Genomic DNA, 228,523 nt, shown 5'->3' on the forward strand with positions numbered 1-228,523 from the left:
CTTCCAGCGCCAGCTGGGCCAGGCGCAGGGCCGACAACGGCGACTGCTCGGCGGGCTTGAGCACCACGCTGTTGCCGGCCGCCAGGGCCGGGGCCAGCTTCCAGGCGGCCATGTCCAGCGGGAAGTTCCACGGCACCACCGCCGCCACCACGCCAATGGCCTCGCGGGTGATGGTGGCCACGGCGTTGCGCGCGGTGGGTGCCACCTGGTCGTAGAGTTTGTCCAGCGCCTCGGCATACCAGGCGAACACATGGGCCGCACCCGGTACATCGATGTTCAGCGCGTCCATCACCGGCTTGCCCATGTTCAGCGATTCCAGCAGTGCCAGCTCTTCGCGGTGGGCCAGCATCAGCTCGGCCAGGCGCAACAGCACGCGCTTGCGCTCGACCGGCGCCATGCGCGCCCAGGGGCCTTGCTCGAAGGCTTGCCGGGCGCTGGCCACGGCGCGGTCGACGTCGGTTTCGGCGCAACTGGCGACCTTGGCCAGCAACTGCTGGTTGGCCGGGTTGATGGCATCGAAGGTGGCGCCGCTGGCGGCGGGCACCAGGCAACCGCCGATCATGGCATGGGCGGGGAAGCTCAGCTCGGCGGCCTTGCGCTGCCAATAATTCAGGTCGTACACATCAGGCTCCAGGCGACCGCCAGGCGGTCGCGGGTATCCAGGGAGGGGTGCGTTACAGCTTGCCGACCAAGCGCGCGGTACGGTCGACGGCCTTGCGGGTCTTGTCCACCAGCTCGTCCAGTTCGGCGTGGTTGGCCACCAGCGCCGGCGCCATGATCATGCGGCCCAGGGTGGAGCGGATGATCACCCCCTCCTCGAAGCCGAAGGTGCGGCATTGCCAGGCCAGGTCGTTCTCGTTGGCGAAGCGCTTGCGGCTGGGCCTGTGCTCGGCGAACTGCAGCGCCGCCACCAGGCCGGCACCTTGCACCTGGCCGATCAGCGGGTGGTCGGCGAACACCTCGCGCAGGATGCGTTGCAGGTAAGGGCCGGTGTCTTCCTTGACCTGGCGCACGATGCCTTCGTCGCGCAGGGCCTTGAGGTTGGCAATCGCCACCGCTGCCGCCACCGGGTGGCCGGAATAGGTCAGGCCGTGGGCGAATACCCCGCCGCGTTCCACCAGCGCCTCGGCGATGCGCTTGCTCAGCACCAGGCCGCCCATGGGCACGTAGCCGCTGGTCAGGCCTTTGGCGATGGACAGGGTGTCGGGCTGGAAGCCGAAGTACTCGTGGGCGAACCATTCGCCGGTACGGCCAAACCCACCGATCACCTCGTCGGCGCACAACAGCACGTCGTACTGGCGGCAGATACGCTGGATCTCGGGCCAGTAGCTTTCTGGCGGGAAGATCATGCCGCCGGCGCCCTGGAACGGCTCGGCAATGAAGCCTGCGACGTTTTCGGCGCCCAACTCCAGAATTTTCTCTTCCAGCTGCAGCGCGCAGCGCCGGCCGAACTCGGCCGGGCTCAGCTCACCGCCCTCGGCGTACCAGTAGGGCTCGTCGATGTGCGCCACATCCGGGATCAGCCCGCCCATTTCGTGCATGAACTTCATGCCGCCCAGCGCGGTGGCTGCCAGGGTCGAGCCGTGGTAGCCGTTCCAGCGGCCGATCATGATTTTCTTGTTCGGCTGGCCGGCCACCTGCCAGTAGCGGCGCACGGTGCGGATCAGCACTTCGTTGGCCTCGGAGCCGGAGTTGGTGTAGATGGCGTGGCTGTAGTGCCCCGGCAGCAGGCTGAACAGCAGCTCGGACAGCTCGATCACCGCCGGGTGGGTGGTGTGGAAGAACATGTTGTAGTAGGCCAGCTGGTCCATCTGCGTGGCGGCGGCGGCGGTCAGGTCGCGGCGCCCGTAGCCCAGCTGGGTGCACCACAGGCCGGACATGCCGTCCAGGTAGCGCTTGCCCTCGCTGTCCCACAGGTGCAGGCGCTCACCCCCGACGATCACCCGCGGGCCTTCGGCGTTGAGCGCCTTCTGGTCGAGGAAGGCGTGGATGTGGTGGGCGGCGTCGCTGGCCTGGTAATCGCGGGTTTGGCGTTGGGGGGCAAAAGGCGCATTCATGGCGGTGTTCTCTTGTTGGAATGGGGGTATTGCGGGCCGCTGCGCTCAGCGCAGCTTGCCCATGTAGCTTTCCAGCGGGTCGCGGCCGAGCACGCCCTGGGCGTTGGCCAGGGCGTCGATGAACAGGCTGAACAGCTCTGACTGGGTTCCGATGTCGAGCTTGGCGTAGACGTTCTTGCGGTGGGACTTGATGGTGTCTTCCGACACGCCGAGGCGCCCGGCGAGTGACCGGGTGGAGTGCCCGCGCAGGATCAGCTGGGCGATGCGGCATTCACGCTCGGTCAACAGCGAGCTGCCGAAGTTGTTCAGCGCGGTGTGGATGCGCTGCTCCAGCAGGTTCTCGAAGCGCCCGCCCCGGTTGTCGAGGCCGGCAAAGTGCTTGCCGAGCACGGCCAGCACCCACGGGGTGATGCGCCCGAACAGTGCGCGGGTGCGGGCATCAAGCCGGTCGGTGAAGGCCAGCGATACCGCCAGGCTTTGCCCGGGGGCCAGTTGCAGCAGGTAGTTGAGCTCATCGGCCAGGTGCGAATGGCGGTAGAACGACTGGTAGTACTCGCTTTGCTCGAACTGGTCGGGGGCCACCTCGAACAGGCCGTAGCAGCCGCTGGCGACCTGCTCCATGCAGGCGCCGTAGAACGGGTCGAGCAGGTAGAAGCCGGACAGGTAACGGGCAACGTTGCCCTCGGGCTGCCAGGGGGCCTTGGCGTCCTGCTCGAACAGCGCGCAGGGCATGCCGTCGTGGGGGTAGAGGTAGACGGTGGTGGCCTGGATCGGCCTGACCACCGCCAGCGCCCCGAACAACGCGGCGGCAAAGCCCGGGCGGCCAATGGCCTCGGTGACCTGGGCCTGGTGTTCGAACCACGTAGTCGAGAGAAGCGGATCGTCAGTCACAGTGCACCTGCCGGTTACTGGAGGTTGTTGTTCCAGATACTCCCATGGCGCCGGGGATACCGAAATCACCCGTTGGGGTGAGGTACCCGCCGGCAGATGTGATCTGTTGCAGGAGATCACCCAGCCCTTTCTAGCTGCGCTGTCGCGCAGAGAACTGGTCTCGCATATGCACTGCGGCCCCTGTGGGAAGCGGCCTTGTGTCGCGATGGGGCGCGAAGCGGCCCCAAGGCCTCTGCCTCATGCAAAATTGCCGGGGTTGCTGCGCAGCCCATCGCGACACAAGGCCGCTTCCCACAGGGGGTACAGCTCATCTGCGATAGCAGTTCTCTACGCGACAGCCCCGCCCTCACCCCATCGGGTGATTACGCCCCCTGCCGAACTGTGTGAGCATCAACCCGTCCCACCCAGCCTCTCCTTCCAAGACACCTTCGACGGCAGCGAGCCCACTCGCATGCTGCGGCACTTTGCTGCCGTCTTCAGGAGCCAGCGATGCATACAACAACAAGTACAGCTGAACATCTTGCACCCCATTCACCCGCCCAGCCCGGGCGCTTGCGCAAATCCATGGGCATGGCCGCCCTGGTGCTGTTCGGCCTGGCCTACATGGTCCCGCTGGCGGTGTTCTCCGCCTATGGCCTGGTGGCGCAAACCACCAAGGGCCACCTGCCCGCCGCCTACCTGCTGACCCTCGGCGCCATGCTGTTCACCGCCTACAGCTACGGGCGCATGGTCAAGGCCCACCCCTATTCCGGCTCGGTGTACACCTACACCCGCAAGACCTTCGGCGCCTGCGCAGGCTTCATGACCGGCTGGACGCTGCTGCTGGACTACATCTTCCTGCCGCTGCTCAGCTACCTGCTGATCGGCATCTACCTGTCGGAGTGGTTCCCTGCCGTGCACCCCTGGGTGTGGGTGCTGGGTTCGATCGCCCTGGTGACCTTCCTCAACCTGATCGGCATCGAGTCGATCACTCGGGTCAACTGGGTGCTGGTGGCGGCGCAGCTGGTGTTCATCGTGGTGTTCGTCGGCCTGGCCATCTACAGCCTGGCCGGCCAGGCGCAGCCGGTGGCGCTGCTGGCGCCGTTCCACCACGAAGGCTTCAGCGTGCCGCTGATCATGGCCGGGGCGGCGGTGCTGTGCCTGTCGTTCGTGGGCTTTGATGCGGTATCGACCATGGCTGAGGAAACCACCGAACCGACGGTGCGCATTCCGCGGGCGATCATGGCGGTGTCGCTGATCGGCGGGCTGCTGTTTTTGCTGGTGTCGTACTTCGCCCAGCTGGCCCACCCGGCCTGGGACAGCTTCGCCAACCCGGACTCGGCGCCGGTGGAGGTGATGCGCAGCGTTGGCGGCCAGTTGCTGGCCAGTGCCTTCACCGCCACCTATGTGGCTGCCTGCTTTGCCTCGGCCATGGTGTCCCAGGCCAGCGTGTCGCGGGTGCTGTTCGCCATGGGCCGTGACGGCGCCATGCCGCGGGTACTGGGCACGCTGGCAACGCGCAAGCGTGTACCGGCCATGGCCATCCTGCTGGTGGGGCTGGTGTCGCTGGTGGCGCTGGTGATCTCGCTGGACACGGTGGCCAACATGATCAGCTTCGGGGCGCTGTTCGCCTTCTCGGCGGTCAACCTGGCGGTGGTCAAGCACTACCTGGTGGATCGGAAGCTGCGAGGTGCGCGCAATGTGCTGATGTATGGCGCCATTCCGGCGCTGGGGTTTCTCAGTACGCTGTGGCTGTGGAGCAGCCTGTCGCAGATGTCGTTCACCATCGGTCTGTGCTGGATGACGGCGGGGTTTGTCTGCCTGCTGGGGCTGACCCGGGGGTTTCGGGTGAAGTTGCCGGAGTTGCAGATGGCGGATTAAGTCGGGCTTGGGCTCGGGGATTTAGGGTGATTGCTTTGGGAGATGTATGCGCATTCGTTGACGATATACGCTTTTCGTCACCTTTCCGCCCTTACGGCGGGTTACTTTGGTCGCGGCTCGGCGCCCCCGGCCAAAGTAACCAAAGCCGCCCTGCTCCCATCATCTGGCCCCCTACGCTGCGCTTCGGGGGTTCCCTCGCTCCGGGCTTGCTCCGGAGGTACGCGCCGACGGGCCGTCCCTGGCCCGATCGGCGCTCGACCGGCATCCATGCCGGTCGCCCTCCTACGCAATCCCTACGCTCGGCCTCCTGAAGTCGCGATTTGTGTTGCCTGAACTATTGCGCGCTTAGAAGCAAGATCAACAGCCAGATCAAGAGCCAGATCAACAGCGGGGATGTTGGTTTGATTGTTATTGATGTGTTGTTTGTTCTGGCCCTATCGCCGGCTTGCCGGCGATTGCAATCCTGAGTTCCCACAAATGCAACTAGCGGTTAGCTGCGCACTCACAGGCGCCGCCCCTAACTTCGCGACTTCAGGAGGCCAAACGCAGGGATTGCGTAGGGGGGCGACCGGCATGGATGCCGGTCGAGCGCCGATCGGGCCAGGGACGGCCCGTCGGCGCGTACCCCCGGAGCAAGCCCGGAGTGAGGGTACCCCGGAGCGAAGCGCAGGGGCCGGATGAATGGAGCGATGTACGGGTCACCCACATGGGTTACACAAAAGTTCGCTCACATAGGTGACAACACCTGAAGTGTTACATAACCATCATCGGCATCTCGCTCATCGATCCTGCCGAGAATGATTGGGCCGAAAATAACATCCCACACCCCATCCCCGACTTGCTCCAGCCCAATGGTCTGATGCTTGAGCACGTAACCTACATAGATCCTCAAACCCCGGCGGTTGACGATGCCACTGCGATCAGCTGGCAGGCTCTCGATATGACTGGGGTAAGTCATTTCAGGTAGTTTTTCCGGGAACGGGCGTGGCGAAGGCTGGTAGCAGGACGCTGGTGTTTTCTGCTTCAGTGCTTCGTGGAGCCGCTCGTAATTGTAGTGTTGCCGGAAGCGGTCGAAGTGCCGTTGTTGAGCCTCCCAAGCCACTGCGGGCGGTGACGGAAGCGTACTTTTGAGTGTTCGGTGCATACGCTCGTGCCGACCATTTTGCTCCGGTCTGCCAGGCGCAATACGTTCAGGAATGATGCCTAGGCGCAGCCACCAGATGGACAGCTGGGAGAGCCCTGCACGCCCTTTACTGGCAAACGGCACGCCGTTATCGGTCCGGATACGTTCAGGTAGCCCGTTTTCACGAAAGACCTCAGTGAACACAGCCTGTGTCTCCAGAAAGTTCGTATTGGCCATGCTGTGGCACGCGAGCAAGAAGCGACTGGCGTGATCCATGATCGTCAACGGATAGCACCAGACCCCAGCTCCTGTCAGAAACTGGCCTTTGTAGTCCGCAGTGAAGAGCTGATTGGGCGACTCCGCCTTTTCAAGCGGCTTGGGATAGACCGCTACGCGCTGACGCAGGCGCCGCGGCTTGATCAGCTCGGCTTTCTTGAGGATGTTGTAGATCGTTGTCTTGGAGGGAGGCGCCTGGTCAGGAAAACGTTCCTGCAATGCGGCCTGGATCTTCTTGGGCCCAGGCTCCGTCTGGCCCTTGCCGCGTAATTCGATAATGGCCTCGCGAACGGCGACGGGTACAACCCAATCTTGCGTCAGCCGGCGACGGCTACGTTCCTCTAGGCCTGCTGGGCCAGCTTTCTCGAAACGCTCGACCCATTTGTAACCGGTCTTTCGACTGATCTCGTAGGCCTCGCAAAGGGCGCTGAAGCTAGGCGCCCCCTGGAGATAGTCAGCGATGAAAAGCACTTTCATGTCCATAGGTTTCAGCTCTCGCCAAGGCATGGTCAGATCCTCGAAAAACCGACCATGCCAGTTAAAAACTGTTACCTATGTGCGTGAACTGATTTGTAACCCATGTGGGTGAGTCATACCGCGAGGATTTTTTGGTGACTTTTTGATCCCTCAAAAAGTTACCCGCCGTAAAGGCGGAAAGGTGAATAAGGAGGGTGTCAGAAATTTTGTGTTCGGGCATAACATGAGTAAGAGGTGCATGTATGCCAACCAAAAAGAAACCCCTGCGTGACCTGCCCCAAATCCCCAAAGAGCTGCTAGAGCAGTTCGGTGAGGGCCTGATGACTGCCGAAGCTATCGAGGATGCCTCTGCGGCGTTCAAGAAGGCCCTGATCGAACGCGCCCTGAGTGCCGAGCTGGGCCATCACCTGGGTTATCCGCCGGGCGCGCAGCGCCCAGAGGATGAAACCAATCAACGTAACGGCAAGAGTGGCAAGACTGTTTTAACCGGGGACGGCCCATTGCGGCTGGATATCCCCCGTGACCGAGACGGCAGTTTTGCGCCCATTCTGATTCCCAAGCATGAGCGGCGTTACACCGGTTTCGATGACAAGATCATCGCCATGTATGCACGTGGGATGACGGTCAGAGAGATCCGCGCCTTTTTGTCCGAGCAGTACGGGACGGATGTTTCACCCGATTTCATCAGCTCTGTGACCGCCGAGGTCATGGAAGAAATCGGCGCGTGGCAGCAGCGGCCGCTTGAGCCTATGTACCCGGTCATTTTCTTTGATGCATTGCGGGTGAAGATCCGTGAGGAAGGCCTGGTGCGCAACAAGGCCATTTACCTGGCGCTGGGCGTTCTGCCGGACGGGACGCGCGATATCTTGGGCATCTGGATTGAGAACACCGAGGGTGCGAAGTTCTGGATGAAGGTGTTCAACGACCTCAAGACGCGAGGTGTCGACGATGTCCTTATTGCCGTGACCGATGGTCTTAAAGGCATGCCAGAGGCCCTCAGCGCAGTGTTTCCAGAGACGACGCTACAGACGTGCATCGTCCACCTGATCCGCAACAGCCTGGACTTTGCAGCCTGGGACAAGCGGCGGGCACTGGCCAAGGCGCTCAAGCCGATCTACCAGGCCATCAATGCCGAAGCGGCTGAGCAGGCGCTCGATGAGTTTGAAAGTGGGCCTTGGGGCAAGCAATATCCAACGGTCGTTGCGGCCTGGAGACGCGCTTGGGATCGAGTGATCCCCTTCTTTGTCTTCCCGCCGGCCATCCGGAAAGTGATTTACACCACCAATGCCATCGAAAGCATCAATGCCCAGCTGCGCAAGATCATCAAGACCCGGGGTCATTTCCCGAACGATGAAGCAGCCACCAAGCTGATCTGGCTGGGTCTGAGAAACATCACGGCGAACTGGGGCTCAGCGGCGCATGATTGGAAAAGTGCGATGAATCAATTCGCGATTTTGTACGGGGATCGATTCATCAGGCCAACCTGGTGAAAATCAGGGCCTGCTTGACGGCAGGCCGCTACCGGCCCGCACACAAAAAAACTGACACTCCCTGAATAAGCGTCACTACAAATAATGAATGCACATACAACTTTCAAAACCAACCAAACCAACTAAACCATATCAACAGGCAATAGCCTCAGCCCTCAGAAATGCGCCGCCCGCAAGGGCCTCACCACGCCCCCACAGGAATACACCCTCAATCCGCGTCAGCGAAAGCCCGCTCGGCATCCCACCCCCCACCCAAAGCAGCAATCAACTGCACACTGGCCAACAACCGCCCCTGCAACAGCGTCAGCACACTGCGCTCATTGCTCAAAGCCGTAGTCTGCACATTGACCACATCCAGATACCCGATCAACCCCGCCTTGTACTGGTTCTCGGTCAAGCGCAGCGACTCACGGGCCGCCTCCAGGGCCTCCTGGCGAACCACCGCCTCATCGCCATACACCTTCAACTGCACCAGGTAATTCTCGACCTCCTTGAAGCCATCCAGCACCGTCTGCCGATACTGCGCCACGGTCTGGTCATAAGCTGCAACCGTGCGGTCCACCTCAGCGCTGCGCTTGCCAGCGTCAAACAAGGTCAACGCCAACTGCGGCCCCACCGACCAGTAACGGTTCGGCAACTCGATCCAGTTGTTGAAGCTGCTGCTCGAATAGCCACCGCTCATGCTAAGCGACAAGTCCGGGAAGTACGCCGCGCGGGACACGCCGATATTGGCGTTGGCGGCCATGACATTGCGCTCGGCCGCCGCGATGTCAGGGCGGCGCTCCAACAGTTGCGAGGGCAGCGATACAGGAACGTCCGGCAAGGTCGGGATGCTGTCGCTTGCAGCCAGTGCGAAATCAGCCGGGGCCTTGCCCATCAGCACGGCAATCGCGTTCTCGTACTGGGCGCGCTGCCAGGCAAGGTCGATCAGGTCGGCCTGGGTGCTCTTGAGCTGGGTGCGCGCCTGGGCCACCGCATCAGGGCCGGAAACACCGGCGCGATACTGGTTTTCGGTCATTTTCAGCGAGCGCTCATAGGCCGCCACGGTGGCCTCCAGCAAACGCTTCTGCTCATCGATCACCCGCAACTGCAGGTAGTTCTGCACCAGCTCCGACTGCTGGCTCAGGCGGATCGAGGCCATGTCGGCCAGGCTCGCCTGGGCGCTGGCCTCGTTGGCATTGAGGGTTTCGCGCAGCTTGCCCCACAGGTCGATCTCCCAGCTCACGCCCAACTGGGCGTTGTAGGTGTCACGGATGCCGCTGCTGTTGTTCGAAAGGCTCGAGCTCGAGCTGCCGGTGCCCTGGGCCGAACGGGTCTTGCCGGCGGTCAGGTCAAGCGACGGGAACAGCGAGGCGCGGCTGCTGCGCACCAACGCCTGGGCCTGGCGGTACTGGGCCTCGGCTTGCGCAACGGTCTGGTTGCTGCGGTTCAGTTCCTCGACCAGGCCATTGAGCTGCGCGTCACCGTACAGCTCCCACCAGGCGCCTCGGGCGATGGCGTCGGACGGCTTGGCCTGGGTCCAGCCTTCGGCCTGCTTGAACTGCGCCGCGGTGCTCAGCTCCGGGCGGTGGTAGTCGGGGCTCAGGGTACAGGCGCTGAGCATCGCCACGCACAGGCCGGCGCCGAGCAGGCGCGAGCCGCGGCCCTGGGTCAGCACCTTGAGGGCGCGGTGAATGCAGGTGTGGGCAAAGGTCATAGCGGGGTATCCAGGGCAGCGTCGGTGCGCACGCCGCGCCAACGGTTGAAACGGTGGCGCAGGCGGTCGAGGTACAGGTAAACCACAGGCGTTGTGTACAGCGTAAGCACCTGGCTGAACACCAGGCCGCCAAGAATGGTCAGGCCCAGCGGCTTGCGCATCTCGGCGCCCTCGGCGCTGCTCAGCAGCAGCGGCAGTGCGCCAAGCATGGCGGCCAGGGTGGTCATCAGGATCGGCCGCAGGCGCAGCAGGCAGGCGCGGCGGATCGACTCCTCCGGCGACAGGCCATCGTTGCGTTCCAGCTGCAAGGCCAAATCGATCATCAGGATGGCGTTCTTCTTCACCACGCCAATCAACAGGAACAACCCCAGCAACGAGATCAGGCTGAACTCGCCGCCGGTCAGGTACAACGCCAGCAAGGCGCCGACCCCGGCCGAAGGCAGGGTGCTGAGGATGGTCAGCGGGTGGATGTAGCTTTCGTAGAGGATGCCCAGCACCAGGTACACCAGCAGCAGCGCGCCGAGGATCATCAGCGGCTGGCCTGAGGTGGTCTTGCTGAAGGCGTCGGCGGTACCGCCCAGTTTGGCGATCACCGATTCCGGCAGGCCGACCTTGGCCACGGTGCGCTCCAGCGCAGCCATGGCCTGGTCGGGGCTGTAGCCTTCGGCGACATCGAAGTTGATGTCTTCGGAGGCGAACTGGCCTTCGTGGCTGACGCGGTCGCTGGCCAGGCTGTTCTCGTAGCGGGCAAAGCTCGACAGCGGCACCCGTGCACCGTCGGCGGTGATCACCTGCACCTGCTCCAGTGTGCTTGGGTCCCAGGCGTACTTCGGGTTGATCTCCAGCACCACCTGGTACTGGTTGAGGCTGTCGTAGATGGTCGAGATCTGCCGCTGGCTGTAGGCGTTGTTGAGCACCGCGGTGACCATGTCCATGTCGATGCCCAGGCGCTTGGCCTGGTCGCGGTCGACCACCAGGGTCACCTGCTGGGTGCCGGCGCCGTCGCGGGCGTCGATGGCGGTCAGCTCAGGCAGCTTGCGCAGCTCGGCGACCACCTTCGGGAACCACTCGCGCAATGCGGCCAGGTCACCGCTTTGCAGGGTGTAGAGGTACTGCGAGGTGCTCTGGTCACGGCCACCGCCGCCCAGTTGCAGGTCCTGGTCGGCCATCAGGAACAACCGCCCGCCGGGCACCTTGGGCATTTCCTTGCGCAGCCGCTCGATGACCTGCTGCGCGCTTTGCTTGCGCTCGGCGATGGGCTTGAGGCGTACCAGCATGAAGGCGTTGTTGGTGCCGCTGTTGCCGCCGATGAAGCCGGCCACGCTCTGCACCGCCGGGTCCTTGAGCAGCGCGCGGCGGTAGGTTTCCATTTTCGGTTGCATGACGCTGAACGACAGGCCGTCGTCGCCGCGCACAAAGCCTTGCAGCTGGCCGGTGTCCTGCTGCGGCATCAGGGTCTTGGGCACCACCACGTACAGCACGACGTTGAGCACGATGGTCGCCAACAGGCTGAGCAGGGTCAGCCGGCGATGGCGCAGGGCCCAGCCCAGGCTCTTGTCGTAGCCTGCGACCATGCGCTGGTGAATACCCTCGCTGAAGCGTTGCAGGCGGGTCTGCTCATGGGCACCGTGCACCTTGAGCCAGCGCGAGCAGAGCATCGGCGTCAAGGTGAGCGACACTACCAGCGAAACAATGATCGCCGCCGCCAGGGTGATCGAGAACTCCATGAACAGCCCGCGCACGATGCCGCCCATGAACAGGATCGAGACGAACACCGCCACCAGCGACACGTTCATCGAAAGCAGCGTGAAACCCACCTCTTTGGCGCCCTTGAACGCTGCGCTGAGCGGGTTTTCGCCGTTCTCGATATGCCGCGAGATGTTCTCCAGCACCACGATGGCATCGTCCACCACCAGGCCTGTGGCCAAAATCAGCGCCATCAGCGACAGGTTGTTCAGCGAGAACCCGCACAGGTACATGACCGCAAAAGTACCCACCAGTGACACCGGCACGGCAAGGCTTGGGATCAAGGATGCGCGGAAGTTGCCAAGGAACAGGTAGACCACCAGGATCACCAGCACCACGGCGATCAGCAGGGTGTGTTCGGCCTCCTTGAGGGTGGCCTTGATCACCGGCGAGCGGTCCATGGCGATGTCCAGCTTGACGCTGGCCGGCAGCAGCGACTGCAGGGCCGGCAGCTGTGCCTTGATCTGCTCGACGGTCTGGATGATGTTGGCGCCGGACTGGCGGTTGACCACCAGCAGCACGGCCGCTTCGTCGTTGAAGAAGCCGCTGTTGTAGCGGTTCTCGACGCCATCGCTGACCTTGGCCACATCGCTCAGGCGCAGGATGGCGCCGTTCTGCTGGCGGATCACCAGCGGCTTGTAGTCCTCGGCCTTTTCCAGCTGGTCGTTGGCGCGCACCTGCCAGTTGCGCTCGTGGTCCTCGACAAAGCCCATGGGCCGGCGCTGGTTGGCGTTGGCCACCGCCGTGCGCACGTCGTCCAGGGCCAGGCCGTACTGGTTGAGCAACTGGGGCTCCAGCTCGATGCGCACTGCCGGCAGCGAACTGCCGCCGATCTGCACCTCGCCTACCCCGCTGACCTGGGCCAGGCTCTGCGAGAGGATGGTGTCGGCCAGGTCGTACAGCTGCCCCTTGGCCAGCACGTCGCTGGTCAGCGACAGCACCATGATCGGCGCCTGGGACGGGTTGATCTTCTTGTAGGTGGGCATGCTGCGCATGCCGCTGGGCAACAGGTTGCGCGAAGCATTGATGGCCGCCTGCACCTCGCGGGCGGCGCCGTCGATGTCGCGGCCCAGCTCGAAGCCGATGATCACCCGGGTGGAGCCCTGGTTGGAGCTGCTGGTCAGCGTGGTGACCCCGGCGATACTGCCCAGCTTGCGCTCCAGCGGCGTAGCCACGGTGGAGGCCATTACCTCGGGGCTGGCCCCGGCCAGGTTGGCGCTGACCACGATCACCGGGAAGTCCATCTGCGGCAGCGGCGACACCGGCAACAGGTTGAAGCTGACCCCGCCCAGCAGCATGATCGCCAGGCTCAGCAGCATGGTGGCTACCGGCCGGCGAATGAATGGTCCGGACAGGTTCATGCGTCAGCCTGCTGCGTACCACCTGCTGGCCGCCAGCGGCGTGCCAGGCGGTCGAAGTACAGGTAGATCACCGGGGTGGTGAACAGGGTCAGCACCTGGCTCACCAGCAAGCCGCCGACCATCACCAGGCCCAGCGGCTGGCGCAGTTCGGCGCCGGAGCCGGTGGCCAGCATCAGCGGCACGGCGCCGAACAGCGCGGCCAGGGTGGTCATGAGGATCGGCCGGAAGCGCAGCAGCGCTGCCTGGTAGATGGCGTCCTGCGGGCTCATGCCCTGGTGCCGTTCGGCCTCGAGGGCAAAGTCGATCATCATGATCGCGTTCTTCTTGACGATGCCGATAAGCAGGATGATGCCGATGATGGCGATCATGCCTAAGTCATTGCCGCTGAGCAGCAACGCCAGCAAGGCGCCGACTGCCGCCGAGGGCAGCGTCGAGAGGATGGTCACCGGGTGGATGTAGCTCTCGTACAGCACCCCCAGCACGATGTACATGGTCACCACCGCCGCCAGCACCAACAGCAAGGTGCTCGACAGCGACGCCTGGAACGCCTCGGCGGCGCCTTGGAAGCGGGTTTGCACACCGATCGGCATGCCGATGTCCTGCTGCACCTGCTCGATCACCTTGACCGCCTCGCCCAGGGAGGCGCCGGAGCCCAGGTTGAACGACAGGGTCACCGCCGGGAACTGGCCGAGGTGCGAAATGGCCAGCTGCGCCTGGCGCTGCTCGATGCGCGCCAGCGCCGACAGGCGTACCTGGCCGCCGTCGGTGGCCTTGACGTGGATCGACTCCAGCGCCTTGGGCCCAAGCGATGCGGCGGTCTGCGACTGCAGCACCACGCGGTACTGGCTGGCCTGGGTGTAGATGGTGGAAATCTGCCGCTGGCCGAAGGCGTCGTACAGCGCGTTGGTGATCTGCGACACGCTGATGCCTAGACGGCTTGCCATGTCGCGATCGATCACCAGGTACACCTGCAGGCCCTTGTCCTGCAGGTCGCTGGCAACATCCTGCAGCTCCGGGCGCTGCTGCAGTGCCTGCACCAGCTTGGCGCTCCACTCGGCGAGCATGTCGGCGTCGGGGGAGCTGAGGCTGAACTGGTACTGGGTGCGGCTGACCCGGTCCTCGATGCTCAGGTCCTGCACCGGCTGCATGAACAGGCGAATGCCCACCAGGCGGTCGAGCTGCGGTTGCAGGCGTGCAATCACTTGCTCGGCGGTCAGGTCGCGCTCGCCGTGGGGCTTGAGGTTGATCAGCAGGCGGCCGCTGTTGAGGGTGGCGTTGTCGCCGTCCACACCAATGTAAGAGGACAGGCTCTGCACCGCCGGGTCTTTCAGGATGACTTCGGCCATGGACTGCTGGCGCTGGCTCATGGCGGCGAACGAGGTGGCCTGGGGCGCCTCGGAAATACCCTGGATGACCCCGGTGTCCTGCACCGGGAAGAAGCCCTTGGGCACGATCAGGTAAAGCACCACGGTCAGCGCCAGGGTGGCCACGGCCACCAGCAGGGTCAGCGGCTGGCGCTTGAGTACCCAGGTCAGGGCGCTGGCGTAGTGCTTGATCAGCCAGTCGATCCAGGCGCCGCTGGCGCGGTAGAAGCGCCCCTGCTCTTCTTCCTTGGGTTCGCGCTTGAGCAGCCGCGCGCACATCATCGGGGTCAGGGTCAGCGACACCACCAGCGAAATGAGAATGGCCACCGCCAGGGTGATGGCGAACTCGCGGAACAGCCGCCCCACCACATCGGCCATGAACAGCAGCGGGATCAGCACCGCGATCAGCGAGAAGGTCAGCGAAACCAGGGTGAAGCCGATCTGCCGCGCGCCCTTGAGCGCCGCCTGCAGCGGGGTTTGGCCTTCTTCGATGTGGCGGGAGATGTTCTCCAGCATGACGATGGCGTCGTCCACCACAAAACCGGTGGCGATGGTCAGGGCCATCAAGGTCAGGTTGTTGATCGAAAAACCTGCCAGGTACATCACGCCAAAGGTGCCGATCAGCGACAGCGGCACGGCGATAGACGGAATGATGGTTGCGCTGACCCGGCGCAGGAACAGGAAGGTCACCATCACCACCAGGGCGATGGCGAACAGCAGTTCGTGCTGCACATCACGCACGGCGGCGCGGATGGTCTGGGTGCGGTCGGTGAGCACGCTGACGTCCAGGCCCGCCGGCAGGTTGTCGGTGATCGATGGCAGCAGTTCCTTGATGCGGTCGACCACCTCTATGACGTTGGCCCCGGGTTGGCGCTGGATGTTCAGCAGCACCGCTTCGTTCTGGTTGGCCCAGGCGGCCAGGCGCTCGTTCTCGGCGCCGTCGACGATTTCGGCGACGTCCTTCAGGCGCAGTGGTGCACCGTTGTTGTACTTGAGGATGAGGTTGGCGTATTCCTCGGGCGAGCGCAGCTGGTCGTTGGCATCGAGCATCGACACCCGGGTGGGGCCGTCGAAGTTGCCCTTGGGCTGGTTGACGTTGGAGGCGCCGATGAGCGTGCGCACGTCGTCCAGGTTCAGGCCGTTGGCGGCCAGGGCGTCGACGTTGACCTTGATGCGCACGGCCTGGCGCTGGCCACCGGCGATGCTGACCATGCCCACGCCGCTGATCTGGGCGATCTTCTGCGCCACGCGGGTGTCGACCAGGTCGTTGAGCTTGGGCAACGGCATGGTCTTGGACGAAATGGCCAGGGTCAGCACCGGGGTGTCGGCCGGGTTGACCTTGTTGTACACCGGCGGTGCCGGCAGGTCGCTGGGCAGCAGGTTGCTGGCGGCGTTGATGGCGGCCTGCACCTGTTGCTCGGCAACGTCCATGTTCATGTCGAGGCTGAAGCGCAGGGTCAGCACCGAGGCGCCGCCGGAGCTGGTCGAGGCCATCTGTTCAAGGCCGGGCATTTGCCCGAACTGGCGCTCCAGCGGGGCGGTGACGGCGCTGGTCATGACCTGCGGGCTAGCGCCGGGGTACAGGGTCATGACCCGGATGGTCGGGTAGTCGACCTGGGGCAAGGCTGCCACCGGCAGCATTTTATAGGCGATCAGGCCGGCCAGGACGATGGCCAGCATGCTCAGCGTGGTGGCGACCGGGCGGAGGATGAACAGGCGCGAGAGGTTCATGCGCCCGCCTTGATGCCCGATTCACCGGCCTGGGCCGAACCCTTGGCGTCCTGGCCCTGCAGGTGCTGGCCCGGGGTGGTCGGCACTTGCGAGCTGTCTTCGACCACTTCGACCTTGGTGCCTTCGCGCAGCCGGTCGGTGCCTTCGAGCACAAGCCGGTCGCCGGCGGCCAGGCCCTCGACGATCACGCTGTTCTGGCCATCGCTGGCGCCCACCTTGAGCTTGCGGATATTCACCGTGTTCTCTTGGTTGACCACATAGGCGAAGGTGCCGTCGTTGCCGAACTGGATGGCCGCAGCCGGAGCCAGCACCACCTGCTTGAGGGTGTCGGCAAGCAGGCGCACGTTGACGAACTGGTTGGGGAACAAGGCGTTGTCCTTATTCTGGAAGGTGCCCTTGAACTTCAGGGTGCCGGTGGTGGTGTCGATCTGGTTGTCCAGGCTGCCCAGCACGCCGGTCGCCTGCAGCTTGCGATCGCCACGGTCCCAGGCTTCGACTGGCAGGCTGGCGCCACTGCGGTAGCGCTCGAGCACGGTGTCCAGCTCGGTTTCCGGCAGGGTGAAGGCCACGCTGATCGGCTCGGTCTGGGTGATCACCACCAGCGCAGTGGTGTCATTGGCCGCCACCAGGTTGCCCAGGTCAAGCTGGCGCAGGCCCAGGCGGCCGGTGAGCGGTGCGCGGATCTGGGTGAAATCGAGGTTCAGGCGCGCGTCGTTGACTGCTGCCTGGTTGGTTTTCACCAGGCCCTGGAACTGCGCCACCTGCGCTTCGGCGGTATCGAGGGTCTGCTTGGCGATGCTGTCTTCGGCGTACAGGCCTTTATAGCGGGCCAGGTCAACCTGGGCGTTTTTCAACTGTGCCTGGTTCTGCGCCAGGGTGCCTTCGGCCTGCTGCAGGGCGATGCGGTACGGGCGCGGGTCGATTTCAGCGAGCAGGTCGCCGGCCTTGACCTGCTGGCCTTCCTTGAAGTGGATTTTTACCAGCTCGCCGGCTACCCGGCTGCGCACATTGACCGTGTTGGTGGCGGTGACGGTGCCCAGGGCCTTGTAGTACAGCGGGAAGTCGCCGACCTTGACCGGTTCCACACGTACCGGCACCGGGTCGGACGATGCGCCGAAGCCCGGCCGCCCTCGCCCGCCCAGGCCCATGGCCGCGCCCTTGCCCGGGCGCCCGCCGCTTGCGGCTTGCTCGTGCACGGTCTTTGCGGGCCACAGCCACCAGGCCAGCAGGGCCACCAGCAGCAGGATCAGCAGGCCGAACAGCCAGCGACGGGGGGAACGGGAATTGGACACTTGCATGGGTCGAACGAACCTTGTTCAAGGAAGACGGGCGTGGAGAGCGTGAACGATAAGCACTGGCACCGTTTTAGCAAAGCGGCTTTACCAGTGTTTTACCTTTGGCTGACGTTGGTCGGCGGGCAGACTTTAAATGAAAACGGCCTGGTGTGGGGGCCAGGCCGTTTCAACAGATGACAGGGGTAACAACGTGGGAGCGGGCTTGCCCCGCGATAGCGTTAGAACGGGCAAAACGCAATCGCGGGGCAAGCCCGCTCCCACGGGCCCCTGGCGTGCGTGTTACTTCAGTACCGCCAGCGCGGCGTCGTAGTTCGGCTCGTCGGCGATTTCAGCAACCAGCTCGCTGTGCAGCACCTTGTCGTTTTCGTCCAGTACCACGACAGCACGGGCGGCCAGGCCGGCCAGCGGGCCGTCGGCGATGGCAACGCCGTAGTTCTGCAGGAACTCGGCACCACGCAGGGTGGACAGATTCTGGACGTTTTCCAGGCCTTCGGCGCCGCAGAAGCGTGCCTGGGCGAACGGCAGGTCGGCCGAGATGCACAGCACCACGGTGTTGGCCACGGCGTTGGCCTGGGCGTTGAACTTGCGTACCGAGGTGGCGCAGGTCGGGGTATCGACGCTTGGGAAGATGTTCAGCACCTTGCGCTTGCCGGCGAAGTCGGCCAGCGACTTGTTCGACAGGTCACCAGCGACCAGGGAGAAGGCAGGAGCCTGGGCGCCGGCCTGTGGCAGGTTGCCGCTGACCTGAACCGGGCCGCCTTTGAGAGTCACTTGAGCCATGGGAAATCATCCTTAGTACGGGTTGGAAAAAGACCCCGAGTTAAGCATGAAGCGGCGCAAGTGCCTATAAGCAAAGCCGAAATTGTTTTATTGCCGGACAATTTCTGTGGACAAAAAAATGTCCGGGTGGCTACAGCCGACCCGGACATTTCCTATAGCAGCACTGCAATCAGCCCAGCAGGCCGTACACCACCGAGGTCAGCGCCACCAGGCCGATGACCACCACGAACAGGTTGGACAGCGCGCCGCTGTACTTGCGCATCGACGGCACGCGACGGATGGCGTACATCGGCATCAGGAACAACAGCACCGCGATGATCGGCCCGCCGAGGGACTCGATCATGCCGAGGATGCTCGGGTTGAGGGTGGCGACGATCCAGCACACCACCAGCATGATCGCGGCAACCACACGGTCCATGGCCTTGGCGCCCGGGCGCATGCCGGCCTTGACGATCATGCCCTTGAGGCCCTCGCTGGCACCGATGTAGTGGCCCAGGAACGACTTGGCAATGGCGATGAAGGCGATCAGCGGTGCGGCGAAGGCGATAGTCGGCTGGTCGAAGTGGTTGGCCAGGTACGACAGGATCGACAGGTTCTGCGCCTTGGCTTCGGCCAGCTGGGCGCTGCTCAGGGTGAGCACGCAGCTGAACACGAAGAACAGCACCATCAACACCATCAGCAGGTGGGCGCGGCGCAGGATCTGCCCGCTGCGCTCATCGGCGTGCTCGCCGTAGCGGCGCTTCTGGTCGACGGCAAAGGCCGAGATGATCGGCGAGTGGTTGAACGAGAACACCATCACCGGGATGGCCAGCCACACGGTGTGCAGGAAGGCCGAACCCGACGGCACCTGGCTTGCGGTGTCGAGAATGCCACCGGTCCAGTGCGGCACCAGGTACAGGGCCAGCAGCGCCAGGGCGACGATGAACGGGTAGACCAGCAGGCTCATGACCTTGACCGTGGCCTGCTCGCCGCAGCGCACGATGGCCAGCAGGCCGAGAATCAGCACGAACGACAAGATCGCCCGCGGAGGCGGGGCGATGTGCAGCTGGTGCTCCATGAAGCTGCTGACGGTGTTGGTCAGCGCCACGCTATAGATAAGCAGGATGGGGAAGATGGCGAAGAAGTACAGCACGGTGATCAGCGCACCGGCGGTGATGCCGAAATGCTCCTCGACCACGTCGGTGATGTCGCCGCCCTTCTGCCCGGAGAGCACGAAGCGGGTCAGGCCGCGGTGGGCGAAGTAGGTCATGGGGAAGGCCAGCGCGGCGAGGATCAACAGCGGCCAGAAGCCGCCCAGGCCTGCGTTGATCGGCAGGAACAGGGTGCCTGCGCCGATGGCTGTGCCGAACAGGCCCAGCATCCAGGTGGTGTCGTGACGCGACCAGCTGCCGAGGGTGGCGGGGGTCGATTCTGCAAAGCGTTGTTCAACGCTTGGGGCCTGCTCATTCATTCCGGGTGAAGCTCCACTCGCAAGACTGCAACAGGCTGAGAATGGCGAAATAGACGTTTCGCCCAACTCAACCGGATAAAGAGGGGCGCGATTGTGCATGCAAAGGTTGCACTTGGGGAAGCCCCGTCCGAGGGACGGTTGCACTTGTCTGTACAAGAAAGGGGGGGTGCCGGACTGGCCCAATTGCCGACAAGCCGGCTCCTACACTGGTTTGTGCAGGAGCCGGCTTGCCGGCGATTGGCCTTTATGCAGGCTTACTTCTGAACGGCCGCAAAGGCCTCGGCCACCTGGCGCAGGTTGGCGGGGCGCAGGCCGGACATGCACACCCGGCCACTATCGATCAGGTACACGCCAAACTCGTCACGCAGGCGGCGAACCTGCTCGACGCTAAAGCCTGTGTAGCTGAACATGCCGCGCTGGCGCAGGAAGAACTGGAAGTCCTGGCCCGGCAGCAGTTCGCCGAGCAGGTCGACCAGGCCCTGGCGCATGTCGAGGATACGCTTGCGCATCACCTCCACCTCAGCCGCCCACTGGGCGTTGAGGGTGGCATCGCCGAGCACGCCGGCCACCAGCTGCGCGCCGAACGCGGGGGGGCTTGAATAGTTGCGGCGCACGGTGGCCTTGAGCTGGCCGAGCACGCTGACGGCGGTGGCGGCGTCATCGCAGACCACCGACAGGCCCCCTACCCGCTCGCCGTACAGCGAGAAGATTTTCGAGAACGAGTTGCTGACCAGGCACGGTACGCCGGCACGGGCCATTTCGCGGATGGCGAAGGCGTCTTCGACCAGGCCTTCACCGAAGCCCTGGTAGGCGATATCGAGGAACGGGATCAGCTGGCGTGCCTTGACCACCTCGACCACCTGCTGCCACTGGTTCTGGCTGAGGTCGACACCAGTGGGGTTGTGGCAGCACGGGTGCAGCAGCACGATGCTGTTGGCCGGCAGGGTGTTCAGGGTCGCGAGCATGCCGGCAAAGTCGACACCGCGGGTGGCGTCGTCGAAATACGGGTAGCTGTGCACCTTGAAGCCTGCGCCTTCGAAGATGGCGCGATGGTTGTCCCAGGTCGGGTTGCTGACCCAGACTTCGGAGCCTGCAAAGTAGCGCTTGAGGAAGTCGGCACCGACTTTCAGCGCGCCGGAGCCGCCGACGGTTTGCACGGTGGCCACGCGGCCATCGGCCACAGCCGGGTGGTCGCTGCCGAACAGCAGCGCCTGGATAGCCTGGCGGTAGGCGGCCAGGCCCTCCATCGGCAGGTACAGCGAAGCTTCGTGGGGCTGGCCGGCGATGCGTTTTTCCACCGCATCGACCGCTGCCAGCTGCGGCACCACGCCGGCTTCGTCGTAATACAGGCCGATACTCAGGTTGACCTTGTCGGCGCGCGGGTCGGCCTTGAAGGTTTCCATCAGCGAAAGGATCGGGTCGCCGGCATAGGCATCGACATGTTTGAACACAGCGTGCAGCTCCTTGGAAATCAGGACAGTTCGGGAAAGCGTGCCCAGAGAATACCCGCAGTGACGGCGCAGGAACATCATTGAATGTGCAAGGTGCCGGATGCGCGGCTGCAATCCCCTGTAGGAGCGGCCTTGTGCCTCGAAAGGGCTGCGAAGCGGCCCCAGGATCTTGGCCTCATGCAAATTGCCAGGGCCGCTGCGCGCCCCTTTCGCGGCACAAGGCCGCTCCTACAGGGATCGAGTCAACCAGCCAGTTCTTTTAAATCCGCCAGTTCCTGCACGCTCAAGGCCACACCCTCACGCAACGCCACTTCGCGCTCGCGGTAACGCCGCTCGCCCGGCATACGGCTAAGCCCCGCCGCCTGCATCTGCTCCACAAGCTCCCGGCTGCGCTGGGCGAAACGCTGGCCCTCGGCCTTGCCCGGGTCGATGACGATGATCAGTTGCCCGGTCCACGGGGTCTTGGCCCCAGGGTGGCTGGCCCAGTCGAACTCCCAAGAGAAATTGCCGCCGGTCAGCGCCGCCGCCAGCAGCTCGACCATCATCGACAGCGCCGAGCCCTTGTGCCCGCCGAACGGTAACAGCGCCCCGCCCTGCAGAATGGCCTGCGGGTCGGTAGTCGGCAGGCCCTGGGCATCCACGCCCATGCCTTCGGGCAAGCGCTGCCCGGCACGCGCGGCAATCTGCACGTCGCCATGGGCCATGGCGCTGGTGGCCATGTCGAAGACGATGGGGGCATGCCCGGCGCAAGGCGCGGCGAAGGCGATGGGGTTAGTGCCGAACAGCGGCTGACGCGCGCCATGCGGCACCACGCAGGTCATGCTGTTGACCACGCTCAGGGCCACCAGGCCCTCGTCGGCGAAAGGCTCGACATCCGGCCACAGCGCGGCGAAGTGGTGCGAGTTGTGAATCGCCAGCACGGCGATACCCGCCTGGCGCGCCTTGTGCACCAGTTGCTCGCGTGCCGCCGCCAGGGCTGGCTGGGCGAAGCCGCCGGCGGCATCCACCCGCACATAGCCCGACGCCACATCGCTGACCTGCGGCGCAGCCTTGCCATCCACCCAGCCACTGGCCAGGGTCGATACGTAACCGGGGATGCGGAACACGCCATGGCTGTGGGCACCGTCACGCTGGGCGCTGGCGCAGTTGTGGGCGAGCACGGCGGCCACCCCTTCACTGCACCCATGGCGTTGCAAGATTACCTGCAACAGCCCCTGCAACTCGGCGAACGGTACGCGCACAAGGGGGCTGGCGGAAGGTGCGGACATCTGGAGCTCCTTTTATTGGTATTGGGTCGGCTACAGCGCAACGCACAGGAATGTCCCGCGAATGCCTGCCATCTGTCAAAGTGTCCACGGGCCAGGCCCTGCCTCTTGGAACAATCACAACGTGCGCCATGCAGCCATGCTCGTCATTGAGCAGCCAGCACCGTCCCTGCGGGAGCGGGTTTCCCCGCGAATCAAGTGACGCAGTGCATGGCACCGGCTTCATTGCAGCCACGCAAAGACCCGACTGCGTCGTTAAATATTATTGACCCAAGCCCCTGTCAAACCCTTGTCGGCAAAGGCGCCGAACGCCCCAATCCCCCGAAAACCGGCGCCCAACCCCACTGCCACTCGTTTGACATATCGAACGGCTCTGGCAATCTAGAGCCAAGGCCCCGACCGGAATCGCCGCGAAGGCGGGCCGGCAGTGCTCGGGGCTCCAGGCTGCACCCATGGCCCCGGCCGTGCGCCTGCACAACAACGACAGGCATGACCTGTCCCAAGGTGACATATGTCCAACAGCAACATTGGCAGCAAACAACCCACCCTGCGCAAACCCGTCGTCCTGATGACCATGGGCAGCCAGGAGCGCAAAGGCCATGACTATCAGGTCATGACCCACAAATACATCACCCCGCTGGTCGAGTTCTCCGATTGCGTTCCGGTGCTGGTGCCCACCTGCTGCGGCACTGACGACCTGGAAACCTACCTGGACATGGCCGACGGCGTGTACCTGACCGGCGCTGGCAGCAATATCGACCCGGCCCTGTATGGCCAGGAAAACCAGACCCCCGGCAAAGGCCAGGACCAGAACCGCGACCTGTTCGACATCCCGCTGGTCAAGGCTGCCCTCAAGCGTGGCCTGCCGATCTTCGGCATCTGCCGCGGCATGCAGGAAATCAACGTGGCCCTGGGCGGTGACATCTACCAGAAGGTCTACGCCGAGCCTGGTTTCAACGACCACCGCGAAAACCCAGAAGACCCGGTCGAGGTGCAGTACGCCCAGGTGCACGGGGTGAAGATCAAGCCAGGCAGCTGGCTGCGCGACACTCTGGGTACCGACGAAATCCGCGTCAATTCGCTGCACGGCCAGGGCCTGCGCAAGCTGGGTGCCGGCATCGAGGCGATCGCCCACGCCGAAGACGGCCTGGTCGAGGCGATCCACGCCCCGAGCATTTCGCCCTTCCTGTTCGCGGTGCAGTGGCACCCGGAGTGGCAGGCGGCGAAGAACCCCGACTCGATCAAGATGTTCCAGGCCTTCGGCGACGCCTGCCGCGCCCAGGTTCGCAAGTCCCAGGTCAAGCGCCATCAGGCTGCTTGATCGTCTGAAGCTTCGTTAGCTTTGATCGCGGGGCGGCGCAAGGTCGCCCCCGTTACCACGGTCACCCTCTGCTGGTCCCAGAACACCTCCCGTGGCTGCGGGCGGCGGGCTTGTGCCTGTCTTCGCGATCTTTTTTTCCGCTTCAAGTCATCATTTTTCGTTGCCTGCGCCGACCCTATCGCCGGCAAGCCGGCTACAACCGTCCTCCCCACCCACCAAGAGATACGATGACTTAACCGGTCGTCATTTCTTGCGCCTGCTCCGGCCCTATCGCCGGCAAGCCTGCCCCTACAAGGGCTGCGCTTATCCTGTAGGAGCCGGCTTGCCGGCGATGAGGTCTGCCCTGCCCACCCACCTGCAAAAATTTCTGCTCACAGGGGCTAGTCATCGTACAAGTTGTACGATAACTTACCTCCAACGCAGAACAACACCCTTCACCCAAGCGCCACAGGATGCCAACAACAATGACTCCACAAGAACTGAAATCCATCCTCTCCCACGGCCTGCTGTCCTTCCCGGTCACCGACTTCAATGCCCAGGGCGACTTCAACCAGGCTGGCTACATCAAGCGCCTGGAATGGCTCGCCCCTTACGGCGCCAGCGCCCTGTTCGCCGCCGGCGGCACCGGTGAGTTCTTCTCCCTGGCCGCCAGCGAGTACAGCCAGGTAATCAAGACTGCTGTCGACACCTGCGCCACCTCGGTACCGATCCTCGCCGGCGTCGGCGGCTCTACCCGCCAGGCCATCGAGTACGCACAAGAAGCCGAGCGCCTGGGTGCCAAGGGCCTGCTGCTGCTGCCGCACTACCTGACCGAAGCCAGCCAGGACGGCGTTGCCGCCCACGTTGAAGCGGTGTGCAAGTCGGTCAACATCGGCGTGGTGGTGTACAACCGCAACGTCTGCCGCCTGAACGCCGACCTGCTGGAAAAACTCGCCGAGCGCTGCCCGAACCTGATCGGCTACAAGGATGGCCTGGGCGACATCGAGCTGATGGTGTCGATCCGTCGCCGCCTGGGTGATCGTTTCAGCTACCTGGGTGGCCTGCCTACCGCCGAGGTGTATGCTGCCGCCTACAAAGCCCTCGGTGTACCGGTGTACTCCTCGGCGGTGTTCAACTTCGTACCCAAGACCGCGATGGACTTCTACCACGCCATCGCCCGTGACGATCACGCAACCGTTGGCAAGCTGATCGACGATTTCTTCCTGCCGTACCTGGACATCCGCAACCGCAAGGCCGGCTATGCCGTGAGCATCGTCAAGGCCGGCGCCAAGATTGCCGGTTACGACGCAGGCCCGGTGCGTACCCCGCTGACCGACCTGACCGCACAAGAGTACGAGATGCTCGCCGCGCTGATGGACAAAATGGGCCCGCAAGGCCTGTAACACCCAGGACCCGCCAAGCGGCCCATCGCAGCCAGGGATGGCGCGCCACCTTCATGTGTGGTCGCAGATACCTGCCTGCAATGGGCCGCGAAGCGGTTCCCGCGCCCTGCCCTGGCGCTGACAATACAAAGCAAGCCCGCAAAAAAAATAACTAGTGGGAGTTACCAGCATGCAAGCGAAAAAAACGCATGTGCGCTACCTGATTCTGTTGATGCTGTTCCTGGTGACCACCATCAACTACGCAGACCGCGCCACCATCGCCATTGCCGGCTCCAGCCTGCAAAAAGACCTTGGCATCGACGCCGTCACCCTCGGCTACATCTTCTCCGCATTCGGCTGGGCCTACGTGGCCGGGCAAATCCCCGGCGGCTGGCTGCTCGACCGTTTCGGCTCGAAAAACGTCTACGCCTTCAGCATCTTCACCTGGTCGCTGTTCACCCTGCTGCAAGGTTTCGTCGGCGGCCTGCCGGTGGCCTGGGCAGTCGTCACCCTGTTCACCCTGCGCTTTCTGGTCGGTTTCGCCGAAGCCCCGTCGTTCCCCGGCAATGCCCGGATCGTCGCGGCCTGGTTCCCCACGCAAGAGCGCGGCACCGCCTCGGCGATCTTCAACTCGGCGCAATACTTCGCCACTGCCCTGTTCGCCCCGATCATGGGCTGGATCGTGTTCACCTTCGGCTGGGAGCACGTGTTCGTGGTGATGGGCGCGCTGGGCATCGTGTTCTCGGCGGTGTGGATGAAGACCATCTACAACCCGCGCCAGCACCCGCGCATCAGCGCCGATGAACTGCAGCACATCGAGCAGAACGGCGGCCTGGTGGACATGGACCAGAAGCGCGGCAACGATGGCCCGAAATGGGGTTACATCAAGCAACTGCTGACCAGCCGCATGCTGCTGGGCGTGTACCTGGGCCAGTACTGCATCAACGCCATCACCTACTTCTTCCTCACCTGGTTCCCGGTATACCTGGTGCAGGAACGCGGCATGACCATCCTCAAAGCCGGCTTCATCGCCTCGCTGCCGGCCATTTGCGGCTTCATCGGCGGCGTGCTGGGCGGGGTGATCTCCGACTGGCTGCTGCGCCGCGGCAACTCGCTGACCTTCTCGCGCAAGCTGCCGATCGTCTGCGGCCTGTTGCTGTCCACCACCATGGTGTTCTGCAACTATGTCGATGCTGAATGGATGGTTGTGGGCTTCATGACCCTGGCATTCTTCGGCAAGGGCATCGGCGCCCTCGGCTGGGCCGTGGTGGCCGACACCTCGCCCAAGCAGATCGCCGGCCTGTCGGGTGGCCTGTTCAACACCTTCGGCAACATCGCCTCGATCACCACGCCAATCGTCATCGGCTACATCATCAGCGCCACCGGTTCGTTCAAGTGGGCCCTGGTGTATGTAGGCGCCAACGCACTGGTGGCGGTGTTCAGCTACCTGGTGATCGTCGGCCCGATCAAACGTATCGAGCTTAAAGACGACCCAAAGCAGGACGCTGCCCCAAACGCTGAACTGGCAGGTTCGCGCCAGTAACCGAAATACCCCGGCGCCGCTCACCCCGGCGCCGGTGGCCGTATAAAAGCCTGAAAGAAATGACAAGAAGGGCCTGACCATGCAGTTGATCGAACATTCCGAGTCGCCCCGCTACGTCCGCCTGCACGATGACGACAATGTCGTGGTGGTGGTCAACGATGGCGGCCTGGGCGAAGGCGCCCGTTTCGCCGACGGCCTGACCCTGGTCGAAGGCGTACCACAAAGCCACAAGGTGGCCACTGTCGACATTCAACCCGGGGCCCCGGTGCGCCGTTACGGCCAGGTTATCGGCTACGCCCGCGAACTGCTGCGCCAGGGCAGCTGGGTCAAGGAAGATCAGCTGGACATGCCAGCCGCCCCCGAGCTCGACAGCCTGCCGCGCTGCGACGCCGTGCCCGCCGCCCTGCCACCACTCGAAGGCTTCACCTTCGAGGGTTACCGCAACGCCGACGGCACCGTGGGTACCCGCAACATCCTCGGCATCACCACCACCGTGCAATGCGTCACCGGCGTGCTCGACCACGCGGTCAAGCGCATCCGCAGCGAACTGCTGCCCAAATACCCCAACGTCGATGACGTGGTCGCCCTGACCCACAGCTACGGCTGCGGCGTGGCGATCAACGCCCGCGACGCGTACATCCCGATCCGTACCGTGCGCAACCTGGCGCGCAACCCCAACCTGGGCGGCGAAGCGCTGGTGATCAGCCTGGGCTGCGAAAAGCTTCAGGCCGGCCAGGTGATGCACGAGGGCGACCTGTCGGTCGACCTCAGCGAGCCCTGGCTGTACCGCCTGCAGGACGCCTCGCTGGGCTTCGTCGAGATGATCGAGCAGATCATGCAACTGGCCGAAACCCGGCTGAAGAAGCTCGACCAGCGCCGCCGTGAAACCGTGCCGGCCAGCGAGCTGATCCTGGGCATGCAGTGCGGCGGCAGTGACGCCTTCAGCGGCATCACCGCCAACCCGGCCCTGGGCTATGCCGCCGACCTGCTGGTGCGCGCCGGCGCCACCGTCTTGTTCTCGGAAGTGACCGAGGTGCGCGACGCCATCTACATGCTCACCTCCCGCGCCGAAACCCCGGAAGTGGCCGAGGCGCTGGTGCGCGAGATGGACTGGTACGACCGCTACCTGCAACAGGGCGCCGCCGACCGCAGCGCCAACACCACCCCCGGCAACAAGAAGGGCGGCTTGTCGAACATCGTCGAAAAATCCCTGGGGTCGATCGTCAAGTCCGGCAGCGGCGCCATCCAGGGCGTGGTCGGCCCAGGCGAGCGGGTCAGCCACAAGGGCCTGATTTTCTGCGCAACGCCGGCCAGCGACTTCGTCTGCGGCACCCTGCAGCTGGCGGCCGGCATGAACCTGCACGTGTTCACCACCGGCCGCGGCACCCCGTATGGCCTGGCCATGGCGCCGGTGGTCAAGGTGTGCACCCGTACCGAGCTGGCCCAGCGCTGGCCCGACCTGATCGACATCGACGCCGGGCGCATCGCCAGCGGCCGTTCGAGCATCGAGGAGCTGGGCTGGGAGCTGTTCCACTACTACCTGGACGTGGCCAGCGGCCGCAAGCAGACCTGGGCCGAAAAGCACGGGCTGCACAACGACATCACCCTGTTCAACCCGGCACCCATTACCTGATGACGATTTCCCAGTGTGTCGCGATCCCTGTGGGAGCGAGTTCGCTCGCGAACACCGGCAGAGCCGGTGCCACGCACCGAGTCGCCTGTTTCGCGGGTGAACCCGCTCCCACACGGGCCAAGCGAACCTGCCCAGACAGCATTCTTCCTTCAGTGACTACAGGAGCACCCCATGCCTGACATCCTCGGCCACAACTTCATCGCCGGCCAGCGCAGCGCCGCCGGCCCGCAGCGCCTGCAGAGCCTGGACGCCACCACTGGCGAGGCCCTGCCCTACAGCTTCGTGCAAGCCACCGAGCAGGAAGTCGACCAGGCTGCCAAGGCCGCTGCCGGCGCCTTCGCCGAATTCCGCCAGCTGGCCCCGGCGCGCCGCGCCGAATTCCTCGAAGCCATCGCCGCCGAACTGGACGAGCTGGACGACAGCTTCGTCGCCATCGTCTGCCGCGAAACCGCCCTGCCTGCTGCGCGCATCCAGGGCGAGCGCGGCCGCACCAGCGGCCAGATGCGCCTGTTCGCCCAGGTACTGCGCCGCGGCGACTACCTCGGTGCGCGCATCGACCTGGCCCTGCCGGATCGCCAGCCACTGCCACGTGTAGACCTGCGCCAGATGCGCATCGGCGTCGGCCCGGTGGCCGTGTTCGGTGCCAGCAACTTCCCGCTGGCCTTCTCCACCGCTGGCGGTGACACCGCCGCCGCACTGGCCGCCGGTTGCCCGGTGGTGTTCAAGGCCCACAGCGGCCACATGGCCACCGCCGACCTGGTGGGCTGCGCCATCGTGCGCGCCGCCGAGCGTACCGGCATGCCCAAGGGCGTGTTCAACATGGTGTTCGGCGGTGGCGTAGGCGAGTGGCTGGTCAAGCACCCGGCCATCCAGGCCGTAGGCTTCACTGGTTCGCTCAAAGGTGGCGACGCCCTGTGCCGCATGGCCGCCGAGCGCCCGCAGCCGATCCCGGTGTTCGCCGAGATGTCCAGCATCAACCCGGTGATCGTGCTGCCAGGCGCCCTGGCCAAGCGCGGCGAAGCCATCGCCCGTGAATTGGCAGGTTCCGTGTGCATGGGTGCCGGGCAGTTCTGCACCAACCCGGGCATGGTCATCGGCCTGCAGTCGCCGGCCTTTACTCAACTGCTGGGCGAACTGGGCCAGCACCTCGACCAGCAGGCCGGGCAAACCATGCTCAACGCCGGCGGCCTGCGCAGCTACGTTGGCGGCCTGGAGCACCTGGGCGCCCACGCTGGCATCCAGCACCTGGCCGGCCAGGCTCAGGAAGGCAGCCAGGCCCGCGCCCAGCTGTTCAAGGCCGATGCCAGCCTGCTGGTGAACGCCGACCCGCTGCTGCAGGAAGAAGTGTTCGGCCCGGCCACCGTGGCCGTTGAAGTGAAGGACAACGCGCAACTGCGTGATGCCCTCCTGGGCCTGCGCGGCCAGCTGACCGCCACGCTGATCGGCGAGGCCGAGGACTTCGAAGCCTTCGCCTGGCTGGTGCCGCTGCTGGAGGAAAAAGTCGGGCGCATTCTGGTCAACGGCTACCCGACCGGTGTCGAGGTGTGCGAGGCGATGGTCCACGGCGGCCCGTACCCGGCCACCTCCGATGCCCGCGGTACCTCTGTGGGCACCCTGGCCATCGACCGCTTCCTGCGCCCGGTGTGCTACCAGAACTACCCGCAGGCGCTGCTGCCTGAAGCCCTGCGCGACGGCAACCCCCTGGGGCTGCGCCGCCTGGTGAACGGCCACTGGAGCGACAAGGCGCTCTGAGTGCCTTGATATGAGAAAGCCCCGCATATGCGGGGCTTTTTTGTGCCTGTACCGGCCTCTTCGCGGGTAAACCTGCTCCCACAGGGGTCACCCGTTGCCTGATGTGGGAGCGGGTTTACCCGCGAAGAGGCCGGCGCAGGCGTCAGACGCCTTGCGCCTCGGCCTCTTCATGGGCCTGGCGCAGGCGCTCGCGGCTGTTGCTCAGGTGCAGGCGCATGGCCATTTTCGCCCCTTCGCTGTCACGCCGGGCAATGGCTTCGAAGATCGCTTCATGCTCGTGCATCAGACGGCCCATGTAGTGGGCCTGGTCATCATGCGCCAGGCGCGCCGAATTGAGCCGGGTGCGCGGGATGATGCTGGTGCCCAGGTGGTGGATGATGTCGGCGAAGTAGTGGTTGCCGCTGGCCTGGGCGATACGCAGGTGGAACTGGAAGTCCGCCGACACCGCATCCGAAGCATGCGCCGCGCCCTCGTTGAGCTCATCCAGCGCGGCGCGCATGCCGGCCAGCTGCTCGTCGTCGCGGCGCAGTGCGGCAAGGCCTGCGGATTCGATTTCCAGGGCGATGCGCAGCTCCAGCACCGACAACACTTCGCGCAGGGTGACGATGGTCGCCGGGTCGATACGAAAACCGCCGGTGGCTGGCGCATCCAGCACGAAGGTGCCGATGCCGTGACGGGTCTCGACCTGGCCTGCGGCCTGCAGGCGCGAAATAGCCTCGCGCACCACCGTGCGGCTGACGCCCTCCTCGACCATGATCTGCGATTCGGTCGGGAGCTTGTCGCCGCGCTTGAGCTGGCCGCTGCGGATGCGTTCGGTCAGCACCGTGACCAGTTCCTGCGCCAGGCTGCGGGGTTTGCGGCGGGTGCGTGGCTGTGCCTGCTGCTCTGTCATGCCCTGTACATTTGGTAGTGATAGACAGGCGTCATCATAGCGCATGCGGTTGTACGATCACATATGCAGTGTGGGCTTTTCATCATGCGCAGGCCCAACAACATCGCCCTGCGACAATCCACCACACCAGCCCCCGACGTGGCCGAATGCTAGATTCCCCGGCCATGAAACCCAACCGCCAAACCCGCACGCTGACCGCCTGGGCGCTATACGCCAGCGTGCTGTTCAGCCTGATGCTGTGCGGCCTGCACCACGGCCAGATGTCCGGCCTGAGCCTGTCTGGCCTGCAAGGCGGTTTCTGCGCACTGGACAGCAGCCACGGGCCGAGCGCAATCGACCTGGCCCCCAGCGGCAGCGACCAGCACATGGCCCAGCTCGACTGCCCGGTGTGCTCCTCGTTCGCCCTGGCCGTGCCCCTTGCCAGCCACGGCTGGACGCCCCTGCCGGCCCACGGCAAAGCCCCTGGCCCGATCGTCGCGCGCAGCCGGGCGCAACCCCCGCCACGCTACCTGCGCCACAGCATCATCCCCCGCGCTCCACCCCTGCGGTTCCCAGCAGCACACACCCTGGCCTGACCCCGGCAGGTGCCTCTGCGCGCCAGGGCCAGGCTTGCCCTAACCCTTGCGTGGAACCCGCACGATGATCCGCAACACCTCCCTGGTGCTCATGATGAGCGCCACCTGCAGCTGTGCCTGGGCGCAAAGCGCCCCAGTCGAACTGACCGCCACCACCGTCGACGGTGAACGCGAAGCGCCCTCCGGCGTGCAACTGGACACACCGATAGAAACCGGCTCGCGCCTGGGCCTGAGCGCCCGCCAGACACCCGCTTCGGTCAGCGTCTCGGACCGCCGCGTGATCGAGCAGCGCGATGCCAAGGACACCCAGGACATCATCAACGCCATGACCGGCGTCAACGCCTCGGCCAACCCCGGCTACGGCGGCTTCGTCACCTACCGTGGCTTCACCCAGAACCAGGTGACCCAGCTGTACAACGGCATCAACCTTGGCTACAGCAGCGCCACCCGGCCGGTGGACGCCTGGGTGATCGACCGCGTCGAGCTGCTGGGCGGGCCGTCGTCGTTCCTGCACGGCGCCGGTGCCGTCGGCGGCTCGATCAACTACATCAGCAAGCTCGCCAGCCGCGACACGCAAACCGTCGACGCACGCCTGCGCTACGCCAGCTACGACGACAGTGAATACGCCTTCGGCATCAACCAGGCACTGGCCAGCAACCCCGCCGATGCGCGCCATTTCGCCCGCCTGGACTTCAGCCACAACCAGGGCGACGGTTATATCGACCGCAACCGGCGCGAAAGCGACACCCTGGCCTTCTCGCTGCTCAGCGACCTCACCCCGGCGCTCACCCACACCCTGGCCATCGAGTATCAGCAGGACCGGGAAGACAGCCCCTACTGGGGCTCTCCCATCCTGCCCGGGCGCAGCACCATGAAGATCGACAAAAGCCGGCGCTTCGAGAACTACAACGTCGCCGACGGGCGCTATGAGCAGCGCGTGCGCTGGCTGCGCTCGATGCTCGACTACCAGGTCAGCGACAGCACCAGCCTGCACAGCACGCTGTACCAGTACGAGGCCCAGCGCGACTACCGCAACCTCGAACGCTACCGCTACAACGGCGCAGGCGACGTGGTGCGCTCCGGCCCCTACCTGCAACGCCACCAGCAGAGCGTGCTGGGCGAGCGCATCGAGCTGCGCCACGACAACCAGCTGTTCGGCCTGGCCAGCCAGTGGTCGCTGGGGCTGGACTGGTCGCACATGCGCCAGAGCCTCTACCCCACCTCCGGCAGCTGGAGCGACACGGTGGACCCCGAGCACTTCGACCCCGGCAGCTTCGACGACATCCCCGGGGTGAACGGCGGCCTGAAGAAACAGCGCCGCCACCAAACCACCAACCGCGCACTGTTCGCCGAGAACCGCCTGGAGCTGACCGACCGTCTGGCCCTGCTTACCGCGCTGCGCTACGACTACCTGGACATGCAGGTGACCAACTACGGCCCCGTCAGCGCCACGGCGCCGGCCTACTTCGAACGGCGCTGGGAGCCGCTGTCCGGGCGCGCGGGCCTGACTTACGCGCTCACCCCGTCGGCCAGCCTGTATGTGCAGTACAGCACCGCCGCCGACCTGCCCGCCGGCTCCCTGGCGGCGGCCACCTACTCCAACGTCGGCTTGTTCGATTTGTCCAAGGGCGAGCAATGGGAGGCCGGCAGCAAGTTCGACTTCCTCGACGGCCGGGGCGCGGGCACCGTCGCGGTGTACCACATCGTGCGCAAGGACTTTGCCGTGGCCGACTCCAACAACCCCAACCAGAGCGTGCAAGCCGGCCAGCAGACCTCGCGCGGTATCGAACTGGCCGGGCGTCTGCAGGTGACGCCAAAGCTGCTGGCCGAGGCCAACTACGCCTACGTTCAAGCCCGCTACGATGCCTTCAACGAAGCGGTCAACGGCGTGTCGGTGTCGCGCAAGGGCAATGCACCGGTGAACGTGCCGGCCAACGTCGGCAACCTGTGGCTGACCTATAGCTTCACGACCAACTGGGCGGCAGGGGTCGATGCGCGCTACGTCGACTCGGTTTACGCCGACAACGCCAACACCTTGAAAGCCCCGGCCTACACCCTGTTCGGCGCCTTTGCCCGCTATCGCCTGGACAACCACACCACGCTCACCGCGCGGGTGCGCAATCTGACCGACCAGGTGTATGCCAAGCAGGCCTACAACACCCAGTACTACATGGGTGCACCGCGGACCTTCGAAGTGGCGATGGACCTGCGGTTCTGAGCAGCCCATTGGTTTAGCGCTTGACGCGGTGTATGGCACCGGCTGTGCCGGTGATCGCCGGCAAGCCGGCTCCTACAGCTACCGTGCCGGGTTTGGGCTTGGCGCGATCCCTGTAGGAGATTACCCAGCCCTTTCGGGCTGCGCTGTCGCGCAGGGAACTGGTCTCGCAGATGCGCCGCGCCCTGTGGGAAGCGGCCTTGCCGGGGCGCCGTCCGGTCGAGATGGGCTGCGCAGCAGCCCCGGCAATTTTGCATGAAGTCGAGATCTTGGGGCCGCTTCGCGCCCCATCGCGACCGGACGGCGCCCCGGCAAGGCCGCTTCCCACAGGAACCGTGTTAAATCAATGAGTTGTAGTTTGTTCTATGAGAGCGGGCTTGCCCGCGAACACGGGCGAAGCCCGTGCCACGCCGCGCGGCGTTCAGTCAAAGGTTCACGTCGGCCTGCACATTCGTTCCAGACCTGCCCGCCAAGCTGGGTTAAGGTAATCACTTTCCACCTACGACACCCGCCCCCATGAGCCACTGGATCGACCTCAGACAAGACGCCGACACCGGCATCGAGTCGGTCCGTGCGCATTTCACCGGCCACGCCTACGACCCGCACTGGCACGACAGCTTCCTGGTCGGTGTCACCGAACAAGGCGTGCAACAGTTCAACTGCCGCCGGGTACGCCATCAGAGCACGCCCGGCCAGGTGTTCCTGCTCGAGCCTGGCGACCTGCACGACGGCCTGGCACCCACCGACGAGGGCTTCACCTACTCCACCCTGTACCTCGACGCCCTGTGGCTGGAAGCCGAACTGCGCACGCTGTTCGAGCACGCCCCCTCAGGCGCGTTGCCCAGCTTCGCCGCCACCCTGCACTGCGATGCAAGGCTGGCCGGGGCGACGGTGCGCGCCTTCCAGTCGGTGCACCAGCAGGAGCTGCGTATCGTCCGCCAGACCGCACTGGACGACCTGCTGGCCTGCCTGACCGGCCACCTGCAGTGGCGCAAACGCCTGGACCCCGACCCGCGCCTGCCGCTGACCGCTCAGGTGGCCCGCGACTACCTGCATGCGCACCTGGACCAGGACATCGGCCTGGAAGAGCTGGCGCGGGTGTGCGGCGTGGACCGCTTTCGCCTGACCCGGGCTTTCAAAGCTGCGTTCGGGCTGGCGCCGCACGCCTACCTGATCCAGCTGCGCCTGGCCCGGGCGCGGCAGTTGCTGGCCCGCGGCCAGACGCCGTCGCAGGTGGCCATGGCCCTGGGCTTTGCCGACCAGAGCCACCTGGGGCGCTGGTTCCGCCGGGCGTTCCGGCTGACCCCGGCGGACTACCGCAGGCGCTGCTCAAACCTTCCAGACTGAACCGGCGGCACCGGCCAACATGGCGCTTCGATCCATCGGAGCCTTGATCATGTCGCACACCTTGCTGCCCTTCTTGCTGTTCGCCCTTGCCTCGAGCATCAGCCCCGGGCCGACCAACCTGCTGATCCTCGCCCAGGGCGCCCACCACGGCCTGCGTGCCAGCCTGGCGCCGATGCTGGCCGCCTGCGGCGCTGCGGCGGCCATCGTGCTGCTGGTGGGCTTGGGCCTGGGCGAAGTGCTGCTGCGCCATCCGCTGGCCCAGCAACTGATGAGTTGGGGCGGGGTACTGTGGCTCAGCTGGCTGGCCTGGCGCATGCTGCGCGCTGCCGGCGAGCCGCTGCAGGCTGGCAATGCCGGTGGCTTCAGCGCCTGGAGCGCGGCCACCTTGCAACTGGTCAACCCCAAGGTGTGGCTGATGGCGGTGGCGGTGATCGGCGTGTTCGCCACCCCGCTGCTGCCGGTGTGGCATTTGGCGCTGGTATTCCTGCTGGTGGCAGTGCCGTGCATGGCGGTGTGGGCCTTGCTGGGGGCCGGCAGCGCCCGCTGGCTGCGCTCGTCCAGGGCGCTGCGGCTGTTCAACCAGAGCCTGGCGGGGGTGCTGCTGGTGTCGGCGTGGTCGGCGCTGCTGGTGTAGCGCGGGCCTCGTCGTGCAACCACTGGCGGAACGCCTTGACCCTGGCCAGTGCCGCGCATTCCGGGCGATACACCACGTAGTAGGCCTGGGTCAGCGGGCAGTCCAGGCCCTTGTCGGCGAACGGGCGGATCAGCCATCGACAAGTCGTGGATCAAGGTGCTCGCGGCCAGCGCCTCAGGGCTTTGTCTATCAAGTTGAGCCAGTGGCTTGGCGCTTGCAGTACACTCCCCGACCTGAACCGTGCCCAAGGCCCCTACCCCATGCTTGTTCTGCGCAAACACCTGCTGCCCCTGCTGCTGCTCACCGCCCTGACCGCCTGCGACCAGAAACCCAGCCGCGAACAACAGATCGTCGCCAGCCTGCCGTTGCAGGAAGCCTACGACCACAACATCGAACGCATGGCCAAGCTGCTGGCCATGACCCACCGCCAGGTGCCGGAAGAGCAGATTCGCGAAGTGCTGCGCAAGCACCTCACCGTCGAGGACCAGCGCCAGGACCTGTACCGCCTGTACAGCGAGAAGAACTTCAATGACCAGGAGTTCGCCCTGATCATCGAGGCCACCCGCGACCCGGCCAAGGCCAAAGCTCTGGAAGACACCGAAGAAGGCAAACGCCTGGGCGAAAAGCTCACCGGGCTGATGCGCGAAAGCGCCAACGACCCGAAGGTGCAGGCCATCGTCGAGCAGCGCATGCGTGAAGTGAACATCGAGCTTGAGAACATGGAACAACCGCGCTGACCCAGCCTGCCGCCCGTCGCGGCGCGGGCACCCCGGTTCAGGGTGACTTGCCACAACTTAGGTAATCAGCTGAACCGGAGAACATCATGAAACGCCATCACCTTCACAGCTTGTGCCTGGCTCTGTGCCTGGGTGCCAGCGCCCCGCTCGCCCTGGCGGCGACCGACATGAACGACAGCAACCGCGTGCCCGGCCAGCAACTGCCCGGCACCGGCACCATCGACCGCAATGGCCCCAGCGGCTCAGGCGTGCCGGGTGACGGCATGGGCAGCGGCGATGGCAGCCGCAACGGCGTTGGCAACCCGGGCACCGGGCGCACCACGCCCGACGTCGGCAACCCGGGCGGCAGCCGCAGCGCACCCGATGCCGGCAACCCCGGTACCGGGCGCGGCACACCTTCTACACCCGGCTCGTCCGGCGGCACGGGTGGCAGCGGTGGCAGCTCGGGCGGAGCCGGCGGCGGCAGTTGAACGGTCAGTCTGCCGACCACACCGCCAACTCGTAGCCATCCGGGTCGATGAAGTGAAAGCGCCGCCCGCCAGGGAAGGCGAACACGGCCCGGCTGATGCGCGCCCCTGCCGCTTCGACGCGGCGCTGGGTTGCAGCCAGGTCGTCGGCATACACAATGACCAGCGGCCCGCCTGGCCGCACTGGCTCGCCGGTGGTGAACCCGCCGGTGAGGCGGCCGTCGCTGAATTCGCTGTAGGTGGGCCCGTAGTCGGTGAAGGCCCAACCGAATACCTGGCCGTAAAACGCCTTGCTACGGGCGATGTCAGCCACGTTGAACTCGATGTTGTCGACCTGGCGGTCCTTGCCTCGCATGCCCATGACGGCCTCCTTGCACTCAATGAAACCACGAGCATAGAGCAAAACCGCTCTGGCACGGCACCTCACCGGCTTCACCGGTGAAGCGATACCGTCCGGTATTGCCGACTTCTTCCGCCAGACCCTGGCCCCCAACCCGGCCACCGGCAAGAAACACCGCGTGGCGATTACCGAAACCCGCTACGCCAACCTGCACCTGATCACCGCCAGCCCCGACCTTGCCGACCTGCAGGGCAAGCTGCAAAGCAAGTTCAAGATCAACAAGCTGCGCAAGCTGCTGGTGGAGCTGTCGGCGGACTACGAGCGGATCTACATCGACACCCCGCCGGCGCTGAACTTCTACACCTTCAGCGCACTGGTGGCGGCCGAGCGGCTGCTGATTCCCTACGACTGCGACAGCTTCTCGCGCCAGGCGCTGCACGCGGTGATGGCCGAGGTGCAAGAGCTGCGCCAGGACCACAACGCGGCATTGCAGGTTGAGGGGGTGGTAGTGAACCAGTTCGCCGGCCGCACCGCCCTGCACCAAACCCTGGTGGAGCAGTTGCGTGGCGAGGGGCTGCCGGTGTACCTGAGCAGTTCGATCAAGATGCGCGAGTCGCACGAGGCGGCGGTGCCGCTGGTGCACCTGGCACCGAAGCACCGGCTGGCGCAAGAGTTCGTCGAGTTGCTGGATGTGCTGGAGCGGGTGGCGTAGCTGCCAGCGTTTGGCGCAGGCATTGCGCAATCCTGTAGCCGGCTCTCATAGAACAAACTGCAACTCATTGATTTAACAAGGCTCCCGTGGGAAGCGGCCTTGCCGGGGCGCCGTCCGGTCGAGATGGGGCGCGAAGCGGCCCCAAGGCTCAGCCTCATGCAAAATTGCCGGGGCTGCTGCGCAGCCCATCGCGACACAAGGCCGCTTCCCACAGGGGCCGCGGTACATCTGCGAGACTAGTTCTCTGCGCGACAGCGCAGCCCAAAGGGCTGGGTGGCCTCCTACAGGGGGCGCGTTGCGGATCGCTTTCCTGTTACGAAAAAAAATTTCACAAACCGCTGGACCCCACCCCGTCACTTCGCCTATAAATCCGCAAAAGGAAATTTATATTCCTACCAAGAAAACACTCAGCACCACCTCCTTTCGCCCTTGTGCCAGCCCTGCCCCACTCTCCCCGTCACGAGGACACTTTCATGCACCCCGCTCCCGACCATTTCATCCTGCGCGTCAGCTGCCCGGCCGTGTCCGGCATCGTCGCCGCGGTGACCACCTACCTGGCCGAGCAAGGTTGCTACATCAGCGAAATGGCGCAGTTCGACGATGAGGACAACGGCCGCTTCTTCATGCGTGCGGTGTTCCGCTACAACACCGGCGTAAGCGGTGACACCGCGCAACTGGAAGCGGGCTTTGCCGACGTGGCCGGGCGCTTTGACATGGACTGGAGCCTGCACAGCAGCGCCAAACCGATGCGCGTGCTGCTGATGGTGAGCAAGTTCGACCACTGCCTGAGCGACCTGTTGTACCGCCACGCCAAGGGCGAGCTGGACATGACCATCACCGCCGTGGTGTCCAACCACCTCGACCTGCGCGCCATGGCCGAGCGCCAGGGCATCCGCTTCGTCTACCTGCCGGTGAGCAAAGAGACCAAGGCCGAGCAGGAAGCCGCGCTGATGCGCATCGTCGAGGAAACCGGCACCGAGCTGGTGGTGCTGGCGCGCTACATGCAGATCTTGTCCGACGACCTGTGCCGCCAGCTCAGCGGCAAGGCGATCAACATCCACCACTCGTTCCTGCCCGGCTTCAAGGGCGCCAAGCCCTACCACCAGGCCTACCAGCGTGGCGTGAAGCTGATCGGCGCCACCGCCCACTACGTCACCAGCGACCTCGACGAAGGCCCGATCATCGAACAGGAAGTACAACGCGTGGACCACGCCTACGCCCCTGACGACCTGGTGGCCATCGGCCGCGACACCGAAACCATCGCCCTGTCCCGTGCGGTCAAGTACCACCTCGAGCACCGCGTGTTCCTCAATCACGACCGCACGGTGATCTTCAAATGAACGCCATCCCCAGCGTCAAGCTGATCGACGGCAAGGCCACCGCGGCGCGGGTGCTGGCCGAGGTACGCGAGCAAGTCAGCAGCCTGCGCGACAACGGCCTGCAACCGGGCCTGGCCGTGGTGCTGGTGGGCATGGATGCGGCCAGCCAGGTGTATGTGCGCAACAAGGTGCTGCGCGCCGAGGAGGTGGGCATTCGCTCGCTGGAACACCGCCTGCCGCCAGACACCACCCAGGCCCAACTGCTGACCCTGATCGAGCGCCTGAACCGCGACCCAGGCGTCAACGGCATCCTCGTGCAACTGCCACTGCCGGCGCACATCGACGAACACTGCGTGCTGCAAGCCATCGACCCACTGAAGGACGTGGACGGCTTCCACAGCCAGAACGTCGGCGGCCTGGCCCAGGGCCGCGACGTGCTCACCCCCTGCACCCCCAGCGGCTGCATGCGTCTGTTGCGCGACGCTTGTGGCGAGCTGCGCGGCAAGCACGCGGTGGTGGTGGGCCGCTCGAACATCGTCGGCAAACCCATGGCCGCCCTGCTGCTGCAGGCCGACTGCACGGTGACCGTGGTGCATTCGCGCAGCCGCGACTTGCAGGCGCTGTGCCGCCAGGCCGATATCGTGGTGGCAGCAGTCGGCAAGCCACGGCTGATCGACGCCACCTGGCTCAAGCCTGGCGCGGTGGTGATCGATGTCGGCATCAACCGCATCGAGGAGCACGGGCGCAGCCGCCTGGTTGGCGACGTCGACTTTGCCGCCGCCCTGCCCCTGGTCAGCGCCATCACCCCGGTACCCGGCGGGGTCGGCCCGATGACCATCGCCTACCTGATGAAAAACACCCTGCTCGCCCTCGACCTGCAGCAACAGGCCGCCCACCAGGAGCGCACCCCATGCCCTTCGCCCTGCTGAAACACGGCCTGAGCGCCGACTACCCGGTGGAAGTCGACCTGCCACCGCCCTGCGACCTCAAGCCACGCTACGATGTGGTGATCATCGGCGGCGGCGGCCACGGCGTGGCCATTGCCTACTACCTGGCCAAGTACCACGGCATCACCAATGTCGCCGTGCTGGAAAAGGCCTATTTAGGTGGCGGCAACACCGCACGCAACACCGCGGTGATCCGCTCCAACTACCTCACCAGCGAGGGCGTGCGCTTTTACGCCGAATCCGTGCGGATGTTCCAGAACCTGTCCAACGAGTTCGACTTCAACATCATGTATTCCGAGCGCGGCCAACTGACCCTGGCCCACACCGACGCAACCGTGCGCGCCTTCCGCCAGCGCGCCGAGGTGAACAAGCACTTTGGCGGGCGCACCGAGATGATCGACCGCCAGCAGATCCGCGAGCTGGTGCCCAGCCTGAACCTGGACCCCGGCCACCTGCCGGTGCTGGCCGGCCTGTGGCACATCGACGGCGCCACCGCCCGCCACGACGCCGTGGCCTGGGGCTACGCCAAGCAGGCGGCCAAGCGCGGGGTGGAAATTCACCAACTGACCGAAGTGCAGGACCTGCTGATTCGCAATGGCCGCATCGAGGCGGTGAAGACCAACCGCGGCACCGTGCAGTGCGGCTGCGTGGTGCAGGCGGTGGCCGGAGCCAGCTCGCTGCTGCTGGCCAAGGCCGGCATCCGCGCGCCGATCCACACCTACCCGCTGCAAGCCATGGTCACCCAGCCGTTCAAGCCGTTCCTCGACCCGCTGGTGAGCTCTTCGGCGCTGCACTGCTACGTGCAGCAGACCAGCCGCGGCGAGATCGTCTTCGGCGGCGGCTCCGACCCCTACCCGCTGTACAACACCCGCTCCACCCTGGACTTGAAAGAGAGCCTGCTGGCCCACGCCATCGAGATGTTCCCGTTCATGGCCAACGCCAAGCTGATGCGCCAGTGGGCCGGCAGCACCGACATGACCCCCGACTACAGCCCGATCATGGGCCTGTCGCCGGTGGACAACTACTACCTCGACGCCGGCTGGGGCACCTGGGGCTTCAAGGCCACGCCGATCTGCGGCAAGACCATGGCCGAGCTGGTCTCCAGCGGCGGCAAGGTGCCGGAACTGATCGCCCCGTTTGCCCTGGAACGCTTCAGCCGCTTCCAGCAGGTCAACGAAATGGGCGCCACTGCGGCCAGCCACTAAGGAGCACACCGATGAAGATCCTCACCTGCCCCTTGAACGGCCCGCGCAACATCAGCGAATTCACCTACGGCGGCGAGTTCAAGCCAATGCCCGACCCGGCCAGCTGCAGCGACAGCGAGTGGGCCGACTACGTGTTCAACAGCGACAACCTGGCCGGCGTGGTCACCGAGTGGTGGCTGCACAACGCCTCCAGCTACTGGTTCCTGGCCGAGCGCCACACCGTCAGCGACCAGGTGCTGCGCACCTTCGACCCCAAAGAAGTGTTCGACCGCCGCGTCGACTTTACCCCCGCCGCCAGCCCGGAGATTGCCGGATGAACAGCCACACTCGCCTCCCCGCGCCCATGGGCCTGCTGATCGACCGCGAGCGGCCCTTGAGTTTCAGTTTCGATGGCAACCGCTACCAGGGTTTTGCCGGCGACAGCATCGCCAGCGCCCTGCTGGGTAACGGCCGCTGGCTGCTGTCGCGCTCGTTCAAGTACCACCGCCCGCGCGGCCCGCTGAGCCTGGCCGGGCAGGACGCCAACACCCTGGTGCAGCTGCCCGAGGAGCCCAACGTGCTGGCCGACCTGCACGCCGTCGAAGACGGCCAGGTGGTGGAGGGGCAGAACTTCAACGGCAGCCTGGACAACGACCGCGACGCTTATCTGGGCAAGTTTTCGCGCTTCATGCCGGTGGGCTTCTACTACCGCTCGTTCTACAAGCCCAAGGGCATGTGGAAGGTGTGGGAGCCGCTGATCCGCAAGAAGGCCGGCCTGGGCGTGCTGAACCTGGGCTTCAAGCCGCAGTACTACGACAAGGCCTACCTGTTCGTCGATGTGGCGGTGATCGGCGCCGGCCCCGCCGGCCTGCGCGCCGCGCTGGATGCCGCCAACGCCGGGGCCAAGGTGCTGCTGGTCGAACAACAGCCGGTGCTGGGTGGTTCGCTGAACTACGCCCGCTTCGACATTGCCGGCAGCCGCGCCGCCAGCCTGCGCCACGAGCTGCTGGCCGCCGTCGACGGCCACCCGAACATCCAGGTGCTGTGCCAGGCCACCTGCAACGGCTGGTTCACCGACAACTACCTGCCGGTGATCCAGCACCAACGCATGTACAAGGTGCGCGCCACCCGCTGCCTGGTGGCGGCGGGCTCGTTCGACCAACCGGTGGTGTTTCGCAACAACGACCTGCCCGGGGTGATGCTGACCAGCGCCGCCCAGCGCCTGATGAAGCTCTATGCGGTCAAGCCCGGCCAGCGCGCCGTGTTGCTGACCGGCCACGACGACGGCTACCTGGCCGCCCTCGACCTGCAGGAGCAAGGCGTCACCGTCGCCGCCGTGGTAGACATGCGCGCCGCCAGCGCCGACCCGGCACTGGCCGCCGAGCTCAAGCGCCGCGACATCCCCGTGCACCTGGGCAGCACCGTGTACGAGGCCCTGCACGAAAACGGCATGCGCCATGTGAGCGGCGCCGACATTCGCCCGATCACAGGCCAGGGCAAGGTCGGCCCGCAGGGTCTTCGGGTCAGCTGCGACTTGTTGTGCATGTCGGCCGGCTACATGCCGGTGTACCAGTTGCCGTGCCAAGCTGGTGGCAAGCTGGCCTACGAGGTGAACCGCGACGAGTTCGCCATCAGCGGCCTGCCCGCCGGGCTGGATATCGCAGGCTCCGTCAACGGCCGCCACCTGCTCGATAACGTGCTCACCGACGCCACCCGTGCGGCCGCCGAAGCCTTGGCTGCGCTGGGCCTGGCCACCCCGGCCCTGGGCACCTTCGGCCCCGAGGCCAAGGTCAACTTCCCGTGGCCGATTTTCCCCCACCCCAAGGGCAAGGACTTCGTCGACTTCGATGAAGACCTGCAGGTGCGCGATATCGTCAACGCCACCCGCAGCGGCTACCGCGACATACAGCTGGTCAAGCGTTTCTCCACCGTCGGCATGGGCCCGTCGCAAGGCCGCCACTCGGCGCTGCCCACCGCGCGCCTGGTGGCCCAGGCCACCGGCCGCAGCATTAGCGAAACCGGCGTGACCACCGCGCGCCCGCCGTTTCAGGCCGAGAAACTGGCCCATGTGGCCGGCCGCGCCTTCGACCCGTACCGGCAAACACCGATGCACCGGCGCCATGTGCAGGCCGGCGCGAAGATGATGCCGGCCGGTATCTGGCAGCGCCCGGCCTACTATGGCAAGCCCGGCGAACGCGACGCCTGCATGCAGGCCGAGGCGCGCCAGGTGCGCGAGAAAGTCGGCCTGATCGACGTGTCCACCCTCGGTGGCCTGGACGTGCGCGGCGCGGATGCCGCCGAGCTGCTGGAGCGGCTGTACACCTTCGGTTTTGCCAAGCTGGCGGTCGGCCGCACGCGCTACGCGCTGATGACCAACGAGCATGGCGTGGTGATCGATGATGGGGTGTGCGCACGCTTGGGCGCGCAGCATTTCTACGTCACCGCCACCACCAGCGGCGTCGAGCGTATCTACCAGCAGATGCTCAAGTGGAACGCCCAGTGGCGCCTGGACGTGGACATCACCAACGTCACCGCCGCCCTGGCTGCGGTGAACCTGGCCGGCCCCCTGTCGCGCCAGGTGCTGGCCAAGGTGTGCGACGACGTCGAGCTGTCGGCTGCGGCCTTCCCCTACCTGGGCGCGCGCCTGGGCACGGTGGCCGGCATCCCGGCGCGCATCCTGCGTGTGGGCTTTGTCGGTGAACTGGGTTACGAGGTGCATGTGCCGGCGCGTTACGCCGAGCAACTGTGGGACGCGTTGATGCAGGCCGGTGCCGGCGAAGGCATCCGCCCGTTCGGCGTCGAGACCCAGCGCCTGCTGCGCCTGGAGAAAGGCCACGTGATCATCAGCCAGGACACCGACGGCATGACCCACCCCGGCGAAATCGACATGCAGTGGGCGATCGGCCGCAAGAAGCCGTTCTTCGTCGGCAAGCGCACCCTCGAGGTGCTCGAGGCCCAGCCACTAAAGCGCAAACTGGTCGGCTTCACCCTGCCCAAGGGCGCCAGCCTGCCGCTGGAGGGCCACTTGGTGCTGGACGGGGCGGATATCAGCGGCAACGTCACCTCGTGCGAGTACTCGCAAACCCTCGGCCGCATCATCGGCCTGGCCTACGCAGGCGCAAGCCAGGCCACCCCCGGCATGCACATCCCGATTCGCGTGGAGGGCGGCGAGATCGTCCAGGCGCAGGTGGTGCAGTTGCCGTTCTACGACCCCGAAAATACCCGTCAGGAGGTGTGAGTGATGACCAGTCTGTTAAAAGCCGATGGCTTTGCTGAACGCAGCCCGCGAGCCGTGCTGATGCAGCCCTGCACCCTCACCGACCTGACCGCCGTGGCCCGGGCAGGGTTTCGCGGCGCCGACAGCGCCGTTTACTTGCAGGCCCGCGGCTACCACCTGCCGGCGCAGCCCAACCAGGCCGAGCGCCAGGGCGACGGCGCCTGGGTGGCGCGGTTGTCGCAGACCGAGTACCTGCTGCTCGGCGCCCTCGCCGACCACGGCGCGCCGGTAGCGGCGCTGGAAGCGCAATGGGTGTTGGATGACAAAACGCGCAACTACCTGCTGCCGCGCCAGGACAGCCACGCCTGGCTGCAACTGGCCGGCGAGCAGGCCAGTGCGGTGATGGCCAAGCTGTGCGGGGTGGACTTGCGCGAAGGCGCGTTCGCCGTGGGCAGCGTGGCGCAAACCTCGGCGGCGCGGATCAATGTGATCGTGGTGAATACCGGTGGGGCGTTGCAGTTGCTGTTCGATCGGCCGTCGCTGGACTACTTCATGGGGGCTGTCGAGGATGCGATGGCCGAGTTCGAGGGGGTGGTCGAAGTGCTCTCGCTGTAGGGGATAACCCAGCCCTTTCGGGCTGCGCTGTCGCGCAGAGAACTGGTCTCGCAGATGTACCGCGGTCTCTGTGGGAAGCGGGCTTGTCGGGGTGCCGAACCACCGCGAAGCAGGCGACGCGGTGTCTGGCACCGGCTTCGCCGGTGTTCGCGGGCAAGCCCGCTCCCACAGGGGCCGCGACGGGTTCGTGCCCAGTTCTCTGCGCGACAGCGCAGTCCAAAGGGCTGGGTGATCTCCTACACGTACAGCGCCAGCCCCTGCTCCTCATTTTCCCGCAGCGATCTCATTCCACATAACGCACCCACAGATGCTGCCACCCATCGATAGCCCCGGCAAACACCGCAGTCAGCGCCTCGCGTTGCTCATCGGCAACGTTGTACAGCGCGCACAAATCCTGCGCCACTGCTTGCGCCACCTGCGCACTTGCAGGCTCCGCCCGCAAAAAGCCCAGATACGCCGCGCCCACTCCGATCAGCTCGTAACCCTGTGCCAGCGCCAGGTGCCGCGCAACGGCGTAGTTCTGCGCAGGGTCAAGGTCGCTGGTGAAGTAACCATTGGGGAACGCCGCCAACGCATCACGGCCCTGGGTAACCGGCACTATCAGCGCGGACATGGGCTGGTCGAGCAGGGCCAGCGGGCGCGCCTGATAGCCCACCCACTCCTGCAACGCCGGCTCATCCAGCACCAGCCCGTGGGCGCAGGCGTCTGCAAACGTAACCGGCGCTACCAACGCCAGGAAGTTGCGCAGGCAAATGCCGAACTCGGGTTTGGTGTTCAGGTATCCGAGGTATTCGCCGTCCTCGAAGCACTCAGCCGGCAAGCTGGCGATTTCGTCGTCGGTGGCGGTATCCAGGGCGAGATTGTTGCGTGCGTGGCCCGAGGTGTAGCGGGCCTGGTGGCGGTCATCGAGGGTGAACAATGGCCGGCAGCCAGGGTGCTTGGCGGCGAGGGTGTGATAGGCGTCGTTCAGCTCGGTGAAGCTGGCGATGGCGCTGACCTGGTACTCATCGCACAGGCCGCCGCTGGGGTTGTCATGTTGGTCGTTGCCGCGAAACTCGATATCCATAGGGCTTGGCTGTCCTTGTTCGGTACTTGATCAATGCTCGGGAGCGGCGGTCACGCCGATTTCATCCATGAACCCATCCAGAAATACCTGCAACCGCCCATGCCGTTGCGCCGCCAGGCGCGCACCTTCGCAGGTTGTGAAGCCTTCGGCCAGTTTCAGCAGCTTGGTGTGGAAGTGTTCGATAGCAAAGGTGTCGTCTTGGTACGCCCGGCCCTCGGCAGCAGGGTTTTCGGCGTCGTACAGCGCCCGCGCCATGCGCCCGGACACATAGAAACAGCGGGCTACGCCAACCATGCCGATGGCGTCCAGGCGGTCGCTGTCTTGAAGAATTTTCGCCTCCAGCGTCAGCGGCTCGATGCCGGCAGAAAAGCTGTGGGCCTGTACGGCGTGGGCCACCTGTTCGATGCGTGCCGTCGGCCAGCCCAGCCCGGACAGGATCACCCTCGCCCGCTCAGCCGACAGCGTCGAAGCCTGGGCGCGCAGGGGCGAGTCTTTTTCCACGGCCACGCAGTCGTGCAGTACGGTGGCCGCCAGCAGCACTTCGAGGTCGCCGCCTTCCACGGCCTGGATGCGCCGGGCATTGGCCCAGACCCGCTGGATGTGGGACAGGTCGTGAGAGCCGTCCGTATTGCCTGCAGGCAAGCAGGCCAGCAGTTCACCGGCCAACTGCGCGAAAGGCTGGAACGGTGCGCTGGTCATGGCTTCATCCTTCAGCAGGCGCGGTTACCTGGGCGGCGGCTTCGTCAGCCAGGCGCTGGCGCTCGGCCTTGCAGATGTACTTGTCCTTGCTCTTGGGCGCCAGCTTGGCGCTGGCCTTCTTGGCGTGAGCCTTGAGCAGCTGGTTGATCTTCTTGCGGCGGTTCATGGGTGCGGGGTTCTTTCGGGCAGGTCGGGGCGCACGATACAGCAAGCACGGGCGCGTTGCATGGCGCCAGCCGCGCCGCTGATCGCCTGTAGGAGATTACCCAGCCCTTTCGGGCTGCGCTGTCGCGCAGAGAACTGGGCACGAGCCCGCCGCGGCCCCTGTGGGAGCGGGCTTGCCCGCGAAGCAGACGACGCGGTGTCTGGCACCGGCTTCGCCGGTGTTCGCGGGCAAGCCCGCTCCCACAGGGTATGTGGCGCCCTTACGAATTCTGTTCTCTGCGCGACAGCGCAGCCCAAAGGGCTGGGTGATCTCCTACAGATGACCCTGCAGCGTTTTCAATAGAAGTCGTAGTAGATCGCCCACTGCCCCGTACCCGGGTGCTTCCAGAACATCAGGCTGCCGCCGTGCACCACATTGAGATTGATCTTGGGGTCCGAGGAAATCTGCAAGACGAACTCGAAACCGTCACCGACATGCACGCCCGCCTGGCAATAAGACGGGTAGCCACCAATCTTGTGCTCATGGCAATGGGTGATCAGGTCGTGGTAACTGTCCAGGCTGCCTGCCTTTTCCAAGGCATGCACGGCCTCCTCCACGTCCAACGGAATACCGCCGTCCTCCCACAAGGGGTAGTCCTCGGCCAGCACCTCGGCCTTGAGCGGGAATGGCTTCAAGAACGAGCCAGGCACCGCCAGCTCCTTACGTACAAGCACCTCATTCAAGCCGTACTCGCGAATCAGCCAGTTGTCGCCCATGGGTTCGAACTCGTCAGGTAACTCCCGGCTGATGAACAGGGTCAGCACGCGGGTGCCTGCCAGCGCGGAGCTGGTATGGGACAGGCCCGGCAGGAAGAGCTGGGCATAGGGCAGCATATGCTCGCCTGCGCTGTTTAGCGGGATGCCTTCATCGGGCCGAAACAGGAACACCCGCCCCAGCCAGCTTTCGTCGTCGGTGTGGGCGGGGCGAAAGCCGCCAGCGATCAGGCGGGTGGCCGGGCGGGCCAGGCGCTGTTTGATGGTTTCGGTATCCATGCGGGTACGGCATTCCTTACAGATGGGGGGGCGGATGTTCAATGATTGGCTGACGGCCTCATCGCCGGCAAGCTGGCTCCTACAGGGGGGGTCGTTCAGTCGACAGGCACCTGCATCCCGGTCTTCACATTGCTCATCGATACCAGCGTCTTGAAGCGCTTCACATTGTTGCTTTCAAAGAACAGCTCGCGGGTCAGCTCGGTGTACTGCCCCATGTCGCGCACCAGCATGATCAGCACGAAGTCGCACTCGCCGGCCACGTAGTAGCACTGCTGCACCTGCGGGCAGGCCATGAAGGTGCGCTTCATGGCGTCGAGCAAATCCAGGCGCTCGCTCTCCACCTCCACCTCGGTGATGACGGTGAGGGTGTAGCCCAGCGGCACCGGGTCGAGCTGGGCCACGGTGCGCTGGATCACGCCGTCGCTGGCGAGCTTTTTCAGGCGACGGTTGACGGCGGCGCTGGACAGGTTCACCTCGGCGCCAAGGTCGATCTGCGAGGTGGTGGCATCGCGTTGCACGGCGTCGAGCAGGGCGCGGTCGAAGGGGTCGAGGGGCATGGGGTGGGCTCTTGGGTTGGGTGTGGGGCCAATCGCCGGCAAGCCGGCTCCTGCAGAGGCTGCATGAAAGCGGTGGCTAGTGAAATCAAATTACGCTTTCACCCCAAAAATCAAGATTCCAATACGCGACAGGGGAATACCATTTCTCTCGATCGCCCCTTTGCCCCGGAGAATCCCCATGCCACCACTGCACCTCAACGGCCCCAAGCTGCTGGAGCAGATACATACCCTGGGCCAGATCGGCGCCGACCCGGTCAACGGTGGCCGCACCCGCATCGCCCTCACCAACGCCGAAAAAGCCGGCCGCGATCAGCTGGTGGCCTGGATGCACGAGCTTGAGCTGGAGGTGCAGGTCGACCGTATCGGCAACATTTTCGGCATCCTGCGCGTGCCCGGTGAGGCCGCGCCATTGATGATGGGCTCGCACATCGACAGCGTCACCAACGCCGGCGCCCTCGATGGCTGCTACGGCGTGCTGGCGGGCCTGGCCGTGCAGCGCGCCTACCGCGAAGCAGGCGTGCTGCCTGCGCGCTCGATCTGTGTGGCGGCGTTCACCAACGAGGAAGGCGTGCGCTACCAGCCGGACATGATGGGCTCGCTGGTGCATGCCGGCGGCCTCGATGTGCAGCAGGCACTGGATACGCTCGGCACCGACGGTACCCGCCTGGGTGACGAACTGCGCCGGATCGGCTATGCCGGTGAGCTTGAGCCGGGCGCCATCGTGCCCCATGAATACCTGGAGCTGCATATCGAGCAGGGCCCGATCCTCGAGGCCGAAGGCGTGCAGATTGGCGTGGTGGAAAACCTGCAGGGTATTTCCTGGCAGCAGGTGACGGTCAAGGGCAACGCCAACCATGCCGGCACCACCCCTACCCGCCTGCGCCATGACGCAGGCTACGTGGCCAGCGCCGTGGTCAGCGAGCTGCGCCGCTTCGCCAAGGCCAGCGGCAGCACTCTGGCCACAGTCGGCTGCATGAGCTTCGAGCCCAATGTGATCAACGTGATCCCGCGCCGCGCCAGCTTCACCGTCGATTTGCGCGACCCCAGCGAGCACAAGCTGCAACAGGCCGAAGCGCATTTGGCACAATTGCTGCGCCAGCTGGCGCAAGAGGAAGGCGTCAGTGTCGACACCGAACAGCTGGTGCGCTTCGAGCCGGTGCAATTCGATGCAACGCTGGCCGATCAGATCCAGGCCTGCGCCGAGCGCCGGGGCCTCAGTTACCGGCGCATGACCTCCGGCGCCGGCCACGACGCGCAGATGATCGCGCGCATCGCCCCGGCGGCGATGATCTTCGTGCCCAGCCGTGGCGGCATCAGCCACAACCCCCGCGAGCATACCGATGACGGGCAGTTGCTCGAGGGTGCGCAGGTGCTGCTGGAGGTGGTGGCGCGGCGGTTGGATAAACACCGCTAGCCGGCGCTGTAGGAGCGGCCTTGTGCCGCGAATGGGCTGTGTAGCAGCCCCGGCAATCTTGCGGGATACCGAGATACTGGGGCTGCTACGCAGCCCATTCGCGGCACAAGGCCGCTCCTACACAGGACCATTGAATCAAACACATTGGCGCCCGCCCTCCCCGGCGGCACGCCCGCGCTTTGCCTTCGAAAAAGGAGCCACCCCATGCTGTACGCCAACCCCAACGCCACCCGCCAGCCCTACCCCGCGGCACTGCGCGAGGTGATGAGCATCGCCAGCGCCGCTGAAAGCCGCCAGTGGCTGGCGCACTGGCCACAACTGCGCGCCGCCGGCACCCCGCTGTACAGCCTGCCCGACCTGGCCGCCGAGCTGGGCATCGGCCAGTTGCTGGTCAAGGACGAGTCGGTGCGCTCGCCGCTGGGCAGCTTCAAGGCCCTGGGTGCGCCCATCGCCCTGGTACGCCTGATCCTGCGCAGCTTCCCTGAACACAGCTTCTGCGCCGCCGGGCTGTTCGCCGGCCAGCACGCTGCGCAACTGGCCGGCTTCAGCGTGATCAGCGCCACCGACGGCAACCACGGCAAGGCCCTGGCCGCCGCCGCGCAAAGCATCGGCTGCCGCTGCGTGATCGTGTTGCACGCCAACGTCAGCCTCGAACGCGAGCAGGCTATCGCCGCCTATGGCGCACAGATCGTGCGCATTCGCGGCAACTACGACGAGTCGGTGGCCCACGCCGCCGCCCTGGCCGAGGCCAATGACTGGCTGGTGGTGTCCGACACCTCCTACGACGGTTACGAAACCATCCCCCGCGATGTGATGCAGGGCTACGGCACCATTGCCGCCGAAGTGCTCGAGGCCAATGCCCAGCCATTCACCCATGTGTTCCTGCAAGGCGGCGTGGGCGGCCTGGCGGCGGGTATCGCCAGCTACCTGTGGGAGCAGTCTGGCGAGCAGCGCCCGGTGTTGGTCATGGTTGAGCCCGAGCAAGCCGACTGTTTGTACCAGAGCGCCATCGCCGGCAAGGCGGCCACCGCCACCGGTTCGGTGGACTCCGTGATGGCCGGGCTTGCCTGCGGTGAAACCTCGCCGCTGGCCTGGCGCTTTTTGCAGCCGAGCGTGGACTTTTTCATGACCATTCACGACTACGAGGCGGTCGATGCCATGCGCCGGCTGGCTCGCGGCAGCGAGCGGGATATTCCGATGGTGGCCGGTGAGTCGGCGGTGGCCGGGCTGGCGGGGCTGGCACGGCTGGTGGGTTCGCCGGAACTGGCAGCGCAGGTCGGGCTGGATGGCCAGTCGCGGGTGCTGCTGATCAGCACCGAAGGGGCCACGGCGCCGGGGGTGTATGCCGAGCTGGTGGATGAGAGCGCCGAGTCGGTGCTGCAGCGCCAGCAGGCCTGGGGGTGATGCGGCGCATTGACCGATTGAGGTGATTTCGTGGGAGCGAGCTTGCCCCGCGATCGATGGCACCGGCTGCGCCGGTATCGCGGGGCAAGCCCGCTCACACGCACCGTTATCTGCACGAAAGCGCGGGCCGACAAGGCCCTCGCTCCACACAACAAGAACAACGGAGACACCCCATGCAGACAACCCAACGCAGCATCGGCCCCTGGTCGCTGATGCTCACCGGCCTCGGCTCGATCATCGGGTCCGGCTGGCTGTTCGGCGCCTGGCACGCCTCGGCGATTGCCGGGCCTGCGGCCATTCTGGCCTGGATCATCGGCGCCGTGGTGGTGCTGGCCATGCCGGCGATGGCGCTGCTGTCGTACCTGGGTAGCCAGGCGTTCGGCGGTATCGGCGTGCTCGGTGAGGGCTGGGACATGCTGGCCGTGGCGCTGGTGGCGCTGGGGTTCTACCACTTCGGCGTGCGCAGTGGGTATCGCACCCGGTACCTGGCCGAGAGCGTGGTGTGGCGGCAGGAAACAAGCCAGCACGACAGCACCGAACCCATGCCGGCAACGCCTGCCCAGAGCTGAAACACAAAACCTGTGGGAGCGGGTTCACCCGCGAAGGCGATGCCGGCCTCACTGCCGCCTTCGCGGTAAACCCGCTCCCACAGGGTACGCATTCCAATCTGCAAGCCCACAGGAACCACTGGCATGTCCACACCTTCTCTGCAACAGCAACTCACCACCTGGCGCCGCAACTTCCACCGCCACCCGGAAACCGGTTTCGAGGAGTTCAACACTGCCGCCGAGGTGGCGCGCATCCTGCGCAGCCTGGGCCTTGAAGTGCACGAAGGCATCGGCGGCACGGGCCTAGTGGCCAGCCTCACGGTAGGCGACGGCCCCGGCTGCATCGGCCTGCGCGCCGACATGGACGCGCTGAACATCCACGAGCAGGCCGGGCAGCGTGCCCATGCCTCCTGCACCCCGGGCAAGATGCACGCCTGCGGCCACGACGGCCATATGGCCATGGTGCTGGGCGCGGCCAAACTGCTGTGCGAGCGGCGCGACTTCAACGGCACCGTGCGTTTTATCTTCCAGCCCGCCGAAGAACATGGTCGCGGCGCCAAGGCGATGATGGCCGACGGTCTGTTCCAGCGCTTCCCGGTGGATGCGCTGTACGGCGCCCATAACATGCCCGGCATGCCCGCCGGGCATATCGCCACCCGCAGCGGCGGCATCATGGCCAGCGAGGACAACTTCGTCATCCATATCCAAGGCCGTGGCACCCATGCAGCACGCCCGCACATGGGCATAGACCCGCTGGTGATCGGCGCCCAGATCGTGCTGGCCCTGCAAACCGTGGTGGCGCGCAATGTCGACCCGAGCCTGCCGGCGGTGGTGTCGTGCACCGAGTTCCTCACCGACGGCATCCGCAACGCCATCCCTACCCACGTCACCCTCAAGGGCGACACCCGCAGCTACCACCCGGCAGTCCAGCAGTTGCTGGCGCAACGCATGCAGCAGATCTGCCAGGGCATCTGCGCAGCCCATGGCGCTAGCTGCAGCTTCAAGTACAGCCACGAGTTCGCCCCCACGGTGAACTGGCCGGCGAACACTGCCACTGCCGTGCAGGCGGCGCGCAACGTGGTGGGCGAGGCGGCAGTGGATGCCGAGGTGCAGCCGATGATGATCTCCGAGGACTTCGGCGCGTTCCTGCAGCAGGTGCCGGGCAACTTCGTGTTCATCGGCAACGGCGCCGCCGGCGAGGACGGCTCGGTGCCGCTGCACAACGCCAGCTACGACTTCAACGACCGCATTCTGGAAACCGGTGCGCGTTACTTCGCTGAACTGGCGCGGGTTTCGCTGCCACGCTGAGCCCCTTGGCTGCGCGGTGCAACGCCGCGCAGCCTGCTTGCTGTGAACGCTCGTCATACCTGCTGTGCCGCGCTGCCCCCTAATCCCCCTCGACGTTGCCGCTTAACGTAGTCAACCAAGGCCCGTAGATGGCCCATGACAACAACAAGCGTGCAACCGAGGTGCAAGCCGATGCGTGGCGATCAAGACAAGACAAACAACAAGCTGGGGACTGGCTTGAAGGGCAGGCAGGTCACGATGATCTCGATTGGCGGGGTGATCGGCGCCGGCCTGTTCGTGGGGTCGAGCAATGCCATCGCCGCCGCAGGGCCGGCGGTGCTGGTGGCCTATGTGATCGCGGCGGCGATCGTGGTGCTGGTGATGCAGATGCTCGGTGAAATGGCCACGGCGCGGCCGGACACCGGCTCGTTCTCCTCCTACGCCGACCAGGCCATCGGCCGTTGGGCCGGGTTTTCCATCGGCTGGCTGTACTGGTGGTTCTACGTGCTGGTGATCGCCATCGAGGCGATCGTGGCCGGCAACATCCTCGGCGACTGGCTGGGCCTGCCCCACGCGCTCACGGCGTTCGCCATCACCCTGGTGCTGATTGGCTGCAACAGCTTGAGCGTCGGCTCGTTCGGTACCCTGGAGTACTGGCTGTCGCTGTTCAAGGTGCTGGCCATCGTCAGCTTCATCGTGCTGGGGGTGCTGGCCATTTTCGGCCTGATGCCCGGCTCGTCGGTCAGCGGTGTAGCCAACCTGTGGGCCAACGGCGGCTTTGCCCCCAAGGGCAACGTGGCCATTGTCGCTGCGTTGCTGACGGCGATGTTCAGCTTCCAGGGCAGCGAGGTGGTGACCATCGCTGCGGCCGAATCGCGCAACCCCAAGGCCAACATCAAGAAGGCGATTCGCGCGGTGGTGTGGCGCCTGGGCCTGTTCTACCTTGGCTCGATGTTCGTGGTCGTGTGCCTGATCCCGTGGAACGCCCCGGGGCTGGCGCAGGGTTCGTACCAGGCGGTGCTGAACGCGATGAACATCCCCTGGGCGCCGGGCATCATGAGCATCGTGGTACTGGTGGCGGTGACCAGTTGCCTGAACTCGGCGATCTACACCGCCTCGCGCATGGCCTGGTCGCTGGCCCGGCGTGGCGATGCGCCGGCGGCGGTGGCGCGCACAACCGGCCAGGGTGTGCCGGTGCTGGCGGTCGCCCTCACCTCGCTGGCCGCCCTGGCGGCACTGGCAGCCAACTACCTGCTGCCGGCCCAGGTGTTCCAGTTTCTGCTGGCCACCAGCGGCGCGCTGGCCCTGCTGATGTACCTGGTGATCGCCGTCACCCAGCTGTGCATGCGCCGCAAGCTGGTGGCGCTGGGCCGGCCGCTGGAGGTGCGCATGTGGCTGTTCCCCTGGCTGACCCTGCTGACCATCGCCTTCATTGCCGGGGTGTTCGTGGTGATGGCGGCCTTCCCCGGGCAACGTGCCGAGTTGCTCAGCACTCTGGGGCTGACCGCCGTGCTAGTGGCCATCGGCAGCTACCTGCAAATACGCCAGCCGGCGCTGTCGGCCCGGCGCAGCGCGCTGCACTTCGATGACCTGCCCGCGCCCAACGCCTGAGCCCTTTGCCCGCCCATTGTGCCGTGACCGCAGGTCACAGCCACTGTGCCGGACGTGCTCTTTTTTACCCGATTTCGCAGCCCTAACCTGACTGCACCCCGGCCCTCACAGGCCGGGCAATCCAAGAAACCAATGTGGAAGCTCCCATGACCGTAGCCGCTAACGTAGCCCCCAAGCCTGACGAACTGGCCATCCCTTACCAACTGCCGCAAGTGCCGTTCATGTCGCCCGACATGGTCCACCCGGGCGTGCTCGACAAATGGCTCGAAGACGACCAGCTGTGGGTCCCGGTGACCGCCTCGGTGTCGTTCAAGCCGCTGCTGCTGAGCGTGTCCGGCGGCTACTACATCAACCTGCTGCGGGTACGCCAGAGCGGCGTGCTGTCGCGCCACCGCCATACCGGCGGGGTGCATGCACTGGTGCTCAAGGGCCGCTGGTACTACCTGGAGCACGACTGGATCGCCGAGCAAGGCTCGTTCGCCTACGAGCCGCCAGGCGAAACCCACACCCTGTTCGTGCCCGAAGACGTCGAAGAGATGATCACCTGGTTCCACGTGCAGGGCGGCTATACCTACGTTGACCCGCAAGGGGTGGCGGTGGGTTACGAGGACGTGTTCACCAAGCTGGAAACCGCCCGCGCCCACTACAAGGCGCTGGGCCTGCCGGACGACTACATCGAGCAGTTCATCCGCTGACTGAACCTGCCCGGCGCGCCTGCGGGCCGCGGGTTGCCAGCCCCACGCCGCACTGCCAGCATGCTGCTGAACAACGGAGGCCTGCCATGGACAACTACTCGCAACTGCTGGCCTTTCTCGGCGCCGCCGAGCACGGCAATTTTTCTGCCGCAGCACGCGCCTGCGGCCTGACCCCGTCGGCCATCAGCAAGCTGATCTCGCGCCTTGAGGACCGCCTGCAGGTGCGCCTGTTCCAGCGCGGCACCCGCAGCCTGACCCTGACCGAAGAAGGCGCTGCCTACCTGGTCAGCGCCCGCGCGGTGAGCGATGCCATGGCCGAGGCCGACTCGCTGGCCGAAGCCTTCCCCACCCGGGTCAGCGGCACCTTGCGGGTGCACACCATGACCACCTTCGCCAAGCACCAGATCATCCCCTGGCTGCCGGAGTTCCTGGCCGCCTACCCGGGGCTGACCGTGGACATTCAGGTGGGCGCGCAGTTTATCGACCAGTTCGACCAGGGGCTGGATGTGGCCATCCACAGCGGCGTGCTGCCCGACTCCTCGCGCATCGCCCGCAAGATCGGCCAGAGCCGCTGGGTGATCTGCGCGTCGCCCGCGTACCTGGCGCGCTGCGGCACGCCCACGCGACCGGCGCAGCTGCTGGAGCACACCTGCTTTTCGTTCGGTTTCAGCAGCGTGTGGAACACCTGGGGCTTTCGCGTCGAGGGCCAGGCCATCACCGTGCCGGTGGTGCCCAAGGCCACCTTCGCCCAGGGCGACCTGCTGCGCGACCTGGCCCTGGGCGGGGCCGGCATCGTGCGCCTGGCCGAGTTCCATGTTGGCCAGGACATCCAGGAAGGCCGCCTGGTGCCGCTGCTCGAAGCCCAGGCGCAGGACAGCACCGAACCGATCTACATGATCTACACCAATCGCAAGCACCTCAGCCCACGAATCCGTGCGTTTCGCGACTTCCTCGAACAGAAGCTCGCAGGCAGCCCATGGAACACCCGCTGAGGCACCACGACACAGAGGTCCATATGCGCAACCTTGTAGGCGACGTTTCCAGCGCCGCCCGTATTCTGCCTCCGCTCGACGGCCAGGCCCTGTTCATCCGCAACGGCAAGGGCGCCCATCTTTGGGACGACCACGGCCAGCGCTACATCGACACGGCTCTGGGCTTTGGCGCGGTGCTGCTGGGCCATGCCGATGGCCAAGTCAACGCCCGGGTCGCCGAAGCCCTGGGCGACTCCGCCTCGCCCTCCTGGGCCCACGTGCGCGAGCATGCCGCCGCCAGTGCGCTGGCCGCCCACACCGGCGCCATGAGCAAGGTGATCTTCACCAATTCGGGCAGCGAAGCAGTGCACCTGGCCTGCCGCGCCGCCCGCGCCTACACCGGGCGCGGGCGCATCGCCAAGATGGCCGCAGGCTTCGACGGCTGGTTCGACGATGTCAGCTTTGGCAATGTCGGCTCGCCCCAGGCCGCCTTCGCCGACGGCCAGCGCCCGGCCACCGCGCGCACCACCTTGCTGCGCTTCAATGACTTCGCGGATGTCGAGCGCTTGTTCGCCGAAGACGCCGACATTGCTGCGGTGATCCTCGAGCCGATGCTGGCCAACGCCGGCTGCATCATGGCCGCACCGAGTTACCTTGAGCATGTGCAGGCCGTGGCCCGTCGCCATGGCGCGTTGCTGATCGCCGACGAGGTGCTGATGGGCTTTCGCCTGTACCCGGGGCTTGCCAGCCTGCAGGCCGGGCTGGACCCGGACATCGCCAGCGTCGGCAAGGCCATCGGCAACGGCGTGCCGGTGTCGGCCATCGTCGGCAAGCCCCATGTGCTGGCAGGCTTCGAGGAGGGCCGGGTACTGCGTGGCGGCACCTTCAGCGGCAACCCGCTGGCTTGCGCTGCGGTGCTGGCGACGCTGGAACAGCTGGACCAGGCCGACTACGGTGCGCTGATCGCCCGTGGCGACGAGCTGCGCCGGGCGCTGCAGGCGGCCTTCCACGCCCAGGGCATTGCCGTCAGTACCAGTGGCTATGGCAACGTGTTCGCCATCTGGCCGTCGCAGCGTGCGCCCGCCACTTACGCCGAAGCCCTGGCGTTCGGCGATGCCGCGTTCAGCCAGGCGCTGCACCTGGCGCTGCGCGCTGCGGGGGTGCTGGTGATGCCGTCGCAGTATGGGCGGCTGTATCTGTCGTTCGAGCATGATGATGCGGTGGTCGAGCAGATGAAGCAGGCGTTCGAGCAAGTGGCGCGGGCGATGGCCCGGCCATAGCGCCCCCTTTCGGGCTGCGCTGTCGCGCAGGGAACTCCGGCCGCAAGCGCGCCCCGGCACCTGTGGGAGCGGCTTTAGCCGCGAAGCAGACACCGCGCTAGATGGCACCGGCTTCGCCGGTGTTCGCGGCTAAAGCCGCTCCCACAGGTATGGCGCCTGGTTCGGGCTTCGCGCGATCCTGTAGGAGCCGGCTTGCCGGCGATCACCGGCACAGCCGGTGCCAGCATTCGCCTGTGCCGGCGATCCGGCGCAGCCGGCCAGGCCTTGTGCTGACCGTTCTGGCCTCATCGCCGGCAAGCCGGCTCCTACAGGGTGCGGGCAAAATGCTACCCTGCCCGCCTCTCAAAGAAGGAAGCCACGCCTCATGGACCGACCCTACAACGCCCCGTCAGCCGCCGCCCCGCAACGCAGCTACATCGCTCGCCACTGGCGCGGCGAGCTGTCCCTGGCGCGCACCTTCCTGCTCAACGGCGTTGCCCTCTGCCTGTTGTTCATCGTCGCGACCAGCCCGCTGCAGGCGCTCATCTTCGATGCCTCGGCCGACCCCATGACGGCAGGCCTGATCGGGCTGCTGATCATCTGCGCAGGCCTGGTGCTGGTCACCTGGCAACTGGTCGGCCTGTGGCGCTCTGCCAGGCGTCAGGGCGGGCTTGTCGGGGTGGTAGTACCGTTGCTGATCGTCGCGGTACTGGCGCATTTCGCCTACCCCTTCGCCAAGGGCTTCGTCAGCGGGTTCTCCAAGAGCTTCAGCGAGCAGTTCGAGCGCAGCTCGGCAGATTGATTCTCGCCCTGGCCGGCGCTATCGCACGCGGCGCGCAGCTCTGCGATCATGGGCGGCCAACGCCGCCCAACGAGAACTAGCGCCATGCTCACGGTCCAGGACCTTATCGCCATCGACCTGCTCAAGCTGCAGCCGGTGGCCGGCCTTTGCGGCACCGGCCGGCTGATTACCTGGGCCCACGCCGTCGACCTGCCCGACCCGTGGCGCTGGGTGTCACCGGGCGACCTGGTGATGACCACCGGTGTGGGCTTGCCGGCTGACCCGCTTGAACAGGTGGCGTGGCTGGAGCAACTGGTGCAGAGCAACCCCAGCGCGTTGGTGGTGGCCCCGCGCCCTGATGCCCCGGCGCTGTCCCAGGCCCTGCTGGACGCGGCCGAGCGCCTGATGTTCCCAGTGTTGCAGGCGAGCTTTGAGCTTGAGTTCGTCAAGCTGTCGCACTATGTGATCGAGAGCGTGCTGCAGGCCCAGCGCGAGCGCTTCAATGCCAGCGAGCGGTTGTTCCAGACCTACGCCGATGCGCTGCGCAAGGCGCCGGACATGGCCGGCCGGCTGGCGATCCTGGCCGACACCCTTGGGCTGGAGCTGGCCATCGAGGACGCCGTCAGTGGCGCGCCGATGGTTGCCAGCCACCCTGGCCAGCATAGTGAGCAGGTCGAGCGCATCGCCATCGGCGGGCGCACCCGGGCCAACCTGGCGATGGGCCGGCGGGCGCGGCGTTCGCCAGATGACTCGATCCTGGTGCGTTCGCTGGTGGGGTTGCTGGGGGTGGAGCTTGAGCGTTTGATGATTCACCGCGACCAGCAGCGCGAGGAAGGCGCGGCGCTGCTGCGCAGCCTGCTGGATAGCGAGACCGAGTTCGCCCTGGCCCGGCCGCTGCTGGAGCGTCGGGGCCTGACGGGCAGTTTGGTGAGCCTGGCGATCCGCCCGGGTGACGACGGGCCATGGAGCGCCGACGCCGTGCACCAGGCCCCTGCCCTGCACGGTGCCTGCCCGTTGCTGCTGGCCGACAACGGTTTGCTGCTGGCGATCAGCCGGGATGACGCGCATGCCTTCGAGGCGCTGCGGGCGAGCCTGGGCAGCGGCACGCTGATCGGGGTAAGCGGCGCCATCGCCACGGCCACCGGGTTTCGCGAGAGTGCGCGGCAGGCGCGGTTGGCCCTGGCCCAGGCCAGTGAGGTGGGCGCTGCGGTGCTGCGTTATGGTGAGGCGGAGACGGGGCTGATCATGGCGCCCAAGTCGCTGGCCGAGGCGCGGGCTTTGGTGGGGCGCTATCTTGGGCCGTTGATCGAGCATGACCGGAGCCAGGGGGCTGCCTTGCTGGGGACGCTGATGACTTTTCTCGATAACGACGGGAACTGGAAGGCCACGGCGCTGGACCTTGGGATTCATCGGCAGACGCTGGTGTATCGGTTGAAGCTGGTGGAGCAGTTGACGGGGATCAAGCCCACTACTACCCACGGGATTGCGCGGTTTTGGATTGCCATACAGGCGGGGCGTAATACGGAGTTGATTGGGGGATGATTTTTGGGTTTGGGTTCGGGTTCGGGTTCGGGTTCGGGTTCGGGTTCGGGTTCGGGTTCGGGTTCGGGGCTTTAGGGTGATTGCTTTTGGAGATGTATGCGCATTCATTGACGATGAGCGCTTTTCGTCACCTTTCCGCCCTTACGGCGGGTTACTTTGGTCGCGGCTCGGCGCCCCCGGCCAAAGTAACCAAAGCCGCCCTGCTCCCATCATCCGGCCCCCTACGCTGCGCTTCGGGGGTTCCCTCGCTCCGGGCTTGCTCCGGAGGTACGCGCCGACGGGCCGTCCCTGGCCCGATCGGCGCTCGACCGGCATCCATGCCGGTCGCCCTCCTACGCAATCCCTACGCTCGGCCTCCTGAAGTCGCGATTTGTGTTGCCTGAACTACCGCGCGCTTAGAAGCAAGATCAAGAGCCAGATCAAGAGCCAGATCAAGAGCTGGGATGTGGGTTTGATTGTTATTGATGTGTTGTTTGTTCTGACGCCATCGCGGGTCAAGCCCGCTCCCACGTTAGTTGTGCGTACCAAATTCAAGCGTGAGAGCGGGCTTGCCCCGCGATTAAATCCTGAGTTCCCACGGTGGCAACTAGCGACCGAGCTGCGTACTCCCAGGCGCCGCCACTAACTTCGCGACTTCAGGAGGCCGAACGCAGGGATTGCGTAGGGGGGCGACCGGCATGGATGCCGGTCGAGCGCCGATCGGGCCAGGGACGGCCCGTCGGCGCGTCCCCCCGGAGCAAGCCCGGAGTGAGGGTACCCCCGGAGCGCAGCGCAGGGGGCCGGATGATGGGAGCGAGCGGTTTTGCTTACTTTTGCCAAGACAAAAGTAAGCCGCCGTAAGGGCGGAAAGGTGAATAAGCGTCACTAAAAATAATGAATGCGCATACAACTTTCAAAACCAACCAATGCAAATATCAGCAGATCAAACAGATCAAACAGCGTACACCACAAGATATAAGCCGCCCGCAAGGGCCTCACCGCCGGCAAGCCGGCTCCTACAACCAACCAACCGTTTGACGCCCGAAGCCTAAACCTTCAAGGTCGCCCCCTCATGCCGAAAAAAACCAGCCCCCCCGGAGAGCCCCATGCATTTCGACCTGATCCAGACCCTGAGCCTGGCCGGCAAACGCAACGTGCCCAACGACGACCGCATCGGCTGCGCCAATAACCACGCCTGGGTCATCGACGGTGCCACCGACCTGGGCGAACCCGGCCTGCTCGGCGAGCGAGGCGGCGCCGCGTGGCTGGCCAGCGCCGCCCAGCGCGCCTTCGCCAATGCGGCAGGCCCGCTGCAAGGCATCTGCGAACAAGTGTTCGACCACCTCGCCCGCGACTATGAGCAGGACCGCCAGCGCGAACCACTGGCACTTTGGGAACTGCCCCGCGCCGCCTTCGCCGCCGTGGCCCTGGAAGGCGGGCAACTGGTCTGCGCGCACCTGGCAGACTGCGTGGTGCTGCACCGCAGCGCCGGCGGCATCGCCTTTCTCACCCCGGAGCCGGACCGCGAGGCCGAACGCGCCGAAGCCGCAGCCCTGGGGCCCGGCACCGGCGCCCACGGCGTGCGCACCCCGGCCGTGCTGGCCGACCGCCGCGCCGCACGCGAACGACCGCGCGCAGTGCTGGGGGTCGACCCGCAACAGTCCCGCGCCGGCACCCTCTACAGCCGCGCGCCCGTGGCCCGGGGCGATGACGTGCTGCTGATGAGCGACGGCTTTGCCGCACTGTTCGACACCTACCAGGCCTACACCCCGGCAAGCTTCATCGAACGCTTGCTGGAACACGGGCTCGACGACCTGGCGCGCACCCTGCGCGGCATCGAGCAGGACGACGCCGCCTGCCTGCGCTACCCGCGGTTCAAGATGAGCGACGACGCCTCGGCGATCTGGCTGCGGGTGGGATAAGCTGGCGACGCAGGTTTATCGCGCTACACGATGAACTGTCATGCGGCCCGCTGCCGGCCTGGCGAGAAGCACTTGCCGAAGCCATCGAGGCGTTGGCAGTCGAGGAGGTCTACAGCTTTTTGCAAGCCCGCTGCGACGAGCACGACATGCCGCTGCATCCGTGGAAAAAAAGCCGCTAAGTGATTGGCGAGCTGGTCAAGGTCAGGCCCGTCTGCCAACTGTGGGCCCTGGTGACAACGGCGGTGAACAACGCCGTAACCTATGCCAGCAGGGCCGGCATCAGCAAGACGCAGGCTTCGAATACCCTGCCGAACAACCTGTTGCGCTATGAGCAAAGAGCCACCGAAGAACAGTGGCGCTTCAAGCACTGGAACAGAAACAGCACCAGGCGCCCGCGCTCGGGCCTGTGCAAGACACTGCACGGGCTGCTGCTCAAGCATGACGACCACGGCACCGAGCGCCAGCTCGCCGACTACCTGAAGGCCCTGCCAGGCTGCGTGGAGTACGGCTGCCCCGCTTGTGGCTCGCTGCTGGTGCATGTGCAGGCCAGGCCCGACGAGTTGGTGATCAACTGCAAGGACTGCATTGCAAGGTCGGTGCTGCCCGGTGCCGACTGACCGCGCACGCTTTCTAGGAAACGTCCTACAGCGAAAACGGAAAGCATGAACTCTGCAACGCCGCTGCTCCGACGCAACATGAGGCTTCCGCTTACAGGCGGCCCATCATCGTCTGACAGACAAGGAAGCGCTTCATGACTATCCAGCAACTCCCGCCCTGCCTGCTCTGGAACTACGGCATCAGCCTCGACAAACACACCATCAGCAGCACCCCCATCGGCCACAACGAACAGGGCTACATGCAGTTCGACACCGTACGCACCGCCATCGGCGAGTCGGTGTTCCAGCTCAAGTACCGCGACGATTTCAGCCAGGTCGAGATGCTCGCGCGTGCCGTAGTCACCGCCTTGGCCGGGCGGCGTTTCGATGTGGTGATACCGATGCCGGCCAGCCGCCGTCGTGACCGTCAGCCTGTTCACGAAGTGGCACGCCGGGTGGCGCAACTGATGGGCATCGCCTACCACGACCAGGTACTGGTCAAGGCCTGGAGCACCGGCATGATGAAAGACCTCGACGGCTACCAGGCGCGGATCGAGGCGCTGGCCGATTGCTTCAGCGTCAACGACACCCTGCAAGGGCCTTGCGACGTGCTGCTGATCGACGACCTGTTCGACACCGGCGCCTCGCTGCAGGCTGCCTGTACCGCCCTGCGCGAATGCGCTAGCATCCGCAGCATTTCGGTCGTCGCCCTGACACGGAGACACTAATGCAGCGGGTGTTCATCTCCGGCTCCATCACCCTCAAGCGCCTTGGCCCGCAGGTCGAGGCGCGGCTGGACAACATCCGCACCTCGCAGTTGCAGGTGCTGGTAGGCGACGCCTCCGGTGTCGACAGCGCCGTGCAGCGCTACTTCAAAAGCCACAGCTATGACGCCGTGCGCCTGTACTGCAGCGGCCCGGCGCCACGCCACAACATCGGTGGCTGGCCACAGGTGAACGTGGTGCCGCCGGCCAACGCCAGAGGGCGCGCGCTGTACACGGCCAAAGACCTGCGCATGGCCGAGGACTGCGACTTCGGCCTGATGGTGTGGGACTGCAAGAGCCCCGGTACCTTGAGCAACGTCATCGAACTGTTGCGCCGCAACAAGAAGTCGGTGGTTTACCTGCAGCCCGAGGACGCCTTCCTCACCATCAGCTCGGCCGACGACCTGCACGCCCTGCTCGACCATATGGCCCCGGGTGCACGGCAGGAGGCGGACAAGAAAATCGCGCTGTCGAAAAAGCTGGCCCAGCTTGCCTCGCCCACCGATGACGGCGATGACCCACGCCAACTGCAGGCGCAAATCGACCACCACCGCGCGCGCATTGCCCGCCACCAGCAGCAGATTGACGAATTGCAGGCCAGGTTGGCCAGGCTGGCCCCGGTCGACGACCTGTTCCCCAACTGAACGCACCGGATACAGCGGGCTTGCATTGACCCGCACGTCGTACGCCCGTACGATTTATTCGTACATACGTACGGCCCATCATTTGCGAGCGTTCCGATGCCACCTGCTGCTACCACCCGTTGGGCGCGTCATGCGCTTTACCTGCTGTTCCTGCTGCCAGGGCTGACCCTGGCCAGCTGGGTTACCCGCACCCCGGCCCTGCGCGATGGCCTGCAGGCTTCCACCGAACAGATGGGGATGATCCTGTTCGGTTTTTCGGCCGGTGCCATGTGCGGCATTCTTGGCGCCGGCAAGCTGGTCGGGCGGTTTGGCGCCCACCGGGTCATGCGCTGGGGCCTGCTCGGGCTGTCGGCCGGGTTGCTGGTGCTGGCCGCTGGCAGCGAGCTGGACAGCGCCCTGCTGGCCTTTGCCGGGCTATTCGCCTACGGCATGGGCATGGGCGTTGCGGATATTGCGGTGAACATCGAGGGCGCGGCGGTAGAACGCGAGATTGGCCAGCCGATCATGACCACCCTGCATGGTTTCTTCAGCCTCGGCACTCTGGTGGGGGCGTTGGCGGGCATGGCCATGACTGCCCAGGCGATACCGCTGGCCTTACACCTGGGCGCTGCCGCGCTGTTGTCGGCGCTGGCCGTGGTGGTGCTGGCCGCGCATGCGCCGCGAGCCAGCGAACGGGCGACTGACGAGCAACTGGCGAGCGCGGACGCTGACTTCAGCTGGGCAGCACTGCTGGGCGACCGGCGCCTGTTGCTGATCGCCTTCGTGGTGCTGGCCATGGCCCTGGCAGAAGGCGCGGCGAACGACTGGTTGCCGCTGTTGATGATCGATGGCCATGGCTTCGCCGAGACCACCGGCACGCTGATCTACCTGGTGTTCACCGTCGGCATGACTCTGGGGCGTTTTGCCGGGGCGCCGGTGGTGCAGCGCTTTGGCCGCACGCTCACCTTGCGTGCCAGCGCGCTGGTGGGCGCGGCGAGCCTGGCGCTGGTGGTGTTCTGCGATGTGCAGTGGGTGGCGGCAGCCGCCGTGATGCTGTGGGGCATCGGGGCTTCGCTAGGCTTCCCGCTGGCGATCTCGGCGGCGGGCGAAAGCGGCGCATACAGCGACCAACGGGTGCGCCTGGCGGCGACTGCGGGGTACCTGGCGTTTCTGGTGGGACCGCCGTTGCTGGGGTTCATCGGCGAGCATTTTGGCCTGCGCCTGGCGATGCTGCCAGTGTTGACGCTGGTGGCGCTGGCATTCGTGGTGGCCTCGGCGTTGCAGCAAGCGCCGCAACAAAGCAGCCCTGCGCGGTCAGTATAGGAGCTGGCTTGCCAGCGATAGGGCCAGCCGCCTCAGCACAGCAGGCCCGGCCTCATCGCCGGCAAGCCGGCTCTCATAGAACAAACTACAACTCATTGATTTAACGCGATTCCCGTGGGAAGCGGCCTTGCCGGGGCGCCGTCCGGTCGAGATGGGGCGCGAAGCGGCCCCAAGGCCTCGGCCTCATGCAAAATTGCCGGGGCTGCTGCGCAGCCCATCGCGACACGAGGCCGCTTCCCACAGGGGGGGGCGTGGCGCATCTGCGGGACCTGTTCACTGCGCGACAGCGCAGCCCGAAGGGCTGTGTGATCTCCTGCAGGGGATGGCGCCGGCCTTCAGGACACGGCCCTGACCAACCGCAGAATCTCCTCCCGCCCTACCACCACATCGCCCAGCGCATTGTGGATGGTGAAGCCTTCGATCAAGGCATCCACCGCCCGCGCCGCACGTTCATCGAAGTGGATCAGCAAGGCTTGGCGCGACAGCGCCATCCAGTCTTCCATCACGTAGCGGTATTCGGGCCTGCGCGACACGAAGGTGTACAGCTCGAAGATCAGCAGCATCTGCCCCGACGCCTTCCACAAGTCGCCGCAGATCAGGTCGGCCACCAACTCCCGGGCATGCTCGATGTCGCGTGCCTCCTGCAACTGGCGCAGGTACAGGCCGGCAATGCCCTGGGTCATCTTGACGAAGGCCGCGGCGACGATCGCATCGATGCTGTCGAAGTGGTAGGTCATGGTGCCCGGCGACACCTTGGCCTCGCTGGCGATGCGCCGGTAGGTGGCGCACATCGCACCCTCCTGCTGGATCACCCGCAGCGCGGCGTCGACGATGAGGTCCTTGATGTCGTGCTCAGGGGCTTGCTGTTTTTTCGGCCGGGCCATGGTGGTCTCGTTGCGCTGCGTCGGGCAGGAGCATACCAGCTCAATGCCGCCCGGGCCCCGGGCAAAAAAGACGCCCCCATATGTACAGCGCCGGGCCAGCGCTTTGCACGCCCCTGTGGGAGCGGGCTTGCCCGCGAAGCAGGCTGCTGGCGCTGTCCCTTTCGGCCCACGCCACCGGTTTTACCGAACAACGCTCGCAGCAGTTGCTGGACGAACACCAGCAGGCGGTGGCGGCGTATGCCGCCGGGCGCGGCAAACCCGTGCCGCAGATCGTCGACTACCGCTATGGCATGCCGCTGGACGTCGCCCGCCTGGTGCGCCAGTCGGGTGACCCGCGCAACTGCGAGGTGGTGCCGCGGCTGATAACCTTCGAAGACCGCCAGGGCACCTTGCGCACTGTGCGTTATGTGGTGCAGTCGTAGTGCATCAATAACAAGTAGGCGCCGGAGCCTGTTATTGCAGGCCAGGCCCTATCGCCGGCAAGCCGGTTTCTACAGGAGGCGGGTGTTTGGGCGGCGGGTGGTGGCCTGGTAGCCCAGGGCGAGCACGGCCAGCGCCAGCACCGCCAGCAGGCCTATCAGCTCGCGGCTGTAGCGCGCCACCCAGGCGGGCAGGCCGACCACCTCGCGGTACACCTGGATGTCTGCCGTGCCGTCGGCGTAGCGGATACCGATGCCGCCCTGGCGGATCTGCGAGTAGTCGGCATCGAAGTACACCCAGACCTTGCTGGTGCCCGCAGGCTCGATGGCCGGGATCTCGACGCTGCTGGTGGAGGCCTGCACCAGGGTGTCGTTGCCGGCATCGTCACGCACCTGCACCAGGCCTTTGGCCGGCAGGCGGATGGTCACGGCCTTGACCGGCACCTGGCGGTGGTTGGTGAGCTCGATCAGCAGGCCGGTGCGGTGGTCCACCAGGCCGGCCTCGAAGGGCCGGGCGAACAGCTGCAGGTAAGGTGCCTGGGCCAGGTCCACCAGGCGGTCGACCTGGCCGTGGTCGAGCCCGCCGGCGCTGATGCCACTGATGCGCGCGTGCAGGCGTTCGTACTTGAGCAGTTCGTTGGCCTGGCTGATGCGTTCGTTGAACTGGCCCGGGTAGGTGAGGTGGGCGTAGGTGAGCCGCGCCTCAAGGTTGTCGTCTTCGCGCAGCGCGGCGTAGAGCACGGCAGCGGTTGCCACCACGACCAGCAGGCCTACGAGAGATTTACCGACTTTTTCCCAGCTCACCTTGGGGTTCCTTGAATTGGTGTACGCAATGGCTGGCAAAGGGTGCCAATAACCGCAGGCCAGGGCAAGCCTGTACCCGCTTGCTTGCACAGCTACCTGTAGGAGCCGGCTTGCCGGCGATGGGGCCGGCCCTGTAATCACAAGGTTGTGGCCCTTGGTCACCGGCACGCGCCCTATTGCCGGCAAGCCGGCTCCTACAGAGGGCTGTAGCCCCGGGCCAGCAGGCCTGGTACGGCCACCACCAGCATTGCGAAACCTGACAGGGTCAGCAGGCTGAGCACGATGCGCCGGAACGCCACCTCACTGATGCCCAGGTACACCCGCGTGCCCAGCAACGTCGGCAGCAGCATCGCCAGGGCCACCACGGCGAACATCGGCAGCAACGAGACCGTCACCAGCCCGCTGCCGAGATAGGTGAGCATGGTCACCGCGAGCATCGACAGGTTGAAGTTCTGGATCACCGCGCGTTGGGTGTCGCGCTCAAAACCGCGCAAGGTGCACCAGAGCGTCGGCACGGTGCCGGTGAAGCCGCCGATGCCGCCCAGCACCCCGCCGACCATGCCCACCGCGCCATCGGCCAGGCGCCCGCCGCGCAGCCGTGGCAGGCGCGGCGCCAGCAGCATCAGCGGGCACCACACCACCAGCAAGGTGCCGAATACCGCCTTGAACCAGAGCATGTCCAGGTAGGGCAGCACCCACACCCCCAACGGGATGCCCGCCAGCCCGCCCAGCACGAACGGCCACAGCAGCCCCCAACTGAACCCCCGGCGCACGCTGAACACGGCAATCAGCTGGCCGGTGAGGCTGCCGAACACGGTCAGCACCGCTGCCACCCGCGGCTCCAGCCCCCAGGCCCAGAACGACATGGCCACCATGCCGAAGGCAAAGCCGGAAAGGCCCTGTACGAAACCTGCGACGATGGCGCCGAGGGCGATGAGGTAGAGCGGGTCCATGGGGGCTCCTTGCGCGCTGAAGTGAGGGCAGCATTCCCCACCCAGGAGTGGGTGTCTATCCCCAGCTTTGCGGCCGGGCCCGGAACGAGCGCCGCTCAAACCCGTACACCCCCTTGAAACATGTGCCTTCGCGCCATTTGCCGGTTGGCACAACCGTTGCCCCCTTCCCGGTCAAGCTGCTGATGCTGCGCCATTACAACCCGCATCATCACCGCGTTGCCCTTGTAGCCGTTCTGCGCGGTGAAATCGAGCATGTCGTCGTGGATCCTGTGGGTGCTCATGGTTTCGCGCCAGTCGGCAACGAGGCGCTGCAGGACGGCGTCGACCTGCTGGTGGCCGACAAGGCCTGGGATGCCAATGGCCAGCTGTGGTTCAACCCGTTCAACACCAACGGTTTTGTCGGTGACCAGACCCTGGTGAACTTGGGTACGCAAGGACGTGTACCGCATCGGCCCGGATGCCGACTCCTCGGATGCAAATGGCCATTCGCTGCGCGAGTTCGCCGGCACCTACATGCAGAACTGCCACAACACCCAGCATGAAGTCAGCTCGATACTGCTGCGCTGGGATATCGAGCACCCCGGGCAGTTCCAGCTGATGCCCACGCCGCTGCCGGGCTGGGATGGCGTGCAGTATGTCAACTCCGCCGCGCTGCCGACCTTCCGTACCAACAACACCGGCCCGGGCAATGCCGGCAACAACCCGCCCGTGGCGGTGAACGACAGCGCCGCCACCAGCGCCGGCCTGTAGCATGTGGGAGCGGGCTTGCCGGAGTGCCGGACCACCGCGAACACCGGCGCAGCCGGTGCCAGGTTGCAGGCGTTTCAGGCCCCGCGTTGCCGAGCCGACTACGAGAAGCTGGACATGCGCTCGTACGCCACCTCGCCACTGGCCAGCAGCGGCTGCAGGTATGCGGTGTAGGATTCCCAGGTTTCGAACAGCTGCGGGTGCGCCAGCAATTCATCACCCTCGCCGGTGATGTTCAGCAGCATCACCCCCTGCCCGTTGCCGACGATCTCCCGGGCCTTTGCTGCAAAGCCGCTGTGGGTGATCAGGTAACCCAGTGCCACCAGCCCCAGCACGGAGCCCTTTTGCGCGGCGCTGGCGCTGAGCAGGGGTTCTTCGGGGGCGTCGGAGAGCAGCAGGGTCAGGGTGTGCAGGTGGTGCCGGGCGTCATCCACGGACGCTGCGATCTGCCCGCCGTGCAGCAACGCCTGCGCGGCCTGGGCGTGGGCAATGATGTTTTCGTGGGCGAAGTGGTCGTAGGAGGTGAGCAATACCGTGCCAAGGGGGGATGGCTGCTTGGGGAAGTGCTGGGCTTCGGTCATGCGCGCATTCCTCGGGAGTGGATGCTGCCATCAGAGCACGAGAAAGCGGGTGACGCCAAGCGTGGGGCGTTATTTGTGGCGTTTGAAGGTGGGGTTCCATTTGCGGCGCAAGCGTAGGCGAGAGGGGTTGAGACTAGGGATCATCCAGAAGTGGTAGAGGATGAGTGGAATAGACAGCCAAACTATCCATGGGTGCGATTCGATAAGCTCTTGAGGCGGCCAGATTCTGCCTTCGCGGGTGCCAAATATAACGCTGTGGTAGAACACCGCAAAGGCCACGTTGTAAGTGGAGCCGATGAACCCTTTAACCTCTGCGAAACCGCCCCCGGCCAAAAGTAACGAAAGAACTGGAGCAGAAACAACCCCAAAAAAACAAGCATGAGAAAAACTGAAGGAGTCAAGCCCCACCCCCAAGATCACCTGAAAAGGTCCATATCTCTTTTCCAGCGGAAACAATTGACATCATTATTTCTATACCTCCCTATAAAATGGAGTACCACAAAAGCCCAAGCAAACCAAAACAACCAGGCATGCTCCTGCATAACAGCAGGCCGTCGATAGGCATAGAAGTACTTATCCTGCGCCACAACCATCACATGCATAAAGGCAAATATGAAATTATAAAAAATTACAGCCCCATGCCTCAGCTTTTCTTCTCCACGCTTGGTCAGAACACATCGAAGGAGGCGGGAGCCAGCTAGCGCTGCCACCGAGAATAAAATATAGGCAATCAGCATCAGAACGCCCTCAAATCGATTTATTTTCGACCCCAGCGAAATGCGCTGCGGCCGTAAGGTGCCGAGATGGCCCAAGCATGAAAGACCACCATTGCAAAAATCAGTGAATTTACAATCACCAGGTTCCGGTAAAAATCCCCATCAAGGCCGACATCAACATAAAACACCTCATCGTCTTTCAGGAGAATCACATAAAAGGTGCCCGCCAGAAGTGAGAAAAGATGTAGCGCAAGCTTACTCAAGAGGCCGCTCGTCAGAGTGTATAACTTACGTCGAAGCAGCACCGTTACTGGCACATCGACCATCACGAGCAAAATAAATTGATTGAAACTCATTTTTTGTACTCGTCATAAAACTGATAAACGTTCGCGCCATTTGTCGTGATTTCTACCGCTGCCCCCAGCTTGCCTATCTGTCGCACGGCCATTTCCTTGTCAAAATCATGATTCGCATTTAAGACTCACACATCTACTTAAGGAAGGAAAGTTTCCACAGCGGCATGATTTAGCGCCCGCGAAAAGCCACCTCAAAATGACGAAACTGTAAGCTATTTCCATCGCGAAGGCGTTGCCCATGCATGCAAGTAAATCATCACAACCGCAACACCATGAACAAGAAACAAATCCAAATAAACGGAATCACTGCGCTCAAAATCAACATAAATCACCCCATTACCTCTTATCACCCCCATATAAACCAACCCCATCCCAAGGGCAAAAGCGTAGGCAGTCATATACCGCACTACGCCTCCACCATCCATGAAAAAGTATTTCCTTAAGAAAAGCATGGCAAAGAGATCAGCAAGGGCAAACAACAAAAATAGCAAAGCACTCACTTACCACCCTCTTTACAAACAATGACCCGCATAGCAACTTGAGGTTATACCCATAACTCCTGAATCACGCTTTATTCATCGACAAGCTGCTATCCAAGCGTGAAACAAGACCATTACAAATGAGCCCCCATGCACAACGACCAACTCCTGGACATAACCACCCCCATTATTTAACGCCACAGAAATCACGCCCCCTCCCCCGATGATGGTGACATAAACCACCACCATCACAATCGTAAAGATTTTCAAGAGAAAGGCTCGGAACCCACCGCAGCCTTTGAAGAAAAAAAACCTTCTCAAAAACAACGTAACAGCAACATCACCCACAACAAACAACACAAACTCAACGAGACTCATCATCCAACGTTTCCACAAGCTGCTGAGCACTTGCCCAATTCACGCCCATTTCGACATAGAGCGAAAAATTGCTCATCTGCCTAACCGCAATCTCCTTATCCATCTTGTTATATTTGAAAAGCTTCCAAGCCCCGACCTTAGGCACGTTCCGAAACAAGGCACCTACTGACATGGTTATATCGCTCGCCAAGTAGGCTGCTGTACCTTCTCGTTCGGTATACCCGACCGCCTTGGCAGCGCCTTGATAAACTTTTTTGACCGGGCCACTCACATCACTCCGCCCTTCGTACAACCCACGAACGTTCTCATATATATTGTTCCCGCCGTGCGCCATCAACGGCGCCCCTGCGAGCCCACATGCCCAACCCAATGATCCATAACAGATCCCCGCACCGGTTACCATTTGGCCCACACCTCCAATCACCCCAAAAGACTGATAAAGAATGCGTTTCGACTGTGCATATAAGCGATCTCGCTCGTTCCGTAGTTCGATCAATGCATCACCAGCACTTAACTTACGCTCCGACACATCATCCAGAACCCGCCGCGCGTAATAAGCCAGTTCACGATTGAACTGCATCCGCAACCGCCGATCCTTCAAATGCCTGGCACTCAGCCCGCAGCCATAGCTGATAAGCCGGGCGGCCGCGGCATTGACCTCCCAGTACGCCTCGTCCAGCCGGTCACCGTAGGCCTTCATGGCTGCTCCCCCCAGGACGCATGGCCGCTGGTGCTGGCGGCATGGTGGATCCAGCTGATGGTGCGATAGCTGATGAACAGGCGCTCTTCCGCATCCTGGTCAGTTAGCAGTACAGCATGGGGCACATCCAGCTCCTGCGACACGATCAAGGCGCCGCCAAGCTTGACCGTGAAGTACTTTTCCCGGTGGCCGGCTGCGTGAGTGCGGTACAGGTGGATATCGCAGTCGATCACTTCGCGGCCATCCACGGCCTGGGCGAGCAAGGGGGTGGACTTGTCGATGGGTTTGGTGATCATCACGGGTTGGTGAACACCGCGTAATCCATTGGTGGGGTTTGCGACGTTGTGGTTGAACGACAGCACCACAATTTCATCCCGATGATTGAGCTGGCACTTGTTGCCGATGGAATCTTCGCTGGAGCAGCCAGCAGAGATAAGGCCTTGGCGATTGCCTTTGAGGGTCATGTATCCGTGATAAGCCATGCTACGAACTCCCTGTCAGAAAGCCCGCAACTTAATGATTTGAACAACGCTTGCATGTCGGACGCTTCCGAAAATACGCACATCAAAAGTAACCAAGTACGACAGACAATGACCGCCAGGCATACCCAGCACTAAATCGCGAGAATAAAAAAAACCGCTTTCGGTAACCCGAAGGCGGTTTAAAGGGTGTTGCAACTGCTATTCAGCGTTCGTCCTTGCCCTGCACTGCGGGCAATTGCCCCTGGATCATCGCCTTGGCCATGCCGCTGAGGTAGTAGGTGGCGCGCATCAGGGTCTTGGCTTCGCTGGGCTTTTGCAGCGCCTGGCGGGTGAGTGTGCTGATGCAGCCCAGCATGATCGAGGTTTCTTCCAGCACCTCCTTGATGGGCAGGCCGGGTATGGCCTGTACCCAATCGCGGGGGCCGCGCTTGCCGGCGTATTGCACCAGGCTCACGATGCCCTGCCCGCCCTCGCCCTTCGACTGATCGTCATTGCCCATGGCCTACCCCCTGTGAGTTGTGTGCGCTACCAGCCAAGGCTGGCCTGGCCGGTTGAGAAAAGTTGGAGCTCGCCGCCGCTTGGCAACCCAAGCCTTAAGGCCTGGCCGCACGGTCCGTGTGCGGCCCCTTTTTTGCCACTTGGCCGGATGGTTTGGGTGCCGGGGGCGGCAAGCAGGGCGAGACTAAAACTGTTGCGGCGGCGGTTACAACGAGGTTGGCGGGGAAATGGGTCCTTTGGGAAATGGACTACGTTTGCGTGGGAAACGTCCTTCAAGATTGGGCTGGTTGGGTGGGCTTGGTAAGTGCTGCAGCACCTTGTAGGAGCAACTGTCTTGTGTTGGTTGTGCCGGCCTCATCGCCGGCAAGCCGGCTCCTACAGGTACAACACAGGCCTGAAGCAAACGGCGTACCTGTGGGAGCGGGTTTACCGGAGTGTCCGACCACCGCGAAGCAGACCACGCGGTGCCTGGCACCGGCTGCGCCGGTGTTCGCGGCTAAAGCCGCTCCTACAGGGACCGCATGGCCTTGACGCCGGCGCTGTACCTGCACAGCCTTGCCGCTTGGGCTAGGATGACGGCTGGTCATTTGGAGCCCACCGCCGCCATGCCCAGAACGCGCAAAGCCACCGACCCGTCCTACGAGTTGATGGACGACCATGAAGGCCATTCGCTGATCTACCGCCAGCACGGCTTCCCCAGCCCGCTGGTGCGCTGGCACTTTCACAAGGAGTACGAGCTGCACCTGATCGTCGCCAGCGCCGGCAAGGTGTTCATCGGCGACTACATCGGCAACTTCGCCCCCGACACGCTGTTTCTCACCGGGCCGAACCTGCCGCACAACTGGATCAGCCAGCTGGCGCCGAACGAGGTGGTGGGCAAGCGCGACATGCTGGTGAACTTCACCGACGAGGTGCTCGAGGACGGCAGCCAGGTGTTCTCCGAACTGCACCAGCTGGCCCCGCTGCTGGCCCGGGCGCGCTATGGCATCGAGTTTCGCGACCCGGCGCTGATCCGCGACAGCCGCCAGCTGCTGCAACGCATCGCCGACAGCCGCGGCATGACCCGGCTGGGATACTTTTTTATCCTGATGGAACAGCTGGCGGCCTGCGAGGATTACCAGTTGCTGTCTACCGTCACCTCCTCGCAGTTGGCCGACGAGCTGAACGTCGAGCGCATCAACCGGGCGGTGGACTACATCTTCCAGCACTACGCCCAGGACCTCACCCAGCACGAAGTGGCCGAGCACCTGGGCATGACCACCACGTACTTTTCGCGGTTCTTCAAACAGGCCGCCGGGCGCGGCTTTGTCGAATTCGTCAACCGGCTGCGGGTGAGCAAGTCGTGCGAGCTGCTGGCCAAGGGCGAGCTGCCGGTGACCGAGGTGTGCTTTGAATCGGGGTTCAGCAATTTGTCCAACTTCAACCGGCGGTTCCAGCAGTTGAAGGGGATGACGCCTTCAAGTTACCGCAGCCTGGTGACGCAGCGGTTGACCGAGCAGAACCGGGTTTGAGCGGGCGGGTTTCTGGCGAATGGCCGGGGGTTGGGATGACGACGTGGGAGCAGGCTTGCCCCGCGATGGATGGCACCGGCTGCGCCGGTATCGCGGGCAAGCCCGCTCCCACAGAGGTCGCATCACTGCAAAAAAGTATCAGCCTATGTGCAGGCAAGGCTTTGTGGGCAGCGTCCTACAAGGTTGTAATCGGTAGCGAGCGACACAAAAACAATAATGTCTTCCGTGCCGTCATCCCCGGCCCGGTAAGGGAGTTCATGATGAACGACTCGATCAAGGCCTGTGTGGCCGCCGCTTGCCTGGGCCTGGCGCTGAGCGCCCAGGCCGCCGAAACCCTGACCATCGCCACGGTCAACAACAACGACATGATCCGCATGCAGCGCCTGGCCAAGGTGTTCGAACAGCAGCACCCGGACATCAGCCTGAAGTGGGTGGTACTGGAAGAAAACGTGCTGCGCCAGCGCCTGACCACCGACATCGCCACCCAGGGCGGGCAGTTCGACGTGCTGACCATCGGCATGTACGAAGCCGCGCTGTGGGGCGCCAAGGGCTGGCTGGCGCCGATGACCGAGCTGCCCGCCGATTACAACCTCGATGACGTGTTCCCCTCGGTGCGCGAAGGCCTGTCGGCCAATGGCACCCTGTACGCCCTGCCCTTCTACGCCGAAGCCTCGATCACCTATTACCGCAAGGACCTGTTCGCCAAGGCCGGCTTGAGCATGCCCGAGCAGCCGACCTGGACCCAGCTGGCCGAATACGCCGCCAAGCTCAACCACCCCGACCAAGGCCAGTACGGTATATGCCTGCGCGGCAAGGCCGGCTGGGGCGAGAACATGGCGCTGATCGGCACCCTGGCCAACGCCTTCGGCGCGCGCTGGTTCGATGAAAAATGGCAGCCGCAGTTCGACACCAGCGAATGGCAGAAGGCGCTGAACTTCTACGTCAGCAGCATGACCCAGTACGGCCCGCCCGGCGCCTCGAGCAACGGCTTCAACGAAAACCTGGCGCTGTTCAATAGCGGCAAGTGCGCCATGTGGGTGGACGCCAGCGTGGCCGGCTCGTTCGTCACCGACAAGAGCCAGAGCAAGGTGGCCGACCAGGTGGGCTTCACCTTCGCGCCCAAGGAAGTCACCGACAAGGGGGCTTCGTGGCTGTACTCCTGGGCGCTGGCGATCCCCACCAGCGCCAAGCACAAGGACGCCGCCAAAGCCTTCAGCACCTGGGCCACCTCCGAGGCCTACGGCAAGCTGGTGGCCGAAAAAGAAGGCGTGGCCAACGTGCCGCCGGGCACCCGCGCCTCCACCTACAGCGACGCCTACCTGGCCGCCGCGCCGTTTGCCAAGGTGACGCTTGAGTCGCTCAAGCGCGTGGACCCCAAGCACCCCACCCTCAAGCCCGTGCCCTATGTGGGCATCCAGCTGGTGACCATCCCCGAGTTCCAGGCCATCGGCACCCAGGTGGGCAAGCTGTTCGCCGCCGCCCTTACCGGGCAAATGGACGTGGAGCAGGCGCTGGCCGCCGCGCAGCAGTCCACCGCCCGCGAGATGAAGCGCGCCGGCTACCCCAAGTAGCCCGCAGCCAAACCCTGCCACGCCCTGCCCCGGCGTGGCGCATTTCGCCGCACTGATCACATCGGAGTCGCCATGAACACTACGGCCCTCGACACCCCGAGCCAGGCCCGCGCACGCCCCGGCAAACGCCGCGTCGGCCCCGGCTGGTTTCTGGTCAGCCCCTCGGTGGCGCTGCTGCTGTTGTGGATGATCGTGCCCCTGGGCATGACCCTGTATTTCTCGCTGATCCGCTACAACCTGCTGTACCCCGGCGAGAACGAATTCGTCGGCCTGGAGAACTTCAGCTTCTTCGTCACCGACCCAGGCTTCATGCCCGGCGCACTCAACACCCTGGTGCTGGTAGCCAGCGTGCTGGCCATCAGCGTGGTGCTGGGGGTGCTGATTGCCGCTTTGCTCGAGGCCGGCGAGTTCTGGGGCCGGGGCGTGGTGCGGGTGCTGCTGATTTCGCCGTTTTTCATCATGCCCACGGTCAGCGCGCTGCTGTGGAAGAACCTGATATTGCACCCGGTGTCGGGCATTCTCGCCGCGCTGTGGCGGCTGTTCGGCGCACAGCCCGTGGACTGGCTGGCGCACCACCCGTTGTTGTCGATCATCCTGATCGTGTCATGGCAATGGCTGCCGTTCGCCATTCTGATTCTGATGACCGCCATGCAGTCGCTGGACCAGGAGCAAAAAGAAGCCGCGCGGCTGGATGGCGCCGGGCCCTTGGCGATCTTCTGGCACCTGACCCTGCCGCACCTGGCCAGGCCGATTGCCGTGGTGGTGATGATCGAGACGATCTTCTTGCTGTCGGTATTCGCCGAGATTTTCACCACCACCAGCGGCGGCCCGGGTTTCGAGTCCACCAACCTGGCCTACCTGATCTACAACCAGGCACTGCTGCAGTTCGACGTGGGCATGGCCTCGGCGGGCGGGCTGATTGCCGTGCTGATCGCCAACATCGCCGCCATCGTGCTGGTACGCATGATCGGCAAGAACCTGACCGAACGCAGCTGAGGAGCCCGCCATGCCGACACTCAAGCAAACCCGCCGGCTGCACAACACGCTGCTGGGCCTGTTGTGCTGGGGCATCGCCCTGGTGATGTTCTTCCCGATCCTGTGGATGCTGCTGACCAGCTTCAAGACCGAGCTGGACGCCTTTGCCACACCGCCGCAGTTCATCTTTGTGCCGACCCTGGAAAACTACCTGCACATCAACGAGCGCAGCGACTACTTCGCCTATGCCTGGAACTCGGTGTTCATCTCGTTTTCGGCAACCCTGCTGTGCCTGCTGATCGCGGTGCCGGCGGCGTATTCCATGGCGTTTTTCGAAAGCCGCCACACCAAGCGCACGCTGCTGTGGATGCTGTCGACCAAGATGCTGCCGCCGGTGGGGGTGTTGATGCCGATCTACCTGCTGGCCAAGCAGTTCGGCCTGCTGGATTCGCGCCTGGCGCTGATCATCGTGTACACCCTGGTGAACCTGCCGATCGTGGTGTGGATGGTGTACACCTACTTCAAGGATATCCCGGTGGACATCCTCGAGGCTGCGCGGCTGGACGGGGCCGGCACCTGGCAGGAGATCGTGCGGGTGCTGTTGCCGATTGCCCGCGGCGGGCTGGCCTCGACCTTGTTGCTGTCGTTGATTCTGTGCTGGAACGAGGCGTTCTGGTCGTTGAACTTGACCTCGTCGGCTGCGGCGCCGTTGACGGCGTTGGTGGCCTCGTACTCCAGCCCCGAGGGGCTGTTCTGGGCCAAGCTTTCGGCCGTATCGACCCTGGCCTGCGCGCCGATACTGATTTTTGGCTGGGTCAGCCAGAAGCAGCTGGTGCGCGGGCTTTCGTTCGGGGCCGTCAAATGATTACCCGCCATTCACGGGCTACGTGGGAGCGGGCTTGCCCCGCAATCACCGGCAAAGCCGGTGCCATCCACCGCATCGCGGGGCAAGCCCGCTCCCACGCCAATTACGTTTTCGCCTCTGAAAAGGACACCCTCCATGGCTGACCTGAAAATCCGCAACCTGCACAAAGGCTTCGATGGCCACACCATCATCAAAGGCATCGACCTGGACGTGCGCGACCGTGAGTTCGTGGTGTTCGTCGGCCCCTCGGGCTGCGGCAAGTCCACCCTTTTGCGGCTGATCGCCGGGCTTGAAGAGGTGAGCAGCGGCCAGATCACCCTGGATGGCGCCGACATCACCGACACCGCCCCGGCCAAGCGCGACCTGGCCATGGTGTTCCAGACCTACGCCCTGTACCCGCACATGACCGTGCGCAAGAACCTGTCGTTTGCCCTGGACCTGGCCGGCGTGGCCAAGCAGGAGGTAGCCAGCAAGGTGGACAACGCCGCGCGCATTCTTGAGCTGCAACCGCTGCTGGAACGCAAGCCGCGCCAGTTGTCTGGTGGCCAGCGCCAGCGGGTGGCGATTGGCCGGGCGATCGTGCGCAACCCGAAAATCTTCCTGTTCGACGAGCCGCTGTCCAACCTCGACGCCGCCCTGCGCGTGCAGATGCGCCTGGAGCTGGCGCGCCTGCACCAGGAGCTGGCCGCGACCATGATCTACGTGACCCACGACCAGGTCGAGGCAATGACCCTGGCCGACAAGGTGGTGGTGCTCAACGGCGGGCGCATCGAGCAGGTGGGCTCGCCGCTGGAGCTTTACCACCACCCGGCCAACCTGTTTGTGGCGGGCTTTCTCGGCACACCGAAAATGGCCCTGCTGCGCGGGCACCTGAGCCGCAACCAGGGCAGCCAGTGCGAGGTGGCGCTGGAGTGCGGCGCGCGCATCGCCTTGCCGCTGTGCGCAGGCGAGCTGGCCACCGGCAGCCAGGTGACCCTGGGCATCCGCCCCGAACACCTGGAGATCGGCCAGGGCCCGCTGCAGGTGACCGCCGACGTGAGCGAGCGGCTGGGCAGCGACACCTACTGCCACGTGCGCGCCGCAAGCGGCGAGATGCTCACCGTGCGGGTACGCGGCGACTTCGCCCCGGGCTTTGGCGAAAGCCTGCAACTGGGCTTCGCCCCCCTGCACTGCCACCTGTTCGACAGCAACGGCCAAGCCCTCGACAAACGACTGCAGCACGTAGCCTAAGGACCCCAGGATGAAACTGAACCCGCACAACCTCGGGCAACTGCCGGCCGGCATCGCCCGCCCCACCTACGACCCGGCGCAACTGCGCCAGGGCATCGTGCACATTGGCGTTGGTGGTTTTCACCGCGCCCACCAGGCCGCCTACACCGACGCCCTGATGAACCGCGGCGAAGGCCTGGACTGGGCCATCTGCGGCGCCGGCCTGCGCAGCGAGGACCGCGCCATGCACGATGCCCTGGCCGGGCAAGGCTACCTGTACACTCTGTACGAGCTGGGCGACGGCCCCGGCACCGAAGTGCGGGTGATCGGCGCGCTCAACGGCATGCTGCTGGCCGAAGACGGCGCCGAGGCGCTGCTGCAGAAACTGGCCGAGCCCGGCATTCGCATCGTCTCGTTGACCATCACCGAGGGCGGCTACTGCATCGACGACAGCAGTGGCGAATTTCGCGCCGACCTGCCGCTGATCCAGCACGACCTGGCCAACCCGCACACCCCGCGCAGCGTTTTCGGCTATTTGTGCGAAGCCCTGCGCCGGCGCCGCGAGGCCGGCAGCGGGCCGTTCACGGTGATGTCCTGCGATAACCTGCCGCACAACGGCGAGGTGACGCGCAAGGCGCTGCTGGCCTTTGCCCAACTGCTGGACCCGGAGCTTGCCCGCTGGGTCGACAGTAACGTCGGCTTCCCCAACGCCATGGTCGACCGCATCACCCCGATGACCAGCGCGGCGCACCGCCAGCAGCTGCTGGAGCGCCACTGCATCGACGACGCCTGGCCGGTGGTGTGCGAGCCGTTTTTGCAGTGGGTGGTGGAGGACAAGTTCGTCGCCGGGCGCCCGGCCTGGGAGAAGGTGGGCGTGCAGTTTACCGACGATGTCACGCCCTACGAGGCGATGAAAATCAAGCTGCTTAACGGCAGCCACCTGGCGCTGACCTATCTGGGCTTTTTGCAGGGCTACCGCTTCGTTCACGAAACCCTGGCCGACCCGCTGCTGCACCGCTACATGCGCGCGTTCATGGATTTGGACGTTACCCCGCAACTGGCCCCGGTGCCGGGCATCGACCTGGCCCGCTACAAAGACAGCCTGACCGAGCGCTTTGCCAACCGCGCCATCGCCGACCAGCTGGAGCGGGTGTGCTCGGACGGCTCGTCGAAATTCCCCAAGTTCATCGTGCCCACCGCCAACCGCCTGATCGCAGACGGCCAGCCGCTGGAGCGGGTGGCGCTGGTGGTGGCGGCCTGGGCCTTGTACCTGCGCGGCGTGGATGAAAACGGCAGCAAGTACGCCATCCCCGACCCACGCGCCGCCGACTGCCAGGCGCGGGTGGTGCAGCGCGATGGCCTGGCCGCCCGGGTGCTGGGCGACGAGGCGATTTTCGGCACAGCGATCCCGGCGAGCCGGGCCTTTGTCAGTGCCTTCGAGCAGCAGTACGACAGCCTGCGTGAACACGGCGTGAGCGAAACCCTGCGCCGGGTGCTCGGCGACTGACCCGGAGCCCGCTGCAATGGACGGACTGTTTATTGGTATCGACTGCGGCACCCAGGGCACCAAGGCCCTGGTGCTGGACGCCGGCAGCGGCCAGGTGCTGGGCCTGGGCAGCGCCGCCCACGCTCCGCCGCAAGGGCGCGATGGCCGGCGCGAGCAGGACCCGGCGGACTGGCTGGCGGCGTTGCGGGTGGCGGTGGCCGAGGCACTGCGCTCGGCCGGCGTCGATGGCCAGGCGATCCGCGGGTTGGCGGTGTCTGGCCAGCAGCACGGGCTGGTGCTGCTCGACGCCCAGGGGCAGGTGTTGCGCCCGGCCAAGCTGTGGTGCGACACCGAGACTGTGGCCGAAAACAACGAGCTGCTCGCGGCCTTCGGCGGTGCGCAGGGCTCGCTGGAGCGCCTGGGGCTGGTGATCGCGCCGGGCTATACCTTGTCGAAGTTGCTGTGGACCCAGCGCCAGCACCCCGACCTATTCGCCCGCCTGGCGCACATTCTGCTGCCCCACGACTACCTCAATTACTGGCTCACGGGCCGCGCCTGCAGCGAGCCCGGCGATGCCTCCGGCACCGGCTACTACGACGTGCGCCGGCGCACCTGGGCGGCCGATGTGCTGCAGCGCATCGAGCCGGGCGAGCGCCTGGTTGCGGCGCTGCCCGAGCTGGTCGAGCCCGGCGCGTGCATCGGCAGCTTGCGCCAGCAGGCTGCTGCCGCACTGGGCTTGAACCCGCAAGCGTGGGTGGCCAGCGGTGGCGGCGACAACATGCTCGGCGCCATCGGCACCGGCAATATCGCCCCCGGCATGATCACCATGAGCCTGGGCACCTCCGGCACTTTGGCCGCCTTTGCCGACCAACCCCAGGTGAGCGCCCAGGGCGAAGTGGCGACCTTTTGCGCCTCCAGCGGTGGCTGGCTGCCGCTGATCTGCACCATGAACCTCACCAGCGCCTGCGCCCTGGTGCGCGACCTGCTGGAGCTGGACCTGGAGCACTTCACCACCCTCGCCGCCCAGGCGCCGATCGGCGCCGACGGCTTGCTGATGCTGCCGTTCTTCGACGGTGAGCGGGTGCCGGCGCTGCCCGCGGCCAGCGCCAGCCTGCACGGCATGACCAGCGCCAACCTGACCCGCGCCAACCTGTGCCGGGCGGTGCTGGAAGGCACCTGCTTCAGCCTGCGCTACGGCCTCGACCTGCTGCGCGCCAGCGGGCTGCAAGGCAGCGAAATACGCCTGGTGGGCGGCGCGGCGAAAAGCCCGTTGTGGCGCCAGGTGCTGGCCGATTTGCTCGGCGTGCCGCTGGTGTGCCCGCAGCAGACCGAGGCCGCGGCACTGGGGGCGGCGATACAGGCGGCATGGAGCCTGGGCCGCCAGTTCGGCCGCAGCGACAGCCTTGATGTGTTGTGCCAGCGCTGCGTGGCGCTGGACGAAAGCACCCGCACCCTGCCCCACCCCGCGCGCCAGGCCGCCTACGCGCTTGCCTACCAGCGCTATCGTGACCACTTGCCCGCGCACTGAGCGCCGGGCGCAACTTTTATAGAGGGGAACAGCATGTACCTGGTGTGTGGCGAGGCCCTGTTCGATGTATTCAGCCAGGCCACCAGCAGCCGCAGCGGCGAGCTGGGGTTTACCGCAATTGCCGGCGGCTCGCCGTTCAACGTGGCGGTGGGCTTGCGCCGGCTGGGGGTGGAGGCGGCGCTGTTCGGCGGGTTGTCCAGTGACTACCTCGGCGCCCGGCTGCGGCGGGTGCTGGAGGAGGAACAGGTGGACTGCCGCCATGTGGTGACCAGCGATGCGCCGACCACCCTGGCCATGGTCGGGCTGGATGCCAACGGTTCGGCGCAGTACCAGTTTCGCGGGGAAGGGTGTGCCGACCGGCAGGTACGCTTGGAGCACTTGCCAGTGCTGGGCGACAGCGTGCGCGGGCTGCATGTCGGCTCCTACACCTTGGTGGTCACGCCTGTGGCCGAGACCTTGCTGGCGTTGGTGCAGCGCGAGCGGGAGCGGCGGCTGATCAGCCTGGACCCGAACGTGCGCCTGAACCCGCAGCCGGATGTGGCGCTGTGGCGTCGGCAGGTGGAGGCGTTTGCCGGGCATGCGCACCTGATCAAGGCCAGCGAGGAAGACCTGGCACTGCTGTACCCCGGGCGCGATGCCGGGGATGTGGCGCGGGGGTGGTTGAACGAGCGGTGCCGGTTGGTGTTCGTCACCCATGGGGCGGATGGGGCCAGCGTGCATTGTGCGCACGGCTCGTGGCAGCGGCCGGCGGATGCGTCGTTGCCGGTACACGATACGGTCGGTGCGGGGGATACCTTCCAGGCCGCGGTGCTGGCTTGCCTGGTGCGCCTTGGGGCAGACAGCCCGGCGGGGGTGGCCGGGCTGGGGCGCGATAGCATCGATGCGATGCTGGCGTACGCAATTCGCGCCGCGGCGGTGACCTGCTCGCGGGTGGGGCCGGATTTGCCGTTTGAGCGGGAGTTGCGGCCTATGGGCCCGTTGTAGGAGCGGCCTTGTGCCGCGATGGGCTGCGCAGCAGCCCCAGCAATCGTGCCTGAGGCAGAGTTCCCGGGGCCGCTTCGCAGCCCATCGCGGCACAAGGCCGCTCCTACAGGTGATGCGTATCCCCGGTACTATGCGGTCGCTGTAAGAGCCGGCTTGCCGGCGATGGCGCTATAGGCTCTAACGCGGCACTTCATGCAAACCACCCATACCCAAACACCCTCAAAACCTCGGATACTCCCCCCGCCTGCCACCACCCGGACACCCGGCGATGACCCTCTTCTACCTCAAGCTGTGCATCACCCCGCTGCTGATGTGGGCCGTGTCCCTGGCCTCGCGCCGCTGGGGCGGCCTGCTCGGCGGCTTGTTGTCCGGCCTGCCGATCACCTCGGCGCTGGTGATGACCTTCCTGTGTTTGGAGCAAGGCAGCGCCTTTGCCCTGCACGCCGTGCCCGGCGCCCTCGGCGGCCTGGCGGCGGTGCAGGCCACCTATGCCTTCTACCTGTTCAGCACCCGCCGGCTGGGCATTGCCATGGCCGCCCCGCTGGCGCTGCTGTTTTACGCCGCTGCCGCCTACACCTTCACCCACTGGGGCACATTGGCGCTGTCGATCGGCGTCGCCCTGCTGCTGATCGCCGTGCTGATTCACGCCACCGGCCGCGAACCCAAGCCCGACACCCTGGCCCGCCCGCGCCAGCGCATCTGGGAAATCCCACTGCGCATGGCATCTGCCACCGCGCTGCTGATGGTCATCACCAGCCTGGCCAGCTGGCTGGGCCCGGCCGCCAGCGGCATGCTCGCGCCGATCCCGGTGATCGCCTGGCCGCTGGTGGTGTTCGCCCACGTGCAAGGCGGGCGCGCCGGCATGGCTGCCATGGTGCGCGGCAATGCCATAGGCGCGGTGGGGGTGATTGCGTTCTACCTGGTGGTGGCCGGGTTGCTGGAGCGCCTGGGCATTGTCGCCACCTTTACCCTGGCCGTGGTGCTGGCGGTGGTGATTACCGTGGCGGTGGCCGCCGCGCTGCGCAAACGCTGAGCGCCGGCCGCCCACCCAACATGTGATGAAAAGGAGTTCGACACACGCCATGCATGCATTCAAAGCAAAGCTTATTGACCGTTACCAGCAAGCGTCCATCCCCCAGCGCTTCTATGGCGCGGCCCTTGCCGTCTACCTGGTTGGCTTCGTGCTGTTCTGGAAGCAGGGTTTCACTGCCCTCAACAACGTGAGCACCCTGGCCTGCGCGTTGATCGTCTGCGGCTTCGTCAGCTGGTGCTACCCGTTTTTGCGCTGGCTGCATGGGGCCTGGGAAAAACCCCTGGCCAAGACCCCCATCGTCATCCTGCACCTGCTGGTGCTGCTGATCGCCACCGCCTGCGCGCGGCATGCCGTCAGTGAAAGCCTGGGGCTGCCGCCGCAGAGCTTCGACCTGAGCGTCGCCTTGCTGGCCTTGTTGTTCTACATACCGGCCTGGCTGGGGGTGCTGGCGGCGGTCATCCTGCCCTTTGCGTTTGTGGGTTGGGTTGTCGCCTTGCTCGGCCTGGGCCTGGATTTTATCTGGCAGCAACTCACCGGCCCGTTCAACGGGTTCGGCTACAAACCTGTGCTGAAAGATCACCTCGGCCCGGTGCTGTTCCATTGCACCGGCGCACTGATGGGCGCGGTGTTGCTCACCGCCAGCTTCGGCTACTTCACCGAGAACTTCAGCCCGACGTTCAAGGCCGTGACCCAGGTGATCGCCCTGCGTAGCGATTTCCACCAAGCCCCGCACTACCCCGGCGTACAACCCGGCGAATGGGTGCACCCGCTGGAGAACGGCTACATCGCCTTTGCCCGCCAGCTCGACGACCACAGCACCGAGTTTGGCGTGCGGGTACAGGCTACCGACGCCCCCGAGGCGGTGGTGCAGACGCTGGCTTCGCCCAAGTCGACGATCAGCGCCCTGTTCGCCAGCCTGCACGACACACTGCAACAATGGCTGGCGCAACCACCACCCGCCAATTGATGCCTTAACGCCACTACGGCATGATGCGCGCCACACCCACAGCCCAGGACAGCACCGTGCGCGCCACCCCCTTCCCGACCTTTCGCGATACCCCGGCCCGCCCGTCCTTCCTGGCGAGCCTGGCCCTGCTGCTGCTGGCCGTGGCCGTGTGCGTTGCCGGCGGCATGGCTGCCGGCTACCAGGGCGGCGTGCTGCCCCGGCCCGGCGAGGTGACCTGGGCGATGATCCAGGCCGGCATGCCCTACTCCGCCTGCGGGCTGCTGGTGCTGTTTGCCTGGCAGCATGTGCGCGGCGGCATCTTCAAGGCATTCGTCGGCGAGCGCGTGCTCGGCCCGCTGGCCAACGGCCTGCTGCGCCTGGCGCTGCCCCTGGGCATCGGCTATGCGGTGATGCGCGACCAGGGCATGGCGTCAGAGCCGTACCTGACCCACCTGTTCGACGGCCTGGCCCCCGGGCAGGTGCAACGCCTGGTGCTGCAGCTGGTGCTGTTCACCGCCATTACCGAAGAACTGCTGCTGCGCCATTACTTCATGGGCGTGCTGGGGTGGCAGGACGGCGGCTGGTGGAAATGGGCCGCGATCGGTGCCAGTGCGGCGGTGTACATGAGCTTGCCGCTGCCGTACGAGAGTGCTTGGGCGTTGGTGTTGCTGATGGCGATTGGCGTGATTATCGGGATTGCGCGGGTGAACAGCCGCGGGATGTTGGTGCCGATTGTGCTGCATGGCGCAGCGGTGGGTGGGGTGTTGGCGGTGGGGCATTGGCAGTTGGCATAGATGTGTGCAGTAGCTGCTGCAAGAGAATGACCGCATGAGCTGGCATGGGCAACCTCGGAGCGCATGCCCTGATGCGGATCGACAATGGCAACCCCCACCCGCAGCCATTACGATACCCCCACGACTCAAGGCCACGCCCACCAGCGGCGCCGCCAACCGACAGGACAATTGCGCCAAGGGCGCTTCAAGGATGTTGATGAACTCGCAAGCCATCGTGCGCTACTGGCACGCCGTCGAATTGTTGCAACCCCAGGCCGCGCCCGCCCTGAAGAAACGCGACAAACCGGGAGCTCCCTACTTCCATGACCTGAACAGCACCAGCCCTCTACCCTGGATGCCCGGCAACCCCATTGCCCGTGAGCAGTTGCCGAAAAACCGGGTGTGGAGCCACACCTTTTACCTGCACCTGTACGACAGCCAGCACGTCGCCTCCCAGCTCGCAGCACTCTACGGTGCCGACGAGGGTTACCGTGAGCCGCAACGTCGGCAGTCGGCATTGTACGCACTGAAGTTCAGCGAACAGGGTCTGCTGGTGGCCGACAGCCTGGTTCTGTCGAGTGAAGCCTGGTTTGTGGGCCGTGCACTCAACCGTCTCGACTGGACCCACGGTTTCGAAGAGGCACAAGACAGCCTGCGTCGCGAGGCCAACAGCCTACTCGGCGGCGTGGTGCAACCCGAAGACCTGGAACACATGACCGCCCTAGTGCGCCAGGCGCTACAACTAGATGCCTTCTTTGGCCCCCTGCTGCGGCGAAACCGTGTGCGCAGCGCACCGATCAATCCTCAGAAGCCGCCGCAGGAAGACGACCCGCTCAACAGCTTTTTGCTCGACGATCTGGCACGTGTGGCCGAGGCTCTGGCCCGAGACGAATGCAGCGCCCCCCTGGCCCACTACTTGAGCCGGCACGACCCGGGCCCGCGCCTGCACCTGGACCAGCCTGGCGCCGACCTGGCGCTGATCGACCGCCTGGCGCCCAGCCGATATGCCAGCGGTTGCTGGCCAGCGGAGCGGCACCTAGGCCTGGTGCATTCGCAACAGTTGGCGGTGAACAGCCTGCTGCACACGCTGACCGACAGCAGCGGCGTTATGGGCGTGAACGGCCCGCCCGGCACCGGCAAGACCACCCTGCTGCGCGACCTGATTGCTGCCGTGGTCACCCAGCGCGCTGATGTGTTGGCCAGTTTCGGCAAGGCCTCGGCAGCGTTCTTGCCGAACGGGCGCGAGACCGCCAACGACGGCGGCCGTGAGCGTTTTGCCTTCGCCATGGACCCACGTCTGTTCGGTTTCGAGATGGTGGTGGCGTCTTCAAATAACGGCGCAGTTGAAAACGTTACCCTAGAGCTGCCCCAGCGCGATAAGGTAGACGACAGCTGGCTGCCGGATGCCGAGTATTTCAGCGAGCTGGCCGAACTGGCCAGCGGTAAGCCGGCCTGGGGCCTGATCTCGGCGGCGTTGGGCAGTAAACGCAAGCGCACCGAGTTCGTTGACCGTGTGTTCTACGGCAAACGCCCCAACAACCCCGTAGCGCCCAAGCCCGCAGAAGCCGCTGCGGCCATGATCGATGAAGACCTCTACAGCCCCGACAGCGACACCGAAAACGGCCCCGAGAAGTCCGACGACGAGCCACCGGTACAAGGGCTGAGGCAGTGGCTGAACGATCAGGCTGGCGAAATGGCCAAGCTGTCATCGGCAGGCAAAGCCGCCCTGTGGCGCGACGCGGTGCAGGAATACCAGGCCGCCAAAGCCGATGAACAGGCCATCCGCCAACAGGTCAGCGGTATTCTTGAACACGTGCGTGCCGTGCTGACGCACAGGCAGCATATTCGCCAGTTGGAACAACGGCGACTGGACCACCTGGCCAAGCACCAAAGCCTGGCTGACCAGTGTCACGACCTGGAAGCGCGTCAGCACGCCCCTGCGCGCGAGCAGTTGCAACGGGAAATGCAGGCGCTTGGGGCACACTTGGACAAAAAGCCCAGCCTGCTGGCCAACCTGCTCAGCCTGTGGGGCGCACAGCGCAACTGGGCCGCCCGCCAACGCCTGTTCGAAGGTGCTCACGTGCTAGCCAAGGATGCGTTCGACAGCAGCCAACGCCAATTGCAGCAGTTGGCCGCACAACAAGCCGAAGTGCAGAAGCAACTGGTGGCGGATGAGCAGCAGATCAACCAGGCCGTGCACCAGGCTAGCCAACAGCTCGATCACGCCCGGCAGTTGGCCCGGCTCGGCGGCGCCGAACACTTGCACCAATGGCTCGACCAGGGCCTGCTCGGTCGGGGCGAGCAGATTGAACTGGCCGAACCCTGGGTACTGGCTGGTTGGCGCGAAGCCCGCGCCAAGGTATTCATCCAAGCCCTGAAGCTGCACCGCACCTTCCTGCGCATCGAGGCCAAGCGCATGAACATGAACCTGACGTTCATCACCAGCCTGCTAACCGGTGGGCGTTACGGTGGGCTGTCGGCGCAGGCGCTGCGCTCGGCCTGGGCCTCACTGTTCATGGTGGTCCCGGTGCTAAGCAGTACCTTCGCCTCGTTCGCCCGCTCGTTCGGCAGCCTGGGCTGCGGCCAGATCGGTTGGCTGCTGGTAGACGAGGCCGGCCAAGCTACCCCTCAAGCCGCCGTGGGTGCGCTATGGCGAGCCCGCCGTGCCGTGCTGGTGGGGGACCCGCTGCAGCTGGAGCCGATCGTTACCGTGGCCGACGCCGTGCTGGAGCACATGCGTAGCTGCTACGAGGTGGACAACCACTGGCTGCCCAACCGCCAGTCCGCCCAGACCCTTGCCGATCAGGCCACCCCCTGGGGCCGCATGGCCGGGCCCAGCGGGCAGAAGTGCTGGGTAGGCCTACCGCTGGTGGTGCACCGCCGCTGTGACGCACCCATGTTCGAACTGGCCAACCGCATCGCCTACGACGGCGCCATGGTGTATGGCACCCGCGCACCCTCGGCCGCCAAGGAAACCCCTGCTCGCTTGCTGACTGGCTGGCTTCACGCCAGCGGGGGCTCGTCCGGTAACTGGGTGGATGAAGAGGGTCGGGCGTTGACGCGTCTGCTGGCGCGCTTGCAGGAAGAAGGCGTGGACGACAACAGCATCGCCGTGATTACTCCATTCCAGGACGTACGTAACAATCTGGCCGAACTGCTGGCTGCCAAGACCGTATACGGCACCATTCACACCATGCAGGGCAAGGAAGCCGCTGTGGTCATTCTGGTGCTGGGTGGCAACAGCGAGACCGACGGCGCGCGCAACTGGGCAGTGTCGCAGCCCAACCTGCTGAACGTTGCCGCCACTCGTGCCAAGCGGAGGCTGTATGTGATCGGGGACCGGCATGACTGGCAGCAGCGCAAGCTGTTCTGCGATGTGATGGATTTGCTGCCAGTGCATCCACCGCTGGAAGTGCGAGGTCACAGCACTGTGTGAGACAGCTTTAATCGCCAGCGCCCTTCAACACACTATCGGTATGGGCTTGCCCCGCCATTCCGGCTAAGCCGGTAACTGCTAGGGCAAACCCGGCCACGCACCGGGTTACCACACCCAGGCGGCCCGCCTTACGGCTATTCCCCCGGCATGCGCACCGTCAACCCATGGTTCACATCCTGGGCCAACGCCTTGGCCATGCCGCTGAGGTAGTGCATCGCCGTCAGCAAGGTCGGCAACTGGTCAGTCTCCATCATCGCCATGTCGGTGAGCTTGTGCACCGCGCACATCACCACGGTCGCCTGCTCCACTGCGTGGTCCAGCGAATGCCCGGCGACCACACGGAACAATGGCTCTTCCATGCCGATATCGCCACCCTCGCCAAAATGGCCAATGCCGCAGGTGGTGAGTTGCCGGCTGCGCGGGGTTTGCAATTCCTTATCCATGATACGTCTCCTGCGGCCCCGCGAACGGCGCGGGGCCTGATCGATGAACATCCAGGGCGAACTCAGGTTCGCCAGGTCAATGCCGGGACTGCACGCGGCTCAGCGCCAACTCCACCAAGGTGCGGGCGTTGTCGATTTCGTGCATGGCGGCGAGGGTCAGGACCTGGGCCGGGGGTTTGGTGTGGAGCAGGACGGTCTGCTGGCTGACGGTCAGGGCGCAGACGAGGTATTCGGAGATCTGGACCAGGAGGTCTTCGAGGGTGTGGGCGGCGTAGGGGTTTGGGTGGGGTGGGTCGGGGACGATCTTTAGCATGGTCACACTCCTTCATCGGATTGAAACCGCCAAGAGCCTGCTGTCAAACAGAATGGTGGCAGCGGTACGTGGGTTGACAGACCGAGGATGAAGGAACCCGGCGCACACTAGGTGCCCCACGTACAGCCGCCATAAGCGCGCACGTGCAATCCTTTCATCAGCAACGGCCTGTCAAAGCCGTGTCGCTTGATTGCGACCTGGCGAGACTAGTGCGCGACTGACAGGACCGCAATGGCCTGAAACGCTGAAAAGTATGCTTCGGAAATGAACTACATGAAAGGAAGAAAACCCTCTCACTTACGTATTTAATCGGACAAATTTCAAGCCATTCGGAACATTTTCTTACGATTTTATCCGAAATTCTCGTTTCGGCAATTCGCAGCACTCATAGCACGTAGGAGCTTTCCTTCAATTTTGTAAGATTTCACGCTATGGTCACTGGCTACAAGCCACTACCGAAGGCGTGACATGCAGTATTTCTGGGTGAATCTGGGGACGACCCATAAGGAAGCGAGAAATGGCGAGTTTCTTTGGGCTCCGCTCAGCCCAAAATCGTCAAAGGGAGCAGCAACCAGGACGCACTGGGAAAACGTAGGCAGAGTCAAATCAGGTGATCTGATTTTTTGCTACAACGATAATTTTTTACGTGCCATTGCGACCGCGAAGAATGACGCATATGAAGCGAGTCGTCCCGCAACTAGGTCATTCAGTGAATGGAAAAACGTTGGTTATAGAGTCGACGTTACAATTACAGAACTGAAGCGTCCGGTGCACAGCAGAGATATATCCTCCGAATATCAAGCCCGCTTTGACGAGAAGACAACCCCTTCGCTCTTCAACGTCAAAGGCGGCGTCAACCAAATTTACATGGCACAAATCCCCTCAGATGCTGCTGTCTACTTACTGGAGCAAGCCGAAGTCATATCAGACTACGAAGACCTCCTCATAGACACAGGCGCCTCTGAAAGAGCTCCATCAGCCACGACCCGCGAGGCCTTAATCAAAGCTCGGGTTGGTCAAGGTGCATTCAGAACCTCTTTGCTTAAACGCTGGGACAGTAAATGCGCACTCACTGGACTTTCAAATAAAAATCTTTTGATTGCATCACACATATATCCATGGGCAAGCTGCAACAATGAAGCCAGGCTAGACCCGGACAACGGGCTACTACTGGCCGCTCACATTGATCGCTTATTTGAATACGGTTTAATAGCCTTCAACGAATTAGGCGAGTTATTAATCAGCCCAAAGCTGAGCACCACCGAACAAGAAATCCTTGGGCTACAGCGTTTCAAGACCATAAATGGCCTTAACCACGGAAATCTGGCATATCTGAGAAAACACAGGACACGCCATAGTTTTGGGTAGATCGGTTCTGATTAGCCACAGAACGAAAAGGGCTGCGGCCCCATAACAACGGCTTGATAGCATGGAAAAATCCACTCATAAAAAAACCCAGTCATCTCACGAAGACTGGGTTTTTTAGGGATTTTTGGTCGGGACGGAGTGATTCGAACACTCGACCCCTTGCACCCCATGCAAGTGCGCTACCGGGCTGCGCTACGCCCCGACATCATTCTCGATACCGCTGAGAACGGTGAAGAATTTAACCTAACCTTTTGAATAATGGAAGCTTTTTTTCAAAAATTTCCACTCGTCGGCTTCAGCTCACTTCTTCAACACCACCAGCACATCCTCCAACTCGACAATCATCTGCCGAATCAGCTGCTTGTACTGGCTGGATTCGTCCTTGACCTCATCACTGCTGAGCCGCAAGCGCGCCCCGCCGATGGTGAAGCCCTGGTCGTACAGCAAAGCGCGGATCTGGCGGATCATCAGCACGTCTTGGCGCTGGTAATACCGTCGGTTGCCGCGGCGCTTCACTGGGTTGAGCTGCGGGAATTCCTGCTCCCAGTAGCGCAGCACGTGCGGTTTTACCGCACAGAGCTCGCTGACTTCACCAATGGTGAAGTAGCGTTTGCCCGGGATGGGGGGCAGCTCGTCGTTATGGCTTGGTTCCAGCATAGGCCTCTACCCGGGCTTTCAGCTTCTGCCCTGGACGAAAGGTGACGACGCGGCGTGCGGTGATCGGGATCTCTTCCCCGGTTTTGGGGTTGCGGCCCGGCCGCTGGCGTTTGTCGCGAAGGTCAAAGTTGCCGAAACCGGACAACTTGACCTGCTCGTTGTCTTCAAGCGCGTGCCGAATTTCTTCGAAAAACAGCTCGACCAGCTCCTTGGCCTCTCGCTTGTTGAGCCCCAGCTCCTCGTACAGCCTTTCGGCCATCTCAGCTTTCGTCAGAGCACCCATACCGTTATTTCCTTAACGTGGTGTTCAACCTTTGTTCGAGCGAGGTGAGAATAGTTTGCAGGGTTTCATTCACCTCATCGTCGTTAAGAGTGCGCGATGGATGTTGCCAGGTCAAGCCGACGGCCAGGCTTTTTCTATCAGGATCAATACCTTTACCTTGGTAGACGTCAAACAGCCTGAGGTCTGTGAGCCATTCGCCTGCATTGTCACGAATTACTTCAAGCACCGAACTTGCCGCTACATCACGGCCTGCGATCAACGCCAGGTCACGACGAGTTTCGGGGAACTTGGACAGTTCGCTGAACTTGGGCAGGCGGCCTTCGACTACATCACCGAGCACCAGCTCGAAGACGAACACCGGGCGTTCCAGGCCGAGGGTCTTGGCAAGCTCGGGGTGGATGGCGCCGAGGTAGCCGACTTCCTTGCCGTCGCGCTCGATGCGCGCGGTTTGGCCGGGGTGCAGGGCTGGGTGGTTGCCGGCGACGAAGCTGAAGTCGCTGAGGGCACCGGAGTAGCCCAGCAGGGCCTCTACGTCGGCCTTGACGTCGAAGAAGTCGATGCCGTCGCGGCCGTTGGCCCAGCCTTCTGGCTGGCGGCTGCCGGTGACGACGCCGGCGATCATCGGCTGCTGCTTCAGGTCACCGAGCTGGCCGACGAAGCGCAGGCCGCTTTCGAACAGGCGCACGCGGTCTTGCTGGCGGTTGAGGTTGTGCTGCAGGGCTTTGACCAGGCCCGGCCACAGCGAGGCGCGCATGGCGGCCATGTCGCTGGAGATCGGGTTGGCCAGCAGCAGCGGCTCGACGCCGGGGCTGAACAGCTCGAACAGTTTCGGGTCGATGAAGCTGTAGGTAATGGCTTCCTGGTAACCGCGGGCCACCAGCAGGCGGCGCAGGTTGGGCAGCTCGCCACGGGTTTCGGGGCGCGCTTGCGGGGCCAGGCGGGCCTGCGGGTAGCGAACCGGCAGGTTGTTGTAGCCGTACAGGCGGGCCAGCTCTTCGATCAGGTCGACTTCCAGGCTGATGTCGAAGCGGTGGCTTGGCACTGTGACGGTCCACTGCCCTGCCCCGTTGGCGCTGGTTTTCAGCTCCAGGGCGTTGAGCAGTTGCTCGACCTGGGCGGCCTGCATTTGCATACCGAGCATCTGGGTGATGCGCTCGTCACGCAGGGTGATCGGCGCGATGTTCGGCAGGTGCTGCTGGCTTACGCTTTCGACGATCGGGCCGGCTTCGCCGCCGACGATTTCCAGCACCAGGGCGGTGGCGCGCTCCATGGCTTCACGGGCCAGTTGCGAGTCGACGCCGCGCTCGTAGCGGTGCGAGGCGTCGGTGTGCAGGCCGTAGGAACGGGCCTTGCCGGCAACCGAAATCGGCTCGAAGAAGGCGCTTTCGAGGAACAGGTCGCGGGTTTTTGCGGTGTTGACGCCGCTGTGCTCGCCCCCCATCACGCCGGCAATCGCCAGGGCGCGGGTGTGGTCGGCGATCACCAGGGTGTCGGCGCGCAGGGCGACTTCCTGGCCGTCCAACAGGACGATCTTCTCGCCCTCCTCGGCCATGCGTACGCGGATGCCGCCGTTGATTTCTGCCAGGTCAAAGGCGTGCATCGGCTGGCCGAGCTCGAGCATCACGTAGTTGGTGATGTCGACGGCGGCGTCGATGCTGCGCACGTCGCTGCGGCGCAGGCGCTCGACCATCCACAGCGGGGTCGGCTTGCTCAGGTCGACGTTGCGGATGACGCGGCCCAGATAACGCGGGCAGGCAGCCGGGGCGCTGACTTCGACCGGGCGCACTTCGTCGTGGGCTGCCGGTACGGCTGGCACCACCGGGCGGGTGACCGGCACGTCGTACAGGGCGCTGACGTCACGGGCAAGGCCAGCCAGGGACAGGCAGTCGCCGCGGTTGGGGGTCAGGCCGATCTCGATGCTGGCGTCGTCGAGGTTCAGGTACTGGCGAATGTCTTCACCCACCGGGGCGTCGGCGGCCAGCTCCAGCAGGCCGTCGTTCTCTTCGCTGACCTGCAGCTCGGCGGCCGAGCACAGCATGCCGAACGACTCGACGCCGCGCAGCTTGGCCTTCTTGATTTTGAAGTCGCCTGGCAGCTCGGCGCCGATCATGGCGAACGGGATCTTGATGCCGGGGCGTGCGTTGGGCGCGCCGCAGACTACCTGGAAGGTTTCTGCGCCGTTGCTGACCTGGCACACGCGCAGCTTGTCGGCGTCCGGGTGTTGTTCGGTGGAGAGGATTTCGCCCACCACGATGCCGCTGAACTGGCCAGCAGCGGGGGTAACGCTGTCGACTTCAAGGCCGGCCATGGACAGGCGGGCGACCAGTTCGTCACGGGAGACTTGCGGGTTTACCCAACCGCGCAGCCACTGTTCACTGAATTTCATGCTGTTCTCCTAGAAAGTGCGTCGATTGGGCCTAGCGGAATTGCGCCAGGAACCGCAGGTCGTTATCGAAGAACAGACGCAAATCGTTGACGCCATAGCGCAGCATGGCCAGGCGCTCGGCGCCCATGCCGAAGGCGAAGCCCTGGTACTCTTCGGGGTCGATGCCGGACATGCGCAGCACGTTCGGGTGGACCATGCCGCAGCCCATCACTTCCAGCCAGCCGGTTTGCTTGCACACGCGGCAGCCCTTGCCGGAACACATCACGCACTGGATGTCGACTTCGGCGCTTGGCTCGGTGAAGGGGAAGAACGACGGGCGGAAGCGCACAGCCAGTTCTTTTTCGAAGAACACCCGCAGGAACTCTTCGATGGTGCCCTTGAGGTCGGCGAAGTTGATGCCGCGGTCGATCAGCAGGCCTTCGACCTGGTGGAACATCGGCGAGTGGGTGATATCCGAGTCGCAGCGGTAAACGCGGCCCGGGCAGACAATGCGAATCGGCGGCTGGGTCGATTCCATGGTGCGTACCTGTACCGGCGAGGTATGGGTGCGCAGCAGCATGTTGGCATTGAAGTAGAAGGTGTCGTGCATCGCCCGGGCCGGGTGGTGGCCGGGGATGTTGAGCGCTTCGAAGTTGTGGTAGTCGTCTTCGACCTCAGGGCCTTCGGCGATGCCGTAGCCGATGTGGGTGAAGAACTGCTCGATGCGCTCGAGGGTACGGGTGATCGGGTGCAGCCCGCCGGTGGTCTGGCCACGGCCTGGCAGGGTCACGTCGATGCATTCGGCGGCCAGGCGAGCGTTGAGCTCGGCCTCTTCGAAGGCAGCCTTGCGTGCGTTGAGCACGTCGGTAACGCGCTCTTTAGCGTCGTTGATCAGCGCACCGACCTTGGGGCGCTCGTCGGCTGGCAGGTTGCCCAGGGTCTTCATCACCTGGGTCAGCTCGCCTTTTTTGCCGAGAAATTGGACCCGGATCTGTTCCAGGGTAGTGATGTCTTCAGCGCGTTCCACGGCCTCGAGGGCTTGGGCAACCAGCGCGTCCAGGTTTTCCATGTACAGACTCCAGATACGAAATAGGGGAAGAGCTTTTGAAGGCTCTTCCCCTATCGATGACGTTTTACACCCGGCGGCCGAAACCGCCGAGTGATTGTCGTGGGTACTTAAGCCAGAACGGCTTTAGCTTTCTCGACAATCGCAGCAAACGCCGCTTTTTCGTTCACTGCCAGGTCAGCCAGAACCTTGCGGTCGATTTCGATCGACGCTTTTTTCAGGCCAGCAATCAGACGGCTGTAGGACAGGCCGTTGGTGCGGGCACCGGCGTTGATACGAGCGATCCACAGTGCGCGGAACTGACGCTTCTTCTGACGACGGTCACGGTAGGCATATTGACCAGCCTTGATGACAGCCTGCTTGGCAACGCGGAATACGCGCGAGCGTGCACCGTAGTAGCCTTTAGCCAGTTTCAGAATTTTCTTGTGACGCTTACGAGCGATGACGCCACGCTTAACACGAGCCATGAGTAACTTCCTCTATCTAAACCAGAATTAACGTACGCGCAGCATGCGCTCGACTTTTGCCACGTCAGACGGGTGCAGCAGGCTGGCACCGCGCAGTTGACGCTTACGCTTGGTCGACATTTTGGTCAGGATGTGGCTCTTGAAAGCGTGCTTGTGCTTGAAGCCGGAAGCGGTCTTCAGGAAGCGCTTCGCAGCACCGCTCTTGGTTTTCATTTTTGGCATGTTGGAACTCCGCATTCGATATAAATTACACAATAATCATCAGGCCTGCCGTGCCCGGGAGATTACTTCTTCTTTTTGGGGGCGATGACCATCATAAGCTGGCGTCCTTCCATCTTCGGATGCTGCTCAACGGTGCCGTATTCGGCGAGGTCAGCTTCGACCCGCTTCAACAGCTCCATGCCCAGCTCCTGGTGGGCCATCTCACGGCCGCGGAATCTCAGAGAGATCTTGGCCTTGTCCCCATCACTAAGGAAACGTACCAGGTTGCGTAGTTTTACCTGGTAATCTCCATCTTCCGTCCCTGGACGAAACTTGATTTCTTTGATCTGGATCTGCTTCTGGTTTTTCTTGGCTTCGTTGGCCTGCTTCTTCTTTTCGAAGAGGTGCTTGCCGTAGTCCATGACCTTGCAGACCGGCGGTACCGCGTCTGCAGAGATTTCCACCAGATCCAGCTTCGCTTCATCAGCGATACGCAGCGCTTCATCAATCGAGACGATGCCAACCTGCTCGCCGTCTGCGCCAATTAACCGAACCTCGCGGGCCGAGATATTCTCGTTGATCGGGGCCTTCGGTACAGCACGCTTATCGTTTCTCATTTCACGCTTAATAGTCATTACTCCGATTCTTGGCGACCACGCCGGGAAACCGCTTGTGTCAGGAGCTCAGCGAACTGGGCGACGGGCATGGAGCCCAGGTCTGCGCCTTCGCGAGTACGCACAGCGACGGTTTGCGTTTCGACTTCGCGATCCCCTATAACCAGCAGGTATGGGACCTTGAGCAAAGTATGCTCGCGGATTTTAAAGCCGATCTTCTCATTTCTCAAGTCCGACTTGGCACGGAACCCGCTACCGTTCAGTGCTTTTTCCACCTCGAGGGCGAAATCGGCCTGTTTGTCGGTGATGTTCATGACCACGGCCTGGGTGGGTGCCAGCCAGGCCGGGAACACGCCGGCGTAGTGCTCGATGAGCATGCCGATGAAGCGCTCGAACGAACCGAGGATGGCGCGGTGCAGCATGACCGGGCGAACTCGGCTGTTATCTTCGGCGATATAGCTGGCATCCAGGCGTTCTGGCAGGTTCGGGTCGTACTGCAGGGTACCGCACTGCCAGTTACGGCCGAGGCAGTCGCGCAGGGTGAACTCGATTTTCGGGCCATAGAACGCACCCTCGCCTGGCTGGTATTCCCACTCCAGGCCCGAGTCGTTCAGGGCGTCGGCCAGGGCGCCTTCGGCGCGGTCCCACAGCTCTTCGGAACCCACGCGCTTGGCCGGGCGGGTCGAAAGCTTCATGGCGACGTCGGTGAAACCGAAGTCCTTGTACACGTCGAGGGTGAGCTTGATGAAGTCGGCGGCTTCTTTCTTCACCTGGTCTTCAGTGCAGAAGATGTGCGCGTCGTCCTGCACGAAGCCACGCACGCGCATGATGCCGTGCAGGGCGCCGGACGGCTCGTTACGGTGGCAGGCACCGAATTCGGCCAGGCGCAGCGGCAGGTCGCGGTACGACTTCAGGCCCTGGTTGAACACCTGCACGTGGCACGGGCAGTTCATCGGCTTTACCGCGTAGTCGCGGCTTTCCGAGGCGGTGGTGAACATGTTCTCGGCGTAGTTGGTCCAGTGGCCGGAACGCTCCCACAGAATACGGTCGACCACTTGCGGGGTCTTGATTTCCTGGTAGCCGTTCTCGCGCTGCACTTTACGCATGTACTGCTCGAGCACCTGATACACGGTCCAGCCATTGGCGTGCCAGAACACCATGCCCGGGGCTTCTTCCTGCAGGTGGAAGAGGTCGAGCTGCTTGCCGATCTTGCGGTGGTCGCGTTTTTCGGCTTCTTCGATGCGCTGGATGTACGCCGCCAGCTGCTTCTTGTCGGCCCAGGCGGTACCGTACACGCGTTGCAGCTGTTCGTTCTTGGCGTCGCCGCGCCAGTAGGCGCCGGACAGCTTGGTCAGCTTGAACGCCTTGAGGAAGCGGGTGTTCGGCACGTGCGGGCCACGGCACATGTCGACGTATTCTTCGTGATAGTACAGGCCCATGGCCTGCTCATCGGGCATGTCCTCGACCAGGCGCAGCTTGTAGTCTTCGCCACGCTGGGTGAACACGTCGATGACTTCGGCGCGCGGGGTCATCTTCTTGACGACGTCGTAGTCGGTGTCGATCAGCTGCTGCATGCGCTTTTCGATGGCCGCGAGGTCGTCCGGGGTGAAGGGACGCTCGTAGGCGATGTCGTAATAGAAGCCTTCGTCGATCACCGGGCCGATGACCATGCGGGCGGTCGGGTACAGCTGCTTCACTGCGTGGCCGATCAGGTGGGCGCACGAGTGACGGATGATCTCCAGTCCCTCTGCATCTTTGGGGGTGATGATCTGCAGGGTGGCGTCGTGGTCGATCTTGTCGCAGGCGTCGACGAGCTTGCCGTCGACCTTGCCGGCCAGGGTGGCCTTGGCCAGGCCCGCGCCAATCGAGGCTGCGACTTCGGCTACGGATACCGGCTGGTCGAACGTACGTTGACTGCCATCGGGAAGAGTAATAACGGGCATGGCGCCTCCTCTCCTAGTGGTGACCCCTACCAAAGGTCACGTGGGTTGGGATGAGCCAGTACAAGATCCGACCTGCCTTTCTTCGAAGAAAGCCTGCCTCACAGTGGCAGAGACCTTTCGGCCTGTCAGGGACGAACCAGAGTGACTGGAAGGTAAAAGTTGCAGGCTGAAAGTGCCCAGCTGCAAGCGAAGCATGCTAGCACGCGGGTTCCGTGCCAGGCAGAAATATTTGGAAATTACGCTTTGGCGGTGAACTTGTGCGCAAAATTTCCTATCAGACCTTCTGAAGCAACCTACTCTTGACGAGACCTTAACCCAAGGAGTGTCTGGTTATGCGACTTCAGTCCCTTCTGGCCGCGTGTGCCGTAAGCGCCCTGCTGCTGCCCCTGGCCGCCAACGCAGGCAATTTCCCGCCCGGCAAGGAAGCGGCCTACATGACCCAGTGCACGCAGGTGGCCGGTGGCCAGGGCGTGGACGCGGCGACGGCGAAAAAGCACTGCGATTGCGGCGCCCAGGCCATCAAGAAGAACTTTACCGATAAGGAGATCATGGACCTCGACAGCAAGGATGGCGTTGACGCCAAGCTGATGCAAAGGGCCCAGACGGTCGTACAGGCCGCCTGCAAGCCGAAGTAAGCAGGGTTTTCCGGCCAAACCACGCATCATTTGCGCTGGATCAACATCCTGCGAAGGTAAAAGGCGCTACATGCGCAGAAATGGACTATGATGTCGCCCGTGCTCCTGTAGCCTCGGCAACATTGCACCTCGAAAAAAAATCATGTTTCTGGAGATTCACCTCATGTCCAATCGCCAAAACGGCACCGTCAAATGGTTCAATGATGAAAAAGGCTACGGCTTCATCACCCCAGCAGGCGGCGGCGACGACCTGTTCGTACACTTCAAGGCCATCGAATCCGACGGCTTCAAGAGCCTGAAAGAAGGCCAAGCTGTTACCTTCGTTGCCGAGCGCGGCCAGAAGGGCATGCAGGCTGCACAGGTTCGTCCGGAGTAATTCGGATACCGCAGTAAAAAAACCCGCCACTTGTGGCGGGTTTTTTATTGGGCGATGGGCACCGCCCCGATCACCTGTAGGAGCGGCCTTGTGTCGCGAAAGGGCTGCATAGCAGCCCCAGCGATCCTTGGGTCAACGCTGAAAACCCGGGGCTGCTACGCAGCCCTTTCGCGGCACGAGGCCGCTCCTACAGGTACGGCGCAGATTCAGGATTCGCACAATCCTGTGGGGGCGGGCTTGCCCGCGAACACCGGCGAAGCCGGTGCCAGGCACCACGCTGCCAGCTTTTAGCAACTGAGCAAGACAGTTGCCCCTACATGCGGTTAACCGCAATTCACGCGGCTGACCACGCCGTGGTCGTCCACGTTCAGGTTCAACCGCTCGGAGCGGTATTCCAGGGTGATCACATCGGTCGGCTTGAGGATGCGGCCCATCTGCGAACCGCTGGCCTTGCGCGCCTGCTCCAGCAGTTCAGGGGTGGCCTGCTTGCCGATGGTGAAGTCGGCGCCACTGGCTTCGCAACGGCCGTCGTTGTAGGCAGGGGCCGCCGGGGCGGCATTGCCGGTGGACGTGCCATCGGTGCTGCAGCCTGCCAGGACGGTGGCCAGCAGCAGGGTCGCCAGGGAAGCGCGGGTACGGAACATGAATCCTCCTGAAAATCGATACGGGCATTGCACATGCGACAATTGCCCTAACTGTTTGTTGCAAAACGCCGAATTTTGCCTGAACCCGGCGCTGCGCGGGCAACGCAATCGTGACCGGATTTTGCACCAAACCGAAGGTTACACCCAGGGCGGCGCTTATGCTTAAGTCGCAGGGCCGTTGACACAAAGCCGTGGTTTACTGCATTCAATGGGGCGCGCAATGGCCCCCTTCGAATGCCAGGACCCGGTATTCGACCCTTCACTCAAGGCCCCCGCGAGAGCCCTTCATGAGCAGCCACAGCATCGATGCCGATATCAAGGTCAAATGGGCCGAAGGCCAGAGCGCCTACAGCCCGGGCACGCCCGAGGAGCTATTGCTGATTGCCATCGACCTGCTGGTGCGCGACCGCGGCAGCGAGGCGGCGCGCAGCTTCATCGACCAAGTGTTCGAACGCTTTGCCCCCCACGAGGCTATGGCAATCGAGCCAGGCGGGCGCTGAGCAGGTCGAACAGGCCCTGGGCGTCGCCCTCCTCCACCCAGTGCACGTTGGCCGGCCGCTTGAGCACGCCGTACCAGTCGGCGATGGTCTGGCCGAAGGTCGGGCCTTCGCGGCTGTCGACGGCCAGGTGGATGTCACGGCCGCTGAACATCTCGGGCTTGAGCAGGTAGGCGATCACGCTGGCGTCGTGCACCGGGCCGCCGGGTGTGCCGTACAGCTTCATGTCGTACTGGATGTAGGCCTTGAGAATGTCCACCACCAGTTGGCTGGCGTGGTTGTTGACCGCGGCCAATTGCTTGAGGCGCGCGTCGCTGGTGAGCAGCTTGTGGGTGACGTCCAGCGGCAGGTAGGTGAGCTTGACGCCGCTGGCCAGCACCACTTCGGCGGCGTGGGGGTCGGCGTACAGGTTGAACTCGGCAGCCGGCGTGATGTTGCCGCCGTTGAAGTGGGCACCGCCCATTACCACCACTTCCTTGATGCCTTTTACGATGTCCGGCTGCTGGGCCAGCGCCAGGGCCAGGTTGGTCTGCGGGCCGAGCATGGCGATGGTGATGCTGTGGGGCTCGGCTGTGCCCAGGGTGTCGACCAGGTACTGCACGGCATTGCCCTTGGCCAATGGCGCCTTGGGTTCGTGCACGGAAACGCCGGTGAGGCCTTCTTCGCCATGTACATCAGCGGCGTAGATGGGGGTGCGCACCAGCGGGCGGCAGGCCCCGGCGTAGACGGGGATGTCTTCGCGGTGACCCCATTCGCGGGCCAGGCGGGCATTGCGCGAGGTCTTGTCCAGGCGCACGTTGCCGGCGACGGTGGTGATGGCGCGGATCTTGAGTTCTTCTGGCGAAGCCATGGCCAGCAGCAGCGCGACCACGTCGTCGGCGCCGGGGTCGGTGTCGATGATCAGGTCGCGCGGGGCGGCCATGAGAGTGGTGGCGGCCAGTGCGGACATGAGTACGGCTCCTTGTAGCAGGTGTTTGAACATCGGGCTCTCCTTTGCCTGTTGCATGTGTGTTGGGGCCATCGCCGGCAAGGCCGCTTCCCACAGGGTTTGCGATACCTTCACAACCTGATTAAAAGGTAACCCCCGCCACCAGCGCGATATTGCTGTAGGGCTGGCACTCGCCGGTGCGCACCACGGCGCGGGCCTTGCGGCTGAGGGCCTTGAACGCGTCGTGGCTCAGTTGCTCGCGCACACCCAGCTCACCGGCACCGTGCAGGCGCTCCACCTCGGCAAGGCCAGGCGGCGCAGCCTGGAACATTTCCTCGCCCAGCACATGGCGCTCTACCTGCATCTCGCTCAGCACCACGCGCAGCACGCTGGCAAAGTCCGGGATGCCGGGGGTCAGCGCCAGGTCGATCAGCTCCACCCCGGGCGGCACCGGCAGGCCGGCATCGCCGATCACCAGGATGTCACCATGGCCAAGCCCGGCGATGGTTCGCGACAAGGCTACGTTCAACAACGGGGTCTTCTTCATGGAGCCAGCTCCGCCAGGTAAGGGATCGACGGCTGGGCTCCGGCGCGGGTGACGGAAATCGCCGCCGCACGCTGCCCGAAAACCATTGCGTCGGTGATCGAAAAGCCATTGGCCAGGTGCGCGGCAAAACCGCCGACAAAGGTGTCGCCGGCCGCGGTAGTGTCCAGCGGCTGCACCGGCGTTGCCGGATAGTGCCGGGCGCCCTGCCCGTCTACGTACAACGCGCCCTGGGCGCCGAGGGTGACGATCACCTTGCCTGCGCCCAGCGTTCGCAGGCGCTCGGCAGCGGCCTGGGCGCTGGCCTGGTCGGTCACCGGCAGGCCGGTCAGGGCCTCGGCCTCGCTTTCGTTGGGGATCAGGTAGTCGATATGGGGGTACCACTCGGCCGGCAGCGGGCCGGTGGCAGGCGCCGGGTTGAGGATCACCGTTTTGCCCAGTGCATGGCCGCGAGCCAAGGTCCAGGCCACGGTCTCGGCAGGCACTTCGAGCTGACAGATGATCACCTCGCTGCGCTGCAGCAGCGCGTCGAAGCGCTGCACAGCCTCAGGGGTGAGCAGGCCATTGCCACCGGGGATAATGACAATGGCGTTCTGGCTGGCGGCATCCACCACGATCAGCGCCACGCCGCTGGAAACGCCCAGGCACTCGCCCACACCCTGGCAGTCGACGCCCTCCACTTCCAGCGCCTGGCGCAACTGCTGGCCGTAGGCGTCGTCGCCGACGTTGCCGACCATCGCCACACTGGCACCCAGACGGGCCACGGCCACGGCCTGGTTGGCACCCTTGCCGCCAGGCACGGTGAAAAAGCTGTCGCCGGCGAGGGTTTCGCCACCGCGGGGCAAACGCTGGGCGCGGGCCACCAGGTCCATGTTGAGGCTGCCGACCACGACCACCTTGGCATCCATTGGGGTAATTCCTTAACGGTAATCGTTGAACAGGTCCGGGCGCGGCCCGGTGGATTCGCGCAGCACCAGGCGCGGGGCGACGATGCGTTGCTCGGCCTCGCCCTTGCGCGGCGCAGTGATGCGTGACAACAGCAAGGCGGCGGCGTTTTCGCCGAGCTCGCGGATCGACTGGCCGACCGTGGTCAGCGCCGGGTACACGTAGCGGCTGAGCTCGATGTCGTCGAAGCCGATCACCGACAGCTCGCCGGGCACGTTGATGTTGCGTTCGGCAGCGGCGCGCAGTACGCCGAAGCCGATCATGTCGTTGCCGGCGAAGATCGCCGTGGGCCGCTGGCCATCCAGCAGGCGCGCCGCTGCGGCGTGCCCGCCAAGGCTGGTGAAGTCGCTGTGCAGCACGTGGTCGGCGGCGATGCTCGCCCCGGCCTCGGCCATGGCCCGGCGGAACCCGGCCAGGCGCAGCTGGCTGACGCCGGTGTCGACCGGGCCGGCAATGGTGGCGATGTCGCGGTGGCCCAGTTCCAGCAGGTGGCGGGTGGCCAGATACGCGCCATGCTCGTGGTCGATGCGCACCAGGTCGGCCTCGACGCCCTCCAGGGCGCGGTCGACGATAACCATGGGGGTGCGCACGCAGCTCAGGCTGTCGAGCAGGTCGCGGTCCTCGCCCACCGAGGCCACCACCAGGCCGTCGATGCGCTTTTCCAGCAGCACGCGCAGGTAGCTGCGCTGCTTTTGCGGGTCGTCGTCGGAGTTGCACAGGATTACGCAGTAACCGTTGCGCTCGCAGGCATCCTCGATGCCGCGGGCCAGCTCGGCAAAATACGGGTTGACGCTGTTGGGCACCAGCAGGCCGATGGTGGCGGTGCTGCGTGCCTTCAGCGAGCGGGCCACGGCGCTGGGCACGTAATCCAGCTCGGCGATGGCGGCCTCGACTTTAAGGCGCACATGCTCGCTGACCGGGCGGGTCTTGTTCAGTACATGGGACACGGTGGTGTAGGAGATACCCGCCAGTGCCGCGACGTCTTTGATGGTTGCCATGGTTTCAGTTCCGCCGGTTCGCGCGCCGGCTGCGGTAAGTGTCGAGCACCACGGCGATGACGATCACCGCCCCGGTGATGATGCGTTTGGTAGGCTCCGAGGCGCCGATCTGCGCAAGGCCTGCGGCCAGCACCGAGATGATCAGTACGCCGAAGAAGGTGCTGATGACCGAGCCGCGCCCGCCCATCAGGCTGGTGCCGCCGATCACCACGGCGGCGATCACCTGCAGCTCAAGGCCGGAGCCGGCGTTGGGGTCGGCGGCCTCCAGGCGAGAAATCTGGAACAACGCAGCCAGGCCGGCGAGCAGGCCCATCAGGGCGAACACCAGAATCTTGTAGGGGCGCGGGTCAATACCGGCCAGGCGTACGGCCTCTTCGTTGGTGCCGATGCCGATCAGGTAGCGGCCGAACACGGTGCGGGTCAGCACCAGCTGGGCCAGCACGATCACCGCCAAGGCGATGATGAACGCCGGCGAAATGCCGAAGGCGACCGGGTTGGAGAACCAGGCGAAGGCATCGCCGATGTAGGCCGTGCGCGAGTCGGTGAACTGGTAGGCCAGGCCCCGGGCCATTTCCAGCACGCCCAGCGAGACGATGAACGAGGGGATGCGCCAGGCCACGGTGATGCTGCCGGTGATGCTCCCGGCCAGGGCGGCGATGGCCATGCCCAGCAGCGCTGCCGGCAGCACGCTCCAGCCCCAGCCGAGAATCGCCACACTGACGGTGGAGGCGGCCAGGGCCAGCACCGAGCCCACCGACAGGTCGATGCCGCCGATGATCAGGATGAAGGTCATGCCCACCGCCAGCACCATCAGGTCGGGGATCTGGTTGGCCAGGGTGCTGAAGGTGGCGTACGAAAGAAAGTGGCTGCTGAGCATGGAGAACAGCACGATCATCGCCAGCAAGGCGCCGGCCAGGCCCAGGTAGGTGCCCAGGCCCAGGTAAGTGCCGCTGCGGCGTGCGGGCGCGCTGCCCGGGGTGTCGAGGGGTGTGGTTTTCATGCATCCATCCTGGGGGCTGCGTCGTGCAGCAGGGCGTCACGTTTCTGGTAACCGGCAAAGGCGGCGGCGAGCAGCTGGTCCTGGCTCCAATGGTCGCGCTCGAAGGTGTCGATCAGGCGGCCGGCCGACAATACGGCGATGCGGTCGCAGATCAGCATCAGCTCGCGCAGGTCGCTGGACACCACCACCAAGGCCTTGCCCTGGCGGGCGAGCTCGGCCAGCAGGCCGTAGATGTCGAACTTGGCGCCGACGTCGATGCCGCGGGTGGGCTCGTCGAACAGCAGCACCTGGCAGTCGCGCTCCAGCCAGCGGCCGATCACCACTTTTTGCTGGTTGCCGCCAGACAACTCGCCCACGGCCTGGGCGGGGCTTGCGCTGCGGATGCGCATGGCGCTGATCTGGCGTTCGGCCAGGCTGCGCTCCTTGGTGCTGTCGAGCACGCCGGCGCGGGACACCGCTCCGAGGTTGCCCAGGGCGATGTTGGCGCTGATCGACTGCGACAGCAGCAGGCCTTCACCCTTGCGGTCTTCGGTAATCAGCGCGATGCCGGCGTTCACCGCGGCCTTGGGCGAATCGATGTTGCGCACCTGCGGCGGCTGGCCGAGGGCGACCGTGCCGCTGTCGGCGCGGTCGGCGCCGTAGATCAGGCGCAGTAGCTCGGTACGCCCGGCGCCGATCAGGCCGGAGATACCGAAGATCTCCCCTGCCCGAACTTCAAACGACACGTCGCGCACCTTGCCTGCGCGGTTGAGGCTGTCGACTTTGAGCAACGGCACGCCGATCTGCCGGCGGCCGAGGTCGATGTGTTCGCCCAGCTCACGACCGACCATCAGGTTGACCAGCTCGTTGCTGCTGTAGCGCTGGATGGGCTCGGCGCACACCAGCTTGCCGTCGCGCAGCACGGCGATGCGCTGGGCCACGCGCTGCAGTTCTTCGAGGCGGTGGGAGATGTAGACGATGGCCACGCCGCGCTGGCGCAGGCGCTCGATCTGGGTGAACAGCAGCTCGACCTCGCGGGCGGTGAGCATGGCGGTGGGCTCGTCGAAGATCAGCACGTGGCAGTCGCCGATCAGGTTGCGGGCGATCTCGACCATTTGCTGGTGGCCGATGCCCAGCTCGCCCACCGGGGTGTCGGGGTCGATGGCGTCCAGGCCGACCTGGGCCATGGCGGCGGTGGCCAGTTGGCGCAGGCGCTTCTGGTTGATCCAGCCCAGGCGCCCGGGCAGGTTGTCGAGGAACAGGTTTTCGGCCACGGTCAGGGTGGGTAGCAGGTTGAGTTCCTGCATGACCATGCGCACGCCGAGGCTTTCGGCCTCGGTGCGGCTGGCGGGGCCGTAGGGCTGGCCGCGGTAGAGCATGTGCCCGGTGGTGGGGGTTTCCAGGCCGCTGATGAGCTTGGACAGGGTCGACTTGCCGGCGCCGTTCTCGCCGGTCAGGGCCAGCACCTCGCCGCCGCGCAGCTCTAGCGTGACATCGCCTAGCACGGGCTGGGCGTAGGTCTTGCCCAGGCCGGTGACGCTGAGCACTACTTCATGGGCCGACATGGCCACCTCTCTCGACGTATCAATTCATCACGCCCCTGCAGCAGCAGGCTTGCCTGCGATGCGGCCACCACGGTGGATGGCACCGGCTTTGCCGGTCATCGCTGGCAAGCCAGCTCCTAAAAGGTCACTGGGTAATGAGCTTTACCGGCGTCTGGATGACGTTGTCGGCATCCACGTCAGGCTTCTCGCCCTTGATCATCTTCAGCGCTGCCTGAATGCCATAAACGGCCTGCTGGCTGGCGGCCTGGTCGAGGGTGGCGAGCACGCGGCCATCCTTGAGCATCGGCTTGATGGCGTTGATGTTGTCGTAACCCACTACCTGCACCTGGCCGGTCTTGCCGGCGGCGCGCACGGCGGACACCGCGCCCAGGGCCATGCTGTCGTTGCCGGCCAGCAGCGCCTTCAGCTCGGGGTATTCGTTGAGCATCGAGGCGGCCACGGCGTTGCCCTTGTCGATCTCCCAGTTGCCCGACTGCACCGAAACGATCTTCATCTGCGCCGCCTGCATGGCGTCCTTGAAGCCGGCGGTACGCTGCTGGGCGTTGGTAGTGGTCGGCACGCCTTCGATGATGCCCACCTGGTCGCCGGCCTTGAGTTTCTGCTGGGCCAGGTAGTCGCCCACCAGGCGCGCGCCCTTGCGGTTGTCCGGGCCTACGAAAGGCACGCTGATGCCTTTGCTCTTGAGCACTTCGGGGTCGAGGCGGTTGTCGATGTTGACCACGGTGATGCCGGCGTCCATGGCTTTTTTGATCACCGGCACCAGCGCTTTGGAGTCTGCCGGGGCGATCACCAGGGCCTTGGCGCCAGTGGCGATCATCTGCTCGACGATGCGGATCTGGTTGCCGGTGTCGGTTTCGTCCTTGATGCCGTTGGCCACTAGGTCGAAGTCGGCGGGGTGTTCTTTTTGATAGGCCTTGGCGCCGTCCTCCATGGTGCGGAAGAACTCGTTGGCGAGCGACTTCATCACCAGCGCGACCTTGGGCTTGTCTTCAGCGTGGGCGGCGGACATGAGCATCAGGGATGACAATACAGCGATGGCCAAGGGGCGGCCGGAGAAGGGCAGTTTCATGGAATTGACTCCGAATTTTGTGTTTTTTATCGGATGCAAACGTTTGCGGTAGCTCACTATGGAAACAGGCCCCGCGTTTGTCAAATCCACATCGCAAACCTTGTGTGTGGCGCGCGTCGGATTATCCGCAATTTGTCCGAAAAACCGAACAGCTTTTCTATGCTTGTTCGGGCTGCCGAACCACAGCATGTGTAGCAGCTGCGCATGTCAAAAATACTCATCATGAATATCAATGACTTGAAGATGAAAAACGACGAACGGTAAATCTGGTACGAAATCTGCGTGAACAGCCTGGCGACACACAGCAACCATCTCATTTGGAAGAGAGAAGCAGAAATGATCGATACCGCATTGAAAACCTTCACCCCTGCCGCTCTGGCCCTGCTGCTGGCCCTGCCTTCGATGGCCAGCGCCAAAGAGGCCGAACAACAACAGAAACTCGCCAACGTGGTGATTCTGGCCACCGGCGGCACCATTGCCGGCGCCGGTGCCAGCGCCGCCAACAGCGCCACCTACCAAGCCGCCAAACTGGGCGTCGACAAGCTGATTGCCGGGGTACCGGAGCTGGCCGACATTGCCAACGTGCGCGGCGAGCAGGTGATGCAGATCGCCTCGGAAAGTATCAGCAATGACGACCTGCTGAAACTGGCCAAGCGCGTGGCCGAGCTTGCCGACAGCAAGGACGTGGATGGCATCGTCATCACCCACGGCACCGACACCCTGGAAGAGACCGCCTACTTCCTCAACCTGGTAGAGAAAACCGAAAAACCGATCGTAGTGGTGGGCTCGATGCGCCCGGGCACGGCAATGTCGGCCGATGGCATGCTCAACCTGTACAACGCCGTGGCGGTGGCCGGCGACAAGCAGTCGCGCGGCAAGGGCGTACTGGTGACCATGAACGATGAAATCCAGTCGGGCCGCGACGTGAGCAAGTCGGTGAACATCAAGACCGAAGCGTTCAAGAGCGCCTGGGGCCCGATGGGCATGGTGGTCGAAGGCAAGTCGTACTGGTTCCGCCTGCCGGCCAAGCGCCACACGGTCAACTCCGAGTTCGACATCAAGAACATCAGCGCCCTGCCCCAGGTGGACATTGCCTATGGCTATGGCAACGTGACCGACACCGCCTACAAGGCGCTGGCACAAAACGGCGCCAAGGCGCTGATCCATGCCGGTACCGGCAACGGTTCGGTGTCGTCGCGGGTTGTACCAGCGCTGCAGGAGCTGCGCAAGAACGGCGTGCAGATCATTCGTTCGTCCCACGTCAACCAAGGTGGCTTCGTGTTGCGCAACGCCGAGCAGCCTGACGACAAGAACGACTGGGTAGTAGCCCATGACCTGAACCCGCAAAAGGCGCGCATTCTGGCCATGGTGGCGATGACCAAGACCCAGGACAGCAAGGAGCTGCAGCGGATCTTCTGGGAATACTGATCCCCTGTAACGGCCCTATCGCGGGGCAAGCCCGCTCCCACGGCATGTATAGCGTGGGAGCGGGCTTGCCCCGCGATTCCATTCAGATGCTTACGTGATATTGCGAAACGGCCTACACTTGAATACTGTATGCACATACAGCAAACAAGGAACATCCTGTGGCCAGCACTCCCGTCGCAACTCCCGGCAGCTACGAACAACTCGGTCAGCGTATCCAGAAGATCATCAACAGCCCCACCGCCCAGCGCAGCCGGGCCGCGCTGATCTTCCGCCTGGCGCACGAAACCCCCGAAGACTGGGCCACCTTGCTGGATGAAATCGCCGAGAACGATAACGTCACCCTTGCCCACCGCGACGATGGCGGCATTCAGATTTTCTGGACGGTACCGAAAGAAGACTGACTGGCGCTCAGCCCAAGGTCTGCAGGTAGGCACTGGCCTGCTGGTAGCGGGACAGCCTGGCCAGGTCGGCCGGGCCTGGGCGGGCGATGCGGCTGAGGTCGCTGTTGTCGGCAAGGTCGGCCAGTTTCACCTCACGGGCCAGCGGGTCGACACCCAGGCGAATGACGAAGGCTTCGTAGCTTTCGCCCTGGCGCCGGCTCAAGGCCAGCAGGGCGGCGAGGATTTTCAGCGGGAAACCTTCGCGAGCAAGGTCCGAGAGCGTTACCTGGGTATCTTCCAGCACATCGTGCAGCACGGCGACGATACGTTGCTCGGGGGTGATCACCCGCGCCATCACCCGCAGCGGGTGGAGGATGTACGCCGCCCCACCCTTGTCGACCTGCCCTTCATGTGCCCTGGTGGCCACAGCGATGGCCCGTTCCAGCGTTGCCATGAGGCCTCTCCCACTCAACATCCGCCCTTGTCAGCATAGCTGTGACATTGCGGCGGCGCTGCCTGTTCCGGGCTTGCGGGCGCACTGCGCGCCCTTTGTAGAAGCCGGCTTGCCGGCGATGAGGTCATCAGCCCCAACAACCATTTGCAGGCCAGACGCCATCGCCGGCAAGCCGGCACCCACAGAAGGGGCTTGGGCTCAGCGCTTCACACCGTGCTGGATAACGATCGAGTCGGTGCCCAGCTTGGCCATCACCTCAGCCTGGCGCGCCTGTGCTTCAGGCTTGCCCGGGAACGGCCCCATCAGCACCACCGGCTTGCCGTCGCGATACTCGACCCAGGACGGGATGCCCTTTTCGATTAGGCGCGCGGTCATGTCGGTCAGGGCGCCCATGTTAGGGCCCTGAATCACCTCGACATCCCAGCCTTCCGGCGCGGGCTGGTCAGCCAGCTCGTCGGCGCGGCGCTGCAGGTCGGCGCCACCACAGATTTCGCGGATGCGCAGGTCATTGGCGCCGCCGCCCATGAGGATGTCGTACTGGCCGTCATGCTTGATGGCCACGTAGCTGCGATAGGCCTCGTACTGCCCGGCGTCATCCTTGCCACGCACCTGGCCGCAGATGGAGCCATTGGTGTCGAAACGCACGTTGGCGAACTTGGCCGTCTTGGGGTTGTTCAGGTGTTCAGCCACCTGCTTGTGCACCCCTTCGACCTCGTTGTTACAGCCTGCCAGGGCCAGCACCGCCATTACCACAGCCAGTTTGCGCACGCGCGTACCTCCAGATTCGAAGGCGCGGATTCTAGCATGCGAGGGGCGGGTTTCGACGGGGGTGCGGCGATAGTGCAAGAGCAAGTGTTGCCAGTTGTGGCCAAACACCTGCCAGCTCCTACAGGGGCGGCACAAAAAACCGGAATGCAAAAAGGGCGACCCTTTCGGATCGCCCCTTCTGATATTTGGTAGGCACAATTGGACTCGAACCAACGACCCCCACCATGTCAAGGTGGTGCTCTAACCAACTGAGCTATGTGCCTGTCGTGTGGGGCGCATATTAGTGATGCGCTTTCACCCTGTAAAGCTTTTTTTTCAAAAAAATCAAAAACTTTGCGAAGCACCCATCCCTGTAGGAGTCGGCTTGCCAGCGATAGGGCCATAATCCACAGCACATCATTTGCAGGCCAGACGCCATCGCCGGCAAGCCGGCTCCTACAGGGGCCGTATAAAAGCCGGAATGCAAAAAGGGCGACCCTTGCGGATCGCCCCTTCTGATGTTTGGTAGGCACAATTGGACTCGAACCAACGACCCCCACCATGTCAAGGTGGTGCTCTAACCAACTGAGCTATGTGCCTGTCGTGTGGGGCGCATTCTACCGATTGGAAAACCCCTGTCAACTACTTTTTTAACGCTAAGCTACTGAAACTTAAAATGTTTGTATAAAGAAGGCGTGCCGCGCCGGCCGTAAAGGATTTTCACCGGACGACTAGCGGGTGTTTATTATTATTGATAGCATCGGTACATTCGTTAAAAATATAAAACACGAGGTTTCTCGAGCATGGCCAACACCCCCTACCCCCAGTCCTACTACGCCGCCTCGGCCAACCCGGTGCCGCCACGTCCGGCGCTGCAGGGTGAGGTGGAAACCGATGTGTGTATCATCGGTGCCGGCTACACCGGCCTGTCCAGCGCGCTGTTCCTGCTGGAAAACGGCTTCAAGGTGAGCATCGTCGAGGCCGCCAAGGTCGGCTTTGGCGCCTCGGGCCGCAACGGCGGCCAGATCGTCAACAGCTACAGCCGCGACATCGACGTGATCGAGCGCACCGTCGGCCCTAAAGAAGCCCAACTGCTGGGCAAGATGGCCTTCGAAGGCGGGCGCATCATCCGCGAGCGCGTGGCCAAATACAACATCCAGTGCGACCTGAAGGACGGTGGCGTGTTCGCCGCCCTGACCAGCAAGCAGATGGGCCACCTGGAATCGCAAAAGCGCCTGTGGGAACGCTTCGGCCACACCCAGCTGGAGCTGATGGACCAGAAGCGCATCCGTGAAGTGGTTGCCTGCGACAGCTACGTGGGCGGCATGCTCGACATGAGCGGCGGCCACATCCACCCGTTGAACCTGGCCCTGGGCGAAGCGGCTGCGGTCGAGTCGCTGGGCGGCATCATCTATGAGCAAACCCCGGCCGTGCGCATCGAGCGCGGTGCCAACCCGGTGGTGCACACTCCGCAGGGTAAAGTGCGCGCCAAGTTCATCATCGTCGCCGGCAACGCCTACCTGGGCAACCTGGTGCCGGAGCTGGCCGCCAAGTCCATGCCGTGCGGCACCCAGGTGATCACCACCGAGCCGCTGAGCGACGAGCTGGCCCGCACCTTGCTGCCACAGGACTACTGCGTCGAGGACTGCAACTACCTGCTCGACTACTACCGCCTGACCGGCGACAAGCGCCTGATCTTCGGCGGTGGCGTGGTGTACGGCGCCCGTGACCCGGCCAACATCGAAGCGATCATCCGCCCGAAAATGCTCAAGGCCTTCCCGCAGCTCAAGGATGTGAAGATCGACTTCGCCTGGACCGGCAACTTCCTGCTGACCCTGTCGCGCCTGCCGCAGGTCGGTCGCATCGGCGACAACATCTACTACTCGCAGGGTTGCTCGGGCCACGGCGTGACCTACACCCACCTGGCGGGCAAGGTGCTGGCCGAGGCCCTGCGCGGCCAGGCCGAGCGTTTCGACGCCTTCGCGGGCCTGCCGCACTACCCGTTCCCGGGTGGCCAGATGCTGCGTGTGCCATTCAGCGCCCTCGGCGCCTGGTACTACAGCCTGCGTGATCGTCTGGGCTTCTAAGCGAATTTCGCGTAAGCCCTCAGGGCCGCTTTGCGGCCCATCGCGGCACAAGGCCGCTCCTACAGGGGGTTGAGGTCTCCTGTAGGAGCGGCCTTGTGCCGCGATGGGCGGCAAAGCAGCCCCAGCTCAAAGCCCTCAATGGCCCAGGCTGTTCACCGCCTGCTTCGCCGCAATCTCCTGCCCCGAGCGGGCCAGTTCATCCGCCGCCTGCAACCAGCGCCCACGGTCCACCCGTGCCGGCAACTGGCGTGGCGACTGCACCAGCACTGCCCAACTGCCCTCGCTGGCCCAGGCCGACTCAAAGTCTGCAAACTTCATCAACTGCCGGCGGTGCATGCCACTGCGCAGCAGCACCCGCTGCTTGTAGCGGTCGTAGCCGATCAGTACCGCGTAACGCGGCTCGCTCCACCACATCGAGCCTTCCTGATAGCGCACCAGCACCGGGTAACCGGCGGCCACCTGAGTGAGCAAGGCGTCAAGCTGCTTGTCCAGCGGGTAGACCACCTTGCCGTACTCGCGCGCCACCCGCGGGATACCCGTGTCCAGCGCCTCGGCGCCCTGCGGCAGGCCCAGCGCCTTGTCCAGCAGGCCGGGAGTGATCGGCGCACCTTGCTGCGACAGCACGGCAGCCAGGGCCATGGCCCCGCTGTGGTTGGCGTTGCCGCGGTAGAACGGCACGCTGCTCAGTTCGGTGCGTTGTGGCTCGCCTCGGGGGGCCGGCGGCGGAGCGCTGGCGCAGCCACACAAGGTGGCGGCTACCAGGCAGGCAAGCAATAGACGACGGTGTTTGGAGGGTGATTGCAACATGGGCACTCGCTTGTTCCGATGCCAGGCAGGCGACGCCCGGCCCTGGGCTCCGATCATAGGGCGCCGGGGCGCGCGGGTATAGCCCGGCGCGGGCTAGGAACCAAACGGCACAAGTACCAGACCTTCGGTCAATTGAACGTCACAGGCCGCCAGCTAGACTAAAGCTGTGTCTGGAGGGCGAGCCTGGCTCGCCGAAGAGATGGAGGCACACATGAGCCTGACTATGGCAATTCTGATGTTGGTAGGTATGTGGCTGAGCGTCGCTGCCGCCATGCTCTGGGGGGTGTTGCGCATCGTGCGCCGGCATTCCCACCCGCACCACCTGGCCCCCAAGGCACTGGCCAAGCCACAGGTTGCGCACCGCGCACGGCGGCATGCCGGGGCGCACTGATCCTTTGACCGTTCGATAAAAGCATCGCGGGGCAAGCCCGCTCCCACAGAGCCTTATAAGCACTCTGTGGGAGCGGGCTTGTCCCGCGATAGGTTCGAGCTTGAATCAGCCTTCGGCCGCCTCACGCTTCAACCGCGCCCGGCGAGCCATGATGTTGAGCACCTCGATGGCCGTAGAGAACGCCATGGCCGCATAAACATAGCCTTTCGGCACATGCGCACCGAAGCCCTCCGCGATCAGCGTCATGCCGATCATGATCAAAAAGCCCAGGGCCAGCATCACCACGGTCGGGTTGTCGTTGATGAACTTGGCCAGCGGGTCGGCCGCCACCAGCATCACGATCACGGCGCTGATCACGGCAATGATCATGATCGGCAGGTGCTCGGTCATGCCCACGGCGGTGATGATGCTGTCGATCGAGAAGACGATGTCCAGCAGCAAGATCTGGAAGATTGCCGCAGTGAAACCGATGGTCACCACGCTGCCGGTCTTGGATTCCTCCTTGGCGCCATGGGGGTCGACGCTTTCGTGGATCTCCTTGGTCGCCTTCCACAACAGGAACAAGCCACCGGCGATCAGGATCATGTCCTTCCACGAGAAGGCATGGCCGAACACATCGAGCACAGGCTCGGTCAACTGGACGATCCAGGCCACGGTGCTGAGCAGCGCCAGGCGCATGATCAGGGCCATGCTGATACCGATGCGCCGGGCCTTGGAGCGGTAGGCCTCAGGCAGCTTGTTGGTGAGGATGGAGATGAAGATCAGGTTGTCGATGCCGAGCACGACTTCCATGGCCACCAGGGTGGCCAGGGCAACCCAGGCGGTGGGGCTAGCGGCGAGTTCCAGCAAGTATTCCATGGTTCAGTCCTGCTTCCGGTCAGATGTCCTGGGTGTCTTTCTTGTCGTCTTCGGCCTTGGCCTTGCCATCGCTGCCGACCGCATCGCTCAGGGCTTGCTGGGCGGCTTCGTTGGTCTTGTCGATGGCCTGCTTGGCCGACTGCGCGGCCTGGTCGAGCATCTGCTGGGCAGATTTTTCGGCCTGGTCGCAACCGCTCATGGCAAACAGCGCCAGGGCCAGCACCAAAGGGGTACCGATGGATTTGAGTTGTAGCATGGTGTCCTCGCTTGTCGATTCCGGGCAGCGCCAGGTGCGCCTGATGGGTTGGCATTCTAGTGAGGCTGAAACATCCGGAAAATTCGTATTTTCAGCGTATATACTTCGGTTTTCCCGAATCGGCAGCCGCCATGCTCAATTACCGCCAGCTTCACTACTTCTGGGCCGTGGCCCGCACCGGCAGCATCGCGCGGGCCAGCGAACAGCTGAACCTTACGCCGCAGACCATCAGCGGGCAGATCAGCCTGTTCGAGCAAACCTGGAACATCGAACTGTTCCAGCGTGTGGGCCGCCAGCTTGAGCTGACCGAGACCGGCCGCCAGGCGCTGGGCTACGCCGAGCAGATGTTCCAGCTGGGCGGCGAGCTGGAGGCCATGCTGCGCGCCGGGCCCCAGGAGCAGATCCTGTTTCGCGTGGGGGTGGCCGACGTGGTGCCCAAGTCGATCGTCTACCGCCTGCTGGCGCCAACCATGGAGCTGGACGAGGTGCTGCGCATCAACTGCCGTGAGGACAAGCTCGAACGCCTGCTGGCGGACCTGGCGATCCAGCGCCTGGACCTGGTGATCTCCGACAGCCCCATGCCCAGCCACCTGGATATCAAGGGCTACAGCCAGAAGCTTGGCGAATGCGGGCTGAGTTTCTTCGCCACCCAGGCATTGGCCGAGCGCCTGGCCGCACCCTTCCCCGCCTGCCTGGACGACGCGCCACTGCTGATACCCGGCCAGGAAACCGTGCTGCGCAGCCGCCTGCTGCGCTGGCTGGCCGAGCAGCAGGTGCAGCCACGGATCGTCGGCGAGTTCGACGACAGCGCGTTGATGCAGGCCTTCGGCCAGTCGGGAAGCGGCATTTTCGTCGCACCCAGCGTGATCGCCGAAGAAGTCTGCCGGCAGTACGGCGTGCGGCTGATCGGGCAGACCGAGACAGTGACCGAGTCGTTCTATGCCATTTCGGTCGAGCGCAAGGTCAAGCACCCGGGCATCGTGGCGATCACCGAAGGGGCGCGTCGAGAGTTGTTTCATTGGTGATCGCATCGCGGGGCAAGCCCGCTCCCACAGTTACAGTGCCAGATTCAGGCTCTGTGCAATCCTGTGGGAAGCGGCCTTGCCGGGGCGCCGTCCGGTCGAGATGGGCCGCAAAGCGGCCCCAGAATATCGGCATCCTGCAAAATCGCCGGGGCTGCTGCGCAGCCCAATCTCGACCGGACGGCGCCCCGGCAAGGCCGCTTCCCACAAGAATCGAGTCGGCTTTTAAAAATTGAGCAAGACAGTTGCTCCCATATGGCGTGGGAGCGGGCTTGCCCCGCGATCAGGGCCCACGCCGGATGTGCTAAAGTCGCGCCCTTTCACGTAACAGAGTCGTCCCGCCCATGTCCCCCATCCTCCGCCTCATCGGCCGCACCGGCCTGGTGACGCAAATCTGCATCGGCCTGCTGGCCGGTATTGCCCTCGCCCTGCTCGCCCCGGCCCTGGCCCGCGACCTGGCCTTCCTCGGCAAGGTCTTCGTCAGCGCCCTGAAGGCCGTGGCGCCGATACTGGTGTTCATCCTGGTAATGGCCTCCATCGCCAACCACCGCCACGGCCAGGAAACCCACATCCGCCCGATCCTCTGGCTGTACCTGCTTGGCACCTTCGGCGCGGCGGTGGTGGCTGTGGTCGCCAGCATGCTGTTCCCTTCGACGCTGGCGCTCAGCACCAGCGACGCCTCGCTCAGCGCACCGGGCGGTATCGCCGAAGTGATGCAGAACCTGCTGCTGAGCGCGGTCGACAACCCGATCAACGCCCTGCTCAACGCCAACTTCATTGGCGTGCTGACCTGGGCCATCGGCCTGGGCATCGCCCTGCGCCATGCCAACGACACCACCCGTACGGTGGTCGAGGACCTGTCCAACGGCGTCACCCTGATCGTGCGCGTGGTCATCCGCTTCGCCCCGCTGGGCATCTTCGGCCTGGTCAGTTCCACCCTGGCGCAATCCGGGCTCGACGCGCTGCTGGGCTACCTGCACCTGCTGGGCGTGCTGATCGGCTGCATGCTGTTCGTCGCCTTGGTGATGAACCCGCTGATCGTATTCTGCAAAACCCGCCGCAACCCCTACCCGCTGACCCTGCTGTGCCTGCGCGAAAGCGGCATCACCGCGTTCTTCACCCGCAGCTCGGCGGCCAACATCCCGGTCAACCTGGCCTTGGCCGAAAAGCTCGGCCTGCATGAAGACACCTACTCGGTGTCGATCCCGCTGGGGGCGACCATCAACATGGCCGGTGCGTCGATCACCATCACCGTGCTGACCCTGGCGGCCGTGCACACCCTGGGCATCCCGGTGGACATCCCCACCGCCGTGCTGCTGAGCGTGGTGGCATCGATCTGCGCCTGCGGCGCCTCGGGCGTGGCCGGTGGTTCGCTGTTGCTGATTCCGCTGGCCTGCAGCCTGTTCGGCATCCCCAGCGAAATCGCCATGCAGGTGGTGGCAGTGGGCTTCATCATTGGCGTGCTGCAGGACTCGGCAGAGACGGCGCTTAACTCGTCCACCGATGTGTTGTTTACCGCAGCGGCCTGTGGCGGGATGCAGCAGCGTAGCGCCTGAAGGCCCTATCGCCGGCAAGCCGGCTCCTGCAGAGGCACGCATGACCTGTAGGAGCGGGCTTGCCCCGCGATGGCGCTTTACCTAGGCTAGTGGCCTTTTCCTCGCAACGAGACAGGGCCATGTCAGAACACCAAAACACCGGCGAAGGCCGTTTCAGCAGCGTCGAGATTCGCGTGCTCGGTTCGCTGATCGAGAAGCAGGCCACCAGCCCGGAAACCTACCCCCTGACCCTCAATGCCCTGGTGCTGGCGTGTAACCAGAAGACCAGCCGGGAGCCGGTGATGAACCTCTCCCCCGGCCAGGTCGGCCAGGCCCTGCGCGCCCTCGAAGGGCAGGACATGACCCGCCTGCAGATGGGCAGCCGCGCCGACCGTTGGGAGCAGCGCGTGGACAAGGGCCTGGAGCTGGTGCCGGCGCAGCTGGTACTGATGGGGTTGATGTTCCTGCGCGGCCCGCAGACGCTGAACGAACTGCTGAGCCGCAGCAACCGCCTGCACGACTTCGACGACACCGAGCAGATCCAGCACCAGCTGGAGCGCCTGATCTCCCGCGGCCTGGCCCTGCACCTGCCGCGCCAGGCCGGCCAGCGCGAAGACCGCTACACCCATGCCCTGGGCGACCCGGCTGAAATCGAGGCGATTCTGGCCGCGCGCCAGCACGAAGGGGGCGCGCGCGGGGCTGCCGGTGCGGCATCAGAGGAGCGCATCGAGGCGCTGGAAGCGCGGGTTGCCGCGCTGGAGGCACGCCTGGCGCAGCTCGAAAGCTAAGCCTGGGTCATTCGCTGTCGGGGAAGTTGCGGCAGCTCTTGCGTTCGGCCAGCTCCCGGTCGCTGGGGCGCTGGTCGACGAACACGGTACGGCCGTCGGCGTAGATTTCCAGGTAGCCCCAGTGCAGGTCCTGCTCTTTCTGCCCGGGCTTGGGTGGCACGAGCCACCAGGGTTCGCGGCTGATCAGGGTCATGGGTGTGATTTCCGAGGGTGGATGGCGTAATCATAGACACCCTTCAGGTTGCGTTTCGCCAGTTGCAACGCATTCGCGGGCAAGCCCGCTCCCACAGGCATGTCACAGATTTCAAAACCTGTGATGTACCTGTGGGAGCGGGCTTGCCCGCGAAGAGGCCAGCGAAACTTACGCCGGCGCCGAAGTCCGGATCAGGTGGTCGAACGCCGCCAGCGATGCCTTGGCGCCCTCACCTACTGCAATGACGATCTGCTTGTACGGCACCGTGGTCACGTCACCGGCGGCAAACACGCCGGGGATGCTGGTCTGGCCCTTGGCGTCGACGATGATCTCGCCACGTGGGGACAGCTCGACGGTACCCTTGAGCCAGTCGGTGTTCGGCAGCAGGCCGATCTGCACGAAGATGCCTTCCAGCGCCAGGTCGTGGACCTGCTCAGTGCTGCGGTCCTTGTAGCGCAGGCCGGTGACCTTCTCGCCATTGCCCACCACCTCGGTGGTCAGCGCACTGGTGATCACCTTGACGTTCGGCAGGCTGTGCAGCTTGCGTTGCAGCACGGCGTCGGCACGCAACTGGCTGTCGAACTCGATCAGGGTCACTTGGGCGACGATGCCGGCCAGGTCGATGGCCGCTTCAACGCCCGAGTTACCGCCGCCGATCACCGCCACGCGCTTGCCCTTGAACAGCGGGCCGTCGCAGTGCGGGCAGTAGGCCACGCCGCGGGCACGGTACTCCTGCTCGCCGGGCACGTTCATTTCGCGCCAGCGGGCGCCGGTGGCCAGGATCACGGTCTTGGCCTTGAGCGAGGCACCGCCGGCCAGACGCACTTCGTGCAGGCCGCCGTCGGTGGCCGGGATCAGCGCTTCGCCGCGCTGCAGGTTCATGATGTCGACGTCGTACTGCTTGACGTGCTCTTCCAGCGCCGTGGCCAGCTTCGGCCCTTCGGTTTCCTGCACCGAGATGAAGTTCTCGATGGCCAGGGTATCGAGCACCTGGCCGCCGAAACGCTCGGCGGCAACACCGGTGCGGATGCCTTTGCGCGCTGCATAGATAGCTGCCGCAGCACCGGCTGGGCCACCACCGACCACCAGCACGTCGAAGGCGTCCTTGGCGTTGATCTTCTCGGCCTGGCGGGCGCCGGCATTGGTGTCGATCTTGCCGAGAATCTCTTCAAGGCCCATGCGGCCCTGGCCGAACACTTCGCCGTTCAGGTAAATGCTCGGCACCGCCATGACCTTGCGGCTTTCCACTTCGTCCTGGAACAGCGCACCGTCAATGGCCACGTGGCGCACATTGGGGTTTAGCACCGCCATCAGGTTCAGCGCCTGGACCACGTCCGGGCAGTTCTGGCACGACAGCGAGAAGTAGGTTTCGAAGTTGAACTCGCCTTCCAGCGCCTGGATCTGCTCGATCACCTCAGTACTGGCCTTGGACGGGTGGCCGCCGACTTGCAGCAGCGCCAGCACCAGGGAGGTGAATTCGTGGCCCATGGGGATGCCGGCAAAGCGCAGGCTGATGCTTTTGCCATCAAGGGCAGCCCCCGGGCGGCTCAGCGAGAACGAAGGACGACGGGCATCGCTGCCGTCCGCGCTGAAGGTAATGAGGTTCGACAGGCCGGCAATTTCCACCAGCAGGTCGTGCAATTCGCGGGACTTCGCGCCGTCGTCGAGGGAGGCAACGATCTCGATCGGCTGGGTGACCCGCTCCAGGTAGGTTTTCAGTTGCGATTTAAGCGTGGCGTCCAACATACGGGCGATTCCTTTTTCAAAACTCGGATACAAAAACGCCCAGGCGAGGTCGCCCGGGCGCTTTTACGGGGCGGTAAGTACTTCAGCTTTGGCGGCTGCTCACCGCCCGCGATTGACGCATGACCTTAGATCTTGCCGACCAGGTCCAGCGATGGAGCCAGAGTGGCTTCGCCTTCTTTCCACTTGGCCGGGCACACTTCGCCTGGGTGGGCAGCAACGTACTGGGCAGCTTTGACCTTGCGCAGCAGCTCGGCAGCATCGCGGCCTACACCACCGTCGTTCAGTTCGACGATCTTGATCTGACCTTCAGGGTTGATCACGAAGGTACCGCGATCGGCCAGGCCGGCTTCTTCGATCAGCACGTCGAAGTTGCGCGAGATGACGTGGGTCGGGTCACCGATCAGCGGGTACTGGATCTTGCCGATGGTGTCCGAGGTGTCGTGCCAGGCTTTGTGGGTGAAGTGGGTGTCGGTGGACACGCCGTAGATCTCGACGCCCAGCTTCTGGAACTCGGCGTAGTTGTCGGCCAGGTCGCCCAGTTCGGTCGGGCAGACGAAGGTGAAGTCGGCCGGGTAGAAGAACACGACGGACCACTTGCCTTTCAGGTCGGCTTCGCTGACCTGAACGAACTCGCCCTTGTGGTAGGCGGTGGCGTTGAACGGTTTGACCTGGCTGTTGATGATTGGCATGAGAGACGCTCCTTCATGGGGTTGGAATCAGTTGATGGAGTGAATCCTACCGACTGCTCCCGATAAAGGCTCATTGGCAAAGCTCATGCTGCTGATTGGTTTTGGCTATAAGGCGGGTTTATTAATAGAAGGGATCGGGCTGAGCAAAGGATTGCGCGGGGTGTATCGGTATGTGGGGGCAACGGCCTTGTGCCGCCTGTGCCGGCCTCATCGCCGGCAAGCCGGCTCCCTCAGGTACAGCGCAGGCTTGAAGGCTACGCGTGCCATGTAGGAGCGGCTTCAGCCGCAAACACCGGCGAAGCCGGTGCCAGGCGCTAGCGGGTCACCGTACGCATGGTCACGAACTCTTCGGCGGCAGTCGGGTGCACGCCGATGGTTTCGTCGAACTGCTGCTTGGTTGCCCCGGCCTTGAGCGCAATACCCAGGCCCTGGACGATCTCGCCGGCATCCGGGCCGACCATGTGGCAGCCCAGCACCTTGTCGGTATCGGCGTCCACCACCAGCTTCATCAGGGTCTTCTCCTGGATGTCGGTCAGGGTCAGCTTCATGGCGCGGAAGCGGCTTTCGAAGATCTGCACCTTGTGCCCGGCAGCCAGCGCCTGCTCTTCGGTCAAGCCAACGGTGCCGATCGGCGGCTGGCTGAACACCGCGGTGGGGATGTTCTGGTAGTCCACCGGGCGGTATTGCTCGGGCTTGAACAGGCGCCGGGCCACGGCCATGCCTTCGGCCAGGGCCACGGGGGTCAGTTGCACGCGGCCGATCACATCGCCGATGGCCAGAATCGACGGCGCGGTGGTCTGGTAATGCTCGTCCACGCGGATGTAGCCTCGCTCATCCAGCTCCACGCCGGTGTTCTCAAGGCCCAGGTTGTCCAGCATCGGCCGGCGGCCGGTGGCGTAGAACACGCAGTCGGCGACCAGCTCGCGGCCATCCTTGAGGGTGGCCTTGAGGCTGCCGTCGTCAAGCTTGTCGATACGTTGGATGTCGGCATTGAACTCAAGGTTCAGGCCGCGTTTTTCCAGCTCTTCTTTGAGGTGGGTGCGCACCGAACCGTCGAAGCCGCGCAGGAACAGGTCGCCGCGGTACAGCAAGCTGGTGTCGGCGCCCAGGCCCTGGAAGATGCCGGCAAACTCCACGGCGATGTAGCCACCACCGACCACCAGCACCCGGCGCGGCAGGTCTTTGAGGTAGAACGCCTCGTTAGAGGTGATGGCCAGCTCCTTGCCGGGGATGTCCGGCACCTGCGGCCAGCCGCCGGTGGCGATGAGGATGTTGGCGGCGCTATAGCGCTGGCCCTCGACCTCCACCTCGTTTGCGCCGGTGATGCGCGCGTGGCCCTGCAGCAGGGTCACGCCGCTGTTGACCAGCAGGTTGCGGTAGATGCCGTTGAGGCGCTCGATCTCGCGGTTCTTGTTGGCAATCAGGGTGCCCCAGTCGAAGTGGCCTTCTTCGAGGGTCCAGCCGAAGCCTGCGGCCTGCTCCAGTTCGTCGGCGACGTGGGCGCCGTACACCAGCAATTTTTTTGGTACGCAGCCGACGTTGACGCAGGTGCCCCCCAGGTAGCGGCTTTCGGCCACCGCCACCTTGGCGCCAAAGCCTGCGGCGAAGCGCGCCGCGCGAACACCGCCGGAACCGGCGCCAATCACGAACAGATCAAAATCGTAAGCCATGCAATGAGTCTCCTGGGCAGGCGCCCAGCATAGCGCCGTTGGCGCCCCGCCAAAAGCATTGGGGCCGCCCTGCAGCCCATCGCGGGCAAGCCCGCTCCCACAGGGACCGCGTAATCCTGTAGGAGCGGGCTTGCCCGCGATGGGCCGCAGAGCGGCCCCGGTTCAACGCTGCCGCAGCTTAGTAAGCCTTGCCAGCCTTGTAGAAGTTCTCGAAGCAGAAGTTGGTCGCCTCGATGTAGCCTTCGGCGCCACCGCAGTCAAAACGCTTGCCCTTGAACTTGTAGGCAATCACGTTGCCTTCGGCAGCCTGTTTCATCAGCGCGTCGGTGATCTGGATCTCGCCACCCTTGCCCGGCTCGGTCTGTTCGATCTTCTCGAAGATATCCGGGGTGAGGATGTAGCGGCCGATGATCGCCAGGTTGGACGGGGCGTCTTCGGGTTTTGGTTTTTCGACCATGGAGTCGACACGGAAGATGCCGTCCTTGATCTCTTCACCGGCGATGACGCCGTACTTGTTGGTTTCCTGCGGGTCGACTTCCTGAATGGCGACGATCGAGCAGCGATACTTTTTGTACAGCGCGACCATTTGCGCCAGCACGCCGTCACCTTCAAGGTTGACGCACAGGTCGTCGGCCAGCACCACCGCGAACGGCTCGTCGCCGATCAGCGGGCGGCCGGTGAGGATGGCGTGGCCCAGGCCTTTCATTTCGGTCTGGCGGGTGTAGGAGAACGAGCACTCGTCCAGCAGGCGACGGATGCCGACCAGGTATTTTTCCTTGTCGGTGCCCTTGATCTGGTTTTCCAGCTCGTAGCTGATGTCGAAGTGGTCTTCCAGGGCGCGCTTGCCGCGGCCGGTGACGATGGAGATCTCGTTCAGGCCGGCGTCCAGTGCCTCTTCAACGCCATACTGGATCAGTGGCTTGTTGACCACCGGCAGCATTTCCTTGGGCATGGCTTTGGTAGCGGGCAGGAAGCGGGTGCCGTAACCGGCTGCCGGGAACAAGCATTTCTTGATCATATACGTCCTTAACGAAGGGCTTTGCGTACGAATTTCGGCGCAGTCTAATCAGGCGGCGGTCAGCTTACAATGCCCCGCCCTCGGCCGGCCGATGCCATGATAGAGATATCCCAGTGTAGTTAGTTCCGACGGATCGTAAATATTGCGCCCGTCGAACAGCACCGGCATGCGCATCAGGCCGCGTACACGGCGAAAATCGGGCTGGCGGAACTGCTTCCATTCTGTCACCAGCACCAGTGCGTCGGCCCCTTCGACGCAGGCGTAGGGGTCCTCGCCCAGTTGCAGTTGGCCACTGGCAAGCGCCTGCGGGTAACGTGCCGCCACCCCCGCCCACGCCGCCGGGTCGCAGGCCCGCACCCGCACCCCGGCCGCCAGCAAGGCCTCGAGCAGCACAAGGCTGGGCGCTTCGCGCAAATCGTCGGTGCCCGGCTTGAACGCCAGCCCCCACAGCGCCACCTGGCGTCCGCGCATGAACCCGCCAAAATGCTGCTGCAAGGCCTGGAACAACAGGGTCTTCTGCTCGGCATTACGCGCCTGTACTGCCTTGAGGATGCTCGGCTCGAAGCCCTGTTGCTCGGCGCAATGCACCAGCGCCCGCACATCCTTGGGGAAGCACGAGCCGCCGTAGCCGCAGCCTGCGTAGATGAAATGGCTGCCGATACGTTTGTCGCTGCCGATGCCGTGGCGTACTTGCTCGATGTCTACCCCCAGGTGAGCACACAGGCCGGCCAGTTCGTTGACGAAGGAGATCTTGGTGGCCAAAAAGGCATTGGCCGCGTACTTGGTGAACTCGGCAGCACGCGGGGTCATCAGCAGAATGCGCTCGCGGTTGCGCACGAACGGTGCATACAGCCGTTGCAGGCGCTGCCCGGCCTGTTCGCTGTCGTGGCCGATGATGATCCGGTCAGGGCGCAGAAAGTCCTCGATGGCACTGCCTTCCTTGAGAAACTCGGGGTTGCTCGCCACCTCCACGGCAAAGCGCGCACCGCGCTCGCGCAGGCCGGCAGCGATGTGGCGGGCAACCCGCTCGGCACTGCCCACCGGCACCGTCGACTTGTTCACCACCAGGCAGGCGCGTGGGAGATGGCGGCCCAGGCTGTCGGCCACCGCCAGCACATGCTGAAGGTCGGCCGAACCGTCCTCAAGGCTTGGCGTGCCGACAGCGATGAACACCACCTCGGCTTTGGCCAGGGCCGGGTGCCATTGGTCGGTGAACGACAGCTGGCCACTGTGCAGGCCCTCCTGCAACAGGGCCTGCAGGCCGGGCTCGTAGATCGGGCAGTGGCCCTCGCGCAACTGAGCCAGGCGCGCCTGGTCACGCTCCAGGCAGACCACGCGGTTACCCATTTCGGCAAAACAGGCCGCCGTGACCAACCCCACGTACCCTGCCCCGATCACACACAGTTCCATGGCCACGCTCCTGGCTAGATGTTGCGGCCATTGCAGCGGGCTGGCGTTGCAGCATGGTGACGGGTGTGGGGCAGGCAGATGACGGTGGTGACGGCTATCGCGGGGCAAGCTCGCTCCCACAGGGCCATTGCCCTTTGTTCGATCACGGCCCGCAACACCATTCGTGATTTCAAGTCAAAGGACCTTGGCCTGCCTATGCCTTAATCCCGCCAGGCAAAAGCCGCACACTGCCGGTTATTCGCTTGAACACGGGCCACACTGTCCCGGCATCTTCACTGACCAGGAGCATATCCATGAGCATTCCATCCTTCGGCCTGGGCACCTTCCGCCTGACCGGCCAAACCGTCATCGACTCGGTCAAGGCCGCGCTGGATCTGGGCTACCGCGTCATCGACACCGCGCAGATCTACAAAAACGAAGCCGAAGTCGGCCAGGCCATCGCCGAAAGCGGCGTACCGCGCAACGAGCTGTTCATCACCACCAAGATCTGGGTCGACAACTACGCGGCCGACAAGCTCATCCCCAGCCTGCGCGAGAGCCTGGCCAAGCTGCGCACCGAATATGTCGACCTGCTGCTGATCCACTGGCCGGCCCCGGGCAATGGTGTCGAGTTGCGCGAATACATGACCGCGCTGGCAGAGGCCAAACAACTCGGCCTGACCCGCCAGATCGGCGTGTCCAATTTCAATATCGAGCTGACCCGCCAGGCCATCGAAGTGGTTGGCAAAGGCGAGATCGCCACCAACCAGGTCGAGCTCAGCCCGTACCTGCAAAACCGCAAGCTGGCGGCATTCCTGCAGGAACAAGGCATCACCGTGACCTCGTACATGACCCTGGCCTACGGCAAGGTGCTCAAGGACCCGGTGCTGGCCGAAATCGCTGCCAAGCACAAGGCGACTGTCGCCCAGGTGGCGTTGGCCTGGGCCATGCAGCTGGGTTATGCGGTGATTCCCTCGTCGACCAAACGCGAGAACCTGGCCAGCAACCTGCTTGCTCAAAGCCTGCGCCTGGATGCCGACGACATGGCGCGTATCGAGGGGCTGGAGCGCAATGGCCGTGAAGTCAGCCCGGACGGCCTGGCGCCGGCCTGGGACTGACCTCTCGCAAGGCGCCACAACCTCTCTGTAGGAGATTACCCAGCCCTGCGGGCTGCGCTGTCGCGCAGAGAACTGGGCACGAACCCGCCGCGGCCCCTGTGGGAGCGGGCTTGCCCGCGAACACCGGCAAAGCCGGTGCCAGCCACCGCGCTGCCTGCTTCGCGGCTAAAGCCGCTCCTACACAAGATGCGCGGCGTTTGTATGCCTGCCTTCACCTTTAATGACATTTGCACCGCGGAGTTCCCGATGAGCACGCTTTCCCCCAAACGGGTTCTGTTCGCCCTGGCCATCGGCGCCTTCGGCATCGGCACCACCGAATTCACCCCCATGGGCCTTTTGCCGGTGATCGCCGAAGGCGTCGATGCCAGCATCCCCAGCGCGGGCATGCTGATTACCGCCTACGCCATCGGCGTGATGGTCGGCGCGCCGATCATGACCTTGCTGTTCAGCCGCTTCGGCAAGCGTGCGGCGCTGATGATGCTGATGGGAATCTTCACCGTCGGCAACCTGCTCTCGGCCCTGGCGCCGGACTACTACACCCTGCTGGCCTCACGCCTGATCACCAGCCTCAACCACGGCGCCTTCTTCGGCCTGGGCGCGGTGGTGGCGGCCAGCGTGGTGCCCAAAGACAAGCAGGCCAGCGCCGTGGCCACCATGTTCATGGGCCTGACCATCGCCAACATCGGCGGCGTGCCGGCCGCCACCTGGCTGGGCCAGCAGGTTGGCTGGCGCATGGCGTTTGCCGGCACTGCAGTGCTCGGCCTGCTGGCCATCGCCGCGCTGTGGCTGGCCCTGCCCAAGGGTGAACGCGGCCAGGTGCCCCATGTGCGCAAGGAACTGGCGGTAATCGCCCGCCCCAGCGTGCTGCTGGCCATGGCCACCACGGTGCTGGGTGCCGGCGCCATGTTCACCCTGTACACCTACGTGGCCCCGGTGCTGGCCGAACTGACCGGCGCTTCCGACGCCTTCGTCACCCTGGGCCTGGTGCTGATCGGGGTGGGCTTCACCCTGGGCAACAGCCTGGGTGGCAAGCTGGCAGACTGGTCGCTGGATGGCGCAGCGCGGATCTTCCTCGGCGTGCTGGCGCTGATCATGCTGCTGATGCCGCTGGTACTGGGCAGCCATATCGGTGCGGCCATCGCCCTGCTGGTGTGGGGCATGTTCACCTTTGCCGTGGTACCGCCGCTGCAGATGCGGGTGATGACCGCCGCCATCGAGGCGCCGGGGCTTGCCTCGTCGATCAACGTCGGTGCGTTCAACCTGGGCAATGCCCTGGGCGCAGCATCGGGTGGCGCGGTGATCAGCCTGGACCTGGGCTATGGCGCAGTACCGATGGCCGGTGGCGTGCTGGCGGCGGCCGGGCTGTTGCTGGTGTGGCTGGGCGGGCGTGGCAAGGTGGCCAAACACGTGGCCAGCAGCGTTTGACCCGCCCCCTGTAGGGCCGGCTTGCCGGCGATAGGGCCTGCAGCCCGAGCGCATCTTGCAGGCCCGGCCTCATCGCCGGCAAGCCGTCTACAGGGGAGCATCATTTCGCCTGGCGAAACTATCAAGTGCTGGCAAGGAGCATTCCCTCTACCCGACCACAGGGCTACGCTTCACCGGGCCAACAGTGAACAGCCCACAGGAGCCCGCCCATGTCCCGCCCACCGCTGCCCCCCTTCACCCATGAAACCGCCATCGAGAAAGTGCGCCTGGCCGAAGACGGCTGGAACAGCCGCGACCCGGCCAAGGTCGCCCTGGCCTACACCCTCGATACCCGCTGGCGCAACCGTGTGGACTTCTGCCGCAACCGCGACGAAGCCCAGGCGTTTCTGGTGCGCAAGTGGAACCGCGAACACGAGTACCGCCTGATCAAGGAACTGTGAGCCTTCGCCGGTAACCGTATCGCCGTGCGCTACGCCTACGAATACCGCGACGACAGTGGCCAGTGGTACCGCGCCTACGGCAACGAGAACTGGGAGTTCGCCGAGGACGGCCTGATGCGCGAGCGCCACGCCAGCATCAACGAAATGCCCATCAGCGAAGCAGAACGCAAGTTCCGCTGGCCGCTGGGGCGCCGCCCCGACGATCATCCCGGTTTGAGCACGTTCGGTTTCTGAAGCGCAGGACAGCGCTGGTGCAGGCTAGCAACCGCCTGACTCAACGCGTGGGAGCGGGCTTGCCCCGCGAAAGATGTCACCGGCTGAGCCGATTCGCGTGGCAAGCCCGCTCCCACAGGCACAGGGCACCTCCGGCAACTGCCCTGGGTACGCTACATATGGCCTGCGTGCCGGGCAACGGCTTCTTCGCTGAGTGTTCGCAGCAACCCTGCGTGGACAGCGCCACGCGCCTGGGCTATGGCCTCGCCGGCCCGCACGTAGGCTTCGTCCTGAAGGTTGGTTGCATTGTCATAGAGCACATCCAGTTGCTGGTGAAAAGGCCGGTCAAGGTGCTCGAAGCGTTCAGCGAAGCGTTCACGCAGATACTCCAGCCAAAAGTCGCGCCCCTGCAGGGAGTCCACCAACGCCTGTGGCGTCTCTTCTTCCAGTACCAGCCGGCGGGCGGCATCGACATGCGCCTTGGTGACCCCGCTGGCATGGGCGTAACGCATACTTGCGGGCTGGTCAGGCAGGCCCAGCCGTTCGGCCAGGTTGATGCGGTAAGCGAGGAAGATCTCCACGTCGTCCGGTGCAGTGAACTGCCCGGGCGCTCTGGCCTGCCCGGCGAGCCAGGCCTGTTCGGCCTGCTGATAGTGCTTGCTGGCCAGGCGCTGCACGTGGTCAAGGCGGTACAGCCCGCGCCCCTCGAGCAGCAGCTCGCGCTCCAGCGCCGCGCCCGACAGCCCGGCCGTGCGCCGGATCACCCGGGTGCGCGATTCCAGGGCACTGAACACCAGCAGCACGTGATCGGCGCAACTGCCCGGCCCGGCGGCCTGCTGAAACACGGCCTCGCGGATCTGTTCGTTCTGTTCGCAGCATTCGATCACCTGCCAGACCCGGTCGCGCCAGGCACCCGGGGCCTGACGAAATTCCACGGACTGGGCCAAATTACCGAGAAAGCGGAAGAAGTCATCCCCACCCGGTGCCTGACGCAGGCTCTGCCAACTGGCACGGTGGCTGGCTCGGCGCCGGTCGAGCAGTCCACCGAGCAAGCGTTGCAGGGTGGCATCGTCATCCACCACATGCGCATGGCCGGCAGCCGCTTCGCTGGCTGGCAGCGCAGCGGCAAGACGCTCGGCGCTCTGCGGGGCCAGGGGGTTGTCATGCAGGGCCAGACGCGGGAGGCGCAGCCGGAGTTCGGCAAGCTGCGTTGGCTCAAGGTGCTGGATCTGGTTGTCCCGCAGGTCGCCACGCTCCAGCAGGGGCAGATGCAGGGCTTCTGGCGGCACCTCGTCCAGCGCACAGGCGCGCAAGCTGAAGTAGCTTAACCGGCGCAACCTGGCAAAGTCCGGGCGCAGCCCCAGCGGGTTGTGCCCCAGGTCGAGGCGCTGCAACCCGCCCAATTGGTCGAGTCGCCCCTGGCCTGCGGCATCCAGCACGATACGGTTGTCGCCCAGGCGCAGGTCCTGCAACTGAGTCAACTGCTCCAGGCCCTCAGGGAAGCGGCCTAGCCGGTTATGCCGCAAGTTGAGAACGCGCAGGTTGGGGAAATGCTGGAAAAATTCAGGGCTGATTGCGTCCAGGGCCATGTCACGCAACGTCAACTCGATAATGTGCTGAAAGCGCAATCCGGCAGGCAAGGCAGGCAGGCTACCGACCCGTGCACCGTCAAGGGTCAGGCGATGCTCGATGGCACCATAGCTGGCGGCCTTGCGCCGCCAGCAGCGGCGAATGTCCCTGGCGACCCGTTGCCGGCTGAGCAAGCGGGAAAAGGCGGTGGTTTCCTGCTTCCAACGGGTCAGCGCTTCATTCAACGCAGTGAGCTGCGTTTGCAGGGTGCGCACATGATCCCACAGCCCGATACCCTGCTCGAGCTGGGCATTGAGGTAGGCCTCCCTCTGCTCCACGGTCAGCGTCGGGTAGACCTCATGCAACCCCCTCAATAGCGCCTGGTGACTGCTTTCTCCACGGCCGCTCAACGGGTAGCCCAGGCGACCGTCACCCAGGCGTACCGGTGGGCGCAGGCCTATACCCGCCGGTGCCAGGCCGATCGCCCGGGCGGCCTGTTCGCGCTGCCCGGCAGCCTGGCTGGCCAAGCGCTCGGCCAGGTGGTCGGCGGCAGCAGGCCCGAGCCGGGCCTGCTGCGCAGGTGTGAGCCAGTGCCCAAGGGCTTGCACGAGGCTGTCGCTCGGCGTCGACGCCGGCAACCGCTCACCGTCACCGTCCAGGCAGGTATACCCCTGGCCACCGCGCACGATCAGCCGGGGGTGCCCGACCTGCTCATTCCCCGCCCGTGCCGCCAGCGTACCCTGCGCACTACCCTCGCGAATCTCAAGGCCCGTGCCTTCGGGCCAGGGCGCCAGCTCATCGAGCATGGCCAAAGCCAGGCGTTCGCTGTCTTCAGCAACCGGGCCCGCCTCACGCAAACCGGCACAGGCGCGGTTCAGCCGGCCGTCACGCAGCAACCAGCGCGCCCGCTCGGCCAACGCCAACGGCACCCGCTGCTGCTCAAGCAAGGTGTCGCGCTGCACATCGCAGGCCTGCTCGACAAGCTCGCGGGCACCGCGCCGGCTCAACCCGGGAAAGTCACGCAGCACAACCTGCGCGGCAGCGTCGGGTAGCGGCCCATCTGCCAGCAACTGCGCGTGCAGGGCCTCATGCCCAAGCGTGGGCTGGCGCTGACGCAGCCGCTGGCGCGCCAGGGCATCTTCCAGCAAGGCCGGAGCCTGTGCCTCTTCGAGCAACAGCCTGCGCAACTGGTCTTGCGAATAGCCTGTGGCCTGCAACAGCGGCGTCGCTTCTTCGTCGCTGACCGTGGACATTGCCCCGCCCAGTGCCCGCAGCAACCGGCCAAGGCCTTGTTGCTCGGCCAGTAGCGGCTGCTTAGCCAGCCTGAACGCAGCCGATGCCCCGACGCGCGGGGTCAGGGCATCGACGAAGGCACGGCGCGGCAGCAACCGGCCAACCCCCTCGCTGGCACCCGCCAGCACCAGCCCGCTGGCAACGATCCCGGCGACATCGAAGGCATGCCCCAGTGCCGCCTCGCGGTCGCCCTGCTGCCACGCCTCATAGCCTTCGTAGATGTCCCCAACCACCTGTGCGGCGGTCACCCCCAGCATCACCACGCCCAGCGCCGGCACGAAAAGCGAAGCCAGGCCGAGCAACGTCAGGCCGGCCTCGGAGTACCCGCGCAAGCGCAGGTCGCGGGCCGCACGGTCTTCATCGCCAGTGGGCACCACCAGCACCCGGGCGTCATCCAGCAATTTGTCGACATGCGCTTTGGCCAGGTGGCCAAACAGCTCGCCTGCGACAGCGACATGCCGACCGTCCAGTTTGACCGGAGTCGCAACCGGCCCCTTTGCCAGCAAGCCCTGAAGGCGCCTGGCGAAGTCAAGGCGGTCACGCTCGCGCAAAAAACGCTGAAAAAACGCCTGGTAGCCCTTGTCAGCCAGGCGACCGGCAAGGGCGGTATAGAGCGACGACCAGGACGGGTGCCAGTTAAAGGGGCTGACCAGGTCGTCGGGTATCCATGTCAGCACCCCTTCGGGCTTGCCCGCGGCCCTGACCTCCACGGCGAGCACACCGACCAGAGGCTTGCCCAGCAAGCGCAGGTCATGGGGCACCAGGGTGGTGGCATCGTTGGTTGCCGGGGCGTTTTCGAACAGCCGGCTCAGGCGCTTGAAGGCTTGCTCACGCAGCGAACCGCGCAGGCTTTCAAGGTGTGCGGCAGCCTCGAAGTTGGCCCGATACGCCTTTGCCAGTTGTTGCTCGACGCCGTCACCGACGCTCAACACAGATGCCAGATAGCGTTGATATTGGCTACCCAGATCCAGCGTGCGGCACAGCTCGATGAAGCCTGCCGGGCTCAAGGCAAGGCGAGTGCCCTTTTCGTCGTACAGTGCGCTCGGTGGCGAGAACGCCTCGCCAGGCATGAAGTTGTGCATCGCCGCAACCAGCAGGTGCTGGTCCGTCACGAAGGGCTCGTAGCGCCGTACCGGCCCGCCCGGATAGACTGGCGGATAGGGCAACAACCTGACCTTGCGCAAGCGGCTGCGGCGCACGTCCAGCTTGCGCTGGGTGGCACCGCGCAAGGCTTCTGCCAGCAGCGGCGCGGCAAATTCCTCCGGCGGCGTAACCGCCTGCAGCACCCGGCGGACATTAGCCTGGGCACGCTCCTGAGCGAGCAACGCTGCCTGCAGCGCGGCACGTTGCTGCTCAGTCGCGCTGACCAGCCAGGCGGGCAACTGCCGCGCAATGAAATGGTCGATGGAAGTTTCGGGGAAGGCTGTGGAGGTTGCCATGGCTGGCTCCTGTCTGAATGGCGGGAGCGACAGTCAAGCGGGCCGTGGCCATGGCCAGGTGGTAGTTACTGCTGCTTGATCCAGCCAGCGCACTAGGGCGAACCCGGCAAAGGTCATCAACAGCGAGCCAAGTACATGGGCCAGCACCGTGGCCACTGAATTGCAGGCATAAAAAAAGGTTCTTCACGGATTGCCGGGAAAGTCATTCTTGATCTTCATGAAAAAGAACTCGCTGTCCCGGTAGCCGTAAGCCATCCGCTTGATCACCTTGATCCGGTTGTTGATACCTTCCAACTGACCCGTGTGCATCGGCCACCGCACCCTACTCAGGATGCCGCGCCAGTATCCCTTCAGGCGTTTAGCGAACTGCTTCAATGCCGGTATCGCGCTTTCATCAGCTAGGCGTAGCCACTGCTTCCAGGCTGATCGCCAGCCCCAGGCGGTGGTGGGTGACCACAGGGCTTTGAGCTCTGCCTTCATCAGATAAACCGTCATCAGCGATTGGTTAGCTGCTAGCAGATCCTGCAGATGTACCTGCTGATCTTCTCGCTTGAGATTTTCTGGATTACGCAGCAGGAGCCACCGCGCTTGCTTGATCACCTTGCGGGCGGGTTTGTCATGGCGCAAGCGGTTGGCCTCATCGACCCGCACCCGGTCAATTACCTCTCGCCCATACTTAGCGACCACATGAAACAGGTCATAGACCACGCGTGCCTGCGGGCAATGTTGGCGTACCTCCAGGTCAAATGCGGTGTTCATGTCCATTGCCACTGCTTCGATCCGTGCACAGCCCTCCGGCCCCAGCTCTTCAAAAAAGGGTCTGACAGCAGCTCGGCTACGCCCCTCGCCAATCCACAGCACCCGGCGGGTATCAGCATCCAGAACCACGCTGGCATAGCGATGCCCTTTGAACAGAGCGAACTCATCCATCACCAAGCGCCTGGGCTGGGCCTTCGGTAGATTTTCCAGTGCGTGTTGTAGCGCCCGTCGCTCCAGTAAGCGCACGCTGTCCCAATGCAAACCAAACAGCTCGGCGACGTGCAGGGTGGGCAGTCTTTGGCAAGACTGGATCACCGCCTCGGCCAAGCGCTTGGTCATCCGCGAATAGCGGTCAAGCCAACGGACTGACTCCATTCGCTTGCCGCATGCCCTGCACCCGACGCGCCGCAGTTCAACATTCAACCGCACTGCACGGCCAAGAATGGGTAGGTCACGGATTGAGCGCTGGCAGTATTCGTGGATGGTGGTGCTGGGCTGATGACAGCCGCTGCAAGTGGGGAATCGGGTGGGCTGCGGAATCAGGTCGATCAGCAGGTCATCGCCATCAGGCCTGATCGCAGTGACAGAAAAGCCCTCCCAGAAGGGCAGAAACGTATTAATATCGTGCACAAGAACGCCGGTTTGTAGATGTGTTTGCTCGCACGAACATCATCCATCAAACCGGCGTTCTTGTTTCTGTCTTTCCCGGGATTCCGTGAAGAACCTAAAAAAAGAGGCCTTTCGGCCTCTTTCTTTGATCCTGGCGACGCACCGAGGATCGAATTTGGAGCGGGAAACGAGACTCGCATCGCCTTCCGAGCCATTGAAAATTAAGGCTTATCAGTAATCCCTGAGCTAGGGATAGCCTTGATTCTGGACTCATTTTTTAATGTTCTCAAGCAGCACAATGCCACCATCGAGTCAATGCACCAAGTATCCAGATCGATGAGCCCTTGTACATTGAAATTGACGTGTATCCGCTAGGCTCTGTACGAAAACCTTTGAAATTCCGGCAACATCCCGGCGCTTCTGATTTTCCGTAGAGCTCAGGCCTTTTCAGCGCGTAGCTCTCGTGCCCAAGCAGCGACACGAAATCTCCGACTCCGACTGGGAACTGGTCGCGGACCTCCTCTAACGCACTACGCCGCACGGGACGCCCACATGCCGATGACCGGTTGATGCTTAACTGCATGGTCTGGGTGCTATGCTCGGGCGCGACCTCGCGAGACATGCTTGAGCGATATGGCCCTCGGCCCACCATTTACCAACGATTTCGGGATTGTCGAAATCAGCACGCGCTCAACCAGATTCTCTAGGCTTTGTACGAAAAGTAATGTCGCAGACACCGCCGCCAGCAAGCCAGCGTGACCATTGCGGAGTAGCTTTGGGCGAGCTTGCAGTATCGGGTTCCCAAGCGGCGGTGTTCCTTCAGCCACCCAAACAGCCGCTCGATAACGTTTCGCTCTTTGTACTTTGGTCTGTCGAGCAGGCGCGGCAAACCTGGCTTCGGCTTGCGTTTCATGGCTCGGAAAGGAATCACTGGCTGCATGTGATAGCGGTCGCAGTACCGGCGCAAAGCATCTGAGTCGTAGCCTTTGTCGGCCAGCAATTTGCGACATCGCTTGCGCGGCCGGCCTCCTTTGGTTGGGAGGTAAACGCCATCGAGCAAAGGCTGGGCATAGGAAATGTCACTGGCTTGCCCGCCAGAAAGGGTGAAGTGCAATGGCACACCTCGGGCATCACAAACCATATGAATTTTCGTAGTTAGTCCGCCCCGACTTCTACCGAGTGCGTGGTCCGCTGGTTCTTCTGCCCCCCTTTTTTGCCTGCTCCAGATGAGGCCCGGGTTGCTTTCACTGCCGTTGAGTTAATACACCACGTGTCTAGATCAATCAGGCCTTCAGCGTTGAGTTTGACATGTAGGCGTTTGAGCATTTGACCGAAGGTGCCCTGATTTCGCCAGTCTCGAAATCGCTGATAAACCGTCGACCAAGGGCCGAATCGCTCAGGCATATCCCGCCAGGCTGCGCCGGAGCACAGCACCCACAACACGCCGTTGAGCATCAAGCGGTCATCAACTCTTGGACGTCCGGTACGCTGACTTGTAGCAAAGAGGTCAGCGACTATGTCCCAGTGTTCGTCAGAAAGTTCGTATCGCTTGGGCATAGCAGAGTCCTTCGCTTAAAAGGCGAGAACTCTACGGAAAATCAGGGCTCCAGCGGTTTTCACGGAGTTTCAAAGGTTTTCGTACAAAACCTAAGACGCGTTTTCGAGGCTTGGCCAAGAACACGGCGCAACTGACCACGCTGTTTGCTCTGTCGAATCTGTGGATGGTGCGCCGGCAATTATTGACTGCTGCGGGAGAGGTACACCCGTGAGGGCGGATAACCAAGGCTTTGCCTTGGTTATCCGATAATCAGCCGCTGAAAATCGGGCTTTTCGGCATCCCTAAGCCGCCCATTTCCGGCTGAAAAGCAACTTGATCGGAGAATCCTTAGGTCAGCACCACTTTTTGAATACCCCGTCACATTTTCTGGCGATATATCCAGAACAACATGGCTGCCTTGGGAAAGTGTCAGTATTCCGTTTTCGGGAATAGAAATAGGGGCGACAGAAGTAACACCTTCAGCAATGGGGGAAATTTGGGCCTGGATCGACATAACTGACAATCCTTTTGTCCACCGCACCACCGACCGATAGCACGCGTGTCTTCAGGAGCAGCACTCAATCAATAAAACGCACTAACACTTTATTCTTATATACCGAAGTATATTAATCGAACTTCTGAAAAATTCCAGTCGTGCCCTATATTACTTTTCCGCAAAGGCTTATATGCGAGCTATATCAATCATTCGGTCGGCATTCGCGAGACCGCTATGCCATCGGGGGTGATAACCGGCGGGGTTGAAAAGTTTTCTGCTGAGGCGGCTATAGTGGGCAGTCTTGTCACAATTTCGCCTGGCGAAATCAATCACGGCCTGCCCGGCCACAACAATAGCTGGATGTACCGGAGGCTTTACCTTGATCCGGCCAGGGTGAACCGAGCAGTGTTCCGGGACCGTGTGGCCAGCGACCACATCCATCTTTTCAAGTAGCGCTCAGCGCGAATCAGTCCTGCTGGAGCTGGTGTGCCAAGTGTTTGAAGTCAGCGGAGCTTCCCGCATTGTCAATCCTGCCATCAGAGCAGCAGGCGGTAACTCGCATAAAATACAAGCTGGAAGATGATTTCGACCAGCACATTCCCTTGGAGACCTTGGCCACGTTAGTCAACCTCGAGCCGCTATACCTCATTCGCGTCTTCAAGAAGCACTGTGGTGTTACACCCCACAGCTATCAGATTCAAAGACGCATCGCGCATGTGCAAAAGCTACTACGTACCGGAGCTAGCCTGACCGAGGCGGCCTGCGCAAGTGGCTTCTTCGATCAGAGCCACATGGCACGGGCCCTCAAGAGGTTGTCGGCATGACTCCTGGAATCCTTCGCAATAGCGGAGGCTTTCAAGCATTCACCTGACTAGATCCTTAAACAGCTCACTGCTTCCACTCAGGATCGAGGCATGGTCAAATTTGTGAGATCACGTTGAGCGCTTCTCAACTGTTTCAAAGCCTCCCTCCATTCCATGGTTGACACGACGATGCTAGCGATGTCAAAAAGCATCATTACTAACTGCTGAAAATCGGCTACCCGATTCTAAGTGGTCTTCCAGTGAGGCGAAACTATGCAAGTAAATGCAATTAAACCAAACCTGTACCGTGGACAACCTCTTCCACTTCACGCTCTCTCTCCAAGCGCATTTGAAAACTTCACATACCAAGCCTTGTCTTTTCTAGGAGCAAAGCACGGCTTCAAAATGAAAAGCGGTCCACTTCAATCAACTGACCAAGGCTATGATTGCACGGCCGCATCAACCACAGACAAACATATAATTTGCATCCAGTGCAAAAGATACAACACAGCACTTAGCCTAAAAACAGTCGCTGAAGAAGTACTAAAAGTAGCCCTAGACAATAAATTAAACAACTCAAATTGCAAGCAGCACTACATAATCACATCCGGCGAGGTCACTGGGAACTTACGGCAAGCTGAACGGCAAGATAGCTTAACAGACCTGAAAAATGAGTGCACAAAAATAATAAACAGCGGAAAGATTCAATCTAAATTAATTTCAAGGATGAAGAGCCAAAACCTTGATCCAACTCAGGTAATATCTGAGTACCTAGACGCCTTAGAAAACCTCACAATCTGGTCAGGCACGGATCTCCAGAACGAGCTCACAACTATCTGGAGTAAGTTATCAGACGTCCTAGAGCAAAATTTCTCTATTGAAAAAGTCCTGTTGGATCGCCCTACGCCAGACTTTGACGTCAGAGCTTATCTTGATAAAATATCGCACAGCGCAATAAAGCTCACACCATTAAACTACTTCCCTACCACACTGCCATCAAACCTAGTTAGCGACAATAATGTTTCAGACCCAGGCACTATAGTAATTCCAATAGATGATCTTATCGAAATCTTAAAAACTGGAAAGAACGTCGTACTTTCCTCACGAGGAGGAAGCGGCAAGTCCTCAACTTTAGTCATGACCGAACATAAACTTGCTCAACCGGTATCAGACATACGATGGGTGCCAGTTAAGCTAAGCCTAAGAAGCTATTCTAGAAACATGCTAAATCAGATGATCGAGAATGCCCTTGGTATAAATTATGGCTCCTGGAGAAGTCTCCCATTTAAATTTATATTCCTTCTCGATGGATTAGATGAAATGCTTGAGCACGACACACAAGCATTGTTCGACGACATAGACATGACTATGAATGAGTATAGCTACGTAATAACAGTAAGAGATCGAGGGATAAGCATAGAGACCAAGTCCAATTCAATTAATCTCTGTCTAGCCATACAACCTCTCTCTTACAGAAGTGCGTTCAGCATAGCCAGCTCATTATTCCAACCACCTGAGCTAGACGAATTTTACGACCAATATAGAAAGAGACTAAACTCTGTAGACTTTGATTTCTTCTCTCTTCCCTTTGTTCTTTCGAGATCAATAGACTACTACAAAAAAAACAAAATACTCCCAACCAGTACCGAGGATATTCTTGAAGACTGGATATCTAGCAAGCTTAAAAACGACCAATCTCGCGTAACAAATACCTCCCTCAAACTAAACAAGCTTCCAATTCACAAAGTAACTGACACCTTATCAACCGTTCTTTACAAAGCCAAATTTGGGAGCGGGGTATCGTCTATCCCGGAAGACATTTACATAGATTTAATGGTGGCCTGTCACGACGAGTTAATAGCTTCAGATCCTTATCTTGCAAAAGCCTTGGAATTCGATGAGTTCTTGAAGCTTATAACTGAATATGAAGTCCTATATAAGTACTCGGACGGACATTACTCGACACCCCACCTTATTATCTCTGACTACTTAGCATCCAAAACGCTAGCCAAAAAATGGCGCGAACACCAGGCTTACAGCTTTAACAACTCCCATCACGACATCTGGTTATTCAGTAGCAACTTCATTGAAGCCACGGATAGAAGTGAATATCTAGCCACAGTTGAAAAATTCGACATTTCACTGATGGCAAAGATTGCGCGAAAGTTCAAAGGCGATTTCCTCAGCTATGCCGAGGAAAAAATATTGGAATTAGAAACAAGCGAAAAGGTAATGACCAGAAGTCAGGCAATCTATGCACTAGGAATATTGGGCACTGACGACAGCCTGCGAAGACTCAAGTCAAAGCAAGGACTTAAAGACATCCAACAATATTATCAGCGTAGAAGAGCATTAGCACTAAACGGAGATGATGAGACACTTCTCAATATACTACATGATAACGAACCCCGCGCTCAAATGCCAGCAAGAATCTCTGGAGGTGAGTATGACCTATGGTTCAGATGCCCTCCAGCTAAAATAACCCACATAGCAAGAAATCGCATAAACACATGGATAGGTGATAGGCAGCCTGGGTTATGCATAAACTTACGGACATTGGAGCTATTTGGTGATAGCACTGACTGCGACAACCTTTTATATATATTAAATAATACAGAGTTCAGCAAAGAGTTTTTTGACGCTAGCCGGGCTCTGCTAGAAATCGACAGAGATTTAGCTTGCAAAACGCTGATCACCTTGAGCAACGAGGATACTGTAGTCGCCTACTGGTCTAAGCAAGTACTTGACGCAATAGGGATTCGATTTAACATTGACAACGACTTTGAATTCTTTATTCAGTTAGGCCAACAAGGAAATGAGCAGTTAGCTAGCGAGCACACAGCTGACGTGGCTAGAAAAATAGTAGACCTATTAAAGAATGCTGACCTTGATAGCAAAAAGGTTGATGCCTTGATAGCAACGTACAGAAACCTAACACTGACAAAAGATTACTACTACTACAACCTCATATGGCAACTCGGATTACGCGGAGAGCCGGGCTGCTTAATACCGCTAGTAAAATTAGCTTATTCCAGAAAAACACCAGACGAAATACACAATGCAATATGGTACCTTTCTAAATCCTCAGAGGCAGAGATAGACCCGGAGCTTGAACTAGAAATTGACGAGTATTTCAAGTCAATGAATGAGCACCACCTCGGCACCTACTACAACTATCTGATATATTATAAAAACACCAAACCTAGGGCTTACACACTAGATCTTACACGCAAAAAGATTTCCACTCTACTCAGCAATTTAAATCCCGAGACCTTAACTTCTGACAGCTATACCGTTAATGGCGTATTCAGCTATGACCTAGTGTTTGATTTATTATCGACCTTCTCAGGTGACGCATGCATAAGTGCCGAAGATTCGTTAAAGCTTCTACTTATTAACACGGATTTCTCAAACCAAAAAACTAAAAATATAAAACACGGAACACTGGCTGGCATAGACAAATCAACAATACAGGATTACATAGATTTAATCGTGGACAACGGTGCAAGATTACGAATCACAAGCTATATACTTGAGAACAATCTCGCCAAAGACCCGATAGCTTTAGCCGAGCAACACCTTTCTACATTTTTCTCACACCATGCATTCTACCCAGCTGTAGCAGCTCTTTGCGCCACGCATTGGAATGACAAATTAGCGAAGATATTTCTTAACGAATTTTGCACATTCGATTGGAATCCCTACACCGTGCAAATATTTGATCGTTACACTGACTTATACCTTGAACTACTCACAAGAGAGCAACTGGAGGATTTTGAAGGCTCTCGGACTACGCCAGTAAACGAACACATTGAGAGAACATACAAAATATTCATTGAAACTCACAAGCTAACCATGCGGTAGCTATAGGAATTTCAGCAGGTTGCAGAAATCCAACTCTGGCACCGTATTTTGCGCGATAACTCCCTGCGGCTGCGACCCAACCAATACCGTCGCAGCCTAGGGTCACCGTCTTGCATCAGGAGAACCGTACAAAAATGGCGGCGAATCGACTCACAGTACTTGCTCAGCTTTAAAAACCAGTATCAATGAGATTTTGACTGCACTTTGCCGTCTACAAGAGTTACCGTCATGTAAACATAAATTTCTGTACCCCATGTATAAACCTGCACGCGGCCATTACTTGCAGCCTCCTTCCCAGGTATTTTTACGATGTCTAGAACCTCTTGATATGTCATTCCTGGCTGTATAGCTTGGTATTGCTGGTCACTGATGTTAGGTCGCTGCGCTCGAATCATTTCGGCACTAGGAAATCCAGTGTGTGACTGATAGTTGACGGTATTTCCGTTTCCAGAAATCGCTGGACTGTTTGCTCCAGTAGTAGTTTGCGAGACTGCAGCGTCCGGCATCATCAATGCAGCCACTGATGCCGATGCACCTAAAATCCCCGCATATACACTTATCTTTTTGACATTCACCATATAAACCTCTAAAAACTAAAAAAGTAAGCGACAATGCCACACTTAGTGTTTTTGGCAACCAATCTATTAGGGTATTACAATTTCAAGCGCGCAACCATTCACCCGGATCATCTGGTAATCCGAGAGCTGAGGTGTCCAGCAGCTCTAGTGTTCTCGGATGTAGCACTGAGCTAGTTGCATTGTTAGTCAAATCATCGATTGCATGAGTGATGCTTCGATAACTCCCTAAACTCTCATTGTCGAAAACAGGATGAAAACGTCCGTCAGTTGATTGTGCAATGTAGAAAACTCCAACCCGCGTCGGATATTTCAAGATAGCTCGCATCAGTTACTCCCAGCATCAAGTCCATGAAGGCATCAAGAAATGAATGGTAGCCAAACGCCACTATAAGAACTCCCGCTTATCAATCACATTTTTCCAAAAAATTCTGCTAGCCGAATGTCGCGAACATTGACTCCAGCATAGCTCATATTTACCTGTAAGCCGTCGCACCTACATTCATCACAGCCGCCGCGTATGATCATGAGTACCGAACTATGCCATCCACTGCTCAGCTCATTTGAATGCTACCTACGCCAGAGGCGTCCTAAACTTATAGTTTGCTCAGTGTTAATAAACAAATGAGACAATTGAATTTCTTAAACTTTCAGAACCAAAATAACCATGACTCTCTGCGGCGTCGTCGGGGCCCAGAGCGGTCTCTCGCCCAGGGCAGAAATCGACCCAAAAGCTGCCGTTGTCGGAGGAAGATCACGACCAAGAGCGGTCATTTTCAGCCAGATTCTTTCCCGTCAAGAAAACTGGTCGTACCGGAATGCACATCCAGCAAGTACTTCAGTGGGTTGATAATCTCCGCTCCAGCCTCGACTGCGACCGCACTCAGAGATCAGATGTAGGTTCTTTCTGGCCCGCGACGACACCACATACATGAGCTTTTTCGCCGTCTCGGCTTGGTTCGGATCACTGAAGTGGGGAACCATCCCTTCTAGCAGGCCATAGGCGATCACTGCGTCATACTCGGCACCCTTGACCCCGTGGATCGTCGATACAGTGACACCAGTGCGGTTCGCAAAGACCTTCCTAAACATCGCCAATTCAGCAATCGCCTCAGCGCCTTCCTTGATGAGTTTATCGATGCGCTTCTGCGAGCATTCGAAGAAAGCGTCGTGATGCTCTTGGAGTGCTGCACAGCTGCGGCGATCGATCTCGAAAGTGGAACATAGCTGGTCGAAGAACACCCGGAGGTAGACCAGGCCATCGGTCTCAGTGATGGTGATGGCGTTGCAGGCGCGCAGCAGTGTCTTGCGGTCCAAACCTGGAACCTCGACGCCCGCATCGTTGAGGCCGGCGATTACCTCTCCCGCCCATCGCATTCGGCGTACATACAGCTGTGGGGACGCCTCCGTCAGAATGATCCGGGCGAGCTTGTACCAGAAATTGTCAACGTCGCGCGCGAAGGGCACCATGCCCGGGCCATCGAACGAATAGGTCGGAAGCGCTGCGACCAGCCGGCGCGTCATGCTTGCGAGATGGACCCACCAAGGCGCAACGATGCAGACCTCATGCTGAGCGATTCCGAGCGTTTCGACGTTGAATTTGATGAGCCTTACAAGCTCTTCCTCCAGCGCGTCGCGGTGTGTCTGGTGATCGAACGACACAACGCTCGCGTAGTCCTTGTCTTTTCCCACCGCCTCGACCTTCGAAGGCAAGACGTTGTAGTTGCCGAAATAGCTCACAATACGCGATGACGACCGGTAATTGTCTGATAGCTCCATTTCCTCAAAGGCGATGCCGCACTGCGTCCCAAATTCCGCTGCCGTGATCGCATAGCCGCCAAGCGAGCCATAGATTGCCTGATTAGGGTCGCCTACAACAAAGGCGGAGACACCGCCTTTAGACGCTTTCAGGATCGATGCGAGGATCGCATATTGAATTTCCCGCGTATCCTGAAACTCATCGAGGAGCACGCATTCGAAGATCGAGCCGAGCAGCACGCTGATCGAGGGATTCTTCTCGATGAGTTGATAGGCGTAGAAAAGGATCAGCTCAAAATCGACCTGCCGCTCGGCATCAAGCGCCTTCCAATATGCCTGCAAAACTCCCTCAATTGCTTGATGCTTGTCGGTCTTGTTGCATGTCAGGACATAGCCGTTCGGCGTGAAATAATATGCGCAGTCGAAACTGCTGAGCTTAGTGCCCTGCACCGCGCTGCAGAACTCCTCCAGCATTAGTTCGGTGTCATGGGCATTGATCACACGGAAACCGTGCTTGAGCGCCGAGTGATAGATTCCGTAGGGTTTTAAGATCCATTCGAGACAGAAGGAGTGGATCGTGCCAATCCAAAGCTGGCTCGTATCGACGCCAAGCTGCTCGATCCGTTCGTGAATCTCATCCGCAGCCCGGTGCGTGTAGGTGATCGCGACGACGCGTTTTTTGTCCGACTTAAGCTCCGACAACAGGCGGGCGATCTTGTAGGTGAGGGTTCTCGTTTTACCGCTCCCTGGGCAGGCAACGAGGAAGACGCTGCCTGGATGCTCGATGGCTGCGACTTGAGCGTCGTTCAGGTCTTTCCTGTCCCAGACAAACATCTAGAAGCCCGCCAGGATCGTGTTGATGCCGTCGGACGGAAAGGCCTGTAGCATTTCGGCGCGGACCCCAGCGAAGTCGATCTCACCGCTAGAGTAGCGTCTGATTTGCGCGCGCATCGCGTCGATTTCCGCTGCCGCGTATAGTTGTGACTCCGCAAGGACCGAGACCCGATAATCCAGCACTCGCGCCCATGTCTGAATGGATACCGGGAGATGTGCTTGGAAGATAGCGTCGAGGATGTAATCCGGAATAACAGTTTCTGGCGTTATCATTCGCCCAAGGATGATGGCGAACCACCCCTTTCCTGCGTAACGTGCCATCGTCAACACGCGCGTCCCGAAACGTGTGATGTCGCCCGATTCCAGCTCCATTTTCGATGTCGCTATGGTGCCGCCATCCTTATAGACGTCGCCCAGCACCGAAACGACAGTGCCGACATTGCCGGCGGAGACGAAATCAACCTCGAAAGTGTGGTCGGCGAAGTGCGCCGTCAGCCAAGGATTCCCGTCACACAACTCCTTGAGTGCTGCCTGGCGCTGGAGTCCAGCGATCTGTGCCCCCAGTGCCTTCTTCTTTGCTGCCGCCTTGTCGTCACTGTCGAGTATGTCCTTGGTCGTATCGATAAACGCCCGGTCAAGGTCGGTGATGATCGCGCAGCGCTTGCGGATGCGCTCGTTATGGAAAAGTACCGCAACATTCTCGAAGCCTGTGCTGCGGATGTTGATCAAGCTGATCCCCAGCTCGTCCAAGCTGAGCCCGAACACTTTTTTAACGAGGATCGGGATGAGGATCTCTTCGGCGTCGCCCTCGACCAAGACCACGCTCTTGGCGAAGAGCAGATTGCTGCGGACCGCATCGAGGTAGCGCTGGATATTGCCAATCTGGCCCGCGTCAAGTCCCGCAGATGGCTGAAACACCTCGCACCGTCCGTGGTGTCGGCCGAGGATGTTGATGTTGAGGACGTTGTTCACTTCGGATATGTGGGTCGAATGGGTCGAATAAATGATCTGGGTGTCGTCAAAGCTCAGCCGGTCGAACAGCGTTTTCTGGATATGGGTGTGGATGTGCGCTTCCGGCTCCTCGATCACGAGGAAATTGGCGAAGGACTCTTTCTGTTTCTGATATTTGAACTCGAGCAGCTTCAACGTCAGGTAGATGAGGTTTGCACCGCCCAGGCTCAGCTCGTGAATCGCGCCCTCATATTCTTCCTCGCTCTCGCCCACAAACAGCTTGAGAGACTGGAACAGGCGGTCGGCCTCGTCGGACAGATCCGAGCGGATCGAAAGTGATCGCGGGGAGTAGGTCTCGCCTGCCGCATCGGTGATGGTGTCGCGGATATCGCTGCGGATGGCTCCTACATCTGGTAGGCCCTCAATTGCATCATTGAGCCCTTTGACGAGCGCGGTGATTGGTTCGAAGCTCTGCGGATCGATCTCACCGCTTCGACTCTTGAGCAGAGTTAGGAGGGGGTTAGTGCGGTTGTTCTGGAAGTCGGAGACCACATCGCGCAGTGCTTGCACGAAGGTGAAGCAGACTTCGCGCGAGATCGAGAGCATGCCCGGGATGACGCCCCCGATAGCCGGGTTCGTCAGTTCTTGGGGAAATATTACCGCGTCGAAGTCGCCAGCCAGTTGTTTATAGGTTTCGGGATCGAGGAAGTTTGCGGTGCTCTTGCCGGTACAGATCGTTTCATAATCCAAAATTGTGATCTTCGAACGTGCCTCAGCAAGTCCTACCATATCACCGGCGGCAAGGTCGGCCAGGGTCCGTCGGACTGCCGCCTTGGGGCGGAAAATAAGGTTGTAGGTCGCCTTGCCGATCGCAGCGTTGGCGATGTTACCGGTCCCATGGAGAAATAGGGACTGAATCGCCTCGTCTTGGGATACCTCATCGAACTCGAGGCTAATGACTATCCAGTGACCGCGCCAGTCGCCAAGGCCCCGGTGGAAGTCCTTCTCATCGAGCCTATATGCCGCGCGCAGCAGCGTGTCGTCGAGCAAAAGACGCAACGCCCGGAACAGGTTTGTCTTGCCTGATCCGTTCTCGCCGATGATCGTGTTAACGCCTTTGTTGAAAACTACATTCGCGCATTCAAAATTCCGGTAGTTGACGAGTTGTAACCTTGAAATATGCACGAATAACGTCCCCTGTTTATCCATAGCTCGTTATTTTAGCCTGCCCAATCGAGCTGGAGCATTCTACGCTCCCGTGAATTGGTGGTGGAGATGCGGCTCAATCGCTCAGCATAGCATCGGCCAAATCCTGCATTGTGGGCGAACACAAGCGTCACCAGCCCCGCAAATGCTGCACTCCCTGCGATGTCGAACGGGAGTAATTGGGGCAGGACACGATACTGATGCTGACGGGGAAGCCCAAAACTGACTCTCCTGCCAGCGAGCGGCTGCTATTGGCCGGTAGCGGCCCTTAGCGAAGAGCTGCAATGGGTCCAGGCCGTGTGAAAACGCAAATAAGTACGTCGAGTAGCGAAAGAAGCTGGGTCAGCCTGTAAATTCAGCAGATGTAAGTGCAGGTCTAACTCAGTCGGGCGCCAGGCGCTGCCTGTGCTATCTGGGCCGCGGCAGCGACCCAGATAGCCGTATACGGACGCATAAACGCTTGGACTCATGTCCTGATCGCTTCAATCAGCCCAGCGATGCCAAAGATGCTCATCATTCGTTTGAGATTGTAAGCAAGTACGTGAAGGCTCATCTCGGTGCTTACCCTCGGCAGGGTTTTGGTCAGGAAGTGGGTGCTTCCCATCAAGTATTTGAGCGTTCCGAAGGGATGCTCCACCGTCTGCCGGCGAACCTTCATCTTTCCGAGGTCATGCTCCAATCGGATCTGCACCGCTTCGACTACCGTTTCATGCTCCCAGCGCTTCAACCGGCTTTCCTTACCCGTCGTACACTGCTTCTGCAAGGAGCAACTTTGGCAGCCAGAGAACCAGCAGGAGTGCAGCAACATGCCGTCTTCCACCGAAGAATGCCTGCGAGTCAGTAGTTGATCCGCAGGGCATCGGTATTCATCCGATGCAGCGATGTAGATGAAGTCCTGCTTGCCGAATCGGCCTTCCGCTTTGCTGCTTGATGTCAGTGGTTTCGGGACAAAAGTGGTGATCCCGGCCTGCTCGCAAGCAAGGATCTCCGGACCTTTGTAATAGCCTCGGTCGGCGACCACTGTCAGCGACTCAGCGCCGATCTCTTCGCGTGCCTGGTTCGCCATATTGCTCAACTGTGTTCGGTCATTACCAACATTGGTGACTTCATGAGCAATGATCAGATGGTGTTTGTCATCGACTGCTGTTTGTACGTTGTAGCCAACCGTGCCAGTACCTCGGCCACTCGTGGCCATTGAGCGTGCATCAGGATCGGTAAGAGAGATTTGCTGATCTGGGCTGGCATGAAGCTGCGCTTCAATGTCCTTGAGCCTCGTCATCTGCTGTTTCAGCTTTTCTATTTTTTCGCTCAGCCGTTCTGCCTTGGCCTCGGCGACCTCGGGCGCTGCCCGATCCGCCGAATCCATCGCCGCAAGATAGCGGTCAATGCTCTGCTCGATCTGCTGCATGCGCGCCTTGATCTTGCCCTGGGTAAAGTTGCGGTCGCGGTTATTTACGGCTTTGAATTTGCTGCCGTCGATGGCAATGATCGACTGGGAGAAAAGATTGAGGTTGCGGCACAGCACTACGAATTGCCGGCACACGCTGCGAATGGCTTTGCCGTTGTCCCGGCGAAAGTCGGCAATCGTTTTGAAGTCGGGAGCCAACCGGCCCGTTAGCCACATCAACTCGACATTGCGCTCTGCCTCGCGCTCAAGCCGGCGGCTGGACTGAATCCGGTTGAGGTAGCCATAGATGTAGATTTTCAGCAGGACTGCTGGATGGTAGGCCGGACGACCCGTTGCAGCCGGATCGACACCCTCGAAGCCGAGTGCTCCGAGGTCGAGTTCATCGACGAAAACGTCGACCACCCGAACTGGATTTTCTTCGGTGATGTAATCGTCCAGGCACTCCGGCAGCAACGTGACTTGCGTCCGAGATTCACCTTTAATGAATCGCTTCATGATCGTCCCCGCCACGATCTCGACGATCAGAAGGTTAGACAATCACGTGCGTTTTCACACAGCCTGGGTCGATTGCAGCCGTTCACGACAGACCGCTATCGACCCATAGTGGATCAGCGTTGACCACCGCAACCTCAACTGCCGCCGTATCTGATCAGCCCAAGCACTACAGCGGTGGAAGACAGAACACCGAAAACATTCACGCACTAGTCCGCGCAGGTCAGGAGCTGTAACGTATCGTCAAAGTTAGCGACGGTGACAACATCGCACGGAGCATTTCCGCGCAATTTGCCGTGCGGCTCACTCAGCATGCGGTAGGCATCCCAATCACCCAACCCCGGCAATGATTCAAATAGTGCTAGCACCAATTTGTGCTTCAAAGGATCCAGCTGCCAGTCAGGAATCCTCTGCCCCCGGTTGCCCAAGCTGAGCGAAAGCATCCTTCGCGCCTTGATGTCTCGGTTGATTTGATCGCGGGACTTGCCCGCCAGCCTGGCGAATACAGGAAGCGGAAGGTTGGTTGGCGCTTCATAGATGGCAAGCATCTGCGCACGTTCTTTTTGGATATCGGATACTTCATCGCTTCGCGCCTGAGCGCGGCACTCAGCCATCGGCTGCCAGCTTGCTCGCCTACCCTTCCGCCCCGCTCGAGATTCGGGCTGAGCAAGGATAGAGTGCATCGGGGCAACGACTCGCAAAGCATCCAGTGGCATTGGCTGGGAGGCTGTCCCCTCCAACCTTATCGTCAACGGTGCACCAGCTGCTTGAGTATGTCCTTGCGCCCAGAGGTCCAACCGATTCGCCCAATCCTGCATCATGGCCCGGCGCTGCTCAACATACTCAGCATGGTTATACGAGGCGCTGACCTTATCGGGGTCGGCATGCGAAAGCTGCGCATCAATCCAGACTTTCGGATAGCCGATCTCATTGAGAGCAGTCGAGATGGTGGCACGCATGCCGTGCCCGGTGAGCCGATCAGCGAACCCCATGCGCCGCAGCGCACTGTTCAACGTGTTCTCGCTGATCCGTTTACTCAAGTCACTCCGATGGGCAAGCAAATGCCGCTGGGCAGGCACCACACGATCGAGCAGCAGCCTCACCACCTCCACCGCTTGGACTGATAGCGGCACGATGTAGGGTGGCACCTTGGAGGCCTGACTGCGGCTTTTACGCATCTTGAGCTGCAGCTGCTTTACCACCTCAGGCGGAATGACCCAGAGCCGGCGTTCCAGATCGAATTGGTCCGGCGTAGCCAAACGCAGTTCCCCGGTACGCACTCCGGTAAGCAACAAAAGCCAGATTCCAAATAGGGTCTGCTGCCCACCCTGATAGCCGCGCAGCCTGCTCAGAAGCTGTGGCAACTCGTCCATGCGCAGGAAAGGATTGTGCTCTACGGGTGGTTTGGGCATCGCCACTACGTCCAGGTCAGCCGCAGGATTGTTCTCGAGCCCAGCCACGCGCACCAGCGCGTAGCGAAATAGCTGATTGAGCCAGGTGCGGCACTTTTCCGCCGTGGTGAACGCGCCGCGAGTCTCAATGCGATCCAGCACCGCCATAAGCACATGACGATTGATGTCATAGATTGAGCGGTCGCCGATTTGCGGCAAAATGTCTTTGGCAAAAATTCGCAGGATTTGCGACAGCGTACTTTGCCGGCCTTCCTTGAGGCTCAGGCGGCGAAAGGCGATCCACTGGTTGAACACGACCTCGAAGGCATGATCACTGGAGATGCGAACCGCCAGGCGCTGCTGCTTACGCTGTTCGCTGGGATTGGTACCCTGAGCAATCAATGCCCGGGCTTCATCACGCTTCGTCCGCGCATCACGCAGGCCGAGCTGCGGATAACTACCAAACGACATGCGCTTCTGCTTGCCTGCCCAGTAGTAACGGAAATGCCAGATCTTGCCGCCTTGCGCGGTGATGTGAAGAATCAGGCCATCGCTGTCCGCGAGCGTGTAGTCCTTGCCGGTGACCCGGGCGTGCCGGATCGCCATTTCCGAGAGTGCCATGGTGACCTCCTGAACCTGTCAGAGGCCAAATGCTCGTCTCGTGCTCCACCTAGCTCTACCGGAAAAGCGAATTGGGGTATTTCCAATTCTGGCCTTAAATCTGGCCTTAAAATGGCCGGATACTGTCGGTTTTCGGTGGTTTTCGCTGGAACGAAAAAAGGGCCTTTCGGCCCTTTTCTCAACGACTTACAGACTTCCATGGAACTCTGTAGATCTACAACTGGAGCGGGAAACGAGACTCGAACTCGCGACCCCGACCTTGGCAAGGTCGTGCTCTACCAACTGAGCTATTCCCGCGTCGTGATGGAGGCCATTCTAGCGATTTGCCGAATGGCGTCAACCCCTTGATTCAAAAAAACTTTATTTCTGCTCCGAGCCTTCGCGCAGGTGCGGCCAGGCGGCCAGCAGGTAATGCATCATCGACCACAGCGTCAGCCCCGCCGCCACCAACAGCAGGCCGTAGCCCAGTATCACCCAGAAGGTCAGCACCGGCGGGTTGGCCAGCAGGATCACCAGCGCCAGCATCTGCGCAGCGGTTTTCCATTTGCCCAGGTTCGACACCGCCACATGCGCACGGGCGCCCAGTTCGGCCATCCACTCACGCAGCGCCGACACCACGATCTCGCGGCCGATGATCACTGCGGCCGGCAGCGTGAGCCAGAAGTTGGCGTGCACCTGTACCAGCAGCACCAGGGCCACGGCCACCATCAGTTTGTCCGCCACCGGGTCGAGGAAGGCGCCGAAGGGGGTGCTCTGCTGCAGCCGACGGGCCAGGTAGCCGTCCAGCCAGTCGGTGGCGGCGGCGATGGCGAACACCGTGCTGGCGGCCATGTAGCTCCAATGATAGGGCACATAGAACAGCAGGATGAAGATCGGGATGAGCAGGACGCGTAGAACGGTGAGCAGGTTTGGAATATTCATCGGTACGACTGGCTGCGAGTTGAACCCGGCATTCTACTCGCTATGCAGGCTGGCATAAATCGACTCGGCAAGCTTTTTACTGATACCGGGGGCCTTGGCGATCTCATCGATACTGGCGCGGTTGAGCTCCTGCAGGCCGCCGAAATGTTTCAGCAGGTCGCGTCGACGCTTGGGCCCTACCCCGGCCACGTCTTCCAGGCTGGAGGTACGCCGCGCCTTGCCGCGCCGGGCACGGTGGCCAGTGATGGCAAAACGGTGGGCCTCGTCGCGGATCTGCTGGATCAGGTGCAACGCCGGGTTGTCACCCTTGAGGGTGAACTCGTGGGCCACATCGTTCAGGTACAGGGTTTCGAAACCGGCCTTGCGGGTCACGCCCTTGGCCACGCCGAGCAAGGTAAGGTCGCTGAAGCCCAGCTCCTGCATCACCTCGCGGGCCATGTTCAACTGGCCTTTGCCGCCGTCCACCAGCAGCACATCAGGCAGCTTGCCTTCGCCATCCTTGATGCGCCCGTAGCGGCGCTGCAACGCCTGGTGCATGGCGGCGTAGTCATCGCCGGCGGTGACGCCTTCGATATTGAAGCGCCGGTAGTCCGACTTCAGCGCGCCCTCTGGGCCGAACACCACGCAAGAGGCCACGGTGGCCTCGCCGCTGGAGTGGCTGATGTCGTAGCACTCCAGGCGCTGCGGCACTTCGTCCAGTTGCAGCACCTGGGCCAGGGCCTCGAAGCGCGCCGCCATGTGCTGGCGGTTGGCCAGGCGGGCATTGAGCGCTTGTTCAGCATTGGTCACTGCCAACTGCTGCCAGCGCGCACGGGTGCCGCGCACCCGGTGGCTGATGGTGACCTCGCGACCGCGCAGGGTGTGCAGCGCCTCGGTGATGGCCTCGAAGTCCTCGTGCACCACATTGACGATCAGCTCGCCCGGCAGCTCGCGCTCGGCGTTGCCAAGGTAGTACTGCGACAGGAATGCGGCCATCACCTCGGCCACCTCCTCCTCGATACCCACCTGGGGGAAGAAATTCTTGCTGCCCAGAACCCGCCCACCACGCACGCTGATCAGGTGCACGCAGGCGCCGCCCGGGTTGACGAAGGCCGCGACCACATCGACGTCGCCCGAGCCGCCCTCCATGTACTGCTGGTCCTGTACCCGGCGCAGCAGCGCCACCTGGTCACGCAGTTCGGCGGCCTTTTCGAAGTTCAGGGCCATGGCAGCCGCTTCCATTTCGGCGTTGAGCTCGTTGCCCAGTTGCTGGCTACGGCCCTCGAGGAACATTACCGAATGGCGCACGTCCTCGGCGTATTCGGCAGGCTCCACCAGCCCAACGCAGGGGCCCTTGCAACGCTTGATCTGGTACTGCAGGCACGGGCGGGTACGGTTGGCGTAGTAGCTGTCCTCGCACTGGCGCACCGAAAAGGCCTTTTGCAAAAGGCTCAGGCTTTCGCGAATGGCACCGGCGCTGGGGTACGGGCCAAAATAACGGCCCTTGGCCTTCTTGGCGCCGCGATGAATCCCCAAACGTGGGAATTCACCGTCAGACAGGAATACGTAGGGGTAGGACTTATCGTCACGCAGCAGGATGTTGTAAGGCGGCCGCCACTCCTTGATCAGCGTCTGCTCCAGCAGCAGCGCCTCGGTCTCGTTGGCGGTGATGGTGGTTTCGACCTGCGCGATGCGACCCACCAGCGCGGCGGTCTTGGGCGCCAGGCCGGTCTTGCGAAAATAGCTGGCCAGGCGCTTTTTGAGGTTCTTGGCCTTGCCCACGTAAAGCAGGCGCGCCTCGGCATCGAACATCCGGTACACGCCCGGGCGGCCGCTGCAGGTGGCCAGGAAGGCGCTGGCATCAAAGGTGTGTGACATTAGGGTGTGCTTAAAGACTTGCGTCGACCATACCGTGGCGGACAGCCAGCAAGGTCAGTTCGACGTCGCTGGTGACCGAGAGTTTTTCGAAGATCCGATAACGGTAAGTATTGACGGTCTTGGGTGACAGACACAACTTGTCAGAGATGATCTGCACTTTCTGGCAGCCGACGATCATCAGGGCGATCTGGATTTCCCGCTCCGACAGCGAGTCGAACGGCGAGCCTTGGGGCTGGAACGACTTGAGCGCCAGCTGCTGGGCGATCTGCGGGCTGATGTAACGCTGGCCGGCAAAGGCCAGGCGGATAGCCTGGACCATTTCGTCGAGCCCTGCGCCCTTGGTCAGGTAGCCGGCAGCGCCCGCCTGCATCAGGCGGGTGGGGAACGGGTCTTCCTCACACACGGTCACTGCCACCACCTTGATGTCGGGGTGGCTGCGCAGCAGTTTGCGGGTTGCTTCCAGACCGCCGATCCCTGGCATCTTCACGTCCATCAACACCACGTCCGGCTTCAGCTCGCGGGCAAGCTTGAGTGCGGACTCACCCGAGTCTGCCTCGCCCACCACCTGCAGGCCATCGATGTCGGCCAGCATGCGCGTGATGCCGGTACGCACCAGATCGTGATCGTCGACCACCAGGACCCTTATCAAGCATGCACCTCGTCAGTGGGGCGATTGGATCCGCCACCTTAACAAAATTTTTCACCGCCGACCTAGTGGCCTGAACGGTTAATTAGGCCGCCCACAGAGCTGCCGGCGACCCTCTCACTCACTGACGCAAGCCGTTCAGGAAGCCGGCCTGGCGCTCGAAGCGGCGAATGACCAGTGGCTGCTCCTCCCCCACCTCGCCGGCGAGCCGGTTGAGCAGGTGCCAGACAGCCGCCTGGTCGTCTGCCGGCAGGCGGCGAAACGCGCCGAGCAGGCGATCTTCGTCGGTGGTAAGGCTATCGAGGGGGGCCGGGGTCGGGGTGCCGGTCAGCACGTAGAGGGCGTCGACGCCTCGGGCGGCGACGGCGGCCAGGTAGTCCATGCGTGGCGTACGCTCGCCGCTTTCGTATTTGCCCTGGGCGTTGGGCTCGACGCCGCCGACATCGCCGAACACCCGCTGGGTAAGCCCCAGGCGCTCGCGCTCTTCTCTCAACCGTGGGCCGAATCCGCTCATCTTTTGCCTCCTTTGCATGGATGGATAACGAGTGCATCCCGCACCCGAGTGAATGCCTGCGCATTCGCCTGGGCACTATGCCAATTGGATCCAATCTATGCAAGCCATCATTGCGCCATGGCGGGGGAATTTGTGTTCGGGCTCGGGGCTCTATGGTGATAGCTTTTGTAGCGGTATGTGCATTCATTGACGATGGCGGGTTTTCGTCACTACAAATAATGAATGCGCCTAAAAATTTCAAAACCGACTCTACAAGATCAACGGATCAACCAAAAAACAGCGCACGCCACAACATACAAACTGCCCCCCACAAAGCACAAAACCCCGCTGCGTGAGCGGGGTCATCTGTTACTGAAACAAAGCGCTATGCCCGCCAGCCAAACCCGTCAATGACTGGTCGGCATGGCAAACTCCGCGCCCTTGGCAGTCCCCTGCGGCCACCGCTGCATGATGCTCTTCTGCTTGGTATAAAAGCGCACCCCCTCCTCCCCATAGGCATGCATGTCGCCAAACAGGCTCTTCTTCCAGCCACCAAAACCATGCCAGGCCATCGGCACCGGAATCGGCACGTTGATCCCGACCATGCCCACCTGGATACGCCGGCCAAATTCACGGGCAACGTGGCCATCACGGGTGTACAGGCTCACGCCGTTGCCAAACTCATGGGCATTGATCAGCTCCACTGCCTCGGCAAAATCCTTCACCCGCAGGCAGGCCAGCACCGGGCCGAAGATCTCTTCCTTGTAGATGCGCATATCCGGGGTGACGTTGTCGAACAGCGTGCCACCCAGCCAGAACCCATCGCCGCAACCTTCGCCTGCGGTCTGGCCGTTGAAGTCGCGGCCATCGATCAGCAACGTCGCACCTTCTTTGACGCCTTGCTCGATGTAACCGGTGATGCGCTCCAGCGCTGCACGGGTGACGATCGGGCCCATCTCGGCCTCGAGGTTGGTGCCGTTGAGCACCTTCAGCTCGCGGGTACGCTCGATCAGCTTGGGCATGACTTTATCGGCAGTTTCATCGCCGACGAACACAGCCACGCTGATGGCCATGCAACGCTCGCCGGCCGAACCGTAGGCCGCACCGATAAGCGCATCGACCACCTGATCGATGTCGGCATCGGGCATCACCACCAGGTGGTTCTTGGCCCCGCCCAGGGCCTGCACGCGCTTGCCGTGGCGGGCGCCGGTCTCGTAGATATGGTTGGCGATCGGGGTAGAACCAACGAAGGATACCGCCTGCACATCCGGGTGCTCGATCAGCGCGTTCACCGCATCCTTGTCACCCTGCACCACATTGAACACGCCATCCGGCAGGCCCGCCTGCCTGAGCAGTTCGGCGATGAACAGGCTCGGGCTCGGGTCCAGCGGGCTTGGCTTGAGCACGAAGGTGTTGCCGGTTGCCAGGGCCACCGGGAACATCCACATCGGCACCATCACCGGGAAGTTGAACGGGGTGATGCCGGTGACCACACCCAGCGGCTGGCGCAGGGTCCAATTGTCGATGTTGGTGCTGACCTGGTCGGTGAAATCGGTTTTCAGCAACTGCGGCGCACCACAGGCAAACTCGACGATTTCGATGCCACGCATCACCTCGCCCTGGGCGTCGGTGAACACCTTGCCGTGCTCGGCGGTGATCATGCGAGCCAGGTCGTCACGGTGCTCGTTGAGCAGCGCCAGGAACTTGTTCAGCACCCGCGAGCGGCGCAGTGGCGACAGGTTGCTCCAGGCCGGGAAGGCGGCCTTGGCCGAGGCAACGGCGGCGTCCACGTCCTTTTGCGCAGACATCTGCACCTGGCCTGTGACCACGCCGGTGGCCGGGTTGTAGACCGGCAGTTGCTGGCCGCTGGTGGCCTCGGCCTGGGCGCCGGAGATCCAGTTCATGATGGTTTGGGTCATTGTCTTTTTCCCGTGAATCATAGTTAGAGCGCCTCTCCCCTGTGGGAGCGGGCTTGCCCGCGAAGTAGGCGCCGCGGTGGATGGCACGGGCTGCGCCCGTGTTCGCGGTGGTCCGGCACCCCGGCAAGCCCGCTCCCACAGTTACCGCGCCAGCCTTTAGAGTCAGTAGATGGCGTACACCTTGCGCACCGTCTCCAGCACATCCCAACGCCCGGTCCAGCCCGGCGGCAAGATGATCAGGTCGCCACCGGTGACTTCCACCACCTCTTGGGTGCTGTCGTCGGTGAGCAAGGCCTTGCCCGAGATGATGTAGGTGAACTCGGTGTCCGGGCGGTTGACCACCGGCCAGCCGCCCGGCTGGCATTCCCACACGCCGAGGTTGCCGACCGCTTCCGGGGCCTGCTTGCTGATGGCGATCTGCGGGTCGCCTTTGTCAGCGCCGGCACGCTGGCCGGCAGGGTCCAGTGGCAGAGCCTTGATGTCGGCATGCTTGATGATGGTGAACGAAGGCATGGGGTTTTCTCCTTGTCAGTGGGCGCCGGTGAGCTTTTCCAGCAGCATCGCGGTGCGTGAAGGTTTGTGGGTGTAGCGCTCCTCGAGATCGCTCAGCGAGGCGGCGGCCAGGCCGCTGTTGATGCCGAACCAGCGCAGCGGTTCGCGCTCCCAGACGGGTGACTGGTGATTGACCAGGGGCAGCGTGTTGAGCGCGTCGTCACGCTCCAGAATGAGGTTGCGCAGGATGCGCCCGGCCAGGTTGCTGGTGGCCACGCCGTCGCCGACGTAATTGCCGGCCCAGGCCATGCCCTTGCCACGGTCGATGCTCACCGTCGGGCACCAGTCGCGGGCAACCCCCAGCGCGCCGCCCCAACGGTGGGTAACCTTGGCATCGCGCAGGGCCGGGAAAAATTCGAGCATGGTGTCGTGGATCTTGCCGTGGATGCTGTCTACCAGGTCGGCCTGCTCTGGCATCACCGAGCCCCATTTGTAGGGCGCGCCACGGCCGCCGAACACCAACCGTCCTTCGGCGGTGACCTGGCCATACACCCGCAGGTGGCGCATGTCGTTGAAGGCCATGCGGTGGTCGAGGTTGAGCTGGCTGAGCAGCTCTGGCGCCAACGGCTCGGTGGCCAGCACCAGCGAGTACAGCGGGATGACGAAACGCGACTTGCCCGGCTGCTGCGAGGTGAAAGCTTCAGTAGCGCGCACGGTCATCCCGGCGCGTACCGAACCGTGCCCGGTGTGCACCACACCGGGCGCCATGCGGGTCACCGCCGACTGCTCGTAAATGCGCGCACCCAGGCTCTCGACCAATTGCGCCAGGCCGCGTACCAGCTTGCCCGGGTGAATCAGCGCGCAATGCTCGGTATACAGCGCGCCGAGCGTGCCCTGGGCGCCGATGCTGCCCTGTGCTTCACCGGCCTCGAGCACCCGCCACTGCTGCGCCAGGCCGAAGCGCGCCGACGACTCCAGCGCAGCACGCGCCCGGGCCATCTGCGGGCCGCTGCGGGCCAGCGACATGAAACCCTGCTTGGCGTAGTCGGCGTCCACCCCTTCCAGCGCCAGCACCCGGCCGATCTCATCGACCGTGTCGTTCATCGCCGCCTGCAGTTGCAGGGCAGCCTGGTGCGAATACAGCTGCTCGACCCGCTGCAGCGAGATCGGGAAAATCGCCGAAGCCCAACCGCCGTTGCGGCCCGAAGCGCCAAAGCCGACTTCGCGCTTTTCCAGCAGCACCACGTTCAGCGACGGGTCGGCCTTGAGCAGGTAGTAAGCGGTCCACAGCCCGGTGTAGCCGGCGCCGACGATGACCACGTCGGCCTGGATATCACCCTCCAGCCGCGCACGCGGCGGGGCCGGGGCAAACCACAGCGGCTTGTTGGGTAACTGAGCCAAATCGAATTTCGCTGACATGTTCTTGCTTCCCATTGACTGCCCGGGGCCCGGGCCGTGCCTGATACGGCGGTTAAGGCTGGGCCACCTGGGCCTTGGGCGCACGCCCCCGGCCCAGGCGCATCAGCAGGTACGAGGCGCCGATCGCAACGATGGCGATCAGGCACTGCAGCAGGCTCAACTGCATCGAGGGGTCGAAGGCCATGCTCACCAGCACCGAGACGATGGCCGCGGTGACCATCAACGGCAGCACCGGGTGGCCCCACATGGCGAACTTCAGCGAGCCCTCCTCTACCCAGCGGCGGCGCAGCTTGAGCTGCGACAGGCAGATCATCAGGTAGACGAACAGGAACACCGTGCCGGAGGAGTTGATCAGGAACTGGAACACCGTGTCCGGCCACAGCGCGGCGATCACCACGCAGCCGTAGCCCACCAGGGTCGAGGCCAGCACACCACGCACCGGCACGCCCTTGCGGTTGACCCCGGCGATCCAGCGCGGCGCCTCGTCGTTGGCCGCCAGCACGTACAACAGGCGTGACGAGGTGTAGAGCCCGGCGTTGAGCACCGAAAGCACCGCCACCAGAATCACCACGGTGAGCATGTCGCCGGCGTAGGGGATGCCGATGTGCTCAAGGGTCGTGACGAACGGCGACTTGCCGGGGGTGAGGCTGGTCCAAGGCTGGGCGACGACGATGAAGAAGGTCGCCAGCACGAAGAACACCAGAATGCGCACCATCACCGTGTTCACTGCCTTGCGGATGTTGCGCGACGGGTCTTGCGACTCGGCGGCAGCCAGGGTGGCCACTTCGACCCCGGTCATCGAGAAGATCACCACCACCACGCCGGTGAACAACGAGCCGACACCGTGGGGCAAAAAACCACCGTGCTGGGTAAGGTTGGCAAAGCTGGCATCGGAGTTGGGCCACAGGTGCAGCACGAAGGCGCCGGTCACCAGCAAAAACACCACGATGGCCGCCACCTTGACCCCGGCGAACCAGTACTCGGCCTCGCCGAACGAATGCACCGACATCAGGTTGAGCAGGGTCATTCCCAGCATCAGCCCCAGGGCAATCACCCACACCGGTATCGCCGGCAGCCAAGCGTTGATGATCTGCCCGCCGACCACGGCTTCGAAGCCGACCACGATCACCCAGAAGTACCAGTACAGCCAGCCGGTCATGTAGCCGGCCGGGCGGCCGAAGGCCATGCGTGCGTAATCGACGAAAGAACCTTTGCTGGGGTGTGCCGCGGCCATTTCCCCGAGCATGCGCATCACCAATGCGACGATCAGCCCGGTGATGGCGTAGGTGATGAAAGCCCCGGGGCCGGTGGCGGCGATCACCGCGCTGGAGCCGACGAACAACCCGGCACCGATCACCCCGCCCAGGGCGAGCATGCTGATATGGCGGGTCTTGAGCGAACGTTTGAGACGGGGGTCGTGCTCTGACTGAACAGGCATGGGGTGGCTCCTCTTATTATTAGTGATCAACACAGCCCGAGCCGAGGTTATGCGGGTGCAGCGGGGGTGGACATCGACCGATTGCGCAGCCCGACACCGTCACTTGTACAAATGTATGAACCCCGTTGTAGGGGCCGGCTTGCCGGCGATGAGGCCAGCCCTGCTGAACGGATGCAGGCCAAACCGACTCCATCGCCTGCAAGCCGGCCCTCAAAGAACAAACTACAACTCATTGATTTATCACGGTCTCTGTGGGAAGCGGCCTTGTGTCGCGATGGGGCGCGAAGCGGCCCCAAGAACTCGGCTTCATGCAAAATTGCCGGGGCTGCTGCGCAGCCCATCTCGACCGGACGGCGCCCCGGCAAGGCCGCTTCCCACAGAGACCGTGGTGCATGTGCAAGACCAGGTCTCTGCGCGGCAGCGCAGCCCGAAGGGCTGGGTGATCTCCTACAGGGGCAAACCAACTGGCCAATCGCTGCTACGCTTGCTGAACACAAGATGAAAAACTTTTCATCTTGATTCATCCACGCCAGGCAAGGCCGCCCGGGCGCTGCCCACCCGCACGGAGGCCCACCGCCACAGGAGCCCGCCATGGCCCTTGCCGACGACTTGGCCCTGCTGATCCGCCAGGAACAGTTGCTGCAATTCGAGCAATTCGATGAAGACGTGGCCTGGCAGTTGGGTTCGCTGCTGCAGCGGCGCGCCGAAGCCGAAGGCTGGCTGCTGCTGATCGAGGTGCGCCGCTTCGACTGCCCGCTGTTTCTGGCCGGCCGGCCCGGCATCACCCCGCATAACCATGACTGGGTGCGGCGCAAGCGCAATACCGTGCAGCGTTTTCTGTGCAGCTCGTACCGCATCGGCCACCAGTTGGCCCTGGACAAGAAAGACATCACCCAGCGCTACAACCTGCCCCTGACCGACTACGCCAGTGCCGGCGGCAGCTTCCCGATCACCGTCAAAGGTGCCGGGGTGATCGGTTGCGTGACGGTGTCTGGGTTGCCGGAGCGCCAGGACCACCAGGTGATCGTCGACGCCCTGTGCGAGCTGCTGGGGCATGACCGCACAGCGCTGTCGCTGGCGCCGGTGGGGAAGGTGGTAGAGGACAAGGTGGTGGCTGAGCCGGTGGCGGGCTGAAGGCCACCCTCCTTAAAGCGTATGCGATCGCTGTGGGGCAACTGCCTTGGGTAGCCTGTACCGGCCTCATCGCCGGCAAGCCGGCTCCCACAGGGATCGCATGAGCTTCAAGCCTGCGCTGTACCTGTAGGAGCCGGCTTGCCGGCGATGAGCTCAGCACAGGCAGCCCAAGTTATCTGCGCAGCGCTACCTTCCCGGCTTCATCCACCACCCAGGCCGCACCGGCGCCGATTCGCACCCCGCCCACCCAACGCTCGGCCGGCGCCTGCTCGAGCCAGTTGGCCTGCCCTGCCAGCACCTGCTCGCCCAACGCCGTCAGCCGCAGCGGGCGGTGCATCCAGCTTTCACCCTCGCCTTCCAGCAACAAAGGCCGCGGCGTATCGATCAACGGCCTTATCAGCGCGGCGAACATCATGTCACCCAGGTACGGCAGCGGCTCTTCGCGCCCCATCAGCTCGGCAAATACCCGCGCCGCTGGCTGCTCGCCCATACGTGCCAGAATGCGCAGGGTCAAACGTTCAGTCAGGCTCAGGCCATCGCCGGCACCGGGCAGCTCTTGCAGTTGCCGGGCCAGCGCGCCCTGCAGCAACGGCAAACTGGCGTGAGACCGGCTGGCAAGCTCGGCCCAGGCCGTCGGGTCGGGCGCGGTATAGGCCGCCCAGGCCTGGCGCGCCAACTGCAAGGCATCCTCGCCCAGCGCCCGGCGCTGCGGCCACAGCCAAGCCAGCACGTCGGGGGCCAACTGGCCGATGCCGATGAAGCGCTGCACCCCTGGCACCCGGTCGGTCTCGATCAGTTCCAGCCGGCGTGGCAGGCACGGCAAGCTGGCCAGTACCCGCACCAGAAACAGCTGGTCGTAGGCATCGGCCTCGCACCACAGCACCAACTCGCTGTCGGCGCTCAACTGCGCCAGGGCTGCGCGCTGGCGGGCCTGGCGCTGGGCGATGTCCTGCGCGGCCAGGCCGAACACCTTGAGTACGTACTCGGTACGCACCTGCCAGTACTTATCGTCCGGCAAGGCTGGCACCGGCCCCATCACCATGGGGTCGTCGAACATGTGGAAGCTGCCGCTGAACCCGCTGATGCGCAGGCTGTGCTCGATGTCGTTGCCGCAGCGCCAGTGCTGCACCTGCGCCTCGCCATCGGCGGCGAAGCCCGGGTGGCGGGCGGCGAAGGCCACTGCATCGGCATGGGCCTTGAGTTTGGGCCAACTGGCAAAGCCGGCCTCGCGGGCCACCAGCCACTGGGTGTCGGCCAGGCGGTAGCCAGGGCCAGGCAGGCCCAGCTCGCGCAGCTGTGCGCGGGTGTCGTCGTCGAGGGTCTTGAGCAGGCGCTTGGCCTGCTTGCGCAGCGCGGGCAGGTCGATCAGGCCGTGGTGGCGGGATGCATCAATGGCGGGCATGCCAACTCCTTATGGGGCTCGGTCCGCCGACAAGCCGGGAGCTGGTATGGGAAATTCGCAAACATTGCCTGGGGAACCCCTTCGCGCGGACCGCCGGCGCAGCAGGCGCCTGGGGCCGGACTTTAACGGCTTGCGCCAGAGCGCGCAACGATGTGCTGCGGTGCTTGCGGCCAGTGCCCAGCAGAACGCTCACCTGCTCCTGATCCTGACCATCATCACAAACTCGCTTCGAATGTGTGATCTCGCCCACTCGGCCTTCGTCAAGGATGCAACCCCCTCCTGTCATTGGGGGACTTTCGGCAAGGCATCCCATGCAAGCGCTGTTGAACGAAATTCTCGACGAAGTGCGCCCCTTGATTGGCCAGGGCAAAGTGGCTGATTACATTCCCGCGCTGGCTGACGTACCGGCGCAACAGTTGGGCATCGCCGTTTATGGCAATGATGGCAGTTACCATTGCGCGGGCGATGCGCGGGTACCGTTTTCGGTGCAGAGCATTTCCAAGGTGTTCAGCCTGGTTCAGGCGATCGGGCATTCTGGTGAACGCATTTGGGAGCGGCTTGGCCATGAGCCCTCAGGCCAACCTTTCAACTCGCTGGTGCAACTGGAATTCGAGCGCGGGCGGCCGCGTAATCCGTTCATCAATGCCGGTGCGCTGGTGATCTGTGACATCAACCAGTCGCGTTTCGCAGCCCCTGCTTTGTCGATGCGCGATTTCGTGCGACGTCTGTCGGGCAACCCCCAGGTTCTGGTGGATACCCATGTGGCCGAATCCGAGTACCAGTTCCGCGCACGTAACGCGGCCATGGCCTACCTGATGCAATCATTCGGTAACTTCCATAATGAAGTCGAAGCGGTACTGCGTAGCTACTTCAGCTATTGCGCGCTGCGGATGAGCTGCCTGGATCTGGCGCGGGCATTTTGCTTCCTGGCCAACGACGGGTTCTGCAAGCACAGCGGCGAACAGATCTTGACCCGTCGCCAAACCCAGCAAGTGAACTCGATCATGGCTACCAGCGGGCTGTATGACGAAGCCGGGAACTTCGCCTATAGGGTGGGGCTGCCTGGCAAGAGTGGCGTTGGCGGGGGCATCGTAGCCGTGGTGCCTGGGCAATTTACCGTGTGCGTGTGGTCACCAGAGCTCAACACCGCGGGTAACTCCCTGGCTGGCATGGCGGCGCTGGAGCTGCTGAGTTCACGGATCGGGTGGTCGGTGTTCTGAACCGCGAGCCTGGTTTCAAATGACAGCGCAGCATTATGCAATCAGTTGTACGACAACAATTCACCGCATGATAGTATTTCTCATGCAGCGGACGTTCGATTCGCTGCATCGATGACACGGACGTCCGCTCGAGAAACACGCCACAGCTGTGCGTGTTTTAAACTCAAGTTAATCAAGGATCTGATTATTCATGGCAAAACCATCAACCTTCACCCCGTGCAAACTGGCCAGCGCCCTCGTCGGCGCCCTTGTGCTGGGCAGCCTGCCTGCGCACGCTGCGGACATTTGGCTGGATTCGGCCACCACCGGCTGGGCCACTCAGAACGGCGGCACCAAGGGTGGCTCCAAGGCCGCTGCGGCCAACATCTACACGGTAAAGAACGCTGCCGAGTTGAAAACCGCGCTGAGTGCATCGGTGGGCAGCAACGGGCGCATCATCAAGATCACCGGGGTGATCGACATCAGTGAAGGCAAGGCTTATACGACGACTGCCGACATGAAGAAGCGTGGCCGCCTGGACATTCCCGGCAAAACCACCATCGTCGGCACCAGCAGCAATGCCGAGATCCGCGAAGGTTTCTTCTACGCCAAAGAAAACGACGTGATCATTCGCAACCTCACCATCGAGAACCCTTGGGACCCGGAGCCGATCTGGGATGCCAATGATGGCAAGGAAGGTAACTGGAACTCCGAATACGATGGTTTGACCATCGAGGGCGCCAACAACGTGTGGGTTGACCATGTCACCTTCACCGACGGCCGCCGCACCGACGCGCAGAACGGCACCGCCAACGGCCGTCCGAAACAGCACCACGACGGCGCGCTGGACGTGAAGAACGGCGCCAACTACGTGACCATTTCGTACACCGTGTTCAAGTCCCACGAAAAGAACAACCTGATCGGTTCCAGCGACAGCCGCACTACCGATGATGGCAAGCTCAAGGTGACGATCCACAACTCCCTGTTCGAGAACATTTCGGCCCGCGCCCCGCGCGTGCGCTTCGGCCAGGTGCACCTGTACAACAACTACCACGTGGGCAGCACCAGCGATAAGGTCTACCCCTTCTCGTACGCGCATGGCGTCGGCAAGAGCTCGAAAATCTTCTCCGAGAACAACGCGTTCGAGATCAGCGGCATCAGCAGCTGCGACAAGATCGCCGGCGACTACGGTGGCAGCGTGTACCGCGACAGCGGCTCGACCCTCAACGGCAAGACGCTGAGCTGCTCCTGGAACTCGAGCATCGGCTGGACCCCGCCTTACACCTACAAGCCGCTGACCGCAGACAAGGTCGCCGCGGACGTCAAGGCCAAGGCCGGCGCCGGCAAGCTCTGACCGAACGGCTGTACCCAGCAATGAAAAGCCCTCGGTGACGAGGGCTTTTCCATTGTGCTTGGGGCTACTGCACCAGCTGGTTGATCTCGATGATCGGCAACAGCACTGCCATCACGATCGTCAGCACCACCGCGCCCATCACTACGATCATCAGTGGCTCGAGCAGCGCCGTCATGGCCATGGCCCGACGCTCGATATCACGCGACAGGGTCTGCGCCGCCCGCTCCAGCATCGGCGGCAGAGAACCGGTTTTTTCACCACTGGCAATCAGGTGGATCAGCAGCGGCGGGAAGACATTCTCCACGCGCAACGCTGGCGCAAGGTTCACCCCTTCGCGCACCTTGGCCGTGGCATCACTCACGCTCAAGCTCAGCCGATCATTGGACAGGGTTTGCCGCGCCGCCTCCAGGGCGCGCAACAACGGCACCCCGGCAGCGCCCAGGATCGCCAGGGTCGAAGCGAACCGCGCCGTGTTCAAGCCCAGTACGAAGCGCCCGACCAAGGGCAGGCGCAGCACCCGGCTGTGCCAGTTCAGGCGCGCCGCCGGGTTACGCAGGTACAGGCGCCATGCCACGAAGCCTGTGGCCATCAGCGCGAAACACAACCCTCCCCAACCCCGTACGAAATCGCTGGCATTGAGCATCGCAAGGGTCAGCCCCGGCAAGTCCTGGCGAGCCTGGGAAAACGCACTGACCACCTGCGGCACCACGTAACTGAGCAGAAAGATCACGATCGCAATCGACACCAGGCCCACCACACCCGGGTAGATGAACGCTGTGAGGATTTTGCTGCGCAGGTTGTTGCGCTCTTCGATGTAGTCGGCCAAACGCTCCATCACTTGCGCGAGGTCGCCGGACTCCTCGCCGGCGCTGATCAAGGCACGGTAGATCGCCGGAAAATCCCGTGGCCGTGTCGCCAGGGCCTGCGCCAGGCGCATGCCGCCGCGTACATCGGCGCGCACCGCGCTCAAGGTCTGGGCAATGTGTTTTTTCTCCGCCTGCTCAACCGTCGCGCTCAACGCGGCTTCCAACGGCAGGCTGGCGCCCAGCAGGCTCGCCAGTTGCCGGGTCGCCCAGGCAAGGTCGTTGTCGGAAAACCTGGCGCTGAACAATGCAGCGCCGCCGGCAGGCACGGGGTTGTCAAGCTGCACCGAGAGTGCCGTGAGGCCACGGTTGTGCAACACGCCGAACGCTGCGCGCAGGCTTTCGGCTTCAATGTGCCCGGACTCCAGTTTGCCGGTGGCGTCGGCGGCCTCGAAACGATAGCGATCCATCAGGCGTCCCGTGTCACGCGCAAGATTTCTTCTGGCGAGGTGGCCCCTGCGCGCACCCAGCGTTCACCGTCTTCACGCAGGCTGAGCATGCCCGCTTCGCGAGCGGCGGCGCGCAGGGCCAGCTCACCCGCCCCTTGGTGGATCAACGCACGAATGCCATCGTCGATGCAGAACAACTCATGAATGCCGGTGCGCCCGCTGTAGCCGGTGTGGTTGCAGGCGCTACAGCCAACCGCTCGCCAGCTGCCGTGGTGCGCCGGGTCTTGCTGCTTGCAGTGGCTGCACAGGCGCCGCACCAGCCTTTGCGCCAGCACGCCAAGCATCGAGGACGCCAGCAAAAACGGCTCGACCCCCATGTCAATCAGCCGGTTGACCGCCGATACCGCGTCATTGGTGTGCAGGGTGGCCAGCACCAGGTGCCCGGTCAGCGAAGCCTGCACTGCGATCTGGGCGGTTTCGAGGTCGCGGATCTCGCCGATCATGATGATGTCCGGGTCCTGACGCAGGATCGCCCGCAGGGCCAGGGCAAAGGTCATGTCGATCTTGGTATTGACCTGGATCTGGCTGATGCCCGGCAGGTCATACTCCACCGGGTCTTCAACGGTCAGGATATTGCTGGTGCTGGCGTCCAGGCGTGCCAGGGCGGCGTAGAGGCTGGTGGTCTTGCCACTGCCGGTCGGCCCGGTCACCAATACGATGCCGTGGGGCTGACGAATCAGGTTGTCCAGCCTGGCCAGCACCTGCACGTCCATGCCGAGGGTTTCCAGTTGCAGACGCCCGGCCTGCTTGTCGAGCAAACGCATCACCACCCGTTCACCATGGCCGGTGGGCACCGTCGATACACGGATATCGACTGGCCTGCCCGCCACCCGCAAGGCAATGCGACCGTCCTGGGGCAGGCGTTTTTCGGCGATGTCCAGTTGCGCCATGATCTTGATCCGTGACACCAGCGCCGCATGCAAGGCCTTGCGCGGCGAGACCACGTCACGCAGCGTGCCGTCGACCCGGTAGCGCACCACTGAATGGCTTTCATAAGGCTCGATGTGAATGTCACTGGCCTGGTCACGCGCCGCCTGGGTGAGCAATGCGTTGATCATGCGGATCACCGGAGCACCATCCTGGGTATCCAGCAGGTCGGTGATTTCCGGGATGTCCTCCATCAAACGGTCCAGGTCGACCTCGTTTTGCGCCTCGCCGACCACGGCCGCTGCGCTGCCGGTGTCGGCGTAAGCGGCGGCGAGCAAGCCGTCGAGCTCCTCCTCGGGCACCTGCTCAAGCCGCGCCGCGCCGAACTGCCGGCGCACTTCACTGATCGACCAGCCCGGTGTCGAGGGGCAAACCGTCAGTACCGCGCCTTTCTCGTCATGGCGCAGCAAGATGCGTTGAGCCCTGGCCCAGGCGTACGGCAACGCGCTCATTGCAGCGGCACCGCACGAATCACCGCACGGGGCTGGCTGCTCTCGGCTGTCGCCGGCACGCCCACTTCCGATGCCGGTAATTGCGGCGCCTGCATGTCCGGCATCGCCCAACTGCGCTGCGGCTGCAACGCGCCTTGGGACCTGCGGATGAAGTCGTAGCGGTTCAGGGTAATCGCCCGTCCGCCGGCGCTGTCGCGGATGATATAGGGGCGCAGGAACACCATCAGATTGGTCTTGGTGGTGGCCCGGCGCTCACTGCGGAAAAATGCCCCGACCCCTGGAATGCTCGACAACCAAGGGACCGCCTCGTTGCTCTGGGTGTAGCCGTCCTGCAGCAAGCCGCCGAGCACCATGATCTGCCCGTCATCGAGCAGGATGCTGGTGTCGATTGCACGCTTGTTGGTCACCACGCCCGCCGAGCTCGCGCTGCTGGACGCACGCTCGTCGATGCTGCTGACTTCCTGGTAGATGTCGAGCTTGACGGTGCCGCCTTCGGATATCTGTGGCCGGACATTGAGCTTGAGCCCGACTTCCTCGCGGGTCACTGTCTGGAACGGATTGTTGCTGGTACCTCCGCCGCCGGTCACGTAGCTGCCGCTGACAAATGGAATCGTCTGACCGACGAAAATGCTCGCCGCTTCATTATCCAGGGTCAGCAGGTTCGGCGTTGACAGCACGTTGCTGCCGCCCTTGCTCTTGAGCGCCCGGGCCAGCACTTTAAGGTCCAGGACATTGCCGATGCCGGGGATGTTCACCGTGCCGTCGACATACCCCAGGCTCAGGCCGCCGGGCAGCGCATCGATGCTGGTCAGCCCGCCCGCTCGCACCCCGCTGCCGCCCAGGTTGGCGCCGCTGAACACGCCCTTGCCGGCGAGGTCGCCGCTTTGCCACTGCACGCCGAATTCGTTGGCATCGTCCTCGCCAACCTCGACGATCAGGCTCTCGATCACCACCTGTGCGCGGCGCTGGTCCAGCATGTCGATGACTTCGCGCAGGTTGCGGTACAGCGGCTCGGGCGCAGCAATCAGCAAGGTGTTGGTGGTGGCATCGGCCTGGATCGTGGCACCGCCGGCGCTGAAAGCGACACTTTGCTCCAGCGCCTGGGCACCGGCCAGGCTGCCCGGGTTGCCGTCGCTTTGCCCGTAGCCGCTGGCGTTGCCGCTATTGCCTGCGCTGTTCAAGCTCTGGCTGGTGCCGCTTTGGCCACTCTGCCCGCTGCTGTTGCCGCCCATCGCGCTCAGCAGCGAACGCCCGGTATCGGTTGTGGCGCTGTCGCTCTCACCGGTGAGCAAGCCGCGCAACGCCTGGGCCAGCTTCGCCGCCTGGGCGTTGCGCAGATACACCACGTGCAAGTTGCTCGGGTTGCTCTGGGCGTTGTCGAGTTTGTACACCAGGTTGCGTGCAAGCTCGGTGCGCTCGGGGCTACCGGCGCGGATGATGATCGAGTTCGAACGCGGGTCGCCCACCAGCGAAATCTTCTGGGTCGGATCGCCGCCTGGCTGCTCCAGCAGTTGCGCGACCATGCTGGCGATGTCCACCGCGATGCCGTTCTCAAGCGACACTACATCGGTATCGATGGCGCTGGGGCTGTCGATGTTGTCGATCAACTGCGCCACGCGCGTCAGGTTGTCGGCGTAGTCGGTGATGACCAGGGTGTTGTTGCCGGGGTAGGCGTTGATCGGATTGTTCGGAGAAACGATCGGGCGCAGCACCGGGATCAGGTTCACTGCGTTTTCATACTGCAGGCGAAAGGTGCGCGTGAGCATGCCATTGGCAGCCGGCCGGTCGGCACTGTACACCGGCCCGCCAAGCAACTTCGCATCGGCCTCCGGTAGCACATGTGCCACGCCGCCGACGTCGACCACGCTGAACCCCTGCATGCGCAGGGCCGCCAGCAACATGTCGTAGGCCTGATGGGCCGGCACTTGGTTGTCGGACACCAGGGTCAGCGAACCGGTCACGCGAGGGTCGACCAGAAACTGTCGGCCGGTGGCGCGGGACAACCCGCGCACCACCGCCTGAATGTCGGCATCGACGAAATTCAGGCTCACCGGCTGGCTGCCCAGCGGGTTGCCCGGTGCGGCGCTGTTGGCACTTGCGCCGCCCCGACGTTGCGAATCGACGGTGATGCGCTGGGGCCGCGCCTGCCGCTCGATCTGAGCCTGGGCACGCTGGCGTTCCAGTAATACATCGCCGCTGCGCTGGGTATTGGCCAGGGGCCGGCCGAGTTCACTGTCAACCAGCAGGGGTGGCGGGTTAAGCGGCGTTTGCGTACTGCAGGCGCTCAGCGCAACCAACAGTAACGGCGCGGCGCTGCGTGCATAATTGGAGCCTGACCACTTCATGAAACTTCCTTAGCGCCTCGCGCCTGATCCATGCGGACAGTCCCCGACAGAGTGCCTGCCGTATCATCGGCCTCGGCTTCGCTTGCACGCTGCAAACGGGCCTCGACCACGTCCAGGGAAAATTGCCTTGGGTTGCGTACCAACCAGCCGATGACCGCGTCGGCCGGAGCCGCCTCGAACGTCAACTGCCAGCCGCTCTCCATCGGCGTCAATTGGTAGTACCCGGCCAGGCCACGCGCATCCAGGCTTTGGCGCAGGGCCGCTTCGAGCGGCTGGCCGGCGCTCGGCACCGGCACCTCACGCAGCAACTGCTCCAGCGCCTGGGATTGCCCGCGCAGCTTTGCGCTTTCAGCCTGCCAGTACTGGATTTTCTGCAAGGGCGGCTGAATCAGCGCCAGCCAGCTGAACAGCCCCACCAGCAGCAACGCAGTACCGGCAAGCATGCGTCTTTCGCGCAGTGCCAGGCCTCGCCAAACGGCCCGGGCGCGTGCCTTGGATTGCTGCCATTGGCCACGCCAGCGGTTCAGGGAATGCTTACTCATCGTCGCTTGCAACACCGTCGTCGGGTTCACGGGGTTCGCCATCGGCCGCGCGCAGGCGCCAGCCTGTGGGCGTTGCCTGTACGGCGATGCCGGCCTGGGCCAGGGTGGCTTGCCAGGTGTCATCGGCAGTGTTTTGCCGCGCCTCGGCGGGCAAGCTCAGGTGCAGCTCTGCGTCTTCAAATACCAGCGCCTGCACATTGCCGACCATGAACGGCATCGCGCTGGCGGCTTGCAGCACCAGGCCGGCAAAGCGCTGGGCGGCATCGCTGCCTGCAGGGTTGTGCCGGGCGCTCAATTGCTGACGGGCTTGCTGCAGTGGATTGAGGACCACCGGCAATTCGGGAAACGCCTGTTTGACCCGCTGGCTCATGTGCCATTTGAGTTGCTGGCCTTCGCTGGCTTGGCGCGCGGCGTACAGGTTCAGGCCCAGCAACCACACGCCGACTGCCAACGCGCAACAGGCCAGCGCCCTGCCCCAACCTGCTTGCGGCGCCGATGCCTGGCCGACGCCGCCGTGCAACCCCCACGCAGGTAAAGCTGCAGCCCATCGTTGCTGCGCTGGGTGTACTTCGAGCAGCGCTGCGGGTGCGCCCTCACCGAACCAGACCAAGCGCCTGCCACTGGCCGCCAGCGCGTCCAGGCGCTGCTGAACCTGCGGCTCAACCGTGCCTTGCTCCAGGCTGTGGCGCAGCAGCAGATGCCCCTGCAACACACAGGCGCTGGTGTGCCCGGGCGGTGGCACCGGCAGGCCATAGGGCGCAGGATAAAGCCCCCGCAGCTTCAACCGGTGGCGGCTCAACTCAGCACCGAAACGCTGCAGAACCGCGGTTGGCAACCAACTGAGAAACACCTGCCCATCGGCATCGCCAGGGCCATGTGCGACATGCATCTGCTCAATACGGCCAAGGGTCAACGCCTGCGCCGCACAGGCCACCGCTGTCTTGGTCCTGGCAGCCGACAGCGGTGGCAACTGCACATGGGTGAGCACGCTGTCGGTGGGGTGAAGAAAGCACACCACGCTCTGCGACTGAGCCGTCTGCCCGAGCAACGCCAGCGTACTGACGCCGGCCTGGCTGACGCGACCATCGCGCCCCAGGCGTGCGAACTCAAGCTCGGTGTCGGCTGTCAGGCTTTGCAGCGGCGGCAACGCAATACGCACACTCATGGGCCCAGCCTCGACCAGATCACCTTGGGCAAATCGTTCTCCGGGCGATACAGCAATGCGTCCAGGCTGACCCGGCGCGCGTCAAGACGGGCGTAACCGTGCAGCACAAACCACTCGCTGGTGATGCCGACGTCAAGATCGTCGACGCTCAAATGCGGCGCACGCAAGCGATTGAGAAAGTCGCCGCGGTTGATGAACCACTGGCCGCGGTCACGCTCCGCGACCAGGGCCTGCGCCTGCTGTAGCGATAACCCGGGCACCACGGCTGCCAGTACCTCGGCACTGGCGGTGTTGCCGTTGACCCCGGTACTGACCGGAATAATGCTCACATGGGGCACCAGGCGCGCCAGCACACGTTCATCCACACCCTTGATACCGCGAAGCTCGTCCAGGCTGCGCAGCATCGGCCGGGTTGCAGGTACGGGCTTGGCGTTGGCGCCCGGTGAGGTCGAACGCCCGCTGTCATAGCGGTTTTGCGCCGCATCTTGTGAATGCAGCTGCTGCGCATAAGCGCCAATGACGCGCTGACTGATGCGTTGCGCAACGCCGGCATCGATGCCGAGCATGGCGCACAGCCGCTCGAAACTGCGTAACTCCCTGGCGTTGACGCGCTCGCCGGCGATCAAGTTTCGCAGGTTGAATTTGCCTTGCTGATCCTCAAGGCGCCCGGCAAAACCTGCATTGGCCAGGCCACTTTCGATCGGTTGCGCCCATGCCTGGTCAAGCCGCGTCGAGGTTTGCCTGCGCCGCGCGTCCCACAGCAGTTGCCGGCTGGTTTCCAGGCCGCCAAGCAGCACCGCAGCGCCTTGCAGGCGTGCCTGTTCGGCTTCCAGCGAGCGGGTGAACACACTCTGGCGGGTGAGCATGCCAGCGGCCATCACCGCCACCACAGCAGCGATCAGCAAGGCGCTGATGATCGCCATGCCGCGCTGTTTGGCAGTGTTGGATAACGAGTAGTCCATGGCGGCCCTCAGAGCTGCCAGGAGCCTATATCGGCGTTGACGCCGTCGCCGTCAGGTTGACCGTCTGCGCCGAGGGAGAAGATGTCGACTTCACCGTTCGCACCTGGGTTCAGGTAAAGGTAAGGACGCCCCCACGGGTCATTGGGCAAGCGCTCCAGGTAGGCGCGCCAGTTGCTGCTCTTGGCATCTGCCGGGCGCTCCACCAACACCTTGAGCCCCTGGTTCATGCTCGGGTAACTGCCGTGGTCGAGGCGGTAGAGCTTGAGTGCCTGCATCAGGCCTGCGACATCCTGTTTGGCCGCCGTGGCCCTGGCTTGGTCCGGACGGTCGAGCACCTTGGGTACGACCATCGCTGCAAGGATGCCGAGAATCACCACCACCACCATGATTTCGATCAGGGTGAAACCCTGCTGGCCACGGCTACCAGCAGACTGAAACTTGACGCGTGCGACACCCATCTCAACCATCCTTGGCTAGTTTGCAATTCGGCGCGCAGTGTAACAAATGAACGAAACGGTGTATCGAGAAAACTCACCGCCACGCTGGGTCTTTTACCTGTTTGCCAGTGTTATCCTGCACGCCGGTTTTCGTTGAAGAGCCAAGCATGGAGCTGTCGCGCAAGGAGCAAGGTTTTACGTTGATCGAGGTGCTGGTGGCGTTGGCGATTATTGCCGTGGCCATGTCGGCAGCCGTGCGTGTTGCGGGGTTGATGACCCAAAGCAATGCACTGCTGCGTGACCGGTCACTGGCACTGCTGGCAGCGCAGGGCCGGCTGGCCGAACTGCGCCTGGAAGGCCTGCTGACACCGGGGCACAAAGCCTTCGAATGCAATCAGGGGCGCCTGCAACTGCGCTGCGAGCAAGTGATCGCCGCTAGCGCAGCCACACAGCTGATGCGCGTCACGCTGCAGGTGTGGGACCGCGAACGCGAAGCGCCGCCATTGGCGCGGCTCGAGACGCTGCTCGCCCAGCCCCGGGAAGCCCGCGAATGACGGGGCTCAGGGCTGGGTCAATGGTGGCATCGACGGGGCGGTGGGCAGCGTGTCGAGCTTGAACCGAGCCCGCTCGCTGCCGCGCTCGATCACCACGTTGTCGCGCTCGATCGCCACCAGGTGCGCCCCCTGGGCAAGGCGCTCACCCAACACAAAAGCGCGCGGCGGCGCGCCGTTGAGGCTCATGATCGCGACTGCGCCATGGGCAACGCTGATCACCCCTGAAACCTTGATATCCAGCGCTGCCGGCCGGTTGGAAAACCATTGCAGTGCAGGGCTGTCCGGCGTCGCTGCGGCCCCCTCGCGCACTGGCGGCGGTGCACTGGATCGGGCCGACGTCAGCAGCAGTGACGACCACATCAAAACGCCCGCCAGCGTCGCCAGCAATGCCACCGCCTGCACGCACTGCGCAGGCGATAACCGAAAGATCAATGCCAAGACAAAACCTCCTTGTTGTCCCGTCGCGCAGTCTACAGGACAACGCTCGGTCTTTTCTTCTCGGCAGCGGAGCGTTGCGGGATGACAAAGGCCAGGCAACAAGGCTTTACCCTGATCGAACTGATGGTGGTGCTCGTCATCATTGGCATCGCCAGTGCGGCGGTTAGCCTGAGTATCAAGCCCGACCCGCTGCAGCTGCTGCGCCAGGACGCCAACCGCCTGCTGCAACTGCTGCAGGTTGCCCAGGCCGAAGCCTTGGCTGACGGGCGCCCGATCACCTGGCTTGCGGACAGCAAAGGCTTTCGCTTCAGCCGGCGCAATGAACCAGGTACGGGCTTCGATCAGTTTCACAGCGACCCGCAGTTGCGTCCGCGGGCGTGGGACACGCCGACCGTCCGGGTACGCGTCATCCCCAAACAGCCGGTGGTACTCAACGCCGAGTGGTTCGATACGCCGTTCGAGCTGCAGCTCTCGGACGGTCAGCACAGCGTTTCGGTGTTGCGCAGCGCGGCCGGAACATTTCGCCTGCAGGCCACACCATGAAGCGTCGACAGCACGGTTTTACCCTGATTGAAGTCATGGTGGCGATCATGCTGATGGCAATTGTCAGCCTGATCGCCTGGCGCGGCCTCGACAGCGTGAGCCGCGCCAACCAGCATCTGCAGGCAAGCACCGAACGCACCCAGGCGCTACTGCGTGCCCTGAACCAACTGGAACGCGACCTGGCCCTGCGCGCCAGCACCGAATTGCACGCGCCCAGCCTTGCCAGGCGCGAGGGCGAACCTGCACCAACACCGCCGGCGGTCAGCGTGCACAGCGCAGACAATCAACGCTTTCGCCTGGATGTGATCCGCAGCGCAGCCGCATCGGCAGAAGGTTTGCTACGGGTACGCTGGTGGCTGCAAGGCCAGACCCTCTACCGTGCAGCAGCGCCAGCGCGTAGCCGCTACCCGCTTGCCGCACTGGGCGATGGCGTGGCCGTATTGGATGGGGTGAGTGACTTGCAGGTGCGCGTCTGGGAGCCTGGCCAGGGCTGGCGGCAGCCAAGCGGCAATCGCAAGGACGAGCCCCTGGGCCTGGAGATCACCCTGACCCGTCAGACGCCCCAGGGAGCAGAACATTACCGGCAGGTAGTGGGCCCGTTGAATTAGGTTTTGCATAAAGCCCGCTCCCACAGGTGGCGTGTCAGCCTTGGCAGAAGCGAATGCGGTTGCCGAACGGGTCGTACACTTCCAGCACCTGCCCCCAGCCCTGCTCCACCAACTGCGGGCGCCCATAGCCGTAGCGCTTGGCCTGTAGCTCGTCGTGCAACGCCTGGATTTGCAAGGTAGGCACGAACAGCGTGGTGCCGGGGCTGGCATCGCCGTGGTGCTCGGACAGGTGAATCTTCAGCCCCGCCCGCTCGATGCCCAGGTACAGCGGCAGGTCGGCTTCGAAGCGGTGTTCGAACTCGACGCTGAAACCGAGGAAATCACAGTAGAACTCGCGGGCCTTGGCCTCATCGAAAATGCGCAAAATGGCGATGCACTGCTCAAAGCGAACGCCGCTTTGATCGAGTGCGGTGCAAGCGGTGTTCCAGTCCTTGTATCCGAGCTGGTCGGCCACCATTTCCAGCGCGGCGCTGTGGCTGATGTCGAGGTTGCGTGCGGCAAATTGCGCCCGCAGGCGCTTGGCCATGTGCTTGGCCTGGGTGATGGATGTCATGAATGCCTCCACTGGGTCGAAGCCTGCAGGTGCTCGCATTGCCAGTCTTCGACAGCCATTGAAGGTGTGTGATGACGGGGTGGTAACGCGATGCTTTCACCGAACCTGAGGGGCGCGAGCGGCGGGCAGCATCTGGCCGTTGCGCGATGGTAGGGGAATGATCGTGGCAGGTAAAGGCGATGGGGCCGGTACAGGCTACAGTCAAACCAGCCAAATCACGGAGATAACCATGAACCCCACCACCCTCGCCTTGGCCCTCATCCTGCTCTGCCCACTGGCCCACGCCCAGGACAAGGTCAGCCATATCCCCGTGCACTTCGCCAAGGGCGCCAACAGCACCGAGATCAAGGGCAGCTTCAAGGGTTACGACAGCATCCAGTACAGCCTCTCGGCCAAGGCCGGCCAGCAGATGAACGTGCAGATTGCCGGCAGCAGCAACGCCAACTTCAACGTGTTCGCCCCGGGCGAGAAGCCAGGCTCGGGCACGGCGTTGGGTAGCGGCAGCGTGGGCAATGCGTGGAGCGGCACGCTGCCGGCCAGCGGCAGCTACACGGTGCAGGTGTACCAGATGCGCGCCACCGCGCGGCGTGGCGAGCTGGTGCCGCATACCTTGACCATTGGTATCCAGTGAACGCGATACCCCCACATCCTTAAGGCCTGCGCTGTATCTGTAGCCGGCTTGCCGGCCCCTACAAGGGTGCGATGAAATGCAGTGCGGAATTATTTTGCGCGCCAGAGCATCAGATGCCTTAGGACATGTATCAGCCTCCGGAAGCCCGCCATGAAAGCACGCAAGCAAAAGCCCATCAGCCTGAAGGACATCACCATCGTCGACGACGCCAAGATGCGCAAGGCGATCACCGCCGCAGCATTGGGCAATGCCATGGAATGGTTCGACTTCGGCGTGTACGGCTTCGTCGCCTTCGCCTTGGGCAAGGTGTTCTTCCCCAACGCCAGCCCCGGCGTGCAGATGATCGCAGCCCTGGCCACCTTCTCCGTGCCGTTCCTGATCCGCCCGCTGGGCGGGCTGTTCTTCGGCGCCCTGGGCGACCGCTACGGGCGCCAGAAGGTGCTGGCCGCAACCATCGTGATCATGTCGTTGAGCACCTTCGCCATCGGCCTGATCCCCTCCTACGCCAGCATCGGCATCTGGGCGCCGATCCTGCTGTTGCTGGCCAAGATGGCCCAGGGCTTTTCGGTGGGCGGCGAGTACACCGGGGCGTCGATCTTCGTCGCCGAATACGCCCCCGACCGCAAGCGTGGGTTCCTTGGCAGCTGGCTGGACTTCGGTTCTATCGCAGGTTTTGTGCTCGGCGCCGGGGTTGTGGTGCTGATCTCGACCATTCTGGGTGAAGAGCAATTTCTCGAGTGGGGCTGGCGCCTGCCGTTCTTCCTCGCCCTGCCGCTGGGCCTGATCGGCCTGTACCTGCGCCATGCGCTGGAAGAAACGCCGGCCTTCCAGCAGCACGTCGACACCCTCGAACAGGGCGACCGCGAAGGCCTGGCCAGCGGCCCGAAAGTGTCGTTCAAGGAGGTTGCCACCCAGCACTGGCGCAGCCTTCTGACCTGCATCGGGGTGGTGATCGCCACCAACGTCACCTACTACATGCTGCTCACCTACATGCCCAGCTACCTCACCCACAACCTGCACTACAGCGAAGACCACGGGGTGCTGATCATCATCGCGATCATGGTCGGCATGCTGTTCGTGCAGCCGATCATCGGCCTGCTCAGCGACAAGTGGGGGCGCCGGCCGTTCATCATCGTCGGCAGCGTTGGCCTGTTCGTGCTGGCCATCCCGGCGTTCATGCTGATCACCAGCGGCAAGCTGGCGGTGATCTTCGCCGGCCTTTTGATCATTGCCGTGCTGCTGAACTTCTTCATCGGCGTGATGGCCTCGACCTTGCCTGCGATGTTCCCCACCCACATCCGCTACAGCGCACTGGCCAGCGCGTTCAACATCTCGGTGCTGATCGCAGGCCTGACCCCGACCCTGGCCGCCTGGCTGGTGGAAACCACCAACAACCTGTACATGCCGGCCTACTACCTGATGGTGATCGCCGTGGTCGGCCTGCTCACCGGCCTGACCATGAAAGAAACCGCCAACCGCCCGTTGCGCGGCGCAGCGCCTGCAGCCTCGGACATCGAAGAGGCGCGCGAGCTGCTGCAGGAGCACCACGACACCATCGAGCAGAAAATCGAGGATATCGACACGCAAATCGCCGAACTTGAAGCCAAGCGCCAGCAACTTGCCCAGCAACACCCGCGCATCGACTGAACCCGCTGCGCCGTTGGTAACCTGATGCCAGCAAAGCCAAGCACAGCGGCTACCATGGAACTTCGAACAACGGGCGGGCGCACCTGAGGAGCCCGCCAGCCGCAAACGACTCAGGGACGACAGAACATGCCCGACAGCCGACCACAACCCGATGCACTCTCGGCCTCAGGCGACCCGCAGCGCAGCAGCGATACGCTGTTCGACAGCGAATTGCGCTTTCGCGCGCTGGTGACCGCCAGCAGCACCGCGGTGTACCGCATGAGCCCCGACTGGCAGGAGCTGCGCGAACTCACCGGCCAAGGTTTTCTCGAAGACACCCAGCAACCCATCCAGCGCTGGCTGGACAAATACATCGCCGCCGAAGACCGCCCCCGGGTGCTGGCTGCCGTCGCCAGCGCCGTGGCCGAGCGCAGCATCTTCGAACTGGAACACCGGGTGCGCCTGCCTGGCGGCCGTTTCGGCTGGACGCTGTCGCGGGCGGTGCCGATCTTCGACGCCAACGGCGACATCCTCGAGTGGTTCGGCGCCGCCATGGACGTCACCCAGCAGCACGAGGTGACCGCCCGCCTGCGCGAAAGCGAGGCGGCCTTCAAGACCATCGCCAACACCGTGCCGCAACTGGTATGGGTGACCGACCAGGCTGGCCATTTCGAGTTTTTCAACAAGCGCTGGCACGACTACTTCGACCCCGCCGGCCACCCGCACGACTACACCACCTTCGCCCGCCAGTGCGTGCACCCGGACGACACCCTCGCCGCCAGCACCGCCTTCACCCAGGCCCGTGCCTGCGGCGAGGTGTACGAAAGCGAGCACCGCTTGCGCCGCTTCGATGGCAGCTACCGCTGGTTCCTGGTGCGCGCCCAGCCCTACCGCGACCCCGAAACCGGCGCCCTGCTGCGCTGGTACGGCACCTCGGTGGACGTGCACGACCGGCACAGTGCCGAAGACCAGTTGCGCAGCTTCAACGAAGAGCTCGAGGTGCAGGTGCAGGCCGGCTCACGCGAACTGCAGGCGGCCGAGGCGCAGATGCGCCAGATGCAGAAACTCGAAGCCATCGGCCAGCTCACCGGCGGCGTGGCCCACGACTTCAACAACCTGCTCACGGTGATCCGCAACTCGGCCGAGCTGATGCGCCGCAAACCGCTGCCGCCGGAGCGCCAGCAGCGCTACCTGGACGCCATCCTCGACACCGCCGACCGCGCCGCCAGGCTCACCAGCCAGTTGCTGGCCTTCGCCCGCCGCCAAGCCCTGCGCCCAGAGGTGTTCGCGGTGGCCCACCAAGTGCAACAGATCGCCGAGATGCTGCGCAGCATCGTCGGCACGCGCATGCAGATAAAAGTGCAGGCCCCGGCGCAGCAGTGCTATGTAGAGGCCGACCGGAGCCAGTTCGAGACCGCGCTGGTGAACCTGGTGGTCAACGCCCGCGACGCCATGCAGGCAGAAGGCAACATCACCATCGCCATCGGCGCCGCCAGCGGCCAGGTCAGCATCGCCATCGACGACGATGGCCACGGCATTGCAGCCGCCGACATGGAGCGCATCTTCGACCCGTTCTACACCACCAAGGAGGTAGGCAAAGGTACCGGGCTGGGGTTGTCCCAAGTGTACGGTTTCGTCCACCAGTCCGGCGGCACGGTTGCGGTACAGAGCACGCCCGGCAAGGGCTCGACCTTCACCGTATCGCTGCCGGCAGTGGCCGCCCCGGACTCGGCCCAGGCAGAACCGCAACTGCCCGAGGCGCCGCAGCCCAAGGGCCATGTGCTGGTGGTGGAGGACAACACCCAGGTGCGTGAATTCACCGCCAGCCTGCTCGAGGACATGGGCTATACCACCCGCCAGGCCGCCGACGCCGGCACTGCCCTGGCCTTGCTGGAGGCGGGCCGCGAGCGCTTCGACCTGGTGCTGTCGGACGTGGTAATGCCCGGCACCAGCGGCGTGGAGCTCGCCCACACCCTGCGCCAGCGCTGGCCGGAGCTGCCGGTGGTGCTGACCAGCGGCTACAGCCAGGCGCTGGCGGGCGATGCGCACCATGGTTTCGAGCTGTTGAACAAGCCGTATTCGGTGGACCAGCTGTTGCGGGCGTTCGAGGTGGTGATGAAGCAGCGTTAGACCGCAGGCTGCCTGTTCTGCCTACAGGTACAACGCAAGCCTGAAGGTTATGCGATCCCTATCCCGATCCCCCGAAATCCTTGCCTGATCCTCCGCGCCTTCCATCCCCCGATGGGAAACGTTTCAGCTGCGAGCTAAAGTTTCATGACCCCGCTCCGTGCCTCGACGCGCGGCGTGCATAAAACAACGCCACATCAACCGATGATCAGCAGGTGAACCATGGAACTACGCATCAACCAGAAGACCTACCAGGTCGAGGCGGACGCCGATACGCCGTTGCTGTGGGTGATCCGCGACGACCTCGGTCTGACCGGCACCAAGTACGGCTGCGGCCTGGCCCAGTGCGGCGCCTGCTCGGTGCTGGTCAACGGCAACGTGGTGCGCGCCTGCGTGACGCCGGTAGCCGGCGTGGTCGGCCTTGACATCACCACCATCGAAGCCATCGAGCAAGACCCGGTGGGCAAGCGCGTGGTCCAGGCCTGGGTCGAGCACCAGGTGGCGCAGTGCGGCTACTGCCAGTCCGGTCAGGTAATGGCCGCCACCGCGCTGCTCAAGCACACCGCCAAGCCCAGCGACGCGCAGATCGAGGCGGCCATGGTCAACCTGTGCCGCTGCGGCACCTACAACGCCATCCATGCCGCAGTGCATGAACTGGCCGAAGGGGGCAACGCCTGATGAACGCGCGTATCGACTCCCCCGCCGACCTGCTTGACCTGCCAGCCGGCGAAACCGTCAACCTGTCGCGCCGGCGCTTTTTGGCCGGCACCGCAGTCGGTGCCCTGGTGCTGGGCTTCGGCCTGCCGCTGGGCGTGCCGCGGGTACAGGCTGCTGCAGCTGCTGCCAGCGCCGAGCGCGGCACCCAGGTGCCGGCGTTTCTGGAAATCCGCCCCGACAGCAGCGTGCGCCTGCTGTGCCCGTTCATGGAGGGCGGCCAGGGCACCTACACCGCCATGGCGCAAATCGTCGGTGAAGAGCTGGATGTGGACCCGGCGCAGTTTCTGGTCGACAGCGCCCCGCCCGGTGAAACCTACGTGGTGATGGAAAACGGCCTGCGCATCACTGGCGGCAGCATGTCGGTACGCATGAGCTACCCGACCATGCGCCGCCTCGGCGCGCTGGCCCGGGCCATGCTGTTGCAGGCCGCTGCCGAGCAGCTGGGGGTGCCGGTCGAAGAACTCAGCACCGAGCCCGGCAAGGTGCTGCACTTAGCCTCCGGCCGCTCGCTGGCCTATGGCGAGCTGGCCGGCCGCGCCATGGACCTGCCGGTGCCGGACCCGGCCAGCGTCAAGCTGCGCGACCCCAGCCAGTTCCGCTGGATCGGCAAGCCGGTGCGCCGGGTGGACGCCTACGACAAGTCCACCGGCAAGGCCGTGTACAGCATCGACATCAAGGTCGACGACATGCTCCACGCCGCCGTGCAGCATGCGCCGCGCCTGGGCATGACGGTGGCCGGCCTGCGCAACGAAGCCCAGGTCAAGGCCATGAAGGGCGTGCACTCGGTGCACCAGCTGCCCGGCGCGGTGGCCGTGGTGGCCGAGCGCTGGTGGCACGCCAAGCGCGCGGTCGAGGCGCTGCAGGTGGATTGGCAGGAGCCCGGCGCAGGCAGCACCGTGCGAGCCATGCCCAAGGACTTTTCCAGCCAGGACTGGCTGGACCATTTGGCCGCACAGACCGGCCCTGCCCGCGACGACGAACACGAAGGCGACCTGGCCGCCGCCATGGCCAGCGCCAAGACTACCGTCGAGGCCAGCTACCGCAACCAGTACCTCAACCACGGCCAGTTGGAGCCGCCCTCGGCCACCGCGCGCTTCAACCCCGACGGCACCCTGGAGGTGTGGCTGCCCAACCAGGCGCCAGACATGTTCCGCGCCGACATCGCCAAGCGCACCGGCCTTGCGCCCGAGCAAATCACCTTGCACTCGCCGCTGCTGGGCGGTTTCTTCGGCCGGCATTTTTTGTACGACTCAGCCAACCCCTACCCCCAGGCCATCGCCCTGGCCAAGGCGGTCGGGCGCCCGGTCAAGCTGATCTGGACCCGTGAAGAAGAGTTCCTGCGCGACGTGCTGCGCCCGGTGGCAGTGGTCAAGTTCCGCGCAGGGCTGGACGCCGACGGCATGCCGGTGGCCATCGAGGCCATCAGCGCCACCGAAGGCCCCACCGAAGCCTTGGCCGGCAAGCAGGGCGAGAAGATCGACCCCACTGCCATCGAAGGCTTGGCCGGCAAGGCCTACGCCATCCCCAACAAGCGCATCGCGCAGATTTACGTCAAAGGCCCGGCGATGCTCGGTTACTGGCGTTCGGTGGGCAATTCGCTGAACGACTTCTTCTACGAAAGCTTCCTCGACGAGCTGGCCGACAAGGGCGGCAAGGACCCGTACGAACTGCGCCTGCACCTGCTGCGTGACAACCAGCGCCTGACCACCCTGCTGCAGGCGGTGGCCGAGCTTGCCGGTGGCTGGAAGCCCGGCCCGTTCACTGCCGAGGACGGCAGCAAGCGCGCCCGCGGCGTGGCCATGGCTTCGCCGTTCGGCTCCCATGCGGCGGTAATCGCCGAGGTGTCCATCGAAAACGGCCAGGTGAAGGTGCACGACATCTGGCAGGCCATCGACCCCGGCAGCATCGTCAACCCGGCGATCATCGAAGCCCAGGTCAACGGCGCGGTGGCCCTGGGGCTGTCGCAAACCCTGCTGGAAGAAGCCGTGTGGCTCGACGGCGCACCACGGGCGCGCAACTACGACCTGTACCCGATACTGCCAGCCCAGCGCATGGCCCGGGTGCATGTGCGCATCGTCGAAAGCGGCGAAAAAATGGGCGGCATTGGCGAGCCGCCGCTGCCAGCGGTAGCGCCTGCGGTGGCCAACGCCGTGGCCCGCCTGACCGGGCAGCGCGTGCGCAGCCTGCCCCTTGACCGCCACACCTTTAGCTGAGGGCCGCCCATGAGCAACCGCCGCTTCGCAAGAACCGCCGGCTGGCTGGCCGTGCCCTGCCTGGTCGCCGCCGGCCTGTTGGCCTGGTACGTCACCCGCGAGCCTGCCACGCCGTTCAGCCTCGACACCCCGGTGGACGCCGCGCTGGTCAGCCGGGGCGAGTATGTCGCCCGCCTGAGCGACTGCGTCGCCTGCCACAGCCTGCCCGGCCAGGCGCCGTTCGCCGGCGGGCTGGAAATGGCCACGCCGCTGGGGGCGATCCACGCCACCAACATCACCCCTGACCGCGAGCACGGCATCGGCCAGTACAGCCTGGCCGACTTCGACCGTGCCGTGCGCCACGGCGTGGCCCCGGGCGGGCGCCGGCTGTACCCGGCCATGCCCTACCCGTCCTACGCCAAGCTCAGCGATGACGATGTGCGCGCGCTGTATGCGTTCTTCATGCAGGGCGTGCAGCCGGCAGCTACACCCAACATTGCCAGCAGCATCCCCTGGCCACTGAACCTGCGCTGGCCCATTGCGCTGTGGAACGGGCTGTTTGCGCCCACCACACCCTATGCCGAGAAAACTGGCCAGGACGCGCTGTGGAACCGCGGCGCCTACATCGTCCAGGGCCCCGGGCACTGCGGCAGCTGCCACACCCCGCGCGGCCTTGCGTTCAACGAAAAGGCCCTGGACGAAGGCGGTACGCCGTTCCTCGCCGGCGCCCTGCTGGACGGCTGGTACGCACCCAGCCTGCGCCAGGACCCGAACACCGGGCTGGGCCGCTGGAGCGAGCCGGACATCGTGCAGTTTCTCAAGACCGGGCGTAACAAACATGCGGTGGTGTACGGGTCGATGACCGAGGCTTTCAACAACTCCACCCAGTTCATGGCCGACGACGACCTGGCCGCCATCGCCCGCTACCTCAAGTCGCTGCCCGGCGACCCGCAACGCGACGGCACGCCGTGGCAGTACCAGGCAGTGTCCGCCGCCGAGCGCCTGGATGCACCGGGTGCGCACACCTACGTGACCCGCTGCGCCAGCTGCCATGGCCTGGACGGCAAGGGCCAGGCCGAGTGGATGCCGCCGTTGGCCGGGGCCACCTCGATGCTGGCCAGCGAGAACGCCTCGGCGATCAACATCACCCTGAACGGCTCGCAGCGCATCGTCGCCGCCGGGGTGCCGGACGCCTACCGCATGCCGGCGTTCCGTCAGCAGCTGTCGGACCAGGAAATTGCCGAGGTGCTGAGCTTTGCCCGCGCCACCTGGGGCAACCAGGGCAGCGCGGTGAGTGCACAGGCGGTGGGCAAGTTGCGCGGGCATACCGACCCGGCCAGCAGCAGCCCGATCATTTTGCATATGCGTTGAGGCCGGCGCCTACAGGTACAGCTCAGACCTGAAGGTCATGCGATACCTGTGGGAGCGGGCTTGCCCGCGAAGCAGGCACCACGGTGGATGGCACGGGCTACGCCCGTGTTCGCGGGCAAGCCCGCTCCCACAGGGGGCTCACCAGCAAAACGGTTGCTCCCACACAGGGCCGTCCGCACAGGCGACCAAGTAACCAGTAGAGGTAGGTAATCACCATGGAAAGCATCGACCTGCTGGTGCTGCGCACCGCCCACGACTGGCTCGCTACCGGCCACCGCGTGCTGCTGGCCACCGTGGCCCGCACCTGGGGCTCATCGCCGCGCCCGGTGGGCTCGATGATGGCCCTGCGCAGCGATGGCCGGGTGGTGGGTAGTGTGTCCGGTGGCTGCATCGAGGATGACCTGGTGCATCGCCACACCAGCGCTTACGGCGGTCGGGGTTTCACCGACGGCCCGCCGGAGCGGGTGCGCTATGGCGTCAGTGCCGACGAGGCGCACCGCTTCGGCCTGCCCTGCGGCGGCACCCTGGAGCTGATCCTCGAATTCAGCCCCTGTACCGCCAGCCTGCAGCAACTGCTGACCCTGCTCGACAGCGGGCAACTGGTACAACGCCAGCTGGCCCTGGCCGATGGCGCGGTGACCCTGAGCACCAGCGCCACCCCGCAGCCCTTCGACTGCACCAGCCAACACATGCTCAACACCCTGGGCCCCGGCTACCGCATGCTGCTGATCGGCGCCGGCGCCCTGGCCGAGTACCTGGCCACCATGGCGCTGTTCAACGGTTTCAAGGTGGCCGTGTGCGACCCAAGGCCGGAGCACATGGCCAGTTGGGCGGTGGCGGGCGTGGAGCACCTCAAGGGCATGCCGGACGACGTGGTGCGGGCGTTCCGTAGCGACGCGCGCACCTGCATCATCGCCGTCAGCCATGACCCCAAGCTCGATGACCTGGCACTACTCGAAGCGCTGCACGGGCCGGCGTTCTACATCGGCGCCATCGGTTCGCGGCGCAACAGCCAGCTGCGCCGCGAGCGGCTGATCGAGCACTTTGGCGAAACCGAGCACTCGCTCGAGCGGCTGCACGGGCCGATCGGCATCTACATCGGCAGCAAGACCCCGGCGGAGATCGCAGTGAGCGTGATGGCCGAGGTACTGGCGGCAAAGAACGCGGTGGCGTTGCCGGGCGCGGTCAATGTGTCGCAGGCCAAAGGGGCCAGGGAGTCAGCTGCCTGAACCGCACAGCTTCAGGCCTGCATCGTACCTGTAGGAGCCGGCTTGCCGGCGATGGGGCCGGCGCACGCAGCACAAAGCACCGAAGTGCGTCTTGCCGCGCGACCAGGCCGGTCTATGCTTGTGCTCGCCATAACCCAAACGGTATCGATCACAAGGAAGACAGGCCAATGACTCCATTCACCCGCGCCATCGCTTTAGCCTCGTTAGTGTCTGCCGCAACCTTCACCGCCCACGCAGCGCAACTGCCAATTGCCAGCGAAGCCCTGGAAAGCCACGTCAAAACCGAGGTGACCGCCATCGACCTGGCCAACCGCCAGGTGACGGTCAAGGGGCCCCACGACAAGGACGTGACCTTCCAGCTCACGGAAAAGGCCAAGGCCCTGCCCAACCTCAAGGTCGGTGACCAGGTCGACATCTACGTCACCCGCGCCGTGGCCTATGTGCTCAACACCGACGTTGGCGGCGCGCCCAAGGCCAGCGAGGAAACCGGCACCATCCGCGCCAAGGCCGACAACCCCAACCCCGGCGGCGAAGCCTTCCGCCAGGTGAAGGTGACCTCGCAGATCAAGAAGATCGACCTCAAGACCCACGAGGTCAGCCTGCTGCCGCCCGAAGGCAAGCTGCAGGTGGTGAAGGTGGAGGACCCCGAGCTGCAGGCACGGATGAAAAACCTCAAGGTCGACCAGACCGTGGATGCGATCTACACCGAAGTGCTGCGGGTAGAAACCTCGCGTTGACCCCTTGGCTTTGGGGCCGCTGTGCGGCCCTTCGCGGGTAAACCCGCTCCCACAGAAATCACCGCTCCTTGTGGGAGCGGGTTTACCCGCGAAGGGCTGCGCAGCAGCCCCATGGTTTCACTGCACCGGGCGCGGCTCGAACAGGCTGACCGCCTTGGCATCCACCGCTTTAGGCAACAACCCCTCCCGATAAAACGCATCGGCGATCTGCTGCTGCTCCTCAAGGTTGTCCACATTCACCGGCTGCACGTCATAGCTGCGCCGGCCATTGGCCTGCTGCACCGTGGCGCTGTCCAGGTTGCCCCACTGCGGGCCGAGAATGCGCGCCGCCGCCGCCGGGTTGGCCTTGGCCCAGGTACCGGCCTCGCGCAGGGCCAGGTACAGCTGCTGCAGCACCTCGGGGTGGGCCTTGGCATAGTCGCTGCCGGCCAGGTAGTAGCGCTGGTAGCTGGCAAGGCCGCTGCCGTCGGCGAGGATGCGCGCATTCTGCTGGCGCTGGGCGCTGGCCACGTACGGGTCCCAGGTGACCCAGGCATCCACCTTGCGGTTTTCGAACGCCGCGCGCCCGTCGGCCGGGATCAGGTAGGCCGGGGTGATGTCCTTGAAGCTCAAGCCGGCCTTGGCCAGGGCCTGGATCAACAGGTAATGGCTGCCGGCGGCCTTGGTCACCGCCACCCGCTTGCCCTTGAGGTCGGCCAGGGTTTTCAGCGGCGAGTCGGCCGGCACCAGAATCGCCTGGGCAGTGGGTGACGGGGTTTCACGAGCGAAGTAAGTCAGCTTGGCGCCGGCGGCCTGGGTGAACACCGGCACCGTGTCGGCGACGTCTGCCGACACATCGACATTGCCCAGGTTCAGCGCCTCGAGCAGCGGCAGGCCGCTGGGAAACTCGTGCCAGCTGATGCGGATACCTTCGGCGCCCAGGCGCTGCTCGAGGGTGCCGCGGGCCTTGAGCAGGGTCAGCAAGGTGGAGGACTTCTGGTAGCCGATGCGCAGGGTTTGCTCGGCGTGGGCCAGGCTTGGCAGCAAGGCACCGGCCAGCAGCGCCAGGGCCAGCCGGCGTACAGGTTTCAACAACATGGGGAGTCTCCAGGGTCAGGGTTTCGCGGCCAGCTTGGCGGCGCCGGGTACGGTAAAGCCGGTGGCAAAAGTGGGCGCCACATCGAGGCGTTGGTTCATCAGGCCGTGGGCCTGGTAGAAGTCGGCGGTGTCCTGCTGCTCGGCCACGGTCTGCGGGTCGATGACCTGCCAGCGCAATTGCCGGCGCTCGAACTGCAGGCGCGCGGCGGCCTCGGGGAAGCCGATGATCGCGGCCAGGGTTTTCGAGTAGCTGTCCAGGTGCTGGTTGGCCCACACCTGCGCCCCGGCCAGGCGGTTCAGGTAATCCTGCAAGGCTGCGCGCCGGGCCGGTGCGTCCAGTGCCTTGTCGGTGGCGGCGAGAAAGCTGTTGCCGCTGGACAGCCCACGGCCATTGACCAGCACCCGGCCCTGCCCGCTCAGCTCGGCCAGCGCGGTATAGGGCTCCCAGGTCGACCAGGCGTCCACCGAGCCGTTGGCCAGGGCGATCTTGGCGTCCACCGGGCCAAGGAAGCGAAACTCCACGTCCTTTTCCGTCAGGCCGGCCTGATCCAGGGCCTTGAGCGCCAGGTGGTGGCCGATAGAGCCGCGGCCGGTGGCGATGCGTTTGCCCTTGAGGTCGGCAGCGCTTTGCAGCGGCGCGTCGGGGCGCACCAGCAGCGCGGTGCCGTAGGGGTCGGACTTGTCCACGGCAATCGCCTTGACCGGCGCGCCGGAGGCCAGCACGAACAACAGCGGTGCATCGCCGATGATGCCGGCGTCGATGGCCCCGGCGTTTAGCGCTTCGGCCAGGGGCGCGGCAGCGGGGAACTCGGCCCAGTGGATGTCGTAGGGCAAATCGCGCAGGGCGTCGGCGGCCTCCAGCTGGGCGCGCATGTTGCCCTTCTGGTCGCCGATGCGCAGGGTCAGGCGCTCGCTGGCAGCGGCCTGGCTGGCCAGCAGAACGGCGGCGGCGAGGGTCAGCAACTTCGAACGGATGGACATGGCGCTCCTCGGGGTCTGGGCGGGCCGCATCGTGCGGCCCGTGACGGCAGACTGTAGCGAGAAGTTTTTAATAACCAAAAGTGATTTTAGGAATAACCTAATATGCAATTTTCACAAAACCCTGTAGGAGCGACCTTGTGTCGCGAAAGGGCCGCGTAGCGGCCCCGGCAATTTTGCATGAGGCCGAGATCCTGGGGCCGCTACGCAGCCCTTTCGCGACACAAGGCCGCTCCTACAGGGGGTAGCACGGCTTAAATTTTGGCATTACCTGCAAGCCAGATTATGCTAACGGCTTATTTTCCCGTTCACTCCTGCGAGCGCCGATCATGAAAATCGATGACATGGACGCCTTCGTGGCGGTCATCCGTTGCCAGTCCACCAACCTTGCCGCCGAGGCCCTGCAACTGACTCAGCCGGCCATCACCCGGCGGGTGCAGAACTTCGAGGAAGACCTCGGCGCCACCCTGCTCGACCGCAACACCAAGCCGCTCAAGCCCACGCCCATGGGCCTGCGGGTGTACGAGCAGTGCAAGGCCATCCTGCGCGAGATCGACGCGCTGCGCGAACTGGTGGCCAACGACGGCGCGCCCTCCGGCACCCTGCGCCTGGGCGTGCCGCAAACCCTTGGTGACGTGGTGCTGCTGGATGCCCTGGCGCGCATCCGCGAGGCCTACCCGCCGCTGCGCACCCAGGTCAGCAGCGGCTGGGGCAGCAGCCTGATCGCACGCATGGAAAACGGCGAGCTGGACGCCGCCGCGGCGCTGTTCCCGCCGGGCAAGATCTTCCCCGAAGGCATCGCCAGCCAATCGATCGCACGCATGCCGCTCAAGGTGGTGGCCGCCAAGGGCAGTGCCGGCAAGCGCAGCTACAAGCTCAAGGACTGTTACACCCGCGGCTGGGTGCTCAACCCCGACGGCTGCGGCTTTCGTGCCGGCTTGCAGCGGGCGCTGAGCGAACAGGGGCTGAGCCTGTCGATCAACCTGGAAACCTTCGGCACCGAGCTGCAGCTGGGGCTGGTGGCCAACGGTCAGGGCCTGGGGCTGGTGCCCGAGCCGCTGTTGCTGGCCAGTCGGCACCGGGATGAACTGGAGGTGCTGAACGTTAGCGACTTCAAGCCGCAGGTGGATTTGTGGCTGTTCCATCCGCGCTACCTGGGGAATTTGCAGGGGCCGGTGGAGTTGTTTGGTGAAGTGGCCGGGCATCGGTTGTTGGGGTGAAGGGTCGGGTTGCCGCCGCCATCGCGGGGCAAGCCCGCCCCACCCAGCAATAAATGCAATATTTGCATATAAAAACAAAATATAAATTCCACAAACTGATAATTAGCATAGAACCAAAAAGACTTTTACAGCGTTCATTCATACGAATACGGTCTTAGCAACCCACCGTCATTCAGGGATGAACCCCCATGAGTCACCCTTCCGACGCCGCCCTGGCCGAGCTTACCCAGGCCTTGGCGGCCAACGCCGAGCGCTATGACCGCAGCGCGCAGTTCCCCAAGGACAACTTCGACCTGCTGCAGCACCACGGCCTGCTGGCACTGACCGTGCCCACAGCGCTGGGCGGCGGCGGGGCCGACCTGGCCACGGCGCGTCGGGTGATCGGTGCGGTCGGCAAGGGCGACCCGGCCACCGCGCTGATTCTGGTGATGCAGTACCTGCAGCACTTTCGCCTGCAGGACGAAACCCGCTGGCCCGAACACCTGCGCACGCAGGTGGCGCGCGATGCGGTGCAGCACGGCGCGCTGATCAACGCCCTGCGCGTGGAGCCCGCGCTGGGCACCCCGGCCCGCGGCGGCCTGCCCGCCACCGTGGCACGACGCACCGCCGAAGGCTGGCGCCTGAGCGGGCGCAAGATCTACTCCACCGGCAGCCACGGCCTGAGCTGGTACCTGGTGTGGGGCCGCAGCGATGACGCCGACCCGCTGGTGGGCGGTTTTCTGGTGCACCGCGATACCCCCGGCATCAGCATCGTCGAAGACTGGGACCACTTAGGCATGCGCGCCACCTGCAGCCACGAGGTGCGTTTTGACGAGGTGCTGATCCCCCTCGACCACGCCGTCAGCGTCAGCCCGGCCAGCGCCCCGCGCGCAGAGCTGGATGGCGACAGCCTGCTGTGGATGGCAGTGCTGCTGCCGGCGGTGTACGACGGCGTGGCCCGCGCAGCGCGGGACTGGCTGGTGGGCTTTCTGAACCAACGCGCGCCGTCCAACCTCGGCGCACCGCTGGCCAGCCTGGCGCGCTTCCAAGACGTACTGGGGCGCATCGACACCCTGCTGTTCGCCAACCAGAGCCTGCTGGATTCTGCCGCCGCCGGGCACATCGCTGCCAATCACGCCGGGCAGATCAAACACCTGGTCAGCGCCAACGCCATCCAGGCCGTGGAGCTGGCCATCGAGGCCGCCGGCAACCCCGGCCTGTCGCGGCGCAACCCGCTGGAGCGGCACTACCGCGACGTGCTGTGCAGCCGCATCCATACGCCCCAGGACGACGTGGTGTTCGGCCAAGTCGGGCGCAACGCCTTGACGGAGGTGGCGGCATGAGCCATTCGATCATCGCCAGCCAGCTGGACCCTCAAGCCAACCAGGCCCTGCGCGAGCGGCTGGTGGACCACGAGGTGGTCGATATTCCCTTCGGCCAGTTGCACCTCGAAGTGCCGGCCGATGTGTTCATCCTGCGCCCGGTGAACATTCGCGGGCAGCGGGTCGATACCCCGCCGCCGGGCTGGCCATGGAACCTGAAGTGGGTGCAGTTGGTATCCTCGGGCATCGACTTCTACCCCGACTGGGTGTTCCAGGGCCCGCCGGTCACCAGTGGCAAGGGCGCCAACGCCGAGCAGGTGGCCGAGTTCGCCCTGGCCCTGGTGTTCGCCGCCGCCAAGCAATTGCCCGGTTTGTGGGTGAAGGACGCCGACTGGCAGCTGACCCCGCTGGCCCCGGTACGTGGCCGCACCTTGGGCATTCTCGGCTTTGGCAGCATCGGCCAGAGCCTGGCGCGCAAGGCCGTGGCCCTGGGCATGCGGGTGCTGGCCCTGAGCCGCCCCGGCCAACCCATCGCCGAAATCGCCGGCGTGGAACGCGCCGAAGACCTGCGCCAGCTGTTCGCCGGCAGCGACCACCTGGTGCTGGCCGCCCCGCTCACCCCCGCCACCCGCGGCCTGATCGACCGCCAGGTGCTGGGCCACGCCCGCCCCGGCCTGCACCTGGTGAACATCGCCCGCGGCGGCCTGCTCGACCAACAGGCGCTGCTCGAAGCCCTGGACAGCGGCCGGGTGGGCCGCGCCAGCCTGGACGTCACCGACCCCGAGCCGCTGCCCGCCGGGCACCCGCTGTACCAGCACCCCCGGGTGTTCTTGTCGCCGCACACCTCGGCCATTTCTGCAGACGGCTACCCGGCCTTCATCGACGCCTTCGTCGCCAACTTCCACCGCTACCGCGAGCAGGCGCCGCTGGCCAACCTGATCGACACCGCACGCGGCTACTGATTACCGGAGAACACACCATGACCTCATTGTCTGCCGTCACCCCCATCACCGCGCATGTGCGCGACCGGGTCAGCGCCGAAGAATGGGAGGTGCGGGTCAAGCTGGCCGCCGCCTACCGCCTGGCTGCGCTGTTTCGCTGGACCGACCATATCTACACGCACTTCTCGGCGCGGGTACCGGGGCCGGACGAGCACTTCCTGATCAACGCCTTCGGTTTGCTGTTCGATGAAATCACCGCCTCCAACCTGGTCAAGGTGGATGTGGACGGCACCATCATCGACGACCCGCTGGGCCTTGGCATCAACCAGGCCGGCTACGTGATCCACAGCGCCATCCACCGCGCCCGCCCCGACCTCACCGCGGTGCTGCACACCCATACCCGCGACGGCGCGGCTGTGTCGGCGCAGCGTGACGGCTTGCTGCCGATTTCCCAGCACGCCCTGGCCTACTACAGCCGGGTGGTTTACCACGACTACGAAGGCGTGGCCCTGGACCTGGACGAGCAGCAGCGGCTGGTGGCCAACCTGGGCGAGAGCAACATCCTGATTTTGCGCAACCACGGGCTGCTGACCGGCGGCGTCAGCGTGGAGCACGCGTTCCGCGAGCTGCACGGGCTGGAGCGGGCCTGCAATATCCAGGTGGCGGCCCAGGCGGGCGGCAATGACCAGTTGCTGCATGCTTCGCCAGCGGCGATTGCCAAGGTGCATGAGCAGTCGAAGCGGTTTTCCGATGGCAAGGGTGAGGGAATCCAGCGGCACTGGGATGCGTTGATCCGCCAATTGGAGCGGGAGGGGCTTGAGTACCAGGACTGATTGAAAGGTATCTGATACCCGTACCGGCCTCTTCGCGGGCAAGCCCGCTCCCACAGGTACAGCGCCGCACCTGAGGGCAATGAAACCCTGTGGGAGCGGGCTTGCCCGCGAAAGGGCCGGCACAGGCGCCCCCTCTCTTGATGAAGGACCACCCCATGCCCCCACTGCACCGCCTGTTCGCCCTCGGCGCCCTGGCCCTGGCACTCAATGCCTGCTCCCCCGCCGAAAACACCGCCACCCGCAACACCCTCAACATCGCCTTCTGGGGCGACAACACCACCCTGGTCAGCGTCGACCCGTTCCAGGTCTATTGGCTGGAACACCGCGTGCTGCTGCGCAACGTCGCCGAATCGCTCACCGACCAGGACCCGCAAAGCGGCCGCATCATCCCGTGGCTGGCCAAAAGCTGGGAGGTGGGCAGCGATGCCCTGAGCTACACCTTCCACCTGCGCCAGGACGTCACCTTCAGCAACGGCGAGCGCTTCGACGCCCATGCGGTGAAAGCCGCCTTCGACAGCAACAAGGCCTTCGCCACCCAGCTGCCGGCCACCTTCGGCGCCACCTACCTGGCCGGCTACGACCACGCCGAGGTGCTCGACGACTTCACCGTGCGCCTGGTGCTGGCCAAGCCCAATGCCGGCTTCCTGCAAGCCACCTCCACCACCAACCTGGCGATTCTGGCCCCGGCTTCGTACAAGCTCAGCGCCCAGGAGCGCTCGCTGGGCAAGATCATCGGCACCGGCCCGTTCGTGCTCGAGCACTACACCCCCGAAGTGGGCGCACGGCTGGTCAAGCGCGCCGACTACGCCTGGGCTTCGGCCAACGTGCACAACCCGGGCGCTGCGCACCTGGACGCGGTCGAGATCAGCTACATCCCCGAGGAGAGCGTGCGCAACGGCCTGTTCCTGCAGGGCAAGGCCGACATCCTGTGGCCGCGCAACCCGTTCTCCGAGGTGGACCTGAAGCTGTTCCAGAGCAAGGGCGCGACCATTCAGAGCCGCTCGTTGCCGGGCCCGGCGCTGAACCTGTACCCCAACACCCGCAACGACCGCTTGCTGGGCGACCGCCAGGTGCGCCTGGCGCTGCAAAAGGCCATCGACCGCACAAGCTACGCGCACACCGTGTACAACGCCGAGTTCCCGGTGGTCAGCGGGGTGTACGACGTGACCACGCCGTACTTCAAGCCACAGGCCGACAAGCTCGCCTACGACCCCAGGGGCGCCGAGCAACTGCTCGATGGCGCCGGCTGGCACAAGGGTGAGGACGGCTACCGGCACAAGAACGGCCAGCGCCTGACCCTGCGCTACAACATCAGCCCCGCCGAAAGCGCAGGCGACGTGCTGGTACAGGACCAGCTGCGCAAGGTGGGTATCGACCTCAAGCTGAACGTGCTGACCCGCGCCGAATGGGTGGCCGGCAACGCCTCGGGCAACTACGACCTGACCTCGACCTACATGACCCGCGCCGACCCGATCATCCTGCAGACCATCCTCGACCCGCGCGCGGCCAACAGCGCAACCCTTGCCACCAACAGCTACGAGCCGCACACCCTGCCCAAGGTGCAGGCGCTGTTCGACCAGGGCATCACCGCCACCGCCGACCAGCAACGCGCCGACGCCTATGGCCAGTTGCAGGACCTGCTGGTGAACGAGGCTTCGGCGTTCCCGCTGTACGAGCGGGTGTGGCAGGCAGCCACCGCGCCACGGGTCAAGGACTTCCGCTGGACCGCCGAGGGCTTTGCCTTCCTCAGTGACATCCAGGTCGGCCAGCCATGAAACGCTACCTGATCGGCCGCATCGGCCAGGCGCTGCTGGTGTTGTGGGGCGCCTACACCATCAGCTACTTCATCCTCTACCTGCTGCCGGGCGACACCCTGGCGATCATGCTCAGCGCCTCAGGCATGGAGGCCGACGGCCTGTCGCCCGAGGACCTGGCCCGCGCCCGCGCCTACTACGGGCTGGACAAGGGTCTGTTCGAGCAGTACTTCGACCTGCTCTGGCGCGCCGTGCACGGCGACCTGGGCCAGTCGCTGTCGCTGGGCCGGCCGGTGACCGCGCTGCTGGCCGAGCGCCTGCCGCAAACCCTGGCCCTGGCGGGGCTGGCCATCGTGCTGTCGCTGCTGGCCGGGGTGGGCCTGGCCTACCTGACCGCCTACCTGCAATGGCGCCCGCTCAAGAGCGCCCTCACCCGCCTGCCGTCGCTGGGCTTTTCGGTGCCGGTGTTCTGGATGGGCCTGCTGTTGATCCAGGTGTTCGCCTTCGGCCTGGGCTGGTTCCCGGCCACCGGCAGCCAGGGCTTTGCCAGCCTGGTGCTGCCGGCGGTGACCTTGGCCATCCCCAGTGCTGCGGTGTACGCCCAGGTGCTGCAACGCGGCTTTGCCGGGGTATGGCAGGAGCCCTACATCGCCACGGCCTTTGCCAAGGGCCTGAGCCGCGCCCAGGTGCAGGCGCGCCACGGGCTGCGTAACGCGGCATTGCCCCTGCTGACTCTGGTGGGGCTGCAGGTGGGCAACACGGTGTCCGGCGCGGTGCTGGTGGAGACCATCTTTTCGCGCAATGGCGTCGGGCGCTTGGCCCAGGAGGCGGTATTGCGCCAGGACATTCCGGTGGTGCTGGCGATTGTCGCGGTGTCGGCGGCGGCCTTTGTGGTGGTGAACTTGATCGTCGACCTGCTTTACCCGTGGCTCGACCCGCGGATTACCCATACGGCCAAGGTGAGCTGAAATGACTACCGACACAACGCGCACCCTGTGGGAGCGGGTTTACCCGCGAACACCGGCAAAGCTGGTGCCATACACCGAGTCGCCTGCTTCGCGGTGGTTCGGCACCCCGACAAGCCCGCTCCCACAGGGGCCTGCAGGCTCAAAGAATTCTGTACAGGATCAACAGGCCAACGACTTAGCCAAGCCCTGGAAGCGCCGCACCCGCTGGCAGCGCCTGCACCAGGCGGCGGCGCCGCTGCTGCGCCGGCCGGGCTTCAGCCTGGCCCTGCTGGTGGTGCTGTTCGCCCTGCTGGCGGCCGTGGCACCGCAACTGCTGACCAGCTTCGACCCCTATGCCACCTCCCCGGCAGACAAGCTCAGCGCACCGAGCCTGGTGCACTGGTTCGGCACCGACGAACTGGGCCGCGACCTGTACACCCGGGTGGTGTACGGCGCGCGGCTGAGCGTGCTGGCAGCGCTGCTGGCGGTGGCCATCGCCCTGGCCGGCGGCCTCGGGCTGGGGGTACTGGCCGGTTTTGCCGGCGGGCGCCTGGACGCGGCCCTGATGCGCATCATCGACGTACTGCTGGCCCTACCTGGTTTGCTGCTGGCCCTGGCCATCGTCACCGCCATCGGCTTTGGCACCGTGCCGGTGGCCATCGCCGTGGGGGTGGGCATCATCCCGGGCTTTGCCCGCACCACCCGCGCCGAAGTGCTGCGCATCAAGACCCTGCCCTATGTCGAGGCCGCGCGCCTGGGCGGCGCCAGCTGGGCGCGCACGTTGCTGCGCCATGTGCTGCCCAACGCCTGGGGGCCGGTGGCGGTGCTCGCCACCCTGGACTTCGGCGCGGCCATTCTGGCTACCGCCGGCCTGAGCTTTTTGGGCTTTGGCGCCGCACCGCCGGCGGCGGAATGGGGCACGCTGATTGCCAACGGCCGCCACTTTTTGATCACCGCACCCTGGGTGTCCCTGCTGCCGGGGCTGTTCGTGGTGGCGGTGGTGTTCAGCCTCAACCACCTGGCGCGCAGCGTCGAGGAGCATGCCCGATGAGCCAGCCACCCTTGATCGAGGTCCGCGACCTGAGTGTCAGCTACCGCTTTGCCGGGCAACGTACCCAGGCCGTGCAGGGGCTGTCGTTCAGCCTGCAACAGGGCGAGACCCTGGCCATTGTCGGCGAGTCCGGCTCGGGCAAGTCGACCCTGGCCAACGCCCTGCTCGGCCTGTTGCCGGGCAACGCCCAGGTCGATCAGGGCGAGCTGTGGGTGGCCGGGGTGGATGTGGCCAAAGCCAGTGAACGGGCCCGGCGCCAGCTGCGCGGGCGCACCGTCGGCCTGGTGCCGCAGGACCCGATGGTCAGCCTCAACCCCACCCTGCGCATCGGCCAGCAGATTGCCGAGGCGCTGTTGCTGGCCAAGGGTGTGCGCCGCTACCCGGGGCTGGACGCCGATGTGCAGGAGCTGCTGGCCCAGGTCGGCCTGGACGACCCGGCGCTGCGCGCCCGCCAGTACCCCCACGAGTTGTCTGGCGGCATGCGCCAGCGGGTGCTGATTGCAATCGCCCTGGCCGGCAACCCGCGCCTGATCATTGCCGACGAACCCACCAGCGCGCTGGATGTAACGGTGCAGCGGCGCATCCTCGACCACCTGCAACAGCTGGTGGCCGAGCGCGGTATTTCGCTGCTGATCATCACCCATGACTTAGGCATGGCCTGTGATCGCGCCGACCGCCTGCTGGTGATGCGCCATGGGCAGCTGGTAGAACATGCCTCGCCGCGCCAGGTGCTGTGGGGCTCGCAACAGCCCTATACCCGCGACCTGCTCAATGCCGCGCCCGCCTTCGTGCCCCGGCACCGGCCAAGGGTGGCCGAAGGGCCGGCGTTGTTGCGCCTGAGCCAAGTGGGCAAACGCTTTGCCCTGCCAGGGCAGGACGCGCACTTTACTGCATTGCATGACCTGAACCTTGCAGTGCATGCCGGCCAGACCCTGGCCATCGTCGGCGAGTCCGGCTCGGGCAAGAGCACCGCACTGCGCATCGCCCTGGGGCTGGAAAAACCCAGCAGTGGCAGCGTGGAGTTTGCCGGCATCGACGTCACCGGGCACAGTTGGCGGGCGTTCCGGCCGCTGCGCCGGCGTATCCAGCTGGTGCAGCAAAACCCCTTCGCCGCCCTCGACCCGCGCTTTACCGTGTTCGACAGCATCGTCGAGCCACTGGTGGCGTTCGGGCTGCTCAAGGGCCAGGCGCTGGAGCGCCGGGCGCGGGAGCTGATAACCAAGGTGCAGCTGCCGGTACAGTTTCTCGACCGGCTACCCAAGGAGTTGTCCGGCGGGCAGCGCCAGCGGGTGGCGATAGCCCGGGCGCTGGCGCTGGAGCCAGAAGTGTTGCTGCTGGACGAGCCGGTGAGTGCGCTGGATGTGTCGGTGCAGGCGCAGGTGCTGGCGCTGCTGGATGAACTGCAGCGCGAGCTGGGCATGGCCTATGTGCTGGTGTCCCATGACCTGGCGGTGGTGGCGAGCATGGCCGACCAGGTGCTGGTGCTGCGCCGTGGCCAGGTGGTGGAACAGGGGCCGGCGGTGCAGGTGTTGTCGCAGCCGGGCAGCAGCTATACCCGCGAGCTGATTGCGGCGATACCGGGGTATTCGCGCAGTGTGTTGCCGGTGGCGGTGTAAGACTCTAGAGCCATGGGGCCGCAAAGCGGCCCCTGAAACCACATTTAAACGCATAATCAAAAATAATGATTATTTGTAGTTCGCATAATTAGCTTAGAACCACAAAGCCTTTCACAAGCCCCACTCCCCCACGCTAACGTCCCCCTACCAGTCCGACCCCACACCCGGCGGAGGCCTCCACAACCTGATTGCAGAAGGACTCCCCATGAGCAAGCGACAGATCAAACTCGGCGCGATGATCCACGGTGTCGGCCACGGCTGGGGCGAATGGCGCCACCCTGAGGCGCTGGCCGATGCCAGCGTCAACTTCGGCTTCTACAAGCAGCAGGCGCAACTGGCGGAGGCGGCGAAGTTCGACTTCGCCTTCATCGCCGACAGCCTGCACATCCACGCCCGCTCCAGCCCCCACTACCTCAACCGCTTCGAGCCACTGACCATTCTTTCGGCGCTGGCGGCGGTCACCAGCCATATCGGCCTGGTGGCCACGGTCACGGTCAGCTACAGCGAACCCTTCCAGGTGGCGCGCCAGTTCGCCTCCCTGGATTTGATCAGCGGCGGGCGGGCCGGCTGGAACGTGGTTACCTCGTGGCTGTCGGGCACCGCCGACAACTTCGGCAAGGCCGAGCACCCGCCCCACGCCGTGCGCTATCGCATTGCCCGCGAGCATGTGGAGGTGGTCAAGGGGCTGTGGGACTCGTGGGAGGACGACGCCTTTACCCGCAACAAACAGACCGGCGAATACTTCGCCCCCGACAAGCTGCACACCCTTGGCCACCAGGGGGAGTTCTTCAAGGTGAAGGGGCCTTTGAACATCCAGCGCTCACCCCAGGGCCAGCCGCTGATCTTCCAGGCCGGGGTGTCGGACGACGGGCGCAATTTCGCCGCGCAAAACGCCGATGCGATCTTCGTCAGCCCCGAGTCGTTCGCCGATGCCCGGGCCTATTACCAGGACCTGAAAAAACGCGCCGCGCAGCACGGCCGCGACCCTGAGCAGTTGTTCATTCTGCCGGGCATCCGGCCCATTGTCGGGCGCGATGAGGCCGAGGTGGAAAGCCGTTACCAGCAGGCGGTGGAGCTGGTGAGCATCGAAGATGCCATCGTTGCCCTGGGCCGGCCGTTCAACGACTACGACTTCAGCCAGCATGACCTGGACGCACCCTTCCCCGACCTGGGCTCCCTGGGTGACAACAGCCACAAGGGCACCGCCGACCAGCTCAAGCAACTGGCCCGCGACGAGGGGCTGACCCTGCGCCAGCTGGCGCTGCGCTTCTCGCGGCCACGGCGCGATTTCACCGGCACCCCGCAGCAGGTGGCCGATGCGCTGCAGCACTGGTTCGAGCAGGGGGCGGCGGACGGTTTCATCATCAACCAGTTGCTGCCGGACGGGCTGCAGTACTTCACCGAGCTGGTGGTGCCGCTGTTGCAAGAGCGGGGGCTGGTGCGTAGCGAGTACCTGGGTAGCACCTTGCGTGACAACTTCGGGCTGGCGGTGCCAGAGAACCGCAACACGGTACGCCGTAGCCAAAGCGCTGTGGCTTGAGATTGCCGGGGCCGCCTTGCGGCCCATCGCGGGCAAGCCCGCTCCTACAAGGGGCGGCGCTCTTCTGTAGGAGCGGCCTTGCGCCGCGATGGGCCGCAACGCGGCCCCTTCCCCACCTCTCATCAAAATGGAATTTTGCCCCATGAACCTCGAATTCATCGGCCTGATCGGCCCCCAGGAAGGCAGCGAATCCCAGGCCCCACGCGGCCCGCTGGTGGACCTGGAATTCATCAAGGCCTTCGCCCAGGCCCAGGAATACGGCGGCTTCGACAAGGCCCTGCTGGCAGTCAATACCAGCGCGCCAGACTCGATGATCCTGGCCAGCTACGTGGCCGCCCTCACCGAACGCATCGGCCTGTTGGTGGCGCACCGCCCGGGCTTTCAGGCACCCACCTTCGCCGCCCGCCAGTTCGCCACCCTCGACCAGCTCAGCCGTGGCCGCGCCTCGATCAACGTGATCACCGGCGGCGACAGCGGCGACCTGCAGCGCGATGGCGACTTCCTCGACAAAGACGCCCGCTATGCCCGCACCGATGAGTACCTGCAGGTACTGCGCAACACCTGGACCCAGACCGAACCCTTCGACCACCAAGGCGCCCATTACCGGGTGGAAGACAACCTGACCCTGGTCAAGCCGGTGGGCAAGCTGCCCATCTACTTCTCCGGCGCCTCGGACGCTGCGGTGGAGGTGGCCGCCAAGCATGCCGACGTGTACATGATGTGGGGCGAACCGCTGGAGCAGGTACGCGAACGTATTGCCCAGGTGCGCAAGGCCGCCGCCCGCTACGGGCGCGAAAAGCACATCCGCTTCAGCCTGTCGCTGCGCCCGATCCTGGGTGCCACCGAGGACGAAGCCTGGGCCCGCGCCGAGCGCATTCTCAGCGATGCCAAGCAACGCATCGGCATCCGCCAGGGCAACCGCCGCGAGAAGAATTTCGGCAAGAGCAACGTGGGCTCGGAGCGGCTGGTGCAACTGGCCGGTAAGGTGCATGACACCCGGCTGTGGACCGAAATCGCCGCGTTAGGCGGCGGCGCGGGGAATTCCACCTCGCTGGTGGGGACGCCGGACCAGGTCGCCGAGGCGGCGCTGGCGTATTACGAACTGGGGGTGAGTACCTTCCTGTTCCGCGGCTTCGATCAGTTGCGTGATGCGGTGGAATACGGGCAGGAGCTGATACCGCGGATTCGCGCTTTGGTGGCAGGTGGGCGTGAGCAACGCAGGGCCTGAGTCGCCTGGCAGGGCGGAATCGCCGGCAAGCCGGCTCCTATGGAACAAATCACAACTCGTTGATTTAACGAAGATTCTATGGGAGCGGCTTTAGCCGCGAACACCGGCGAAGCCGGTGCCATCTAGCGCGGTGCCTGCTTCGCGGCTAAAGCCGCTCCCACAGGTTTGAAGGCTTCGCGATCCCTGTGGGAAGCGGCCTTGTGTCGCGATTGGGCTGCATAGCAGCCCCAGGGGCTCGACCTCATGCAAAATCGCCGGGGCTGCTGCGCAGCCCAATCTCGACCGGACGGCGCCCCGGCAAGGCCGCTCACCACAGGGATTGCATCAGCTTCAGGTCAGTGCCGTACCTGTAGGAGCCGGCTTGCCGGCGATAGCGCCATACGACACAGCACATACCCATGGCCCGATCACCAAGGCCTGTTCACATAGGCCATGATCTCGTCGAACCCCGGCCCCGGCCTGCCAACCGGGCCGGGATCGAACACCTCCTTCGGCGCCTGCGCCATCTGTTCGGCGCGGTTGTTCGGCGCATGGCCATGCCAGCGCGCCAGCGCCTCGGCCAACTGCCCGGTACCGGCCTGGTTGCCGTACACCATCGCTTCACTGACCGCCACCCCGGCCAAGGTATCCAGCCGCTGCTGGGTCTCTTTGAGCAGGCGTTTGTCTTCGCGCAGCAGGTGCAGGTAGAGGGCGTCATCCGGCGAGTGCCGGGCGCGCTCCTGAATGCGAAAGGCATGGCGCTCCAGTTGCCGGTCGACATCGCTGATCATGCCCTGCACAGCTGCACGCTCGCGCTGCGACACCGGCGCGATGCCAGCTTCCAGCGCCTGCTGGTAGCGGCGCAGGGTCGCCCAGCAGGCAGGGATGTAGCTGTCGAGCATCTTGTGGTCGGTAAACTTGACCATCTGCAGCGGCAGGCGGCCCCGCGCGGGCAGGCCATGCGTCTGGTCAAGCACCCGGCTGCACAGGGCCTTGTCGATGAGGGTGCGACAGCCCGGGCGCCAGAGAATGGCCGAGGCTTCACCCTTGGCGAACGGCACCGGCATGAAGTGGCGCAGCTCGCCATGGTGCTCGAAGTCTTCGCCGTCCCAGTTGATCAGGCCCGAAACGATGCGCCCCACGCCGACCCCCGACTTCACGGCGGTGTTCGCCACACCCTGGGCGACCACATCCCAGCGGGTGTTCATCCACGGTGCCGGCAGGCTGGGGACAGGGTCATCGTCGTAGACCATGCGGTAGTGGATCAGGTCGGCGGCGCCTTGCATGAAGGAAGTGTCGCCGGCGCGGGGGGCGCCGTAGGTGTAGAGCTGTAGGCTCAGGGTTGGGTCGGTGCGGCGGAGCATTTCGGACAGCAGCAGTGCTACGGCGCCGCCGAGGCTGTGGCCGCAGATGATCAGTTGCTGGTTTTGCTGGAACCTGGCCCTGTAGTTGGAGACGAAGCCGAACGCCCTCTGTGCAGCCTCGTAAAACCCTTGATGCACCCGCCCCTCACCCTCTGCAAAGGGCACCTGAAGTGCATCGAGATCGCGCCATACATCTGCCATGAGTTCATTGGTGCCTCGAATGGCGACGACCATCACCTCTGCATTGTGGGTAATGTAGGCCTGTGTATCGGTGGAGTCATGGAGGCTTCTATCGTCGAGGAAGTGAATATTGGCTGGGTTTTCCTGCTGCTCCCCAAGTGCCGGGTCGTTTGCCGAGTACAACTTCGGGTCAAAAGGCACGATCTCCCAACGCTCCGAATACGGAACATCCTCATAAAGAGGAAAACACGCCTGCTGCTGGGCAGCATCTACACGCCAGATCTCCTGCGAATTGGCCAACGCCTCGCCGAACCAATTACCCATGCTCGGCACATTAGGGAAGGTTACCGATGGCGCCATGACCGGGTGCTCCTCCGGGTCCTGCCCGAACGGGTTATAGCTGAGAGTTGCCATTAGGGATAGCTGGTAGAGGTTCAAGACACAGAATTCAGGCGCAGTGGACAGCATGGGCCTGAGCGCCCGCAATGGGCGAACTTCCAGAACGGTGTGCTTGCCTGGCATCAGGCCAACGCCCCATTCACCATGGGCACCCATGATTACGTTAATGGCCGACTGCGGTGGGAAGGCACGCTTGGACAATGGGGGTAAATGACTGTTGTGGCGTACCAGTTCACTGACTTCTACTTGGTAAAAGTAGTCAGCATGTACTTGCGCTGGATTGCTTGGTGTGCGAGACGCATCAGAGTACCGATAGGTTGTATTTTCCGCGCGCACCTGCAACTCGGTGACTTTTAGTGGGTAGTGATCACGTATTTGAAGGTCCGTGTAAATACTGTCATCACCCACATAAATACTGCTGAACCGCAATACTAGCAATCCCTCAAAATGGTTTTCAACGCTACCTCGCCCTTCGACATCCAACACTCCCCGATAGACCTCCCCCTCGCTATCAACAACCTCATAAAAAACTCCAGCATAGGAAACACCAGACCCCAGCTCATCAACCAACTGAAAACTGGTTTCCTGCCCCCTGACTGGGCACACCAACATGGCCCCATTAAGCGACCTATGAAGCTCGGCCAAAAAGTCATCCTGACACTTCATAAATCACTCCTCACACCCAGGATAAATAGTGCATCGCCTCATATCGGGCATAATAAACTCGCTAAAATCTGAATAATTCCCACGACAGAATCCTCTGACGTCATCCATTCCCTCCCCTAGGCAACGCTTCCAGCCGTTAGCAAACTCAACCCAAGTATCCCCCATGGAGGGTCGTTCTTTTTCAGCCAACCGAACATTCATCCTTACTGTAAGCCCCGGAAGTTGATCCAAGGCATACAACGCAAACGGCTTCCCTCGGCCTTTCTCGCCTCGCTCGTTATCTTTCTTACAATCTAGAAGCTTCCATATCACACGCGTTTTGCCGGCAGTACGAAACAGCCATTGGCATTCCCCATAAAACGTATCTTCGCGATCAGACGTCATCACACGCCGCGCTTCCTCAGGCACATCCAAAAGCACGCCAATGCTCGCATTGTCGTAACTAACCTGGTGAAACTTATCTCCATACGCCGCATGAATCTCCATCTTGATTCGGCTCAAAATCATGTGACAGCCCTTTATGATCTTTCGAATTTCGATGACTGCTACAGGGTTATAGTCTTGACGCCATTTCCTATTTAGCGACGGCATCGTTCTCCGCCAATCTGTCACTTCACACTTCCTCTCAGGATCAGGGACATACCACACGCCTGCTGAGTATGCGAAACCTGGCGGCAACTCACCGACCAAGGTAAATGTATTGGCTTCTTTATCTGAACATCCGACAAGCAGAGAAACTCCGAAAAGCATTACAAGCAAATAGAAAGACCTTCCTCTCACCATCATTGGCATTGCCACCCCCTTTTCGTACTAGATTGCAGCAGAACACCTTCGCTCACTCACTACAACTGGGATAGACATTACAAACTCGGCCGTCCGGCATTATAAAATCACTAAAGTCAGCGTAGTTACCTCGACAATACCCTCTGACATCTTGCTTTCCCTTACCCATGCATCTCCTCCACCCGTCCGAAAACCGAACCCAAGTGTCTTTAAAATAAGGCCGCTCCTCGACAGCAAGCCGGATATTCATCCGAATTATTTTTCCCGGCAACTGATCTAGCGTGTAGGCAGCAAAAGGTTTTCCAACACCTTTCTCGCCACGCTCACTATCTTTTTTACAATCAAGAATCTTCCAGACATGCCTCTCCGGCGTTGCCGTGCGAAACAGCCACTCACACTCCCCATAGAAAATATCTTCAGTTTCAGACACTGTTGTACGCCGATGCCGTTCAGGCAAGCTCACATAAACACCAATATTTGCCCTCTCGCCTCCCTGCTGAAAGATTGAGTCCCCGTACGTTGCATTGATCGTGATCTTTATATGATCCAGAATCATCTGACATCCCTTGATCACCTTGCGAATTTCCACAACTGCCACGGGGTTGTACTCCTTACGCCACCGTTTGTTAAATGACGGCATCGTTCGCCGCCAGTTGGTCACCTCGCACTTCGTTTCTGGATCAGGGACATACCAAGTACTTGCGGTATAGGAAAAGTTAGGCGGCAACTCACCCACCAACGTAAACGTATTGGATTCTTTATCCCCACACCCCACCAACACCGCAAAACTCACCAAAAAGCAACTTTCCTTGAGTCCAACCTTCATACCCTCTCCCACTCTCAAACCAGCAAATGCCGCCGCAACCGTTCCATATGCGCCGCCGGCAACTCCCCCGGCCAAGGCTCACACCCTTCCGGCAACTCGAACCCTGGCGAGCGCAGGCTGTTCACCAGCAAAAACTCGATCTGCTTCTGCGTGTGCCACCCCCACCGCTGCCCGCGCTGCAACTGCCGCTGCAGCCACGGCAGCGGTGGCTGCTGCTCGGCGAGCTTGAGGTAAGCCTCCAGGTGCTGGCTGTAGAGGTAGCGGTGGGCGTTGGCCACGGCGATGGGGCCGTCCATTGCGGGGGGCGGTGCTTGCAGCCAGGCGGGGTGGGTGGGAACGGGATGGGCGCCAGGCAGGGGGTTGTCTGCGCTAGCCCAGGCCTCGCCCTGCCAGTAGCAAACGCTGATGGCCTGGCCGAGGTAGGCCGGCAGGGCGGCCTGGGCCAGGGCCAGGCCGCGGGCCAGTACGCGGTTGTCGTGGAAGCGGTACAGCGCCTGCTGCGGGGGCTGGCCCAGCAGCAAACGGGCCCGCCAGTGCGCTACCCAGGCGGGCATCTCGCCTGGGGCCAGGCTGGCCAGCCAGCCCCAGTGTTCGCCTGGGGCTTGCAGCAGGGGCTGCAGTAGCGGCAGTTCGGTTTCGCCGACCAGGCAGCAGGCCGGGCCGTGGTCGGCCAGGTAGGCGGCGTCGGTTTGCTGGTACAGCAGTTGCCAGCGTTCGCCTGGCACGCTGGCCATCAAGCGTTGGCCGGCTTCGCTGCCGGCCTCGAGCAACACCGCGATGTCGTGGCCCGCAGCGCGCTGCTGTGCCAGCCACTGCCAAGGGGATAGCGGGCTCATTGGCCACCTCCGGCCGGCAGGCACTGGCCGTCGCGGCAGCTTTGGCACAACGGGCAGTAGTCGCTGCCGGCGGCCTGGCTGGCCTTGAGCAGCGCCAGCTGGCTTGGCGCGGGCGGCATGGAGGGGGTGTTGGCAAGGAGGGCGGCCGGCGCGCCGCCGAGCTGGATCGGGCTGCTGGTGAAGATACCGCCGGCGTTCACCAGCAGGTGCTGGCCGGCAACCTTGAGGGTGATGCTGTTGCCGCCCTCCACCAGCACGTCACCGTCAGCCGATATCTGTACCCGCTGGCCGGCGTGCTGCAGCAGCAGCGTGCCGACCTGGGTGTGGCTGGCCTGCTCGACGGTGAGGTGGTCGCTGGCGTGCAGCAGCGTTTTGCGCTCGCCCACCACCACGGCCTGCTGCAGGCCGCCGATGTGCAGCTGGCTGTTGCGTTCGACGTGCTGCTGCAGGTCGCGCTGGGCACGCAGGTAGAACAGCTCCTGGCCGCCGCGGTCGTCCATGGCCAGCTCGTTGTAGCCGCCGCCACCGCCCAGGCTACGGCTGCGCAGCACGGTGCGGCTGTGGTGCTCGGGCAGTTTGTAGGGCGGCATGTGCAAGCTGTCGGGCAGGCAGCCGCTGATGACCGGCTGGTCGGGGTCGTCGTCGAGAAAGCTCACCAGCACGGCCATGCCGACCCGGGGGATGGCCAGGGCGCCATGGCGATCGCCGGCCCAGCCGGAGGCCACCCGCAGCCAGCAGCTGCTGTGCTCGTCGCCCTGGCCTTCGCGGTCCCAGGGGAACTGCACCTTGACCCGGCCGAAGCCATCGCAATACACCTCCTCGCCCGCAGGCCCGGTGACCCAGGCCTGTTGGCTGGAGGGTGCGCGGGGCTTGGGGTGGGTCAGCGGCGAGCGGAAGGTGGCATCCCAGGGGATGGCGCTGAAGGTATTGGCGTAATGGTCGCTGTCCGGTGCACCGGCCTGTTCTTCCAGCACCTGGGGCTGGTGCCCCGTATGGGTGACCTGGGTGATCAGCCACATCTGGTTGCAGGCCTGCTGCGGGTGGCCGCTGAGGGTCAGCAGCCGACCGCTGGCCAGAGCCGGCGCGTCGCTGCTGCCGTCGGCCCGGCAACGGCCAACCCGGCAGCGCTCCAGGGCGCGTTGGGCCTGCACGCGGCCGCGAGCCTGGTCGAGGGTTTGCAACAGGCCACCGGGGTAGGCGTAGTGCTCCAGCGCCGGGGCGTCGCCTGCGCGGCTGGCATGGGCCAGCTCGACGCTGGCCTTGCGAAAGTCATGGTCGCGCAGCATCACCTGCTCGACGCTGCGTTGCACGGTCATGGCAAACGCGCTGACCACCGGGCTATCGGCGTGCATGCCGTTGCCCGGCACAAAGGCCAGGCTGGCGGGCAAGTGCGGGAAGTGCATCTGGTGGTCGCTGAACAGCACCCGGTGGCCGCCGGGCGCATGCTCGAAGCGGTAGTGAATGCCCTCCTCCTGGCACAGCCGCTCGACGAAGACCAGGTCGCTTTCGCCGTACTGCACGCAGTAATCGCGCGGTGGGTAGTCGGCTTCGAGCTGGAAGGCAAAGGCATCGCCAAGCAGGCCGTGCTCTTCGAGCAACTGGGCGATGATTTGCGCCACGCTGCGCTGCTGGAAGATGCGGTAGTTTTGGCGCAAGGCCAGGCGCGCCATGTGCGGCACCAGGCGCACCAGATAGTGGGCCAGGCGGGTGCCGATTGCGCCCTGGCGAGCCTCGGCCAGCACCCCGTGTATGCCCCGGCCATCGCCGTCGAAGGCGAGGAACGCCGGCTGCCCGAGCAGCGCCTCGAGGGCCACATTTAAGTTTTCGCTGACCAGCTGGATATCGAAGCTGTAGAGGGTGCCGATGCCTTCGCTGCCGCTGAAGGAAAGCACCTGCGCGTCACGCGGCAGGGCGTCGGCGTGCAGGCGCAGGCGTTGTGCGCTGAGTGGGTTGAACATCCTTTGTCCTTGTATTTGCGCGGCAGCGGCGCGGGGTTCTGGCCCTGCCGAGGTGGCAAAGGGCGAACGCTAGCAAGAACAAAAAAAACCGTGTTGTAGGACCCTTCTGACGCGAAAGTGGGGCGATTCCCTTTGAAATGCCAGACTTTGTCGAATGTTTCAGCCGTCGCACAAAATCATGCCAAACATGCATTTATATTAATAAACTTAATCACTAAACAGCATATTAACTTAGAACCAAAAAGCCTTTCACAACCCTCATAAAGACCATTAAGTTCTGTAAACCGACCCCGACCTGGCGGAGGCAAATGGATGTGCGCCAACGTCGTCGGGCCCCGCCAGGGGTACGTCTGCCCTGTTGCGCACCTTCGCTTGAGACCTGAACGGAGACGCAACATGGGACTTTCCCGTAGAGACTTGATCGCCCGCATGGCCGCCATCGGCGGCTACTCGGCGGCGCTGGGCGCGCTGGGGCACAACGCCCTGGCCGCCACCTTCGAACCCCTGCAACTGGCCGCCAACGGCGGCAACGGCAAGCGCGTGGTGATTGTCGGCGCCGGCATCAGCGGCCTGGTGTCGGCCTACGAGCTGCGCAAGGCAGGCTTTGCCGTGACCGTGCTGGAGGCCCGCGAGCGGGTGGGCGGGCGGGTGTGGACCCTGCGCCAGGGCGACCGTATCGAGCACAACGACGGCACCACGCAAACCGTCGAATTCGACCAGGGGCACTTTTTCAATGCCGGCGCCGCGCGCCTGCCCAGCCACCACCTGACCATCCTCGGCTACTGCCGCGAGCTTGGCGTGGAGCTGCAGGTGCTGGTGAACAGCAGCCGCAACGCCCTGGCCCAGCCAGACCTCGCCCGCCCGCCACTGCTGCTGCGCCAGGCAGTCAACGACACCCGCGGCCACTTCAGCGAGCTGCTGGCGCGCAGCGTCAGCCGCAACAGCCTGGATGCCGAGCTCAGCGGCGGCCAGCGCAAGGCGCTGCTGGACTTTTTGAAGGTGTACGGCGACCTCGACAGCCAGCAGCAGTACCGCGGCTCTGTGCGCGCCGGCTACACGCGCTTTGCCGGGGCCGGCGACCAGACCCCGGTGCAGCGCCAGCCGGTGCCGCTGGACCAGTTGCTGGACAGCAACCTGCTGCTGCCGCTGGTGTTCGACGAGATTCCGGAATTTTCCTCGACCATGTTCCAGCCGGTGGGCGGCATGGACCAGATCCCCAAGGCCTTTTACCGCCAGGTGCAGGACAGCGTGCGCCTGGGCGCCGAAGTGCTGGGGGTGGAGACCGGCGAGCACGGCGCCAAGGTGGTGTGGCGCGACCGCAAAAGCGGCCAGCAACACGTGGAACACGCCGACTACGCCATCGTCACCCTGCCCTTGCCGCTGCTGGCCAATCTGCCGAACAACTTCGACGCGCCGTTCAGGCAGGCCATCGCCAGCGCCGAGGGCGACAAGGCCAACAAGGTGGCCTGGCAGTCGCCGCGTTTCTGGGAGACCGACTTCCAGATTTACGGCGGGCTCAGCTACATCAACCACGAGGCGCGCACCCTGTGGTACCCCAGCGACCACCTCAACAGCGCCCAGGGCGTGCTGGTGGCCACCTACAACACCGGCGCCGTGGCCCAGCAGTTCGCCGGCAAAACGCTGCAGGCGCAGATCGCCTCGTCGCGCCAGGCGGTGGAGTCGCTGCACCCGGGCCACAGCCACAAGCTGGGCCGACCGCTGGTGGTGAACTGGTCGAAAGTGCCGTTCAGCGAGGCGCCGTGGATCGTCCACGACGAGGTCGCCCAGCCCGGCTACGACACCCTCAACCAGCCCCAGGGCCGCACCTGGCTTGCAAGCGACGCCCTGGCCCATGGCGGCGTGGGCATCTGGCAGAACAGCGCCGCCGAATCGGCCCGCCGGGTCGTTGGCCTGATCGCCAGCCATGCCGCCCAGACCACCCGCGGCGCTGCCGCCTGACCCCACAGGAAACCCACCCATGCCTCGTCTTCTTCTGCTTGCCGGAGCGCTCATGTCGCTGACCCTCAACGCCCACGCCGACGGCATCAAACGTGTTGCGCCGCCTGGTTCGAACTTCCCGATTTCGCAACTGGTGACGGTGCCGGCCGGCAGCCAGCTGACCTTCATCAGCGGCACCCTGCCGGATGTGGCCGACCCCAACGCCGCCAAAGGCAGCATCGCCGCCCTGGGCAACACCGAAACCCAGGCCCGTTCGGTGCTGAAAAAACTGCGCACGGCCCTGCAAAGCCAAGGGCTGGGCCTGGGCGATATCGTGCAGTTGCGGGTGTTTCTGGTGGGCGACCCGGCCAACGGCGGCCAGCTGGACTTTGCCGGCCTGCAGGCGGCCTACACCGAGTTTTTCGCCACCGCCGAACAGCCCAACACCCCGACCCGCACCGCCCTCCAGGTAGTGGCCCTGCCACTGCCGGGCGCGCTGGTGGAAATCGACGCGATCGCGGCCAAGGCGCCCTGAGCGCGCTACCCCGCCAGACAAGGAACTGCGTGCAATGAAGCAAGCCTTTACCACTGCCCCGCTACTCACCATGGCGCTGGCCGCGGGGCTGCTCAGCGCCCCGGCCAGCGCCGAAGAACCTGCCGCCCAGGCCCTGGGCACGGTGATCGTCACTGGCAACCGCGGCAGCGAAAAACGTACCGTGACTTCAAGCCCGGTGCCGATCGACGTGATCAGCGCCAAGCAGCTGCAGGAAACCGGCAAACCCGGCCTGATGGAAGCCCTCAGTGCCAGCGTGCCGTCGCTGACCCTGCCGGAAAAAACCGGCTGGGACGCCAGCGGCATGGCCCGCGCGCCCAACCTGCGCGGTCTCAACGCAGCCCAGGTGCTGGTGCTGGTGAACGGCAAGCGCCGCCACACCAGCGCCACCTTGAACATTAGCGGCATCAACGCCGGCGCCGCACCCAGCGACCTGGACCTGATCCCCATCAGCGCCATCGACCATGTCGAGGTGCTGCGTGATGGCGCTGCGGCCCAGTACGGCTCGGACGCCATCGCCGGGGTGATCAACGTCATTCTAAAAGCCGACACCCGCGGCACCGCCGTGACCACCGCAGGCCAGGGTTACGACGGCAAGAAGCAGACCGTGCAGCAAAGCCTGAACAAGGGCTTCGAGATCGGCCGCGACGGCGTTGTGCAATTTGCCCTGGACGCCCGCAGCCAGAACGACGACAACAAGGCCAGCGCCAACGGCTACAGCCAGGCCGAGGCGCTGGAGCGCGCCGGCAAGGTGACCTACGGCGGCTACGGCACGCCGAAGATCAACCTGCTGACGCTGGGCTACAACGCCGAGCTGCCGCTGGAGGATGACCTGACCCTGTACTCGTTCAGCACCTGGTCGTACCGCAAGGCCGAGCAGGGCCAGAACTTCCGCCTGCCGACCATCGTCAACACCATCACCACCGGGCCCAACGGGCGCCCGGCCGGCTACACGCCCACCTGGTACATCGAGGAATACGACTACCAGGCGGCGTTCGGCGCCAAGGGTCTGGCCGGCGAGTGGGACTGGGACCTGTCCAGCACTTACGGGCGCAACACTGCCGAACAAGGCACCTGGAACAACCAGAACCCGTCGCTGGGCGAGGCCACCCCCAACCACTTCGAGTCCGGCACCTGGGTCAGCTCGCAGCTGACCAGCAACCTCGACCTGCACCGCAGCTACGAGGTGGGCCTGAGCAAACCGCTGGACTTCTCGTGGGGCCTGGAGCAGCGCCGTGACAGTTACCAGGTGCAGGACGGCGACTGGGCCAGCTGGGCCGACGGCGGCTACTGCGCGGCGCCCGGCAACTGCGCCTCGTCCGGCGCCCAGGTGACCAACGGCATCTCGCCGGCCGAGGCCACCAGTGCCAGCCGCAACAGCTATGCCGGCTACATCGATGTGGGCTTCAACCCGCTACCACAGTGGTACTGGGGCGCGGCGCTGCGCTACGAGCACTACGACCGCGGCATTGGTGCCACCCGCAGCGGCAAGTTGACCACCCGCTACGAGTTCACCCCGCAGTTGGCGGTACGGGCCACGGTGAGCAACGGCTTCCGCGCGCCGTCGCTGGCCAACAGCCTGTTCAGCGCCCGCTCCACCACCTACGGGGTGGTCAATGGCGTGTACCAGTCGATCAACTACGGCGTGCTGCCGGTGGGCTCGGCCGCAGCCCAAGCCCTGGGCGCCGAACCGCTGAAACCGGAAAAGTCGACCAACTACAGCCTCGGCCTGACTTGGCAGCCCAGCGAGCGCCTGGCCTTTACCGCCGACGCCTACCTGATCAACGTGCGCGACCGTATCACCCTCACCGGCACCCTGCTTGGCCCCGAAGTAACCGCCGCACTGCTGGCCAACGGCATCGACTCCACCTCTGGCGGGCAGTACTTCACCAACGGCGCCGACACCCGCACCAAGGGCCTGGACCTGGTGGGCAGCTACGACCACGACCTGGGCAGTGCCGGCACGGTGAAGTGGACGGCGGCGTTCAACTGGAACGAAACCGAGATTCTCGACTACAAGGAAAGCGTGAACATTCTGGGCACGCCCTATCAGCTGATGGACCGCCAGGCGCGCAACCTGCTGACCGAAGTGCAGCCGCACACCAAGCTGATACTGGGTGGCAACTGGCGGCTGGACCGCTACCGGGTGAACCTGGGGCTGACCCGTTACGGTTCGTGGCGCGAGGTCAACTCGGCCAGCGACCGCAGCCTGGACCGCGAGTACAAGGCGCGCTGGATCACCGACCTGGATGTAGGTTACCAACTGACCAAGGACCTGGAACTGGCAATCGGCGCGCGCAACTTGTTCGATGTGTACCCCGAGCGCCAGGCGCCGAGCAGCAAGACCATGGTCAAGGGGTATGGGGTGTATTCGCCGTACGGGTTTACCGGGGGGTATTACTTTGGGCGGGTGACTTATAACTTTTGAGGGTGGGCAACTAAGTACGCGCGAGGGCCACGAGGTGTTCGCCGATGGTTTTGCAGCGCCTACAAGATCGAGCGCCGCCCGCGCGGCGTTCGATCTCACAGGCGCTACGACGGTTGTGGCGAACACTTGGCAGCCCTGCCGCAAACTTCATTCACCACCAAACCGATTAAAATAATTAACAGCCCGCGAACTAACTTCCAGATAGTGCAACGGCACTCAATAGCCCCCACAACTTCCGCTAATGTTTTCCCCCATTCGTTCGATAACCAGAACACCCTCCTGCTTGAACTTCCAAGCCTTTGAACGGATTCTTTCACATGCTCCTGGGCAACCTCCGCCTGCAAACCAAGCTGTTACTGTCGCTCACCCTGGTCAACCTGATCAGCATCACCGCCTTCATCAGTTACGCCCAGTACTCCAAATCGCAGGATATTCGCCAGCAAATCGACAACCGCTTGCGCACGGTCGCCTACGCCGTGCCGCGGGTACTGGGTACCGACTACCTCACCCGTACCCGTGAAGCCAACGGCCTTAAGGCCGGTGAGTACGAAGCCCAGGTGCGCAACCTTGGCGAGTATGCGCGCGAGGTCAACCTCAAATATGCCTACAGCCTGATGGTCGATGCACAGGGCAAAGTGACTTACCTGGCCGACAGCGCCAATGCCGGCGACATTGCCGGCGGCACCTACTCCAGGCACCTGGAGCACTACAGCGACGCCAGCCCCGCGGTAATCGAAGCATCACGCAGCAACCAGGAGCAATTCGACGAGTACACCGACAGTTTCGGCAGCTTCCGCTCGATCTTCCTGCCGTTGCACAACGCCGACGGCCAGCAATACATCGTGGGGGTGGATGTCACCCTGGATGCACTGAATGCGGCCATTCAGGCCAGCCTCGAGCGTTTGCTGCTGATTGGCGCGGCGTCTTTTCTGGTCGGCCTGCTGTTGTCCTGGCTGGCCGCGCGCATGCTGGTGCGGGGCATTCACCACCTGACCGGGCAGTTGAACTACATCGCCGAACAGCGCGACCTGTCGACCACCGTCACGGTGCTTAACGGCGATGAAACCGGGCAGATGGGCAAGCACTTGGCCAACCTGCTTCAAGACCTGCGCCAAACCCTGGGCAACGCCTCCGGCATGGCCGAAAGCAACCAGCGCCTGGCGGAAATCTTCTTGCAACTGGCCGACGAAATAAACCTGCGCATCCGCCAGGCCGGTGGGCAGTTGGCCGATATCAACCAACACGGCCAGTCCATTCGCCAGGCCGCCGAGAACTCCTCGAGCCTGGCCGATACGGTGCGCCTGGACCTGAAATCCGCCGTTGGCGAACTGAGCCTGACCCATCAGGAGTTGAAGCGCCTGATCGGTGACGTGCACGGCAGCACCTCGGCGAGCATCGAGCTTGCCAGCGACCTGCAGCACCTGAGCCGCGAAGCGGAAAAGATCGGCCAGGTGCTGCAGATGGTCGCTGCCATTTCCGACCAGACCAACCTGCTGGCCCTCAACGCTGCCATCGAGGCGGCGCGCGCCGGTGAAGCCGGCCGCGGGTTCGCGGTGGTGGCTGACGAGGTGCGCAAGCTGGCCGGGCAGACCCAAGGGGTGCTGAACGACGCCAACCAGGTCATCAATAGCGTCACCAGCGGCATACGCCAGATTGCCGAACGCATGAGCAGTACCGCCGAGCAGTCGCGCAGCCTTGCGCAGAGCTCCGACAGTACCCTTGGGGTCATCGACGGATTGGTGCGCCAGATGGGCCAGGTCAGCGGCGCCATGGACCGCGCACTGACCAGCAGTGAAGAAATCCAGCACGCGGTCACCGACATCGCCGGGCGCCTTGGCGGCATGCATGAAAGCTTTGCACATACCTCGCAGGGGATTGCCGAGATCCACGATTCGGCGACCACGCTGGGCAGCACGGCCAGGGCGCTCAAGGGCGGTTTGAGTGCGTTTCGTACCTGAGGTCTGAACTCAGCCCGGGAAATGAACAAACCACAACTCATTGATTTAGCACGGTCTCTGTGGGAAGCGGCCTTGTGTCGCGATGGGTTGCGAAGCGGCCCGAGGATATTGGCATCATGCAAAATTGCCGGGGCTGCTGTGCAGCCCATCGCGACACAAGGCCGCTTCCCACAGGCGTCGCGGTGCATCTGCGAGACAGGGCAGCCCGAGGGGCTGGTAATCTCCTACAAGCGGTCATTGACTCAGCGTGGCGATTCATTACGATTAACCTTCAATCGTTTTCGATCAAAGCCTGAGGTCGCCATGACTATCGCCGCCAAAACCCGTTCAGTTACGGCCCATGTACCCGTGGAACTGGCCGAGCGCATCGATGAAATCGCCACCCGGCTCGAGCGTTCGAAAAACTGGATCGTCAAACAGGCGCTGTCTGACTGGCTGGCACAGGAAGATGAACGTAACCGACTGACCCGTGAAGCACTGGCAGATGTCGATGCCGGCAGAGTAATCGATCATCAGTCTGTTCAGGCTTGGGCTGAAAGCCTGGGCACAGACTCCCCCCTGCCGGTACCTCGTTGATGGAGTTGAAGTGGACCAGCAAGGGGCTGTCCGACCTGGCGCGCCTGCATGAATTTCTGGCTGCCGTGAACCCATCTGCTGCAGTGCGCACCGTTCAACAGCTCGTAGCAGCACCTAACGTTCTGCTGACCAACCCCCGGGTAGGAGAGCGGCTGGAAGAATTCGAACCACGCGAAGTGCGACGGAGTCTGGTTGGCCATTACGAAATGCGGTATGAGATCACGCCTTCTTGCATCTACCTGCTGCGCCTGTGGCATACCCGCGAAGAACGCTGAAACTCTGCAAGAACCGGGTTTGAGCGGCGGGCCTCATCGCCGGCAAGCCGGCTCCTACAAGTAATTAAGCCCACTCCATTGCCATTCAACGGCCGAAGCGCGGTATCTGCAAGCCCAGGCTTTCGCGCAGGGTGCTGCCTTCGTAGGCGGTGCGGTAAACCCCGCGCTCTTGCAGCAGCGGCACCACTTCTTCGGTGAAACGGCGGAACTGGCCGGGGTGGCCGATGTAGATGTTGAAGCCGTCAAGCGCCCGCGCCTCGAACCATTCGGCCATCTTCGCCGCCACGCTTTGCGCCGAACCCACGAATGCACCGGGGCGCAGCTGGCGGCCGAACTCCACGGCCTGGCGCAGGCTGAAACCCTTGTCCAAGGCCTGGTCTGCGATGCGCTTGGCATTGGTGAAGAAACTACTGCGGGCGTATTCCAGGCTTTGCTGAGGGAACGGCGCATCCAGGTCGTACTGGCTGAAGTCGTGCCAGCCGAAATTGCGCCCGAATTCCTTCAGCGCCAGCTCGAAGCTGTGGTCGGCCTGGTGGTAGTGGCGCTCGATCTCGCGGGCGTGTTCGTCGGTGTCACCGACGTAGATTTCCGCCCCCGGCAACACCAGCAACTGCTCAGGATCGCGCCCCAACTTCGCGGCGCGGGCCTTGATGTCGCGGTAGAACGCCTGGCCCTGCTCGATGCTGGCGGCATGGGTGAACACCACATCGGCCGTGGCGGCGCCCAGGTCACGGCCCTGCTCGGAGTCGCCGGCCTGGAAGATCACCGGCTGGCCCTGGGGCGAGCGCTGGATGTTCAGCGGGCCGACCACCGAAAAGTGCTCGCCCTTGTGGTTCAGCCCGTGCAGCTTGGCAGGGTCGAGAAAGCGGCCGGTGGCGCGGTCGCGGGGGAAGGCACCCTCCTCGTACGACTGCCACAGCCCCTGCACCACCTGCACGTGTTCCTGGGCGCGGGCGTAGCGGGTGTCATAGTCGTAGTGCTCGTCCAGCCCGTAGTTGCCGGCAGTGCCGGCATCGCCGCTGGTGACCACGTTCCAGCCGGCGCGGCCCTTGCTGATCAGGTCCAGCGAGGCAAGCCGGCGGGCGACGTTGTAAGGGGCGTTGTAGGAGGTGGTGAGGGTACCCACCAGGCCTATGTGGCGGGTGCTGACGGCCAGCGCCGAGAGCAGGGTCAGGGGCTCGAGGCGGTTGAGGTAGTGCGAGGGCGAACCTTGGGTGATGAACTGGCTGTCGACGATGAACACCAGGTCGAACAGCGCAGCTTCAGCCTGGCGGGCGATGTCGATGTACCAGTCGATGTTGACGCTGGCGTCGGCTGGCAGCTCGGGGTCGAGCCACAGGTTGTGCCGGCCGGGGCCACCGCAGCCCATGGTCAGGGCGCCGAGTTTGATCTGTCGTGGGGTCATGGGGGTGTCCTGTGAAATAGGTGTGTGCTTCTTCGCGGGCAAGCCCGCTCCCACAGGGGCCGTGCCATTTTCAGGCCGGGTGCAATCCTGTGGGAGCGGGCTTGCCCGCGAAGGGGCCGGTGCGGGTTGACTCAATGCTGGCTGACTGCCGGTTGCTCAATGGCCGCCCCAAATGAGCTGTCAAACAGGCTGGCCGCCGGGTAGCCCTTGATCAGGCCGATGCCGGCAAAAAAGTCCACGGTCTTTTGCGCATCGACGATCACCTGCGGGTTCAGCGGCGCCAGGTCGGTGCGGGCGCGGGCGAACCAGGCGCGGGCGATGTCGCCGTCGGCGCGGGTGCGCTTGGCCCAGGCGTCGGCGTAGGCCTCGGTGTGGGCCGGGTCGCTCAGGGTCCAGTCACGGGCCTTTTTCAGGCGCTGCAAAAAGTCGGCGATCTGCGCGCGCTTGGCGTCCACCGCCTTGCTGTTGGCCACCACGAAACTCTGCGCCGGGATCACCCCTTCGGCGGTGGCCAGTACCCGCGCCCCTTGGCGCTCCTGCTGGGTGACGTAGGGCTCCCAGGTGGCGATCACGTCCACCGAGCCGCCGTCCAGGGCGTGGGAGGCATCCAGGGCGCTGAGGTAGCGCAGCTCCAGGGCATCACGCGGCACCCCGGCTTTGTCCAGGGCGCTGAACAGCAACTGCTGGCTCCACGAGCCCTTCCACAGTGCGGCGCGCTTGCCGCGCAGGTCTTGCAGGCTGTGGATGGATGAGTCCTTGCGAGCCAAAATGGCCACGCCCTCAAGGTTTTGCCGGCTGACCGCGATCACCTTGATCGGCGCGCCGAGGGCGCCGAGAAACAGCGGAGGCGCATCGCCCAGCAGGCCGATGTCAAGGCTGCCGACATTCAGCGCCTCGGCCACCGGGGAGCCTGCGGTGAACTGCTTCCATTCCAGGGTGTAGGGCAAGTCGTCGAGTACCCCGGCGGCTTCCATCACGGCCTGGGCGTTGTAACTCTGGTCACCGACCACCAGTGTCTGGGCGGCGGCAGTGAGGCTGAAAGTGGTGGCCAGCACGGTGGCAGCCAGTTGCTTGAAGTAACGCACGGGTGGTCTCCAGATGCCCGCCTGGGGCATGTAAGGCCGATCCGCGCGTGCGGTCTCGTGGCAATTTGTCTATAGCTTTTGGGTCTTACTTAAACGATTTTTATAATCTATAGATCGTTACACGGGCTGTGAAATGCGCTTTAGGCATAACCTCATGCCTTTGACGACAGGCATAATAAATGCACAACTAGCATATTAGCTTATGATTATTTTGCATTTTGAGAATACAAAAGGGCTTTGCTAGGGTTACCTGAAACCGTACGCCGAGCCTGAACCATGAGCCATAACCCCGAGCGCTTGCGCCATTTCATCGACAGCCTTGCCGGGCTGCTCGACCAGCACCCCGACGAAGCCACCCTGCTCGACCGTGGGCACAACCTGCTGGCCAGCCTGGTCGCCCAGGACGACTGGCTGCCCGACGAACTTGCCCAGCCCGACGCTCAGCGCTACCAGCAGTACCTGCTGCACTGCGACTCGCGCCAGCGTTTTTCGGTGGTGAGTTTTGTCTGGGGACCGGGCCAGCGCACGCCAGTCCATGACCACCGGGTGTGGGGGCTGATCGGCATGCTGCGCGGTGCCGAGTTCTCCCAGGGCTTCATCCGCACGGCAGACGGCGCCTTGCAGCCCCACGGCGCACCGGTACGCCTGGCCCCGGGCCAGGTGGAAGCCGTGTCACCGCGCATTGGCGATATCCACCAGGTCAGCAATGCCTACGCCGACCAGGTGTCGATCAGCATCCACGTCTACGGCGGCAACATCGGCGCGGTCAAGCGCGCGGTGTACGCCGAGGACGGCAGCGAAAAACCGTTCATCTCCGGTTACTCCAATACCCGCCTGCCCAACATCTGGGACCTGTCCAAAGAGAACCCTGCCCCATGAGCACCGTCACCACCCGCCGTTATGCCGACATTCGCCGTGCGCTGCTGGCCCGCGAGGAGCTGGCCCTGATCGATGTGCGCGAAGAAGACCCGTTCGCCCAGGACCACCCGCTGTTCGCCGCCAACATTCCGCTGTCCAGGCTTGAGCTTGAGGTTTATGCCAGGGTGCCCCGGCGTGACACCGCCATCACCGTTTACGACAACGCTGAAGGCCTGGCTGCTGTAGCGGCGCAGCGCCTGCTGGCGCTGGGCTACAGCGACGTGGCCGTGCTCGACGGAGGCCTGGCCGGCTGGCGTGCAGCCGGCGGTGAAACCTTCCGCGACGTCAACGTACCGAGCAAGGCCTTCGGCGAGCTGGTGGAGAGCGTACGCCACACCCCGTCGCTGGCCGCCGAGCAGGTGCAGGCGCTGCTGGACGACAAGGCCAACGTGGTGGTGCTCGATGCCCGGCGCTTCGATGAATACCAGACCATGAGCATCCCCGGCGGCATCAGTGTGCCCGGCGCCGAGCTGGTATTGCGGGTGGCGGAACTGGCGCCAGACCCGTCCACCCAGGTGATCGTCAACTGCGCCGGGCGCACCCGCAGCATCATCGGCACCCAGTCGCTGGTCAACGCCGGCATCCCCAACCCGGTGGCGGCGCTGCGCAACGGCACCATCGGCTGGACCTTGGCCGGCCAGCAACTGGCCCACGGCCAGGACCGTGCATTCACCGAGGTGAGCGCCGGCACCCGGGCCAACGCCGGGCGCCAGGCGCGCAGCGTTGCCGAGCGTGCCGGGGTGCAGCGCCTGGACCGTGCCGGGCTGGCGGCCTGGCAGGCCGAAACCACCCGCACCACCTACCTGTTCGACGTGCGCACCGCCGAGGAATACAACGCCGGCCACCTGCCGGGCAGCCGCCCAGTGCCGGGCGGCCAGCTGGTGCAGGAGACCGACCATGTGGCCAGCGTGCGCGGGGCGCGCATCGTGCTGGTGGACGACGACGGCGTGCGCGCCAACATGAGTGCCTCGTGGCTGGCGCAGATGGGCTGGCAGGTGGCGGTGCTGGACGGGTTGTCGGCCGACGATTTCAGTGCCCGCGGTGAATGGCAGGCGCCGTTGCCGGCGCTGCCCGAGACCCGCGAGATCGGCGTCGAGCAACTGGCCGACTGGCTGCAGGAAGCCGGTACCGTGGTGCTGGACTTCACCACCAGCGCCAACTACGTCAAACGCCACATCCCCGGCGCCCACTGGGCGATCCGCGCGCAACTGGCCGAGGTGCTGGAACAGGTGCCACCGGCGCAGCGCTACGTGCTGACCTGCGGCAGCAGCCTGCTGGCGCGTTTCGCCGCCCGCGACCTGCAAACCCTGACCCGCACCCCGGTGTACCTGCTCGAAGGCGGCACCGCCCGCTGGATCGCCGCAGGGCTTGCGCTGGAAAGCGGCGAGACGCACCTGGCCGTGCCGCGCAGCGACCGCTACCGCCGCCCCTATGAAGGCACCGATGCGCCACGCGAGGCGATGCAGGGCTACCTGGACTGGGAGTTCGGGCTGATCGCCCAGCTGGAGCGTGATGGCACCCATGGCTTTGAAGTGTTGAGTTGACCGCTGGGTGCAACTGTCTTGTGCTGTGAGAACCCGCCTCATCGCCGGCAAGCCGGCTCTCATAGAACAAACTGCAACTCATTGATTTAACACGGTCCCTGTGGGAAGCGGCCTTGCCGGGGCGCCGTCCGGTCGAGATGGGCTGCGCAGCAGCCCCGGCAATCTTGCATGAGGCCGAGACCTAGGGGCCGCTTCGCGCCCCATCGCGACACAAGGCCGCTTCCCACAGAGACCGTGGCGCATCTGCGAGACCAGTTCTCTGCGCGACAGCGCAGCCCGCAGGGCTGGGTGATCTCCTACAGATACGGCACTGGCCTGAAGCTTATGCGGTCCCTGTGGGGGCGGGTTTACCCGCGAAGGGCCGCAAGGCGGCCCGGCTTTTATCAGGCAGCCTGCACCGCCCCCACCTTGCCCCGCCGCTGGGTCAGCGACACCAGCAGGATGAACAGCGTCACCCCGGCGGTCATCAGCGTCTCGTAGCGATAGGCGTCACTGAACAGCATGTAGCCCAGCACCATGACGATGGTGCCGATCACCAGCCAGGTGAGCCACGGGAACAGCCACATTTTCAGCTCCGGCGAGCGCCCTTCCCGCTCGGCGCGGGCACGCATGCGCAGTTGCGACACGGCAATCACCAGGTACACCAACAACGCGATGGCACCGGTGGTAGACAGCAGGAAGCCGAACACCTTGCCGGGGAACACATAGTTCACCAGGCACCCGGCAAAACCGGCCAGGGTCGAGAAGATCACCGCAACAGTCGGCACGCCAGCCCCGGAAATACGCTTGGTCATGCGCAGCGCCTGGCCACGGGCACCCAGCGAATAGAGCATGCGCGAGGCGGTGTACAACCCCGAGTTCATGCAGCTGGTTACCGCCACCAGCACCACGATATCCACCAGCAGCTTGGCGCCGGGCACGTTGAGCACCTCGAGCACGCGCTGGAACGAACCGACCGCCTTGAGCTGCGGGTCGTTCCAGGCCACCAGCGACACCACCAGGAAAATCGACGCCAGGTAGAAGATGGCAATGCGGTAAACCACAAGGTTGGTGGCGCGGCGAATCTTGTCTTTCGGGTTGGCGGTTTCATCGGCGGCGATGGTGACGATCTCGGCACCGAAGAACGAGAAGATGGTGATCAGCACGCCGCCAAGCACAGTGCCAAAGCCGTTGGGCATGAACCCGCCGCTTTCCCACAAGCGGCTGACGCCGGACACCTCGGCCAGCGGCCAGAAGCCGAACACTGCCAGGCTGCAGACCACGATGAAGGCGATGATCGCCACCACCTTGACCAGCGCGAACCAGTACTCGAAGGCGCCGAAGTTCTTCACGCTGACCAGGTTGGTACCCGACAGCACCAGCATGATCAGGAAGGCGAACAGCCAAGACGGCACCGCCGGGAAGTAGGCATGCAGGATGTCTGCACCGGCGATGGCTTCGACCGGGATGATCAGCACCCAGAACCACCAGTACAGCCAGCCGATGGTAAAGCCTGCCCAGGGGCCGATAGCCTCCGAGGCGTAGGTGGAGAACGAGCCGCTGTTGGGATTGGCGATGGCCATTTCGCCGAGCATGCGCATCACCAGCAGCACCAGCAGGCCGGTCATGGCGTAGGAGATGAGAATCGCCGGGCCGGCGGTGGCGATGGCATTGGACGAGCCGATGAACAGCCCGGCACCGATGATGCCGGCGATGGAAATCATCGACACCTGACGGGAGGTCAGGCCGTGTTGCAGGGAGCGCTGTTTCTTGTTGTTGGGCGATACCATGGGGAACCCTCGAATGGGTCGGCCGTTGCAATGACGGCTGAAAGTTGAAGCAGAATTCGCAAAGTTTGAGTTGCTCTTTGTTGTTCTTGTTGAATGCCGGTTGCGCGATGGCCCTCCTCTTCGCAAACCCGGTTGAAATCATTGACCTTGGTCAGTATTAATCTATGAGGCCGGGTCGACAAAACGACCTTTTCGAAGCACATCATTCTAAAAAAGAATGAACTCCTTCCTTTTTTGCGGGGTTGAACCACTGCCATGTCCAAACGCCTGATGCCCTCCACCACCGCCCTGCAGTGCTTCGAAGCCGCGGCCCGGCACCTGAGTTTCACCCGCGCAGCGCAAGAGCTGCACCTGACCCAAAGCGCGGTGAGCAAGCAGGTGGCGCAGCTTGAGGACATGCTTGCCCACCCCCTGTTCCAGCGCATTCGCCGGCGCCTGCACCTGACCCCGGCCGGTGCGCTGTACCTCACCGAGGTGAACAAGATCCTCACCCAGATCGACATTTCCAGCCGCTACATCCTCAGTTACGGCGACGAGACCGAAGTGCTGCGCATCGCCACTCAACCTACCTTCGGTGCGCGCTGGCTGGTGCCGCGCCTGAAGGGTTTCGGCGAACGCTACCCGCGTATTCACCTGGACATTCGCAACGAACTGGAACCGTTCGACCTGGTGCAGGCCAAGGCCGATATCGCGTTCTTCTTCGGCCAGGGCACCTGGCCGGGGGCCACCTGCATCGAGCTGTTCAGCGAGGAGGTGGTACCGGTGTGCGCGCCGGCATTGTTGGCCCGCCAGCGCTTTGCCAGTGCCGAGGCCCTGACCGAACACCGCCTGCTGCAGTGCGGCTCCCGCCCGGAGGCCTGGCACGAGTGGTTTCTGGGGCTTGGCTTGCACAGTCAGAACAGCTACCACGGGCCGCGTTTCGACACTTTTTACCTGTGCATCCGCGCCGCCATCGCCGGGTGCGGCATTGCGCTGATTCCGCGCTACCTGGTGGCCGAGGAGCTGGGCGAAGGCAAGCTGGTGGTGGCCTGGGACCACCCGGTGGCGAGCAATGGCCGGCACTTCATGGCGCATGCCGAACACGCCGCCGAAGTGCCCAAGGTGCGGGCGTTCGTGCAGTGGATTCGTGAGCGGGTGGCCGAAGGCTGACGCGGCTCCTACAGGAAAGTGCGAACATCGCGAATTGGAGGAATGATCGCAATCCAATAATTCGTTTGCGGAATATGTACCCGGCACGCTTGGATATTGCCCATATTCGAACAACAGGCCGCGTGCAAATGACCCCGGACAGTATCAGCCAATCCATTGCCATCGTTCACCCCATTACACTTTCCCACGGCCGCAACGCCGAAGTGTGGGACACCACCGGCAAACGCTACATCGACTTCGTCGGTGGTATCGGCGTACTCAACCTGGGCCATTGCAACCCGGCAGTGGTGGCGGCCATCCAGCAGCAGGCCACGCGCCTGACCCACTACGCCTTCAACGCCGCGCCCCATGGCCCGTACCTTGAGCTGATGGAGCAGTTGTGCCAGTTCGTGCCGGTGGCATACCCGCTGGCCGGCATGCTCACCAACAGCGGTGCGGAAGCGGCGGAGAACGCCCTGAAAGTTGCCCGTGGCGCAACCGGCAAGCGCGCCATCATCGCCTTCGACGGCGCCTTCCATGGCCGTACCCTGGCCACCCTCAACCTCAACGGCAAGGTCGCACCGTACAAGCAGCGGGTAGGTGAACTCCCGGGCCCGGTGTACCACCTGCCCTACCCCGGCGCCGACACCGGGGTCACCTGCGAGCAGGCGCTCAAGGCGCTGGAGCGGCTGTTCAGCGTGGAGCTGGCGGTGGAGGACGTGGCGGCGTTCATCTTCGAGCCGGTACAGGGTGAAGGCGGCTTTCTGGCCATGGACCCGGCCTTCGCCCGGGCGCTGCGGCATTTTTGCGACGAGCACGGCATCCTGATCATCATCGACGAGATCCAGTCCGGCTTTGGCCGCACCGGGCAACGCTTCGGCTTCCCGCGCCTGGGCATCGAGCCGGACCTGCTGCTGCTGGCCAAGAGCATCGCCGGCGGCATGCCGCTGGGGGCGCTGGTCGGGCACCGAGACCTGATGGCGGCACTGCCCAAGGGCGGCCTGGGCGGCACCTACTCGGGCAACCCGATCGCCTGTGCAGCGGCGCTGGCCAGCCTTGCACAGATGACCGATGAAAACCTCGCCACCTGGGGCGAACGCCAGGAACAGGCGATCACCGCGCGCCATGCACGCTGGAAGGCTTCCGGAGTGTGCAGCTACCTGGGGCGCCTGACCGGGGTTGGCGCCATGCGCGGCATCGAGCTGGTGAATGCCGACGGCAGCCCGGCACCGGCGCAACTGGCCAAGGTGCTGGAGGCCGCAAGGGCCAAGGGGCTGCTGCTGATGCCCAGTGGCAAGGCGCGGCACATCATTCGCCTGCTGGCACCGCTGACCATCGAGCCTGCGGTGCTCGAGGAAGGGCTGGATATCCTCGAGCAGTGCCTGGCGGAGCTGGGTTGAGGGTTACAGGCCCAGTTCTTCAGGGGTGAGCATGTCGCATTCGAAGGCGATCCAGCCGCCTTCGAGCTCGGCGTGACCGTTGACGATCGGGCCGTAATAGGTGAGGCCGTTCTCGAGGGTAACGCAGATGTGCGTGGCGGACTTTTCCGGGGCCGCGAGGGTTCCGACGAAATGCACCTTCTTCAGGGTTTCGGTCACCGCCTCCAGGCCCACGCGCTGGTTGGTGTTTTCCGAGGCCTCGGTGTCGCCGCCACGGTCTTCGCAGCTGACGGTCACGGTGGCGATGTAGGGGTACTTGGTGCTCAAGCGGGGTTACCTCGGGGGTTGTGGGGCTGGAAATGGCGTAAGGGTACGGCAGATGCTCGGCGTTGTCTCTAATGGCCCTATCGCCGGCAAGCCGGCTCCTGCAGGGTGCGCCGGCATGGCCTGCAACAGGTGAACTGGATGCCCCGATCTGTTAGGGTGCCCGCCGATGCATGCCCCACCACGCGAGGATACCGAGTGAGCGCAGAACAACCCCTGATCGCCGACCTGTTCGAGGTCGACAAACGCCTGACCCTCAAGCCCGTCGTGGACTTCAATACCTACCTGCGCAACGCCTTCGGTGAAGGCCCGTGCCGCTGCCACCGCTGCGTCGAGGGCGCAGGTGACGAAAGCAGCTACAGCCACCGCCACACCTTCGAGCTGGAAGGCCGCACCCTGAACCGGCGCTTCGCCAACACCGCCGGCAGCGATGTGCTGCTGGTGCTGAAGAAGGCCTGGTTGTCGTACACCAAGAACGACCTGATCACCGTCGGCACGCTGGACATGGCCACGCTGCTGTCGTTCACCGACGCAGCCCTGCACGAACGCCTGCTGGCGCTACTGCCGGCCAGCGGCCTGGCCCGTGAAAGCGAAGGCCAGTGGCAGTTGCAGGTACAGGCCGACTGACACCCCCTTTTAGGAGCGGCCTTGTGTCGCGAAAGGGCTGCGCAGCAGCCCCGGCGATTACACATGATGCCGAAAATCTGGGGCCGCTTCGCAGCCCTTTCGCGGCACAAGGCCGCTCCTACAAAAGATCGCGTCATCCCGAAGCGGACAGTCACCCCGGCAGGATTCTCCCCCTCTGCTACCTTGGGAGAACCCTCACCCGCAGGTGACCCGCCATGGCCCGCACCACACCCATCGAGCTGTACCGCAACATCGGCATCGTCGCCCACGTCGACGCCGGCAAGACCACCACCACCGAACGCATCCTGTTCTACACCGGGGTCAACCACAAGATGGGCGAGGTGCACGACGGCGCCGCGACCATGGACTGGATGGCCCAGGAACAGGAACGCGGCATCACCATCACCTCGGCGGCCACCACCGCGTTCTGGCAGGGCTCGACCAAGCAGTTCGAGCACAAGTACCGCTTCAACATCATCGACACCCCAGGCCACGTCGACTTCACCATCGAGGTAGAGCGCTCGTTGCGCGTGCTCGATGGCGCGGTGGTGGTGTTCAGCGGTGCCGACGGCGTCGAGCCGCAGTCCGAGACGGTGTGGCGCCAGGCCAACAAGTACCATGTGCCGCGCCTGGCCTACATCAACAAGATGGACCGCCAGGGCGCGGACTTTTTGCGGGTGGTCAAGCAGATCGACCAGCGCCTGGGCCACCACCCGGTGCCCATCCAGCTGGCCATCGGCAGCGAGGAGAACTTCATCGGCCAGATCGACCTGGTGAAGATGAAGGCCATCTACTGGAACGACGCCGACAACGGCACCAGCTACCGCGAAGAACCCATCCCTGCCGAGCTGCAGGCCCTGGCGGACGAGTGGCGCGCGCATATGGTCGAAGCCGCCGCCGAAGCCGATGACGAGCTGACCCTGAAGTTTCTCGACGGCGAGGAGCTGACGGTCGAGGAAATCAAGGCAGCCCTGCGCAAGCGCACCATCGCCAACGAAATCGTCCCCACCATCCTCGGCTCGTCGTTCAAGAACAAAGGCGTACCGCTGATGCTGGACGCGGTGATCGACTACCTGCCCGCGCCGTCGGAAATTCCGGCGATCAAGGGCACCGACCCGGACGATGAAGACAAGCACCTGGAACGCCACGCCGACGACAAGGAGCCGTTCTCGGCGCTGGCCTTCAAGATCGCCACCGACCCGTTCGTCGGCACGCTTACCTTTGCCCGGGTGTACTCCGGCGTGCTGAGTTCGGGCAACGCGGTGCTCAACTCGGTCAAGGGCAAGAAGGAGCGCATCGGCCGCATGGTGCAGATGCACGCCAACCAGCGCGCCGAGATCAAGGACGTGTGCGCCGGCGACATCGCCGCCCTCATCGGCATGAAGGACGTCACCACCGGCGACACCCTGTGCGACATGGACAAGCCGATCATCCTCGAACGCATGGATTTCCCTGACCCGGTGATTTCGGTGGCGGTGGAACCCAAGACCAAGGCCGACCAGGAGAAGATGGGCATCGCCCTGGGCAAGCTGGCCCAGGAAGACCCCTCGTTCCGCGTGCGCACTGACGAAGAGACCGGGCAGACCATCATCTCCGGCATGGGCGAGTTGCACCTGGACATCATCGTCGACCGCATGCGCCGCGAGTTCAACGTCGAGGCCAACATCGGCAAGCCCCAGGTGGCCTACCGCGAGAAGATCCGCAACACCTGCGAGATCGAGGGGCGCTTCGTGCGCCAGTCCGGCGGGCGCGGCCAGTACGGCCACTGCTGGATCCGCTTCGCCCCGGGCGATGAGGGCAAGGAGGGCCTGGAGTTCATCAACGAGATCGTCGGCGGCGTGGTACCGCGCGAGTACATCCCGGCCATTCAAAAAGGCATCGAGGAGCAGATGAAGAACGGCGTGCTGGCCGGCTACCCGCTGATCAACCTCAAGGCAGCGGTGTTCGACGGCTCGTACCACGACGTCGACTCCAACGAGATGGCCTACAAGATCGCCGCCTCCATGGCCACCAAGCAGCTGTCGCAAAAAGGCGGCGCGGTGCTGCTGGAACCGGTGATGAAGGTCGAGGTGGTCACACCTGAAGAGTACCAGGGCGACATTCTCGGCGACCTGAGCAGGCGCCGGGGGATGATCCAGGACGGCGACGAGACCCCGGCCGGCAAGGTGATCCGCGCCGAGGTGCCGCTGGGCGAAATGTTCGGCTACGCCACCTCGATGCGTTCGATGACCCAGGGGCGGGCGAGCTTTTCGATGGAATTCACCCGCTATGCCGAGGCGCCGGCCAGCATTGCCGATGGGATTGTGAAGAAGAACCGCGGGGAGTAAGGCTTTCGCCTGTACCGGCCTCTTCGCGGGCAAGCCCGCTCCCACAGGGGCTGCACCGCCTTCAGGGCCTGCGCTGTACCTGTGGGAGCGGGCTTGCCCGCGAAGAGGCCCGTACAGGCGACAAAGCCATCAGTGCTGCTCGCCGGCCCGCTTGAGCAGCTTCTTGCAGCGCTCCGACAAGTGCACCACCCGCAGGTGCTTGCCGGCCTTGGCATAGCGCTCACGCAAGGTCTTC

At 63.6% G+C, this 228,523-nt stretch carries 197 protein-coding genes, 4 tRNA genes and 5 pseudogenes (2 of these 206 cut by a window edge); 103 read left to right on the top strand and 103 right to left on the bottom strand.

Going from position 1 to position 228,523, the window contains the following annotated elements; genetic code table 11:
- From KSS93_RS19025 to KSS93_RS19035, 3 genes are all read right to left on the bottom strand, one after another.
- Positions 1-562: the start of an aldehyde dehydrogenase gene (locus KSS93_RS19025; RefSeq protein WP_437182133.1), read on the bottom strand. The gene continues 875 nt to the left of window position 1, outside the view; only the first 562 of its 1,437 coding nucleotides appear in the window; its start codon is at positions 560-562; its stop codon lies beyond the left edge, outside the window.
- Between the two features lie 112 nt (positions 563-674).
- A complete protein-coding gene (locus tag KSS93_RS19030; RefSeq protein ID WP_217885508.1) occupies positions 675-2,057 on the bottom strand; it encodes an aspartate aminotransferase family protein in 1,383 nt (460 codons plus the stop codon).
- A 45-nt stretch (positions 2,058-2,102) separates the two neighbouring features.
- Positions 2,103-2,948: a helix-turn-helix transcriptional regulator gene (locus tag KSS93_RS19035; protein WP_217885509.1), complete on the bottom strand. Its 846-nt coding sequence runs from the start codon at positions 2,946-2,948 to the stop codon at positions 2,103-2,105.
- Between the two features lie 489 nt (positions 2,949-3,437).
- Between KSS93_RS19035 and KSS93_RS19040 the strand changes: the two genes are divergently transcribed.
- Positions 3,438-4,808 (top strand): APC family permease, encoded by a 1,371-nt coding sequence (locus KSS93_RS19040; protein WP_217885510.1) that lies wholly within the window; start codon positions 3,438-3,440, stop codon positions 4,806-4,808.
- Between the two features lie 727 nt (positions 4,809-5,535).
- Here the strand turns inward: KSS93_RS19040 and KSS93_RS19045 are convergent.
- Positions 5,536-6,714 (bottom strand): integrase core domain-containing protein, encoded by a 1,179-nt coding sequence (locus KSS93_RS19045; protein ID WP_217884504.1) that lies wholly within the window; start codon positions 6,712-6,714, stop codon positions 5,536-5,538.
- Between the two features lie 212 nt (positions 6,715-6,926).
- Between KSS93_RS19045 and KSS93_RS19050 the strand changes: the two genes are divergently transcribed.
- Entirely contained in the window at positions 6,927-8,174 is a 1,248-nt protein-coding gene (locus KSS93_RS19050) for an IS256 family transposase (protein ID WP_217884661.1), read from the top strand.
- Between the two features lie 208 nt (positions 8,175-8,382).
- Here KSS93_RS19050 and KSS93_RS19055 read toward each other — a convergent pair whose 3' ends face one another.
- The 8 genes from KSS93_RS19055 to KSS93_RS19090 form a co-directional block, all read right to left on the bottom strand.
- Positions 8,383-9,870 carry an efflux transporter outer membrane subunit gene (locus tag KSS93_RS19055; RefSeq protein ID WP_217885511.1) on the bottom strand — a complete coding sequence of 496 codons (1,488 nt, stop codon included), beginning with the start codon at positions 9,868-9,870 and terminating at the stop codon, positions 8,383-8,385.
- Positions 9,867-12,977, bottom strand: a complete 3,111-nt coding sequence (locus KSS93_RS19060; RefSeq protein ID WP_217885512.1) for an efflux RND transporter permease subunit — start codon at positions 12,975-12,977, stop codon at positions 9,867-9,869. Before KSS93_RS19060 ends, KSS93_RS19055 begins: the two co-directional genes overlap by 4 nt.
- Positions 12,974-16,072: an MdtB/MuxB family multidrug efflux RND transporter permease subunit gene (locus KSS93_RS19065; protein WP_217885513.1), complete on the bottom strand. Its 3,099-nt coding sequence runs from the start codon at positions 16,070-16,072 to the stop codon at positions 12,974-12,976. Before KSS93_RS19065 ends, KSS93_RS19060 begins: the two co-directional genes overlap by 4 nt.
- Positions 16,069-17,370, bottom strand: a complete 1,302-nt coding sequence (locus KSS93_RS19070; protein WP_217885514.1) for an MdtA/MuxA family multidrug efflux RND transporter periplasmic adaptor subunit — start codon at positions 17,368-17,370, stop codon at positions 16,069-16,071. The genes KSS93_RS19065 and KSS93_RS19070 overlap by 4 nt, the downstream gene beginning before the upstream one ends.
- Before the next feature lie 276 nt (positions 17,371-17,646).
- Positions 17,647-18,147, bottom strand: a complete 501-nt coding sequence (gene tpx, locus KSS93_RS19075) for a thiol peroxidase (RefSeq protein WP_217838833.1) — start codon at positions 18,145-18,147, stop codon at positions 17,647-17,649.
- 169 nt (positions 18,148-18,316) lie between these two features.
- Positions 18,317-19,597, bottom strand: coding sequence for a serine/threonine transporter (locus tag KSS93_RS19080; RefSeq protein WP_217885515.1), 1,281 nt, complete (start codon positions 19,595-19,597; stop codon positions 18,317-18,319).
- A gap of 254 nt (positions 19,598-19,851) precedes the next feature.
- On the bottom strand, positions 19,852-21,048 hold the full coding sequence (locus tag KSS93_RS19085) for an amino acid aminotransferase (RefSeq protein ID WP_217885516.1): 1,197 nt from the start codon (positions 21,046-21,048) through the stop codon (positions 19,852-19,854).
- 242 nt (positions 21,049-21,290) lie between these two features.
- Complete coding sequence (locus KSS93_RS19090; RefSeq protein ID WP_217885517.1) at positions 21,291-22,316, bottom strand: Ldh family oxidoreductase; 1,026 nt, start codon at positions 22,314-22,316, stop codon at positions 21,291-21,293.
- Between the two features lie 508 nt (positions 22,317-22,824).
- Here KSS93_RS19090 and KSS93_RS19095 point away from each other — a divergent pair.
- From KSS93_RS19095 to KSS93_RS19115, 5 genes are all read left to right on the top strand, one after another.
- Positions 22,825-23,634: a gamma-glutamyl-gamma-aminobutyrate hydrolase family protein gene (locus tag KSS93_RS19095; RefSeq protein ID WP_217885518.1), complete on the top strand. Its 810-nt coding sequence runs from the start codon at positions 22,825-22,827 to the stop codon at positions 23,632-23,634.
- A gap of 464 nt (positions 23,635-24,098) precedes the next feature.
- Positions 24,099-25,016 (top strand): 5-dehydro-4-deoxyglucarate dehydratase, encoded by a 918-nt coding sequence (kdgD, locus tag KSS93_RS19100; protein ID WP_217838839.1) that lies wholly within the window; start codon positions 24,099-24,101, stop codon positions 25,014-25,016.
- Between the two features lie 169 nt (positions 25,017-25,185).
- Positions 25,186-26,538, top strand: coding sequence for an MFS transporter (locus KSS93_RS19105; protein ID WP_217885519.1), 1,353 nt, complete (start codon positions 25,186-25,188; stop codon positions 26,536-26,538).
- Positions 26,539-26,617: 79 nt separating this feature from the next.
- Entirely contained in the window at positions 26,618-28,171 is a 1,554-nt protein-coding gene (garD, locus tag KSS93_RS19110) for a galactarate dehydratase (RefSeq protein ID WP_217838841.1), read from the top strand.
- A gap of 171 nt (positions 28,172-28,342) precedes the next feature.
- Positions 28,343-29,923, top strand: coding sequence for an aldehyde dehydrogenase (NADP(+)) (locus KSS93_RS19115; RefSeq protein ID WP_217885520.1), 1,581 nt, complete (start codon positions 28,343-28,345; stop codon positions 29,921-29,923).
- Between the two features lie 142 nt (positions 29,924-30,065).
- Here KSS93_RS19115 and KSS93_RS19120 read toward each other — a convergent pair whose 3' ends face one another.
- Positions 30,066-30,815, bottom strand: a complete 750-nt coding sequence (locus tag KSS93_RS19120; protein ID WP_217885521.1) for a FadR/GntR family transcriptional regulator — start codon at positions 30,813-30,815, stop codon at positions 30,066-30,068.
- Positions 30,816-30,979: 164 nt separating this feature from the next.
- On the opposite strand from KSS93_RS19120, the gene KSS93_RS19125 reads away from it, so the two are divergent.
- The 6 genes from KSS93_RS19125 (at position 30,980) to KSS93_RS19150 (ending at position 36,793) form a co-directional block, all read left to right on the top strand.
- A complete protein-coding gene (locus KSS93_RS19125; RefSeq protein WP_217885522.1) occupies positions 30,980-31,390 on the top strand; it encodes a DUF2946 family protein in 411 nt (136 codons plus the stop codon).
- A gap of 64 nt (positions 31,391-31,454) precedes the next feature.
- Entirely contained in the window at positions 31,455-33,608 is a 2,154-nt protein-coding gene (locus KSS93_RS19130; protein WP_217885523.1) for a TonB-dependent receptor, read from the top strand.
- Between the two features lie 513 nt (positions 33,609-34,121).
- Positions 34,122-34,952, top strand: coding sequence for an AraC family transcriptional regulator (locus tag KSS93_RS19135; protein WP_217885524.1), 831 nt, complete (start codon positions 34,122-34,124; stop codon positions 34,950-34,952).
- A 49-nt stretch (positions 34,953-35,001) separates the two neighbouring features.
- Positions 35,002-35,586, top strand: coding sequence for a LysE family translocator (locus KSS93_RS19140; RefSeq protein ID WP_217885525.1), 585 nt, complete (start codon positions 35,002-35,004; stop codon positions 35,584-35,586).
- A gap of 260 nt (positions 35,587-35,846) precedes the next feature.
- Positions 35,847-36,323 carry a hypothetical protein gene (locus tag KSS93_RS19145; RefSeq protein ID WP_217885526.1) on the top strand — a complete coding sequence of 159 codons (477 nt, stop codon included), beginning with the start codon at positions 35,847-35,849 and terminating at the stop codon, positions 36,321-36,323.
- An 86-nt stretch (positions 36,324-36,409) separates the two neighbouring features.
- Positions 36,410-36,793 carry a hypothetical protein gene (locus tag KSS93_RS19150; RefSeq protein ID WP_217885527.1) on the top strand — a complete coding sequence of 128 codons (384 nt, stop codon included), beginning with the start codon at positions 36,410-36,412 and terminating at the stop codon, positions 36,791-36,793.
- 4 nt (positions 36,794-36,797) lie between these two features.
- Here KSS93_RS19150 and KSS93_RS19155 read toward each other — a convergent pair whose 3' ends face one another.
- Positions 36,798-37,151, bottom strand: a complete 354-nt coding sequence (locus tag KSS93_RS19155) for a VOC family protein (protein ID WP_217885528.1) — start codon at positions 37,149-37,151, stop codon at positions 36,798-36,800.
- A gap of 85 nt (positions 37,152-37,236) precedes the next feature.
- On the opposite strand from KSS93_RS19155, the pseudogene KSS93_RS19160 reads away from it, so the two are divergent.
- From KSS93_RS19160 to KSS93_RS19190, 7 genes and pseudogenes are all read left to right on the top strand, one after another.
- Positions 37,237-37,842, top strand: a pseudogene (locus KSS93_RS19160) (ParA family protein); the annotation flags it as partial.
- Between the two features lie 473 nt (positions 37,843-38,315).
- Positions 38,316-39,182, top strand: a complete 867-nt coding sequence (gene purU, locus KSS93_RS19165; protein WP_217885529.1) for a formyltetrahydrofolate deformylase — start codon at positions 38,316-38,318, stop codon at positions 39,180-39,182.
- Positions 39,179-40,090 carry a bifunctional methylenetetrahydrofolate dehydrogenase/methenyltetrahydrofolate cyclohydrolase FolD gene (folD, locus tag KSS93_RS19170; protein ID WP_217885530.1) on the top strand — a complete coding sequence of 304 codons (912 nt, stop codon included), beginning with the start codon at positions 39,179-39,181 and terminating at the stop codon, positions 40,088-40,090. Before purU ends, folD begins: the two co-directional genes overlap by 4 nt.
- A complete protein-coding gene (locus tag KSS93_RS19175) occupies positions 40,072-41,313 on the top strand; it encodes an FAD-dependent oxidoreductase (RefSeq protein ID WP_217885531.1) in 1,242 nt (413 codons plus the stop codon). Before folD ends, KSS93_RS19175 begins: the two co-directional genes overlap by 19 nt.
- Before the next feature lie 11 nt (positions 41,314-41,324).
- A complete protein-coding gene (locus KSS93_RS19180) occupies positions 41,325-41,630 on the top strand; it encodes a sarcosine oxidase subunit delta (protein WP_217839244.1) in 306 nt (101 codons plus the stop codon).
- Positions 41,627-44,530 (top strand): 2Fe-2S iron-sulfur cluster-binding protein, encoded by a 2,904-nt coding sequence (locus KSS93_RS19185; protein WP_217885532.1) that lies wholly within the window; start codon positions 41,627-41,629, stop codon positions 44,528-44,530. Before KSS93_RS19180 ends, KSS93_RS19185 begins: the two co-directional genes overlap by 4 nt.
- Before the next feature lie 3 nt (positions 44,531-44,533).
- Positions 44,534-45,124 carry a sarcosine oxidase subunit gamma gene (locus KSS93_RS19190; protein ID WP_217885533.1) on the top strand — a complete coding sequence of 197 codons (591 nt, stop codon included), beginning with the start codon at positions 44,534-44,536 and terminating at the stop codon, positions 45,122-45,124.
- 283 nt (positions 45,125-45,407) lie between these two features.
- Here KSS93_RS19190 and KSS93_RS19195 read toward each other — a convergent pair whose 3' ends face one another.
- The 5 genes from KSS93_RS19195 to KSS93_RS19215 all read right to left on the bottom strand — a co-directional run bounded on the left by KSS93_RS19195 (position 45,408) and on the right by KSS93_RS19215 (position 48,643).
- On the bottom strand, positions 45,408-46,190 hold the full coding sequence (locus KSS93_RS19195; RefSeq protein WP_217885534.1) for a hypothetical protein: 783 nt from the start codon (positions 46,188-46,190) through the stop codon (positions 45,408-45,410).
- Positions 46,191-46,220: 30 nt separating this feature from the next.
- Entirely contained in the window at positions 46,221-46,889 is a 669-nt protein-coding gene (locus KSS93_RS19200; protein WP_217885535.1) for an HD domain-containing protein, read from the bottom strand.
- 4 nt (positions 46,890-46,893) lie between these two features.
- Positions 46,894-47,055, bottom strand: a complete 162-nt coding sequence (locus tag KSS93_RS19205) for a DUF2986 domain-containing protein (protein WP_217885536.1) — start codon at positions 47,053-47,055, stop codon at positions 46,894-46,896.
- 335 nt (positions 47,056-47,390) lie between these two features.
- The gene (locus tag KSS93_RS19210; protein WP_217885537.1) at positions 47,391-48,086 is read right to left on the bottom strand and encodes a YwqG family protein; all 696 of its coding nucleotides are present in this window, start codon (positions 48,084-48,086) and stop codon (positions 47,391-47,393) included.
- Between the two features lie 95 nt (positions 48,087-48,181).
- Positions 48,182-48,643 carry an Lrp/AsnC family transcriptional regulator gene (locus tag KSS93_RS19215; protein ID WP_217885538.1) on the bottom strand — a complete coding sequence of 154 codons (462 nt, stop codon included), beginning with the start codon at positions 48,641-48,643 and terminating at the stop codon, positions 48,182-48,184.
- A gap of 178 nt (positions 48,644-48,821) precedes the next feature.
- On the opposite strand from KSS93_RS19215, the gene KSS93_RS19220 reads away from it, so the two are divergent.
- The 15 genes from KSS93_RS19220 to KSS93_RS19290 all read left to right on the top strand — a co-directional run bounded on the left by KSS93_RS19220 (position 48,822) and on the right by KSS93_RS19290 (position 65,362).
- Entirely contained in the window at positions 48,822-50,057 is a 1,236-nt protein-coding gene (locus KSS93_RS19220; RefSeq protein WP_217885539.1) for a Zn-dependent hydrolase, read from the top strand.
- A gap of 204 nt (positions 50,058-50,261) precedes the next feature.
- Positions 50,262-51,461, top strand: coding sequence for a diaminopropionate ammonia-lyase (locus KSS93_RS19225; protein ID WP_217885540.1), 1,200 nt, complete (start codon positions 50,262-50,264; stop codon positions 51,459-51,461).
- Between the two features lie 173 nt (positions 51,462-51,634).
- Positions 51,635-52,030, top strand: coding sequence for a hypothetical protein (locus tag KSS93_RS19230; protein WP_217888813.1), 396 nt, complete (start codon positions 51,635-51,637; stop codon positions 52,028-52,030).
- A 123-nt stretch (positions 52,031-52,153) separates the two neighbouring features.
- Entirely contained in the window at positions 52,154-53,317 is a 1,164-nt protein-coding gene (locus KSS93_RS19235; RefSeq protein WP_217885541.1) for a M20 aminoacylase family protein, read from the top strand.
- Positions 53,318-53,488: 171 nt separating this feature from the next.
- On the top strand, positions 53,489-54,907 hold the full coding sequence (locus KSS93_RS19240; protein WP_217885542.1) for an amino acid permease: 1,419 nt from the start codon (positions 53,489-53,491) through the stop codon (positions 54,905-54,907).
- A 146-nt stretch (positions 54,908-55,053) separates the two neighbouring features.
- The gene (locus tag KSS93_RS19245; protein WP_217885543.1) at positions 55,054-55,602 is read left to right on the top strand and encodes a 2,4'-dihydroxyacetophenone dioxygenase family protein; all 549 of its coding nucleotides are present in this window, start codon (positions 55,054-55,056) and stop codon (positions 55,600-55,602) included.
- An 86-nt stretch (positions 55,603-55,688) separates the two neighbouring features.
- Positions 55,689-56,594, top strand: a complete 906-nt coding sequence (locus KSS93_RS19250) for a LysR family transcriptional regulator (protein WP_217885544.1) — start codon at positions 55,689-55,691, stop codon at positions 56,592-56,594.
- Between the two features lie 23 nt (positions 56,595-56,617).
- The gene (locus KSS93_RS19255; protein ID WP_217885545.1) at positions 56,618-57,853 is read left to right on the top strand and encodes an aspartate aminotransferase family protein; all 1,236 of its coding nucleotides are present in this window, start codon (positions 56,618-56,620) and stop codon (positions 57,851-57,853) included.
- 364 nt (positions 57,854-58,217) lie between these two features.
- Positions 58,218-58,634: a hypothetical protein gene (locus tag KSS93_RS19260; RefSeq protein WP_217885546.1), complete on the top strand. Its 417-nt coding sequence runs from the start codon at positions 58,218-58,220 to the stop codon at positions 58,632-58,634.
- An 84-nt stretch (positions 58,635-58,718) separates the two neighbouring features.
- A complete protein-coding gene (locus KSS93_RS19265) occupies positions 58,719-60,155 on the top strand; it encodes a PucR family transcriptional regulator (RefSeq protein WP_217885547.1) in 1,437 nt (478 codons plus the stop codon).
- Between the two features lie 1,085 nt (positions 60,156-61,240).
- The gene (locus KSS93_RS19270) at positions 61,241-62,056 is read left to right on the top strand and encodes a protein phosphatase 2C domain-containing protein (protein WP_217885548.1); all 816 of its coding nucleotides are present in this window, start codon (positions 61,241-61,243) and stop codon (positions 62,054-62,056) included.
- Positions 62,057-62,298: 242 nt separating this feature from the next.
- Entirely contained in the window at positions 62,299-62,673 is a 375-nt protein-coding gene (locus KSS93_RS19275) for a hypothetical protein (protein WP_217885549.1), read from the top strand.
- A gap of 134 nt (positions 62,674-62,807) precedes the next feature.
- A complete protein-coding gene (locus tag KSS93_RS19280) occupies positions 62,808-63,380 on the top strand; it encodes a ComF family protein (protein WP_217885550.1) in 573 nt (190 codons plus the stop codon).
- Positions 63,380-64,060 (top strand): hypothetical protein, encoded by a 681-nt coding sequence (locus tag KSS93_RS19285; RefSeq protein WP_217885551.1) that lies wholly within the window; start codon positions 63,380-63,382, stop codon positions 64,058-64,060. The genes KSS93_RS19280 and KSS93_RS19285 overlap by 1 nt, the downstream gene beginning before the upstream one ends.
- 96 nt (positions 64,061-64,156) lie before the next feature.
- Positions 64,157-65,362, top strand: coding sequence for an MFS transporter (locus tag KSS93_RS19290; RefSeq protein ID WP_217885552.1), 1,206 nt, complete (start codon positions 64,157-64,159; stop codon positions 65,360-65,362).
- Positions 65,363-65,697: 335 nt separating this feature from the next.
- Here the strand turns inward: KSS93_RS19290 and KSS93_RS19295 are convergent, their stop codons facing one another.
- Positions 65,698-66,246, bottom strand: a complete 549-nt coding sequence (locus KSS93_RS19295; RefSeq protein ID WP_217885553.1) for a TetR/AcrR family transcriptional regulator — start codon at positions 66,244-66,246, stop codon at positions 65,698-65,700.
- 80 nt (positions 66,247-66,326) lie between these two features.
- Between KSS93_RS19295 and KSS93_RS19300 the strand changes: the two genes are divergently transcribed.
- Complete coding sequence (locus KSS93_RS19300) at positions 66,327-66,668, top strand: DUF2790 domain-containing protein (protein ID WP_217885554.1); 342 nt, start codon at positions 66,327-66,329, stop codon at positions 66,666-66,668.
- Between the two features lie 69 nt (positions 66,669-66,737).
- Here the strand turns inward: KSS93_RS19300 and KSS93_RS19305 are convergent, their stop codons facing one another.
- The 3 genes from KSS93_RS19305 to KSS93_RS19315 form a co-directional block, all read right to left on the bottom strand.
- The gene (locus tag KSS93_RS19305) at positions 66,738-67,469 is read right to left on the bottom strand and encodes a hypothetical protein (RefSeq protein ID WP_217885555.1); all 732 of its coding nucleotides are present in this window, start codon (positions 67,467-67,469) and stop codon (positions 66,738-66,740) included.
- Positions 67,470-67,663: 194 nt separating this feature from the next.
- The gene (locus tag KSS93_RS19310; RefSeq protein WP_217885556.1) at positions 67,664-68,422 is read right to left on the bottom strand and encodes a sulfite exporter TauE/SafE family protein; all 759 of its coding nucleotides are present in this window, start codon (positions 68,420-68,422) and stop codon (positions 67,664-67,666) included.
- A gap of 95 nt (positions 68,423-68,517) precedes the next feature.
- The gene (locus tag KSS93_RS19315) at positions 68,518-68,856 is read right to left on the bottom strand and encodes a hypothetical protein (protein WP_217888814.1); all 339 of its coding nucleotides are present in this window, start codon (positions 68,854-68,856) and stop codon (positions 68,518-68,520) included.
- Here KSS93_RS19315 and KSS93_RS19320 point away from each other — a divergent pair.
- Positions 68,846-69,172 (top strand): annotated as a pseudogene (locus tag KSS93_RS19320) (cupredoxin domain-containing protein); the annotation flags it as partial. The gene KSS93_RS19315 and the pseudogene KSS93_RS19320 sit on opposite strands and share 11 nt — an antisense overlap.
- A gap of 98 nt (positions 69,173-69,270) precedes the next feature.
- Here the strand turns inward: KSS93_RS19320 and KSS93_RS19325 are convergent.
- The 8 genes from KSS93_RS19325 to KSS93_RS19360 form a co-directional block, all read right to left on the bottom strand.
- The gene (locus KSS93_RS19325; protein ID WP_217839269.1) at positions 69,271-69,750 is read right to left on the bottom strand and encodes a hypothetical protein; all 480 of its coding nucleotides are present in this window, start codon (positions 69,748-69,750) and stop codon (positions 69,271-69,273) included.
- A gap of 416 nt (positions 69,751-70,166) precedes the next feature.
- Positions 70,167-70,487 (bottom strand): hypothetical protein, encoded by a 321-nt coding sequence (locus tag KSS93_RS19330; RefSeq protein WP_217885557.1) that lies wholly within the window; start codon positions 70,485-70,487, stop codon positions 70,167-70,169.
- A 20-nt stretch (positions 70,488-70,507) separates the two neighbouring features.
- Positions 70,508-70,822, bottom strand: coding sequence for a hypothetical protein (locus KSS93_RS19335; RefSeq protein ID WP_217839271.1), 315 nt, complete (start codon positions 70,820-70,822; stop codon positions 70,508-70,510).
- A 212-nt stretch (positions 70,823-71,034) separates the two neighbouring features.
- The gene (locus KSS93_RS19340) at positions 71,035-71,322 is read right to left on the bottom strand and encodes a hypothetical protein (RefSeq protein WP_217885558.1); all 288 of its coding nucleotides are present in this window, start codon (positions 71,320-71,322) and stop codon (positions 71,035-71,037) included.
- 75 nt (positions 71,323-71,397) lie between these two features.
- Entirely contained in the window at positions 71,398-71,682 is a 285-nt protein-coding gene (locus tag KSS93_RS19345) for a hypothetical protein (protein WP_217885559.1), read from the bottom strand.
- The gene (locus KSS93_RS19350) at positions 71,666-72,379 is read right to left on the bottom strand and encodes a DUF4225 domain-containing protein (protein ID WP_217885560.1); all 714 of its coding nucleotides are present in this window, start codon (positions 72,377-72,379) and stop codon (positions 71,666-71,668) included. The genes KSS93_RS19345 and KSS93_RS19350 overlap by 17 nt, the downstream gene beginning before the upstream one ends.
- A complete protein-coding gene (locus tag KSS93_RS19355) occupies positions 72,376-72,861 on the bottom strand; it encodes an Hcp family type VI secretion system effector (RefSeq protein ID WP_217885561.1) in 486 nt (161 codons plus the stop codon). Before KSS93_RS19355 ends, KSS93_RS19350 begins: the two co-directional genes overlap by 4 nt.
- A gap of 202 nt (positions 72,862-73,063) precedes the next feature.
- A complete protein-coding gene (locus KSS93_RS19360) occupies positions 73,064-73,360 on the bottom strand; it encodes a DUF3077 domain-containing protein (protein WP_217885562.1) in 297 nt (98 codons plus the stop codon).
- A 604-nt stretch (positions 73,361-73,964) separates the two neighbouring features.
- Here KSS93_RS19360 and KSS93_RS19365 point away from each other — a divergent pair.
- The 12 genes from KSS93_RS19365 to KSS93_RS19420 all read left to right on the top strand — a co-directional run bounded on the left by KSS93_RS19365 (position 73,965) and on the right by KSS93_RS19420 (position 89,676).
- On the top strand, positions 73,965-74,870 hold the full coding sequence (locus KSS93_RS19365) for an AraC family transcriptional regulator (RefSeq protein WP_217839277.1): 906 nt from the start codon (positions 73,965-73,967) through the stop codon (positions 74,868-74,870).
- 260 nt (positions 74,871-75,130) lie between these two features.
- Complete coding sequence (locus tag KSS93_RS19370; protein ID WP_217885563.1) at positions 75,131-76,441, top strand: ABC transporter substrate-binding protein; 1,311 nt, start codon at positions 75,131-75,133, stop codon at positions 76,439-76,441.
- A gap of 72 nt (positions 76,442-76,513) precedes the next feature.
- Positions 76,514-77,437, top strand: coding sequence for a carbohydrate ABC transporter permease (locus KSS93_RS19375; protein WP_217885564.1), 924 nt, complete (start codon positions 76,514-76,516; stop codon positions 77,435-77,437).
- Between the two features lie 10 nt (positions 77,438-77,447).
- Entirely contained in the window at positions 77,448-78,281 is an 834-nt protein-coding gene (locus KSS93_RS19380; RefSeq protein ID WP_217839280.1) for a carbohydrate ABC transporter permease, read from the top strand.
- A gap of 135 nt (positions 78,282-78,416) precedes the next feature.
- Positions 78,417-79,511 carry an ABC transporter ATP-binding protein gene (locus KSS93_RS19385; RefSeq protein ID WP_217885565.1) on the top strand — a complete coding sequence of 365 codons (1,095 nt, stop codon included), beginning with the start codon at positions 78,417-78,419 and terminating at the stop codon, positions 79,509-79,511.
- Positions 79,512-79,521: 10 nt separating this feature from the next.
- Entirely contained in the window at positions 79,522-80,997 is a 1,476-nt protein-coding gene (locus KSS93_RS19390; protein ID WP_217885566.1) for a mannitol dehydrogenase family protein, read from the top strand.
- 16 nt (positions 80,998-81,013) lie between these two features.
- Positions 81,014-82,504 carry a xylulokinase gene (gene xylB / locus KSS93_RS19395; RefSeq protein WP_217885567.1) on the top strand — a complete coding sequence of 497 codons (1,491 nt, stop codon included), beginning with the start codon at positions 81,014-81,016 and terminating at the stop codon, positions 82,502-82,504.
- Between the two features lie 33 nt (positions 82,505-82,537).
- On the top strand, positions 82,538-83,488 hold the full coding sequence (locus KSS93_RS19400) for a carbohydrate kinase family protein (RefSeq protein WP_217885568.1): 951 nt from the start codon (positions 82,538-82,540) through the stop codon (positions 83,486-83,488).
- 268 nt (positions 83,489-83,756) lie between these two features.
- Positions 83,757-84,521, top strand: a complete 765-nt coding sequence (locus KSS93_RS19405) for a hypothetical protein (RefSeq protein WP_217885569.1) — start codon at positions 83,757-83,759, stop codon at positions 84,519-84,521.
- Positions 84,522-84,570: 49 nt separating this feature from the next.
- Positions 84,571-85,488: a hypothetical protein gene (locus KSS93_RS19410; protein ID WP_217885570.1), complete on the top strand. Its 918-nt coding sequence runs from the start codon at positions 84,571-84,573 to the stop codon at positions 85,486-85,488.
- A 56-nt stretch (positions 85,489-85,544) separates the two neighbouring features.
- Entirely contained in the window at positions 85,545-86,261 is a 717-nt protein-coding gene (locus KSS93_RS19415; protein WP_217885571.1) for a CPBP family intramembrane glutamic endopeptidase, read from the top strand.
- Positions 86,262-86,457: 196 nt separating this feature from the next.
- Positions 86,458-89,676, top strand: a complete 3,219-nt coding sequence (locus KSS93_RS19420; protein ID WP_217885572.1) for a DEAD/DEAH box helicase — start codon at positions 86,458-86,460, stop codon at positions 89,674-89,676.
- 134 nt (positions 89,677-89,810) lie between these two features.
- On the opposite strand, the gene KSS93_RS19425 is transcribed toward KSS93_RS19420, so the two are convergent.
- The gene (locus KSS93_RS19425) at positions 89,811-90,119 is read right to left on the bottom strand and encodes a DUF3077 domain-containing protein (protein WP_217839291.1); all 309 of its coding nucleotides are present in this window, start codon (positions 90,117-90,119) and stop codon (positions 89,811-89,813) included.
- Between the two features lie 76 nt (positions 90,120-90,195).
- Positions 90,196-90,432: a hypothetical protein gene (locus KSS93_RS19430; RefSeq protein ID WP_217839292.1), complete on the bottom strand. Its 237-nt coding sequence runs from the start codon at positions 90,430-90,432 to the stop codon at positions 90,196-90,198.
- Positions 90,433-90,900: 468 nt separating this feature from the next.
- On the opposite strand from KSS93_RS19430, the gene KSS93_RS19435 reads away from it, so the two are divergent.
- Positions 90,901-91,800: an HNH endonuclease gene (locus tag KSS93_RS19435; RefSeq protein WP_217885573.1), complete on the top strand. Its 900-nt coding sequence runs from the start codon at positions 90,901-90,903 to the stop codon at positions 91,798-91,800.
- 125 nt (positions 91,801-91,925) lie between these two features.
- On the opposite strand, the gene KSS93_RS19440 is transcribed toward KSS93_RS19435, so the two are convergent.
- The 9 genes from KSS93_RS19440 to thrS form a co-directional block, all read right to left on the bottom strand.
- Positions 91,926-92,002, bottom strand: a tRNA-Pro gene (locus tag KSS93_RS19440).
- 98 nt (positions 92,003-92,100) lie between these two features.
- Positions 92,101-92,457, bottom strand: coding sequence for a MerR family transcriptional regulator (locus KSS93_RS19445; protein WP_008100384.1), 357 nt, complete (start codon positions 92,455-92,457; stop codon positions 92,101-92,103).
- Entirely contained in the window at positions 92,438-92,740 is a 303-nt protein-coding gene (gene ihfA, locus KSS93_RS19450) for an integration host factor subunit alpha (protein WP_009394049.1), read from the bottom strand. The genes KSS93_RS19445 and ihfA overlap by 20 nt, the downstream gene beginning before the upstream one ends.
- A 4-nt stretch (positions 92,741-92,744) precedes the next feature.
- Entirely contained in the window at positions 92,745-95,126 is a 2,382-nt protein-coding gene (gene pheT, locus KSS93_RS19455) for a phenylalanine--tRNA ligase subunit beta (protein ID WP_217885574.1), read from the bottom strand.
- A 31-nt stretch (positions 95,127-95,157) separates the two neighbouring features.
- Entirely contained in the window at positions 95,158-96,174 is a 1,017-nt protein-coding gene (gene pheS, locus KSS93_RS19460; protein WP_217839295.1) for a phenylalanine--tRNA ligase subunit alpha, read from the bottom strand.
- A 107-nt stretch (positions 96,175-96,281) separates the two neighbouring features.
- Complete coding sequence (gene rplT / locus KSS93_RS19465) at positions 96,282-96,638, bottom strand: 50S ribosomal protein L20 (RefSeq protein ID WP_003250671.1); 357 nt, start codon at positions 96,636-96,638, stop codon at positions 96,282-96,284.
- 27 nt (positions 96,639-96,665) lie between these two features.
- A complete protein-coding gene (rpmI, locus tag KSS93_RS19470) occupies positions 96,666-96,860 on the bottom strand; it encodes a 50S ribosomal protein L35 (RefSeq protein ID WP_003250667.1) in 195 nt (64 codons plus the stop codon).
- A 62-nt stretch (positions 96,861-96,922) separates the two neighbouring features.
- Positions 96,923-97,474: a translation initiation factor IF-3 gene (gene infC / locus KSS93_RS19475; RefSeq protein ID WP_217839296.1), complete on the bottom strand. Its 552-nt coding sequence runs from the start codon at positions 97,472-97,474 to the stop codon at positions 96,923-96,925.
- Complete coding sequence (gene thrS / locus KSS93_RS19480; RefSeq protein WP_217839297.1) at positions 97,474-99,396, bottom strand: threonine--tRNA ligase; 1,923 nt, start codon at positions 99,394-99,396, stop codon at positions 97,474-97,476. The genes infC and thrS overlap by 1 nt, the downstream gene beginning before the upstream one ends.
- A gap of 332 nt (positions 99,397-99,728) precedes the next feature.
- On the opposite strand from thrS, the gene KSS93_RS19485 reads away from it, so the two are divergent.
- Positions 99,729-100,031, top strand: a complete 303-nt coding sequence (locus KSS93_RS19485; protein WP_217839298.1) for a hypothetical protein — start codon at positions 99,729-99,731, stop codon at positions 100,029-100,031.
- 163 nt (positions 100,032-100,194) lie between these two features.
- On the top strand, positions 100,195-100,407 hold the full coding sequence (locus KSS93_RS19490) for a cold-shock protein (RefSeq protein WP_008100414.1): 213 nt from the start codon (positions 100,195-100,197) through the stop codon (positions 100,405-100,407).
- Positions 100,408-100,730: 323 nt separating this feature from the next.
- Here KSS93_RS19490 and KSS93_RS19495 read toward each other — a convergent pair whose 3' ends face one another.
- Positions 100,731-101,051, bottom strand: a complete 321-nt coding sequence (locus KSS93_RS19495; protein ID WP_217885575.1) for an I78 family peptidase inhibitor — start codon at positions 101,049-101,051, stop codon at positions 100,731-100,733.
- Between the two features lie 287 nt (positions 101,052-101,338).
- Here KSS93_RS19495 and KSS93_RS19500 point away from each other — a divergent pair, with 287 nt between their 5' ends.
- Complete coding sequence (locus KSS93_RS19500; protein WP_217839300.1) at positions 101,339-101,551, top strand: hypothetical protein; 213 nt, start codon at positions 101,339-101,341, stop codon at positions 101,549-101,551.
- On the opposite strand, the gene KSS93_RS19505 is transcribed toward KSS93_RS19500, so the two are convergent.
- The 7 genes from KSS93_RS19505 to KSS93_RS19535 all read right to left on the bottom strand — a co-directional run bounded on the left by KSS93_RS19505 (position 101,523) and on the right by KSS93_RS19535 (position 108,576).
- Positions 101,523-102,530, bottom strand: coding sequence for a nucleoside hydrolase (locus KSS93_RS19505; RefSeq protein ID WP_217885576.1), 1,008 nt, complete (start codon positions 102,528-102,530; stop codon positions 101,523-101,525). The genes KSS93_RS19500 and KSS93_RS19505 overlap by 29 nt on opposite strands.
- An 88-nt stretch (positions 102,531-102,618) precedes the next feature.
- Entirely contained in the window at positions 102,619-103,023 is a 405-nt protein-coding gene (gene rbsD, locus KSS93_RS19510; RefSeq protein WP_217885577.1) for a D-ribose pyranase, read from the bottom strand.
- Positions 103,020-103,928, bottom strand: coding sequence for a ribokinase (gene rbsK, locus KSS93_RS19515; protein ID WP_217885578.1), 909 nt, complete (start codon positions 103,926-103,928; stop codon positions 103,020-103,022). The genes rbsD and rbsK overlap by 4 nt, the downstream gene beginning before the upstream one ends.
- Before the next feature lie 12 nt (positions 103,929-103,940).
- Complete coding sequence (locus KSS93_RS19520; protein ID WP_217885579.1) at positions 103,941-104,963, bottom strand: LacI family DNA-binding transcriptional regulator; 1,023 nt, start codon at positions 104,961-104,963, stop codon at positions 103,941-103,943.
- Between the two features lie 4 nt (positions 104,964-104,967).
- Entirely contained in the window at positions 104,968-105,963 is a 996-nt protein-coding gene (locus KSS93_RS19525) for an ABC transporter permease (protein WP_217885580.1), read from the bottom strand.
- Positions 105,960-107,507, bottom strand: a complete 1,548-nt coding sequence (locus tag KSS93_RS19530) for a sugar ABC transporter ATP-binding protein (RefSeq protein ID WP_217885581.1) — start codon at positions 107,505-107,507, stop codon at positions 105,960-105,962. Before KSS93_RS19530 ends, KSS93_RS19525 begins: the two co-directional genes overlap by 4 nt.
- 124 nt (positions 107,508-107,631) lie before the next feature.
- Complete coding sequence (locus tag KSS93_RS19535) at positions 107,632-108,576, bottom strand: sugar ABC transporter substrate-binding protein (RefSeq protein WP_217885582.1); 945 nt, start codon at positions 108,574-108,576, stop codon at positions 107,632-107,634.
- Positions 108,577-108,912: 336 nt separating this feature from the next.
- Between KSS93_RS19535 and KSS93_RS19540 the strand changes: the two genes are divergently transcribed.
- Positions 108,913-110,004, top strand: a complete 1,092-nt coding sequence (locus tag KSS93_RS19540; protein ID WP_217885583.1) for an asparaginase — start codon at positions 108,913-108,915, stop codon at positions 110,002-110,004.
- Positions 110,005-110,162: 158 nt separating this feature from the next.
- Positions 110,163-110,405, top strand: a complete 243-nt coding sequence (locus tag KSS93_RS19545) for a DUF1654 domain-containing protein (protein WP_217885584.1) — start codon at positions 110,163-110,165, stop codon at positions 110,403-110,405.
- 7 nt (positions 110,406-110,412) lie between these two features.
- On the opposite strand, the gene KSS93_RS19550 is transcribed toward KSS93_RS19545, so the two are convergent.
- The 4 genes from KSS93_RS19550 to KSS93_RS19565 form a co-directional block, all read right to left on the bottom strand.
- Entirely contained in the window at positions 110,413-110,838 is a 426-nt protein-coding gene (locus KSS93_RS19550) for a GTP pyrophosphokinase (RefSeq protein WP_217839310.1), read from the bottom strand.
- A 198-nt stretch (positions 110,839-111,036) separates the two neighbouring features.
- Positions 111,037-111,606 carry an SPOR domain-containing protein gene (locus KSS93_RS19555; protein ID WP_217839311.1) on the bottom strand — a complete coding sequence of 190 codons (570 nt, stop codon included), beginning with the start codon at positions 111,604-111,606 and terminating at the stop codon, positions 111,037-111,039.
- A gap of 186 nt (positions 111,607-111,792) precedes the next feature.
- Positions 111,793-111,869, bottom strand: a tRNA-Val gene (locus KSS93_RS19560).
- Between the two features lie 239 nt (positions 111,870-112,108).
- Positions 112,109-112,185, bottom strand: a tRNA-Val gene (locus KSS93_RS19565).
- 203 nt (positions 112,186-112,388) lie between these two features.
- Between KSS93_RS19565 and KSS93_RS19570 the strand changes: the two genes are divergently transcribed.
- A complete protein-coding gene (locus tag KSS93_RS19570; RefSeq protein WP_217839312.1) occupies positions 112,389-113,672 on the top strand; it encodes an NAD(P)/FAD-dependent oxidoreductase in 1,284 nt (427 codons plus the stop codon).
- Between the two features lie 135 nt (positions 113,673-113,807).
- Here KSS93_RS19570 and KSS93_RS19575 read toward each other — a convergent pair whose 3' ends face one another.
- The gene (locus KSS93_RS19575) at positions 113,808-114,536 is read right to left on the bottom strand and encodes a peptidase C39 family protein (protein ID WP_217885585.1); all 729 of its coding nucleotides are present in this window, start codon (positions 114,534-114,536) and stop codon (positions 113,808-113,810) included.
- 154 nt (positions 114,537-114,690) lie between these two features.
- On the opposite strand from KSS93_RS19575, the gene KSS93_RS19580 reads away from it, so the two are divergent.
- Positions 114,691-114,870, top strand: a complete 180-nt coding sequence (locus KSS93_RS19580) for a hypothetical protein (protein WP_217839314.1) — start codon at positions 114,691-114,693, stop codon at positions 114,868-114,870.
- Positions 114,871-114,975: 105 nt separating this feature from the next.
- Here KSS93_RS19580 and KSS93_RS19585 read toward each other — a convergent pair whose 3' ends face one another.
- Positions 114,976-115,728, bottom strand: coding sequence for a TerC family protein (locus tag KSS93_RS19585; protein ID WP_217885586.1), 753 nt, complete (start codon positions 115,726-115,728; stop codon positions 114,976-114,978).
- 19 nt (positions 115,729-115,747) lie between these two features.
- Complete coding sequence (locus tag KSS93_RS19590) at positions 115,748-115,984, bottom strand: hypothetical protein (protein ID WP_217839316.1); 237 nt, start codon at positions 115,982-115,984, stop codon at positions 115,748-115,750.
- Between the two features lie 131 nt (positions 115,985-116,115).
- Between KSS93_RS19590 and nhaR the strand changes: the two genes are divergently transcribed.
- The 3 genes from nhaR (at position 116,116) to KSS93_RS19605 (ending at position 119,329) form a co-directional block, all read left to right on the top strand.
- Entirely contained in the window at positions 116,116-117,009 is an 894-nt protein-coding gene (nhaR, locus tag KSS93_RS19595) for a transcriptional activator NhaR (protein WP_217885587.1), read from the top strand.
- 341 nt (positions 117,010-117,350) lie between these two features.
- Complete coding sequence (gene sstT, locus KSS93_RS19600) at positions 117,351-118,562, top strand: serine/threonine transporter SstT (RefSeq protein WP_217885588.1); 1,212 nt, start codon at positions 117,351-117,353, stop codon at positions 118,560-118,562.
- Positions 118,563-118,681: 119 nt separating this feature from the next.
- The gene (locus KSS93_RS19605; protein ID WP_217885589.1) at positions 118,682-119,329 is read left to right on the top strand and encodes a YceH family protein; all 648 of its coding nucleotides are present in this window, start codon (positions 118,682-118,684) and stop codon (positions 119,327-119,329) included.
- 7 nt (positions 119,330-119,336) lie between these two features.
- Here the strand turns inward: KSS93_RS19605 and KSS93_RS19610 are convergent, their stop codons facing one another.
- The 6 genes from KSS93_RS19610 to KSS93_RS19635 form a co-directional block, all read right to left on the bottom strand.
- The gene (locus KSS93_RS19610) at positions 119,337-119,522 is read right to left on the bottom strand and encodes a hypothetical protein (RefSeq protein WP_217885590.1); all 186 of its coding nucleotides are present in this window, start codon (positions 119,520-119,522) and stop codon (positions 119,337-119,339) included.
- A gap of 168 nt (positions 119,523-119,690) precedes the next feature.
- Complete coding sequence (gene ahpF, locus KSS93_RS19615; protein WP_217885591.1) at positions 119,691-121,268, bottom strand: alkyl hydroperoxide reductase subunit F; 1,578 nt, start codon at positions 121,266-121,268, stop codon at positions 119,691-119,693.
- Positions 121,269-121,393: 125 nt separating this feature from the next.
- On the bottom strand, positions 121,394-121,957 hold the full coding sequence (ahpC, locus tag KSS93_RS19620) for an alkyl hydroperoxide reductase subunit C (protein WP_004375926.1): 564 nt from the start codon (positions 121,955-121,957) through the stop codon (positions 121,394-121,396).
- Between the two features lie 314 nt (positions 121,958-122,271).
- Positions 122,272-123,627, bottom strand: coding sequence for a glutathione-disulfide reductase (gene gorA, locus KSS93_RS19625; protein WP_217885592.1), 1,356 nt, complete (start codon positions 123,625-123,627; stop codon positions 122,272-122,274).
- Positions 123,628-123,805: 178 nt separating this feature from the next.
- Positions 123,806-124,645, bottom strand: coding sequence for a UTP--glucose-1-phosphate uridylyltransferase GalU (gene galU, locus KSS93_RS19630; RefSeq protein WP_012273146.1), 840 nt, complete (start codon positions 124,643-124,645; stop codon positions 123,806-123,808).
- Between the two features lie 48 nt (positions 124,646-124,693).
- Positions 124,694-126,055: a UDP-glucose dehydrogenase family protein gene (locus KSS93_RS19635; protein WP_217885593.1), complete on the bottom strand. Its 1,362-nt coding sequence runs from the start codon at positions 126,053-126,055 to the stop codon at positions 124,694-124,696.
- Positions 126,056-126,348: 293 nt separating this feature from the next.
- Between KSS93_RS19635 and dkgB the strand changes: the two genes are divergently transcribed.
- The 3 genes and pseudogenes from dkgB (at position 126,349) to KSS93_RS19650 (ending at position 129,251) form a co-directional block, all read left to right on the top strand.
- Positions 126,349-127,152, top strand: a complete 804-nt coding sequence (gene dkgB, locus KSS93_RS19640; protein ID WP_217885594.1) for a 2,5-didehydrogluconate reductase DkgB — start codon at positions 126,349-126,351, stop codon at positions 127,150-127,152.
- Between the two features lie 246 nt (positions 127,153-127,398).
- Positions 127,399-128,577: an MFS transporter gene (locus KSS93_RS19645; RefSeq protein ID WP_217885595.1), complete on the top strand. Its 1,179-nt coding sequence runs from the start codon at positions 127,399-127,401 to the stop codon at positions 128,575-128,577.
- Positions 128,578-128,786: 209 nt separating this feature from the next.
- Positions 128,787-129,251, top strand: a pseudogene (locus KSS93_RS19650) (nuclear transport factor 2 family protein).
- Between the two features lie 152 nt (positions 129,252-129,403).
- Here KSS93_RS19650 and KSS93_RS19655 read toward each other — a convergent pair.
- Positions 129,404-133,531 (bottom strand): NEL-type E3 ubiquitin ligase domain-containing protein, encoded by a 4,128-nt coding sequence (locus KSS93_RS19655; RefSeq protein ID WP_217885596.1) that lies wholly within the window; start codon positions 133,529-133,531, stop codon positions 129,404-129,406.
- Between the two features lie 183 nt (positions 133,532-133,714).
- Positions 133,715-134,920 carry an ISL3 family transposase gene (locus tag KSS93_RS19660; RefSeq protein WP_217885597.1) on the bottom strand — a complete coding sequence of 402 codons (1,206 nt, stop codon included), beginning with the start codon at positions 134,918-134,920 and terminating at the stop codon, positions 133,715-133,717.
- 442 nt (positions 134,921-135,362) lie between these two features.
- On the opposite strand from KSS93_RS19660, the pseudogene KSS93_RS26565 reads away from it, so the two are divergent.
- Positions 135,363-135,603 (top strand): annotated as a pseudogene (locus KSS93_RS26565) (transposase); the annotation flags it as partial.
- Here the strand turns inward: KSS93_RS26565 and KSS93_RS19670 are convergent.
- Positions 135,603-136,456, bottom strand: a protein-coding gene (locus KSS93_RS19670) for an IS5 family transposase (RefSeq protein ID WP_217885599.1) whose coding sequence is annotated in 2 segments (ribosomal slippage) — positions 135,603-136,112 and positions 136,115-136,456 — 852 coding nt in all. Because the reading frame shifts where the segments join, the coding sequence is not laid out codon by codon here. The pseudogene KSS93_RS26565 and the gene KSS93_RS19670 overlap by 1 nt on opposite strands.
- 92 nt (positions 136,457-136,548) lie before the next feature.
- On the opposite strand from KSS93_RS19670, the pseudogene KSS93_RS19675 reads away from it, so the two are divergent.
- Positions 136,549-136,668 (top strand): annotated as a pseudogene (locus KSS93_RS19675) (IS5/IS1182 family transposase); the annotation flags it as partial.
- A gap of 27 nt (positions 136,669-136,695) precedes the next feature.
- Here KSS93_RS19675 and KSS93_RS19680 read toward each other — a convergent pair.
- Complete coding sequence (locus KSS93_RS19680; protein ID WP_217885600.1) at positions 136,696-136,950, bottom strand: hypothetical protein; 255 nt, start codon at positions 136,948-136,950, stop codon at positions 136,696-136,698.
- 503 nt (positions 136,951-137,453) lie between these two features.
- Between KSS93_RS19680 and KSS93_RS26570 the strand changes: the two genes are divergently transcribed.
- Complete coding sequence (locus KSS93_RS26570) at positions 137,454-137,756, top strand: helix-turn-helix domain-containing protein (protein WP_225917216.1); 303 nt, start codon at positions 137,454-137,456, stop codon at positions 137,754-137,756.
- A 252-nt stretch (positions 137,757-138,008) separates the two neighbouring features.
- Positions 138,009-141,599 (top strand): restriction endonuclease, encoded by a 3,591-nt coding sequence (locus KSS93_RS19690; RefSeq protein WP_217885601.1) that lies wholly within the window; start codon positions 138,009-138,011, stop codon positions 141,597-141,599.
- 182 nt (positions 141,600-141,781) lie between these two features.
- Here KSS93_RS19690 and KSS93_RS19695 read toward each other — a convergent pair whose 3' ends face one another.
- From KSS93_RS19695 to KSS93_RS19760, 14 genes are all read right to left on the bottom strand, one after another.
- A complete protein-coding gene (locus KSS93_RS19695; RefSeq protein ID WP_217885602.1) occupies positions 141,782-142,174 on the bottom strand; it encodes a hypothetical protein in 393 nt (130 codons plus the stop codon).
- A gap of 795 nt (positions 142,175-142,969) precedes the next feature.
- Positions 142,970-144,766, bottom strand: a complete 1,797-nt coding sequence (locus KSS93_RS19700; protein ID WP_217885603.1) for a UvrD-helicase domain-containing protein — start codon at positions 144,764-144,766, stop codon at positions 142,970-142,972.
- A complete protein-coding gene (locus KSS93_RS19705) occupies positions 144,767-146,926 on the bottom strand; it encodes an ATP-dependent nuclease (protein WP_437182053.1) in 2,160 nt (719 codons plus the stop codon). It abuts the gene before it with no gap.
- Positions 146,927-147,389: 463 nt separating this feature from the next.
- Positions 147,390-148,826, bottom strand: a complete 1,437-nt coding sequence (locus KSS93_RS19710) for an IS1182 family transposase (protein ID WP_217888772.1) — start codon at positions 148,824-148,826, stop codon at positions 147,390-147,392.
- A 206-nt stretch (positions 148,827-149,032) separates the two neighbouring features.
- On the bottom strand, positions 149,033-150,835 hold the full coding sequence (locus KSS93_RS19715) for a tyrosine-type recombinase/integrase (RefSeq protein WP_217885604.1): 1,803 nt from the start codon (positions 150,833-150,835) through the stop codon (positions 149,033-149,035).
- 221 nt (positions 150,836-151,056) lie between these two features.
- Positions 151,057-151,132: transfer RNA gene (locus KSS93_RS19720), tRNA-Gly, on the bottom strand.
- Between the two features lie 63 nt (positions 151,133-151,195).
- Positions 151,196-151,756: a CDP-diacylglycerol--glycerol-3-phosphate 3-phosphatidyltransferase gene (gene pgsA / locus KSS93_RS19725; RefSeq protein WP_217839330.1), complete on the bottom strand. Its 561-nt coding sequence runs from the start codon at positions 151,754-151,756 to the stop codon at positions 151,196-151,198.
- Between the two features lie 33 nt (positions 151,757-151,789).
- Entirely contained in the window at positions 151,790-153,613 is a 1,824-nt protein-coding gene (gene uvrC / locus KSS93_RS19730; protein ID WP_217885605.1) for an excinuclease ABC subunit UvrC, read from the bottom strand.
- Between the two features lie 10 nt (positions 153,614-153,623).
- On the bottom strand, positions 153,624-154,262 hold the full coding sequence (gene gacA / locus KSS93_RS19735) for a response regulator transcription factor GacA (protein ID WP_217885606.1): 639 nt from the start codon (positions 154,260-154,262) through the stop codon (positions 153,624-153,626).
- Positions 154,263-154,380: 118 nt separating this feature from the next.
- A complete protein-coding gene (locus KSS93_RS19740; protein ID WP_217885607.1) occupies positions 154,381-154,773 on the bottom strand; it encodes a helix-turn-helix domain-containing protein in 393 nt (130 codons plus the stop codon).
- 386 nt (positions 154,774-155,159) lie between these two features.
- The gene (locus KSS93_RS19745; RefSeq protein WP_217885608.1) at positions 155,160-156,671 is read right to left on the bottom strand and encodes a CoA-acylating methylmalonate-semialdehyde dehydrogenase; all 1,512 of its coding nucleotides are present in this window, start codon (positions 156,669-156,671) and stop codon (positions 155,160-155,162) included.
- 162 nt (positions 156,672-156,833) lie between these two features.
- Positions 156,834-157,184, bottom strand: a complete 351-nt coding sequence (locus KSS93_RS19750; protein WP_217885609.1) for a cupin domain-containing protein — start codon at positions 157,182-157,184, stop codon at positions 156,834-156,836.
- A gap of 15 nt (positions 157,185-157,199) precedes the next feature.
- On the bottom strand, positions 157,200-158,582 hold the full coding sequence (locus tag KSS93_RS19755; RefSeq protein WP_217885610.1) for an NAD(P)/FAD-dependent oxidoreductase: 1,383 nt from the start codon (positions 158,580-158,582) through the stop codon (positions 157,200-157,202).
- A gap of 52 nt (positions 158,583-158,634) precedes the next feature.
- On the bottom strand, positions 158,635-160,020 hold the full coding sequence (locus KSS93_RS19760; RefSeq protein WP_217885611.1) for an amino acid permease: 1,386 nt from the start codon (positions 160,018-160,020) through the stop codon (positions 158,635-158,637).
- Between the two features lie 591 nt (positions 160,021-160,611).
- Here KSS93_RS19760 and KSS93_RS19765 point away from each other — a divergent pair.
- Entirely contained in the window at positions 160,612-161,154 is a 543-nt protein-coding gene (locus KSS93_RS19765; RefSeq protein ID WP_217885612.1) for a heme-degrading domain-containing protein, read from the top strand.
- Between the two features lie 172 nt (positions 161,155-161,326).
- Here KSS93_RS19765 and KSS93_RS19770 read toward each other — a convergent pair whose 3' ends face one another.
- The gene (locus tag KSS93_RS19770) at positions 161,327-162,556 is read right to left on the bottom strand and encodes a DUF1835 domain-containing protein (RefSeq protein ID WP_217885613.1); all 1,230 of its coding nucleotides are present in this window, start codon (positions 162,554-162,556) and stop codon (positions 161,327-161,329) included.
- Positions 162,557-162,867: 311 nt separating this feature from the next.
- Here KSS93_RS19770 and glsB point away from each other — a divergent pair, with 311 nt between their 5' ends.
- Complete coding sequence (gene glsB, locus KSS93_RS19775) at positions 162,868-163,776, top strand: glutaminase B (RefSeq protein ID WP_217885614.1); 909 nt, start codon at positions 162,868-162,870, stop codon at positions 163,774-163,776.
- A gap of 190 nt (positions 163,777-163,966) precedes the next feature.
- Positions 163,967-165,109 carry a pectate lyase family protein gene (locus KSS93_RS19780; protein ID WP_217885615.1) on the top strand — a complete coding sequence of 381 codons (1,143 nt, stop codon included), beginning with the start codon at positions 163,967-163,969 and terminating at the stop codon, positions 165,107-165,109.
- A gap of 64 nt (positions 165,110-165,173) precedes the next feature.
- Here the strand turns inward: KSS93_RS19780 and gspF are convergent, their stop codons facing one another.
- From gspF to gspG, 7 genes are read right to left on the bottom strand one after another with little or no spacing between them, the layout of a single operon-like run.
- Entirely contained in the window at positions 165,174-166,382 is a 1,209-nt protein-coding gene (gene gspF / locus KSS93_RS19785; RefSeq protein ID WP_217885616.1) for a type II secretion system inner membrane protein GspF, read from the bottom strand.
- Complete coding sequence (gspE, locus tag KSS93_RS19790; RefSeq protein ID WP_217885617.1) at positions 166,382-167,800, bottom strand: type II secretion system ATPase GspE; 1,419 nt, start codon at positions 167,798-167,800, stop codon at positions 166,382-166,384. Before gspE ends, gspF begins: the two co-directional genes overlap by 1 nt.
- Positions 167,797-170,145, bottom strand: coding sequence for a type II secretion system secretin GspD (gspD, locus tag KSS93_RS19795; protein WP_217885618.1), 2,349 nt, complete (start codon positions 170,143-170,145; stop codon positions 167,797-167,799). Before gspD ends, gspE begins: the two co-directional genes overlap by 4 nt.
- A complete protein-coding gene (locus tag KSS93_RS19800) occupies positions 170,142-170,687 on the bottom strand; it encodes a type II secretion system protein M (RefSeq protein WP_217888773.1) in 546 nt (181 codons plus the stop codon). Before KSS93_RS19800 ends, gspD begins: the two co-directional genes overlap by 4 nt.
- Positions 170,680-171,852, bottom strand: a complete 1,173-nt coding sequence (gene gspL / locus KSS93_RS19805) for a type II secretion system protein GspL (RefSeq protein ID WP_217885619.1) — start codon at positions 171,850-171,852, stop codon at positions 170,680-170,682. Before gspL ends, KSS93_RS19800 begins: the two co-directional genes overlap by 8 nt.
- Entirely contained in the window at positions 171,849-172,814 is a 966-nt protein-coding gene (gspK, locus tag KSS93_RS19810; RefSeq protein ID WP_225917217.1) for a type II secretion system minor pseudopilin GspK, read from the bottom strand. The genes gspL and gspK overlap by 4 nt, the downstream gene beginning before the upstream one ends.
- An 8-nt stretch (positions 172,815-172,822) precedes the next feature.
- Positions 172,823-173,272: a type II secretion system major pseudopilin GspG gene (gspG, locus tag KSS93_RS19815; protein WP_217885620.1), complete on the bottom strand. Its 450-nt coding sequence runs from the start codon at positions 173,270-173,272 to the stop codon at positions 172,823-172,825.
- Between the two features lie 146 nt (positions 173,273-173,418).
- Here gspG and gspI point away from each other — a divergent pair, with 146 nt between their 5' ends.
- Positions 173,419-173,805 (top strand): type II secretion system minor pseudopilin GspI, encoded by a 387-nt coding sequence (gspI, locus tag KSS93_RS19820; RefSeq protein WP_217885621.1) that lies wholly within the window; start codon positions 173,419-173,421, stop codon positions 173,803-173,805.
- Positions 173,806-173,811: 6 nt separating this feature from the next.
- On the opposite strand, the gene KSS93_RS19825 is transcribed toward gspI, so the two are convergent.
- Entirely contained in the window at positions 173,812-174,243 is a 432-nt protein-coding gene (locus KSS93_RS19825) for a general secretion pathway protein GspC (protein WP_217885622.1), read from the bottom strand.
- A gap of 81 nt (positions 174,244-174,324) precedes the next feature.
- Here KSS93_RS19825 and gspH point away from each other — a divergent pair, with 81 nt between their 5' ends.
- Both gspH and KSS93_RS19835 read left to right on the top strand, forming a co-directional pair.
- Positions 174,325-174,786: a type II secretion system minor pseudopilin GspH gene (gene gspH / locus KSS93_RS19830; protein ID WP_217885623.1), complete on the top strand. Its 462-nt coding sequence runs from the start codon at positions 174,325-174,327 to the stop codon at positions 174,784-174,786.
- Positions 174,783-175,394 carry a type II secretion system protein GspJ gene (locus tag KSS93_RS19835; protein ID WP_217885624.1) on the top strand — a complete coding sequence of 204 codons (612 nt, stop codon included), beginning with the start codon at positions 174,783-174,785 and terminating at the stop codon, positions 175,392-175,394. Before gspH ends, KSS93_RS19835 begins: the two co-directional genes overlap by 4 nt.
- Before the next feature lie 34 nt (positions 175,395-175,428).
- On the opposite strand, the gene KSS93_RS19840 is transcribed toward KSS93_RS19835, so the two are convergent.
- Entirely contained in the window at positions 175,429-175,947 is a 519-nt protein-coding gene (locus KSS93_RS19840) for a glyoxalase superfamily protein (protein WP_217885625.1), read from the bottom strand.
- A gap of 229 nt (positions 175,948-176,176) precedes the next feature.
- On the opposite strand from KSS93_RS19840, the gene KSS93_RS19845 reads away from it, so the two are divergent.
- From KSS93_RS19845 to KSS93_RS19880, 8 genes are all read left to right on the top strand, one after another.
- On the top strand, positions 176,177-176,578 hold the full coding sequence (locus KSS93_RS19845) for a DNA breaking-rejoining protein (RefSeq protein ID WP_217885626.1): 402 nt from the start codon (positions 176,177-176,179) through the stop codon (positions 176,576-176,578).
- A gap of 150 nt (positions 176,579-176,728) precedes the next feature.
- Entirely contained in the window at positions 176,729-178,225 is a 1,497-nt protein-coding gene (gene proP / locus KSS93_RS19850) for a glycine betaine/L-proline transporter ProP (RefSeq protein ID WP_217885627.1), read from the top strand.
- Between the two features lie 126 nt (positions 178,226-178,351).
- Positions 178,352-180,334 carry a hybrid sensor histidine kinase/response regulator gene (locus tag KSS93_RS19855; RefSeq protein ID WP_217885628.1) on the top strand — a complete coding sequence of 661 codons (1,983 nt, stop codon included), beginning with the start codon at positions 178,352-178,354 and terminating at the stop codon, positions 180,332-180,334.
- 219 nt (positions 180,335-180,553) lie between these two features.
- Positions 180,554-181,009, top strand: coding sequence for a (2Fe-2S)-binding protein (locus KSS93_RS19860; RefSeq protein WP_217885629.1), 456 nt, complete (start codon positions 180,554-180,556; stop codon positions 181,007-181,009).
- On the top strand, positions 181,009-183,261 hold the full coding sequence (locus tag KSS93_RS19865; protein WP_217885630.1) for a xanthine dehydrogenase family protein molybdopterin-binding subunit: 2,253 nt from the start codon (positions 181,009-181,011) through the stop codon (positions 183,259-183,261). The genes KSS93_RS19860 and KSS93_RS19865 overlap by 1 nt, the downstream gene beginning before the upstream one ends.
- A gap of 9 nt (positions 183,262-183,270) precedes the next feature.
- The gene (locus tag KSS93_RS19870; protein WP_217885631.1) at positions 183,271-184,611 is read left to right on the top strand and encodes a c-type cytochrome; all 1,341 of its coding nucleotides are present in this window, start codon (positions 183,271-183,273) and stop codon (positions 184,609-184,611) included.
- 215 nt (positions 184,612-184,826) lie between these two features.
- The gene (locus tag KSS93_RS19875) at positions 184,827-185,840 is read left to right on the top strand and encodes an XdhC family protein (protein WP_217885632.1); all 1,014 of its coding nucleotides are present in this window, start codon (positions 184,827-184,829) and stop codon (positions 185,838-185,840) included.
- 167 nt (positions 185,841-186,007) lie between these two features.
- The gene (locus KSS93_RS19880) at positions 186,008-186,577 is read left to right on the top strand and encodes a hypothetical protein (RefSeq protein WP_217885633.1); all 570 of its coding nucleotides are present in this window, start codon (positions 186,008-186,010) and stop codon (positions 186,575-186,577) included.
- Between the two features lie 117 nt (positions 186,578-186,694).
- On the opposite strand, the gene KSS93_RS19885 is transcribed toward KSS93_RS19880, so the two are convergent.
- Positions 186,695-187,654, bottom strand: coding sequence for an aliphatic sulfonate ABC transporter substrate-binding protein (locus KSS93_RS19885; protein WP_217885634.1), 960 nt, complete (start codon positions 187,652-187,654; stop codon positions 186,695-186,697).
- A 15-nt stretch (positions 187,655-187,669) separates the two neighbouring features.
- On the bottom strand, positions 187,670-188,635 hold the full coding sequence (locus KSS93_RS19890; protein ID WP_217885635.1) for an ABC transporter substrate-binding protein: 966 nt from the start codon (positions 188,633-188,635) through the stop codon (positions 187,670-187,672).
- Positions 188,636-188,961: 326 nt separating this feature from the next.
- On the opposite strand from KSS93_RS19890, the gene KSS93_RS19895 reads away from it, so the two are divergent.
- The 10 genes from KSS93_RS19895 (at position 188,962) to KSS93_RS19940 (ending at position 201,063) form a co-directional block, all read left to right on the top strand.
- Positions 188,962-189,852 carry a LysR family transcriptional regulator gene (locus KSS93_RS19895; RefSeq protein WP_217885636.1) on the top strand — a complete coding sequence of 297 codons (891 nt, stop codon included), beginning with the start codon at positions 188,962-188,964 and terminating at the stop codon, positions 189,850-189,852.
- A gap of 188 nt (positions 189,853-190,040) precedes the next feature.
- Positions 190,041-191,174: an acyl-CoA dehydrogenase family protein gene (locus KSS93_RS19900; RefSeq protein WP_217885637.1), complete on the top strand. Its 1,134-nt coding sequence runs from the start codon at positions 190,041-190,043 to the stop codon at positions 191,172-191,174.
- Complete coding sequence (locus KSS93_RS19905) at positions 191,171-192,115, top strand: D-isomer specific 2-hydroxyacid dehydrogenase family protein (RefSeq protein WP_217885638.1); 945 nt, start codon at positions 191,171-191,173, stop codon at positions 192,113-192,115. Before KSS93_RS19900 ends, KSS93_RS19905 begins: the two co-directional genes overlap by 4 nt.
- Before the next feature lie 17 nt (positions 192,116-192,132).
- A complete protein-coding gene (locus tag KSS93_RS19910; protein ID WP_217885639.1) occupies positions 192,133-192,927 on the top strand; it encodes a class II aldolase/adducin family protein in 795 nt (264 codons plus the stop codon).
- Between the two features lie 155 nt (positions 192,928-193,082).
- The gene (locus KSS93_RS19915; RefSeq protein ID WP_217885640.1) at positions 193,083-194,702 is read left to right on the top strand and encodes an ABC transporter substrate-binding protein; all 1,620 of its coding nucleotides are present in this window, start codon (positions 193,083-193,085) and stop codon (positions 194,700-194,702) included.
- Entirely contained in the window at positions 194,699-195,649 is a 951-nt protein-coding gene (locus KSS93_RS19920; RefSeq protein ID WP_217885641.1) for an ABC transporter permease, read from the top strand. Before KSS93_RS19915 ends, KSS93_RS19920 begins: the two co-directional genes overlap by 4 nt.
- A gap of 1 nt (position 195,650) precedes the next feature.
- On the top strand, positions 195,651-196,679 hold the full coding sequence (locus KSS93_RS19925) for an ABC transporter permease (protein ID WP_225917219.1): 1,029 nt from the start codon (positions 195,651-195,653) through the stop codon (positions 196,677-196,679).
- Positions 196,676-198,295 carry a dipeptide ABC transporter ATP-binding protein gene (locus KSS93_RS19930; RefSeq protein ID WP_217885642.1) on the top strand — a complete coding sequence of 540 codons (1,620 nt, stop codon included), beginning with the start codon at positions 196,676-196,678 and terminating at the stop codon, positions 198,293-198,295. Before KSS93_RS19925 ends, KSS93_RS19930 begins: the two co-directional genes overlap by 4 nt.
- A gap of 205 nt (positions 198,296-198,500) precedes the next feature.
- Positions 198,501-199,835: an LLM class flavin-dependent oxidoreductase gene (locus tag KSS93_RS19935; RefSeq protein ID WP_217885643.1), complete on the top strand. Its 1,335-nt coding sequence runs from the start codon at positions 198,501-198,503 to the stop codon at positions 199,833-199,835.
- Positions 199,836-199,977: 142 nt separating this feature from the next.
- Positions 199,978-201,063 (top strand): LLM class flavin-dependent oxidoreductase, encoded by a 1,086-nt coding sequence (locus KSS93_RS19940; protein ID WP_217885644.1) that lies wholly within the window; start codon positions 199,978-199,980, stop codon positions 201,061-201,063.
- 407 nt (positions 201,064-201,470) lie between these two features.
- On the opposite strand, the gene KSS93_RS19945 is transcribed toward KSS93_RS19940, so the two are convergent.
- Genes KSS93_RS19945 through tssI form a run of 5 tightly spaced genes read right to left on the bottom strand, consistent with a single transcriptional unit; the run spans position 201,471 to position 208,054 of the window.
- Entirely contained in the window at positions 201,471-203,651 is a 2,181-nt protein-coding gene (locus KSS93_RS19945; RefSeq protein WP_217885645.1) for a lipase family protein, read from the bottom strand.
- Positions 203,652-203,654: 3 nt separating this feature from the next.
- Positions 203,655-204,443: a hypothetical protein gene (locus KSS93_RS19950; RefSeq protein WP_225917221.1), complete on the bottom strand. Its 789-nt coding sequence runs from the start codon at positions 204,441-204,443 to the stop codon at positions 203,655-203,657.
- 43 nt (positions 204,444-204,486) lie between these two features.
- Positions 204,487-205,260, bottom strand: coding sequence for a hypothetical protein (locus KSS93_RS19955; protein WP_217885646.1), 774 nt, complete (start codon positions 205,258-205,260; stop codon positions 204,487-204,489).
- A gap of 14 nt (positions 205,261-205,274) precedes the next feature.
- A complete protein-coding gene (locus KSS93_RS19960) occupies positions 205,275-206,096 on the bottom strand; it encodes a DUF4123 domain-containing protein (protein WP_217885647.1) in 822 nt (273 codons plus the stop codon).
- Complete coding sequence (tssI, locus tag KSS93_RS19965; protein WP_217885648.1) at positions 206,093-208,054, bottom strand: type VI secretion system tip protein TssI/VgrG; 1,962 nt, start codon at positions 208,052-208,054, stop codon at positions 206,093-206,095. Before tssI ends, KSS93_RS19960 begins: the two co-directional genes overlap by 4 nt.
- Before the next feature lie 396 nt (positions 208,055-208,450).
- Between tssI and KSS93_RS19970 the strand changes: the two genes are divergently transcribed.
- From KSS93_RS19970 to KSS93_RS19995, 6 genes are all read left to right on the top strand, one after another.
- Positions 208,451-210,013, top strand: coding sequence for an NAD(P)/FAD-dependent oxidoreductase (locus KSS93_RS19970; protein ID WP_217885649.1), 1,563 nt, complete (start codon positions 208,451-208,453; stop codon positions 210,011-210,013).
- 19 nt (positions 210,014-210,032) lie between these two features.
- Positions 210,033-210,527 (top strand): RidA family protein, encoded by a 495-nt coding sequence (locus KSS93_RS19975; protein ID WP_217885650.1) that lies wholly within the window; start codon positions 210,033-210,035, stop codon positions 210,525-210,527.
- A gap of 34 nt (positions 210,528-210,561) precedes the next feature.
- Positions 210,562-212,973: a TonB-dependent receptor plug domain-containing protein gene (locus KSS93_RS19980; RefSeq protein WP_217885651.1), complete on the top strand. Its 2,412-nt coding sequence runs from the start codon at positions 210,562-210,564 to the stop codon at positions 212,971-212,973.
- A gap of 317 nt (positions 212,974-213,290) precedes the next feature.
- A complete protein-coding gene (locus tag KSS93_RS19985) occupies positions 213,291-214,931 on the top strand; it encodes a methyl-accepting chemotaxis protein (RefSeq protein ID WP_225917223.1) in 1,641 nt (546 codons plus the stop codon).
- A 303-nt stretch (positions 214,932-215,234) separates the two neighbouring features.
- Positions 215,235-215,507: a CopG family ribbon-helix-helix protein gene (locus KSS93_RS19990; protein ID WP_217885652.1), complete on the top strand. Its 273-nt coding sequence runs from the start codon at positions 215,235-215,237 to the stop codon at positions 215,505-215,507.
- A complete protein-coding gene (locus tag KSS93_RS19995) occupies positions 215,507-215,782 on the top strand; it encodes a type II toxin-antitoxin system RelE/ParE family toxin (protein ID WP_217885653.1) in 276 nt (91 codons plus the stop codon). The genes KSS93_RS19990 and KSS93_RS19995 overlap by 1 nt, the downstream gene beginning before the upstream one ends.
- Before the next feature lie 85 nt (positions 215,783-215,867).
- Here KSS93_RS19995 and KSS93_RS20000 read toward each other — a convergent pair whose 3' ends face one another.
- On the bottom strand, positions 215,868-217,187 hold the full coding sequence (locus tag KSS93_RS20000; protein ID WP_217885654.1) for an LLM class flavin-dependent oxidoreductase: 1,320 nt from the start codon (positions 217,185-217,187) through the stop codon (positions 215,868-215,870).
- A 131-nt stretch (positions 217,188-217,318) separates the two neighbouring features.
- Positions 217,319-218,272 carry an ABC transporter substrate-binding protein gene (locus KSS93_RS20005; protein WP_217885655.1) on the bottom strand — a complete coding sequence of 318 codons (954 nt, stop codon included), beginning with the start codon at positions 218,270-218,272 and terminating at the stop codon, positions 217,319-217,321.
- Between the two features lie 276 nt (positions 218,273-218,548).
- Here KSS93_RS20005 and KSS93_RS20010 point away from each other — a divergent pair, with 276 nt between their 5' ends.
- Positions 218,549-219,151 (top strand): cysteine dioxygenase family protein, encoded by a 603-nt coding sequence (locus KSS93_RS20010; protein WP_217885656.1) that lies wholly within the window; start codon positions 218,549-218,551, stop codon positions 219,149-219,151.
- Positions 219,148-220,734 (top strand): rhodanese-related sulfurtransferase, encoded by a 1,587-nt coding sequence (locus KSS93_RS20015; RefSeq protein WP_217885657.1) that lies wholly within the window; start codon positions 219,148-219,150, stop codon positions 220,732-220,734. The genes KSS93_RS20010 and KSS93_RS20015 overlap by 4 nt, the downstream gene beginning before the upstream one ends.
- A 383-nt stretch (positions 220,735-221,117) precedes the next feature.
- On the opposite strand, the gene KSS93_RS20020 is transcribed toward KSS93_RS20015, so the two are convergent.
- A complete protein-coding gene (locus KSS93_RS20020; protein ID WP_217885658.1) occupies positions 221,118-222,503 on the bottom strand; it encodes an amino acid permease in 1,386 nt (461 codons plus the stop codon).
- A gap of 255 nt (positions 222,504-222,758) precedes the next feature.
- Here KSS93_RS20020 and gcvA point away from each other — a divergent pair, with 255 nt between their 5' ends.
- Positions 222,759-223,652 carry a transcriptional regulator GcvA gene (gene gcvA, locus KSS93_RS20025; RefSeq protein WP_217885659.1) on the top strand — a complete coding sequence of 298 codons (894 nt, stop codon included), beginning with the start codon at positions 222,759-222,761 and terminating at the stop codon, positions 223,650-223,652.
- Between the two features lie 128 nt (positions 223,653-223,780).
- Positions 223,781-225,031, top strand: a complete 1,251-nt coding sequence (locus KSS93_RS20030) for a 2-aminoadipate transaminase (protein WP_217885660.1) — start codon at positions 223,781-223,783, stop codon at positions 225,029-225,031.
- A gap of 3 nt (positions 225,032-225,034) precedes the next feature.
- Here KSS93_RS20030 and KSS93_RS20035 read toward each other — a convergent pair whose 3' ends face one another.
- The gene (locus KSS93_RS20035) at positions 225,035-225,337 is read right to left on the bottom strand and encodes a hypothetical protein (RefSeq protein WP_217839344.1); all 303 of its coding nucleotides are present in this window, start codon (positions 225,335-225,337) and stop codon (positions 225,035-225,037) included.
- A gap of 195 nt (positions 225,338-225,532) precedes the next feature.
- Between KSS93_RS20035 and KSS93_RS20040 the strand changes: the two genes are divergently transcribed.
- Positions 225,533-225,961, top strand: a complete 429-nt coding sequence (locus KSS93_RS20040; protein ID WP_217885661.1) for a hypothetical protein — start codon at positions 225,533-225,535, stop codon at positions 225,959-225,961.
- A 215-nt stretch (positions 225,962-226,176) separates the two neighbouring features.
- Positions 226,177-228,288, top strand: coding sequence for an elongation factor G (fusA, locus tag KSS93_RS20045; protein ID WP_217885662.1), 2,112 nt, complete (start codon positions 226,177-226,179; stop codon positions 228,286-228,288).
- Positions 228,289-228,417: 129 nt separating this feature from the next.
- Here the strand turns inward: fusA and KSS93_RS20050 are convergent, their stop codons facing one another.
- On the bottom strand, positions 228,418-228,523 hold the end of the coding sequence (locus tag KSS93_RS20050; RefSeq protein ID WP_217885663.1) for a SulP family inorganic anion transporter. It continues 1,337 nt past the right edge of the window; 106 of the gene's 1,443 nt are visible here — the last part of the coding sequence; the start codon falls outside the window, past its right edge — the gene reads right to left on this strand; the stop codon is at positions 228,418-228,420.

This window comes from Pseudomonas xanthosomatis (assembly GCF_019139835.1).
Lineage (GTDB): Bacteria > Pseudomonadota > Gammaproteobacteria > Pseudomonadales > Pseudomonadaceae > Aquipseudomonas > Aquipseudomonas fakonensis.

What these genes read in the sequence shown, in the direction of transcription:
- KSS93_RS19900 (WP_217885637.1), top strand. Translation starts at nt 190,041, where the DNA reads ATGAGTCACCCTTCCGACGCCGCCCTGGCCGAGCTTACCCAGGCCTTG.
- KSS93_RS19690 (WP_217885601.1), top strand. Translation starts at nt 138,009, where the DNA reads ATGCAAGTAAATGCAATTAAACCAAACCTGTACCGTGGACAACCTCTT.
- KSS93_RS19930 (WP_217885642.1), top strand. Translation starts at nt 196,676, where the DNA reads ATGAGCCAGCCACCCTTGATCGAGGTCCGCGACCTGAGTGTCAGCTAC.
- KSS93_RS19260 (WP_217885546.1), top strand. Translation starts at nt 58,218, where the DNA reads ATGGACCGACCCTACAACGCCCCGTCAGCCGCCGCCCCGCAACGCAGC.
- KSS93_RS19765 (WP_217885612.1), top strand. Translation starts at nt 160,612, where the DNA reads ATGGCCCTTGCCGACGACTTGGCCCTGCTGATCCGCCAGGAACAGTTG.
- KSS93_RS19770 (WP_217885613.1), bottom strand. Translation starts at nt 162,556, where the DNA reads ATGCCCGCCATTGATGCATCCCGCCACCACGGCCTGATCGACCTGCCC.
- KSS93_RS19065 (WP_217885513.1), bottom strand. Translation starts at nt 16,072, where the DNA reads ATGAACCTCTCGCGCCTGTTCATCCTCCGCCCGGTCGCCACCACGCTG.
- KSS93_RS19870 (WP_217885631.1), top strand. Translation starts at nt 183,271, where the DNA reads ATGAGCAACCGCCGCTTCGCAAGAACCGCCGGCTGGCTGGCCGTGCCC.
- KSS93_RS19190 (WP_217885533.1), top strand. Translation starts at nt 44,534, where the DNA reads ATGACCAGTCTGTTAAAAGCCGATGGCTTTGCTGAACGCAGCCCGCGA.
- gspF (WP_217885616.1), bottom strand. Translation starts at nt 166,382, where the DNA reads ATGGATCGCTATCGTTTCGAGGCCGCCGACGCCACCGGCAAACTGGAG.
- KSS93_RS19290 (WP_217885552.1), top strand. Translation starts at nt 64,157, where the DNA reads ATGCCACCTGCTGCTACCACCCGTTGGGCGCGTCATGCGCTTTACCTG.
- KSS93_RS19975 (WP_217885650.1), top strand. Translation starts at nt 210,033, where the DNA reads ATGCCTCGTCTTCTTCTGCTTGCCGGAGCGCTCATGTCGCTGACCCTC.
- KSS93_RS19325 (WP_217839269.1), bottom strand. Translation starts at nt 69,750, where the DNA reads ATGACCGAAGCCCAGCACTTCCCCAAGCAGCCATCCCCCCTTGGCACG.
- KSS93_RS19360 (WP_217885562.1), bottom strand. Translation starts at nt 73,360, where the DNA reads ATGGGCAATGACGATCAGTCGAAGGGCGAGGGCGGGCAGGGCATCGTG.
- KSS93_RS19905 (WP_217885638.1), top strand. Translation starts at nt 191,171, where the DNA reads ATGAGCCATTCGATCATCGCCAGCCAGCTGGACCCTCAAGCCAACCAG.
- KSS93_RS19920 (WP_217885641.1), top strand. Translation starts at nt 194,699, where the DNA reads ATGAAACGCTACCTGATCGGCCGCATCGGCCAGGCGCTGCTGGTGTTG.
- KSS93_RS19845 (WP_217885626.1), top strand. Translation starts at nt 176,177, where the DNA reads ATGAACCCCACCACCCTCGCCTTGGCCCTCATCCTGCTCTGCCCACTG.
- KSS93_RS19530 (WP_217885581.1), bottom strand. Translation starts at nt 107,507, where the DNA reads ATGTCGGCCCATGAAGTAGTGCTCAGCGTCACCGGCCTGGGCAAGACC.
- KSS93_RS19140 (WP_217885525.1), top strand. Translation starts at nt 35,002, where the DNA reads ATGTCGCACACCTTGCTGCCCTTCTTGCTGTTCGCCCTTGCCTCGAGC.
- KSS93_RS19335 (WP_217839271.1), bottom strand. Translation starts at nt 70,822, where the DNA reads ATGAGTTTCAATCAATTTATTTTGCTCGTGATGGTCGATGTGCCAGTA.
- KSS93_RS19855 (WP_217885628.1), top strand. Translation starts at nt 178,352, where the DNA reads ATGCCCGACAGCCGACCACAACCCGATGCACTCTCGGCCTCAGGCGAC.
- KSS93_RS19435 (WP_217885573.1), top strand. Translation starts at nt 90,901, where the DNA reads ATGCAGTATTTCTGGGTGAATCTGGGGACGACCCATAAGGAAGCGAGA.
- KSS93_RS20000 (WP_217885654.1), bottom strand. Translation starts at nt 217,187, where the DNA reads ATGACCCCACGACAGATCAAACTCGGCGCCCTGACCATGGGCTGCGGT.
- KSS93_RS19485 (WP_217839298.1), top strand. Translation starts at nt 99,729, where the DNA reads ATGCGACTTCAGTCCCTTCTGGCCGCGTGTGCCGTAAGCGCCCTGCTG.
- KSS93_RS19330 (WP_217885557.1), bottom strand. Translation starts at nt 70,487, where the DNA reads ATGCTGATTGCCTATATTTTATTCTCGGTGGCAGCGCTAGCTGGCTCC.
- ahpF (WP_217885591.1), bottom strand. Translation starts at nt 121,268, where the DNA reads ATGTTGGACGCCACGCTTAAATCGCAACTGAAAACCTACCTGGAGCGG.
- xylB (WP_217885567.1), top strand. Translation starts at nt 81,014, where the DNA reads ATGGACGGACTGTTTATTGGTATCGACTGCGGCACCCAGGGCACCAAG.
- KSS93_RS19230 (WP_217888813.1), top strand. Translation starts at nt 51,635, where the DNA reads ATGCAGACAACCCAACGCAGCATCGGCCCCTGGTCGCTGATGCTCACC.
- KSS93_RS19680 (WP_217885600.1), bottom strand. Translation starts at nt 136,950, where the DNA reads ATGTCGATCCAGGCCCAAATTTCCCCCATTGCTGAAGGTGTTACTTCT.
- KSS93_RS19935 (WP_217885643.1), top strand. Translation starts at nt 198,501, where the DNA reads ATGAGCAAGCGACAGATCAAACTCGGCGCGATGATCCACGGTGTCGGC.
- KSS93_RS19420 (WP_217885572.1), top strand. Translation starts at nt 86,458, where the DNA reads ATGAACTCGCAAGCCATCGTGCGCTACTGGCACGCCGTCGAATTGTTG.
- KSS93_RS19280 (WP_217885550.1), top strand. Translation starts at nt 62,808, where the DNA reads ATGACTATCCAGCAACTCCCGCCCTGCCTGCTCTGGAACTACGGCATC.
- KSS93_RS19310 (WP_217885556.1), bottom strand. Translation starts at nt 68,422, where the DNA reads ATGGACCCGCTCTACCTCATCGCCCTCGGCGCCATCGTCGCAGGTTTC.
- KSS93_RS19840 (WP_217885625.1), bottom strand. Translation starts at nt 175,947, where the DNA reads ATGACATCCATCACCCAGGCCAAGCACATGGCCAAGCGCCTGCGGGCG.
- KSS93_RS19590 (WP_217839316.1), bottom strand. Translation starts at nt 115,984, where the DNA reads ATGCTACAACTCAAATCCATCGGTACCCCTTTGGTGCTGGCCCTGGCG.
- KSS93_RS19080 (WP_217885515.1), bottom strand. Translation starts at nt 19,597, where the DNA reads ATGAATGAGCAGGCCCCAAGCGTTGAACAACGCTTTGCAGAATCGACC.
- KSS93_RS19090 (WP_217885517.1), bottom strand. Translation starts at nt 22,316, where the DNA reads ATGTCCGCACCTTCCGCCAGCCCCCTTGTGCGCGTACCGTTCGCCGAG.
- KSS93_RS19645 (WP_217885595.1), top strand. Translation starts at nt 127,399, where the DNA reads ATGAGCACGCTTTCCCCCAAACGGGTTCTGTTCGCCCTGGCCATCGGC.
- KSS93_RS19705 (WP_437182053.1), bottom strand. Translation starts at nt 146,926, where the DNA reads ATGGATAAACAGGGGACGTTATTCGTGCATATTTCAAGGTTACAACTC.
- KSS93_RS19520 (WP_217885579.1), bottom strand. Translation starts at nt 104,963, where the DNA reads ATGGCAACCATCAAAGACGTCGCGGCACTGGCGGGTATCTCCTACACC.
- rbsK (WP_217885578.1), bottom strand. Translation starts at nt 103,928, where the DNA reads ATGGATGCCAAGGTGGTCGTGGTCGGCAGCCTCAACATGGACCTGGTG.
- KSS93_RS20020 (WP_217885658.1), bottom strand. Translation starts at nt 222,503, where the DNA reads ATGGTATCGCCCAACAACAAGAAACAGCGCTCCCTGCAACACGGCCTG.
- KSS93_RS19135 (WP_217885524.1), top strand. Translation starts at nt 34,122, where the DNA reads ATGAGCCACTGGATCGACCTCAGACAAGACGCCGACACCGGCATCGAG.
- gspH (WP_217885623.1), top strand. Translation starts at nt 174,325, where the DNA reads ATGACAAAGGCCAGGCAACAAGGCTTTACCCTGATCGAACTGATGGTG.
- KSS93_RS19990 (WP_217885652.1), top strand. Translation starts at nt 215,235, where the DNA reads ATGACTATCGCCGCCAAAACCCGTTCAGTTACGGCCCATGTACCCGTG.
- fusA (WP_217885662.1), top strand. Translation starts at nt 226,177, where the DNA reads ATGGCCCGCACCACACCCATCGAGCTGTACCGCAACATCGGCATCGTC.
- KSS93_RS19105 (WP_217885519.1), top strand. Translation starts at nt 25,186, where the DNA reads ATGCAAGCGAAAAAAACGCATGTGCGCTACCTGATTCTGTTGATGCTG.
- KSS93_RS19740 (WP_217885607.1), bottom strand. Translation starts at nt 154,773, where the DNA reads ATGAGCGGATTCGGCCCACGGTTGAGAGAAGAGCGCGAGCGCCTGGGG.
- gspK (WP_225917217.1), bottom strand. Translation starts at nt 172,814, where the DNA reads ATGGACTACTCGTTATCCAACACTGCCAAACAGCGCGGCATGGCGATC.
- KSS93_RS19760 (WP_217885611.1), bottom strand. Translation starts at nt 160,020, where the DNA reads ATGCCTGTTCAGTCAGAGCACGACCCCCGTCTCAAACGTTCGCTCAAG.
- KSS93_RS19490 (WP_008100414.1), top strand. Translation starts at nt 100,195, where the DNA reads ATGTCCAATCGCCAAAACGGCACCGTCAAATGGTTCAATGATGAAAAA.
- KSS93_RS19835 (WP_217885624.1), top strand. Translation starts at nt 174,783, where the DNA reads ATGAAGCGTCGACAGCACGGTTTTACCCTGATTGAAGTCATGGTGGCG.
- gspL (WP_217885619.1), bottom strand. Translation starts at nt 171,852, where the DNA reads ATGAGTGTGCGTATTGCGTTGCCGCCGCTGCAAAGCCTGACAGCCGAC.
- KSS93_RS19970 (WP_217885649.1), top strand. Translation starts at nt 208,451, where the DNA reads ATGGGACTTTCCCGTAGAGACTTGATCGCCCGCATGGCCGCCATCGGC.
- KSS93_RS19270 (WP_217885548.1), top strand. Translation starts at nt 61,241, where the DNA reads ATGCATTTCGACCTGATCCAGACCCTGAGCCTGGCCGGCAAACGCAAC.
- KSS93_RS19215 (WP_217885538.1), bottom strand. Translation starts at nt 48,643, where the DNA reads ATGCCCCTCGACCCCTTCGACCGCGCCCTGCTCGACGCCGTGCAACGC.
- KSS93_RS19860 (WP_217885629.1), top strand. Translation starts at nt 180,554, where the DNA reads ATGGAACTACGCATCAACCAGAAGACCTACCAGGTCGAGGCGGACGCC.
- tpx (WP_217838833.1), bottom strand. Translation starts at nt 18,147, where the DNA reads ATGGCTCAAGTGACTCTCAAAGGCGGCCCGGTTCAGGTCAGCGGCAAC.
- KSS93_RS19150 (WP_217885527.1), top strand. Translation starts at nt 36,410, where the DNA reads ATGAAACGCCATCACCTTCACAGCTTGTGCCTGGCTCTGTGCCTGGGT.
- KSS93_RS19205 (WP_217885536.1), bottom strand. Translation starts at nt 47,055, where the DNA reads ATGAACCGCCGCAAGAAGATCAACCAGCTGCTCAAGGCTCACGCCAAG.
- KSS93_RS19060 (WP_217885512.1), bottom strand. Translation starts at nt 12,977, where the DNA reads ATGAACCTGTCCGGACCATTCATTCGCCGGCCGGTAGCCACCATGCTG.
- KSS93_RS19500 (WP_217839300.1), top strand. Translation starts at nt 101,339, where the DNA reads ATGAGCAGCCACAGCATCGATGCCGATATCAAGGTCAAATGGGCCGAA.
- KSS93_RS19245 (WP_217885543.1), top strand. Translation starts at nt 55,054, where the DNA reads ATGACCGTAGCCGCTAACGTAGCCCCCAAGCCTGACGAACTGGCCATC.
- KSS93_RS19115 (WP_217885520.1), top strand. Translation starts at nt 28,343, where the DNA reads ATGCCTGACATCCTCGGCCACAACTTCATCGCCGGCCAGCGCAGCGCC.
- KSS93_RS19120 (WP_217885521.1), bottom strand. Translation starts at nt 30,815, where the DNA reads ATGACAGAGCAGCAGGCACAGCCACGCACCCGCCGCAAACCCCGCAGC.
- gcvA (WP_217885659.1), top strand. Translation starts at nt 222,759, where the DNA reads ATGTCCAAACGCCTGATGCCCTCCACCACCGCCCTGCAGTGCTTCGAA.
- gspI (WP_217885621.1), top strand. Translation starts at nt 173,419, where the DNA reads ATGGAGCTGTCGCGCAAGGAGCAAGGTTTTACGTTGATCGAGGTGCTG.
- KSS93_RS19610 (WP_217885590.1), bottom strand. Translation starts at nt 119,522, where the DNA reads ATGACCCTGATCAGCCGCGAACCCTGGTGGCTCGTGCCACCCAAGCCC.
- rplT (WP_003250671.1), bottom strand. Translation starts at nt 96,638, where the DNA reads ATGGCTCGTGTTAAGCGTGGCGTCATCGCTCGTAAGCGTCACAAGAAA.
- KSS93_RS19200 (WP_217885535.1), bottom strand. Translation starts at nt 46,889, where the DNA reads ATGACCAGCGCACCGTTCCAGCCTTTCGCGCAGTTGGCCGGTGAACTG.
- KSS93_RS19430 (WP_217839292.1), bottom strand. Translation starts at nt 90,432, where the DNA reads ATGCTAAAGATCGTCCCCGACCCACCCCACCCAAACCCCTACGCCGCC.
- KSS93_RS19445 (WP_008100384.1), bottom strand. Translation starts at nt 92,457, where the DNA reads ATGCTGGAACCAAGCCATAACGACGAGCTGCCCCCCATCCCGGGCAAA.
- KSS93_RS19635 (WP_217885593.1), bottom strand. Translation starts at nt 126,055, where the DNA reads ATGGAACTGTGTGTGATCGGGGCAGGGTACGTGGGGTTGGTCACGGCG.
- KSS93_RS19095 (WP_217885518.1), top strand. Translation starts at nt 22,825, where the DNA reads ATGTCCAACAGCAACATTGGCAGCAAACAACCCACCCTGCGCAAACCC.
- KSS93_RS19285 (WP_217885551.1), top strand. Translation starts at nt 63,380, where the DNA reads ATGCAGCGGGTGTTCATCTCCGGCTCCATCACCCTCAAGCGCCTTGGC.
- KSS93_RS19400 (WP_217885568.1), top strand. Translation starts at nt 82,538, where the DNA reads ATGTACCTGGTGTGTGGCGAGGCCCTGTTCGATGTATTCAGCCAGGCC.
- KSS93_RS19240 (WP_217885542.1), top strand. Translation starts at nt 53,489, where the DNA reads ATGCGTGGCGATCAAGACAAGACAAACAACAAGCTGGGGACTGGCTTG.
- ihfA (WP_009394049.1), bottom strand. Translation starts at nt 92,740, where the DNA reads ATGGGTGCTCTGACGAAAGCTGAGATGGCCGAAAGGCTGTACGAGGAG.
- KSS93_RS20010 (WP_217885656.1), top strand. Translation starts at nt 218,549, where the DNA reads ATGAGCCATAACCCCGAGCGCTTGCGCCATTTCATCGACAGCCTTGCC.
- KSS93_RS19535 (WP_217885582.1), bottom strand. Translation starts at nt 108,576, where the DNA reads ATGAAACTGCCCTTCTCCGGCCGCCCCTTGGCCATCGCTGTATTGTCA.
- KSS93_RS19390 (WP_217885566.1), top strand. Translation starts at nt 79,522, where the DNA reads ATGAAACTGAACCCGCACAACCTCGGGCAACTGCCGGCCGGCATCGCC.
- KSS93_RS19370 (WP_217885563.1), top strand. Translation starts at nt 75,131, where the DNA reads ATGAACGACTCGATCAAGGCCTGTGTGGCCGCCGCTTGCCTGGGCCTG.
- KSS93_RS19575 (WP_217885585.1), bottom strand. Translation starts at nt 114,536, where the DNA reads ATGATCGGAGCCCAGGGCCGGGCGTCGCCTGCCTGGCATCGGAACAAG.
- KSS93_RS19125 (WP_217885522.1), top strand. Translation starts at nt 30,980, where the DNA reads ATGAAACCCAACCGCCAAACCCGCACGCTGACCGCCTGGGCGCTATAC.
- KSS93_RS19985 (WP_225917223.1), top strand. Translation starts at nt 213,291, where the DNA reads ATGCTCCTGGGCAACCTCCGCCTGCAAACCAAGCTGTTACTGTCGCTC.
- KSS93_RS19180 (WP_217839244.1), top strand. Translation starts at nt 41,325, where the DNA reads ATGAAGATCCTCACCTGCCCCTTGAACGGCCCGCGCAACATCAGCGAA.
- KSS93_RS19070 (WP_217885514.1), bottom strand. Translation starts at nt 17,370, where the DNA reads ATGCAAGTGTCCAATTCCCGTTCCCCCCGTCGCTGGCTGTTCGGCCTG.
- pgsA (WP_217839330.1), bottom strand. Translation starts at nt 151,756, where the DNA reads ATGAATATTCCAAACCTGCTCACCGTTCTACGCGTCCTGCTCATCCCG.
- KSS93_RS19505 (WP_217885576.1), bottom strand. Translation starts at nt 102,530, where the DNA reads ATGTTCAAACACCTGCTACAAGGAGCCGTACTCATGTCCGCACTGGCC.
- KSS93_RS19890 (WP_217885635.1), bottom strand. Translation starts at nt 188,635, where the DNA reads ATGTCCATCCGTTCGAAGTTGCTGACCCTCGCCGCCGCCGTTCTGCTG.
- KSS93_RS19945 (WP_217885645.1), bottom strand. Translation starts at nt 203,651, where the DNA reads ATGAAGTGTCAGGATGACTTTTTGGCCGAGCTTCATAGGTCGCTTAAT.
- KSS93_RS19750 (WP_217885609.1), bottom strand. Translation starts at nt 157,184, where the DNA reads ATGCCTTCGTTCACCATCATCAAGCATGCCGACATCAAGGCTCTGCCA.
- kdgD (WP_217838839.1), top strand. Translation starts at nt 24,099, where the DNA reads ATGACTCCACAAGAACTGAAATCCATCCTCTCCCACGGCCTGCTGTCC.
- KSS93_RS19410 (WP_217885570.1), top strand. Translation starts at nt 84,571, where the DNA reads ATGCATGCATTCAAAGCAAAGCTTATTGACCGTTACCAGCAAGCGTCC.
- tssI (WP_217885648.1), bottom strand. Translation starts at nt 208,054, where the DNA reads ATGTTCAACCCACTCAGCGCACAACGCCTGCGCCTGCACGCCGACGCC.
- KSS93_RS19225 (WP_217885540.1), top strand. Translation starts at nt 50,262, where the DNA reads ATGCTGTACGCCAACCCCAACGCCACCCGCCAGCCCTACCCCGCGGCA.
- KSS93_RS19045 (WP_217884504.1), bottom strand. Translation starts at nt 6,714, where the DNA reads ATGCCTTGGCGAGAGCTGAAACCTATGGACATGAAAGTGCTTTTCATC.
- KSS93_RS19350 (WP_217885560.1), bottom strand. Translation starts at nt 72,379, where the DNA reads ATGAAGGCCTACGGTGACCGGCTGGACGAGGCGTACTGGGAGGTCAAT.
- infC (WP_217839296.1), bottom strand. Translation starts at nt 97,474, where the DNA reads ATGACTATTAAGCGTGAAATGAGAAACGATAAGCGTGCTGTACCGAAG.
- KSS93_RS19195 (WP_217885534.1), bottom strand. Translation starts at nt 46,190, where the DNA reads ATGGATATCGAGTTTCGCGGCAACGACCAACATGACAACCCCAGCGGC.
- KSS93_RS19910 (WP_217885639.1), top strand. Translation starts at nt 192,133, where the DNA reads ATGACCTCATTGTCTGCCGTCACCCCCATCACCGCGCATGTGCGCGAC.
- KSS93_RS19880 (WP_217885633.1), top strand. Translation starts at nt 186,008, where the DNA reads ATGACTCCATTCACCCGCGCCATCGCTTTAGCCTCGTTAGTGTCTGCC.
- KSS93_RS19175 (WP_217885531.1), top strand. Translation starts at nt 40,072, where the DNA reads ATGCCCTTCGCCCTGCTGAAACACGGCCTGAGCGCCGACTACCCGGTG.
- KSS93_RS20030 (WP_217885660.1), top strand. Translation starts at nt 223,781, where the DNA reads ATGACCCCGGACAGTATCAGCCAATCCATTGCCATCGTTCACCCCATT.
- KSS93_RS19250 (WP_217885544.1), top strand. Translation starts at nt 55,689, where the DNA reads ATGGACAACTACTCGCAACTGCTGGCCTTTCTCGGCGCCGCCGAGCAC.
- KSS93_RS19220 (WP_217885539.1), top strand. Translation starts at nt 48,822, where the DNA reads ATGCCACCACTGCACCTCAACGGCCCCAAGCTGCTGGAGCAGATACAT.
- KSS93_RS19405 (WP_217885569.1), top strand. Translation starts at nt 83,757, where the DNA reads ATGACCCTCTTCTACCTCAAGCTGTGCATCACCCCGCTGCTGATGTGG.
- folD (WP_217885530.1), top strand. Translation starts at nt 39,179, where the DNA reads ATGAACGCCATCCCCAGCGTCAAGCTGATCGACGGCAAGGCCACCGCG.
- KSS93_RS19865 (WP_217885630.1), top strand. Translation starts at nt 181,009, where the DNA reads ATGAACGCGCGTATCGACTCCCCCGCCGACCTGCTTGACCTGCCAGCC.
- gspD (WP_217885618.1), bottom strand. Translation starts at nt 170,145, where the DNA reads ATGAAGTGGTCAGGCTCCAATTATGCACGCAGCGCCGCGCCGTTACTG.
- KSS93_RS19345 (WP_217885559.1), bottom strand. Translation starts at nt 71,682, where the DNA reads ATGATGAGTCTCGTTGAGTTTGTGTTGTTTGTTGTGGGTGATGTTGCT.
- KSS93_RS19210 (WP_217885537.1), bottom strand. Translation starts at nt 48,086, where the DNA reads ATGGATACCGAAACCATCAAACAGCGCCTGGCCCGCCCGGCCACCCGC.
- galU (WP_012273146.1), bottom strand. Translation starts at nt 124,645, where the DNA reads ATGATCAAGAAATGCTTGTTCCCGGCAGCCGGTTACGGCACCCGCTTC.
- nhaR (WP_217885587.1), top strand. Translation starts at nt 116,116, where the DNA reads ATGCTCAATTACCGCCAGCTTCACTACTTCTGGGCCGTGGCCCGCACC.
- KSS93_RS19895 (WP_217885636.1), top strand. Translation starts at nt 188,962, where the DNA reads ATGAAAATCGATGACATGGACGCCTTCGTGGCGGTCATCCGTTGCCAG.
- KSS93_RS19145 (WP_217885526.1), top strand. Translation starts at nt 35,847, where the DNA reads ATGCTTGTTCTGCGCAAACACCTGCTGCCCCTGCTGCTGCTCACCGCC.
- KSS93_RS19605 (WP_217885589.1), top strand. Translation starts at nt 118,682, where the DNA reads ATGTCAGAACACCAAAACACCGGCGAAGGCCGTTTCAGCAGCGTCGAG.
- KSS93_RS19525 (WP_217885580.1), bottom strand. Translation starts at nt 105,963, where the DNA reads ATGAAAACCACACCCCTCGACACCCCGGGCAGCGCGCCCGCACGCCGC.
- KSS93_RS19980 (WP_217885651.1), top strand. Translation starts at nt 210,562, where the DNA reads ATGAAGCAAGCCTTTACCACTGCCCCGCTACTCACCATGGCGCTGGCC.
- KSS93_RS19570 (WP_217839312.1), top strand. Translation starts at nt 112,389, where the DNA reads ATGGCCAACACCCCCTACCCCCAGTCCTACTACGCCGCCTCGGCCAAC.
- KSS93_RS19800 (WP_217888773.1), bottom strand. Translation starts at nt 170,687, where the DNA reads ATGAGTAAGCATTCCCTGAACCGCTGGCGTGGCCAATGGCAGCAATCC.
- KSS93_RS19055 (WP_217885511.1), bottom strand. Translation starts at nt 9,870, where the DNA reads ATGACCTTTGCCCACACCTGCATTCACCGCGCCCTCAAGGTGCTGACC.
- pheT (WP_217885574.1), bottom strand. Translation starts at nt 95,126, where the DNA reads ATGAAATTCAGTGAACAGTGGCTGCGCGGTTGGGTAAACCCGCAAGTC.
- KSS93_RS19655 (WP_217885596.1), bottom strand. Translation starts at nt 133,531, where the DNA reads ATGGCAACCTCCACAGCCTTCCCCGAAACTTCCATCGACCATTTCATT.
- ahpC (WP_004375926.1), bottom strand. Translation starts at nt 121,957, where the DNA reads ATGCCAATCATCAACAGCCAGGTCAAACCGTTCAACGCCACCGCCTAC.
- KSS93_RS19255 (WP_217885545.1), top strand. Translation starts at nt 56,618, where the DNA reads ATGCGCAACCTTGTAGGCGACGTTTCCAGCGCCGCCCGTATTCTGCCT.
- KSS93_RS19385 (WP_217885565.1), top strand. Translation starts at nt 78,417, where the DNA reads ATGGCTGACCTGAAAATCCGCAACCTGCACAAAGGCTTCGATGGCCAC.
- KSS93_RS19955 (WP_217885646.1), bottom strand. Translation starts at nt 205,260, where the DNA reads ATGAAGGTTGGACTCAAGGAAAGTTGCTTTTTGGTGAGTTTTGCGGTG.
- KSS93_RS19300 (WP_217885554.1), top strand. Translation starts at nt 66,327, where the DNA reads ATGTACAGCGCCGGGCCAGCGCTTTGCACGCCCCTGTGGGAGCGGGCT.
- KSS93_RS19780 (WP_217885615.1), top strand. Translation starts at nt 163,967, where the DNA reads ATGGCAAAACCATCAACCTTCACCCCGTGCAAACTGGCCAGCGCCCTC.
- uvrC (WP_217885605.1), bottom strand. Translation starts at nt 153,613, where the DNA reads ATGTCACACACCTTTGATGCCAGCGCCTTCCTGGCCACCTGCAGCGGC.
- KSS93_RS19425 (WP_217839291.1), bottom strand. Translation starts at nt 90,119, where the DNA reads ATGGATAAGGAATTGCAAACCCCGCGCAGCCGGCAACTCACCACCTGC.
- KSS93_RS19745 (WP_217885608.1), bottom strand. Translation starts at nt 156,671, where the DNA reads ATGACCCAAACCATCATGAACTGGATCTCCGGCGCCCAGGCCGAGGCC.
- gspE (WP_217885617.1), bottom strand. Translation starts at nt 167,800, where the DNA reads ATGAGCGCGTTGCCGTACGCCTGGGCCAGGGCTCAACGCATCTTGCTG.
- KSS93_RS19265 (WP_217885547.1), top strand. Translation starts at nt 58,719, where the DNA reads ATGCTCACGGTCCAGGACCTTATCGCCATCGACCTGCTCAAGCTGCAG.
- garD (WP_217838841.1), top strand. Translation starts at nt 26,618, where the DNA reads ATGCAGTTGATCGAACATTCCGAGTCGCCCCGCTACGTCCGCCTGCAC.
- KSS93_RS19155 (WP_217885528.1), bottom strand. Translation starts at nt 37,151, where the DNA reads ATGGGCATGCGAGGCAAGGACCGCCAGGTCGACAACATCGAGTTCAAC.
- KSS93_RS19495 (WP_217885575.1), bottom strand. Translation starts at nt 101,051, where the DNA reads ATGTTCCGTACCCGCGCTTCCCTGGCGACCCTGCTGCTGGCCACCGTC.
- KSS93_RS19875 (WP_217885632.1), top strand. Translation starts at nt 184,827, where the DNA reads ATGGAAAGCATCGACCTGCTGGTGCTGCGCACCGCCCACGACTGGCTC.
- KSS93_RS19710 (WP_217888772.1), bottom strand. Translation starts at nt 148,826, where the DNA reads ATGAAGCGATTCATTAAAGGTGAATCTCGGACGCAAGTCACGTTGCTG.
- KSS93_RS19050 (WP_217884661.1), top strand. Translation starts at nt 6,927, where the DNA reads ATGCCAACCAAAAAGAAACCCCTGCGTGACCTGCCCCAAATCCCCAAA.
- dkgB (WP_217885594.1), top strand. Translation starts at nt 126,349, where the DNA reads ATGAGCATTCCATCCTTCGGCCTGGGCACCTTCCGCCTGACCGGCCAA.
- KSS93_RS19040 (WP_217885510.1), top strand. Translation starts at nt 3,438, where the DNA reads ATGCATACAACAACAAGTACAGCTGAACATCTTGCACCCCATTCACCC.
- KSS93_RS19295 (WP_217885553.1), bottom strand. Translation starts at nt 66,246, where the DNA reads ATGGCCCGGCCGAAAAAACAGCAAGCCCCTGAGCACGACATCAAGGAC.
- thrS (WP_217839297.1), bottom strand. Translation starts at nt 99,396, where the DNA reads ATGCCCGTTATTACTCTTCCCGATGGCAGTCAACGTACGTTCGACCAG.
- gspG (WP_217885620.1), bottom strand. Translation starts at nt 173,272, where the DNA reads ATGGGTGTCGCACGCGTCAAGTTTCAGTCTGCTGGTAGCCGTGGCCAG.
- KSS93_RS19235 (WP_217885541.1), top strand. Translation starts at nt 52,154, where the DNA reads ATGTCCACACCTTCTCTGCAACAGCAACTCACCACCTGGCGCCGCAAC.
- rpmI (WP_003250667.1), bottom strand. Translation starts at nt 96,860, where the DNA reads ATGCCAAAAATGAAAACCAAGAGCGGTGCTGCGAAGCGCTTCCTGAAG.
- KSS93_RS19185 (WP_217885532.1), top strand. Translation starts at nt 41,627, where the DNA reads ATGAACAGCCACACTCGCCTCCCCGCGCCCATGGGCCTGCTGATCGAC.
- KSS93_RS19375 (WP_217885564.1), top strand. Translation starts at nt 76,514, where the DNA reads ATGAACACTACGGCCCTCGACACCCCGAGCCAGGCCCGCGCACGCCCC.
- rbsD (WP_217885577.1), bottom strand. Translation starts at nt 103,023, where the DNA reads ATGAAGAAGACCCCGTTGTTGAACGTAGCCTTGTCGCGAACCATCGCC.
- proP (WP_217885627.1), top strand. Translation starts at nt 176,729, where the DNA reads ATGAAAGCACGCAAGCAAAAGCCCATCAGCCTGAAGGACATCACCATC.
- KSS93_RS20015 (WP_217885657.1), top strand. Translation starts at nt 219,148, where the DNA reads ATGAGCACCGTCACCACCCGCCGTTATGCCGACATTCGCCGTGCGCTG.
- KSS93_RS19365 (WP_217839277.1), top strand. Translation starts at nt 73,965, where the DNA reads ATGCCCAGAACGCGCAAAGCCACCGACCCGTCCTACGAGTTGATGGAC.
- sstT (WP_217885588.1), top strand. Translation starts at nt 117,351, where the DNA reads ATGTCCCCCATCCTCCGCCTCATCGGCCGCACCGGCCTGGTGACGCAA.
- KSS93_RS19755 (WP_217885610.1), bottom strand. Translation starts at nt 158,582, where the DNA reads ATGTCAGCGAAATTCGATTTGGCTCAGTTACCCAACAAGCCGCTGTGG.
- KSS93_RS19715 (WP_217885604.1), bottom strand. Translation starts at nt 150,835, where the DNA reads ATGGCACTCTCGGAAATGGCGATCCGGCACGCCCGGGTCACCGGCAAG.
- glsB (WP_217885614.1), top strand. Translation starts at nt 162,868, where the DNA reads ATGCAAGCGCTGTTGAACGAAATTCTCGACGAAGTGCGCCCCTTGATT.
- KSS93_RS19580 (WP_217839314.1), top strand. Translation starts at nt 114,691, where the DNA reads ATGAGCCTGACTATGGCAATTCTGATGTTGGTAGGTATGTGGCTGAGC.
- KSS93_RS19030 (WP_217885508.1), bottom strand. Translation starts at nt 2,057, where the DNA reads ATGAATGCGCCTTTTGCCCCCCAACGCCAAACCCGCGATTACCAGGCC.
- KSS93_RS19550 (WP_217839310.1), bottom strand. Translation starts at nt 110,838, where the DNA reads ATGGCAACGCTGGAACGGGCCATCGCTGTGGCCACCAGGGCACATGAA.
- gorA (WP_217885592.1), bottom strand. Translation starts at nt 123,627, where the DNA reads ATGGCTTACGATTTTGATCTGTTCGTGATTGGCGCCGGTTCCGGCGGT.
- KSS93_RS19885 (WP_217885634.1), bottom strand. Translation starts at nt 187,654, where the DNA reads ATGTTGTTGAAACCTGTACGCCGGCTGGCCCTGGCGCTGCTGGCCGGT.
- KSS93_RS19700 (WP_217885603.1), bottom strand. Translation starts at nt 144,766, where the DNA reads ATGTTTGTCTGGGACAGGAAAGACCTGAACGACGCTCAAGTCGCAGCC.
- KSS93_RS19960 (WP_217885647.1), bottom strand. Translation starts at nt 206,096, where the DNA reads ATGAGCCCGCTATCCCCTTGGCAGTGGCTGGCACAGCAGCGCGCTGCG.
- KSS93_RS19540 (WP_217885583.1), top strand. Translation starts at nt 108,913, where the DNA reads ATGATCGATACCGCATTGAAAACCTTCACCCCTGCCGCTCTGGCCCTG.
- KSS93_RS19950 (WP_225917221.1), bottom strand. Translation starts at nt 204,443, where the DNA reads ATGCCAATGATGGTGAGAGGAAGGTCTTTCTATTTGCTTGTAATGCTT.
- KSS93_RS19940 (WP_217885644.1), top strand. Translation starts at nt 199,978, where the DNA reads ATGAACCTCGAATTCATCGGCCTGATCGGCCCCCAGGAAGGCAGCGAA.
- KSS93_RS19995 (WP_217885653.1), top strand. Translation starts at nt 215,507, where the DNA reads ATGGAGTTGAAGTGGACCAGCAAGGGGCTGTCCGACCTGGCGCGCCTG.
- KSS93_RS19380 (WP_217839280.1), top strand. Translation starts at nt 77,448, where the DNA reads ATGCCGACACTCAAGCAAACCCGCCGGCTGCACAACACGCTGCTGGGC.
- purU (WP_217885529.1), top strand. Translation starts at nt 38,316, where the DNA reads ATGCACCCCGCTCCCGACCATTTCATCCTGCGCGTCAGCTGCCCGGCC.
- pheS (WP_217839295.1), bottom strand. Translation starts at nt 96,174, where the DNA reads ATGGAAAACCTGGACGCGCTGGTTGCCCAAGCCCTCGAGGCCGTGGAA.
- KSS93_RS19130 (WP_217885523.1), top strand. Translation starts at nt 31,455, where the DNA reads ATGATCCGCAACACCTCCCTGGTGCTCATGATGAGCGCCACCTGCAGC.
- KSS93_RS19915 (WP_217885640.1), top strand. Translation starts at nt 193,083, where the DNA reads ATGCCCCCACTGCACCGCCTGTTCGCCCTCGGCGCCCTGGCCCTGGCA.
- KSS93_RS19355 (WP_217885561.1), bottom strand. Translation starts at nt 72,861, where the DNA reads ATGGCTTATCACGGATACATGACCCTCAAAGGCAATCGCCAAGGCCTT.
- KSS93_RS19925 (WP_225917219.1), top strand. Translation starts at nt 195,651, where the DNA reads ATGACTACCGACACAACGCGCACCCTGTGGGAGCGGGTTTACCCGCGA.
- KSS93_RS19585 (WP_217885586.1), bottom strand. Translation starts at nt 115,728, where the DNA reads ATGGAATACTTGCTGGAACTCGCCGCTAGCCCCACCGCCTGGGTTGCC.